The following is a 230686-nucleotide window of genomic DNA, read 5'->3' on the forward strand; positions in this document are numbered from 1 at the left end:
TCTCAAAGCGGGTGCAAATGTAAAAACTATTTTTATATCCGCAATAACTTTTTTGTTTTTTTTTCAAAGTTTTTCCAAACCAATTACCAAAACAAAAACAAAACAATGAACTCCCCGTAAAAACGGACCGCAAAGATATAACATCGTTCTTAATTCTAACAAACTTTTTTAAAGAAAAATTGAAGAATTTTATAACTATTTCATCATCATATAATTACAATTGCATTCAGGTTTAAAAACATTAAAATATCAATACTAGAAGTAATACATAAAACTTTACTTTATTTAATTGTATTGATTTTAGTTTTCTAATATCTTTGCAGCTTCATTATTATTAAGATATAGAGTAGATGATTAAAATTACTTTACCAGACGGTAGTATTAAAGAGTTTGAAAGCGGTGTCAATGCAATAGACGTTGCCAAGAGTATTAGTGAAGGTTTAGCTAGAAATGTAATTTCAGCAAGCTTTAATAACAATACTATTGAAACCACAACGCCTCTTACCGCAGACGGATCATTGGTACTTTATACTTTTCATAATAAAGAAGGTAAAAAAGCTTTCTGGCATTCTTCCGCACATGTTCTTGCTCAAGCTATTCAGGATTTTTATCCAAATGCAAAACTTACTATAGGACCAGCAATTGAAAATGGATTCTATTATGATGTAGATTTTGGAGATGAAACTATTTCAGAAAAAGACTTCGCGAAAATTGAAAAACAATTTTTAGAACGCGCAAGAGAGAAAGCTGAGTTTAAAATGCGTTCTGTTTCTAAAGCGGATGCTTTATCATATTATAGAGAACAAGGAAATCAATATAAAGTAGAATTGATTGAAGGACTTGAAGATGGTGACATCACTTTCTGTGATCATAGTGATTTTACTGATTTATGTCGTGGTGGACATATTCCAAACACAGGAATCATTAAAGCGATAAAGATTATGAATGTTGCTGGAGCCTATTGGAGAGGTGATGAAAATAACAATCAATTAACTCGTGTTTATGGTATTTCATTTCCAAAACAAAAAGAGCTTAAAGAATATTTAGAACTTTTAGAGGAAGCTAAAAAAAGAGATCATAGGAAATTAGGAAAAGAATTAGAGTTATTTACTTTTTCTCAAAAAGTAGGACAGGGATTACCTTTATGGCTACCTAAAGGAGCTGCTTTGAGAGGTAGGTTGGAAAATTTCTTAAAAGAAGCTCAAAAGAAAGCCGGATATGAAATGGTTATGACTCCTCATATTGGCCAAAAAGAACTATATGTTACTTCTGGGCATTATGCTAAATATGGAGAGGATAGTTTTCAGCCTATACAGACACCAAAAGAAGATGAAGAGTTCTTGCTAAAACCAATGAATTGTCCGCATCATTGTGAAGTATACAATTTCAAACCTTATTCCTATAAAGATTTACCAAAACGTTTTGCTGAGTTTGGTACAGTATATAGATATGAACAAAGTGGAGAGCTACATGGACTAACTCGTGTAAGAGGTTTTACACAAGATGATGCACATATATTTTGCACCCCAGAACAGTTAGATCAAGAGTTTAAAAATGTTATTGATCTAGTCTTATATGTATTTGGATCTTTAGGTTTTGAAGATTTTACAGCTCAAGTATCCATTAGAGACATGAGTAATCCTGACAAATATATTGGAGACCCAAAAACTTGGGATATCGCCGAAAGCGCTATTATCTCTGCTGCAACTGACAAAGGATTGAACTTTGTTATTGAAGAAGGCGAAGCTGCATTTTATGGCCCTAAATTAGATTTTATGGTTAAAGACGCATTAGGAAGAAGCTGGCAGCTAGGAACTATTCAGGTTGATTATAATCTTCCAGAACGTTTTGAATTAACTTACAAAGGTTCAGACAATCAATTACACAGACCAGTAATGATACATAGAGCGCCTTTCGGGTCTATGGAAAGGTTTATTGCTGTATTGCTTGAACATACTGGCGGAAATTTCCCTTTATGGTTAACTCCAGAGCAAGTTATTGTCCTGCCAATCAGTGAGAAATATCAAAATTATACCGAAAAAGTTTTACATTTGTTGGAAAATTCCGAAATTCGCGCCCTCGTTGATAATAGGAATGAGAAGACAGGAAGAAAGATACGTGATGCTGAAGTGAGTAAAATTCCATTCATGGTCATCGTTGGAGAGAAAGAAGAGAATGAAGGAACAGTTTCTGTTCGTAAGCACGGAGAAGGCGATTTAGGAACGTTTACAATTGAAGAATTCATCTCTTTAATCAAAAAAGAAGTAGGAAAAACAATTGTAGAATTTAATAATTAGTAAGTAACCCCCTGTAGTTAAAAACAGGATTTAAATTTATAAGTCATAGCAATTAGAAGAAAAAGGTCTAGAGGACCAGCAAGAATTATCAAAGAAGATCAACACAGAATCAACGATAAAATTAAATATGTTGATGAAGTAAGATTGGTAGGAGACAATGTCAAAGTAGATGTTTATCCTTTATCTACAGCCAAAGAAATGGCTAGAGAACAAGGATTGGATTTAGTGGAAATTTCACCAAAAGCAGTTCCACCAGTTTGTAAGATTATTGATTACAAAAAATTCTTGTATGAACAAAAGAAACGTGATAAAGCTTTAAAAGCAAAAGCTACTAAAGTTACTGTAAAAGAAATCCGTTTTGGACCTCAAACAGATGAGCATGATTATGAATTTAAAAAGAAACATGCAATTAAGTTCTTACAAGATGGAGCTAAACTAAAAGCGTTTGTATTCTTTAAAGGAAGATCAATCATCTTTAAAGAGCAAGGTCAAATTCTTTTATTAAAATTGGCTCAAGAGTTAGAAGAATATGGTAAGGTGGAGCAGTTACCAAAATTAGAAGGTAAACGTATGATTATGTTTATCGCTCCAAAGAAAACAAAATAGAAGATACTGAGGTAAACACTCAGCATAAAATATAAGCGAGAATAAAAACGAAGGAGAGATGCCTAAAATGAAAACAAAATCCAGCGCCAAGAAACGTTTCAAGGTTACAGGTTCTGGAAAAATCAAAAGAAAGCACGCGTTTAAAAGTCACATCTTAACAAAGAAGTCTAAAAAACGTAAGCTTAAGTTGACTCATGATACATTAGTACATAAGTCTGATGAAGCGAATATTAAGCAACAATTAGCTTTAAAATAATCGTTTCAAGGGAATTTAATTATTAACCATGGAGTTGGGCTCATTAAAGCTCTTTTAAATAAGACGCCTACTACAAAAACAATTTGAATTATGCCAAGATCAGTAAATTCAGTAGCTTCAAGAAATAGAAGAAAGAAAATCTTGAAGCAAGCAAAAGGTTACTTCGGACGTAGAAAAAACGTTTATACAGTAGCAAAAAACGCGGTTGAAAAAGCTATGCTTTATGCATACAGAGACCGTAAAAACAACAAGAGAAACTTCCGTTCATTATGGATTCAACGTATTAACGCTGGAGCTCGTTTACACGGAATGTCTTACTCGCAGTTTATGGGGAAATTAAAAGCTAATAATATCGAATTAAACCGTAAGGTTTTAGCTGATTTAGCTATGAACAACCCAGAAGCTTTTAAGGCAATTGTGGAGAAAGTAAAATAAATTATTAATTCGCTTATACTAAAAAACCCAAACCTTGCGTTTGGGTTTTTTTATTAATTTTAAAGTTCCTAACAATTCTAACCATGAAAAAATTATTTCCCCTATTTCTACTTTTAATGGTATCTGTTTCTGGTTTTTCTCAACAAGCTGATACGCTTTCTATTCCAGAAAAATTTGACAGAATATATAGAACTTCAAGTTCTTATCAAGAATATAAAGTAATTAGAAAAACTAGATTTCAGGATCTTAAAAAACAAGTTTCTGATTCTATGAATTCCATTAAAAGTGAGCTAAAGACCAAAGAGCAACTAATACGTCAACAGAAAGATAGTATAAAAAATGCAAAAGAAGTTGCTGATATCTTGGGTGCAGATTTAAAACAAACTATCACTCAAAAAAACAATATTCAATTCTTAGGTTTAGAATTCCCAAAATCAACATACAACCTTATGGTTTGGGGAATCATTATTGCTCTTGCCGTTTTATTGTTTTATTTTATTTATAAATTTAAAAACAGCAACATAGTAACAACCCATGCTAAAATTGAGCTTTCTGAATTGGAAGAAGAATTTGCAATTCATAAGAAAAAAGCCCTAGAGCGTGAGCAAAAGCTTAGACGTCAACTACAAGATGAAATCAATAAACAGAGAGGTGTTTAAATAAGATTATTCTTTACAAATTTTCCCTTTTTGACTTAATGTTTTGCCTTCTTTGGTTTCAAGTGATGCTTCATATATCATACATTTACCTGTAATGTTAATTTTCTTCACTAGAAGACCATTATTGTTATTAATCCATTTTTCCATTTCATCTAACTCCATTTTATTTTCATCATACTTAAGTCTATAAGTACAGTCATCTAACCAATTAATAACTTCATGTTTTATTCTTTTCTCATCACCTTTCACATATTCAATTTGAGAAGTTTCTTTTCTAACGATATTAATTTTCACTCTATAAATTGAATCTGAAACTATAAAAAACTTACCCTTTCTAAAATCTTTACATTTAAGATTCAAGGTTAAATTCTCTGTTTTTTTATTTAAAATAGGCTTCCATAATATATTCTTAGGATCTTCAGAATCTATCATCCTTAATAGCTTAAGGATAAAATCATTATCATCCTCTCCACTTTCTTGAATTATTTTTTCAAAAGCTGTTTCAGCAATTTCAAATATTGAAGTTAAATCAATTTTCCATTCATTATTTTCTTTATAAAAATGAAAATAAAATGGAGCTGGTTCTCCATTCACAACAAATTGCCCTAATCCAATTTCTCCCTCAACTTTAACCTCACCTATATCAGCATTCCTTACACTATTCTTCCCTACCATTCCATTATTGATAGCATATACCACTAATGATTTAGAATCAAAATCGAGAATTTTCTCTTTTGGTGTTCTATACCTTATAGAAAGGACAAATATTTTATCTATCACATTTAAAGCTCTAACATCGCTTGAGTCTAACTCTTTTACATTGGATAACATTAAATTGTAATAAGCCAATGTCTTTAGTGATAGATACTCTACAGCTTCACTTCCTTTATCGTTAAGAATAGCTGATTTATACTTATTAAATACTTCCTTAATAAGTATAGAATCTTTTTCATTTTGCGCAAAAGAAATAGATACAATTAGAAAAAAAATGATTGCTAATTTTATTTTCATAACAATGTTTAAAAGGTTTTAGTAAATGTAAAAAAACAAACTAAACAGTTTGTTTTTACTATATCGTCATTAAGGCTTCAAGTTCTTTGTAATCTTTTTCTAAGAAAATTTTCAGGTATTCTATTGCATCTTTTTTTTGAAAACCCCACTTATCTACTACTTGCATTTTCTCTTTCTCTCCAAACAATCCAAAAAATGGCTTGTACTTAATTTTCCTATTAAACCAAAGAGAAAACTCAAGATCGTCTTTATTGTTTCTCATTGCTGTTAAACAAAAGCTATACTGATCTTCTTTGTTTGTAAAATCTAATGAAGGATTGAAACAAATATCATCTTCTAAAAGGCTTTCTAAAACATCTAGCTTCTCATCCCAAGGATATTCTTCAGCTATTTGAACAACCTCCTTTTTGTTTAAAACCGAGTTTACATATTCTATTTCCTCTTGATTAGGATGACAAATGGAATACGTGTAATTCATTTTAGATTAAATAGATTCTCCTAACTCTTTTAGCTTACTTGTATTCTCTGCCAACATAAGTTCGTCGATAATCTTTTGAATATCTCCATTTACTATATTAGACAGATCATATAAAGTCAATCCAATTCTATGATCGGTAACTCTACCTTGAGGATAATTGTAGGTTCTAATTTTAGCAGAACGATCACCAGAAGTTACCATACTTCCTCTTTTTGCTGCATCTTCGGCTTGTTTCTTAGCCAATTCTAAATCATACAAACGAGAACGCAATACTTTAAATGCCTTTTCTTTGTTCTTATGTTGAGATTTTTGATCTTGACACTGAGCAACCAATCCTGTTGGAATATGTGTTAACCGAACAGCAGAATACGTTGTATTTACAGACTGACCTCCTGGTCCAGACGAACAAAAATAATCGATACGAACATCTTTTGGATTGATTTCTACATCAAATTCTTCAGCTTCTGGAAACACCATACAAGTAGCTGCAGATGTATGAACTCTTCCTTGTGTTTCTGTTTGAGGAACACGTTGCACACGGTGAACTCCTGCTTCAAATTTCAAGGTCCCGTAAACATCTTCTCCAGAAACTTCAAATTGTATTTCTTTAAAACCTCCACTGGTTCCTTCACTATAATCAACTGTTGAAACTTTCCAACCTCTACTCTCACAATACTTTGTATACATACGATACAAATCTCCAGCAAAAATACTAGCTTCATCTCCTCCTGTACCGGCTCTTAATTCTACAACAGCATTTTTAGAATCTTCAGGGTCTTTTGGGATCAGCAAAAATTTCATCTCCTCTTCTAATTGAGGAATTTTGGCATTCGCTTCATCCATTTCCATTTTAGCCATCTCAACCATTTCGGCATCAGAGCCATCAGAAATTATTTCTTTAGCTTCTGCAATATTATTCAATAAAGCTTCATATTCATTGGCTTTCTTTACCACCAACCCTAAGTCTTTATATTCTTTATTTAATTGCACGTAACGTTTTTGATCTGAAATGATATCCGGCTGAATAATCAAATCAGAAACTTCGTCATATCGTTGCTTTACAATCTGTAATTTGTCTAACATCTTCCTTCTTTAATTGGTGAGCGAATTTACGATTTTCTTGTGATTTATGTTTATCTCATTTCTTTATCTTTGAAATATTACCATTGCTAGAATGAAAAAAATCCGTTTTTACCTTATTTTTTATAAAAGTAAATTTGCTTTCCCCTTATTCTTATCAGTTTTTTTACTTTTTAAAAGCGGAAATATCGGAATTACACTATTCACTTTATTATTTTCAACTTTAGCTTTATTTTTTTATGAAAGATTTTTAGGTGATCCTAAAAAGAAAGAATTGTATTTTTTCTTTAACCAAGGGATCTCTGTCATTAAACTATACGGATTTACACTCTTGTTAAACGCACTATTTTTGACCATTTTATTTAACTTTTTAAGATGAAAAAATTAGAATTAGATAATGTAGAATTATCCTACGGTCATAAAGATATCCTGCGAGCAATTTATTTTAAGGCTGAATTTGGAAAAATAACCGGAATCCTAGGCAGTAATGGATCAGGAAAAACTTCATTATTAAGAATCCTATTTGGCGAATTGAAACCTAAAAGCAAATTGCTTAGAATTGACAATCATCCAATACTCAAACCCCTATACAAATATGGAAAGGTTAAATATTTACCACAATTCCATTTTCTTCCAAAATCTCTTTCTCTAAAAAAGATTTTCTTTTTATATAATGTTGATTATGCTTATTTCTCTGATATCTTTAACGATTTTAAAGAGAAAGAAAATTTCAAATTCAGAGAACTTTCTGGCGGTGAAAAAAGATTGATTGAGGTTTTCCTCATAATAAAATCTAGTTCAGACATCTTACTTCTAGACGAACCTTTTTCTTATCTCGCTCCCATATACAATGAACAACTTAAAGAAGAAATCCTTAAAGAAAAAGAAAACAAATGCATTATTATTACTGATCATATTTATAAAAAAATTTTAGAAGTATCAGACGATGTTTATTTTTTAAAAGAAGGTGTTAGTAAACACTTAGAATCATATGAGGATTTAGTTCGTTACAATTATGTTTCTTCTCTTTAGTTAGTTAGGCAGCTATTTAAAATTTTGACAATTCTTTTGCACTTTTTTGACACTTATCAATTGAAGTAAATATAATTTTACTGAAAATAATCAAATATGAAAAAAACAGTAATCACTTTTGCACTGTTATGTTTTTCTGTATCTATTTACGGACAAAAGAGTGAACTCAATTTAATAAAACTAGATTCAACTTGGGGGCAAGAAGTGCTTCGATTTCCTGCAAGAAGCATGAACTATATAGGTGTTGGTGAAGTTCGGTTTCCACCCAAAGGTTGGATAAAACCAGAACACGACTTTTTTTGGTCTTATACTTATGCCTGGAGCATTAATGTAGATCGAGAAATCCCAGAAAAAGAATTAGAACTTGATTTAGTCAAATACTTTAATAGTTTAAATAGAGTTGACATGAACAATACAACTGATAGTAGATATACATCAGCTAAAGTCACTAAAATTAAAAAGAAGAAATCTAATACTTATTTTAAAGCAGAAGTTGAAATATACGACCGTTTTGCCACTAAAAAACAGCTCACTTTAAATGTTAGAATCAAAAGTCATTATTGCAAGAAAGAGAAGAAAACGTTGCTCTTATTTAAATTCTCTCCTAAAGATTTCTCACATAAAGTTTGGAAAACACTAAATGAAATAACTCTTTATTCTCATTTATGTAAATAACAACAAAAAAGCCTCTGTATATACAGAGGCTTTTTTGTTGTTATTTTTACTTAATACTCAAATGTTCCGTATTCACTTTGAATAGTTAATCTTTTAGTTTTAGATTCCTCTACTCTTCCTATAATTTGAGCATCTACATTAAACGATTTTGAAATAGCGATAATATCTTCTGCGATTTCAGGAGATACATAGATTTCCATTCTATGCCCACAATTGAATACCTGATACATTTCTTTCCAATCTGTTTTAGATTGTTCTTGTATCAACTTAAACAATGGTGGAATAGCAAACATATTATCCTTTATAACATGCACGTTGTCTACAAAATGAAGAATTTTTGTCTGAGCACCACCAGAACAATGTACCATTCCACGAACATCTTCCGAAGTATATTTTGATAAGATTTCTTTGATGATTGGTGCATAAGTTCTTGTTGGTGACAGTACTAACTTACCAGCATCAATAGGAGAATTCTCAACTTTATCTGTTAATTTAACCTGACCAGAATACACTAAATCTTCAGGAACGGCTGCATCAAAACTTTCTGGGAATTTTTCAGCTAAATATTTATGAAAAACATCGTGTCTTGCTGAAGTTAATCCGTTACTTCCCATTCCTCCATTATATTCCTTCTCATAGGTTGCCTGACCAAAAGATTCTAATCCAACAATGACATTACCTGGCTGAATGTTAGCGTTATCAATAACATCAGATCTTTTCATTCTTGCAGTAACGGTAGAATCTACAATAATGGTTCTTACCAAATCACCAACATCTGCAGTTTCTCCTCCTGTTGAATGAATAGTCACTCCAAACTTCCCAAGATCTTCTATCAACTCTTCTGTTCCATTGATAATGGCTGAAATCACTTCTCCTGGAATCAAGTTCTTATTTCTTCCAATAGTTGAAGACAACATGATATTGTCTGTAGCTCCTACACACAACAAATCATCAATATTCATTATGAGTGCATCCTGAGCAATTCCTTTCCAAACAGAAACATCACCTGTCTCTTTCCAATACATATACGCCAAAGATGATTTGGTTCCTGCTCCATCTGCGTGCATGATCAAACAATAGTCTTCATCATTGGTTAAATAATCAGGAACGATTTTACAAAAGGCTTTTGGAAATAGACCTTTGTCGATATTCTTAATGGCATTGTGTACATCTTCTTTGGATGCAGAAACACCTCTTTGCGCATATCTTTTAGAAACTTCTTGACTCATAGTTGTGTATTGTTGTGCAAAAGTAATTTTTTGATTTCAAAAACTAGCAATAATCGAAAAGGAAATATAGGTCATATGACGTATTTCACAATCCTTCTACAATTCCAATGTTTGTATTATCACTTTAAAAGCTTCTTCATGAAACGTTTCTTTACGCTATTGATCCTTTTTACAAGCATTTCCTATGCACAACAAGTAAAAACACAAAAAGACATTCTTCAGATTCCCAACACCCATCTTGTTAAGGATTTCAACTTAAAGGTAAAAGGGGGCATCAAACCTGTTAAGGTAATCAAATCTACATTTACAGATATTGGTTTTGGTTTTGAAAACAAGAGTTTTAATTACTTAAAAAAAGATTATAGTATCAATACTTTGACTTTTGAAGGGAATCTCCTAAAAAGTAATATCAACGAGTTCAACAATGCATTTGGAAAACCTAATTCCTTTCTTTTTTATTACCAATATGACAGCAAAGGGGTTTTAAAAAGTAGCATAAGCAAGTCGTCTAATGCTGGGAAATTAGATGCAGGTGAAGAAAAAAATGAATATAGTTTTTATTCTAATGGATTGATCAAAGAGAATAAGTTCGCAGGGACAGTTCCAAAGACTTCCAACTATTCGTACAATAACAACAAACTTTCTTACAACTTTCCCAATGGCACAACTACCTATCATTTACAAAATGGGTTGGTCACCAAATCTGTTACGTTTAATAAAAGTGCAAATCAGAATTATACAACAAACTTCAAATACAATAGTGGTGGTTTTTTGATACATGAAGATCGAGGAAATTTTACGTATTCACTTGAATTGAATGCATCAAATCTTGTTGAAAAAGAAATTAATAAGAATTACACGAAGTATTTTAAATATGTCTATGATAAATATGGGAACTGGATTATCGCATATACACTATCTAAATCTGACGGATCTAAGGGATTGTATGGAAGCAGATCTAACTTTTACATTCGACAACTCACTTACTCTAATGGAGATGTCACTGGTGGGAGAACTCCTGATGACAACAATATAAAGCCAGCTCTTTTAAAAGTAAGACAGCAGTTGTATGATGAACTTATCAATGGAAAAAAACCGTTTGTGGCGAAGAAAATACGCAATATCGATTTAGAATTTCCATTACATGAAATTGAGGAAGACTTTGGTTTGAAAATCAAAGGCAATATTGTTCCTGTTCAGTTGAACAAAAAACAATACGATGCAAGGCCCAAGAGAGGTTCAACTTCATTAGTGCATGAGGTCAAGATGGAAAGTTCTCAAACCTTTGATAAAAAATTACGTAAAGTCAAGCTATCTAAAGTCACTAGTAGAGGAACCACAACCACCTATAACTTTCAGTATGATTCTCAAGGAAGATTGAAAAAATACTGGAGCGTAAACGGACGTTACGGAGATACTTATGAAAGCTACAACTATCAAAGCAATGGTAATTTCACTCGAAATAAATCATTCAAAGAAGGTGGTCAGGGTATCAAGAGCACCTTTACAAAAACCAATGATGGATATACGATGAATGGTGAATCTGACAAGAAATTGATTGCAGAAAATAATCTAGTGAAAAAGATCATTTATGGATATAACAAAGCGGAACCTTCAGAAACGTTGATAGAGCATGATGTAAATGGAAACATAATAAAAAGTGAAAATAGTTTTGGTACTCATATCTTTCAATACAATTCCAAGGGAGATCGAACTTTCTTTCAAGAAAAGGACAAAAATAGTGGCCAAACAACCTCAAGAAAATATGCTTATAAATATGACAAATATGGAAACTGGGTCATTCAAGTAAGCTTATTGGATATGAGTATCGCCAAAGGAATTCCAAGTTTTCCGCAACCTACTTTGCGTGAAATCAAATACAGTAATGGCGAGGTCACAGGAACTACAGACATCAAAAAAGTTGAGAGCGATTTGGTAGCACTGAGAAAAGCTGTGAAATCCGCCGATATAAACATAGATTCGAATATGGATAATCGAGTAGCGACTTGGAAAAAATCTTCGAAAGACAATTTCAAACTCTACTTAGAGAATCAATCTGTGAACAAAGCAATGCTCGCCTATATGGGTCCCAATGTTTTGGCATTCAACCAAGATAACAATCAGTTGTACCTGATGGAAAACACAAAAGAAGCGATCCTCAATAAAACGTACAATGCGAAAAGATTGAATGTGGAAACTTCTCATGGATATTGGTTTAAACATCCTAATGGAGGTGTGACCGTCTTTACTAATCGTGGTGCGATCATCAAAAAAAATACACTCTACAAATACGCGCCCAACAATACGGATGTCTTTTACCAAGGAGAAGGGCAAGCCAAAAAAGTGGTTTTGAAAAACTACAAAAACGTCCAGGCCTACAATGTATATCCCGCCATTGCTTTTGACCAATACAATCCGAATACAACAACGACAACAACCAACAACAAAACCACCGCTAAAAAAGCTGGAACCTGTCTAAAAGGGGATTGTGAAAATGGCTACGGAGAGTTTAAGCATACCAATGGGTATATGTCTGAAGGATTCTTTAAAAATGGAGCTCCTTATGGACCAATGCACGTAAGTTTGGAAAAGAACGGTGAAAGTTCTATTGCTTTCTTGCAAGGAAATTACAAGTCCTACAAAGGAATGCAATATCGCTTTTCTGACAATCGATTTACAGAAATGATTGATTACAATAAAGGAAAAGGATTGATGAATGATGCTAAAGAAAGAAAGTCTTATGTCTATAATTTCAAAAACGGGAAAGTTGTTTCAAAAACACTTCTGCAAGAAAAAGCAAGTAAAGGATGTATTATAGGAAATTGCACAAACGGAGCTGGAGTTTATAAATATAGCAATGGGACTTTCTATTTTGGATACTTTAAAAACCGAAAACGACATGGATTTGGTCGTCTAGATTTAAAGGATGGTAAACAATATTTTGGAGAATTTGACATGGACACTTACAGCGGAATGGGAACTTATATCATTTCTGAATACAACTATTACATTGGAGAATTTGCCAACAACACCTTCAACGGGCAAGGAGTCATGTATTATAGTAAAACAAGCTATAAAGCAGGCTACTGGAAAGGTGGACATTATCAAGGAAAGTCTCTTGCAATCAATAACTACACAAAACAAAATAGCAATAAGAAAACAACATACAGCAATACAACTAAAACAGTCAAAGCAAAAGCAACTGATTTTAATACCTTATCATCTTATGATAAAGGCAGTATTGAACTCTGTAAGAAGAATGCTTCTTGTGTCGCAACATTTTTTGAAAAACTCTATGAAAAGACCAAGAAAACTTCAAGTTCTACTGTTACTACAAAGAAAATGACAGATTACTTTCATAGCCTGTACAACATGAATCCAGACATGGCATATAGAATTTGCTTCAAGCTGAATAGCGACACCTTTAAATCTATTGATAGAGAATCATTACCCCAATCTGTGCAAGACTATTTGAGAAATCGTGCACAAAATGTAATGAACAAATACAATGATCATATGAAGAAAAAAGGCTATTAATTACCGAGTAAAAAGCAATTCTCTATATTTCGTTAAAGGCCACAAATTATCATCAACTAATAACTCAAGTTTATCTACATGATAACGTATTTCTTCTAAGAAAGGTTTTACCTTATTACAATAGGCATCTGCATTTTTCTGACCTTGTAGCTTGTTCGCTTTTTTGCGTTCTTCAGTCATCTCTTCAATTTTAGAGTTAATCTCAGCAATATGTTGAGATATTTTTTGAATTAGAACGATTTGTTCCTTTGCATACTTTTCAAAATCTTTACTGAAAATTTCTTTCAAACCCTTTACATTTTCAATTAATGTATTTTGGTATCTAATAGCTGTAGGAATAATATGATTTCTAGCCACATCTCCTAGAACTCTACTCTCAATTTGAATTCGTTTCGAATATTCTTCCAGTTCAATTTCATGACGAGCTTCTATCTCCACATGATTCATCACACTCATTTCTTCAAAAAGTGTAATCGTCTTCTTAGAGATTTTTGCTTTTAAAGCTTCAGGTGTGGTTTTGTTATTGCTCAAACCACGTTTTTTCGCTTCCTTTTCCCAAGCTTCTCCATAACCATCTCCTTCAAATCGGATCTTCTTAGAGGCTTTAATATACTCCCTTAGAATATTAAAAATCGCCTCATCCTTTTTTAAGTTTTTAGTAGCAATCAATTGATCTACTTCTTCCTTAAAATCTTTTAACTGCTTTGCGATAATAGTATTGAGTATAGTCATAGGTCCAGCACAATTAGACCAAGATCCAACAGCTCTTAATTCAAATTTATTTCCTGTAAAGGCAAAAGGAGAAGTTCTATTTCTATCTGTATTGTCTAATAAGATTTCTGGAATTTTACCTACAATATTTAACTTTAAATCTGTCTTTTCTTGTGGAGACAGCTTCCCTTTCGTTACATTTTCTAATTCATCAAGTACTTCAGATAATTGCGTTCCAATAAATACAGATATAATTGCTGGCGGCGCTTCATTTGCACCTAATCTATGATCATTACTTGCACTAGCAATAGACGCGCGAATTAACTCTTCATAATCGTGTACAGCCTTGATGGTATTCACAAAGAATGTCAAAAACTGAAGATTCTTCATAGGAGTCTTACCTGGGCTTAATAAATTAACTCCTGTATTTGTAGACAAACTCCAATTGTTATGTTTTCCAGAACCGTTAATTCCTGCAAAAGGCTTTTCGTGAAACAGTACTTTAAACTGATGACGTTGCGATACTTTTTCCATCACATCCATTAACAATGAATTGTGATCTACAGCTAGATTTGCTTCTTCAAAAATTGGCGCTAATTCAAATTGATTAGGGGCTACCTCATTATGCCTTGTCTTTACAGGAATTCCTAACAACATACATTCCTGTTCTAGATCTCTCATAAAACTCATCACGCGTGTAGGAATCGACCCAAAATAATGATCATCTAATTGTTGTCCTTTGGCTGAAGAATGCCCTAACAATGTTCTACCAGTCATCATCAAGTCTGGTCTAGCCGCTGCCAAAGCTGTATCAATTAAAAAGTACTCTTGTTCCCAACCTAATGTAGCATTTACTTTTGTTACATTCTTGTCAAAAAACTTACATACTGCTGTTGCAGAGCTATCTACAGCTTGCAAAGCTCTTAATAAAGGTGTTTTATTATCTAAAGCCTCTCCTGTATAAGCAACAAAAACTGTGGGAATGCACAAAGTTGTACCATATAAAAAAGCTGGAGACGTAGGATCCCATGCTGTGTAACCTCTCGCCTCAAATGTATTTCTAATTCCACCATTTGGAAAACTAGAAGCATCTGGTTCTTGTTGTGCTAGTTGTCCTCCATCAAAATGCTCTATAGCTCTACCTCCATCAATCGTTTCAAAAAAAGCATCGTGTTTCTCAGCTGTAGCTCCTGTTAAAGGTTGAAACCAATGCGTATAATGTGTAGCTCCTTTAGACAATGCCCATTCTTTCATACTAACAGCAATCTGATCTGCAATCTTTCTATCGATCTTTGTTCCAAACTCAATAGCACTCATCACACTCTGATAAGCTTCTTTTGTCATATGCTGCAACATTGCTTGTTCATTAAAAACATGTTGTCCGAATAACTCTGATCGACGACCTTTTTCTTCAATTAAAACAGGTTTTCTGTATAAAGCTTCTTGCAATGCATTAAATCTCAATGTAGACATATGACGTATTTTTAGCAAAAGTACAAAAAATCATCTATTTTTAGTTAGACCCCTCAAAAAATAGGGGTCAAAATTAAATTAATGTAAATAATTAAACTTTAACCCCTTAAAATTTTGACATAACATAAAAAATATTCATTTTTGCATTGAATTTTTTTCTTAAACAATATCAAACATAAATCATGGTTAGATCTAAATTAGAGTACATTTGGTTAGACGGTTACTTTCCAACTCAAAACATGCGAAGCAAAACTAAAGTTGTTGAAGACTTTAGCGGTAAATTAGAAGACTGTCCTATTTGGTCTTTTGACGGTTCATCTACTCGACAAGCTGAAGGAGGTTCTTCTGACTGCCTTTTAAAACCAGTAGCCATTTACCCAGATCCTGCAAGAGAGAATGGATTTTTGGTAATGACAGAAGTATTAAATGCTGACGGAAGCCCACACGAATCTAATGCAAGAGCTACTATTGATGATGATGACAACGATTTCTGGTTTGGTTTTGAACAGGAGTACTTTATTATGGACACGCATACGCAGCTTCCTTTAGGATTCCCTATTGGGGGATATCCAGGACCACAAGGTATGTACTACTGTTCTGTTGGAGGAAAAAATACTCACGGAAGAGATTTTGTTGAAGAGCATGCAGATCTTTGTATTGCAGCTGGATTAACTTTTGAAGGCATCAATCAAGAGGTAGCAAGTGGACAATGGGAATTTCAATTATTTGCTAAAGGAGCTAAGAAAGCTGGAGATGAAATTTGGGTAGCTCGTTATTTATTAGATAGATTAACAGAAAAGTACGGATACTACATTGAGTACCACCCAAAACCTGTAAAAGGAGACTGGAATGGATCTGGTATGCACGCTAACTTCTCTAATACCACATTAAGAACATGTGGAAGTAAAGAGGTTTATGAAAAAATTTGTGAAGCTTTTAGACCAGTAACTAAAGAGCACATTGCTGTTTACGGAGAGTTTAACGACCAGCGTCTTACAGGACTACACGAAACAGCTTCTATTAACGATTTTAGCTATGGTGTATCAGATAGAGGTGCTTCTATTAGAATTCCAATTATTACTGTTGAAAACGGATGGAAAGGTTGGTTAGAAGACAGAAGACCTGCTTCTAACGGTGATCCATATAAGATTGCAGGAAGAATTGTTACGACAGTAAAATCTGCCAACATTTAATTAGAATATATCTTATAAAAAAGCAGCTTAAAAAGCTGCTTTTTTTATGTAATCGTTTGATATAAAAAGAGAATATAAAGCAATAGCAATATAACTCCGCTCTTTAATTCTAATCTCATTTTCTTTGGCAAGAAAACCAAAGGTAAAATCAGCAATGAAATACCAAGCATCCAGTAAATATCAACAGAAAGCAATTCATTATCTTTTATTGATATTGGAGTTATCATTGATGTAAGTCCAACTACCGCAAGGATATTAAATATATTAGAACCTATTAAATTCCCTAAAGAAATTGCTTTCTCCTTTTTAATTACAGCAATAATAGAAGCCGCTAATTCTGGGATGCTTGTTCCTATAGAAACTACAGTAATTCCAATCAAACGTTCACTCACCCCTAATTCTAAAGCTAGATTAGTAGCTCCATTAATTAATAGCTCAGATCCACCCCATAATCCTAGTCCTCCTAACACAAAAAATAAAGCTGTTTGATAGTTTGGCAACAATTCATCATCTTCAGGCATTTCATCTACTACGGCTTGTTTTTGAAAACGAAGCAAATAAATTAAAAAGATGACTAGAAAAGAAAACAAAATTAATCCTTCGTATCTACCAATCGTGCTGTTATTTGTTACAAAAAAGAACAACATTCCAGAGGCTATTATCATAATAGGCCAATCTGTTATATAAAAACTTTTCTGAACATCAATTTTTGCAATAATCAGCGTAATTCCCAGTACAAATCCCAGATTAGCAATGTTCGATCCGATCACATTACTTAATGCTAAATCTGAAAAACCATCTAATGCAGACTGAACACTAACTATTAGTTCAGGAGCCGAAGTAGCAAACGAAACCACAGTCATTCCAATAACAATTTTTGGAACTTGGAGCCGTAGCGATATGGCTACAGCCGATTTTAAAAGCCAATTACCTCCTAAAATCAGTAAAATAAATCCAGAAATTATGAATAAAAAGTTCACTTTTTACATTTTGTGCGAATATACATTTTTATTGACTTTCAATTTGCCAAAAAGATGGATTTGACTAAAAACAGCAGTTTTGAATTTTAAAAAATCAAAAAAAGGCTTAAAAACCCTTTATTTTATTACATTTTAAAACATTAAATAAATATTTAACTTACATTTTATAATTCATTTGAAGCAAACAATGTTTCATATTTAAATCATTTTGAATTATTTACTTTAAAATGTAAAATTAATTTAATCTTTTTCAATGTTTTTACTAGGAAGATATCATTTCAATAATATATATTCAAAAAACAATTCTAGAATTAAATATAATCTAACATCTAAAACTAACAAAATGATCAAATTTGCATTAAAAATTGTTGAAGTCACACTTTTTGTGGCCACCTACATATTACTATAATTTATTAACTATTAAAACTAAAAGCTATGTTAACAACCATTGGAGTATTATTAATTATTATCGGGATTTTATCCATCATCTTAAGAGCTATTTTTACCACAAATAAATTCTTAGGATTATTTACTAAAGCAAGAAGCATTCAGCTTATCCTATTAGGTATTGTATTCAGTTTTATCACAGGAATGTTCTTTTATGCAGATGCAGGTACTGCTTACGCAGTTCAATACCTAAGTGGAGGAGATAAAATGATTACAACTCAGGGAATCAAACTTAAATACTGGGGAAGAGTCATTCCTTTATCATACGAAATTTCTATTAAAGACATTATTGTAGACAGCAAGGATGAATTACCAAGAGATGGGCAAGGAATTTACAATCGGCAGGCACAAAAATGGGAATTTAGTGACGCGATTAAGGCTGAAATAAGTACTTCGGTTATTGTTGGGGTAAACATAAATGATGAAGAAATTTTCTTGAATATGGCCGACAGAAACAAAAGTGAAGGGAAACTTATTTTTGGCAGGGTATTACCTAATATTGATGCTGCTATAAAAAACACTTGTAAGTTGATGGACGCTCAAGATTATATTTCTGGTCAGGCTTCAGATTTTGATCGTTATTTTAGAGATCAGCTTGAAAACGGAATGTATCAAGTAGAACAATATTATGAAGATCAAAGTAGCACAGAAATTGTAGGAGATACTACAACTGTAAGACAAATTACCATTGGAAAATCTAACAAACAAAAGAAGTTTAGAATAAAAAGAGATGCTGATGGAAATATTATTAGAGATAATTCTAATACATTAAAACAATATGGATTGAAAATATATCAGGCACAAGTAACTGGTATAGATTGGGAAGAATCGTTTGATGAAAGATTAGATTTACAAAAGAATGAGGTAGCTCAGACTCAGTTAGAAAAACAACAAGCAGAGCGTGAGTATTATAGAGCTAAAAAAGAGGTAGCAAAAGGAGAATCTGAAAAGGCAAAAGAAAGAGCTAGATTAGAGAAAGTACAAATACAACAAACTATTGCTGCAGAAACGGAAGCTAAAGTTGCCGAGTTTAATTTAATCAAAGAGAAAAAACAATATGAAGTTGAGCAGTACAAAGCAAAGAGTAAAAAAATTGCAGCTGATGCACAGTACTATGAAAATGCAAAACTTGTAAGCGCTGGTTTAACTCCTCAAGAAAAGGCAGAATGGCAATACAAAACTGCTGTAGGAGTTGCTCAACAACTGAAAGATTTGAAATTACCAGCTACTTATATTGAAAGTGGCAAAAGCGGAAACAACGGGAATTTGCTTGAATCATTAATTGGTGCGGAGTTGGCCAAGAAAATGATAGAGAAAAAGAACTAGAAAACTACCAACCAATGTCAGGAAGAGCGAGGTAAAAACTTCGCTCTGAATGGCATCTTTTTTCAGTTATATTTCTTCTGTAAAAAACAAAATTTAGTTACACTTCAGGGACTACTTCGTTAGCCCTAATAATTTTTTTATTTGGTTTGTGAGAATTTTTCAAATGAAAAAAATTCATGTATTTTTGATAGAAGTCATTATAATGAGAAAATCATTTTTTAAATTTTTAGCCAAGCTTAATAAAGCGCTCTTACCTTCTTTTACAAAAAAAAGATTGGATATTACAAAAGCTTCCAAATTGCAATTGGCAATTATCGGATGGCGTGCCTATGTTACAATAAATTCACTAGATTAAAATTTTATATTATGAGAGAGGAACACGTTAAAGTATTTACTGGAACTTCAATTTTTGTAAATCGATTAAAAAATTTATTAGGAGATTCAAACATTGGCTCAATAGTAAAAGACCATGTTAACTCTAGTCAATTAGCTGGCTTTGGAGCTTTAGGAAATTCTATAGAGCTTTTCATTCTTAACACAGACCTTAAAAAAGCTACCCCTATTATTGAGGATTTTAAAAAAGAAATCGCGTAAAGAAAGCTTTTCTCTTTTAAAAAACATGTTTATATTTGCAGCCGCTTATTACCATATAAGTAATGGCCTCGTAGCATAACTGAATAGTGCACTTGATTACGGCTCAAGAGGTTGCAGGTTTGAATCCTGCCGAGGTCACAAATAAATCGAAAGCAAGCTAAAACTTAAAGCTTGCTTTTTTGTTTTAGTATGGTTTTGATTTTCAAAGCGGAGCTTTGTCAGGAAAGAGAAATTAATCCTGCTATTCAAAATAAAACAAAAGCAAGCATAGACGAATCTATAGCTTGCTTTCTTGGTCTTAGGGAACTTGTCAGAAATTTACAATCACTAATTTAAAAACCCATAGGGATATTTTCACTTGTATTTACACTAGCCTTTTCTGACCTCAACAATACCAAATATCAAACCAACTATTAAAAAAAAGTATTCCCCAACACCTAATGATAATCCAGGAGGCGGCGGAGGCGGAATTGGCGGCGGAACAGCTTGTCCTGCCACTTGCAAAGAAATCAACATCAAAGCAACTAAAATAAACGACCTCCTATTTTTACCCATATTTGTTAACTGGTTTTACTTTTTAGACACAGGTTTTTTTAGTAAGTCACAAAAAAGTATAAAAAATAACAAAGCCCGCTAAAAAAAGCAGGCTTCTATAGATAATTTTAAGGTTTAAATTATTCTTTTTTTGCTACCAATATCCACATTTGTTCTTCTTCTTTATTTTCCCATCTACCAAAATCTGGAATTTCTTTTTCTATAGTGAAGCCTGCTTTTTTAAGATCTTTTTTCACATATCTCAAAGCTATATCATGTCTAGACGTCTGACTACTTCTAGAATCTTTAATACGATAAGTTTTTATTTCTTCTAAGATTAAAATCTTTCCTCCTTTTTTTAAGGATTTATAAACTTTCTTAAGAACTTTATTATAGGCATCTATTTCATGGTAAGTATCCATAATAATGACTGCGTCTAATATATTTTTAGGAAGAAGTGGATCGTCATATTTACCAACTATAGGAATTACATTGGTTCTTTTATCTTCTTTTATAAACTTTTTGAGTTTGTTAATTCTACTTTCCACAACATCTACAGCATATACTTTTCCTTTGTTGCTAAGAAAATCCGATAAATGTATGGTCATATAACCTTCATGGCATCCTACGTCTGCTACTTTCATATCTTTTTTTAACCCCATTAACTTAATGAGTTCAGGAGTTTTCTGCCATTGATCTCTACTATCCCAATACTCTTTTTTATACTGAGAGACTCCTGAAAAATGGATCATCATAAATACAATTAACAGTAATCTTAATGGATATACATTACTCATAACTTCAATATTTTCAATCAATTAAATAATAATTATTGAATTTGCCCACTAACAAAATGTTAAATTAAAAAAGCTCATCAAATGATGAGCTTTTTTAATGTATGACTAAATTGTTCTATTATTTTTTGGAATTCCAACCTGTTACTTTCATAATTTTATGGAAGATTTCGTTGTTTTCATAGATTCCTTTAAACTCTTCAGATCCAGGTCCATAAGCAAATACTGGGATTAAAGTAGCAGAGTGTCCTCCAGTTGAAAAGGTTACATCTACTTCAGAGTAATCGCTATATTCTGTACCATCTTCTCTCTTTTTCTTTTTAGCAGACAATGTAAAACCACCTGTTTCATGATCTGAGGTAACTATTACTAATGTATTTCCATCTTTCTTAGCGAAGTCTAAGGCTTTACCTATTACATTGTCAAAATCTATCAATTCTGCTATGGCATAAGACGCATCGTTTGCATGGCCTCCCCAATCTATTTGGGACCCTTCTACCATTAAAAAGAAACCTTTCTCATTGTTTAGAAAATCTATTCCTAACTGTGTTGCATTAGGTAAAAAATCTCCTCTGTCTTCTTGCATTTTTGGCATAGCTGTCTCTGCCAATAAAAATCCAGCTTTCGACTTACCATTCATCTGATCAACTCCAACAAGTTCTTTTGTGTTTATGTAAAACCCTTTCTCCTCTAGTTTCTTAGTAAGGTCTACACTGTCTTTTCTCTTTGTGAAAAATCGCAGTCCTCCTCCAGCAAAATAATCGATATCAGAGTTGTACAAATCTTCGGTTAAATTCTCATAAAATCTTCTGCTTACTTCATGACCATAAAAGGCTGCTGGCGTTGCATGTTGAATAGAAGAAGTGGCAACAACTCCCGTTCTAATTTTTCTATCCTGAACTAATTCTACAATAGTTGGCACTGATGTTGAATCTGCATCTACACCTACTGCTCCATTATAGGTTTTTATACCACTTGCAAATGCAGTAGCTCCAGCGGCTGAATCTGTAACATCTTCTTGAGAAGAGGATGTTTTTATAAAACCTATATTTTCAAACCTAGAATAGTTAGGCTCTTCTTCTTTGAAAAAATAGGCTGAAGAAATTTGTGAAAGTCCTGTTCCGTCACTTACTAAGAGAATTATATTTTTTGGTTTCTTGGGTTCATTTTCCTTTTGCTGACACGCAAAAAGAAAGACAAAACTCAAGATTGTTAAGATTTTACTGATATTTTTCATGGTTTGCTTTCTATGTATGAAAGCAAAAATATCATTATTCTAGTACTTTTATGCCTTTATTATCGTTAAATTTTCCTGTAATTAACCAACCACCAAAATCTTCAGAAACAGCCATTAGTAATGTGTTTTTACCTTTCTTTAAATCTAAATAAACTCCATCAAACAAACCAATAGTTCCTAAGTAACGGTAGTCTCTAGACCTCCATCTATTGTTACCCCAATACATATGTTTTCCGTTTAAAATTGCTACAACTCTATCACTATATCCAAACTCAAACAGTTTGGTTTGTTTCTTATCAGACTCAATAACTAGTTTAGCAAATACTGTATTCTTTTTTCTGTTTTTAAAAAGCTTTACACTTCTGGTTATATCAGCTGCAACTCCCTCTTGTAATTTTATTTTTTCTTTCCAAGTTCTGTTTTTTATAAGCTTTTTTAAATTATTGATGCTTTTTAATTGTGATTCTTCAAACGGATCAGATATTGTCCATTTCTGAATCGCATCTTTTATAGGTTCTCTTGTTCCAGGTTTAAAATCAACAATAGTTGTAGCATTCTTATCTATTGTAACATTAGCAATATGAATTCCAGATCGGTTTCCTCCTCTAAAAGAAATACCTCCTTCTTTGGATTCGTGGAATAAATTCCATGAAAATTGTGGTTCTTTTGAATGATCCATATACACTTGCGCCTTGTTATCATTAACAACAACTTTCACATGTGTCCAATCATCAAATTTATATGTATAAGGGAAGGAATATTTTGGTCCAAAATACAGTTGAAAAGCGGTTCCACCATGAGTCATAGGTGCAGCCTGATTAGCATCTGGTTTCCCAGACAAATGAGGTCTTAAAAAAAATTCTTCAGAATTTAAATCTTCATCAACTCTAAAATAAACCCCAGGAAAAGCTTGTTCTTCTTTTAAATAGACATCAAATTCAATAGTTCCGTTCAAAAATTTAGTTTTCTTCAAACTTATAAACCCTCCTTGTAAATAGATGGATTGTTTTCCTTTAAAATTTTCTAGAATATAGGACTGTGCCTGAATTTGCCAATTTGTTGTATCAATTGGAATATTGTTTTGTGCTTTTAGTGAAAGAATTGCAAAAAGAATAAGGAGTGTTGTACATCTGAATTTCATAATAGTAAAGATTGTTTGATTTCAAATATATTCTTGGGTGCTTTTTACATGAAAACAAAACCGTTCAAAACGAAACAATCTTGTGCAGATAAGATATTTTATTGATTTTTGTTAGATAGTGAATTTAAAAGATGAACATAAGGCTCTTAATACCTGCTTGTCTCTGATTGAGAAAAAATTGGAGTGGGGATCTTCTTCTGAGTGGCATAATGACATGTTTTTAGAACTCAGTGAAATCATTCAACAAAAGACAGGAATCTTATTAAGCCCAACTACTCTAAAAAGAGTTTGGGGAAGAGTGCACTATGAAAGTTCTCCTAGTATTAGTACTTTGAATACACTCGCTCAGTTTATCGATTATAAAAACTGGAGAGATTTTAAACTAAACGCTAACATTTCTAAACCATCATTTTTTGAAAAGAAGGTTGTACCCTATTTGAGTATTATAGTACCTAGCGCTGCTGTATTAACTCTGGTTTTTATTTCACTTTTTTCAATGACAAATTTGAGTAATGCAGATACAGAGAAAGATTTTTCAAATGTTGTTTTTAAAAGTCAGCCAGTAACTGAAGGTTTGCCAAACTCTGTAGTTTTTAATTTTGATTTAGATGGAATTGAATCTGATAGTATATACATACAACAGTTTTGGGATAAAACTAAGACTATCAAGCTCTATAAAGGACAAACACAAGCTACAGGTATTTATTATTTCCCTGGATATTTTAGATCTAAACTTTTGGTTGAAGGAAAAATCATCAAAGAGCATGATCTTTTTATCAAGTCTAATGGCTGGTCTGGAACACTAGATTACGATCCAGTTCCTAAGTATTTTACTAACAAAGATATTTTCTCAGATCAAAAACTTTCTTTTCCTAAAATAGCGTTTGACGAAATTACCAACCTTAAAGAACCGATTATTTCTTCTTTTCATCTTATACAAGATTTCAATGCTTCTGGCGACAATATATCTATTACATCTAAGGTTAAAAGTTCATATAGTGATAAATGGGCTGTTTGCCAGACTCTAAGAGTTGTTATTTTAGGGTCAAAAGGTGCTATGATTATTCCTTTTACTCAAAAAGGATGTATCTCAGACATCAGTTTACTGTTGAATGATTTGTATTTGAATGGAAAGAAACATGATCTTTCTAATTTTGGGGTAGATCTGTCTTACTTTAGAGATATTGCCATTAGAGTAAAAGGCAAAAATGTAACTATTGAAGTTGACAAGGAATTGATATATTCTGGTAATTACAATGAGTCTATTGGTAGGTTTGTAGGAATAAGATATCGCTTTTTAGGAGCCGGGGAAGTAGAAAATCTATCGATACTAAATCTAGAGAGTAATAAAGAAATTATTCGACAAGGTTTATAGTTTTTATTCAAAATATCTTCTGATGGCAATCCTATGTGCTGGATTACTTTTATCATAGTTAGTGACTATACGCTCTACAATTTCGGGTGAAGATTTCCCAATTTCTTTTTTACTGGCGTATTTAGACACGTATAGGTTGTAGGATTCTTTTTCTTTTTCGAAAATCAGAAAATGTTCTGAATTCAATTCACTAAAGGCAATTTCATTTCCTGAGAATGTATCGGATTCATCTTTTAAGAAAGAAGAAAACTCGAAGTACTTAAATACGTTTTCCATGTTAGACTAGTTCGGCAGAAAGGCCTAACTCTAAGAGTTTAGAGCATCTTGGTTTTAAATCCTTTAGTTCGCCTGTTTTAACGGTACATTTTCCTTTAAAATGAACCAACCAAGTACATTGTTCTGCTTGTTCTGTACTATGGTCACAAACATTAATCAAAGAATTGATAACAAAATCAAATGTATTTACGTCATCATTATACAAAACAATTTCGTGTTGATTTACTTCTTGTTCTAGTACATCAACCTCTTCTTGTATCTTTTCTCTCGTACTCATAAATACGAATTTATAAACTTTACTTTAAATATTTGAGTGCCACCCAATTATTTCTCTCAATTTTTTTATTAAAGGTTAAGCTATACTTAGAAACTTCTTCATTAATTGTAGGAATATCTTCTTCGTAAAATCCACTTAACAATAAAACTCCATCTTCGTTTAGGCAATCTGTGTAGGTTTTCATATCAGCCAGTAAAATATTTCGGTTGATATTGGCAATAATTACATCATAATTTCTTTCTTTCAGAAGAGAAGAGTCACCTTCATAAACGTTGATATGATTGCATTTATTTCGTTCTGCATTTTCAAGAGAATTTTCATAACACCAAGAATCGATATCAATAGCATCAATAGGTTTAGCTCCTTTCATTTCAGCAAAAATTGCTAAAATACCTGTTCCGCATCCCATGTCTAATACTTTTTTATTCTGTAAGTCAAGTTCTAAAAGATGTTGAATCATCATATGAGTTGTTTCATGATGCCCAGTTCCAAAACTCATTTTTGGTTCTATAACAATCTCATATTTAAGATTTGGATTTTCATGAAAAGGAGCTCTAATACTTACTAAATCATCAACTTGAATGGGTTTAAAATTCTTTTCCCATTCTGCATTCCAATTGGTTTGTTCTACTTCTTTTAGTTGATGTTTGATTTCAAAATCTTGAGAGCTTAGGATAAAAACATCCTCTAAAATATTGGAGTTCCAGTCTTTCTTTTGAATATAGGCCACAACTCCTTCATCGTTCTCTACAAAGCTTTCAAAACCTGCAAACCCTAATTGAGCAATTAGAATCTCAGTTGCTGGTTCTTTGGGATTTACTTGAAAAGTATATTCGATATAAATTGCATCCATTTAGGATAAATTTTCTTGGGTTCTTAGTTTGCTAATAAATTCAGTTCCGCAACTTAATTTTTTGGCTATCGGTGATTTAGATTTTACAACTCTCCAAAATGGTGTAATTTCTTCTAAAGTTGCTCCTTTTTGATGATTTTCAATGGCTACTTCAGATACTATTCTTAGAAAGATGCTAGTTGTTACGGGACAAGTCATTTCTGCATCATACTCAGCAGCTAAATCTTTTCGCATTGTTTGCACATCTACTTCTACTCCGGCAGGAATATGATTTACATAAGCATCTATAATCTTAGGAGTTGCAATAAACATTTTGGTTCCTTCTGGCATATCAGCAAATCTCTTCTCAATTACTTTAACTAAGTGAGGTTTATCTGAATTAAACTTTTCTTGCCAGGTTTTTTTAGCCATTAAATTGCTTTTATGATCGCTGTAAAGTCTTCTGCTTTTAATGAAGCTCCTCCAATCAATCCACCATCTACATCTTCTTTAGAAAAAATCTCTTCAGCATTGTTTGGTTTTACACTTCCTCCGTATAAAATAGAAACATCATTTGCTAACTCTGCACCATATTTATCAGCAATTAAACTTCTTATAAATGCATGCATCTCTTGTGCTTGTTCTGGACTCGCAGTTTCGCCTGTTCCAATAGCCCACACAGGTTCATATGCTAATACTATATTCTTCCATTCAGTAGCTGTTAGATCGAATAAAACGTTTTTCAATTGACTTTCAACTACATTGAAATGATTATCTGATTTTCTATCTTCTAGCAACTCACCAAAGCAAAAAACAATTTCTAAATCATTTTCTAATGCTGCTTTCACTTTTTCAGTTAACATTGCGTCATCTTCGCCGAAATAAGTTCTTCTTTCAGAATGACCTAGAATCACAGTTTTAATTCCAATTGAAGTCAACATACTTCCAGAAATTTCTCCAGTAAAGGCACCATTTTTTGCTTGATGCATATTTTGAGCAGAGACTTCTATAATTGAATTGTTTACTGCGTTTTGGGCTAATGAAAGATTTACAAATGTTGGTGCTATAATTACCCTTGCTTCTGTATTTAATCCTTCAATAGCTATTTTTAAATTGTTGATTAGTTGCTGAGTTTCTTCAGCATTATTATTCATTTTCCAGTTACCTGCAACAATATTTTTTCTCATAATCTAGTTTGATTTTTAGTATGGCTAAAGTACTATTTTTTAAAGGCTTCCAAGATGTTTTTATCGGTAATTTTTGTGGCTTTAAATAAACTTATTTCTCCCGATTCGTTAACCACTATATATCGTGGAATCCACCAAAGTCTTAAAAATTTACCTAAAGCTCCTTTTTTTTCTTGCGGCATCAAATAATGATCTCCTTTTATTTGATAATTATCTATTGCTCTTTTCCAATTTCTTTTTGATTTATCAATAGATAAAAACAAATATTGAACTTCAGGATTATCATTTTGAAGTTGCTTTAAATTTGGTAAGCCTTTGATACAATCACCACACCAAGACGCCCATACATCTATTAATACTTTTTTGCCTTTATATTTTTTTAATACTTGCTGAAAAGTAGTTGTAGTTCCATCCTTAGACAACAAGGTTTCTTGCAAAGCTTCTTCAGAAAAATGAGCAGGATTTTTAGAACAACTTAATAAAAGCAACAAACATACAAATAGTGATATTTTTTTCATCTTTATTGCAATCTAATTCTTGGATCTAACCAACTGTATATAATATCTACCAGAATATTTATAATAATAAACAAAGTAGCTATTACCAATACACTACCCATAATTACAGGTAAATCTAAATTATTTAATGAGTCTACAATTTCTTTACCTAAACCATTCCAATTAAATATATACTCAACAAACACTGCACCAGCCAACATGGATGCAAACCATCCAGAAATTGCTGTAACTACTGGGTTTAGAGCATTTTTTAATGCATGTTTTTTGATTACCTGATAAGAATTAAGACCTTTTGCTTTGGCTGTTCTTACATAATCCATACTTAAAACTTCTAGTAATGAATTTCTCATAAGTTGAATGACTACTGCCAATGGTCTAATTCCTAATACAACTGCTGGTAAAATTAAATTCTTCCATTGGATATACACTCCTTCACCAAAATCATCAACAACATATAAACTTCCTGTCATTTCTAGATTGGTAAATTCGTGTAAAACAAAACCAAAAAACCAAGCAAATAAAATTGCTGAAAAGAATGAAGGCACACTCATTCCTAAAGTGCTAATTACTGCCACTATTCTATCAAACCAAGTATCTTTAAAAAGAGCAGATAAAACTCCAAATATGACCCCAAGTATTACTGCAATTACAATTGCTGAAATAGCCAGAACAGCAGTATTAGGCATTGTTTCTGAGATTACTTGTGAAACTTTTTTTCCATTTTTCTGAAAAGATTCTCTTAGATAAGGATATTTTAAAACTATATCTGTATTTCCTAGTGAGAATAATGCTTGGTATGAATACTTTCCTTCTTCTAGAAACGTATAATCATCTGCTTTTTTTGAATGAAATGAAACGGGAGATAAATCATTTAAATAGTAGAAATATTGTCTTGTTTTAGATTGATCAAAACCATACTTTTTTCTAATATTAGCTAACTGCTCTGAATCTTCACGTTGATCTAACATCATTCTAGCTGGATCTCCTGGCAGAATATTGAACAGTAAAAAAATAACTGTAACAACACCAAACAAGGTTAAGAATCCATAAAAAACTTTACTCGCTATATATCTAATCATGAAGAAATGCTCTCAAACAAAGATAACAGAAAGTCTTAAAAATATGTACCTTTGCTCAACTTTTAAATCAATTCATGACTTCAACAGAAATCTTCTCACAAATTCAAAAAAAGAAATCGTTTTTGTGCATAGGTTTAGATGTAGATCTTCAAAAAATTCCATCTTTTTTATTAGAAAAGGAAGATCCAATTTTCGAATTTAACAAGGCCATTATAGAGGCAACTCATCATCTTTGTGTAGCTTATAAACCCAACACGGCTTTTTACGAAGCATACGGAATTAAGGGTTGGAAAGCGTTAGAGAAAACCATCAATTATTTGAATGAGAATTACCCTGAGATCTTTACGATTGCGGATGCTAAAAGAGGAGATATTGGAAATACCTCTACCATGTATGCAAAAGCCTTTTTTGAAGACTTATCATTTGACAGTGTCACTGTAGCGCCTTATATGGGTAAAGATTCTGTAGAACCTTTTCTAGCTTTTGAGAATAAGCATACGATACTATTAGCTCTAACTTCCAATCAAGGTGCTTTTGATTTTCAAACCAAACAGATTAATTCTAAAGAGTTATATAAGCAAGTATTGGAGACTTCAAAAACTTGGGCTAATTCTGAAAATCTAATGTATGTTGTTGGAGCAACAAAGGCCGAATTTTTAGCTGACATCCGTCAAATTGTTCCCAACTCATTTTTATTAGTTCCTGGTGTTGGCGCTCAAGGAGGAAATCTACAAGATGTTTGCAAATATGGAATGAATCACCAAGTTGGTCTGCTCATCAATTCATCAAGAGGTATTATTTACGCTTCTAATCGTGAAGATTTTGCAGCTGCAGCCGCTAATAAAGCTTCAGAACTCCAGATACAAATGGCTGAAATTTTACGATAAAAAAAGCCCGCGATATAAATATCGCGAGCCTTCTACATGAGAACTCTAATTAGCAGTTAATGTAACATCAACTGTAAAAGGATTCGTAAATAAAGCTTGTGTTAGGGTATAGGTAAAAATATCTCCACAAGAGTCATAAGACCCTGAACCTCCTGTTGCATATCCAGCGGCTCCAATAACATCTATCGTTAAATCGTTGTTTATAACTATGGTGGCTGGGTATACAAAAGCTCCGTTAAAACCTGCGTTACCTGTTGCCCATCCTACAAAGTCTGGACCCCATGCAGAATCTATAGTGTATCTATTTGTAGTTCCAGGAACTGGAGTTAACATTGCTGTGTACGATGGTGCATCTGCATTGAATGCTCTTACAGTAGCTGTGTAAGAAGATGCCGGAGTTGGTACACAATCGTCATCAACCACGGTGACTACTACAGAGTTAAAACGAACTCCTTCGCCGCCTAAACCAACTCCAACATCTGTGTTAGAAAGTGTTATTGTAACTTCAGCATCTCCATTTACCAAGTTATCATCAACAGGAACCAATTCTATGTTTGCAGAAAACTCTCCTGCTGGAATTTCTACAGTACCGTTTTGTGTAATTGCATATCTATCTGGAGATTGCGAGGTAACTGTAAAGCTTACAGAAAGTCCATTACTATTATTGGAAGCTGCTAATACAACTGGAATTGTCAAGGTATTAGATTCTGGAATAGAAGCAGATTCGCTTTCGAATTGCACCCATCTAGAATTCTGATATGATGGTGTATCTATTTCTGTATCATTTTCGCAACCAAAAAAGGTTACTGAAATGAGTATTATTAAAGATAGTATTCTAATGTTTTTCATAATCTTCAGTTTTTAGTTTGAATAGCCTGGAGCTTGTGTGATATTTGGATTCACATCCGTTTCTGCAACTGGAACTGGGAACAACCAAAAATTAGAATTTGAAGGAATTGTAAGTGTACAATTTGTACAGCTTTCTTCTTGAATTCTTACCATGTCTGATTGCCATCTTTTAAGATCATGCCAATAGTGTCCTTCAAAAGCCAACTCTTTTCTTCTTTCATCTCTAATGGCTTGTCTTAAACTACTACCTGAAAGAGAAACAGATCCTAAACCTCTTGCAGCTCTTAATGTGTTTAAATCATTCAATGCATTTCCTTCATTTCCGCTTTCAAAATAAGCTTCCATCCTATTTAAAATCACTTCTGAATATCGGAAAGGCATAATTTCTACAACTCCAGATTGATTGATTGCAGGATTGTCTCTAAACTTAATTACCGTATTTCTCACTTGTCCGTCTGAACTAGATTGAATAGGGTTATAGTAAACGCTTCTTCTATAATCACCAGCTTCATATAAGTCTAGTACTTCTTGAGTAACAATGTAGTCTTGTCTTATTGTATTTACTGGAAATAAATACGTCCATGAAAATTGATTTGCCCCATCTACTGGCGTAACTGCTATTTTCCAGATTAGTTCGCTTCCAGATGAATTTGTCCAGAAACTATTATAAGTGCCAGCATTATTAATTAATGAAACACCACTTACATTATTGGCTGCATTAATTGCTTCTGTATAGTTCTCTGTATACAAATACACTCTTGACAGTAGCGCATATACCATGTTTCGATTGACACGAGTTTTATCGCTTTCATCTCCATCTAAAAGACCTAAAGCCGTGTTCAAATCGCTTGTAATTAAATTCAACACTTCTTGTACTGAACTTCTTGGTTGCGGATCAGTACTTGGAATAATTTGAGCCGGAGGAATAGGAACTCCAAATTCTGAAGTTGGATTTGTCATTCGCTCTCCATAGACTCTTAACAAATCAAAGTAAGCCAAAGCTCTTAAAGCATGTGCTTCTCCTGTAATTTGATCTTTTCTAGCTATATCTGGATCATTAAGATTATTATAATCTGGCATTGCAACAATAATGGGATTTACATTTCCAATGATTGAGTATACTCTGTTCCAAACATCATCTACTGTTTGTGTTGCAGAGTTAAAATCATAACGATACATAAAGGCGTAAATACCATTGTTGATTGCTGTAATAGAAGCATTACCTGTCATAATATCTCCAAGAGCCGTGAAAGTTCCTGTATAATACAATCCACTTCTAAACCTACTGTAAGCTCCTAATAAAGTTGCCTCGGCATTTGCTACACTTGATACGGCCAATTCTAAATCTACTTGATCAGAAGGTGCAGTATCTAATACGTCTTCACTACATGACTGAAAAACAAGAAGCCATGTCAGAGTGATAATTTTTGCAATATGTAATATCTTATTATTCTTCATTTTTCTTGTTTTTAAAGTTTAACATTGAGTCCTAGCATATAGATTTTAGCTAATGGATAGCTAAATCCATCAAACCTTTGATTTAATTCTGGATCTAAACCTTTGTATTTTGTGAACGTGAGTAAGTTTTGACCTTGCACATACATTCTTAATCCACCAAGACCAATCTTCTTTGCTACTGTATTGGGTAGGTTATACGATAGGGTTAGCGTTTTTAATCTCATGAAAGAAGCATTCTCTAAAAGTCGTGTATCAAATTGTGATCCTTGCCCAGCTCTAGGAACATTGGTAATATCTCCAGGTTGCTGCCAAATATTTAACATATCTACACTCTGATTAAATCCAGAAAAGTTTGTGTTTTCAATAAAGAATCGAGTATTGTTAGAAACATATTTATCATATTGATATGAAAATCTAGCATCTAACTCAAAATCTTTGTATTTGAAATATGTGAAAAATCCTCCGTTGATAGGTGCATATTGACTTTTACCACTTAAAATCACAGAGTTGTTATCTACATCATATACATTGGTAATATTTCCATTCGCATCGTAATAGAGTGCATCTCCATTGGCTGGGTTTACTCCTGCAAATCGAACAATATACCAAGTACCATAAGCTTCACCGTCTCCAAACCAAGCACTTCCTAGATTTGGGTCTGAAATTCCAGTAACACCATTTCTATTATTTACTTTGTTTTTGTTGTATGAGAAGTTTCCTCCTAATTGAAATAAGAAATCATTTGTTCTTACTACATCTCCAGTCAATTGAATTTCTATTCCTGTATTGGTAACTTCATAATCTGTAGTGTTGGTATTCAAAACACCTCCACCTCCACCAGTGATTGTAGTACTTGGCGCGATAGGTTCTTGAAAAGCTAACTCAGTAGTTGCTTTGCGATATCCTTCTATGGTTCCTTTCAATCTCTTATCAAACATTTCAAAATCAACTCCAAGATTGATTCCTGCTACTTTTTCCCAACTTACACTAGGATCATTAAATGTGAAAGGACTTATCAATCCAGTATTTCCATTATACTGAGTTGTTGTTAATGTATTTAAACCTGCATATAATCCAGAACTCTGATTATTCCCTGTTAAACCATAAGATGCTCTTACTTTGGCGTAGTTTAACCAACTAGCATCCTCCATAAAATCTTCTTTTGATAAGACCCAAGAGACTCCAGCACTGTAAAACCAATCGAATCTATTGTTTACGTTAAAATCGCTATCGGCAGAATATGATACAGATCCTGTAAAGAAGTATTTTCCTTTTAGGTTGTAATCTGTATTGAAGAAATAGTTGATAAATGTTGCATTATCTTCCAAACCATTGGCATTAACAACATTTGCGTTTCCATCAATAACGTCTAAGTCTGGAAATAAAAAGTTTTGCACATCAACTCCTGCTGTTCTATTTCGGAATCTTTCAAAAGACATTCCTAAAATAAAATCGAGTTTATGATCATCATTAATTCTCCAATTATAGTCTAACTGATTGTTGATATTGATTGTATACGTTCTTGTATTTGTAAATAATAATTGACCATTGTTTTGCTGATCTCCTAAATTGGTACCCGGTCTAAAGAAACGTTTACGATCAAACTCTCTAAAGTCGATTCCAGCATTTGATTTCAATGAAAAGTTATCAGTGATTTTTGCTGTTCCAAAGATGTTACCTACTAGTTTTGTTTGTTCTCTAACATCTGAATTGATTCTTGTTTGCTCTAAAGCATTAAATCCAAAAACTTGATTTCCATTAATGGTTCCATCTGCGTTAAAAGGTTCAGAATCGGGTCTATTTAAAAACGCTTGAGTAACTGGGCTGTTTGTATTTACTCCAAAGTCATCAGCTACATCTTCTTGGGTAAATCCTATAGAAATATTGGTTCCAACATTCAACCATTCTTTTACATCACCTGATAGATTTACTCGAAAGCTAGATCTTTCTAAATCTGATCTTTCTAAAGTACCCTCTTGGTTAAAATAAGAAGCTGATAAATAATAATTGATTTTATCTGACGCTCCAGAAAAACTCAATTGATGTCTTTGAGACATGGAGTTTCTAAAGAATACATCTCTCCAATTTGTAGATTGATTAGCTACCTCATCTAATTGAGCTTGTGTGAATGTTCCAGGTGCCAGAATATTTCTAAACTGCCTGTATTGCAAAGCATTCATCATATCAATATTCGGGTCTGTTAGAGATGATACTCCTGTAGAGTAGTCATACTCTAATACTCCATCTCCTTTCTTTCCTTTTTTGGAAGTGATTAAGATAACACCATTTGCTCCTCTTGCTCCGTAAAGAGCTGTTGAAGATGGATCTTTTAAAACATCAACACTTTCAAAATCTGTTGCATTTAAAGCTCTGAAATCTCCAGCAGTAATTCTAACTCCATCTAAAATATAAATAGGTTCAGAACCTCCAGTTGGACTATTAATTCCTCGAATGTATATTTCAGATCTTGCTCCTGGATTTCCGTTTGTTGAAGTTGCGTTCAATCCTAAAGAATTTCCTTGAAACAACTGATCTAAGGAAGCAACAGGAACTCGTTCTAAAATCTGTTTGTCAATCTTTGTTGTGGCGCCAGTAACTGCTTCTTTCTTTTGCTTTCTAAAAGCGACTACAATTTCTTGAAGTAGGGTTTGTTCTTCTACCATCTTTAGATCGATTTTGGTTAGATTTCCTACTAAGCGCTCTTCAGTTTTATATCCAAGATAACTGAACACCAATGTTTGATCTGAAGAAGCTTGAATAGTATACTTTCCATCAAAATCTGTTTCGGTACCAATTGTGGTTCCTTTGATTATAACGGTTACTCCTACTAAAGGTTCAGAATCATCAGTGACAGTCCCTGAGATTGTTTTCTTTTGAGCGAAGCCTGATGCTGTAATAAACAACATCATGCATAAAATAATTTTTACTCTCATAAACTACATTTTTAGTTAAACAATTTGAATTAAGGTAAAAGCGTAGTTGAAAGAAAGTTGGCATTAATCAAGATTAGTATCTTAATGATGAAGTCAAAGTTTAATGGAATTAAGAAGCAAATTTTTCATAATGCCAAACTAACTAATTCAAATACATTTCGAAATAAATGTATCTGGTCATCTTTATGGGTAAAGCCTATCAAAGTTACCTCTTCCGATAAAAATTTACTTGTTTTTTCCTATCCTGAGAATCCTAATTGGATATATTGAACATAGTCGGAAGGTGTCATATTTGTTTCTGCCTTAAAAGCTTTGTTGAATGTCACCTTATTATTAAAACCAACATCATAAGCAATGTCAATAATATTCAAATTTCTATTGTAATCACTCTTTAGTATCTCTTTAGCTTCAGCTATTCGATACTTATTGATGAGATGAAAGAAGTTCATTTCAAAATGTTCATTAATCACCTGAGAAATATTATGTCTAGTTGTTCCTAATTCTTGAGCAAGGTCTTCGAGGTTTATATTATTCTTCTTGAAGATTTTATCTTCATTCAATAGCATTAGTAAGCGATCTTTTAATTCTTCAGAAAAACTAATGGTTAATCCAGATTTTTTATATTTCAATAATGATTTCTCATTAAATAGATATTTCTTACTAAACACTCTTGGATTAACGTAAGCAACATATCCTATATATAAAATTAGTAGTGCCATTAAAAGTACTTGTGGATACATTACAGTATCTGTACTTAATAATTTCATTTTTCTAAAAAACACAAAAGAGAAATATGAAAAACCAAATGTAAAATTTAGATATACTATATTTCTTTGCCATTTTATAATATAGGTTCGTCCTTTTTCTTTTTTATTGTTCTTATAAATCTTATAAGTTAAAAATGCATAAACAAATAGTGAGGTCAATCTAGCTAAATTCATTGTCAACATTTTAACAGGTGAACTACCTCCTTTATTGAATATCATTTGTAGCTTTTGTTCTTCCGTCAAAAAATATATTGGCAGTGTTAAAATTAAAACTAACAGAAATGGGGCTAAATGAAGTAAGTCTACCCATTTAAACCTATATCGTTCACTAATTCTTTTAAAATAGAAATATAGCAAAGGTCCAAAAAGAAACAAAAATGGGGCAGTAACATAAAATATCGTTGGCGAATTGTAATGATTTCTAGACATTAATACGGCTCCGCTTATACTAAATAAAGAGCAAGAGAATAGAAAAACACCTATTATTAGATTTGAAATTTGATCTCCTTTTCTACGAAGATTTAATACAACTGAAAGAAAAAAACCCATCAATCCACAAGAAAAAAGAGCTAATACAAAAAAGTTCATTTTAGGTAAATACTTATTTACTGCTTCTTTATATTCGTTTGATTCTTTAATCTCAAGAAAAGCTTTGTCTGTTAAAATCGATACATCTAATACTCTTTTGATAAACTTCTTAGCATAAAGAATAGATTTTTCTGGCTTTTTTAGATAAGCATAACCAATGGCTAGATTTTTTAAATCTTCATTGGTAAGATCTTCTTGTTTTCCTTCTATATTCTCTAATTCTTGAATTATATTTTGGACAAAAAGAGTTTCTGTCTTTACTAAATTTAGTTTGTAGAACCTATCTTTGTCTGCATTGAGATTAAAACGCGTGGAATCTGGGTTTACCCAGGCAAGGGCAAAAACTTTAGAGCACATAAGCACACCTAAGAACAATATGATATTCTTTGACTTCATACAAAATTTACTTCTTGAAAGTTAGCGTGCTTGGTCTTATAAAGTTAATTATTTTTTTACTTAAAAAAATGTTAATGAGTAATTCCCGATAATAACTTACCTCTAATTAACCTTAATTTTACGCCTTAAGTAACTAATAATGAGTAGCAATCATCCTTCGAAAAAAAACTATAAAAAAATCATTTCTTTGGTACCTTCGCAAACAGAACTACTGTATGACCTAGGTTTAGAAGAGCAGATTGTTGGAGTTACAAAGTTCTGTGTTCATCCTTTTCTTGCTAAACAAACAAAACAAATTGTGGGAGGAACTAAGAATATTAAAATTGATAGGATAAAAGCTCTTCAACCCGATATCATTCTTTGTAATAAGGAAGAAAACACAAAGGAAATTGTTGAAGAATGCCAAAAAATATGCACAGTTCATGTTTCCGACATTTTTACGTTGCAAGATGCTAAAAGTCTTATTGAAGAGTATGGGGTTCTTTTTAATAAGAGAACTGAAGCAAAGTCGATGATGAACAAGTTAGATTTTAAGGTTGCTGATTTCAAATCATTTATAAAGAATAAGCCTATACTAAAAGTTGCTTACTTCATTTGGAGAAATCCTTGGATGGTTGCTGCCAACAATACATTTATCAATCACTTATTGGAATTGAACAATTTTGAAAACATCTACAATAACAAAGAGAGATATCCCGAAGTAGCATTAAAGAAAATACGATTGGAGGGTGATCCTGATTTGGTTTTTCTTTCTTCAGAACCTTATCCTTTTAAAGAGGAACATGCATTTGAAATTGGTAGATGCACTCACCATGCAAAGACTGTATTTGTAGATGGTGAAATGTTTAGTTGGTATGGAAGCAGATTGCTAAAAGCTTTTGATTACTTCAAGCAGTTAAGAACGAGATTGGAATAAATAGGAATTCTTACTTTTTTAAGATTTCAAATGCTTTAACCCCATGTTTACTTTCAATTCTTACAATGTAAATTCCTGACTTATAATTTGAAAGGTCTTTACTTTCTACTTCTTTTGTTACTATAAATGAGTTCAGTTTTTGTCCTAAAAGCGAGTATATTGTTACTTTAGATCCTATCAATTCATTGGTAAGCTTAAGTTTTAATTCATTAGCAACAGGGTTTGGAAACACTGTTACTTTATCTAATTCAGCAATACTTTCTTCGTCTACAGATAATGGACTTTCTTGATATACTCTGATGTAATCTATTTCCATAGAACTTTCAACAAAACTTGCTTCAATGCTAGGCAATATTGCTACATTAAACAATAAGTATTGAGGAGCATCAAAAGGCCAAGTATTGGCATCCTTCACTGGTGGATTATACGTATAATGCTCTACATCATCAACGCTAAAAACCATTTTCTCATTGGTCCATTCCAAAGCATACACATGAAATGCTGTAGAAGCCGTAGGAATTGTTTGGCCACCTAAATTCACTGTTCCTCCATGGCTAGAAGGTGTATGCATAGCACTTTGCACATAATTTTGATTATGTCCCCAATGCTCCATAATATCAATCTCACCACAAGCAGGCCAAGGTGTAGTACCATGAGTAGGTTCCCAATATCCTCCAGGTTCAGTAATATTTTGTCCTAACATCCATAGAGCTGGCCAAGTTCCAACTCCTGTAGGTAGTTTTGCTTTTATTTCTACCCTTCCGTAAGTAAATGCAACTTTAGAATTTAGTCTTGCTGATGTATATTCTTTTGTTTGTCCTTGATCGGTAAAAGTTTCTTTTTTTGCTACAATATATAAGACTCCATTATCTATATAAGAATTCTCTAACCTATTAGTATAATGTTGTATTTCTCCATTGTACCAGCTTGTTCCATTAGGTAGCTGTGTTTGATGATGCCATTTACTCGCATCTAGTGCACCATCAGTATTAAACTCATCAGACCAAATTAAATTGTCAAATACAGGATCTGTTCCGCTTCCAATAGTTCCATCATACAAGAAATCATCTATATAAGCAACTACATGATCGTTGTTATTTTCACCATTAACTTGAATTAGTACTCTATTAAAATCTGTTCTTGTTGTAGGTGCAGCAGAATTTGGATCTAAATTGACATAGGAATCATTCTCAAAATCAAACGTAACAGTTTGCCATTGATTTAAGTTTATTGTTTTGATAATCTCACTTTGGGTACTCCATGGTTGAGCCAACGTTCCGTCTTGAAGTTTAAGTGAAACTTGATTGTTCTGACTTCCAGTTAAAGAGCTAGAAGAAACATATATTTTAAACGAAAAAGTGTGATTTGTAGACAGATTAAAATTATCAGAAACATCAAATCTAATATTTGCATACTGCCCCCCACTATCGGAATACTCTAAAACAGTAGCTGAGTTATTATCTCCGTTTTGAAATGGATTTGTAAAGCTTGTATTGATTCCACAATCGTCACCAAACCAATTATTAATGGTTCCACTTCCTTCAAAATCATCTTCTACAGTTTGTTGTGAGAATCCATAAAATGAAGATATCAATAATAGTAAGAGTAATCCTTTCTGCATGTGCTAAATATGTGTAATTCTTTATTGAGCACAAGATAGAGACATATTTACCTAAAATTAGAAAAATTGACCCCTACAAAAACCAAACAATTATAAAATAGTAAGAAGAAAAGTTATAATTATTGTTTAAAACTATTGGTCTTTTTATCATATCCATAAGGACAATGTTTGCATCCGCTTTGACAACAATGGCCTCTTTTTAAGTGATATTTTTCTGTGAATACTTTGAAGCCTTGTTCGTTCAAGTAGTAATCTTCTTCAGTAAGTTCGATGCGTTTGTTGTACATGAGGCAAAAATAGAATTAATCTATCAAAAAAAACACTCTACTGAAGATTCTGTAGAGTGCTTTCACTTTTTATTCTTGTCCTGGGGGATATTTAGATAAAATTTGTTTGACAAATTCTTTAATCCGAGCTTCTTTCTTTTGCGGGTTCTTCATTCTCATGGCTCCTGATCCTATCCCTTGCCAAACTAGTTCATTGTTGGTCTTGTCTATCAAATCAATAAATAAGGTTCCTTCTGTATACTGATTAACATTGATATTGTTATAACCATTAAACCATGGGTTATAACCCCAACCCCAGCCCCAGCCCCAAGCTAGATTGTTGTTTCTAACATTTATGCGTTGCCTAGATTTTGTGTAAATACTTACCAAAACATCTGGGTTCTTAGATTTAGTAAAGCCTTTAGCAAGTAATTCTGCCTCAATAGCCCTCATAATTCTTTTCTTATCTAAATCAGAAACAGAAGCTTTATCTATTCCTTTCTTATAAAATGCAAAAGTTTTGTACTGAGAAAAATTTGCTTTGGTATCATAATCCGTAGAAACTCTTAAAGTACTACAGGAAGTAAGGGTCACAAGAATGATTAGAGATGTAAATCTTAACAACTTCATGGTTACATTGTGTTTTAAAGGTTACTCAATAGCTCCTCATCCACCTTATTAGGAAGTGTAACTTTTAATTCTTTTTCATGTTCCATAGCTCGTTTGATGGCAAAAATGGCTTCATCATTTCTAGCCCAACTTCTTCTAGCTATACCGTTGTTAACATCCCAAAAAAGCATTGATTTTAGCCTCTTTGAAGCTGCCTTACTACCATCAAGAAGCATGCCAAATCCACCATTAATTACTTCTCCCCAACCTACTCCGCCTCCGTTGTGAATAGATACCCAAGTAGCTCCTCGAAAGCTATCACCAATAACATTGTGTATGGCCATATCTGCTGTAAAACGAGAGCCGTCATAAATATTTGATGTTTCTCTATAAGGCGAATCTGTTCCAGAAACATCATGATGATCTCTTCCTAAAACGATAGGTCCTACTTCTCCTCGCTTGATAGCCTTATTAAAGGCTTTGGCTATTTTAATTCTTCCTTCGGCATCTGCATATAAAATTCTTGCTTGCGATCCTACCACCAATTTATTTTCTTGAGCTCCTTTGATCCATTGAATATTATCTGCCATTTGCTGCTGGATTTCTTCTGGTGAATTTTGACGAATTTCTTCCAAAACACTACAAGCAATTTCATCTGTTTTGGCTAGATCTTCTGGTTTCCCGGAAGTACATACCCAACGAAAGGGTCCAAATCCATAATCAAAACACATAGGTCCCATAATGTCTTGCACATAACTTGGGTAACGGAAATCAATTCCGTTTTCAGCCATAATATCAGCTCCAGCTCTACTAGCTTCTAACAAAAATGCGTTTCCATAATCAAAGAAATAGGTTCCTTTGGCAGTATGGTTGTTAATCGCTTTTGCATGACGTCTTAAGGTTTGTTGAACTTTCTCTTTGAACAGTTCCGGGTTTTCAGCCATCATTTGATTGGATTCCTCAAAAGAAATTCCAACTGGATAATAACCTCCTGCCCATGGATTATGCAAAGATGTTTGATCTGATCCTAAATCAATGAAAATATTCTCCTGATCAAATTTTTCCCAAACTTCAACTACATTTCCAAGATACGCTAATGAAATAGTTTCTTTAGCAGCTTTCGCTTTTCTAACTCTCGCTACTAATAGATCTAAATCAGTAATTTTTTCATCAATCCAACCTTGATCTAAACGTACTTGAGTAATTTTTGGGTTTACTTCTGCACAAACAGTAATACATCCAGCAATGTTTCCTGCTTTAGGTTGTGCTCCACTCATTCCTCCTAAACCAGCTGTTACAAATAGGTTCCCTTTAGTTGATTTTCCAATTTTTCTAAAACCATTCAAAACTGTAATGGTAGTTCCATGTACAATTCCTTGAGGCCCAATATACATATAGCTACCTGCTGTCATTTGTCCGTATTGCGTAACACCTAAGGCATTAAATTTTTCCCAATCATCGGGCTGAGAATAATTTGGAATCATCATTCCATTGGTAACCACAACTCTTGGTGCATTCTTATTAGATGGGAATAATCCCATAGGATGACCTGAATACATAACTAATGTTTGCTTATCTGTCATTTCAGACAAGTATTTCATTGTTAGTAAATATTGTGCCCAATTTTGAAATACAGCTCCATTACCTCCATAGGTAATCAGTTCATGTGGATGTTGAGCCACAGCGTAATCCAGATTGTTCTGGATCATTAACATAATAGATTTTGCTTGAGAAGATTTGCCGGGATATTCCTCAATTGGTCTAGCATACATCTTATAATCTGGACGAAAACGATACATGTAAATCCGTCCATATTTTTCTAATTCCTCAGCAAACTCAGGTAATAATTCTGCATGATGTTTGGCATCAAAATAACGTAATGCATTTTTTAAAGCTAGCTTCTTTTCTTCTTCTGTTAAAATTTCTTTTCTCTTAGGAGCATGGTTAATTGTTTTGTCATACTCTTTTTTAGCTGGTAAGATATTTGGTATTCCTTGTTGTATATTCTCTTTGAATGTCATTCTTTAAAATTTTTGGTCTTTTTGGTATTTAAGATAGAGACCTTGTTAAAATTACGTTTAACTTTTGAAAAAATAACGAGAACTATGGATATCGGATATCAGCTCTGTGATACTGAGCTGTAATCCTTTTCTTATATTTTAGTAATGAAAAATCCATTGAAGTAATCTTCTACAAAGATATCTATTTTCAAAATTATAACATTTTTATTGCTTCAAAAAAAACGACTATTTTTTGAAAATTCCGTAAATTGCACTCCCAAAATCATAGATTTTTTACGAATGGAACAAATAGCTCCTTATAAGCCAAAACATAAAGTTAGAATTGTAACTGCCGCTTCTCTTTTTGATGGGCACGATGCTGCCATCAATATTATGCGAAGAATTATTCAATCTACAGGTGTAGAAGTCATTCACTTAGGTCATGACAGAAGTGTAGAAGAAGTAGTGAATTGCGCTATACAAGAAGATGCAAATGCGATTGCAATGACTTCATATCAAGGCGGACATAATGAGTATTTCAAATACATGTATGATTTGCTAAAAGAAAAAGGAGCTGAGCATATCAAAATATTTGGCGGCGGCGGTGGAGTAATTCTTCCTGAAGAAATCAAAGAGTTGATGGATTATGGAATTACTCGTATCTACTCTCCTGATGATGGAAGAGAATTAGGGTTACAAGGTATGATTAATGATCTTGTACAAAAATCTGATTTTGCTATTGGAGATACATTGAATGGAGAAGTAAATAGATTAGGTAAAAAAGAGATTGGTAGCATCGCTCGAGTAATATCTTCGGCAGAAAACTTTCCTGAAGTAGCAAAAGAAACCATGGATCAAATCCATGAAAAAAATAAACAATCTACAACACCCGTTTTGGGAATTACGGGAACTGGTGGTGCAGGTAAATCTAGTTTGGTAGATGAGTTAGTGAGAAGGTTTTTAATAGATTTTCCGAAGAAAACTATTGGACTAATCTCTGTAGATCCTTCAAAAAGAAAAACTGGAGGAGCTTTGTTAGGAGATCGTATTCGTATGAATGCAATTAATAATGAACGTGTATACATGCGTTCATTAGCTACGCGTCAGTCCAACTTAGCATTATCTAAATATGTAAACGAAGCTGTTGAAGTTTTAAAAGCTGCTGAATTTGACTTAATTATTTTAGAAACCTCTGGTATTGGTCAGTCCGATACTGAAATCATCGAGCATTCAGATACTTCATTGTATGTAATGACTCCTGAATTTGGAGCGGCGACTCAGTTAGAAAAGATTGACATGTTAGATTTTGCTGATTTGGTTGCCATCAATAAATTCGATAAACGTGGTGCTCTGGATGCGATTCGTGATGTAAAGAAACAATACATGCGCAATAACAATCTATGGGATGTTCACATGGATGATATGCCTGTTTTTGGAACGATTGCTTCTCAATTTAACGATCCTGGAATGAACTCGCTCTACAAAGCGATTATGGATAAGCTTGTTGAAAAAACAGGCGCAGATTTACAATCATCTTTTGAAATTACTAAAGAAATGTCTGAAAAGATTTTTGTAATTCCTCCAGCAAGAACACGTTACCTATCTGAAATTGCTGAAAACAATAGAGCTTATGATAAAAAAGCAATAGATCAAGTTGCCATAGCTCAAAAATTATATGGAATCTTCAAAACAATTTGTTCTGTTGCTAATGTCATGTCGAGCGCAGTCGAGACATCTCTTTTAGACAAAAATGGAATCAATGATGAAGAGATCCTTCGACAAGCTCAGAATGACAACGATCAACAATTTTTATCTCTGTTAATTAAAGAATTTGATCGTGTCAAAATGAATCTAGACCCATACAATTGGGAAATCATTTTAAACTGGAGCGAGAAAGTAGAAAAATACAAGAACCCTATCTATTCTTTCAAGGTAAGAGATAAGGAGATCAAAATAGAGACACATACAAAATCATTATCACATACAGATATTCCTAAAGTAGCTTTACCAAAATATGAAGCTTGGGGCGACTTGTTAAAATGGAACTTACAAGAAAACGTTCCTGGAGAGTTTCCTTATGCTTCTGGACTATATCCTTTCAAAAGAACAGGTGAAGATCCAACAAGAATGTTTGCGGGTGAAGGTGGACCAGAACGTACCAACAGACGTTTTCATTATGTAAGTTTAGGAATGCCAGCGAAACGTTTATCTACTGCTTTCGATTCTGTAACTTTATATGGAAATGATCCTGGACACAGGCCAGATATTTACGGGAAAATTGGAAACGCGGGAGTTTCTATTTGTTGTTTAGACGATGCCAAAAAATTATACTCTGGTTTTGATTTAAGTCATGCCATGACTTCAGTTTCTATGACTATCAATGGTCCAGCTCCTATGCTACTAGGATTCTTTATGAATGCGGCTATTGATCAGAATTGTGAAAAATATATCAAAGAAAATAAGCTAGAGAAAAAAGTTGAAGCTAAGCTGAAAGAAATCTACGATAACAAAGGTCTGGAAAGACCTGCATATCAAGGTGACTTACCAGAAGGAAATGATGGATTAGGTTTAATGCTTTTAGGAATTACAGGTGATCAAGTATTACCTGCTGATGTTTACAACAAAATCAAAGCTGAAACTTTAGCACAAGTAAGAGGAACTGTACAAGCGGATATTCTAAAAGAAGATCAAGCTCAGAACACATGTATTTTCTCTACTGAATTCGCCTTGCGATTGATGGGAGATGTACAGGAATATTTTATTGAAAAACAAGTACGTAACTTCTATTCGGTTTCTATTTCTGGATATCATATCGCAGAAGCCGGTGCCAATCCTATTACGCAATTGGCATTGACTCTTGCAAATGGGTTTACCTATGTAGAATATTACTTATCGAGAGGAATGGACATTAATAAATTTGGCCCTAACCTCTCGTTCTTCTTCTCAAACGGAATTGATCCTGAGTATGCAGTTATTGGTCGTGTTGCTCGTAAGATTTGGGCAAAAGCTTTAAAGCATAAATATGCTGCAAATCCTAGAGCGCAAATGTTGAAGTATCACATTCAAACTTCAGGACGTTCATTACACGCTCAAGAGATTGATTTCAATGATATTAGAACTACGCTTCAAGCTTTGTATGCAATCTATGACAACTGTAACTCATTACATACCAATGCATATGATGAAGCCATTACTACTCCAACAGAAGAATCTGTGAGAAGAGCGATGGCAATTCAGCTAATTATTAACAAAGAATTAGGATTGGCTAAAAATGAAAATCCAATTCAAGGATCGTTTATTATTGAAGAGTTAACGGATTTAGTTGAAGAAGCAGTTTTAACAGAGTTTGACAGAATTACAGAACGTGGTGGTGTTTTAGGAGCCATGGAAACTATGTATCAACGATCTAAAATACAAGAAGAGAGTTTATATTATGAAACCTTAAAACATACGGGAGAGTTTCCAATTATCGGAGTAAATACATTCTTAAGTTCTAAAGGTTCTCCAACAGTAATTCCTGCTGAGGTTATCCGTGCTACAGAAGAAGAGAAACAATTTCAGATTAAAACTAAAGAAAACTTGAATGAAGCAAATAAAGAAAAAGTTGCTGAACAAATAGCTATTATTCAAGAAGCTGCCATTCAAAATGAAAATATTTTTGAGAAGTTAATGGAAGCGACCAAAGTTTGCTCATTAGGACAAATTACTTCTGCATTGTTTGAAGTAGGTGGTCAGTACAGAAGAAATATGTAGAAGACATCTATCTTTATAAATTAAAAAAGCGGCGTCAAATTGACGCCGCTTTTTTCTTTTTCTAGCACATTTTCCCTTTCTTCTTTTTACTTAATTATCTTTTTATTTTCAACTGAAACTTCTGATCCTTCCAATAAGAATACTGAAGAAGGTTTTTTGTGATTTAAAAAATTGAAACTAGTTCCATAATTGTCTCTAAAATCAACAGAAATTTTATATTCTTTTACTGGGTAACTTTTCCATCTTGGGTGTTTTACTTCATATTCTGTTGTTTGTTTGTCATTCACCTTCGAGTAACCCCAATAGTGTTCTGCTATAAACTCTGTAAGACTATTCTCATTAATTTCAATGGGTTTTAATTGAGCTTTTACACTGATAAGATTTTCTTTTCCCCAAGAATATTCAACATCCAGATCATCCTCATGTTTTATCCATTTGTGAGACATAGAACGGGTAACATAATTCTCTTTATAAACTGTATTTGCAACAAAAGACAACGCTGGTTTCGGAACAATTTCTTTGATGAAGACAACTCCTCTTTTTTCCTCTTTTTTTACATAAAACCTCAAGTTTACTTCTTCAAAGTTTATATGAAATGGTATTTTGACTCCTAGTAGTTTAGTGTTCATGAACATGAACCCTACTAAGCTTACATAACATTTGTCATCATAGAAATCCAATTCAGTTCCAAATGGCACATAAGGTTCTAAAATTGCTGGATCTACTTCGTAGTTTGCCATGATTAACTTTCGCCACTCTGCTTTTAGAAAACTCATACTTAATTAGATTTTAAAAGTTTCAAATTGAGCTGTTTTAAACTTAAAACCAGTTTTGACAAAATATACACTTGGTTTTTTGAATCAATACAAAAATGATTTGTAAGTAATTTCCCTAAGTACCCTGTACCCCCTGCAATAACTATTTTCATAATCTTTCATTTATAATTTATAAGTCATTTTTCCAAGATTGATTTTTTCTGCTTTCGTGAAGGTAATCTCTCTAATTTGCGACATATCTCTCCACAAATACTGGTTACCTTTTAATCTTTTTGTACTTCTTACTCTGCGTTGAAAAGCTCTCACTTCTTTGGGTGTTGCATCTCTTTTATCCCCCAATTCTCCGTACAATTTTATAGCAGGATAATCAGAAAAACTTCCTTTGTACAGTGATTTCAACCAAAACCATTTCTTATTGTTTACCATTAGTATACATATGTTTCTATTGGTCTTTGAATTCTTATTCAACTTTGTTGCGAACTTTTCGAAATAGAAACCAGATTGATCATCATTTAAAAACAAAGACCCAATAGGTGTTACTGTGGGCGTATGATCTGCATTCACAGAACCGATTGCTACATGCATATTTCTACGTATGCATATTTTAAAATGCTCCTTGATTTTTGACCAATCTTTTTGAATATTTATTTTCATAGCTCATTCTTTTTAAATGATTCTAAGACATAAGAAAAATATCCTGCGATACTCATAGGCAATATTATATATACAAATACACCACATTCTATGTGAAAATGCATACACAATAAACACAAAGCTCCATATAATATAACTGTTATCCAGTACCATTTAAGGTTTCTCTTAGCTAACGTATTCAATCTAGGCCAAAAAAAGAGTAGTATTAAACCCGAAAGCAATTGAAAACCGCCTAAAACTATCTGGGCATAAAGACCTAAGAAAATGGTAAGGTATAGAAGCAAAGTAGCTCCCATAATAAATCGGTTTAAATAAACTAAAATTGCAGTATATTTCATAGTTTCAGAAATTTTTGAAAGTTTGTATTTAAATTTTTTTACTTCTTAATCATTTTAGTGAAATTAGACAGCAACCAATGCTCATCTGCTCTAATTGCTTTATCTAATATTCCATTTACCGTTGTAGTCACCGAAGATAAATCGCTTAATACTTTTTTAAATTGCTCTGCCTCTTCAGACGATTCATCAATTTCTTGCAATTCTTCTAGTACTTTTAAAACAGGCTCGATCTCTCTTTTCTTTCTTTCTTTCGTAATTTGTTTGAACAGTTCCCAAATATCTTTATCAGCTACAAAAAACTCTTTACGCTCTCCTACTACAAATTCTTTTCGAACAATACCCCAATCGATCAAAGCTCTTACATTCATGTTTACATTCCCCCGAGATATTTTTAAAGTCTCCATAATATCTTCAGCAGACAGAGGTTTAGTTGAAACTAATAACAAAGCATGTACTTGAGCCATGGTTTTGTTAATACCCCAACTAGTAGCTAAACTACCCCAAGTATGAATGTATTTTATTTTTGCTTCATCTAATTTCATAGGACAAATATATAAATACTTTTTAAACTTTCAAAAATTATTGAAAATAAAATATTAATCAAATTTTAACAAGGCTTCACAAGAGAGGAAACTAACTTTAAGCCTATGAATCGATTTACAGGTTTTTTAATTTTCTGGTTATTCCTTTCATTCTCTAGTTACAGTCAGAATGAAGAATTTGAAATCGGCAAAGTCATCAATCAAGTTCCTGTAAAGAACTCTTCTGATACTTTTTCTTTATATCTGCCTACAAAGTTCAACCCAAATCAACTCTCTTCAATCGTTTTTATTTTTGACCCTAGTGGAAATGGAAATAATGGAATTAATGTCTTTGTGGAAGCCGCAGAAAGGTTCAATTATATATTGGTCTGCTCTAACGCTACAAAGAATGGAAGGTCTTATGAGGTAAATTTCGCAGCTGCTAATGCCTTGTTCAAAACCATATTTTCAACTTTTAGTATTGATGAGAAACAGATGTATGCAGCAGGATTTTCTGGAGGTTCTCGATTGGCAAGTTCTATCGCCGCTTTAACCAACCAATTTCAAGCTGTTATTGCTTGTGGAGCTGGAATGACAATCAATAATGCCTACAAGCCGAAAGAAAACATGTTTTCTTTTATTGGCTTGGTGGGAGATAGAGATATGAACTACCAAGAGATGCTAAACACAAAAAAATCACTTGATAAAGTAGGTGTAACTAATGAACTATTAATTTATGAAGATACACATCGCTGGCCTCCTAAGAAACAAATTGAAAGAGCTTTTGAATGGATCGAATTGCGTGCTTATCAAAAACAAATAAGAAAATTTAATCGAGAAAATGTTTCTATTCTTTATAAGAAACAATATCATATTGCAGATTCTTTGTTCAAGGAAAAGCGTTACATAAGAGCATTGTCTGAATATAAACATTTACAAGTTGGTTTCCAGCATTTTTTGAATACCGATAGCATCCGTAAAAAAATTCAACAAATAGAAGCTTTATACACTTATAAGGTATCCAAAAAAAGGCATCTTCAATATTTAGAGCTTGAAAATAAACTGTTTCAAAAATTTTCTAGTGTCTACAAAAGAGAAATACAAAAAGGAGTCTCTGAAGATAAATTTGCTTGGTGGAAAAGAGAATTAAAAAAATTAAACCAATTAATTAGTGATGCTAAAACCATTGGTGAAAAAAGCGCCTACGAGCGATTGCTATTTTCATTACAAGCGGGCACATACGAATCTTCCATATCGTATAACATATCTAAGGATTATAAGAGAGCCCTGTATTGTGATAAATTATCTTCTCTTTTACGTCCTAACAATGCTTATTTTTATTACCGTTTGGCTGTGAGCTATGCAAGAAATAATAATTTTTTAAGTACTATAAAAAACCTCAAGAAGTCTAAGGAATTAAACTTTCGTTATTTCCAAAGAACTCAAAACACACCTGAATTTGTGAAATACAAACAGCGAAAAAAGTTTTTACAGCTTTATCATTGATTTTGAAACAATTAAAAATCTAACAGAAAAAAACAACCTCTTTTGCATCTTTTATGTACCTTTTTAGTCTACTAAGTGAACTTAAAAATAGAAATTATGAAATCAGATAAAAATCAATGTTCATGTACTTGTGTAGAGTGTATTAATTGCGATTGTACAAAGTGTACTTGCGAAAATTGTAATTGTTCAAACTGTAACTGTTAACTATACAGTCAATTCGAGCGAATTTGAATTCAAGTTCGCTCGATGCGATATTTTATAAACTTTATTATGACCACACAAGAAGTTTGGACTCAATACTCAAATGACATCAAATATTTTATCCTAAGTAAAGTAAAAGATACTGCTGTAGCAGATGATATTGTTCAAGATACTTTTTTAAAGATTCACACCAAACTTCACACATTAAAAGACTTGAACAAATTAAAGTCGTGGATTTTTTCTATTGCTAGAAATTCTGTGATGGATTACTTCAAAAAATCTAATCAAACTTTTGAACTTGCTAATTTCGAATCGGAAACAGAAATAGAAGAAGATCTTCATACAGAAAAAGATTGTTTACGTGGTATTTTGAAAGGTCTTCCCAAAAAATACAGAGATCCAATTTTCTTATCTGACATCAAAGGTTTGAAACAATCTGAAGTTGCCAAACAACTCAAACTTCCTTTACCAACTGCCAAATCTCAAATTCAACGCGCTAGAAAACTAATCGCTCAAGGATTCATAGATTGTTGTGGATTTACTATTAACAATGAAGGTCATTTGGTTGGAGAAATTCAAGAGAAAAAAGATTGCAAAGTTTGCGGAACTCACTAATTCTAAAAACTATCACAAATTCTTAACATATTGTCTGGAAAGACTAGCTTACATTTGCGTCCTAAATATGTAACATTTGTGTATAGATATCGTCTTACCACAAATTAATTTAATCAAACTCATGAGAAAAATATTAGTAGGAATAGCTGCCTTAGCTATTCTTGGAAGTTGTAATTCAACCAAAAACGTAAAAAAGGCAAAACGCACTATTGAAGTAGCTATTGATTTAAACAATGTTGTTGATGATAGAGTACAAGTAGAGGTTAATCCACAAAAAATCAAAGAAGCTAGTGTGGTTTATCAAATTCCTGCTATTGTTCCTGGAACTTATGTAATTAGCGATTACGGAATGTTTATTTCTGATTTTAAAGCCTATGATTATGATGGGAATGAAATGGCTGTTGAAAAATTAGACACCAATTCTTGGCAAGTAAATAATGCACAACAATTAGACAAAGTAAGCTATTGGGTAGATGATACTTTTGATTCGAAGAAGAAACACAAAATCTACGTAATGGCAGGTACGAATATTGAAGCAGGCAAAAACTTCTTCTTAAACTTACCAGGATTTGTTGGATACTTTAAAGGAAAGAAAGAAACTCCTTATGAGATCTTGATTACGCATCCAACGGATTTATATGAAACCTCTTCTTTGCTTAAAAAAGCAACTACGAAAGAAGATAACTCAGAGGACATTTTTATTGCCTCTCGTTATGATGAAATTTCAGACAACCCAATCATGTACGCTCCTGAAAACTCTGTAAGCTTTAATGTGAATGGAGTTGATGTTACGATGGCTGTATATTCTCCAAACAACATCCATTCTGCTAAGGATATGGAAGAGGATTTAAAAAAAATGGTACAGGCTCAAACCAACTTTTTAGAAGGTTTTGAAACTACCAATGAGTACAACATCTTGTTGTATTTATTTGATTCAAAAGTATATCCATGGAATAGCTTTGGTGCTTTAGAACATCTTTCTTCTACAACAGTTGTATATCCTGAGTCATATACTAAAAAACAATTAGCTAACGGAATGATTAACGGAACGGTTTCTCATGAATTCTTTCATATTGTAAGCCCTTTATCTGTTCATTCTGAAGAGATTCATTCCTTCGACTTTAATACACCCAACATGTCTAAACACCTATGGATGTACGAAGGAACAACTGAGTATTTTGCCAATTTATTTCAAGTAAATCAAGGGTTGATTTCCGAGCAAGAATTTATTGATGAAATGCAAGGTAAAATCAATACTTCTAAACGTTTTGATGATACCATGTCTTTTACTGAAATGAGTAAAAACATCTTAGAAGGCAAGTATGCTCAAAACTATAGTAATGTTTATATGAAAGGAGCTCTAATAGGAATGACTCTAGACATCATCTTACGAGAAGAAAGTAAAGGAACTTATGGAATAAGGGATTTAATGAAAGATCTTTCTAAAAAATATGGAGCAAAAAAGCCTTTTAAAGATGACGAAATTATTCCTGAGATTGTACAAATGACATATCCAGCTGTTGGAGATTTCTTTAAAAACCATGTAGAAGGAACTACGCCAATTGACTACAACATATATTTTGACAAAGTAGGTGTAAAAGAAACTGTAGAGACTGTAGATGTTAGCTATTTCTTAGACAATAAGAATCAGCCTTTCCTTTCTGTAAACGACAAGCAAGAAATCTTTTTCACAAAAAGATCTAACTCTGGTTTGAAAGCTTTAGGTGTGCAAGGTGGTGATGTAATCAAGTCTGTTAACGGAGAAGATTTCACATTAAATAGTGCCCGCCAAATTATCGGAAAATCTTTCCAATGGAAAGAAGGAGATGCATTAAAAATAGAGGTAATCAGAGATGGAAAAACTATTGCTTTAGAAGGAAAAATAATTAAACCGAAAGCTGAAGCTAAAAATTTGAAAGTTCAAGAATTATCTGCAGATAATCCGAAAGTGAAATTAAGAAATGCTTGGCTGAAAGGCTAAGAACCAACATATTTTACAAAAAAAGGCGACTAGTACTAGTCGCCTTTTTTTATTCTTTAACTCCAGGTTGAATTAATTTCCAATTGGTCTTGGCTTTTTCGGCATCTACCATTTTTTTGACATCAGAAAGCAATCGTTTTGCGTCGTAAATAACTCCATCTTTGATGGTATACTTTACACCTCCAACTCTTACTACTTCATTGTCTTTTGTCAGTTTAATAGCTCCTGTTCCGTATAGTGCTTTTAGATTTTTTAATGGGTTTTCTTCTACAATCACAAAATCTGCAAGCTTTCCTATTTGAACAGACCCGATTTTATCATCCCAGCCCAAAGCTTCTGCTCCATTTAAGGTTGCCGATCTTATTACTTCTAGAGGATGAAATCCTGCTTCACGAAGCAATTCTAGTTCTCTGATGTATGCAAATCCATAGAGTTGATATATGAATCCAGAATCAGAACCAGCTGTTACTCGACCTCCACGATTCTTATACTCGTTTAAAAAAGTCATCCATAATTGGTAGTTCTTTTTCCAAGCTACTTCTTGCTCAGTTCCCCAATAATGCCAATAAGAACCATGTGATATTTTACTTGGCTCATAAAATTTCCACAATGAAGGCAAGGTATACTCTTCATGCCATTCTGCTCTTCTGGCTCTTTGCAAGTCTCTACTAGCTTCATAAATATTTAAGGTTGGATCTAATGTAAAATCTAATTCCAACAATTCGTTCATTACTTTGTTCCAATGCTTTGAATACGGTTTTGCAGCTTGCTCCCATAACTTGCCAGCTTCTTCAAAACGATGCTGTTCATTCTGATAATTATAATCTAATGGATAATTCTGAACCGTTCTATCTTCAAATAGCGCTTCTGGAAGTCCATACCAGTGCTCCATACTTGTTAGTCCTGCTCTTGCTGAATTCAAGACATTCCACCTAGCAACACTTAATTGCGCATGATGACATGCAGAACCCAATCCTAGTTTTTTATTTTCCTCCAAAGCTGCTGCCATAATTTCTGGTTCAGCACCAAAAAATTTAATTCCGTCTGCGCCTTTCTTTGCATTATTTCTCACCCATTCTCTAGCCTCTTCTGGTGTACTAATTGGCTTTTTACTTCCCGAACCAAACCCAACATAATCAAAAATCCTAGGAGCAACAATCTTATTAGCGGCACTTTGCTTTTTTAATTTCTTAGCATTAATTCCACTTGGCTGACGGATTGTTGTAATTCCATGTGCCATCCAAAGTTTAAAAACGTATTCTGGGCTTGCTCCCTGCGACTTTCCTCCAATATGGCCGTGCATATCTACAAAACCTGGAAGCAAATACATTCCATTCGCGTCTAACTCCTTTCCTCCTCTTTTTAATTTCGGTCTAGAGCTTTCCTTGATTTTTACGCCAGGGTATCCAACTACTTTGATCTGAACAATTTTATTTCCTTCAACAACAATATCTACAGGCCCACGTGGTGGAGAACCATCACCATTAATCAACATAACTCCACGAATGATTAACTGATCAAAAGGTCCGTCTCCTAAATAATTTTCTTGAGAGAAGGCATTCAAGGCAAAAAAGAATGCACAAAGTATGGTTAGTTTTTTCATGATTGTTGGTTTTATCTAACTTTACTGTCGCCTCGAGCGCAGTCGAGAGGTTCTTAAAAATTTATCATTAAAAAGATCTACTGCGCTCGATCTGACATTATATTTATTATTCATTCTTAGAATATCTGAAGAAATTAGAATTTTTAATTTCTAGGAATCGAAATTTGATTCCCAAAGAACAACGCATTTAAAAATAGTTTGTTCGTTCCGTACCAAGCTCCTCTAAAATTTGGATTGTCAGCAAATAAAATAGCTCTACCTCTTCCTATCGGACTTACAATAATAGAAGCAGAGGGTTTTAAGAAAGTTTGCAAATTTTTAGTGGATACAAATCCATCTATATGTGGATTGTTGGTATACTTTCCTACAGTAGAATATGGGTTCTTACTAGGTGCTATAAATACTCTATTGTTCTTATAAACTGGTAATTTCGAGCTTTGATATCCAAATCCTAAAGGATGTGTTACGTCTAAATCAATTTCAAAAATAGCACCTCCTAAACGCTCTCTACCAATATTTTCAGATGCATCTACGTAAGGAAGCCTCTTTACTTTGTCTTTCTTTTTATCTTTGGATTTCGGTTCTTTCGTTAAACTCTCTTTTACCATTTTTCGATTAATCAACCATTGAGATGCTCTGGCAATTGTAATTAAGGTATTTCCTTTGCTAGCCCAGTCCTTGATTCTCTTTCTTTTTAAAGAATCTAGTTGTGTATAACTACCAGAAACCATGACTAAAGTATTGTATTTGTCTAATGAATACCAATTGAATCTGTTTACTTGAAGTTTGGTAATTGGCATATGAACTCTTGTATCCAACAAGTGCCATACTTCGCCAGCTTCATATGATGACACTCCATCACCAATTAGCATAGCAACTTTAGGTTGTTGAACTTTTCTAAAGTTATTACTCCCTAAATCTATTCCTTTAGTACTGAAACCTGTATTAGTTGAATAGATAGGCACATTAAATTTCTCTTGCGCTTCTTTGACAACAGCAAATACTTCTCCAGGTGATAGAGACTGTTTACTTACCGGAATCATAATCGTTCCATAATTAAAATCTTTCTCCCCAGCATTGGTTTTCGCAGAGAATCGCTTGAACGCCGCCGATACTTTGATGCCCTTTTTCTGCAAGTAATTCAATGCCGCTGGAGCATAATAATCATCCCAATCTAATAGGTAAGCATACTCTGTTTTTATAACTGATGGTAAGTTGATAAGATTCTTTGTAGAAGTAATTTCTTCTCCCAATCTAACTGACTTCAGTCCTTTTGCTTGCATGTTGTAGAAATTCGAAACACTCCACGCTGATGCATCATAGAAAACACTATCTCTAAACTTGCTATATTCTTCAAACATGGTTTGCACCATTCTATGTTGTTGTTGTTTTAATGGAGTTACAAACTTGTTCCCTTTCTTATAAACTTTAATTTTGTGTTTTAATAAGAAATCAACAAATGCTTTATTTCTATTTTGATCATAGTTGTCTCCAAATTCATAGGCAGCAAAGCCTGATTTTGCTTTTTTAGATACAGCAGATTTAAAGAAATCTTGCTGATACTTACGTAAAGTTGCTTTGTTTTCTACTGCAGCTTTTATGGTTGCTATGCTAGATTGATACTGATTACGAATGGTAAACGGAAACGAAATTGTTCCATAGTCTGTATCTTGTAAGTGTCCTCTTGAACTCGCTTGCTCAAACAATAAAGCTAAAGCTCCTTGCAAATCTGGATAAGAAGATCCATAGCCTGGATAAGTTCCATCAAATGCTTCTTTTGTAAAATAAAACGATCCTATATTATCTAAAGCTTTTGCATAATAAGGTGCAAATAAATTATTCAAATCCTCATAATTTTCTCTGGGCATGATAGGATCTTGCGAACCAATAGGTTTCATTGGTTCAAAGAAATAGTTGCTATTCGTTCCCATTTCATGAAAATCTGTTACCACATTAGGGTACCAATTGTGATACCATTTTAATTTCCCTTGACTTTCTGGATGAACAGCTAACAACCAATCTCTATTGAGATCAAACCAAAAATGATTGGTTCTTCCTCTTGGCCACATCTCATTATGCTCTGCATCTTGATTGTCCGAAACTAGTGGATTTGCTTTGTATTGATTTGCCCATTGTGTATGACGGTCTCTTCCATCTGGATTGATGGTTGGATCGATAAATACGATAGAGTTCTTTAGATAGTTAATTACTTCATTACTATTTGAAGCTACTAAGGTATAAGCCGTTAACAAAGCTGCTTCAGAACTGGAAGGTTCATTTCCGTGCACATTGTATCCTAGTTGTACAAAGACAGGAACTTCATTATAGTTTTTTGAATTTTGGTTTGGATCAACAAACTTTAGATGTTCATTTTTAATCTTATCTAAGTTTGATAAATTCTCTGGAGTAGAAACTCGTAACATAACCAGTTTTCTCTTCTCATGTGTATATCCATATACTTCTATTTCAGCCCTATTGGAAACCTCAGCTAGTTTGTATAAATAAGCAACAATTTGATCATGCCTAGTATGTTGTTCACCTATTGGGTATCCTAAAAAAGCTTCAGGAGTGGGAACTTGAGAATTGAAAGGTGCTTTGTCTTTAAAAAAATAATCCTGCCCAAATACATTACAAGTAATTAAGAACAGGAATACAAAAAAAATGTTTTTCGTTAGTTTCATGAAGTTGTATTTAATGGAATTCTAAAAATACAACATTCTAATTATAAGGAAAATCTCTCTTTCTGAATTAACAAAATATGAAGAAATGTTAAGAAACTGCAAGACACTATTTTACATCCTTAACAATTTTTCCTTTTTCCCATTTGTCTGATTTTAACAAAGTTTCTACAATTGAAAAATGATCTTCTCCGTAATACTTATAAAACTCTCCATTAGGTCTAATTACTATAAAAGCTTCACATATTTTATTTTTGGTGAAAATATTTTTTTCAAAAAAGTCAGGTGCTAATTTCCATCGCTTTGATTTTAACAAAAAATCTTTAAAAAAAGAACTTCGATCAAAAAGTAAAAGATTTTGAGTATCATATTTTTTAGTAATTCTCTTAGAAATTCTTTCAATGTTTGAAAAAACTATTTTGCTTGATTCTTTTTTCATACCATAAATGACACAGTTTTCTCCTTTTTGTCGAAAATTAACATACAGTTTTTTCTTTCTACTTAGTTTTACTCCAGAATAGAATTCTATACTATCCATAACTGTTTGATAAGCCTCTTTATTCAGTTTACCGTAAAAACCTTTTTGATGTTTCCTATATTTACGATTAGGTTTAGTATTTACTTCTTTCTCTTGAGCATAATTGATAATAGTACTCAACATAAAAATAATAGCAATAATCTTTTTCATAGTATCCATTTTTAATTTAACTAATAATATCTAAAAATATTTACACCCCATAAATTTTATCATTATCAGTCATTCAAAATAATATGCGGAACATCTTCTAATTTCCAATCAATAACTAGGCCTCCTGCTAAACTTTTTGCTATTTCTGGTCCGTATAAATATTCACATAAATACAACGCGGCTTCAAAAGATTTTGCGCCTCCAGCAGAAGTGATTGCTTTTCCGTCGTGTACAAATAATACGTCTTTTCGGATATCTAAATCAGGAAACATTTTACGCATTTTGTCAATATCACTTGGAAAAGTCGTGGATACTTTTCCGTCCAGCAGCTCCGCTTTTGCTAGGACAAAAGCACCATCGCAATGTGAGGTAACAAACTGTGCCTTCTCTCCTATTCTTTTGACAAAATCAATCATTTCTTTGTTCTCTAAATCGGTGTCTAAATGATGTTCTGCACTAGGAACTACTAAGATATCTATCTTAGGTAAACTGTCTTTCAGGTAATTGAAATCAGGAAGAATTCTCATCCCTTCAAAACTCACTATAGCCTCATCAGTATCAGCAACAGTAAATACATTCATCGGTTTAATGCCTTCTCTAAAAATGGTATGCTGAAAAATATCATACGGCGCCGTTAATTCTGTATTAAACGTTCCGTCCATAATTAAAAAGGCTACATTATATCGATCAGGCTTTAATACAGGAAAGGTTTTCTTCTTTTCAATATTCTTGCCTAAATTCTTCCATTCTTCTAATTGTTTTTCTTTATCTGTTTTAGAATTACAAGAAGCAATTACAATTACTAACAAAAGGGTTAACCAATGTCTCATATCGAGTTATATTTTAAACGAGATTCTAAAAATACACATTCGTTTTAACAGGAGAACCCTTTAGCACTCCTTTTTTGTTTTGTACATTTACTACCAAACCAATCAATTCATCATGAAAAAACAAATCCTTTATTCCCTTTTTGTTGTAGCACTTCTTTTTTCCTTTTCAAGTTGTGAAAAAAATGATAAAGTTTCTGAAGAACTAAAAGACACTTTTGTAGCGGATAATTATGATATAACTGAAGTAGATATCACCATGCGAGATGGTATCAAACTGCATACGACTATTTTTTCTCCAAAAGACAAGAGTCAAAAATATCCCATCCTTTTACAGAGAACTCCATACAATGCAAGTCCATATAGAAGAGGTGAATTACGTAAAACAATTGGACCTAATGTGAACTTAATGAAAGAAGGAAATATTATTGTATATCAAGATGTTCGAGGTCGTTGGATGAGCGAAGGAGTGTATGACAATATGAGAGCCTATATACCTAATAAAAAAGAAAATGAATCTGATGAAACTTCTGATACTTACGACACCATAGATTGGTTAGTAAAGAATGTAGAAAACAACAACGGTCGTGTTGGTACTTGGGGGATTTCATACCCAGGACATTATGCTACTGTTTCTGCTATTGATGCGCATCCTGCTTTAAAAGCTGCTTCGCCTCAAGCTTGTATTGGAGATTTTTATTTTGACGATTTCCACCATAATGGAGCCTTTTTATTAAGCTACTTTAGAGCGATTGCCTTATTTGGAACTTATAAGGATACGCCTACAGATACAGCTTGGTACTCGCTTCCTAGTTTGAATACACAAGACCAATATCAGTTCTTTTTGGATAAAGGACCGCTTAAAAACTTAAACACGTATTTCCAATACGACAAACTAGACAATACATCTCCAAAGAATCCCGAGAGAATTGATGATTTCTTCTGGAAAGAAATCGTTGAGCATCCTAACTACGATTCTGTTTGGCAAAGCAAAGGTATCATTCAACATATGGATAAGGTTCCTTCTTCTGTAGCAACAATGATTGTTGGTGGTTGGTTTGACGCTGAAGATTTATATGGCCCGTTAGAGACGTATAAAGGAATTGAAAAACATGGAAAAGAAAATTACAACACTATGGTATTTGGACCTTGGGATCATGGAGCTTGGGCCAGAAGAAGAGGAACTAATATTGTAGGAAACTACTATTTTGGGGACTCAATATCAGAATTCTTCCAAGACAAAATAGAAACCAAATTCTTCAATCATTTCTTAAAAGGTGATGGCTCCAAAGAATCGGGTCTTCCTGAAGCATTGGTGTATGATTCTGGAAAAAGAACTTGGAGCGAATTTGATAGTTGGCCACCGAAAAATGTAACCACAAAGACTATGTACTTATCTCCTAATCAAGAGTTGTCTTCAGGAAAAAAATCTTCGGAAGGAATTAAATTTATTAGTGATATCAAAAGACCTGTTCCGTATTCAGAAGATATTAAAACAGTGTTTACTCCTAGAAAATATATGACCGATGATCAACGTTTTGCTGCAAGACGACCAGATGTATTGGTTTTCGAAACAGATGTTTTAACCGAAGATCTTACTTTGGCCGGAGACATCTTAGCGAAATTAAAAGTAGCGACTACAGGAACAGCTGCAGACTGGATTGTAAAAGTAATTGATGTACATCCTGCTGATGCTAAAAATGACGAAAAGAATAAAAATATGCAGAATCACTTAAAAATGAGTAATTATCATTTGATGGTAAGAAGCGAAGTAATGCGCGGTCGTTTTAGAAATAGTTTTAGTAAGCCAGAACCTTTTAAACCTAATAAAAAAACAGAGGTTGATATTAAATTACAAGATGTGTTCCACACCTTTAAAAAAGGACATAAATTGCAAATTCAAGTTCAAAGCACATGGTTCCCTTTGATAGATTTAAATCCGCAAACCTATGTAGATAACATCTTCAAAGCAGACAAAAAAGATTTTAAAACTCAAACGCACACCGTATTTACAGATTCTAGTATTGAATTCTCAGTCTTAAATAACTAATCATGAAGAAACTATTTATCAGCCTTATTGCTTTTGCATTTGCAATAACTATATCGGCCCAAGAAAAAGCAAAACCAGTTTTCAAAAATGGAGAAGCTCAAGTTGTAGAAGCGTTTAATAATCCAAACAACTGGATTCGACATGATTTATGGGTAGAGACTACTTTTGATACAGATGGAGATGACAAATTAGATAGAATGCATGTATCGGTTACAAGACCAAAGCAAACAAAAACGGAAGGATTAAAACTCCCCGTAATCTATGTTTCTAGTCCTTATTTTGCTGGAGTTGCTCCTAATGTAAAAGGTTTATTTTGGGATGTGAAGCACGAGCTTGGCGGAGAAGCTAAAGAAAGAGTGCATCCAGAAGTGAAAAGAAAAGGAAAAAGACCTATTATTTCAAACTCTCATATTAGAACTTGGGTTCCAAGAGGATATATCGTAGTACACTCTTCTTCTCCTGGAACTGGATTGTCTCAAGGGGCACCTACCGTTGGAGGAAAGAATGAATCTTTAGCTCCAAAAGCAGTAATAGATTGGTTATGTGGCCGTGCTAAAGGATATACCAGTCCTTATGGAAATGAAACTGTGGAGGCTTTTTGGTCGACTGGAAAAGTAGGAATGACAGGAACTTCATATAATGGTACTATTCCATTAGCAGCAGCTACAACTGGAGTTGAAGGTCTTGAAGCTATTATTCCGATTGCTCCAAATACTTCTTACTATCATTACTATAGATCCAATGGTTTGGTAAGATCTCCTGGTGGATATTTAGGTGAAGACATTGATGTTTTGTATGATTTTATTCATAGTGGAGGTGAGGAATCGATTCCAAATAAAAATTATATCAAAGACAACAAGAATTCTAAAGAATTTATAAGAAAAAGAGATTACAACAATGCTACAATCCGTGACACTGAAATGAAAAACGGAATGGATAGAAAAACGGGAGATTATAATGATTTTTGGGCTGGAAGAGATTATTTGAACCAGATGAAACCAATGAAGGCTGCTTTATTAATGTCTCATGGCTTTAACGACTGGAATGTAATGCCAGAACATAGTTACCGTATTGCAATGAAAGCAAAAGAAATGGGTATTCCAACTCAAATATACTACCACCAAAATGGTCATGGTGGACCACCTCCTATGAAAATGAGAAATCGTTGGTTCACAAGATATTTACATGGTGTTGAAAATGGAGTTGAAAACGATGCGCGTTCTTGGATTGTTCGTGAAAATGATAAAAGAACTGAGCCAACAGCTTATAAAGATTATCCGAATCCTGCAGCTAAGGATGTGACTTTTCATCTATCTAAAGGTGGTTCTAAGATTGGTGGTTTAACTACTAAAAAGAGCAAAACCAAAACTAAAGAGACATTGGTAGACGATTATTCTTTTTCAGGAACTGCTTTAGCAAAAGCTTCTGAATCGAAACATAGATTGTTGTATACCACTCCTATTTTAAAAGAAGATATCCATATTTCTGGAGTAGCTAAAATCAAGGTAAAAATTGCAAGTAGTAAACCTGCTGCAAATCTATCTGTATGGTTAGTTTCTCTGCCATGGAACAATCAGAAAAGAGCTAAGATTACAGACAATATCATTACTCGTGGATGGGCTGATCTTCAAAATTACAAGTCCTTAACAAAGAGTAAACCTTTAAAGACTGGTAAGTTTTATGAAATGACTTTTGACTTGCAACCAGACGATCAAATCATTAAAAAAGGGCAGCAAATTGGATTAATGATTTTCTCTAGTGATGATCTATTTACATTATTACCTAAGCCAGGCACAAAATTAACTGTTGATCTAGATGGAACAACACTTAGTATTCCTATTGTTGGAGGTTTAGATGCTTTAAAGAAAGCCACTGAATAAAGGATTATGAAATTTACTTGTACTGTTCATATTAATAAACCTCGACAATTTGTTGTTGATTTCTTTGTAAATCCCGATTATTTAAAAGAGTACCAAGAAGGTTTTCAACGAAAAGAACTTATTTCTGGAAGTGCTTGGAAAGAAGGTGCTGTTTCTAAATTATATTATCAGAATGGGAAACGAAAAATGGAATTGACAGAAACTGTTCTAACAAACAATTTACCTGATGAATTTCTTGCTGAATATTTTCATACCCATACTGAAAATACTATGAGAAGTACCTTCACATCTTTAAGTACTGAAGAAACAAGATATGATGCAGAAGTACATTATACTAAATTCAAAGGAGCTATTGTAAAAGTCATGGCTTTTCTCTTTCCTTCTTTCTTTAAAAAGCAAGTACAAAAATGGTTGGAGAATTTTAAAATCTTTATTGAGAGTAAATAAAATGGATACATTCCACAATATCAATATTGTTACCCACGTCATAAGTGGCACCATAGGTTTGCTTTTAGGTGTGGTAGCAATTGTTTCCCTTAAAGGAGGTAAACTACATGTAAAATCTGGGAGATGGTTTCTGTGGTTCTTAGCGGTAGTGTGTTTGACAGGTATTCTTGGAATTTTTGTCTTTGAACGAAACAGTTTTCTCATTGTAATTACTCTGCTCAGTGCCTATCAAGGTTTTTCAGGGTATCGTGTTTTGCAAACCAAGTCCAATCAGTTTTATTGGATAGACCTCATTGCAGCCTTACTAACTATTACTTCTTGTTTTTACTTTTTGTATTACTTCCAATCCATTGGAATGATATGGTCTCCTATTATAATTTACAGTACTGTAGGGTGGTTATCAATATTAATTTTATATGATTTTCTTAAATATCTTATACCGAAAACCAAGTACAAAAGGATTTGGTTAAAAGAGCATATTGTTAAAATGATTGGTGCTTTTAGTGCTCTATTCTCTGCTTTTGCCGGTACCGTTTTTGAGGCATACCAACCTCATAGTCAATACTTACCTTCAGTAATCGGAAACATTCTTATCATCTATTTCTTAATTATCTATTCTAAGAAAAAATAGTCATTCCCTTTTTTTAGAGACAAAAACAGGTATTTGTACTCGTTGAATTTGCTCGTAGTTTTTCTAATTTTCAAAGTGAAAAATTTCTAGTAAAACTTACTGGTTAAATACACTAAATCTTCTAATAAATTATTATTATATGTCGTCTAAAAAATTATTCAAGTTTGCCACGGAGGTAACGCCAGACAATATTGAGGATGTAATGCAACAGGCTATTGCCTTAGAGCTTGCTACCATCCCTACATATTTGTCTACTTATTATTCGATCAACAGAGCGCAAGATCAGGATAAACTCTATGCGAAACTTCATGCCCAACTTTCTGAATCTGGAAAGAGAAGTGCTGATGAAGTAAACAGATTAGCACAAGAATTGAAAGTAGATATTTTGGTCTACTCTAACAAAGCAGCCGCTTTAGTAATGAGCGTTGTGATTGAAGAAATGCTACATTTAGCTCTTTCTTGTAATGTAAAACAAGCCGTTTGTCAGGTAGCACCAGATCTTATGGCGATTGGAAAAGTATTGGACTTCCCAACACAGCTTGATGGTCATGAGCCAGAGTTCCCAATCAATGCTGCTAAATTATCACTAAAACAACTTACTACATTCTTACAAATTGAGAGTCCACAACCATTTACAGACCCTCATGCAGATTTGCTAAGAGCTGCTAAAGTTGAATACAAGACCATTGGTTTGTTGTATCAAAAGATCATGAAATGTATCGAAGATAATTTCCCTGGTCCTTATAACAAACGCCCACAATTACTTCCTCCAGAAAAAGGAGGAAAACCAAGACCTTTCTACTCACAAAATTCGATGAACACTGTCCATTATGATCGTGACCATAATCCACATTTTGCAAACGAAAACGATAACAGTCAATTAGTAGGAGTCTATGATGCTCCAACAGCTATTGAAGCATTACACCTTATCGTAGAACAAGGTGAAGGAAGTACTACAAATCAGAATGGCAAAAAACAGCATATTTTAGAATGGGGTAAAGATAAAATGCCTATTCCTATGGAAGTTGTCGTAAATGAAGACAATAGTGCTGAAGTTGTTTTCTGGCCTGGAGATTTTGAAGATGAAGGAGAAGAACCTGCTCATTTTGCAAAGTTCTTAGAAGCGTATAGTCTTGGAGACTATTATGAAAAGAAATTCAAGAAGTATTACGAGTTGGATGATTTCTACAGCTATTTTGTATATGATCAAGACTCAAATCCAAAACAAGCAGATTATGAAGCTTCAGGAAACCAAGCTTTAGCATTAGCTAACAAATTAGGAAATGCTGTATTCGCCTACATTTTACTGATGGTTGAAACTTGTTACTACAAAGATGAAGATACACAGTATGATTTATTCATGTTTGGAATTCACAAATCAATGATTTTGTTATTGAGTGAAACTGGAAACCATATCAATTCATACTCTTACAATAAAGGAAATCAAGCTTATAAAGGAGCATTAACTTTTGAACCTTACTCCTTTGAACAAAGTTACCTAAGGCCTAAAGAACAAATATTAGCCATCTTAGATGAATTGAGTCAAGTAGATTCTTACTGGGCGGATTGGGGAGAAAATTACTTCCCTTCATTACCAGATGTAGGAATGGATCATAGCATTATTGAAAATGTTCCAAATGTACCAACAACACCTTATAAACATTAACATCAACTAAAACTAGAAATATGTCATCAGAATTAGTAACAAGAGAGCTTCACGTATGTATGGGGCTTAATTCATGCAAAAATGCTGGATATTCAGGTAATAATGATTGTGCCGGACAGGGAGATTGCTCAACAGCAGTAGGACATCCTTGCCACACATTAAATGCTTGTAAAGGGCAAGGTGGATGTGGAATCTTTGGAACAACCGAAGAGTTTTGTCATCCAGGAGAAAACGATTGTCGTTATCAAGGAAGTTGTGGTGTTCCTATTTTGAACTCGCGCTTTATGGCTCAAGGTCCTAACAAGGGACGTAGTGTTTGGTTGCTGGCAAGAGCTCGCTTTGAACAAAGAAGAGCTGCCAATGGTGAATCCTATGGAAAAGCACCACTGCCTTACGGACCTACAGAAGAGTTTGTCAATAAATTACGTGGTACCACAGGTAAAGATTATTCTTCTTGTGCACAAAGCGGATCTAGATCTTGCTCATATATTAATGATAAAGCGGAAAGAAAAAAAGCTGCAGATGCAAGAGTAGCCAAAATGGAAAAGGAAAGCGAAAAGAAAATGCCAGATACTCTTAAAACCTGTCCGCCAAATAATGCCTAAAAGACTTGGATTACCAACATTAGGTCTAGGATTAGGCTTGAGAAATCAACATTTTGATCATATTCTTTCTAAATCGCCAGCAGTAGATTGGTTTGAAGTGATCTCAGAAAACTTTATGGATTCTCATGGTCGTCCAAGACATATATTAAAACAAATAGCAGAACGATACCCTGTGGTTATGCACGGGGTATCTATGTCTATTGGAAGTACAGATCCTTTAAATTTTAAGTATCTCAAAAGTTTAAAAACTTTAGCAGATGAAGTACAACCTGCATGGATAAGTGATCATTTATGTTGGACAGGTGTGCTAACAACCAATTCACATGATTTACTTCCCTTACCGCTTAATGTAGAATCATTACAGCATGTATGCAATCGTATCAAACAGATACAAGATTATTTAGAACGACCGTTAATTGTTGAGAATCCAAGCACTTATGCATCCTTTAAAAATTCTGACATTCCAGAATGGGAATTTTTACGATTGATGACTGAAGAAACGGGTTGCGGATTACTCTTAGATGTGAACAACGTATATGTTTCTTCTTTCAACAACGACTTTGATCCTGTAGAATATATTCAAGGGATTCCGCATGACAAAATAGTCCAAATGCATTTAGCTGGGCATCAGAATATGGGAAACTATATCATAGATACACACGATCGGGAAGTGACGAATCAAGTTTGGGAACTTTTTCAAATGACTTATCAATTAGCTCCAGAAGCCGCTATTTTATTAGAATGGGACGGAAACATTCCTCCATTTGAAGTATATCATGCTGAGCTGATGAAATCGAAGAAATACATGAATCCAAATTATACAAGTAATGTCTCCGAGAAACTCCATGTTGGTCAAGAGCAAGTCTCAAATCCTTTGAATGTGATGCCTTTAGAAATAGAAACAGAAATATCTTGATGGAGAAAGTACATATTCCTTTGCCTACCTTTCAAGAATGGATGCAACAATTGTTGTTGGATCCTTTTCAACAAACCAACGTGAATCCTGAAGATATACTTCCTGAGAATTTGAATACTTTGGAAGATGTAGTACACGACTCTAAAAAACTTACAGCCAAAGAGCATTTAGCCATTTATCAACGTAGTTATATCGCACGTTTACGAAACTGCATGGCAACACAATTTAGTGCTTTGGAATATGCCTTGGGTGAAGAGATTTTTTGCGCTTTTGCCGATGATTATTTGGCTTCTAGACCTTCTTACAATTATAATTTAGCTTTGTTAGGAAAGCATTTTGCTGAGTATTTAGAAGAAAATCGTCCAGATAAAAAGGAAGCTCAAAAAGAAGACTGGATTGACTTTGTGATTGAGCTAGCACAATTTGAATACGATTTGGGGGTTATTTTTGAACAAAAAGCAGAAGAAGAGTATACATTAGTGGAGACTACTACTTCTGAAGAAAAATTGCAACTCGTTCCTATTTGTGAGTTGTTTCAATTTGATTTTCCTATACGAAAGTTTTATTCCGATTTTAAAAATGGAAAGGAACCTAGCCTTCCTTTTGGTCAAGAAACCTACTGTGTTGTTTTACGTCATGACTTTAAATTGGCTGTTTATGATTTGCATAAAGAACAATATGAATTCTTAAGCTATCTCAAAGACGGATTGACGCTCTCTGAAGCCAAGACAAAATTTCGTGAAGCACATCCTAATGACGTAGAAGAATTTGATTTTGTTTGGCCCAATTGGAAAACTCGATGGATTGAGGCAAAGGTGTTTAGGGTTTTGTAAACAATTAGCAGATGAATAATTACTCAATAATAGTCGAAAATGATGTTTCTAAATGGAAAGATGAAACAGGATCTAGATATCATTTCCCGAAAAAATACTTAAACATCTTAAAGACTGGAACTAAAGTAATTTATTACAAAGGAAGAATAAAAGACAAATCTTTTAGTAAAAATAGACTTTCAGATAATCCTCATTATTTTGGGATAGCAACAATAGGTCAAATAAGAGTAGATGAAAAAAACTCGAAAAATTATTTTGCAGAAATCATAGATTACATTCCTTTTAAAAAAGCGCTTTTATTTAAAAAAAAGGGAGGAGAATACTATGAAAAAATACCTAGTTCTAAAAAAGTAAATTATTGGAGAGATGGAGTTAGAGAAATTGAAAGAGAAACCTATGATGAAATAACTCTCTCAAGTGATTTGACTATAGAGCTTAAAAAGAGTAATCTCTATACAGCTAAATCAAAACTTTCTATTGTAGAAGAAAATTTATTAAAATACTATTCCAACAATATTAAATTAGTAGTCTCGAATGAATCTAAACTACCTTATAGCAAAAATGCTAAAGAAGTTGGAGATTTAGGAGAACAACTGGTCTATGAGTATTTAAAAAGCAGTGGTGTAAATTCATTAGTTTGGCATGCCAATGTTGGTGAAACTCCAGGCTATGATATATCTTTTATTGATAAAAATAATAATCCGAATTATGTAGAAGTAAAAACGACTACTGGTAAGTTATTCAACAACTTTCTCATGACAATTAATGAGGTTAATTCAGCTAAAAAACTAGGTGTAAATTATAAAGTTTATCTTGTTTCTGACTGTTTATCAAGTAGTCCTAAATTAAATATTATAGATAATCCTACGCTTGAAAGTAACTTTATATTTGAGCCTATTTCTTTCAAGGTTACTAAATTTGAATAAAACTCCTTTTCAAAAAGGAAAATTTCAGATTCCAAGATCATTCCATCCAAAAGAATACTAATTCACTCGCCAAGGCGGGTTTTTACGATTCTCTCCTGCGCTATAGATAATCAATTGATTTCCATCCGGATCTTTTAATCGAGCTTCACGCCACAACCAAGGTTGGTCTGTTGGCAAGAGATCAAATTCAATTCCTTTTTCTTGCAGCTCCTTAACAGCTTCATCTAGATTCTCATTTTGAAAATACACATAAATTCCTTCGCCTTTTGGTAATTCTTCTACTTTATGAAGTGAGAAGGTTGCATCACCATCTGGTAATTCAAAACGCACATAGTTAGGTCTTGCATCTACAATGAGATGCAAGCCTAATTTTTGATAAAACTGCGTTCCTTTTTCTACATCCAACGAAGGGATGGTTATTTGGTTTAAGATCATACTGTTTTCTTTTCTTTTTTGATTACTTTCATTAATATCCACAAGCACAGCACTCCAATAAAACCTAAAGCAGTAATCAAACTCCAGGTATTATCAAATCCAATTTTGTCTACCATCTGCATTCCTGAATTGTGTCCAAAAATATGAGCAGCAGAAAATGCAATGCTATAAAACGCCATGTATTCTCCTTGGTTTCCTTTCTTTGCTCTGTCAATCACAAATGCATTAGAAAAAGGAAATGCAATCATTTCACCTATGGTCATTAACAGCATTCCTACAACTAATATTCCAACAGGCAAACTCCATATCAATACTAGAAAACTTAATACCGTCAGAAATAAACCAACCAACATTAATGCAGGTTTTGAATAGTTTACTGTTTCTAACCATTTAATCAATGGCATTTCTAAGGCGAAAATGACAAATCCGTTTAGCCCGAATAAGAGTCCTATTTCTAATTCTGTTAAGTGATATACATCCCTGTAATACAAAGGCATTGTTGAGAAATATTGTAAGAATATAAATCCGAAAATGAACATGGCTATAAAGAAAATCCAGAAGGGTTTGTCTTTGTATACAGATACAGGATTCTCCACTTTTACCTCGTCAAAAACTCTTGCTTTTTTAGGGTTTAACACCTGTATTAATAGCAATACTGCCAATAAACAAGTAATTCCGTCTACCCAAAACAGTCCATGGTATCCAATAGAAGTAATGATAAGACCTCCCACCGCTGGTCCAGCAGTAAAGCCAAGGTTAATTGCTAACCTAATTAATGTTACAGATCTTGTTTTATTTTCTGGTTTACTGTAAGCACTTAATGCCACGAACATCGCAGGCCTAAATGTATCTGCTACTAACATCACCAAGAATATTCCAATACAGAACCCCGCAAACGTTGTAACATATTGTAAGGCTACGAAAAGAATTCCTGTTAAGAACAAACTAACTGCCATTACCTTGTAATAGCCTATTCGATCTGTTAATTTTCCTCCTAACCAAGAACCTAAGACCGATCCTACACCAAAACAAGTCATAATCCATCCTACATCTGGGACTGTAAATCCTAAACTTTTGGTCAGATATAATGACATAAAAGGAATGACCATAGTACCTGCTCTATTGATTAACGTAATCAAAGACAGCCACCAAACTTCTGTTGAAAGACCTTTGAAGGTTTCTAAATAATTAAAGTACAATTTTTTCATAGTTCTGGTTGTTGATTTGAGGTTTGTATTAAAATAAAAAGTCCGGCTAAATAGCCGGACTTTTATGATTGAATGATCTTATTTCTATATCATCAAAACACATACTCTGCCCGGCTATGGATGTTTGGTACCCATTGCTTACATGTATATGTAATGATATTCCTCATGATTCTTTTTTGATTGATGGGGTAAAACTACATAAAATTTTAATACAAAAAACAGAAAACAATTTTCTTTCCGTATTTTAGAGGAAAATATCTCTACTATGAAAAAATTAAAAACAGGACATTACATTCTTCTTGTCTTTATTCTCTTAATCGGATTACTGATTGGTTCAAATTATGTGAACAATACCAATCAAAAGAATTTAGAACAAAATGGAATTGAAACTATTGCCACAATTACCAATATTGATGTAAACAATTACAAAGCCAATGAAATGGAAGGACGATATATAGAAAACTATATTCTTACCTTTCAATTTTCTGATAAAAATGGGAAAGTAGTTACAACGGTTAAGACTATTGAAAAAAAAGACTACAAAAAATATTTTGAGAAACCACTCAATGTGAATGATCAAATTAAAATATTATACGATGAAGCAAATTCTTCAAATAGTACTTTTAAAAAATTAGAAAAATAGATTCATGAAAAAACTTTTAACATTCCTTGTCTTATTCTCCATCTTTGCTTGTAATTCTCAAGACAAAAGACCTATTGCTGGAGAAACCGATTATCAAAGAGAATTGAATGCACAGTACAAAGATGCTTCTAGATCTCCTTTAAAAAAGAAAGATTTAAAGAAATTTAAAGGATTAGATTTCTATCCTGTAGATTCAGCATATGTAGTGACGGCCAAAATAAAAAGAACGCCTAATACCTCTTTTATTCCTATGGCAACTACAACAGACAGAAAACCTTATTATAGAGAATTTGGAATTTTAAGCTTCACGATACAAGGAAAAGAGTTATCGCTTACTGTATACAAAAGCAAAGAAGAATACGACGACCCTAAATACAAAGGTTATTTGTTTTTGCCTTTTACAGATGATACTAGTGGTGATGGTTCTTATGGCGGTGGTAGATATATGGATATTTATGAACATCAGATTCAAGATGATGATACTATAATCATAAACTTCAACAATACTTATAACCCTTATTGTGCCTACAACGATCGATATTCTTGTCCGTTAACACCAAGAAAAAATCATTTAGATGTGGCTATCAAAGCAGGTGTGAAAGATTTTAAGAAGAAATAATTACGCAAAAACTCTTGCTAAATAGATTCCTGCAAAAACCGCTAAAAAAGCAACGATAAAACTTGCAATAGTATAGAAGGCAAAGTTCATAAAATCACCATTCTTTAAAAAAACATGGTTTTCATAAGCAAAGGTAGAGAAGGTAGTAAAACCACCACAAAAGCCCGTTGCCAACAATAATGTTTGATTTTGTGTTAAGGCTTCATTCTTAGCAGCCAAGCCTAAAATAATACCAATGAGCAAACTTCCAATAATATTGGCAGCAAATGTTCCGAATGGAATTCCGCTTTCAGGATTGTTTAGATATCTTCCTAATAAATAGCGAAAAACACTTCCAAAACCTCCACCTATAAAAACGAGTAATACTTGTTTCATTTGTGCGAATATAAGAAAACCTCATAGCTTTCGCTATGAGGTTTTCTTTTGATATGTTTTTATGTTATTTTAATGAATAGTAAATATCTGTTTGAATATCTTGTGGTTTAACAGATATAGGATCGTTCATATACAACTCCCATACAAGTCCAGTAGGCTCTAATGAATTTGCTTTTAGATATTGATCTATTTTTCCATGTGCTTCCATATCTCCAATTCCATATTTACCATATTTGGTAATCATTACTCCTTTTCCTTTTGGCATTTTCACTGATTTCATTCCTTTGCCTGGCTTCAGATTTTTATTTAGTAACAAACCAATGTAAAATTCAGCTTCTTTAGTTTCTTCATCCCATTTTGTATATACAGAACCTGGAACATAATCTCCTAACTGTAATCCGTTTTGAGCAGCATACATTCCTACTTTAGGCAAACTTTCCATGAAAAGCTTAGTCATATCTTCGTGACTTAAATCTGTGGTTGTTTTATGAAAAAAACCAATAAACTTTTTACTCTCTAAATCTATAGATTGAGGTTCTTCAAGTCTAAAGCTATTTTCCTCTGCTATTCTTTTGGTAACTAATTCTTCTAAGTTTTCTAAACCTTTTTCTTGATCAGGACCAAACATTGCGTCCCAACCACCCATCATTGCAGACCCTATCTTAAATAAAAAGGGCATATTTTCTCCTTTCATTCCCCAAGTAACTTTTGTTCCTTCGTCTACTTCTTCAAAAGACCAATAAACTCCAGTAGGGTCATAATCCGCAAATTGCATTTCCATATCTATGGATTTATTAGGATCTACAGCTACTGTTTTCATCTTACCAGGTCCGTCTTTACTTACCCAACTATTATTTGCTCCAACTCCAGAGGTAACATCTCCGTAGGTTACAGTAATGGTAGTATCTACTCTGTACCATGGACCCCAATCTTCCCAAGATTTAAGTTCATTTACAGTGTTATACAATTCAGCTGCTGGTGCTTTGATTACTCTAGAGCGTGACACGTCGTAATCTGAAGGTTGAAAAGCAACATATGCAATAAGCGCTACTATTAAAACAAATAGTATCAATAATACTCTTTTAAGGATTTTCATAATTAAAAAGTTTTGATTGTTGGCCTCTAAGTTACTAATTTTTAGCAATCAACCTTTATAACTCAATATCATCTGCGTCTTTCCAGTTCCATTTTCCAGTTACAGTTCCTTTGCTTAAAGTCATTATTCCTGGGTTGGCTCTAATCATTGTCTTGAGTGTAGTAGAATCACAAAACAAGAAATTAAATGGAAGGTCGTATTTGTTTTGCATAAGTATCAAATCGTCTTCGAAAGATGCAGAGACCCCATAAACATTATATCCTTTTTTTATGGCTTGGTCTGCTACCTTTTTGATTTGAGCAAATGCTTCTTTATCAGATTTTTCAATATCATATACAATAACCAAGAGTACTTTGTTCATTGCTAATATTTCGGAGGTAAGGTCGTTTTGTGTATCCTCTAAGAAGAAATCCTTTACTGCAGGCATTTCATTTGGATCCTCAGGATATTCCATACCTTCGGGAATATTTTTACCAACTGCATAGGCTCTAAAATCTATAATTGGCAAATGATTTAACACATGATAAGTGATATAAGAAAAACTAATTAAGGAAAGTAAAGTGATTGCTAATGTTACTTTTTTAGAAAGAATTTCTTTAATGTCTTTTACTCTAAATAATAGTAAAATGATTAACGCAATTAGTAATACATTCTTCCAAAAGGTTTCCCAAGGTGTTAGTTTAATGGCATCTCCAAAACATCCACAATCTGTTACTTTATTGTAGTAGGCTGAATACCAAGTTAAAAATAAGAAGATGGTTGTTAACCCAAGTAAACTCCAAACGGTAATTTTAGATTTATAGCCTAGCAACAACATCACTCCTAGCATAATCTCGGCAATAATCAAAACAATTGAGAATGGCAGTGCATAAGGAATTAAGAATTCTAAATTCAACACACTCTCTCCAAAGTATTCTTCAAACTTGTATTGTGATCCTATAGGGTCTACCAATTTTACAAATCCGGAAAACACAAACATTGCTCCGACAAATATTCTGGACAAATGGACTAAGAGTTTTATAAACATGGTTTCTTTATTCTAAAATCTAAATTTTCATTAACACTAAGATAATTTATTGCATACAACAATCGTACTTTTATATCACTTGTATTGTATAAATTGTAATTCATTGTTAAAGAAGCAGTAGAACTTATACTAACTCCATTAGCGTATGTCAAACCAAGAGCATACTCTTTAAACAACGTATCTTTCTTTGCAACTTTTTCTAAAAATCGATAGTACCTACTCCCCCACGCTTTGATATCTATATTTACTGGAATTTTAAGAGTATCAGGATAACATCTTCCTTTTTGCCATATTTCATATAAAGTAGAGCTATCTATCTTTTTATACATTTCTCTTTGTGATTCAATATCAATAAACTTCAAGTACTCTCCTTTATTAAAGGAGATTGTATCTTGTATATTGAATTTATCATAACAACTTTTAAGGTTTTCTTTATTACCTTGATTGAATTTATCACAAATTTCATTTTCAAAAAACTCAACAATAGTTACTAAATCTTTTAGTTGATTGTCTGTAAATGATTCAGATAATAACTTATCAGATTTCATCTTATCATAAGCAGTCAGTTCCTTTTTATCACAACTAAAAACAAAGAAAAGACAACCGATAAAAAAAACTCTTTTTAGCATAATTATGTTTGGCTTTCAATTAGTTATATATTGACTCTACTTTTTTAACACAGAAAAATGAAAATCTTCTATAAAAACTTTCTCTTTTCTCTTTTTACTACTTACGAATCAAAATTTCAACAAATAAATATCAACCCATATGTATCATCGCAAAGATGGCGTAGTTAATCATATCTTGGTAATTAGCATCTATACCTTCAGATACTAATGTTTTTCCTTCGTTGTCTTCTATTTGTTTAACACGTAATAGTTTTTGTAAAATCAGATCTGTTAATGAACTAATTCGCATATCTCGCCAAGCTTCTCCATAATCGTGGTTTTTATCCTCCATCAATTTTTTTGTAATTCCAATATGCTTGTCGTACAATTCTGTAGCTTCTTCAGTAGATAAATCTGGATTCTCAACAATACCCAACTCTAATTGAACTAATGCCATAATGGAGTAATTGATAATCCCAATAAACTCAGATCGTTCTCCTTCATCTACTTTTCGAACCGAATTTTCTTGCAACTGACGTATGCGTTGTGCTTTGATAAAAATTTGATCGGTTAGAGAAGGTAATCGAAGAATTCTCCATGCAGAACCGTAATCACTCATTTTTTTAACGAACAAATTCCTACATTGTTCTACGACAGCATCATATTGTTGTGAAGTATTTGGCATAAACTATTTTAATTTCTATAAAAAGTATTCGCGTAAAAATAGTAAATCCTACTATGTTTTCATTTATTTTTACGGAATAGTTTTCATTTATTTTTACGGAATAGTTTTCACTCTTTTTTATGAAAAAAATCGTTGTTTTTTGTGGTTCTAGTTTAGGGTTTGATCCTGTATACAAACAAGCGGCTATAGAATTGGCTACTGAGTTTGTAAAACAAAATATTACTTTAGTTTACGGTGGTGGAAAGATTGGCATGATGGGCGTTTTAGCTTCTTCTATCTTAGAACAAGGTGGAAAAGTAATAGGTGTAATTCCTAAATTATTAGAAAAAGAAGAGGTTGTAAATACCCATGTTTCTGAATTGATTGTTACCAAAAATATGAGTGAACGAAAAATTATCATGAGTAAATTATGTGATGGTTATATAAGTTTGCCTGGAGGTTTTGGAACATTGGATGAATTGTTTGAAGGACTCACTTTAAATCAATTGCATATTGAGGAAAAACCTAATGGTTTACTTAATGTGAAGCAGTATTTCGATCATACATTACGTCAATTAGATCATATGGTGAAAGAGGGGTTTTTGAAAGCTTCTAATAGAGAACTCTTATTAGTGGATAATTCTGCAAAAGGGTTGTTAGAAAAAATGAATCGATATAAAGCTCCCGAAAAAAATCCTGTAATTAATAAAGTTGTAAAACATGACCATTAATTGTAAAGGAAATTTAATTGATCTTTCTCTTCCCAAAGTAATGGGAATTCTTAATATTACCCCTGACTCTTTTTTTGATGGTGGTAAGTATAAAAATGAAAGTGACATTCTCAATCAAGTTGAAAAAATGCTTTCTGAAGGAGCAACATTTATTGATGTAGGTGCTTATTCTTCTAGACCTGGCGCAAATCATGTTTCAGAAGAGGAAGAATTGAAAAGAATACTTCCTGTTGTGAATTTATTATTGAAAGACTTTCCAGATATACTAATTTCTGTTGACACATTTCGAAGTAAGGTTGCTCAGGAGACAATCAACTCTGGCGCTGCCATTATCAATGATATTTCTGGAGGAAACATAGATTCAAAGATGTTTTCAACTGTAGCTGATTTGCAAGTACCTTATATTGTAATGCACATGCTAGGAACTCCGCAAAATATGCAACAAAACCCTACTTACAAAAATGTGACTACTGAGTTGCTTCAGTTTTTTTCTGAAAAAATAAACGAATTAAATCGTCTTCAAGTAAAAGATGTGATTGTAGATGTAGGTTTTGGTTTTGGAAAAACAATAGCTCACAATTATCAACTGTTGAAGAATTTGCAATTGTTTCAACATTTAAATGCTCCTATTCTTGCTGGAGTTTCAAGGAAATCTATGTTGTACAAAACCTTAGATATTACTGCTAAAGAGGCTTTGAATGCAACAACTTCTGCCAATACAATTGCCTTGTTAAATGGGGCAAATATTTTGCGTGTACACGATGTAAAAGAAGCCGTTCAGAGTGTTAAAATTGTAAATCAAGTTCTTTAAAAATTAGTTTCGGCATTCTTTTTGTTTGATTCTCAGTAAACTAAAAAATTACAACTATGAGAAGAGAACTACCTCCGATTAATGCGGGATCTATGGCAGACATCGCTTTTTTATTACTTATTTTCTTTTTGGTAACCACAACAATGGATGTTGATCAGGGAATTTTCACTAAGCTTCCTAGAAAGACCACTGATCCTGTTATTGATATTAAAGAAAAGAATCTACTAGCCGTAACTATTAATGGAAATAACGAACTTTTTGTTGAAGATAAAACAATTGACATCTCTCAATTAACTCAAATTGCAGTAAATTTTATAGATAATGGCGGTGGCACAGATAAAGATGGAAATCCCTGTAGTTGGTGTCAAGGAGCTAAAGATCCTGCTTCATCAGATCATCCTTCTAAAGCATTAATTGCCATAGAAGCCAATAGAGCTGCCAACTATGAAACCTACATCACAGTTTTAGATCATTTGCATAGAGCTTACTCAAAATTAAGAGACCGGTATGCGCTTCAAACTTATCAAATGTCATACAAAGACATGGTAAAAGAAGAAAAGAAAAAACTGGCTAACAACGCCTTATTGCGAGAACGAATTAAAAAAGTTCAAGAGAAATATCCTCTTTTGATTTCCGATTCTCAAATCCAAAATTGAATTATGAATATTAGATATAGAATACTGAGTATCGAACGTAGTATTTAGAATTTAGAATTTTAAAAGTTCATCATTCAGTATTTGTTATTTAGTATTCATTATTCCCAATAGATTAGTAGCTTCTAGCTTCTTACTTTGTAACTTTATTAGTACATTTACCCGAAACCAATCAATATTAATGTTAGAGTTTGTTGATTTTTCTTTTTTAGATGTACTAGACATTCTGCTAGTAGCTATTCTTCTTTACTATATATACAAGCTTTTAAAGGGCACTGTTGCTATTAATATTTTTATTGGTATTGCTTTGATTTTCTTAATCTGGAAGATGACACAGATTCTTAAAATGGAAATGTTAAGCAATATTCTAGGGTACTTATTAAGTGGAGGAGTTATAGCATTGATTATTGTTTTTCAACAGGAAATCAGAAAGTTTTTGTTGATGATTGGAACCACAAATTTTGCTTCTAGAAGAAATTTTTTAACTCAATTGAAATTTTTAAAATCTGAAATTAATTCAGAAACAGATACAGAAGTTTTACTGAATGCGTGCAAGAAACTTTCTACAACAAAAACAGGAGCTTTAATTGTTATGGAGCGAACCAACAGTTTAGATTTTCTTATCAATACTGGAGATTCTATGAATGCTCAAATGAATATAGCTTTGCTAGAAAGTATTTTTTATAAAAATAGTCCTTTGCATGATGGAGCTACAATTGTAAGAGATAATTATGTAGTAGCAACACGTGTTATTCTTCCTGTTTCTGATAATTCTAAAATTCCTTCTAGATTCGGATTACGTCATAGAGCAGCTATTGGCGTTTCTGAAAAAACAGATGCAGTTTGCTTACTTGTTTCTGAAGAAACTGGAGAAATCTCATATATCAAAGATGGAAATTTTGAATTGTATGCAGATTATGATGAATTGGAAGAAAAATTAAGAAAAGACATTCAATAAACTAACCAATGGAGTGTAAGAATTGCAGTGCCAATCTTCAAGATAAAGATGGATTTTGCTCTTATTGTGGAGCCAGAGTTCTAGAAAAAGGAATCTCCTTAAAGTTTCTTATCAGCGAAATAATGGATAAGGTTTTAAGTGTAGATAATAAATTGCTAAAAACTTTTTGGCAGTTATTTTCTAAACCTGATCAAGTTATAAATGGCTATATAGACGGAGTTAGAAAAAAGTATTTTAACCCTTTTAGCTACCTCTTAATTTCCATTACATTGGCAGGGATTTCTTTTTACTTCTTAAAAGATATTGCCATACAATCTTTAGAAACTGCTCCTACTATTAATCAAACAGGGAATCCTTTTGGGGATAAACAATTCTTAGAATCTTTCCTCAATTTTATATTTGATTACCAAGCTTTTTTAACAGCTCTTATAATTCCTGTTTATGCACTTATCTCTTGGGTTGTTTTTCTCAATAGGAAAAAGTATAACTATCTAGAACACGTTATCATATATATTTATGCTTCAGCTCAAATTTCTATATTAAATTTCATAGTAGCCACACCTGTTTTTTTTATAGATAGTGTTATTGGAAACTATATTTCTTTAGGAATTAGTTCTCTTTCTGTAGTTTATAATTCTTATATCTTAATACGTCTCTTTAAGCTTACTTTTTGGCGATTCATTGTTAAATTCTTGTATTTCTTATTTGTAGGTTCTGTTCTCTATTTTATTTGGTCTATGATAGCAGGCATTATACTGGTACTATATTTAGGACCAGAATTTTTTGACAGATTTAAAAAACCGCAAAAGAAAGACAGTATTCAAAAAGTACAACCTATAGATAGTACGAAGGTTCTTCAAAAAAACGATAGTATTCTAAAGGATAAAAAGACGATTTCTTTTTATGAAGCTAGTTCTAAACTAAACTGTTTGTCGTAAAGGTTTTTGTAGTAACCATTCTCTTTCTTTAAGAGTTGTTTATGTGTACCTTCTTCAACAATGTTTCCTTTATCCATTACAATAATTTTGTCAGCTTTTTTAATAGTAGCTAATCTATGAGCAATAACAATGGAAGTTCTGTCTTGTGTAATAGTATCTGTTGCATACTGTATCATTTGCTCTGAATGCGAATCTACTGAAGACGTAGCTTCATCCAGTATTAAAATGCTTGGCTTGCTCACATAGGCTCTTAAGAAAGCAATTAGTTGTCTTTGTCCAGAAGATAACATGGCTCCTCTTTCTTTAACATTGTAATGATAATTTTCTGGCAATGACATAATAAAATCGTGAATTCCAATCTTTTTTGCTGCTTCCTGCACTTCTTCTAAGGATATTTTTTTATCCTTTAGTGTTATGTTATTATAGATAGTATCAGAAAACAAAAAGACATCTTGAAGTACTACAGCAACTTCATTTCGTAACGATTCTAATTGATAATCTTCTATTGAAATGTTATCTACCGTAATTTCTCCACTATCAATCTCATAAAAACGATTGATCAAGTTTATAATTGTAGATTTTCCAGCTCCTGTAGCACCTACAATAGCCACGGTTTGTCCTTTTTGAACATCAAATGAGACGCCTTTTAAGACCTCTTCACCTTCTACATAGCTAAATCTAACATCTTTAAAAGAAATATCTCCTTGTACGTTGTCTGTTTTATACGTTCCCTCTCTTTTGATGAAACTATCATTATCCATTACTTTAAAAACACGTTCTCCAGAAACAATTCCCATTTGTAACTGATTGAATTTATCTGCAATTTGACGTAAAGGTCTAAACAACATTTGAGTCATTTTAATAAATGTTATGATAAAACCAACATCCGTTATATCTCCAGCAATAACCTGAAGACCTCCATACCAAACAATCAAACCAATACCTACAGATGATAAAATCTCTGCAATAGGAAAGAAAATAGAATAATACCAAACTGCTCTTATGTAAGCTTTTTTGTGTTTGTTATTGATTCCCATAAAGTTTTGATACTCTATTTTCTCTCTGTTAAATAACTGAACAATCTTCATTCCAGTAACTCTCTCTTGTACAAAACCATTAAGGTTAGCAACCTGATTTCTTACTTCTTGGAAAACCGCTTTGATTGAAACTTGAAAGATTTTGGTAGCATAGATTAAAAGAGGTAATACAGCTATTGCAATGAGTGCTAATTTCCAGTTAATGACCAACATAAACACAATAACCACGATCATTTTAAGAATATCACTTACTATAGTAAAAACACCATTGGTAAAGAAAGCTGCAATTGTCTCAATATCTGAAACAACTCTAGTAACCAATCTTCCTACAGCATTGTTATCGAAATAAGACATTTTAAAGCGTACAATATTATTAAACACTTTAATTCTTATGTCTCTTATAATGTGCTGGCCTACCCAATTTGCATAAAAAATAAACAAGAACGTTAAGAGTACCTCAGCAAAGGTTAATCCTAATAATATTAGAATATAAAAATTAAGATTCTCTACACTCTTTGTAGTGGTAAAGTCATTAACGGTAATTCCTAAAATATATGGATTTACAGCTGCAACTAACGCCAATATAATTGTAGAAATAGCTGCAATAGAAAACTTGAGTTTATACTGTTTAGCAAAACTCATCAGTCTTCTAAAGATTTTCATATCAAATGCTTTTCCAGATACTTTTTCTGACATTAGGTTAGTTCTTAAGTGTTAAGTGATTAAATATGTATTAGCACTTATGAATTTCTCATTTCGCTACTAATCACATACAACATTACCCATTTCTCCTTACTCTTTATTCTTTTTCTCTTTTCAATATTTTACTTCTGTTAAAAATAAGCCTTGTGCGGGAACTGACAAACCCGCTTCGCTTCTTTTTTTACTTTCTATAACTCTTCTAAAATCTTCTACTGTTTTTTTTCCTTGTCCAACTTCTAATAATGTTCCAACAATGGCTCTAACCATATTCCGTAAAAACCTATTGGCAGTAATACAAAAAATCAATTTCTTATGTTCTAGTTTCCATTCTGCATGAGTTATTGTACAATCAAATGTTTTTACATCTGTCTTCACTTTAGAAAAACATTCAAAATTTGTATAATCTAGTAAGATTTGTGCTGCATTATTCATTACATCTACATTCAAATCTTGTTGATACAATTGCCAACTGGTGTCTAACAAAAAAGGATTTCTTCCTAACCATATATGATATTCATAACTTCTACTAACTGCATCAAATCTGGCGTGTGTTTCATCAGATACTTCTGTTAAGTCATAAATGACTATATCGTTTGGTAAAATAGAATTGAATTTATACACATAAGTTTCATCCAATACTTTTTGGCAATCAAAATGAGCAAACATCTGACTAGCGTGTACTCCAGCGTCAGTTCTTCCAGCTCCAAGAATATTTATTTCTTCTTGAAGAATAGTGCTTAACGCTCTATTGATTTCCTCTTGAACAGAATTCGCATCTGGCTGCATTTGCCATCCATGATAGTTTGTTCCTTTATACGATAACTCGATGAAATACCTCAAAAAAAGTAGTGATTATTTGAAATTCAAAATTACGGATTTTTAATGAATGTTGATGTAGAATACCAAATGTTGAATTTAGAATTTATATAATATTAATTTTGAGTTTTGCACCCTTACTCTTTACTCCTTACTCTTTACTCCTTACTCCTTTCTCTTTATTCTTTACCCCTTACTCTTTGTTCTTTTCTCTTTTCTCTTTGCTACTTTCATTGTACTTTCGAAACATGAAGAAAATCTTGTTGATTTCTGACACTCACAGTTATATTGATGATCAAATTTTAAAGTTTGTAAAACAAGCTGATGAAGTGTGGCATGCTGGAGATATTGGCAATCTTGAAGTTACAGACACTATTCAAAAAATTAAACCTTTACGGGCGGTTTATGGCAATATTGATAGCAAAGATGCTAGAGCTGAGTTTCCTTTAGACAACAAATTTGTTTTAGAAGGTGTTTCTGTATGGATAACTCACATTGGTGGATATCCAAATAAGTATAACTTTCGTATTAGAGAAGAACTACAACAGAATCCGCCTAAGCTTTTTATATGCGGACATTCTCATATTTTAAAGGTTCAGTACGATAAAAAATTACAGTTACTTCATTTAAACCCTGGAGCAGCAGGAAAACACGGATTTCACAAAGTAAGAACAATGCTGCGTTTTACGCTAGATAATGGAGATATTAAAGAAATGGAAATTATAGAGTTGGCTAAGAGATCGTAACTACTTCTTTTTCAAAAACAGGCAATTCTATGCTAATGGTAGTTCCTTTACCTTTTCCTGATTCTATATGAAACTTTCCTTGCATCATTTGTATTCTAGCATCAATTTGGTTGATTCCTAAACCGTCTTTCTCTGGAATTTTAGTTTTATCAAATCCTTGACCGTTATCTTCTATAGTTAGATAGAGTTTACTTTTCTTTTCAACTAGTGTAACCTTGGCATAAGAAGCTTTACTATGTTTTAGAATATTATTAACAAACTCTTGAATGATGTTATACAATTTGATTTCAAAACGCTGATCGTATCGTTTTATATACTTGGTTTCGTAATCTATCTTTAATTCTGAATTTGAAAACTTTTCTGCAATGTCTTTAATGGCATAGCTTAACCCAAACTTAAGTAGAATAGACGATACTAAAGTATGCGATAAATCTCTAATTTTTTGAGATGCTTCGTTGATAATACTTTGTGATTTATCTACTTCTATAGGAGTTGTACCATTAAACTGTTTTTTACAAGCTTGTAAATGCAAATTGGCAGATGATAGTAAGGCACTTACGCTATCGTGTAAGGTTTCTGCAATTTGTTTACGTTCTTTTTCTTTTCCGTCTATGGTAGCATTTAAGATACGAATCTGAGATTCTGATTTAATTTTTTCTATTTTTTGTTGCTGTACCAACTCTTGTTTAGAAAGTTCTAAACTTAAATTTTTTTGTCGGAGTTTGTACTGATTTAACAAGAAAACTAATAAGACAATAATAAAGAAAGAAGAAATTCCTAATATCCAAGTATTCCTTTGTGCAGTTCTTTTTTTGATTTCTTGTTGCAAAATACCTTCATCTAACCCACGTTTATAATTCCTTTCCGCATAGATGTTTGCAATTAATTTCTCATTCTCATCTGTTTTTATTTTATCATAAAGGCTCCAAGCCTTTTCTTGATAATCATAAGCGCGATAATCTTTCAGCATATACAAGGAATATGCAATATTTAAATTCATTGCTGCTGAAAGTTCATCTGTTCGAAATCCCTTTGTTTTCTCAAGAACTTTGAGACCTTCTTTTAAAACTTTAATTCCAAGATTATATTCTTTTCTAGCAAAGTGAATATTGAATAATGCATTATATCCAGCTGCTCTAGAATAAACATCTGCATGATTTTCTTTAATTTCTAATGACTTTAAAGTGTATTCTTCAGCCAGATCATAATCCTTTAAACGAATGTAAATACCAGAAATGTTATTATATGCTCTTGCCTTAATTAATGATCTTTTCTTATCAAAAAAATCATTCTTTATCACCTTTTGGTAATAAAAAATAGCACTGTCCTTAAGTATTTCTCTATTGGCTACAACAGTATCAAACTTAATGGATTTTTCAAATAGTTTTTGAAAAGAATTACCTATCCTTAAATTACTGTTTAAAACAGAATAATCTGAGTTAAAATCAAAAGGTTCTAATTCTGTTTCAAAATCCCTCTTTGAGAGCAAAACTCTTAGTCCGTCAAGACTGTATTTAAAGTAAGAAATTGCATTATCATAAGACTTAGATGCATACCAAATTTTTCCAATCAAAAAGTTAGTTTTAGAAATTAACTCTAGGTCATCTTTTGGGTCCGCATCATCCAAAATTTTAAAAGCTAGTTCTAATGCAAGAGTGTGGTTTTTTGCTTTGTATACACTATCTGTTTTAGAATACAAATTATATAATATAGAATCTTTAACTTGTTGTAATGTCAAAAGTTCAGAGGTTTTGATTAAATTCACCTCTGAACTATTTCCTATATTGCAACTTAGTATTGTGATTGCACACAATATATAAAGTCTATTTATATATTTTCTATGTAGTATAAACAATAGTTTCCTAAATTAATATTTGTTTATTTATCATTAGAGCTTTTAATCTCCTTCATTCTCTACAACAATAACTGGTCTATTTGGATTATCACCTCCATTTCCATCATCTTCTGTGTTCTTTGCCACACTCTTACTCACAGAACTATTTACAAACTCTATATTTAAAGCTATTCCATCCTCTTTGGTAAAAGTTTGTACAAAATCAGATTGAGAAGCAGATGCATCTTCATTCAAATGTACTTCATACACATTTCTATCACCATCATAAATAAAATCTACTGAAATACCATCAACCACTTTAAAATTTAAATCGTAAGTATCGTCGCCATTTCCAGTCACTCCATAAGACTCTAAATACTCATTACTATCTCTATTTGACTTAATATCATTATCTAAAACAGTAATGGTATGTTTTTTATCTTTTTGAGTATCATTAAAGCTTACTTGTAGTTTTCCGTTTTCTAACTCAAGACCTTGACCTACTTTAGATTGTGACTCATACTCAGACGAATATAAGTAAATATTATTTGTATTGGTAGCATTGTCTTTAATGTTTTCAGAAGAGGCTCCTTTATTTAATTCATAGTTTAAAGCAAAATCACCCTTTGCATTTTTATTAAGGTTAAAAGATCTTAATAAGTCTGCAGCCGTTGGTTCATCTAAAATAGTCTCATCAGAGTTACACGATGAAAACCCGAGGGTAATGATAATTAATAATGTTGTTAAGCTTAATTTTTTCATGATTAGAAAGTTTTTTAAAAAAGGAAAATTTGGTTTTTTATTATTGTTATTTATTTAAAAAAAATAGACTTACAATGCACGCGGTAAGATATATAGAGGGGTTGGGGGATTATGTGTTCTCTTAATTTTAGGGGGTAAAATTTAATGGAATTGAGAACCATATTTTAAATTAGGGGGTAAACTATATTATCTTATTTTTTACCGCATACATTGCTAAGCCTACTGCATTTTTTACGTTTGTTTTCTTTAATAAACTTTTTCTGTACGTGTCTACCGTACTTTGACTAATATTTAATATATCAGCAATTTCTGGCGAGCTATACTCTTGCGCTATTAACTTCAAGACTTCTATTTCTCTATCGGTTAAACTATGTGCAATTGTACTTTCAGGTCTTTGTCCTGCTTTTACTTTTTGCCCAGTATACAACTTCAACAGGTTACTTTTAATGGCATCACTAAAATATTGTTCGCCTTCGTGCACTGCTTTAATCGCATTGATAATGTGTTCGCCAGCACTATCTTTGGATAAGAAACCACTAGCACCTAGTGTTAGCATTTCTTCTACGAGTTTTACATCATCATAACTAGAAAGAATAATGGTTTTAATCTTAATATCTTTTAGCTTAAAAAACTTTAAGACTTCTATACCATCATAGTGAGGCATGTTGATATCTAATATTAGAATATCGGCAGTATTGCTTTGAGCCCAATCTATGACTTCTTTACCAGTAAGAGAGTAACCCTCTACTTCAATATCTTTGTCTGTATTAATAACCGCAACAATACCTTCAATTAGTATTTTGTGATCATCAGCGACATGAACGTATATCTTTTCTTTCATTCTACGTTACAAATTTAATAGCGATGTTCATATGAGACAATACCACGAATTAGTGAAATTTTCCCCTCCCCATTTATGGGGAGAAGGTTCACTAGAATTGGGGACGCTAGCTGTTTATAAGTTTTCGGGCGTAAATATAAAAAAACCAGAGGGTTAACTCTGGTTTTTCGCACTAAATATACTAAGATGTTAGGTTTATCGCAACCTGTCTACAGATTTTACAAGATCTTCATCCTTCTTAATTGCTTTGTTTGCCATAACAGAGAACAAAATAGCAACAGTTGGTATGAACATCCCAATACCCTTCTCAGAAGAAACTTCTCCAGGTAAATTTAGAGACAGATAAATCAATATCCCTAATAAAAAAAGGTTGATCAAAATAATAACTCGACCTAATACAAATTGCAGCTGTCTATTCTTATACTTAAAAATAGAAATAACAGCTAACAAGGCCGATAAAAAAAACAATACTGGAACCGTTTTACTTAACATAGATTCATCAGAAAATAAATCCAACGCAAATTTTTTGGTTTCAGCTACTTTCCACACATCAAATGCAAAAATTAGTCCGCCAGACAAAATTGCGACCAATAATAAATAAACAGATTGTATTCTTTGTATCATCTTTTAAAAATGGAAGACAAAATTATCACTTTCTTTTTTAAAAAGAAACATTAAAAATTAAAATAATTACATATATTTGCTGTATATACAACCACGCTAAGACAATTGTATAACTCTTTATACAATCTTAATACATTCAAAAAACTATTTAATTACTTCTTAAGACACTTTAAGAACTTAATATTTACTTAATTCATAAACATACATGTTTGAAATTTCTGAACTAAAGGCAAAGACACTTGCTGAGTTACAGCAAATTGCTAAGTCTATCGGCCTTACCAAGACTAGTCAGTTGAAAAAATTGGATCTTGTTTATCAAATCTTAGATACACAAGCTGCTAACCCTAGCAAAGAAGAAAAGCCAAAATCTGACAAGCCTAAACGCAAAAGAGTTTCTAAGAAACCGGAAGCCTCTTCTGATAAGAAAAAAGAAGCTCCTGTAACTGATAAGAAACGTGAAGCTGAAGCTAAACCAGCTCCAAAAGCTGAAAATAAAAAAACTGCTACTCCTGAAAAGAAAGAAGCTACTCAAAACAATAATGACAAGGCTCAAAACAATCAGCAGAAGCAAAAGAGTAATTCTTCTAATAACCAGAACAACAATCACAGAAATCGTAATAACAATAACAATCAAAATCGTGATCATAAAAATCATAGAAACCAAAAAGGTGGAAATAGATACAAAGACCCAGATTTTGAATTTGACGGGATTATAGAAAGTGAAGGTGTTTTAGAAATGATGCCAGATGGATATGGTTTCTTAAGATCTTCAGACTACAATTATTTATCTTCTCCGGATGATATTTATGTTTCTCAGTCTCAAATCAAGTTATTTGGTTTAAAAACTGGTGATACCGTTAGAGGAAATGTAAGGCCTCCAAAAGAGGGTGAGAAATATTTTCCTTTGATTAGAGTTTCTAAAATCAATGGATTAAATCCGAATATTGTAAGAGACCGTGTTTCTTTTGAGCACTTAACTCCTCTTTTTCCAGATGAGAAATTCAATTTAGCGGAAAAAGGAAGCAGTCTTTCCACAAGGATTATCGATTTATTTTCTCCTATCGGAAAAGGACAAAGAGGAATGATCGTTGCACAGCCTAAAACTGGTAAAACAATGTTATTAAAGGATGTAGCTAACTCTATTGCTGCAAATCATCCTGAAGTATACCAAATTGTATTACTTATTGATGAAAGACCTGAAGAGGTAACAGACATGCAACGTAGTGTAAGAGGTGAAGTAGTTGCTTCTACTTTTGACGAACCTGCTGATAAGCATGTACGTGTAGCCAATATTGTTTTAGAAAAAGCAAAGAGATTGGTTGAGTGTGGACATGATGTTGTGATTCTTTTAGATTCTATTACTCGTTTGGCTAGAGCTTATAATACGGTTGCTCCTGCTTCTGGTAAGATTTTATCTGGAGGTATTGATGCAAATGCTTTACACAAACCTAAACGTTTCTTTGGAGCTGCTAGAAACATAGAGAATGGTGGTTCTTTAACCATTATTGCTACAGCCTTAACTGAAACAGGTTCTAAGATGGATGAAGTAATCTTCGAAGAATTTAAAGGAACTGGAAATATGGAGCTTCAATTAGAGCGTAATATTGCCAATAGAAGAATTTATCCTGCTATCGACTTGATTAAATCAAGTACCAGAAGAGATGATCTTTTATTAGATGACAAAACGGTTCAGCGTATGTGGGTATTGCGTAAATACTTAGCAGATATGAACCCTATTGAAGCAATGGAATTCATTAGTGAGAAAATTAAATTCTCTAGAAATAACGACGAGTTCTTAATTTCTATGAATGGTTAAATCTATCATAGATTACAAATAAAAAAGCCGCTATAAAATAGCGGCTTTTTTATTTGTAATGGACAGTATTCTTTTATTGGTTTACACCGTAGAATAATGCTCTGTAATCTTCAATATCAGAAGATTTTTTAAGTGCTTCAAAGATATTTCCTGTTCTACTTTTTCTTTCTTGAGCCAGTCTTTGTCTCGTAGATTCGTAGTTAGGTAATTCTGTTGGTTTGGTTTTCTTTGTAATTACAAAAGCAAACACTCCTTTGTTTCCATCAATTCCTTTGTACAATTGATTTTCTTTTGCATAGTACATAGCTCCAACAACATTTGGTTCAAAACCAACTCCTGTAATTGAAGGAGATTTTAAAGCAACATCATTTGCTTTTCTTACAGTAATTTTATTACTAGTAGCAATATCATTTAATGTAGCTCCACTCATTTTTTCTCTAATAAGTTTTGCTTTTTTCTCATTTAATAAAAGAGGTTTTACTCTACCAGTTGCTTTGGTAACAGGCATTAATCCTTTTTCAGTTTTTCCTACTAAAGTAGCTACAATATAACCACCTTCTGTATCAAACCTTTTAAAGTCGCCTTGTTTGGTATCTTTAGAAAACGCCCAAGTAATTACTGGCCTGTTATTCGTTCTTGGTAAGCTTGGTAATTTATCATCCAATACTTTTAATCCAACTGCTGGTCTAGTAGTATAATTTTTCTCTCTTGCAGCACTATAGAACTTGTTAGTGTTTCCGTCCATAATAGACAAAGCAAAAGTTTCTGCTTCTTGGAAAACTGCATCTTCTGTAGCTTGAGAGGCTTTAATCTCTTTTCCGAAGGTAATAAGCTTGTATGCATTTTGTTTGTTCTTCTGATCATCTATTCTAATGATATGGAATCCAAATGCTGTTTTTATTACTTCTACTTTTCCTTTCTTGTTGTTAAAGATAAATTCTGCATAGTCTTTATCAAATCTTGGGGAGAATGCATTTTGGTGATTTATCCATCCAAATTCTCCACCTTTATCTTTACTATTATCAGTATTGAATTTAGAAGCCATTTCTGCAAATTTCTTCTTGTTATTTCTCACTAATTTAAAGATACTATCTGCTGTTGCTCTTGCTTGTTCTACAGTTTGTGTAACATCAGCTCCAGCACGTGCAGCTCCAACGTGAGGAATTAAAATATAACTAGAGTTTACAGAGTCTGGTCTCTTAACAATATCTACTATTTTAGAAATCTTGTAGTTATTTCCTTCTTCATAAGGACCAAATGTATCGTTTACATTCCCAGCTACTACTTGTTGTGATATCACCGTAGGTAGTTGAGCTTCTAATACATAGTTTTCAACTAAAGGAAGGTCAGATTCATTCTCATCAAAGAAAGTCGAGTAATCGCTGGTATTTTTAAATCCTTCAATTTTAATCCCATTTCTATCTTCAGTATCTTGTAAGAAACCTGCTACTTGATTTTTTATATCATTCTTATCTCCTTCAGTAGCTTTAATTTCAAACAATACAAAAGAAAGGTCTCTTGACTCTTCTACTTGAAACTCATTCGGATGAGATTTTACGTAAGCTTCGATATCAGATTTTGAAACATTAATTAAACTGTCTGCAATGCTCGTATAAGGAACATAAACAAAGTCAGCGCTCATTAATGTATTTTCTTCATTATACGTGTCTTTTCCTTCTTGAAGTGATGCTCCTAAACCAGCAGTTACCAAATTGTTGTAGGTGTCTCTTTTAAGGTTTAATGCAATAAGGTCTTTATAATCTTCCCAAGCTTTGGCTAAAGTTTGGTCTTCTCTACTTCTAATGTCTATCCAAAATTGTTTGAACTTATCTTCATCAAACAATCCTGCTTCATTAAAGAACTGTGGATTTTGTGAAACTGAAGGGTAAGAAATCAATTGATTCCATACATCAGATTCTCCAATAGTAACTCCAGCTTCTTCTAATTGTTGATTGTAAATCTTCTCTCTTAAAAGATTGTTCCAAACAGCATTAGCTGCTTGCATTTCTGTAGCTCTGTTTTGAGTTCTAGTTTTGTAGCTATCTACTGCTTCTGCGTATTCTTGTCTAGAAATAGATTCTCCTCCTACTTCTCCTACTTCATTAACTTTTGAAGAATTAAAGAAATCTGATAATGTAGATGGATCTAATACAAAGGCAAACAACGCCAATCCAATAACAGCAATTAATGCTACAGATCTTTCTCTAATTTTTGATAAAATTGCCATAAAAGTTGATTATTTTATTTTGAATGGGCGAAGATACAATTTGCCGCTTAAATAAACAACCTGAAACCCTAGTATTTAATGAATTTTTACAAGAAAATTAACATCCAAAAAGAGACTTAATTTTCTTTGTTTTCCAAAACTTTTAAGTAAATCTCATCAATTTTTGAGGAACTAACTTTCAATATTTTAATTTGATAATTTAAGATCTCAAATTGTTCGTCTTGTTCTGGAATGTTTTCAGTATGGTTAATAATGAAGCCGCCTAATGTTTCATAAGCTTCTTCTTTTGGAATTTCAAGATCATATTCTTCATTTAAATAATCTACTTCTAGTCTGGCAGATAATTTAAATTCATATTCGTTCAGTTGTTCCTCTAAAAGCTCTTGTACATCATGTTCATCTTCTATTTCTCCAAACAGTTCTTCTACGATATCTTCAACAGTAATCATCCCTGAAGTTCCTCCGTATTCATCTACTACTACTGCAATACTTTTTCTTTTCTTCATTAATATGTTTAACACATCATTAATCATCATAGATTCTGGAACAATTTCTATGGGTAGTAATATAGATTTGATGGTTTTTGGTTTTTTAAATAATTCAAAAGCATTTACATAACCAATAATATCGTCTAAAGAGTTTTTATACACTAAGATTTTGGAGTAACCAGTTTTGATAAACGACTCCTTAAGTTCTTTGACACTTTCGTGTATTTCAATAGCCATAATCTCAGTTCTGGGAACCATAATTTCACGAGATTTCACTTTTTGAAATTCTAAAGCATTCTGAAAGATTTGTATCTCTGAATCTACATCTTCATCTTTATTTCCTGTTTCTAATTGCTCTGAGATATAGTTTCCTAATTCTTCTTTGCTAAATTCTGTTTGTTCTTCATCAGCGTCAGTTTTAAAGAACATTTTTAGGAAAAAATCTGATATTCCATTGGTAATATAAGAGAAAACATATAACAGTAAGTAGAAGAAATAAGCAGGGATTGCAAAGATTTTTAAGGTCTGATTTGCATAGATTCTAAAAATCGCTTTGGGCAAAAACTCGGCAGTAACTAAAATAATGATTGTAGAGATAATTGTTTGCGACAAAAGATTATTTATGTCAAATGCATCTAAAATAACCTTCCCCATAAAATAACTATATACAACTAAGGAAATATTATTTCCGATAAGCATTGTAGTTATAAATTTTGAAGATTTTTGGGTAAGTCTTCCTAAAATGTTTGGAATAAAGCCAGAACGTTTCTTCTCTAGCTCTATATGTAGTTTATTTGCAGAAACAAAGGCAATCTCCATTCCTGAGAAAAAAGCTGATAAGATGATAGAAATAAGAATGATGATAATATCAATCTCCATTTACTTTTGTTGGTTTCTCTTCTCTATTTTCTTTCTGAAATTTCTTTTAAAGAAGAATATTAATATGATAAAAATAGAAAATCCAAACATAAATAAGGACTTTTCTTTGTCATCATTCCATTGTAGTATTCCTTCCACAAGAAAAATAATTCCTACAACTAAATAACCATACTGTATGTAACTCCAAAGTTTATTCATAGTTCATCTTCATTTGTTATAAGGTCTCCAGTAATATTTTTAGACACCCATTTGGTTAGGTCTTCTCTAGATTCGAAGCCCGTTCCTTTTGTAAAAGTACTATCGGTTAATTTTGTAAGTACAAAAGGTTTTTCTGAGAAAAAGTATTTATTTTTTTGATCCCAAAAAAGTTGATCTGTTTCTAATTTCATTTTGTCTGTATGATTCACCACAACAACATTTCCTCTTAGCTCAGAAATGGATGTTTTAGCATAGGACAAAGCATAATCTCCAACAACGGTTACAGAGTCTTTTCCATCATTTTCATAGTTTATGATCTTCACTCCTTTTGGAAACTCGTTGTAAGGATGATTTTTACGATTGCTAAAATCATTGAGTTGCGGAGTAATTAGCTTAGAAGTAATTCGTCCAGAGTCTTTATAGACGTGATATGCATCTTTTGCAACCCCAATCGGTAAATTCTTTTCTGCTAAAAAATCACGAACTTCTTTAGAATCGTTTGTACAAGAAAAAAGCATTGCTGTGAATAAGACCACAGCAATGCTTTTCTTTAATATTTCAAAAGGTTTATTCATTATTTACCACTAGAGGTAACCTTTACATTTTCGTTAATCCAACATTTTACTTTAAAAGCATCACCTTCTTTAACTCCTTCTGTAAAGATTACTTTTTTAGAAGGGAAGTTAGCTTTATAGTTTCTCATAAACTTTGCAGCCACTGAACTAATACTTGGGTCAACAGCAGAAGCTCTTCTAACTTTGTTGTATGCTGCTACATAAGTCATTCTTTTCTGGAATTCATTCGTACCACAAGCATTAATAGAAGTTGCATATAAATTAGCAATAAACAAGTATGCTTTACCTAAGTTAGGATTTAAAGCAATAGCTTCTCTTGCTAGAGTTCTTGCTTTCGCTTTTTGTCCTCTTTTTCTTGCAGCTTGTGCAAACTTCAATTTGTAGTTAGCTTTCTTTAAAGGATCTGTCTCTAATTCAAAAGCTTTTAATCTCATTTGTTCTGCTCCAGCATTATCTCCATTTTTAGCTTTTACACCTGCTACAAATGTATATGCATCAGGTGAAGGATCTGCCTCTGCATAAGCCAATGCTAGCTTCTCAAATAAAGGATCGTCTGTACATTCTTTGTTGAACATTCTAGATACAGCTCTTTTTAACCATTTTGCATTGCTCTTGTTCGCTTCAAAATCTCTTGTATATAAAGGAACTAAACGATCACAAGTAGAAAGAGTAACAATAATATTGTCTAAACCTGTTTCAACTTGCCCTAATGCTTTAGAGTTAATTGTATAAGCTCTTAATCTACTCTTCTCTTTTTTATCAAGCTCTTGCCCTGCTTCAACTTTTTGATTCAATGGAACTAATTTTTTAGCATAATCAGCTAATTTTTCAGCTACAGACTCTAACACATCATCATACGTGTCAAATACTTTTTGTGGGTTAGTATCTTTATTATAATCTGTAATTCCTTGAAAATATCTGTAGATATTCTTAACACCCATTCTAGTTGGGTCTAAATTGTAAGCTTTATCTAACAATACAAAAACCTCATCATCAGAAGCTAATTTGTTTTTCACTAAAAAAGTAGCGTAGTCACTATGTACTTTAGCAACATCTTTATTAGGATAGTTTTCTAATCTTTGAGTATAAACTCTTTTTACCAAAGCAGCAGCAGCAGCTTTATCAGTAGCTGTCTTATACCTTTCTTTAGCAAGCTTATCTCCAAACTTATAGATGTTAATTGATAACTTTTGACAGTTGTCCATTAACCAAGTCCAATTTGAATAAGCATCATCATATTTTTTAGACTGGAAATCTCCTTTAAATAAGTTGTACTTAATAGTACATTCTTGTTGAGTAGCCTGTGCATTTACAGAACTTAACCCTAAGAAAAGAAGCATGTTAGCTAGTAAAATAATTCGTTTCTTCATTTTTAATAGTTTTTATTAATCGATTTTTCGTTTTTTAAACCATATGTCATTAAGCGATAAGCTTAATCGCAAATTTAAGTAATTCTCTTGGAGTAGACCATTATCTTGTGTTCCTCTTTTTCCATACTCAAATCCAACATTTACATTAGATATCCTATTTCCAAGTGGTAAACCTAGTCCAAAAGATATGCCAAAGTCGTCAATTGCGGTAAAAGTAGTTCCTGTTGGGACTCCATTTACAAGCAATCCGGTTTTCTCATATCTGAATCCAGCACGATAAGTTACTCTTTCCCAATAACTAGAAATTGAATTCACTTTAGGTAAGTAAAATCCTCCAAATGAAATTCTTGAAGAATTTCCATATCGGAAACTTTGTGCAGAATTGTCTAAATATCCAGTAGGTAAAAGCGCATCTTGAACTTTATAGTTCACACCTGCATACCATTTATTTTGCTTTCCTAACCCAATACCCACTATAGTTTCAAGTGGTCTTTCTAACTTACCTCTTAAAGAAGTAGCAGAAATTGTATCTCTTGGGATTTCGCTACCAAATGTTCCTCTGGTAAAAGAATAAAGATATTCATCACCTGTTGCACGTAAAGTATTGCTAAGCTTTATTGAACCTCCAACATGTAAATTTAAATCTTCTTTGATTTGAGTTTTATACTGAGCTCCAACTTTAATAGAAGCTCCTCTTATATTAGCAATTTCAGTGTTCTTTGTTCCTAAAGCAACATCTAACCTTCCATTTACAACATCGTTAGTAATATTTCCAAATAAGAAATCTGCTTCAAAACCTACAGAAAATCCTTTAAAGAGTTTAACTCCTAATCCACCATAAACTCTGTTTACAGCTCCATCTCCAGTAAATTGTGTTCTGTCTACAATATTTCCATCGGTATCTTCTATAGTGTTCACTAGTGAATATCCAACTGCCGAAGTAGGTTGCATACCAAAAACCACTCCCATTTTATCATTTAATGGAAATCCAAAACTAAAATAGCTTAAGCTAGTTGAAGTTGAAGATTGATTGGTATCTGCATCTTTAATTCTCAGTCCATTGTTTAAAATTCCAAAAACATAGGTTGCATATCTTAATTCAGACAATGAAGCTGGGTTGATAAAGTTTAAATATTGATTGCTGCTATAGGCTGCACCAATACTTCCCATACTAATTTGTTCTACTGTTCTGGTTCCGAATTCCTCTCCTACTCCAAAAATAGAGTATGGTGATGAACTTGATCTTTGAGAAAACGCTTGAATCGTTACTAATGCTGTAATGAAGAATATGATTCTTTTAATCATTCTTTATTATTAAATGTCAATATTTGATTTAATCCGTAGAGGAGAAAATTTTGATTGGCAAATATGCTATTTTTTAATTGTTTGGACAAGAATTTTGTGTCTCCACCTGTTAAAACAACTGTTAAATCTGGATATTTTGCCTTATATTGATTTATAACCCCCTCAATTTCCTGAATTACACCATTAATTATACCAGAATGAATAGCTCCTGAAGTTGAATCTCCAATTAATGAAAAATTCTCTTCTTTAGATAATAAAGGAAGTTTAGATGTATAATCATGTAATGATTTATAACGAATATTAATTCCTGGAGAAATAGCTCCTCCATGATACTGATTTATAGAATCGAGAAAATCATATGTTATGCATGTACCCGCATCTATGATTAGAACATTTTTATTTTCAAATTTACTAATTGCTGCTGCAACCAAAGCTATTCTATCTATACCTAAAGTAGTTGGAGTGCTATACAGATTTGTAAAAGAAACTTTTGTTGTACTATTTAAACTAATGAAATACTCAAATTGGTTAAGTTGAGTAGTAATTTTTTCATCAATATCTTTAACGGAAGATAGAATACAATGTTTTACAGCATACTTTTCTTTCAGATATTCAATATTTTTTCTGAAGTCTTTCTCTTCAAAAACTACACTCTCCAACAGCGTATCTGATTCAAATACAGCTGCTTTGACTTGTGTGTTGCCAACATCAATAACAAGATTCTTCATCCTTATAAAAGTGAAAGCCAAAAATACGATAGATTTTTGTAATTTTATTTGGCAGATATAAAAAACTCGTTTTATATTTGCGTCCGCTAAAGCGATGGTGCCTTAGCTCAGTTGGTAGAGCAAAGGACTGAAAATCCTTGTGTCCCTGGTTCGATTCCTGGAGGCACCACCATCAAAACCCGAACAAATTGTTCGGGTTTTTTGTTTTTATCAATATTTTTTGCAACACTCACTTTTCGCTATCGTCTTTGCAGTATAAAACTAAAACCAAGACCATGAAAAGTATTACAACCAAATTTTTTCTATTAGCATTATTTGTATCATCGATTGCTTTCTCTCAAAGTAAAGTGAAAGAACGCGACATTATAGGACAATGGAAACTTCACTTAGACTTAAGCAAAGAGATTGAAGAAAACGAAGATTCTGACGACTCTTTCGGAAAAGCATTTGCTAGAGGAATCTTAAAAACTGTAAACGAATTAGTAAATGACGCAGAAATTACTTTTGATTTCAAAAGAAATCACACTTTAGAAATCACACAACAACTTGTTGATGACGATGAAGTTGAAACCAAAAAGTATACATGGAGAATTGATAAAAAAGGAAGACTAATAACTAGTCAAATCAATGATGACAACTTACAGTTAAACAACGACAATAAATGGATGCTTAAAAAAGGCAAACTAGTTTCTGTAGATAGAAACAAAAAAATTAAAGATAATGTGTGGATGGAAAGAGTAAGAAAATAATAAATTGATTCACTAAAAAAGCCAATCTCGCGATTGGCTTTTTTTTATATCATTTGAAGGTTTATAATTTCTTGACTTGTTAACTCTCTCCATCTACCTCTTGGCAAATTCTTTTTGGTTAATCCTGCAAAAATTACACGATCTAATTTCACTACTTTATAGCCTATGTGTTCAAAAATCTTACGAACAATTCTATTTCTACCTGAGTGGATTTCAATTCCAACTTCTGTTTTGCTTTGTCCTTCTACGTAAGAAACCGCATCAATAAACACTTTTCTTCCTTCAATAATTACATCACCTCTCAACTTTTCTAAATCCTTTAAATCTAATTTTCTATCTAAAGAAGCATGGTATAACTTCCTTACATTATGTTTTGGATGTGTTAGCTTCTTAGCTAACTCACCATCATTTGTAAACATTAACAAACCTGTTGTCATTCTATCCAATCTTCCAACAGGATAAATTCTTTCTTTAGCAGCATTGTTTACCAATTCCATAACTGTTTTTCTTCCTCTATCATCTTCCATCGTAGTGATATAGTTCTTTGGTTTATTTAACAGAATATATCTTTTTTTCTCAGGAGAAATTAGTGTTCCATCAAATCTAACTTCATCTGTTGACTGAACTTTGTAACCCATTTCTGTTATCAGTTTTCCATTAACAGTCACACTACCGTGTTCTATGTATGTGTCTGCTTCTCTTCTAGAACAGATTCCGGAATTGGAAATAAACTTATTCAATCTGATACCATCAACATCAGATTTTTTTGATTGCGATGTAGGTTTTTTAAAGTCTTTTTGGAAACTTTTTTTACGTTGAGGAGAGTTGCCTTTGCTTGCGTGTCGTCCTCTCGACGAGTTTTTACGTGAATTCATTTTAAAAATTTCGGCAAAGGTAGTGCTAATTATTTGATTTTTAATTGCCTTTTTAAGAAGTCCTATTTCCTAATCTTTTTAAAATTTGACACTATTAATTAGTTTGTATATGTAGTTTAGTATTTTTATTACTTCAAAAAGTTTTTTATCAAAAGGATTAGCTTCATATTATTTTTACTAATAAATACTTTGACTTATGGTCAAAGCAAAACTTATTTTGATAAAATTGAAAGTAAAGACGAAGTTTTTAATTCATGGATTTCAGACATCTATGAAGATGACAAAGGTTTTATCTGGGTATCTACTCAAGATGGTGTTTTACGATATGATGGTTATGAATTTAAAACACTAAGAAACTTACCTAAACAAGGTAATTCAATTTCTGCTAATTGGGTAACAAAAACCAAACAAGATCAATCTGGGAATTTTTGGTTTGGAACTTATGGCGAGGGTTTAAATAAATTGGATTTAAAAGCAAATCAAATTGTTAGGTTTAACCAACAAATGCATGAAGGCTCTATAATTGCAAAAATAATTACAGATCTCGATGATAATTTATGGGTTCTTTCTGAAAAAGGCATTTCTTACAAGAGTATTACTGAAAATGTATTTAAAAAAATACATGAAAGTAGTAGGTGGTCTCACATTAGCGTTACTAAAAACGGAAAAGTTTGGATTGTTCACAATGATGATTTATATCTTTTTAATAAGAGCACAAAACAAACTGAATTAGTTACAAAACTTTATAGAAATATCGACTTTATTGAATCTATAAACAACAACTTATTTCTAGTATCAAAAAATCAAGGGCTCCTTTTTTCTAAAGACTCAATTAAAAAGGTAAGTCAACTACCAAAACACATTAAGGCTTGGTCTAATTTCAAGAATGAAGAAGCCTATTTTGCTATTCGAAATAAAGTTTACAAATATTCGCTAGAAGACCATTCTTATAAAGAAACCTTTAGCTTTAACAATATTGGATCTGTAGAATCGCTTTTTATAGATTCCAAAGGTCAATTATGGGTTGGTACAGATAAAGGGCTTTTTAAGGAAAATAAACTAGCTGCAAAATTTAATCACGATGAAATCCCTCATCATGCTAGAAGAATTGAACATAAAAAACAAACTCTTTATTTAGCGGGGAATGATGGATTGCATATCCTAAAAAACAAAACCAAAAAAACCTTATTACCCAACAAAGACCTTATTTCCATTTATATTGATGACAACAATACAATCTGGACTGGAGATATCCAAGGAAATCTATTTGAGATTGATAGTCTTTTCAGAATAAAAAAACATATAATTCCTTATAAGGATGTTTCTGGACTTCCTAATTTGTTTTCTATTGTTGAAGATGCTAAAAATAGGTTATGGTTAGGTACTTGGAATGGGATTTATATTCTAAATAAAAATGGTAATGTGCTTGATCAATTTAAATTAACCGTTGATAAGGTTGACATTAATTATAGAATTTTACAGATGATGGTTGACTCTAAAGACCGTCTTTGGATAGCTGGGCCATCAAATGGATTGTTTAAAATTGATAATTTTTCTAATTATAACTCTTCTAAAAAAGATGATTCCATTCGAAATTACCAAAATAGTTCTAACCAAAAACACACGCTGAACACAAATGTTATCATAGATATTCATGAAGACAAAAAAGGAACTATTTGGGTTGGAACTGATGCTGGTGTTAACATTTACAATGAAGAAAATGATCGTTTCGATTTTTTATCAAACAACAAAAGTCCTTTTGATGAAAAAATCATGTCTATAGAACATGATTCTGATAATAGAATATGGCTAGGAACTATAACTAAAGGAATTTTTGTTTACAATCAAGATAATCATTCATTCACACACTATGATAAAAAAGATGGATTAATCTCTAATGCTTTTTTATTTACTTCCAGCTCTAGTAGCAAAGAAGGAACTCTCTATTTCGGGACTGATCAAGGGATTCAAATAGCTGACCCAAACAAACTAAAAGAAAAGTTAACTATTCAGCAACCTATTATTACTGACTTCTCGGTGAATGCCAACGAGCAAAAAACGATTAATACATTAAGATTACCTTATCAAAAAACTATTGAACTTAAGCCTCCATATAGAAATTTTTCGATTTCTTTTTCTTCTTTGAACTTTACCAATAACGCAAAAGTAAATTATGCTTTTCAACTAGAAGGAATGAATGATCAGTGGCAGTTTACCAAAACTAAACTCAATACCGCTTACTTCACCAATATTAATAAAGGTAGTTATACTTTCAAAGTAAAAGCTTATGACACAACACAAGGAATCGATAATGGAGTAGAATCTTCAATTAAAATTATTGTTATTCCGCCATGGTATCAGTCCAGTCTTGCATATGCTTTTTATATCGCGCTATTTATAGGTCTTGTTTTTTTAATTTATTATCTACAACTGCAAAGGAAGATTGCGCAATTTAAAATAGAACAACTCAAGAAAGAAGAAAGAAGTAAGTTGCAAAAACTAATCGCAAACTTTCATTACTTAGGTCTTACTTCTGTTTTTTCAATTGATGATTTAGATACTATCAAAAGTAATCAATCTGAAATCTATGGGATCTTGAGTTACTTCGCTACTTCACTTTTTGACAAAAACAAAACTGAAGAAGTTTTAAAAGACATTACTCAAAACTGTATTTCTAAACTACATTTAGAAGACTGTGTTATTTATTGGTTAGATCAGTCTAAAAATATCCTTGTTCAAAAAGCTGCTCACGGATATAAATCATCAGAAGATCAGGAGCCAATTATTATCAATCCTATTGACATCCCAGTCGGAAAAGGAATTGTAGGTTCTGTAGCAATAAGTGGGGTTCCAGAAATCATATCTGATGTATCTCAAGACAACAGATATATTGTTGATGATATTGAACGAAAATCAGAATTGGCAGTTCCTATATTTTTAAATGGTAATGTTGTTGGAGTTATTGATTCTGAACACTCTCAAAAAAACTTCTTCACAAAAGGTCATCTAGAGATATTCCAATTGTTAGCAATACTTCTTGAAAAAAAGCTAACACAGATAGCAGATAAAAAAACACTTACAATAACTAACGATAATATCTATTTTAAAGAGTTAAAGCAAGTCATGAAAAAGCAAAAGCTATATAGAAATCCAACAATTAGTCTTGTTTCTATAGCAGAAGAACTTAACATAAGCCCTGGGTATCTTTCTAAATTAATCAATCAAATAACCCATGGTAATTTTAATGATTTCATCAATTCCTTTAGAGTAGAAGAAGTAAAGAAGAAATTAAAAAACCCTGAGTTTAACAATTACTCAATATTATCTATTGGCTTAGAATCTGGCTTTAACTCTAAATCTGTATTTTATACTGCATTTAAAAAACACACAGGTTTCTCTCCTTCTGAATACAAAAGCAATAAACTATAATGAGTTGTCCTATTTTTTGAAGTTTACAAAATACAGGACTTCTAAAAAGAACTGAAAAGTACCTTAGCTTCTAAAAACATCCCTAGAAGCATGAAACAAGCATTTTTTGGTCTTATTTTATTATACAGTTTAGGAGCTTTTGCCCAAACTACACATACTATTAGTGTATTGGTAGATCAACCTGCAAACTGTCAAACATTAAGCACTGAAGATTTGGAACAGAATACTTTTTCATTATATCCAAATCCAGTGAAAGACCGTCTTAATATAGAATCTAAATCTCTAGAGGAAATAAAAGAGATCGTGATTTATAATATTATTGGGCAAAAAATTACAAAGAGCCTATACAATATAAGAACTACTCAAACATCTATTAACACTAAACATCTTAAGAAAGGAATTTATTTTATTCAAATAAGAACAATAAGAAGAACCTACGATTATAAAATTGTTATTAAAGAAAATTAAAATGCAGCATATCAAATACTTTCTAATTATCCTATTAAGTTTTGTTAGTATAACTTTTTCGATGCATGCTCAACAACTTATTAAAGTTTCTATCAACGATGAAATAAACTTAGGAGCTGATGCATATGAAGGAGAAATTCAATGGCAAATATCTTTAGATAATATTAACTGGAGTAATATAGATAATGCTAATGAAGGTTCTTTTACGGTAGTTGTTAATCATCAGATAGCATACTACAGAGCAGTTATTACACAACCAAATTGTGCTCCACATCATTCTGAAATAATAACGTTAGAAGTATTTGATACTTTTTTATGGTCAGATCCACAAACTTGGGGAGATGTCGGTAAACCCCAAGAAGGAGATGAAGTTATCATACCGCCCAACAAACATATAATTTTAGACGAAAGCCCTCCGTCGTTGGGCGGGTTGACCATTCAAGGAACACTAGAGTTTGACAATCAAGATTTAGCATTAACATCAGAATGGATTGTAGTAAATGGCACTTTGCAAATTGGAAGCGAAGCATCTCCATTTGAACATAAAGCAATAATTACTCTTAATGACAACGAGTTAGAAGCTAGTATTATGGAAATGGGAACTAGAGGAATTATGGTTATGGGCGGTAATTTAGAATTACATGGGGCAATTCCAACCACTTTATGGACCAAAATTAATCAACACGCTGATCAAGGAAGTACTTCACTTACCTTAATTGAAAATGTTGATTGGCAAAATGATGATGAAATTATAATTGCCCCTACAGACTATTATGAAGCAGGTGTTGCAAATAATTCGATTACGCAAAGAGTTTCTATTACAGATATCAACAACAACATTATACAAATATCTGAAGGCTTAAATGCTTTCAGATGGGGCTTATTACAATATCCTACTACGGGTGGTATCAGTTTGTCCTCTGATAATTTGGTTGATCCTCCCCTACCAGATACAATGACCAATACCACCCCTCTAGTTTTAGATGAAAGAGCAGAAGTTGCTAACCTAACTAGAAATATTGTTATTCAAGCGCCTAATGACGATTCTTGGAATACTCATGGCTTTGGCGCACATATTATGGTTATGCCCAATGCACAAGCTCATGTTGAGGGTGTTGAAATTAAACGAGGTGGTCAAAGAGGTAGGCTTCGAAGGTATCCTTTTCATTGGCATATGTTAAGTTATTTAGGAACCGAAACATTAGATGATGCAACTGGTCAGTATTTCAGAAACAATTCTATTAATGAATCGATGAATCGTGGAGTTGTTATTCATGGAACAAATGGAGTTCTAGTACAAAACAATATCATCTACAGTGTTAGAGGCCATGGAATTTTCACCGAAAATGCAGTAGAAAGAAGAAATACAATTGATGGAAATCTTGTTATGCATGTTAGAAACCCTGATCAGGATTTTGATTTGAAAGACCATGAGCAAGGAGACTTAGGATCTTCAGCTTTTTGGATTAGCAATCCAGATAATATAGTTACCAATAATATAGCTGCAGATTCGCAAACTTTTGGGTTTTGGTTAGCTTACCCTGAACGACCTTTCGGAGAAAGTGGAGAAGTTTTGGGAGATGATGGAAACCTATTACGTCCTAATCGTCTAGAGTTTGGAGTATTTGATAACAATACCGCTCATTCAAACAGAAATGATGGTATTCATTTAGACGATCCAGAGGTTAATGAAGATGGTGGAACAGCTCAATCAGGAATTCAATATTGGTCAACTGTCAACGGAGAAATTCAACGATTTGCTCTTTCTCGATTTAAGACCTGGAAAAATATGGATAATGGTTCTTGGGACAGAGGAGCTTGGACAGATTTTTACGAGATTGTTTCAGCTGATAATTGTGGTCGGTTTTTTGCAGGTTCTGGAGCTGAAGGAGTTATAGAAAGAAGTTTAGTTGTAGGAACTAGTCTTAATTTTATGATGAATGGAACTGGAAGACCAGCAGTTTCCGACTTCCAATTCTACCCTTCTTCAGCCCCAACTGCATTTGCTACTTATCATGGTGCATTTAGTATGAGACACAATATTGTGACTAATTTTCCAGTAACAGAACTAGATAGAGCCGGAGTTTTCGCATCAGATGATTACTACCTAAGGCCTGTAGAAAAAAGTCATATTAGAGATTATGGCAATTTAATTATTGAATCGCACCTAGGCACAAAGTTATCACCTCCTCATGGTTATTTTTCTTTTGCAGGAGCTTTATGGGATCCTTATGGTTTTTGGGGGCCAGAAAACAACTATTTGGTATACGACAATCCATTTTTCACTTTTGGCAAAACAGTTACTACTGTAGAACCGGGAACTGATGTTGTTGGAGGTGTTAGTGTTCCAGGACCCTTTTATGGTTTTTTAGACTTTGTATTACATGGTGTTGGAGCAAACCCTCCACAAAACTTACCTTATTTTGATCTCATGGGAATTTTAGTCAATCGATATACTTTTGACAATCAAACAACTCCAGTTGGAACATGGGAAGTAGATACTGCTACAGATCCTACTTGGGCTTTTCAACATATGCGAGATTTTGCAACTTCTCCAGATGGAGTTTATGAACTTACATTTCCAGATGAAACAGTTCCTCCTACCGATTTTCAAATGTCTGTAGAAAATATGTTAGAAATTACAGACACTCAAGTTCTTGGTATAGAATATGACGGAACTTTAGATCCAACTGTTTTTATTCAACAGACAAGTAATCTAAATAATTGGTTTGTTTATAGCGAAGTTTCTTCTTTGCAAGATGTAATCGATTCTGATGGTGAAACTTGGTGGCAAGATAAACCAAATAACAGAATTTGGATAAAGTTGCGAGGCGGTAGATGGGTAGCTACTTCAAATGATTTAAATGATTTTGAATCGATGACTTATGAAAGAATGCTGTTGAAAATTAGAGTATTCTAATTCAAACGATCAATCACCTTTTCAATAATAAGACTGGGATCAATAAAAACTAGACTTAACACCCCTAATAACAACAAAATTTTTAAAGCGGTATGTAAGATTGTATAGTGTCTTTTTCTTGTTGATTTAAACAATCCAAATCCTACTAAAATAAGTGATACCATAGTTATATAGAAGTAGTACTTCATGTAAGAAATTGCAGGGTAATTAAAAAGAAATATAACCGGACCTAATGTTAATAAAAGGAGAAAAACAGAAAATAGTTTGGTGTTTTTTTCGCCATAAGCTACAGGGAATGTCTTATAATTACTAGCTACAGCTCCTTTCATATTTTCTAAATCTTTAATTAGCTCTCGAACCATAATCACTAGAAACAAAAACACAGCGTGGACAAAAATAATTTTTGAAAAATTTTTAAAATAGACGAATATCACAAAAAAAGGAAGTATGGTGAGAACTGTTGCTGCTATTAATCCTGTTAAAGGGTACTTTTTTAATTTGTGAGAATAAAACCAGATTCCAAAAATATATACTGAAAAAAAAGCAGCCGATTTCCAAGAAACCAAATAAGCAAAAATTACCCCAACAAAATTTAACGTAAAGTACAAAGTTAACTTTGTCTGTTGACTCACATAACTATCTAATCCTGCTTTATAAGGCCTATTAATTTTATCGGCTCTACTATCGTAAAAATTATTAATTATATAGCCGCTAGCAACAACACATATTGAAGCAATAATAACAAATAGCAAATGCAAATCAAATACTACATGACGCACAGATTTTTCGGGTGAAAAAATATAAATAGATGCTAAATATTGGGCTAATACTAATACAAGAATATTGTATCCTCTTACAACGGAGAGCAGGCTAAAAACCTTATAAAACAAAGAAACTCTTTTTGTTTTCTCCATTTAAAAAGTTTCTAAAATCTATATACTAACTCGAGCTTATAATCTTTAAGAGATTTCTTGGCTTTGTCGTAGTCTTCAGTAAAACCAAGAATATATCCACCTCCACCAGAACCACATAATTTAAGGTAGTAATCGTTTGTTTGAATACCTTTTTCCCAAACCTTGTGGAAAGCTGTAGGAATCATAGGCTTGAAATGAGCAAAAACTACTTTAGATAAATTTTTTACATTTCCAAAAAGAGATTTGATATTGCCATGCAAGAAATCATCAATACATGCATCGGTATAAGAAACAAACTCTTCATTTAGCATTTTTCTAAACCCTTCATTCTTCATTTTATTCATGAAGATATTTACCATAGGTTCTGTTTCTCCTACTTGTTCAGAATCTAATAAAAACACAGCTCCCTTTCCTTGCTTCTGAGAAGGAATTCCAGCTGGTTCAATATTCGTTTTTGAATTGATAAGTATCGGTAAACTTAGATAGCTATTTAAAGGATCTAAACCAGAACTTTTACCATGAAAAAATGATTCCATTGAAGAAAAAATCTCTTTTAACTTTAGTAGTTTATCTCTAGTTAAGTTCTCTAAAATTGTAATTTTATCATTTGCATATTGATCGTATACTGAAGCCACCAATGCTCCTGAGCTTCCAACACCATAACCTTGTGGTATTGACGAATCAAAATACATTCCTCCATCTATGTCTTCCTTAAACTTCTCTAAGTCAAAAGAAACTATCTCTGTATCTAAGTTTTTTAAATACTCATAAAACTTAGCTAAGTTGATATTAGATTTTTGAGCTTCACCAGTTAAATTAGAAACAGACTTTAATGCTCCTTTGTAAGAATTATAAGGGATAGCAAGTCCTTTGGAATCTTTGATAATTCCATATTCTCCGAAGAGTAATATTTTGGCGTAAAATAGAGGTCCTTTCATAGGTATTTATAGGTGCAAAGATACAACAAAATTATTCATCATCAGGGTAATACACATTTTTATAGTAGGTTTTCCAGATTCCTACTTTCTCGCCATTTTTATACTTCCCTCTTGTTTTAATTTTTCCAGTTTTATGATAAAACTTCCAAACTCCTTCTTCATAACCTTTATCATAAGCACCATCTATCTTTAACTCTCCAGAAGGATAGTACTCTTTATACAAGCCATCTAAGAGACCTTTTTTATATTTTTCCTTTTTTGAAATTGTACCATTATTAAAATAATAAGTAACCAGTCCTGTAAATTTTTCTCTGTTTGGCGTTGCAGTTTCTGCTTTACCTTCTCTATACTTATTACCGTTTTTATAATAATCTATGATATAGTATAAGTTTCTCTTTTTTTGAGGTGCTGGCCTGTAATACACCGCATCTTTCTCTGTAGTTTGACGATGGTTTTTATCTAACCAAGTCTTGCTCTGAGCTTCAAGTGACAGAGGTGAAAATCCAACAAATAAGAAGAAAACTAAAAAGGGAATTGCTTGTTGTTTACTTTTCAAAAGATTAAAGTTTTTTTGCTCCAAAACCAACATTATCACAAATATACTGATTTTTTTGGCAGTATTGTGACAGCTGTTCTTCAATGAATTGCAATACATTTTCTTTTTCGTTTTCAGGATAAAGTACATGTACATTTGCACCTGCATCTAAGGTGAAACATACGTTACTTCCCGTTACATTTCTATAACGCCAAATTGCATTGATTATTTCTAATGTATTTGGCTTCATTAAAATGAAATAAGGATTGCTGGTTAACATCATCGCATGCAAACTTAATGCCTCACTCTCTACCAAACTTATAAAAGAATTGATATCGCCATTTTGAAGGTATTTAGAGATTCTTTCAAGGTTTTCATTAGCTTGATCAAAACGTTGTTTTGCAAAAGGATGATTGTGCATTAGATTATGTCCAACTGTACTACTCACTTGTTTTTCTCCTTTGTCTACCAATAAGATAGTGTCTTGGTAATTTTCAAAAATAGAATGCACTTTATACGGAAACTGAACACCGTACAAATCAGAACTTTCTTCTATAGCCTCGTGTTTTCCCCAAACTACCAAGGGCCCTTCTATACTTCTACTTGCGCTTCCCGAACCTAATCTTGCCAAGAAAGAAGCTTTTTTAGTTATAAATTCATCACTTATTTCAACGTCACATAACGAACGTTCTAAACTCATCAAACACATTGCTATGGCACTCATTCCACTTGCTGAAGAAGCTATTCCACTACTGTGAGGGAAAGAGTTTTCTGAATGAATAGTCAATCGATATTCTAACAGATAGGGACAATACTCAAGAATTCTTTCAAAGAATTTAGCAATCTTAGGTTTAAAATCGTCTTTCTTTTTCCCTTCAAAAAACAAATCAAACTCTGGAATTTCTACTTTTTCAGTTCGTGTAAAATCGATTGTAGTTTTTGTATGACTTTTACTTAACGTAAAACTAACAGAAGCATTTTTAGGAATTTGCGGCTCCGATTTTCCCCAATATTTCACTAAGGCTATATTACTAGGTGTTAACCAAGTATGAGAGGCATTTTCTATCGAGTTTTTTAATGATTTCGGAATGAAATTTTGTGTATCCAATCGACTTGTTTTCCGGCAAAGATAGTGGTTTTACCCTATTTCTCATGCAACCTTTTAAGTACATTTTCTTTGTACGATCTGCTAATTGGAATTGCTTTTTTATCCAGTTCTATATATTCATTAGTGTACGAAGTAATCTGTTGAACCGAAACAATAAACGACCTATGTACTCTTAAAAAATCATCTTTAGGCAGTTTGCTTTCTATGTTATTAATTGTTTCTCGTGTTACTATTATTTGGTCATTGAGGTGAATCTTGATATAATCACTTAAACTTTCAATATATCGGATCTCATTAAAATTAACCTTCACCATTTTTCTTTCGGAACGCACAAAAATAAATTCTTCCATTTGGGTATTCTCAACCACTTTAGAAAAAGCTATTTTGCTTCCATAAAGGTTGTCAAATTGTCTAACTGCTTGAAAGAAACGATCAAAAGAAATGGGTTTCAATAAATAATCAACAGCTTGCAAGTCGAATCCTTCAATTGCATATTCACGATAGGCAGTAGTAAAAATAATTTTGGTTTTAGAGCTGAGGGTTTTAGCAAGTGTTAACCCTGAAATTTCTGGCATGTTTATATCGAGAAATAATAAATCTATTGTTTCTTTTTGCAGTACTTCTAAAGCCTCAGATACATTTTTGCACTCACCAAACAAATCAAGGTTAGAAATTTTTTCTACGTAAGATCGTATAATTTCTCGCGCCATTGGTTCATCGTCTATAATCAAACATTTAACTTTCTGCATCAATTCTATTTTTAAGTCCTTTCAGTTCTATTAATAATTGAACCTCAAAATTATGTTTCTCTTTATTTATTTCAAGTGTATAGGCTTCTGGATATAGCATTTCCAATCTTTTTCGAATGTTATCTAATCCTATTCCGGACAGTCCGTTTTCATCGTTCAAACAAGAATTACTGATGTAAAAACAGAAATTCTCTTTATCTTTTTTAGCTTTTATTTTAATAGAGAGATAGCCATCAATAATTGATCCGTGTTTGAATGCATTTTCTACAAAAGGAATTAAAATCATCGGAGCTATTTGCACTCCTTTTTCTACAACATTAACATCAAAATCTACTTTTAATGTATCATGAAATCGCATCTTTTCTAACTCTACATAATCTCTTATATGATCTAATTCATTCTCCAACAAGACAGAAGGTTTATGAACTTGATATAGAATATAGTCTAACAAATTAGACAATTTTAGAATCATCTCTGGAGCTTCTTCTTTTTTTGCTAAAGCAAATCCATAGATGGTATTCAAAGAATTGAATAGAAAATGTGGGTGAATTTGCATTTTTAACAACCTTAACTCTTGCTGCTTTAATTGTAATTGTGTTTTAAGTATTTTATTCTTTAAATCTTCGTTCTTGATGTTTGACAAATAGTTGTAGACTACAAGACTAATCATAGTTGCTATTACTACAACAAAGTAGACTCCAAGAACAATGAGTGATAAAGATTTGGTAATTACGTACGAATCAGCGTCTTTTAAATAAGAAGAAAAAATCAAGCCGTAAAAAACAGAAAGAATAATAGCTACAAACGAAATAATAAAAGTATAAGCTCCGTAAAGGATAAACAGTTTATATTTTTTCTTTAGTAGATAATTAGGAATTAAATATAAGATCACAAAATAACTTAGTACAATAGTTACCGGCATCAAAAACCTAGAGAAACTATTTACATATTCTATATTAGAACTACCATAACCTAAAAAATAGGTGTAGAAGAAATAAACACCAATCCAAAAGAATAGGTTTACCAGTGAGAAAGAGAAATATTTCAATGGTTTCTTCATAAGGTTGCAATATCTTATATTTTGAAGAAATTTGATGTTTTTTGCGATAAAATTCCAATACTTGTAGACGAGTAACCAATTTTACAGTATTTTGTCGAAACTGGTTTTAGAGTTGTTATTCAAGGTAGATTTATTGTACATCATCGCTATTCTAAATTTTCAATTGGCTTCAGTACATACATTTGATTTATAATATTAAAAACAAAAAATTATGAACTTTTTATTTTTCAATTTATTAAATGATGGTGGTCCTACTTTTATGTATCCAACTTTATTGATGTTAATCTTATGTATTGTTTTGCTTGTTAAAGCCTTCTTGAAAGGTGATGAAAATGGAAAAATCATGAGTCTTTTAAAGCACATCAGTTTGTTTGCTTTGGTTTGGGGCTGTCTTGGTTTGTTTATTGGCTTAATTGAAGCATTCGATCTGATATCTATGGCTAGCAATGTGTCAAGCGGCGTGTTAGCTGATGGTTTAAAAATCGGACTTCTATCTCCTTCTTTTGGAATGTTTACTTTTTTAGTGGTGAGATTGGGTATTATTATACTAATCGCAAAAAAGAAATAACTAAAGCTTAATCTTATTTCATCTTAATTATTAATAATTACACACTCAAGAGTACTCATTTCATCATGGAATGGGTATTTTTGTATCTATGAACAGAAAGATAAAATTGATTTGGGATTTCAGAGGTCCAGAAGCATTAGAAACTGCAAAGCATCATACCATTCATTTAAAAGAATTTGCTGTAATTGAAAAGTTGAACTATCACGAAGCTGATGTAAAAGAATTGAATGAAATGTTGGCTTCTGCTTTTATTGTAGTGGATGAAAAAGACATGATTACCTATAGAGATGCTTTAAAACCTCATCGTGGAGAAATTGCTTAATCTGAAGAAAGGCTTTTAGCTACAATATAACCTCCTGTCCAAGCATTTTGAAAGTTAAAGCCTCCAGTAACAGCATCAATATTTAATACTTCTCCAACAAAAAACAAGTTTTTATGAAGTTTACTTTCAAATCTTTTGAAATTGATTTCTTTTAAATCTACTCCGCCAGCAGTGACAAACTCTTCTTTAAAAGTACTTTTCCCTTGCGCTTGAAAAACAGCTTGCGTAAGTTGATTTGCTAAATTTTGCAATTGAACTTTACTTATATCAGCCCAATTCTGATTTGATTTTATTTCGGAAGCTATCACCAATCGTTCCCATAATCTTCTAGGTAGTTCTTGAAACGGAGATTTGAGTATAACTTGCTTCTTGGGTTGCTCTACTTTTAAGTTTTGTAATTCATCTAACATTTCTAAAGTAGATCTAGACATCCAGTTGAGTTCTACTTGATACTGATAGTTTTTTTCTGCTAAAATTCGCGCTCCAAAAGCAGATAATTTTAAAACTGCTGGGCCACTCATTCCCCAATGCGTAATTAATAAAGGTCCAAAAGCTTCTAATTTGGTGTTCTTTATTTTAACCGATGCATTTGGCACCGAAAGTCCTAGCAAGTCGGTAATTCTTTCATCCTTAATATTGAATGTAAATAATGATGGAACAGGGTTTACAATGGTGTGATCTAATGTTTTAGACAAATCCCATACTTTTTTACTACTCCCAGCTGCAATCACTAAAGCATCACAGCTAAACTTTTTATTTTTTGTCTGAATCAACCATTTTTCTCCTTCTTTCAAAACAGAAATAACTCCATGATTTTTTAATACTGGAATTGCTAATTCTTTGGTCTTACTTAGGAAACAATCAATAATAGTTTGAGACGAATTTGATTCGGGAAAAACACGATTGTCTTCTTCAATCTTTAATGGGATTCCATTATTTTCAAACCATTCAAAGGTATCTCCTGTCATAAACTGATGAAAAGGACCAAGCAATTCTTTCTCTCCTCTTGGGTAAAATTTTACCAACTCCTTTGGATCAAAACATGCATGGGTTACGTTACATCTTCCACCGCCAGAAATTTTTACTTTTTGCAAGACTTCTTTTCCTTTCTCAAGAATTGTAATATCCAATTCTGGATTCGCCTCTTTCGCATTGATTGCCGTAAAGAATCCTGCAGCACCACCGCCAACTATGATTACTTTTTTCATAAAACCATTTCAGAATAAGAAAGAATGGTTGTATATCCTTTTTGTTTGAAATATTCTGGAGTTGATTTCCCTCCTGTTGCTAAAATAAAATCACCACCCCAAGCTCCTAAGCTCTTGATTTCTCCTTTATAGTCTTCAAAAAACTCTTCTTTAACTCTTGGGAGTTGAATAATAGATGAAATAATATTTTCGTGCACTTGGATACAATTCTCAAAAACCGATAAATCGTTCGTTGTTGCCATTTCGTGAGTAATTTTAGAAATCAGACTCAACTCATTGGTTATTTTTTCTCTTTTCTCTTTATATCTTTTAATACCTTCTCTACTATTCTGTTTCTGGTTGAGATGCACAAAGAACAATTGATCTTTAAATTGCGGGTCAAAATCTACAGGTTGAACTTTAGGTTTCTGACTTTCTAGCTGATAAAATATAGGAGTATTATTTTGAGCACAAGCAATATCATACCCGCTTCCAGAAAACGCATTCCACAATAACTGAAATGCATCTGTTTTAGACCATTGGGCAATATTATTGATAAGTGTGGAAGAACTTCCTAAACCCCAATCTCTCGGAAAAGTTAAATTAGTTTTCACAATACAACCTCCTTTGGATTGCAAAAAATCTAGGTTCAAATTTCTTGCTGCTTGCAAAATGTTTTGTAAAGTTTCTGCAATAAATTCTGCACTTCCTTCTTCAGGAGAATTAAATGTTGCATTAACCAATCTAATCTTAGGCAAATCAAAAATAGCTTCAAACCAGCAATTTCCTTCATTATCAAAACTACCCCAAATCAATTTTGGCTCTTGTATTTCTTCTACAGTAAGATCTTGACCAAACTTGGTTGGAAAGGCTAAAGAGTTTGCCCCATCCAACACTAAATACTCTCCTGTGAGTAATAATTTTCCGTTGGAGTAATATCTATTCAAGGCAGTTTATTTCTTTAGTTGATTAAACTTTTCAACCACGGCGCTGTGAGAAACCGTCTTTCCTTCAAAGTATCTAGCAATTTCTTGCTTTTCCGTTTCATTTGCCCCTAGTTGATTTAAAATATTCATTAGGTGCATTTTCATATGACCGTGTTGAATTCCTTTTGTAGTGAGTGCTCTTAATGCAGCAAAATTTTGAGCTAATCCTGCAGTTGCCATAATCATCATTAACTCTTTTGCTGATGGTTTCTGCAACATATCTAACGATAATTTTGCCATGGGATGCAATGAAGTAAGACCTCCAACAGTTCCCAACGCTAAAGGAATTTCTATCCAAAAACGAAATATATTGTCTTTTACTTCACAGTGTGTTAAACTCGTATAATGTCCTGACTTGGCTGCATAGGCATGAACACCTGCTTCTATAGCTCTAAAATCATTTCCTGTTGCTAAAACCACAGCATCAATTCCATTCATAATTCCTTTGTTATGAGTAACAGCTCTGTAAGGTTCTATTTCAGCTATTTGAATGGCTTGACAGAATTTTTTTGCAAACTTTTGTGGATCTTCACCTCCTAATTCTTCAACTTTACAACTCACTTCTGCTTTCACCAAACATTCAGGAACGTAGTTTGACAAAATACTCATCACAATTTCAATTTCATCGTTTCTAAACTCCTTCGCGATAGCTTCCAAACAAGAATTGATAAAATTGGCCCCCATAGAGTCTACCGTTTCAAAAGTTACATGAAGTTGGTAGTAATTATCAAGTTTCTCAGTTTTGTTTACAAGCTCAATATTCAAGATACCTCCACCTCTTTTTTCCATATTTTTTGTAATGGAAGATGTAGCAAGTTTAAGGTCTTCTTTTTTAGATTCAAAATATTGAGTAAGTGTCTTTATATCACCTTCATAAATGAAATGCACTTGTCCTATTTTTGTTGTAGAAAGCACTTCAGTTTTAAAACCACCTCTTGAGCTCCAAAATTTCGCTACAAGCGAAGCAGCAGCTACAACAGAACTTTCTTCTACAACCATAGGAATTACATATTCTCTTCCATTGATTATAAAGTTAGGTGCCACGCCATAAGGCATATAAAAATTGGAAATTGTATTCTCTATAAAATCATCATGCAATTGTTGTAGGGTTGAATCTACATTCCAATACTGTTTTATAGTATCTATGATTTCTGGCTGATTATTAAAATAATTTGCTGCCAGCCACTTAATTTTTTCTTCCTTGGTTAGTTTGGAAAATCCTGAAATAATCTTAGACATTGATGTCATTTTTCATTCGTTTACAAAGATAAATTAATCGTTGTAAACACACCAAGTTATTCAATATTTATAAATTTTTGGGCCGATTTTTGATGATTTTTCCGTAAACTTGGCAATCTATTACTAAAAACTAAAGTTTAGAATGAAAAAATTATTCATTTTAGCAGCTATACTTCTTTTGATTAGTTGTGATCAAAATAAAACTTCATCAACTCAATATAATACTGGAACCAAAGAAATTACCTTAGAAGAAATTTGGGGCGGGGAATTCTCTACAGACAGAATGAACGCATTAAATTCTATGAACGGTGATTATTATTCATTGTTAAACACAGATAGTAATGGTAACTCAACAGTAGATCAGTATAGTTATAAAACTTTAGAGAAAGTAGCAACCATTGTTGACGGGAAAAACCTAAAAGGTCTTAACACATTTAATTCGTATAGCTTTAACAATGATGAGACTAAATTAATTTTAGGTAAAGATTTTAATCGTATCTACCGTCGTTCTTTTACGGGTACTTTTTACGCTTATGATAGAGCTTCAAAAAAACTGATTCTTATTGGTAAAGATATTCAGGCACCAACTTTTTCTCCTGACAGTAAGAAAGTAGCTTATGCTAAGAACAATAATATTTATATTAAAAATCTAGCAACCAATTCGGTTACCCAAGTTACTAAAGACGGAAAAACTAATAGTATTATTAACGGAACTACAGATTGGGTATATGAAGAAGAGTTCGCTTTTGTAAGAGCTTTTGAGTGGAGCAATGATAGTAAATTCATTGCTTTTTTGCGTTTTGATGAATCTAAAGTACGTGAATTTTCTATGAATGTAACCGGTAATGAATTATACCCAACGCAACAAGTATTTAAATATCCGAAGGCTGGAGAAGACAATGCTAAGGTAAGTTTACATATGTATAACACCCAATCTAGATCAACTAAAAAAATAAGTCTTGGCAATTATGAATATATCCCAAGAATAAAGTGGTCTAGTGCTAAAAACGTATTAATAGTTACTACTTTGAATCGTCATCAAAACAACTTGAAACTTTATAAGGTAAATGCTTTGCGTTCTAGCTCAGTTTTACTTTTAAATGAAACAGATAAAGCTTATGTTGATGTTCATGATAATCTAACTTTTTTAGCTGATAATAGTTTTATATGGACTAGTGAAAGAGATGGATACAACCATATCTATCACTATAATTTCAACGGAAAACTCATCAATCAAATTACCAAAGGAAATTGGGAAGTAACTAACTATTATGGTTACAATAAAGACAAAAAAACAATCTACTATCAATCTGTAGAGAATGGCTCAATTAACAGAGGAGTGTATAGCATTGGTTTGGATGGGAAAAACAAACAATTATTGAGTAATGAAGTGGGTAATAACACTGCTTCTTTTAGTGATAATTTAAACTATTTCATTAATACACATTCTACTTCTGAAGTCCCTCCAATTTATTCATTGTATTCTGCTGAAGGGGAAATGTTAAAAGTGATTAAAGATAACTCTCAATTGAAAGTGAAATTAGCTGATTACAAGATGACTCCTAAAGAATTTTCTACGATTCAAATTAATGGAGAAGAACTCAATATGTGGATGATTAAACCTGCTGATTTTGATGAGAACAAGGAGTATCCTTTATTGATGTTTCAATATTCTGGACCAGGATCTCAACAAGTATCAAACCGTTGGAACGGAACCAATGATTATTGGCACCAGATGTTAGCTCAACAAGGAATTATTGTTGCTTGTATTGATCCAAGAGGAACAGGTTTAAAAGGTAGAGACTTTAAAAAAATGACTCAGAAAGAGTTAGGTAAATACGAAGTAGAAGATCAAATAGCTGCCGCTAAAAAATTAGCAAAACGAAGCTACATAGATGAAAATAACATTGGTATTTGGGGTTGGAGTTATGGTGGATTTATGAGCACCAATTGCCTATTAAAAGGAAACGATATTTTCTCCACTGCCATTGCAGTTGCCCCTGTAACATCATGGCGATTTTATGACACAGTGTATACAGAGCGTTACATGCAAACTCCACAAGAGAACGCAAGCGGTTATGATGAGAATTCTCCTATTAATTATGCAGACAAATTAGAAGGAAACTATTTACTAGTTCATGGTTCGGGAGATGATAATGTGCATCCGCAGAATACGATGAGAATGATCAATGAATTGGTAGAAGCCAACAAACAATTCGATTTATTTATCTATCCAGATAGAGCTCACGGAATCAGAAAAGGGAAAAACTCACGCTTACATTTATATAAGAAAATGACTTCTTTTATTCATGAAAGCCTAAACAGCAACAAAGATAACGATATAAAAATTAAAGGTTAAAAACTATGTCAGATATTTCTACTTCACCGCAAGACCAAAAAATGTTCGGTCACCCAAAGGGATTATTTTATTTATTCTTTGCAGAATTATGGGAGCGATTTAGCTTCTATGGAATGAGAGCTCTTCTTACACTTTATATGGTGCAAGAAATTTTTAAAGCCCTCGTAGAGCGTGATACTGCCACAGCAATTGTTTACGCTTCTTATGGATCTCTTGTTTATGCTTCAACAGTAATAGGGGGACAGATTTCAGATAAGATTTTAGGGATGAGAAGTTCTATATTCCTAGGAGGAATATTAATGGCTATAGGGCATTTCGTATTAGCAATAGAAAATGATATTGCTTTCTTTTTAGCTCTTGCTTTTATCATTATGGGTAATGGATTTTTCAAACCTAATATTTCAACCTTTGTAGGTTCTTTATATGAAGAAGGTGATGTTAAAAAAGATTCAGGGTTTACTATTTTCTATATGGGAATTAACATTGGTGGTTGGATAGCTCCATTATTATGTGGATGGTTAGCTGCGGAATATGGGTGGCACTATGGATTTGGATTAGCAGGCATTGGGATGTTAACTGGATTAATTTTCTTCTGGAGCGGAATAAAAAAGAATGTTTTTGGTGATAAAGGATTGCCTCCAAATCAGGAAGTTTATGAAAAGAAAGTTATGGGTTTACCTCAAAAAACTTTAATTCCTGTTCTTTCTGTTTTAGCAGTTCCAGTTATAGCTTATGTTTTATCTTCTTACAAAGCAATTGCAGGTGGAGAATCATTTTTAGGAGATGAAACCATTGTTGGTTTAATCTTTAAAATAATTGGTATTGTAGTAATTATTTATTTAGGTAACATAATGTTTAAAGCAACTGTTGAAGAACGTAAAAAACTTTTCATGGCTGTTTTGATAACATTCTTTATGACTATGTTTTGGGGATTCCATGAATTATCGGGGAGTGTAATTACTTTATTTGCTTCTAGAAACGTTGCATTAGATGGAATTATGACTGCAAGTCAAACCAACTCTCTAAATTCGATGTTTATTATCATACTGGCGATTCCTATTTCATTACTATGGGCATTTTTGTCTAAAAGAAATTTAAACCCTAGAACGCCATATAAGTTTGGATTAGGGTTGGTTTTAGCTGGGGCTAGTTTTTATATACTTTCTATAAGTGGAGCAAGCGCAGATGAAAACGGAATGGTTCCTTTTGCATACTTATTAGTAATGTATTTCATTATTTCTGTAGGAGAATTATTTATGTCTCCAGTAGGATTGTCTAAAATCACTGATTTATCTCCTAAGCGTATTGTGGCTTTCATGATGGGTATTTGGTTCTTATCTTCAGCTTACGCTTTCCAAATTGTAGGTTTTATCTCTAAACAATTAGCCATAGAAAGTACTGATGCTAATGTTGGAGGGTTAGAAACCTTAGGAGTTTATACAGATGGATTTGAATTGATTGCAATGTATTCTGTAGGAGCGGGTCTGGTTGTTCTTTTATTCGGACCACTTATGAAAAAATTAATGGGTAACGTACATTAAGAAAAAAATATAAAAAGACCTCTTATTTAATTATAAAGAGGTCTTTTCTTTTATATAAATCAAAATCTTTTTTATGGAAACTTCAAAATTAGATCACTTATTTAAAGATAAAGTTATAGGGCATCCTACAGGCTTATTTGTGCTATTCTTTACAGAAATGTGGGAGCGTTTTTCTTACTATGGAATGCGAGCTCTTTTAGTTATGTTTTTAACAGCTTCTTTATTTGATGAAGGGTGGGGCTGGCCAAGAGAACATGCATTAGCTTTGTTTGGGACTTATACAGGAATGGTATATCTATCTACTATTTTAGGCGGATACTTTGCTGATAAAATTATTGGATACAGATGGGCTGTGGTTGTTGGTGCTTTATTGATGACCTTAGGGCATGCTTCTATGGCACTTGAATCTCCTTTCTTTATATACCTCGGTCTAACATTGTTGGTTTTTGGTAGTGGTTTTTTCAAACCTAATATGACCTCAATCATATCTCATATGTACAAAGGAAGAGATGAGAAAAAAGATGGGGCTTATACCATATTTTATATGGGAGTGAATGCAGGAGCTTTCTTAGGCATCTTGCTATGTGGTTATTTAGGTGAAAAAGTTGGGTGGAATATTGGTTTTGGTTTAGCTGGTATTTTTATGCTGTTTGGATTATTACAATTTTGGTATTCGCAAAATATTTTTGGTGATATTGGATTAAAACCTACAAAAGAATCTAAACTACAAGAAGCCAAAGACGACACGGATAAAAGAAATCCTTTTACAATGCCGCAACTTATTATTATTGGCGTTTCTATTATCATTTGTTTGTTATGGTTAATCAATTCACCTGCTTCTAAAATTTCTGAAGGATCCTTTAACATATTTGACTTTAGCTTATTTGGACTAGATGGTAATAATGCTATGATTATTATAGCCTTGTTCATGTTTATTGGGCTTTTAATATATAGGTTAACGCAATACTCTAAGATAACGAGAGACAAAATGATTGCTTTTACCTTCTTTTCATTCTTAACGATATTTTTTTGGGCAGTATTTGAACAATCCCCAGGAACCTTAACAATTTTTGCGAAAGATTACACAAACAGAGTATTAACAGGTAATGCTAGTTTAACATTTTTAATCATAAATACTCTTGTATCATTAGTTCCATTAATCATCATTAATTGGGTGATGTTTCTACTATTTAAAAAGACTTTCAAACTATATAAGCTAGCAAACATAATTTTATCTATAAGTTTTGTCATCATTTGGATTATTACCTTATGGATGTTAACGAAAGAATGGTATTCTGCTGGTTTTTTAAGTTTATCTGATGGTACTTTAGAATTTCTAATGCTAGAAAAACAAACCGCTCCATTAACTGAAGTTCCAGCTTCTTGGTTTGGTGTTTTAAATTCTTTATTTATTATCACATTAGCTCCATTATTTTCTAAAGTTTGGGAAAGTAAATACAATCCAACTGCGAATGTGAAATTTGGAATTGGAATGTTCTTATTAGCTTTAGGAATGGCATGTGTAGCTTTCGGTGCTATGGGAATTGAACCAGGAGCAAAAACAGCTTCAGTGAGCATGATTTGGTTGATTCTAGTATATCTTTTCCATACAATGGGAGAATTATGTATTTCTCCTGTAGGTCTTTCTTATGTTAGTAAACTAGTACCAGGAAGAATGATCGCCTTTATGTTTGGTATATATTATTTAGCCATAGCTATTGGAATGAAATTAGCCGGTGTATTTGGTGAAAATGTTGACAAGATTGCCGACGAAAACGGAATCAGTTACTTCTTCTGGCTTCTAACTGGAATATCAGCACTTCTAGCTGTTTTCTCAGTTGCTATGCAACCAGTTATCAAAAAACTAATGCACGGAGTTCGCTAATTGAATTTTCACATTATATTATAAAGAAGGCACCATTTTTGGTGTCTTTTTTATTGTAAATTTGTTGATCGGATTACGACAGTTAGATTATGAGAAATTTTTTAATCACTTTTTTACTATTTCTAGTTACGTGTAATATCTATGCTCAAAAAGAAGATAAAGTAAAAGTCAATTGGATCTCTTTTGAAGAAGCAGTGAAACTGAATAAGAAAGACCCAAAACCTTTACTTATAGATGTTTATACTGATTGGTGCGGATGGTGCAAACGAATGGATAAAACCACCTATCAGAATGATACAATAGTAAAATACATCAATAAAAACTTTCATCCAGTAAAACTAAATGGAGAGCAAAAAGAAGATATTGTTTTTAAAGACTATACTTTTAAGTTTAAAAATCAGGGAAGAAGAGGTTATAACGAATTTGCAGCAGCTTTGTTAAATGGAAAACTAAGCTACCCAACAACAGTTATTATGAATGAAAAATTACAGTTGCTAGATCGAGTTCCTGGTTATTTGGACGCAAAAACTATGGAAAAAGTGATTGCATATTTTGCTACTGAAAAATACAAAACCGACAAATGGGAAGATTTTGTAAAGAACTTTAAAAGTAATCTGTAATTAACCTCATTTCAAAATATACACTCCGTTTTGTCCAGTAAACCAGAACGGAGTTTTTGTTTCTATACATGTCTGTTGCCATCTAGAAATAGAGCTTTTGTAATTAGAACCATCAGCAATGATTTGTCTTGGCTTTAAATCTTCTAACAACCTTCTTAAATTAATTTTTGGCGAAGACTGCAAAATAACAATTGGAGACTCTAACCCTTCTATTTGATAGATTCCTAAACTATCTATTAGTAAAACATGATGGTTCTTATAATTCAAAAAATTTGTTGATTCAAATTCCTCAATAAGATTCAAACTCTCTCCTACTCTATAGGCTTGAATTATTCTATCTGACCTTCTCTTTAATGAATCCAGTGAAGAATAAAGTACCATTCCTTTTCCTCTTCTGATTCCATAAACTGAATGCCTATTTTTATGAAATACTAAAAGTTCTGACTGTGTTTCCGATTCATATTTTTCATATAACAAAATAACTTGAAAAAGAACAACACAGCTCAACATACACAATAATCTTTTTGCTGTTCTTTTTTCAAAAAAACGAAACCCGAAAATGATTAATAAGTAAGCTACAATCATCATCAAAAAAGAAAAAGGAATATCTGAAAACAGAAAAGTCTCTTGATCGGAAACAAATCGAATAAAATTATTCATTAAGGAAATAATTCCTCCATAAACATACACTAAGGTCTCTGGTAAAATTGAACACAACGCTAAAATGATGATTAGAATTCCACCCATAAGTATGATTCCCAGAAAAGGAACAATCACTAAATTAGATAACAAGAAAAGCCCTGGAAATTGATGAAAATAAAATAAACTTAATGGCAAAACAGATATTTGAGCAGCTAATGAAACTGTAGTTAATTGCCAAAATTTATTTACAAGTTTCCATTTAGACTTCCAAAGATTACTCAATTTAGGCTGAATAGTAATAATTCCAAATACTGCTATGTAACTCAATTGAAAACCTACATCAAACAAAAACAGTGGTTTGAAGGTTAATAAAATAAGCATTGAAAAAACAAGTGAATATTCTATACTATTTCTTTTTTGTATTGCTTGTCCTATCGCTACTGCTGTAAACATAGTTACCGCTCTAACAACTGAAGCCGACATTCCTGCTAGCAAAGCAAAAAACCATAACAGAAGAACAATGAATAATAGCTTCAAGAACTTTCCATGTTTAATATACTCTAAAGGTTTACATAAAGACGAAAGGATTAATAAGATGATACCCACATGCAACCCAGAGATTGCCAATATATGAATGGCTCCAGCTCTGGAATACTCTTCGAGTAATTCTTTAGAAACTTCTTGACGTTGCCCTAATAGCAAAGCATTAATAACTCCTAATTCATCTTGAGAAAAATTTTCATTAGATATCGCTTTTTGAATCTTCTTTCTAACTCGAGCTATACTCCCTAAAAATGAAGAATGATTTTTTAAAAATAGAAACTCTTGATTGTTTAAAAATACTTGTTGATATATACCTTGCTTAGCCAAATAATTTTGATAGTTGAACTGATGAGGATTCAAAGGCTCTTTTATCTTTAAAAAATCTGAGTTGATAAGAATACAATCGTCTATATTTAAGGCCTTTTGAATTGTATCCTTTCGAATACTTAACAAAACTGTTCCTAACGTTTTATTTTCATTAACTTGAATTACCTCAACTGTATATCTAAGCGAAAAATTATTCGGCTTAAGAATATCTTTAATCTTTAAAACTGATGTATTTTCTTTTCTTAGAAACTTCTCAAAGTAGTTTTGTTGATTTCTATCATCTGAATGATACGTAATTACAATCCCTAAAAAGAGAAAAAAACTCCATGTAAGAACTTTAAAAACTGTTGTCTTCTTCAGAAGAAATTGTAATACGATTATCCACAAGAAAATAACCCAAATCCAAATTTTACTATAACACCAAACATCAGTATAAAACTGAATGCAAATTCCGACAACAAGAAATAGTAAAAAGTGAAAAGGAAGGTATCCTAGTAACTTTTTCATAGCGAAGCTAAGTTACTAAAATTTTGTAAATCAGTTTTTTAAATTCTCAACAATAGATTTTGCAGTAGCAGAAGAAGCTCCTTCACCTCCTAGTTTTTGTTCAAGCTCATAGTAATTTTCAAACAAGTAATCTCTTTTTACTCCATTCAAAATTTCTGCTAATTCTTTTTTCAAATTATTAGCATTCATTTCTTTTTGAATCAACTCTTTTACAACTTCTTTATCCATAATAAGGTTTACCAAAGAAATATATTTAAGAGTGATTATTCTCTTTGCAATCTGATAAGAAATAGCACTTCCCTTATAACAAACTACTTGTGGCACTTTAAACAAAGCTGTTTCTAAAGTAGCTGTACCAGAAGTAACCAAAGCTGCATAAGAAATACTTAGCAAGTCATAGGTTTGATTGTCTACAAAAGCAATATTTCTAGTTCCAATAATTCCTTTGTAAAAATCATATTGTTGACTTGGAGCTCCAGCAATAACAAATTGATAATCAGAAAAATCATCAACAATAGATAGCATTACAGAAAGCATTTTGATAATCTCTTGTTTTCTACTACCAGGAAGTAATGCAACAATAGGTTTTTCACCTAATTGATTCTCTTTTCTAAATTGAGTTTCATTCACTTGTTTTCGGCCAGCGATTGCATCAACTAAGGGATGACCAACAAAAGTAACATCGTAGTTATATTTTTGATAAAACTCTTTTTCAAACGGAAGAATCACATACATTTGATCGATGTCTCTCTTGATCTTTTCTACACGTCCGGCTCTAGAAGCCCAAACTTGTGGCGATATATAATAGTGATTCTTGTATCCTTGTTGTTTTGCCCATTTGGCTATTCTTAAGTTAAAACCAGAGTTGTCTATATAAACAATAACATCGGGTTGAAATTCTTCTATATCTTTTTTACAAAAAGAAATCAGTCCGAAAATCTTTCTCAAATTCAAAAGCACTTCTACAAAACCCATAAAAGCACGCTCTTTATAGTGTTTTACAAGAGTTCCACCTACAGATAGCATCAAATCACCTCCCCAAAATCTAATATCAGCATTCTTGTCTTCTTTCAACAAGGCTTTCATTAAATTAGATCCGTGTAAATCTCCAGAAGCTTCTCCGGCAATGATATAATATTTCATCAAGTATGGCGATTAAACAAACTTCAACACAAAGGTAATCAAAGCCGTTAATATAGAAGCCATTAATACTCCTCTAGCTCTATAATCTTGTTTCTTTTTGATGAAAACAAAAAACACAAATAAGTTGGGTAAAGCAGCTAAAGAGATAACTGTTCCGTACAGATTTCCTTCCTTGATCATTTGCCAAGTTTCATCAAAACCATATTGAGAAAAGTATTGTAGATATAGAAAAACTCCGCAAGCGGTAGCGAAAACAGATATTAAAAAACCAATAGCAATTTCTTTTCTTACAGCTCCCATGAATTCAGTTTTTGAATCATATGATGAGCTGTTAAATCAAATTGCACTGGAACTACAGAAACAAACCCGTTTTCTAAAGCCCAAATGTCTGTATCTTCACCTTTGTCTTTGTTAACAAATTCACCAGACAACCAATAATACTCTTTTCCAAAAGGACTTTTACGTTTATCAAAGTCTTCTTTCCATATTCCGTTTGCTTGTCTGCAAATTTTAATGCCTTTAATTTCGTCTTTTTTTAGTTTCGGTATATTCACATTAAGTACAACTCCTTCAGGAATTCCATTTTCAAGAGCACTTAATGTAATTCTTTTCACAAACTCTTCACTCTGTTTAAAATCTGCATGGTAGTTATAATCCAACAATGAAAAACCAATGGCCGGAATACCTTCAATACCAGCTTCAACAGCAGCGCTCATAGTTCCTGAATAAATGACGTTGATAGATGAATTAGATCCGTGATTGATTCCAGAAACACATAAATCTGGTTTTCTATTTAAAATCTCATTGATAGCCATTTTCACACAATCAGCTGGTGTTCCAGAACAACTGTATTCTATTTGAGGTCCATCATCAACGGTTATAGGGTTACAATGCAAAACATTGTTTACAGTAATTGCATGTCCCATTCCGCTTTGCGGACTATCGGGTGCAACAACAACAACATCTCCTATTTTATTCATAATTCGAATCAGCGAACGTACACCTGGCGCAGTAATTCCATCATCATTACTTACTAAAATTAACGGTTTTTCTTTGGTCATTGAGTGAAGAATTTTACACAAAAGTAAACGATTTTTATGGATATTTATTTTAACATTTTGTAAAGATTGATTCCTCTGTTTTTTAATTAACATTGTAAGAGACAACACCTACTTTACTTATGATACGAATTATCACCTTTTTGTTATTCATGGTTTCTGTAACAACCGTCAGTACCATGGACGCTCAAACGAAAAAAGCACCCTGTGACACCGAAAAACATAATGAGTTTAATTTTTGGGTGGGAGACTGGAATGTTTATAACACGCAAGGAAAATTAATTGGAACCAATAAAATCCTTAAAATGCAAAGCAATTGTGTAATGCAGGAAAACTGGGAATCTAAAACGAGTCCTAACAAAGGAACAAGTTACAACTATGTGAATTTAACAGACGGTTCTTGGAATCAAGTTTGGGTAGATAATTCTGGTTATTCTCTTGTACTTAAAGGAAATCTTATTGAAGGGAAAATGGTTTTAAAAAGCGAACTAGTAAAGGGCCAAAAAGGCGAATACTATAATCGTGTTACTTGGACTCCTAACAAAGATGGATCGGTAACACAACTTTGGGAATTTGTCTCAACCAAAGGAAAAGTGATTCAAGAAGCTTTTAGAGGTATTTATAAAAAGAAAAACTAATATAGACAATAAACATTTTGGCATCATTTTAGTACATTAGCCAATCATCAATTGAAAAGAAATCGAATTTTAACGACTGAAGATTCATGAAGACGAAATTTATCATCCCTGTTTTAGCATTCTTACTACTTTTTAGTAATGCTAATTATGCATCTAACCCAACAATCAATAATGATCCAGAAAAAGACAAAGTCTTAATTTCTGTATTAAACTACATGTTAACTCGTGGTCACTTTGTAGAAAAAAAGCTTGACGATGATTTCTCTGTACACGTATTTAACAGTTTTATAGATGGATTGGATCCTTCAAAACGTTATTTCACTCAAAAAGATATCAAAGCATTTTCTAAATATAAATATCAAATAGACAACCAATTAAAAGAATCCGATATCACCTTTTATAAAATGGTTTACGGAAAGTTTTTAGAAAAAATTAAATCTGCTAAGGAATACTATGGATCTATTTTAAAGCAACCTTTTAATTACACTAAAAAAGAAACTATAGATCTTGATTATGATAAAATTCCTTTTGCTGCAAATGAAAATGAATTGATTGATTTTTGGAGAAAGCAGTTAAAACTACAAACAATTGGTAAAATTCAAGAGCAAGAAGAGTTACAAAATGAAAAATTTAAGAAAGATTCTTCCTACTCTAAAAAGTCTTTTTCTGAGTTAGAAAAAGAAGCTAGAGCAGAAGTGATGAAAAGTATGGAAGAATTATATATCCGTATAGAAGAATTAGAGCACAGAGATTGGTTCTCTACTTTTCTAAATAGTGTTGTTGGAGCTTTTGATCCTCATACTACTTATATGGACCCTAGAATTAAAGACAGATTTGATCAAGATATGTCTGGAAAGCTAGAAGGTATTGGAGCTAGATTACAAAAGAAAGGAATTTACACACATGTTATTGAATTAGTTTCTGGAGGTCCCGCTTGGAAGCAAGGAGAACTTGAAGAAGGAGATATTATTTTAAAAGTTGCCCAAGCTGATGCAGAACCTTTGGATATTGTTGGGATGCGTTTAGACGATGCAATCAAATTTATCAAAGGGCCTAAAGGAACAGAGGTTCGTTTGACTGTAAAGAAAAAATTAGATGGATCTACTCGTGTAATAACCATCATTAGAGACGTAGTACAATTGGATGAAACTTTTGTAAAATCTTCTGTAGTAGAGAAAAATGGAAAAAAGTATGGAGTAATAGATTTACCTAAGTTTTACATTAATTTTGAAGATCAAAATTTTAGAGATTCAGCCAAAGATATGGCCAAAGAAATTGAGAGACTAAAAGACGAAAATGTAGAAGGTTTACTTATAGATTTAAGAAATAACGGAGGTGGATCTTTAAAAACTGCAATAGAAATTGCTGGGTTATTTATTGAAGAAGGTCCTGTAGTACAGGTAAAATACCGAGGAGAAAAACCTGTAGTAAAAAATGATGAAGACAGTAAAATTCAATGGAAAGGATCCTTGGTTATTCTAGTAAACGAACTTTCCGCTTCAGCTTCTGAGATTTTTGCTGCTGCCATGCAAGATTATAACAGAGCAGTTATTATTGGTGGAAATCAAACTTACGGAAAAGGAACTGTACAAAATGTTTTGCCTATTAACCAGTTTTATCCAAACTATAAAAAAGACTTAGGATTCTTAAAAATGACAATCCAAAAATTCTACAGAATTAATGGAGGATCTACACAAATGGAAGGTGTTTATTCAGATATTGCAATTCCTAACCGTTATAGCTATATGAAATTTGGAGAAAGAGATTTAGATGGAGCTTTAAAATGGGATATGGTTCCTCAAGCAAAATATGTGCAAACAAATTCTTATAGCAATTTCTCTGATGTTGTAAACTCAAGTAAAGAAAGAATTGCTAGCGACCCAAAGTTTCAATTGGTTAATGAGTATGCAAAATGGTTAAAGAAACAGCAAGATGACTCTACCTATTCTTTAAACTACAAAGAATATGTTCAAGACTTAGAAGACAGAGATGAATATGCAAAACGATTTAATTCTGTATTTAAATTCGATTCTAAATTAGCGTTTCAATCTCCTAAATATGAACTTCCATTGTTTGAAAAGAACAAAGATTTAAAAGAAGAAAGAGACAAGTGGCATCAATATTTAGCAAAAGACATGTACATTGCCGAAGCCTTAAATGTACTCAGTCAATTAAAGTTGAGAGTACCATTAGAAATCGTTAAAAATTAAATTTTATAAAATTTAAATATTTTAAAAACCTGATAAGTTTGTTGAAGCTATCAGGTTTTTTACATTTGTATCAATGTCAAGCAAATCAAAGTCTCTTTCTAAATTAGCCATTCAAAAATTCAAAAAGAATACGATTGGTGTTATTAGCTTTTGGTTTGTTGTCTTTTGTGGATTTGTTGCTGTTTTCGGATACTTATTAGCTCCAGACAATAGCTCTAATGCAAACCAAATGCATTTAGAAATCCACTCTAAATCGCCTGGCTTTTCTGTTTTAATGTTAACCATACCTTCGAAAGACAAAACAGAACAATCTTTTTTTCATAAAGTATTTTATGGTAAAAAGAATCTAGATACAGAAATACCCATTCAATCCTATACTGTAAACGATAAAAACTTAGAGTATGTTAATTATTCTGATGGAATGATAAAGTCTATTCCTTTGAGTTCAGTAAATCATAATCCAGAGAAATTTATTCAACAAAGAACTTTTTATTTTGGTACTGATAAATATGGAAGAGATTTGTTAAGTAGATTAATTGTTGGAACTCGAATTTCATTTTTTATCGGATTTATCGCAGTATTTATTTCTTTATTAATTGGGATCTCTTTAGGGTCAATTGCAGGTTATTTTGGAGGAAAGATTGATGCTTTCATTATGTGGATTATTAATATAACTTGGTCTATTCCTACGCTTTTACTAGTTATAGCCATTACATTAGTTCTTGGGAAAGGATATTGGCAAGTATTTATTGCTGTTGGTTTAACCATGTGGGTTGAAGTAGCTAGAGTAGTTCGAGGACAAGTAATGACTACCAAACAACAACAATATGTTGAAGCCGCAAAAGCTTTAGGTTTTTCAAACCTAAGAATCATTTTTCGTCATATTTTACCCAATATCATGGCACCAGTTATTGTGATTGCTGCAGCAAATTTTGCCTCAGCAATTTTAATAGAAAGTGGATTAAGCTTCTTAGGGATTGGTGCTCAACCTCCTACTCCTTCTTGGGGAGCAATCGTTAAAAATCATTACAACTATATTATTCTCGGAAAACCTTATTTGGCGTTAATCCCTGGACTAGCAATTATGAGCTTAGTTATGGCTTTTATGTTGATAGGAAATACATTGAGAGACACATTAGATGTTAAAAATTAAACTATGAGTTACAAAGTAGAATTTAAAACCAAATGGGCAGATTTCGATCCAAATAGACACTTACGGCATACAGCTTATAATGATTATGCAGCAGAAGCTAGAGTTAGATATTTTATGCATGTAGGATTCCCAGTGAGTGAAATTGGAAAACTTAACATTGGACCTATCCTTTTTACTGAAAATACATCTTTTAGAAAAGAAATTCATTCAGGAGAAACCATTTCTGTGAATGCAAAACTTCAAGGAATTTCTGAAGATAAAAGCAGATGGAAAATTAGGCATGAAATCTTTAATCAAGCAGGTAAAGTCTCAGCCATCATAGAAATCTATGGAGCTTGGTTAGATTTAGAAAAGAGAAAGCTTACTGTACTCCCAAAAAAGTTTGATTCCTTGTTTGACGGAATGGACAAAACTGAAGACTTTGAGATCATTAAGAAAAGATCATAGTAGTCTTCAAATTGTTAAAAAAAACTTAATTTTTACAAATAACAAATAGGTTTGCTTACCTTCAAATTCCTATTCGAAAAAATAGGATTAAAACCAACTTAACTATTCGTTATTATGTTCAAAAAGAAACAAATATCCCTATTTCTTGGGATGATTATTTGTTTTACTTCATTACAATTATCAGCACAATCTGACTATAGTAATTATAGTAAACTATCACAAAGATTAAAACAATTACAAAGTTCAAATTCGAGCATTTGTAAACTGGAAACTCTTACCAAAACAATTGGAGACCATACCATTTGGGCACTCACGCTTTCTAAAGGTGATGCAAAAAACAAACCAGCCATAGCCATCGTAAGTGGTGTAGATGGTAAACATATTTTAGGACCAGAAATGGCTGTTTCTATTGCAGAAAATATTGTGAAAAATCATGCAAATGTTTTAGAAACAACTACATTTTATATTTTTCCAAATATGAGTCCAAATGCTACAGAAAACTACTTTTCTTCCTTACAGCATTATAAAAATGGAAATGCAAAAAATACAGATGATGACAGAGACGGTACTATTAATGAAGATCCATTTGAAGATCTTAACAAAGATGGAATCATTACCTTAATGAGAGTTGAAGATGCTACAGGAGACTATATCAAACTGAAAGAAGATGAAAGAATAATGGTTCCTGCTAACAAAAGCAAAGGACAATTAGGAAATTATAAAATTATTAGTGAAGGAATTGATAATGATAAAGATGGCAGCTTTAATGAAGATGGAAAAGGAGGAATTCTTTTTAATAAAAATTTCAGTTACAATTATCCTTACTTCAAACCTGGAGCTGGCGAGCATGCCGTTTCTGAAAAAGAACACAGGGCATTACTTGACTTTTTATATGAGCAGTGGAATATCTTTGCTATTATTACTTTAGGACCAGAAAACAACCTATCAAAACCTTTAAAGTACAATCCTGGAGGAGCAAGAAAAAGAGTAGTTACTAGTATCTTAAAAAACGATGCAAACCTTAATAAATTCCTTTCAGGAAAATACAATAAAATCACCAAAACAAAAGGAGCTCCTATCTCAACAGGTAAAGGAGGTAGCTTTTTCGAATGGTCATACTTTCACTTTGGAAAGCTAGCACTAGGAACACCTGGTTGGTGGGCTCCAAAATTCAAAGGAGATTCTCTAACTAAAGCTAAGAAAAACAAATATGCTAATTTCTTACAGTGGGCAGACAAAGAGGGAATTGATAATGCTTTTGCACCATGGAAGGAAGTCAATCATCCTGATTTTCCAAATCAAAAGGTAGAAGTTGGAGGAATTGCTCCTTACATCATGTACAACCCTCCTTTTAAATACGTAAAAGACATTAGTGACACTCACACAAAATTCATTCTTGAACTTGCTAAAATGCAGCCTGCGATTGTTTTGCAAAACATTAAAACCGAATCTGTAGATAATGGTTTTACAAGAATTACTGTTGATGTTCACAACAAAGGCTTGTTACCTACTCATACCGATATGGGAAAAAGATCCCGTTGGCTACGAAAAATCAAAGTTGCTTTGAATCTAAACAAAGGACAAGAACTTATATCTGGAAGAAAAATTACGCTAGTAAACAGTATAGATGGTGATAAATCAGTTCAATTTACATGGCTAGTAAAAGGAAAAGGTAGTGTTAGTATAGAAGCTGGTACTTCGCATACTGGCATTGATAAAACTAATGTTCAATTAAAATAAAAGGTAGAAACGATGAAAATTCATAGATATACAATTCAGTCATTATTGCTTTTGTTTTTAGTTCCATTAGCAATCAACGCACAAAAAAGCAGTGAAATTTTTAAAGCTTCAGGATCACCAGAAAATCCAAAAGTTCAAATTTCATTTAATAGATATTATACTTCAGAAGGATTGGCAGCACTTGGTAAAAAAATCGCTGATGCCTACCCAAATTTAGTTCGAAGAAAATCCATAGGAAAATCTACACAAGGAAGAGATATTTGGATGCTAGCAATTACCAATTATAAAAAAGGAAATGCAGATAGAAAACCTGGTTTTTATGTTGATGGAAATATCCATTCTAACGAAATTCAAGGAGGAGAAATTTGCACCTATACAGCATGGTATTTGACAGAGAGTTTTGGAAAGAACGATTACATCACAGAAATGCTAAACGATCGTGTATTCTATATCGTACCTACCATCAACCCTGATGCTCGTAACGATTATATGCTAGAAGGAAATACACCTCATAGTCCAAGAGCTGGAATGATTGCTTTGGATGACGATAGAGATGGTTTATTTGATGAAGATGGTTATGACGATTTAGACGGAGATGGCTCTATTACAAGAATGCGTCGTAAAAGTCCATATGGAAATATGATTGTTGATCCAAAAGATCCAAGAAAGATGATTCAAATTGGTCCTGATGATGTAGTAACAGTACAACGTTATGAGTTTCTTGGTGGAGAAGGAATCGACAACGACAACGATGGTCGAATTAATGAAGATACTTACGGATACTATGATCCAAATAGAGATTGGGGTTGGAAATGGCAACCTGATTATATTCAAAGAGGTGCTTATAAATATCCTTTCTCAGCTCCAGAAACAAGAGCTGTAGCTGATTTTGTAATGACCAAACCCAATATCGCAGGTGCTCAAAGTTATCATAACTCTGGAGGAATGATTTTAAGAGGTCCAGGTGCACAAGAGGATATTTCTACTTACAACAGACAAGATATTCGGATCTATGATGCTATTGGAAAAAAAGGAGAAAAAATGATTCCTGGATATCGTTATTTAACTGTATACAAAGACCTGTACTCTGTTTTTGGCGGCGAGTTAGATTGGTTCTATGGAAGCAGAGGAATTTATACTTTCACAAATGAGATTTTTACACGATTTGCTTATTATAAAGACAAAAACGGAGGAAGAGATCAATCGTATGATTTTGACAAAGAGCTCCAGTTTTATGACTCGTTTACTCCGTGGAAAAAATTCAACCATCCTACCTATGGAGAAATAGAGATTGGTGGATTTAAAAAGAATTTTGGTCGTGCTACACCAGGGTTTATGTTAGAAGAAGAAGCACATCGAAATATGGCTTTTACATTTTATCATGCTCATCATATGCCTCGTTTATCTATTGCAGATATCAAGGTTAAAAAGTTAAAAGGTGGTTTGAAAGAAGTAACAGCTTATATTAAGAATGATAGGTTGATGCCTACACATGCAAGTCAGGATTTAAAATACAAAATCACTAGACCAGATTTTGTAAGTATCACAGGCACAAAAGTTATTGCCGGTATGATTGTTACCAATGAAGATTTTAATTTCACTACAGAACAGAAAGTAAATCCAGAAAAAATTAAGGTTCGTAATATCCCTGGAAATAGTGTAGTGAAAGTTAGATGGATTGTAAAAGGTAATTCAAAATTTACTGTTACTGTAGACAGTGCTAAAGGTGGAGTTTCATCTAGATCTAGCAAGTAATTTAACAAATAAAAACCCCTCAAAATTGAGGGGTTCATTTAGAAGATTCTTGGAGACCTTATACTAAAAGATAATCAACCAACTAATATATGATAAGACTTTCCTTCTGAATACTATCTAAAACTTTCAATATTACTTATAGAACAAGAAATACAAAGAAAACCCTACCTAAATAGTAATAAAATAAAAAGCTCCTCTAAAAAGAGGAGCTTTCGTTTTGTAAGATTCTAGGGAGAATCAAACTAACTAAAAATCAACCAACTAATTTACGTTGTTAAATTTTTTAAAACTTTCAATATTACTTATAGAACAAGGTGAATTGAAAAAACCCTACCTTAAAAATTATTTTTTTTACTTTTTATCAAATTACAACAAGACTCTCTATCGCTTTTATTACTTTTTTAATTTTTTCAGGCATATCATTTCCCTGAAACAGAACTGTTTTATGCTGAAAACTTAAATGAGTAACAGGAAGATCTCTAGTTCTTTTTTCTGGATCTTTCAAAGACTCTAAACCAGAATTCAGAAGCAAACTTTCAATCTCTACTAGTTTATCTTTTGATATTTTAAATTGATGCCTCCCTTTTTTAGACACATGATCAATACCGTTGTATTTTACCAATCCATCTCTATAAATAAACAGATCATAAACCGGACATTTTCCAAAGCATCTCTTTTTAGTTAACTGAATATAAGGTTCAGAAGAATTCTGTTTTGCAGAATTACAAGACACGTTTAAAATCAATGCAAAGACAAATAATGTTATTATTTTTTTCATCGCTTTTAGATTTAAAAAGTTCCCAGAATACTATTCTGGGAACTTTACATTAATGTTTCAATCCACAGTGTGATTTATGTGAATCTCCTAATGTGTTTGCCTTTTTCCAGCTTCCCGGTGTAGGCAAGATACTTCTCCCTCTTCTTCCTCTCAATGAGAGGTTATTTCTTATATAGTCTCTTAATTCAACTAATTCTGTATGATCATACATTAATAGTATTTTCTTCTCTGCAATTGTGTTTCCAGCTGGTTTATCATCTCTGGTTACAAAAACTGCAAATACTTCTGCAATATCTTCTCCAGGATTAGTTGCTGCGTAGTTGGTTACAAACCTATCCTGATACTTTTGATAAAAAGCTTGGTGAGCAGATTCACTAGTCTTCGCTTGTTGGTACTCAGCCCAAATATCTGCCCAATACAAACTTTGCAATTTATTAATGTAGGCATTCACTTTCGCACAACCTTCACCTGTAAAATAGTTAGAGCAAGACCCTGAAGTTATACTGGCATCTACCTGTGTATTGTTTAGAGTTAAAATATGGCCAAACTCGTGTATTGTAGTATAGGCCAACTCTGTTTGATCATCTGCAAAATTAATTGCCAACCCCATTTGCCATTCTGAAAGATCGTTCTTGGTTTCAAAAACATAACCAGCAGAACCTGTTACTGAACCGTTGTAGATCATAAACTCACTCATTTTATCTCTGTGAGTTATTGGCACTACATTTTTAGTTAATGTCCATAATTCTTGATGTTTAGCAACATCATTTTGATAAGCCAAATCTTGACCAGTTACTTGATAATCTCTAATTTTTTCAAGATCATTTCCACTAACCCTATACAATGTAATCTCACCTTGAGAACCCGCTTGAGAGCCCCCACCAGAACCATCACCATTTCCTCCATTACCAGAATTATCTCCAACAGGATCGGTAAGTAATGCTGTGTCATCATCTCTATTACATCCAATAAAAGAGATTGAGATTATTAATAATACAATTGCCCATCTGTTTAAAATTCTTCTGCTCATAATCTTGTTTTTGAGTTAATACTTTTTCTTTGTTTTGAAAACAGATGAATTGTAAAAAACCCTACTTAAAGAAATTGAGCAATCTATTTAAAACAGGAAATCTCTAGGCTACACAGTGATATTTCATTCCTTCTTTCATATAACTCTGTACCATTCCTTTGCTTCTAAGTTCATCCAAAATGGAATACAATTTTAAAATATGAAGAACCATATGAGTTTTGTTTAAAATTTCAGCACTTGTTAAGTGTTCATTATTTAAAGCTTCAATCACCAACTGTTGATTTGTTGTATACTGTTCTAGTTGCATAGTGTTATTGTTTCCAAACAAATATATGAGCTCATCTAAAAAGTGATACTACCAAGTTTGTGTAGTTTCTATTGATGAAATAATATATCTGCTTTCGTTATTTGATTATAAAAGTAATAGCTGATAGATTACAAGTCTAGGGGAAAAAGCCTGAATATCGTTTTCTTTCTTTGAATGGTTAAAGTGAATCGGTGAAATGAAAAAAGCTCTCAAAATTTTGAGAGCTTTTCAAAGTGCGGGTGAAGGGAGTCGAACCCCCACGCCTCGCGGCACTAGATCCTAAGTCTAGCGTGTCTACCAATTCCACCACACCCGCTACGCTTATGCCGAACTAGATTCGGTAATAGGACTGCAAATATACGCATTCAACTTAAATTGCAAAGCTCTTTCCTAGGAATTTTACTATTTTTGAATTCCTTTAAAAACAAACCATGTCAGACATAAAAAATTATATAGAAAACCATAAACAACGTTTTATTGATGAGTTGATTGAATTACTAAAAATTCCTTCTGTTAGTGCAGATCCAGCCTTCAATCAAGATGTATTAAATACAGCAGATGCTGTAAAGGAAAGTTTGGAAAAGGCAGGATGTGATCATGTAGAGATTTGTGAAACTCCTGGATATCCAATTGTATATGGAGAAAAAATTATCGATTCATCATTACCAACCGTTTTGGTCTATGGTCATTATGATGTGCAACCTGCAGATCCATTAGAATTATGGGATTCTCCAGCATTTGAACCTGTGATTAAAAAAACAGAATTACATCCAGAGGGCGCCATTTTTGCTCGTGGAGCTTGTGACGATAAAGGGCAAATGTACATGCATGTAAAAGCTCTAGAATATATGACTTCAACTGGAAACCTTCCTTGTAATGTGAAATTTATGATAGAAGGTGAAGAAGAAGTAGGTTCTGAAAGTTTAGGGTGGTTTGTAAAAAGAAATCAAGAGAAATTAGCCAATGACGTCATTCTGATTTCTGATACTGGAATGATTAGTAATACGCAACCTTCTATTACTACTGGATTACGCGGATTGAGTTATGTAGAAGTGGAAGTAACTGGTCCTAACAGAGATCTACATTCTGGTTTGTATGGTGGTGCAGTTGCAAATCCTATCAATATTTTGACAAAAATGATTGCTTCTTTACATGATGAAAACAATCACATAACCATTCCTGGTTTTTACGATAAAGTAGAAGAATTATCTAGAGAAGAAAGAGACGAAATGGCAAAAGCTCCTTTTTCTCTTGATGCTTACAAAAAAGCTTTGGATATTGATGAAGTTTATGGAGAAACAGGTTATACTACCAATGAAAGAAACTCCATTCGTCCAACATTAGATGTCAATGGAATTTGGGGAGGATATATTGGTGAAGGAGCCAAAACTGTAATTGCATCAAAAGCCTATGCAAAAATTTCTATGCGTTTGGTTCCGAATCAAGATTGGAAAGAAATTACAGAACTTTTTGCAAAACATTTTGAAAGCATTGCTCCAAAATCTGTAAAAGTAAAAGTCTCTCCACATCATGGTGGTCAAGGGTATGTTACTCCTATAGACAGCATTGGATATCAAGCAGCTAGTAAAGCTTATGAAGATACATTTGGTGTAACTCCTATTCCTCAAAGAAGTGGTGGTAGTATTCCCATTGTTTCGTTGTTTGAAGATGAGCTGAAAAGTAAAACTATCTTAATGGGATTCGGTTTAGACAGTGATGCTATTCATTCTCCTAACGAGCATTTCGGAATTTTCAATTACTTAAAAGGAATTGAGACCATTCCTCTTTTTTATAAGTATTTTACTGAACTATCAAAATAAAAAAAGAGCCTTTAAAAGGCTCTTTTTTTATTTTATAATGTATGCTTTATGAATAAAGTCGACTTCTGAATACTTATCTCGGATAAATTTGTTTCCGAATTTTTGAATGGAATCTTGCTTAAATCCGAGCTTGTCTCCATATCCGCCATAAAACTTTTCAACATTCTCCATCCCAGAAATAACTTTTGCAATTACTGGAAAACCTTTCACCCCTGAGTAATCAAGCTTATCCAATCGATTGTTATCTTTTAAATTGATAAATATTTGTGTTCCTCTAGACTTCACTCCTCCTCTAGCAAAAGATATAGCTCCTTTATAGTTTTTTTCAATAACTGGCTCATCATCAACTTTATATTTTCTCCAACTAGAATTCACAACACTATCATTGTGAATTCCAAACTGAGCTACAAAATTAGGAACCACTCTAAAGATTGCCATATCGGTATAAAACTCATTTTTAATAAGTTGATATAAACGATCTACTCCTTGAGGAGACCATTCTCTTTTGGCTTCAATTTCAAAATTCCCTTGTGTTGTTTCGAAACGAGCTTTAAAATATTCAGGCGCTTGCTGTTTTGTCCATTTTTCTTTAAAAACCTTCTGGCTACATCCAGTTAATAAAACAAGGGCAACTACTACAAATAATCTTTTCATAAATAAGGTCTAATTTTTGATGATGTAAATATATCAAATTTAAGTAGTTCACATTTTTTTAACTCTACATTTGTAGAATTAAAATATTTTGTTCTATATTTGTAGAGCATAAAAATCAAATCTCATGCAATTATCTAAAGCCGAAGAACAGCTAATGCAGTATTTATGGAAACGTAAAAAAGCGTTTATGAAAGATTTATTAGAAGACTTTCCAACTCCAAAACCAGCCACAACAACAGTTGCAACTTTATTAAAAAGAATGGCTGGGAAAGGTTTTATAGCATACAATACTGTGGGAAAATCAAGAGAGTATTATCCATTAGTAAAAAAGTCAGATTACTTTTCGAAACATGTAAATGGGTTGATTAAAAACTTCTTTAACGATTCTGCTAGTCAGTTTGCTTCGTTCTTTACAAAAGAAACTAATTTAAGCAATCAAGAATTAGAGGAGTTACGCAAAATTATTGACAAACAAATCAAAGAGAATAAAAAATGATATCCTATTTAATCAAATCTGGGTTGTGTTTAGCCATACTCTTAGCCTTTTATCATTTGGTCTTAGAGCGTGAAAAAATGCATCAATTCAATAGATTCTATTTATTAGGAAGTGTACTATTTTCGTTTTTAGTGCCTTTTTTCATTATTTATGTAGAGGCAGCACCAGCAACAATAAATGAGGTGAAAGAAATGGGAATTAACTATTCTAATATTGGTTTTTCAGGAAACGAGCCTATAGATAATTCAATCAATTTTACTCAGTACTTTATTGCTTTTTACATCTTTGTTTCTTCTGTTTTATTAATACGATTTCTTAAGAGTTTAATTGATATTGTCTTAAAAATTAAGAGTCATAAGATCATATCTTACAAGAATGCAAAGATTGTCTTAGTAAACGATGCTATTTTACCTCACACATTTTGGAACTATATCTTTATTAATAAAGAAGAATTTTTATCAAAAAGAATAGAAACAGAACTCTTCACTCATGAACTTACTCATGTAACACAGAGGCATACTTTGGATGTATTAATTGTAGAATTTTTACAGATCATTCTATGGTTCAATCCTTTCTTTTATCCATTAAAAAAGGCAATCCAATTAAATCACGAATTTTTAGCTGATGACAAGGTAATTGCATCACATCAAGATATTACCAGGTATCAATATCTATTGTTAGATAAAGCTGCTTGGAAAAACAAATATTACTTGGCCAGTAATTTGAATTATTCACTCACAAAAAAAAGATTATTAATGATGAAAACACCCAATTCAAAAGCGTCAATACTTATCAAAAAGTTGGCCATAATCCCATTGCTAACAGGTTTGGTATTCTTGTTTGCCGATCGTGTAGAAGCGCAATCGAAAGAAAAGAAACCGCAAGTTGTTGAAGTAAAAGAGAAAGAAGCTACTAAAACTCTTATAAAAGAATATAGGAAGTTGCTTCAAGAATCAGAAAAAAAGAAAGTTTATAAGCTTACAGATGTTCGTAGAATGAGACACCTGTATAACTTAATGTCAAAAAAACAAAAACAATCTGTAAAGAATATTAATGACTTATTACCTCCGCCACCTCCGCCTTCTAAAAAATATTGGAAGCAGATAAGTGCTAACGAATATGAGAAATTAAAGGATGGATCAAAGTATTCTGTTTGGATTAATGACAGGTCTGTTAAAAATTCTGAATTAAATAAGTACAAAAACACAGATTTTGTAGCCTATTTAAGTAGTTTTATTCATAAAAATGCTAGATCAGAAAAGCACCCTCAACCATATCAGTATACATTATTTACAGAGTCATATTATAATAATTTAAAGCCTGAGGTAATTGAAGTAAGAACAGTTAAAAACACTCCACCACCACCACCAAAACCAGTAAAAATTGAAGTTGTAAAAGGAAAGGCTACAAAAGCACAAATGAAAGAGTACAAAGAATTTGAAGCTTTTTTCTCTAGTAATAAAAAGAATAAAGTAATCAAGGAGCGTGATTATAGAAGGATTAAGAAAATTTACAACTCGATGTCGGGTGCTCAAAAAAGATCTGTGAAAAAGTATACTGAATTCATCCCTGCACCTCCTCCTCCAAGAAAGGTAATTGAGGTGAAAGAGAGTGATTATGACGAAATTGAAGAAGAGATCGAAGAAAAGATTGAAGAAATAGAGGAAACAGAAGTTCCTGTTGTAGTTGAAATTAGAGAAGTTCCAGAAGGTGTTATTGAAGAAGAAATTGTGGAAGAGGCTGAAACTATTGAAGAATCTGAAATTGCTGAGGAAGTAGAGTTAGTTGAAGTTCCTCAAAATAAAACTCTAACAGAAAGTTTTGAAGAACTGGTAAAAAAAGGAGCTAAATTCTATTTAAACGGAAAAAAAATATTTCCTAAAAAAGCTAAGAAATACTTTTATGAAAAAAAGAATGAGGTCAAAACTATAGATGTCATTAAAAACAAAAAAGGAAAGTACAAGGTTAAATTAAGAGTATAAACAACAAAAAGCCGATTCGTTTGAATCGGCTTTTAACGTTCTGTTAAGAAACAAATTGACTGTTAACACGTTATAGGTAAAGAACCAACTTAAAAACCCATTCCCGTGCTCAAACGTTTTTTCCTTCTTTGTTCTGGTGTAGACCTTAAACTTATTGACACCTGTTCTAATGGTGAACAAAATAAATATGCTGGTATTGGTGCTACAGTATTCTTTACAGCTGTAATGGCAACACTTGCAGCGAGTTATGCTTTATATACTGTTTTTGACAATGTGTATGCTTCCATTTTATTTGGAATCGTTTGGGGATTACTCATTTTTAATTTAGATCGGTTTATCGTTTCTACCATCAAGAAGAATGATTCGAAATGGAAAGAACTCTTACAAGCTACACCTAGAATCATTTTAGCGATGATTATTGCGATGGTTATTTCTAAACCTTTAGAATTAAAGATTTTCGAGAAGGAAATTAATCAAGTTCTTTTAGAAGAAAAGAATGAAATGACACTCAAAAACAAAGAGCAAATAGCCAAACAGTTTGAGCCAGAAATTCAAAAATTAAACAACGGAATTACAGCTTTAAAAGACGAAATTTCTGATAAGGAAAAAGAAGTAAATGAACTCTATGAAACATATATAGCTGAAGCAGAGGGTAGAAAAGGAACTCTCTTATTAGGGAAAGGACCTGTATATCAAGAAAAAAGAGATAAACATGATGCTGCTTTATTAGAACTAAGTCAGTTAAAACAAGATAACGGTCAGAAGGTATTAAATAACGAAGCTGCAATTGCCCAGTTACAAGCAGATTGGAAAAAAGCGGAACTAGACACACAACCTATCATCTCTAATTTTGATGGTTTTATGGCAAGAATCAACGCTTTAGGAAAATTGCCATGGCTTCCTTCATTCTTCATTTTCTTACTATTCCTTGCGATAGAAACTGCTCCCATTTTTGCGAAATTAGTTTCTCCTAGAGGAGAGTACGATTTTAAATTAGAAGATGAAGAGACTGGTATCAAAACTTGGGTAGAGCAACAAGTTCATCAGAGAGATGTACTATTAGATGCTGATGTAGTTGTAAATGGAAAAGTTTATACAGATATTCAAGAAGATGAAGATGTGTATGCCTACAAACGAAAAGTAGCCAAACAAATGATGCAAGATCAAGCAGATGCTTTTTATGAAAAACAGAAAAGATTGTTGTAACAACCAATTACTAATAACTAATAACTAATAACTAATAACTAAATTACAACTTCTTCACGTAGTCAGTAATAATTACAATCGTCTGAGCTCCCACTTTTCCTTCAATATATTTTTCGTTTTCAGGGTCTAAGGAAACTCTGCGAACAGCAGTTCCTTGTTTCGCAACCATGCTAGATCCTTTAACTTTTAGATCTTTAATAAGCACAACAGAATCGCCTGCTTGTAAAACGTTTCCATTGCAATCTCTATGAATTACTTTTTCGCTATCATCTAAACCTTCACCAGTAGCTTTCGCAAATGCTAACTCCTCTTCTTCTAAATACATCATGTCTAACAAATCCTGCGGCCATCCCTCAGATTTTAGTCGAGATAACATTCGCCAAGAGATAACTTTAACAGCTCTATGTTCACTCCACATACTTTCATTCAAACATCTCCAATGGTTAGCATCTGTAGCCTCAGGGTTTTCTATTTGGTCTTTACAAGTAGAACAAGATAATAAGCTTCCATCAATTCCTCCTGTAGAAATTGGCGGAACTTCATAGATTCCTAAACTGTCTTTAGCGCTACATAATTCGCATTGATTTCCGCTTCTATTTTGTAATTCTTGTAATAAACTCATCTAAACATTTTTTACTGAGCAAAAGTACTCCTTTCAATTTATCTGTTTACTTTTATCCTCATGATTTTAGAAACCCAACGTTTAATCATAAGAGAATTAACACCTAAAGATGCTCCTTTTTTCTTTGAGCTGGTAAATGATGATGGCTGGAAACGATTTATTGGCGATAGAAATGTCAAAACACTTCAAGATGCAGAAGACTATCTAACCGGAAGAATTATTCCTAGTTATTCTGATTGGGGTTTTGGCTTTTATTTGGTCATTGAAAAAGACACTAAGAATTCCTTAGGGATAACAGGTTTTGTAAAAAGAGATGAATTAAAGTTTGCCGATGTTGGTTTTGCTTTTTTACCTATTGGAAGAGGAAAAGGTTTTGCTCTTGAATCTACACAAGCGATCATGGATTATGGATTTGGTAATCTAGGGTTTACAACAGTTCTAGGAATTGCTAATAATGACAATGAGCGCTCTCACTTACTATTAAAAAAATTAGGACTACGATTCGACAAGTACATCCAACTTTCTGACGAAGATCAGGAGATTAGTTTATTTACTACTTAATCTCCAAAGAAGTAAACTCAAAAGTACTTCCGTTAAACAATCCTTTATCACTCAGTTTTAATGAAGGAATCACCAACAAAGCCATAAAAGATAAGGTCATATAAGGTGCTCGCAACTTGCTCCCCATTTCTTTAGCCATTTGATCTAATTCTGCATATTGCTTTCCAATAATCTCTGCAGGCTGATCACTCATAATACCTGCCACGGGTAGTGGTACAACTTTTTCTACAGAACTGTTTACAGCACAAATTCCTCCTTTATTTTCAATCAATAAATTCACCGCTTTACAGATCATTTCATCCGATGCACCAACAGCAATAATATTATGGGAGTCATGCCCTACAGAACTTGCAATAGCTCCTTCTTTTAAACCAAAATTTTTAATAAATGCTATCGCAGGTTCTGAGTTCTTATAACGATTCACAACAGTCATTTTCAGCACATCATTGTGAATGTTTGAAATCAAATTTCCACCCTGAATTAAACTATTTGATTCAATTTCATTTGTTACTAGTTCTCCATCCAACGCTTCAATAACTCGAATCTTTTCCGAAGCAGAATGAAACTCAAAATCAGAAACTTTCTTTTTACTTGTATGAAAATTGTTGAGTACTTCAAAATCTACATGCTTTACAAACGATTGTCCATTTTCAGCAACCAAATCACCATTAATATAAGTTTGTAATACATTAAAATCCTCTAAACTATCTACAATTACAAAATCGGCATCATCCCCTTCTTGTAACAAGCCTACATCTAAATTATAATGTTCAACAGGATTAACACATGCTACTTGTAAAACTTGAAATACATTGAGCTCTTTGGCAACAGCTCTTGCGCACAATTGATTGATATGCCCTAACAGTAAATCATCTGGATGCTTATCATCAGAACAAAACATCATATGCTCATAATGCTCAGGAAGCAAAGAAATTAAAGCTTCAAAATTCTTGGCTGCGCTACCCTCACGTACTATCACTTTCATTCCTTTTTGTAGCTTCTCCAACCCCTCCTCATAGGTAAAGCATTCATGATCAGTAGAAATTCCAGCGGAAATATATTTTGTAATATCTTCTCCCCTCACTCCAGGTGCATGACCATCAATAGGTTTGTTGTAATGCTTGGCCCATGCTATTTTTCTCATGACTTCCTCGTCTTCAAATAAGACTCCGGGGTAGTTCATCATTTCTGCCAAATACTTGATGTCAGGGTTCGCCATCATTTTCTGAATATCATCCGAATCGATTATAGCACCTGCACTTTCAAAAGACGTTGCTGGGACACAAGAAGGGGCTCCAAAGTTGAATTTCAAAGGAGTTTTTTTTCCGTTCTCAATCATAAAATCAACTCCTTTTACCCCTAAAACATTGGCAATTTCATGAGGGTCAGAAACAGTAGCAACAGTTCCATGCGTTACTGCAATTTTTGCAAACTCTGAAGGAACTAGCATAGAGCTTTCAATATGTATATGAGCATCAACAAACCCTGGCAAGATATATCCTTCTTCAGAGTGTTCAGCTTTTCGTATAGCCTTTATTTTTCCTTCAAAGACTTCAACTTCTCCTTTAAAAATCTGCTGTTTCTTTATATCAACAATGTTCCCTTTTACTATCATATAGCAAAGCTATAAAAAACACATTCACATGAAAAGAATTAGCCGTTTATATTCATACGGCATCTTAGTAGTATATAATCCAACTTCTATAGTATGTTATCAGTTTTTAGGCTAATATTCAATTTAATTTTTCCTTTTATTTATCTTTAGCCTATGGCTAAAATGGTTTTTATTGACGACATTTTTATTGAAGAAAATACACAGTTTTCTGAACTGATTTCAGAGATTAAAAATAGTTTCTTCCTTCAAAAAACAATTGTTCCCACTAGGCATCATCACGATTTTCCAAATCCAAAAACTCAAGCCGACACCACACTATTATTGATGCCAGCTTGGAACTCAGATACTAATTCCGGAATTAAGGTAGTTACTATCTGTCCAGAAAATCAGCAATTCGATCTTCCTTCCGTTCAAGGAACATACATCTATTTAGATGCTACAACAGGAGTTTTAAAAGCAATCTTGGAAGCCAAGAATTTAACCGCCAAAAGAACAGCTGCAACCTCAGCCTTAGCCTCGTCTTTTTTATCAAAAGAAAATGCATCATCATTATTAATGATTGGTACAGGAGCTTTGTCTAAAAATCTCATCAAAGCACATGCAAGTGTTAGACCCATTAAGAACGTATTTGTTTGGGGACGAAATTTTGAGAAAGCCGCGCAGATTGCATCAGAATTACAACAAGAAAATTTTACGATTACTGCTATTGATAACATTCTCGAAAAGATATCGGAAGTAGATATTATTTCTTGCGCTACACTTTCTAAAACTCCTTTAGTTTTGGGTAAGTTTTTGCAACCCGGACAACATATAGATTTAGTTGGTGCTTATACTCCAACCATGAGAGAAGCTGATGATCAAACCATTCAAATCTCTTCTGTGTATGTAGACACATTTGAGGCTGGACTGAAAGAAAGTGGCGATATAGCCATCCCTTTACAAAGTGGAATTTTAAATGAGAAAGATATCAAAGGAGATCTTTTTAGTTTGTCTAAGAATAATCGTTTAGAAAGAAAAAATGACAATGAGATTACAGTTTTCAAATCTGTTGGTCATGCTTTAGAAGATTTAGCCGCAGCAGACTACTACTATAAAAAGTTTAGGAATGAATAACACCTATCAGAACATTATAAATAACACAGAATTTCAACCTCCGCAAAATTGGTTGCAGATTAAAACCATTGACATGCATACAGGTGGCGAACCTCTGCGTGTTATTGTTGACGGATTTCCTGAATTAAAAGGCAATTCTGTATTAGAATATAGGCGATACTGTAAAGAACAGTACGATTACCTTAGAACATCTTTACTATTTGAACCTCGTGGTCATGCAGATATGTATGGATGTATCTTGTTACCTCCAAATGATGACGAAGGTGATTTTGGAATTATTTTTTTACATAATGAAGGATATTCTACCATGTGTGGTCATGCAATTATTGCAATTTCTACACTAGCAGTTGAAATGAATTGGATTGAGGTAAAAGAAGGCGAAAATGAGTTAAAAATAGATGCTCCTTGTGGTCGAATTCTTTCTTATGCGCATGTGAAAAATGGAAAAATAACGGGAGTTCGTTTTCATTGTGTTCCAAGTTTTGTTGTTGGTTTAGACAGAACCGTAGAAGTTGATGACATTGGGAGTGTTACCTATGACTTAGCTTATGGCGGAGCTTTTTATGCTTACGTAGATATGGCGAAAAATAATTTTGATTTTGATTTAACTCCGAATTCTTATCGAAATTTGATTTCTACTGGAATGGATATTAAACGTGCGGTGATGAAATCTGATGAAAGCATTTTACATCCTTTTGAAGATGATTTGAGTTTCCTATACGGAACTATTTTTATTGATCACACAAAACAAACTTCAGGCTCAGATAGCAGAAACGTTTGCATTTTTGCAGAAGGTGAAGTAGATCGTTCTCCAACAGGATCTGGTGTTTCTGGAAGAATGGCTCTTCATAAAGCTAGAAAAGAAATCGATTTTGGAGAAACAATGTCTATTGAAAGCATTACTGGATCTGTTTTTCATGGATCTGTTGGCAAAGAAGAAGATTATGGGCCATTCAAAGCAGTAATTCCACAAGTAGAAGGAACCGCTTATATTACTGGAATACAAACTTTTGTGATCGACCCAAACGATCCAATGAAAAACGGCTTTATACTACGATGAAAAAGACCCTATTTATTCTTTGTCTTATAACACTTTTTGCTTGCAAAAAAGAAGCAACAGAAAGTAATTATCCTTATCTTGAATTCAGTAAAAACATTCTCCATTACCGAATTACTCCTGAAAATAAATTCGATAAAAACGGATTGATGTTTTCTGACCAAGGAGCATGGTTTGCCTATGGTTTCCCAGGTTCCAACATACGTTCCTCTTTCCCAATGAATGTTGGATTTACAGGTCCTTTTTTAATGACACAACAAAACGGTGTTTGGTCTAGCAAAGCCTTACTAGAGCTATCGTTAGAGAATGTAAAATTTGATTCTCAGCGCATTGATAGCTATGCGAGTCATTTAGAACAAATATTTCGTTCAACAGAACTTGCATTGACTCAAAAACTGGTCTTTCTTTCAGGACATACAGCTATCATCCAATCTAGCATTAAAAATATATCAGACAAGAAATTAACTGTTAACTATCAATGGAAAATCAATGAAATTCTAGCTGATAGCCTAAACATTCAAAAGAATAAAGAAGAGATAATAATAACCTCCACAAAATCTGATGCTGTTGGTCATCTTTTAATGAATCCTTCTTCATCTAGTATTGAATTAAAACCAAATGAATCGGAAGTCTTTACCATTTCTCAAACTTTTATTTTCCCTGAATATGATTGGGTTAAAGAAAAAGAACGTATCCAACAAACTGATTTTGAAGATTTACTTTCAGAAAGAGAAAATCAGAAAAACACACAACTAAAGAACCTAATCACAAATAGAAAATCGCAATTCCAAGATTCAATCTACGCAGCAGTTTTGGCAAAAGCTCAGCTGACACTTCAAAACAATTGGAGGATTCCTGCTGGGGAAATCAAACATGAAGGACTCTTTCCTAGTTACCATTACAAATGGTTTAATGGATTCTGGTCGTGGGATTCTTGGAAACATGCTGTTGGCTTGTCTCACTTCGACTTAGATTTAGCAAAAAAACAAATGAAATTAATGTTCGAGTTTCAAAATGAAGATGGTTTTGTTGCTGATGTAGTTTATAGAGACACAAGTATAGAAGCTCATAATTATAGAGACACCAAGCCTCCTTTGTCTGCTTGGGCAGTAGCAAAGATTTACGAAAAAGACCAGGATATAGATTTTGTTAAATACATGTACCCTAAGCTTAAAAAATATCATGAATGGTGGTATGCAAAGAGAGATCATGATCAAGATGGTTTGTGTGAATATGGGTCAACTGACGGGAGTTTAATTGCAGCAAAATGGGAAAGTGGAATGGACAATGCCATCCGTTTTGATGATTCTAAAATCCTCAAAAATAGCGAAGGGGCTTATTCACTTAATCAAGAAAGTGTAGACTTGAACAGTTATCTCTATGCAGAAAAATTGTTTCTAGCTCAACTTGCCAAAGCTCTTAATAACAACGAAGCAAATAACTATATCTCCGAAGCCAAAGAATTAAAAAAGAAAATTCAACATCAATTCTACGACACCAATGATGGTTGGTTTTATGACACAAATTTAAAAGGTGACCTTTTTATCAAGGGAGAAGGAAGTGAAGGCTGGACAGCTTTATGGGCAAATGCAGCAACACAAGAGCAAGCTGAAGCTGTAAAAAACAGGATGATGAACCCTAAAAAGTTTTATACCAAAGTTCCTTTTCAAACCATGAGTGCAGATCATCCCAAGTTTGATCCTTTACGTGGTTATTGGCGAGGACCTAACTGGTTAGATCAGTCTTATTTTGGGGTGAAAGCATTACGGAATTACGGATACAATGAAGAAGCCAACCAAGCTACACAACAAATCCTAAAAGGAGCTGAAGGAATTTTAGAAAAAGGGAAATCGATTCGAGAAAATTATCACCCCCTCACAGGACAAGGGTTGCATGCTCAAAACTTTAGTTGGAGTGCAGCACATATTATCATGCTTTTATCAAAAGAATAAATGAATTATCAAGAGTTAAAAATAGCAATTAACGAAGCTAAAGAGATTCTTTTGTCTTTTTATAATATTCAAGGAAGTATATCTGAACTTCCCGGTGACGTCGATTTTAATTTTCGCGTAAAAACTGAAGATACTGATGGATATATTTTAAAGATTTCACGTCCTGATGAGGATGATAACTATCTAGATTTTCAACAAAAAATTCTTCATCATCTTGAAAGCTATCCAAAAATTATTGCTCCTAAAACAATTAAAAACAATAATGGAGAAGGTATTTCTGAATACAAAGACAAACAAGGAAAAACCCGTAAAGTTCGTTTATTAACTTGGATTCCAGGAAGATTATGGAGCTCTGTAAATCCACATTCAAACAACTTGCGATTGAGCTTAGGAAGAGAATGCGGAAAACTCACAAATGCGCTTCAGAATTTTGATCACAAAGAAGCGCATCGAACTTTCGAATGGGATGTAGCACAATCGTTATGGACCAAAGATCATTTGGATGTATTCGATTCTGAAAAAAAGAAAATCATTGCTCACTTTCAATTACTCTTTGAGAATCAACAACCAAGCTATCAAAAGCTTAGAAAATCGGTAGTTCATAACGATGCAAACGACAACAATGTTTTAGTTTCTTCAGATTTAATGACTCCAACGGTAACTGCTGCTATTGATTATGGCGATGCCGTTTATACACAAACTATTAATGATCTTGCTATTGCATGCGCTTATGCTATTATGCAACATAATGATCCTTTGGAAGCTTCTTTGGCTATTGTTAAAGGTTATCACGAAACCTATCCTTTACAAGAAACTGAATTAGCCCATCTCTATGCTAGTATTGCCATGCGACTGGTTATTTCTGTTACTAAATCAGCTATTAGCAAGATCAAAGAACCAGATAACAAATACTTATTAATTAGTGAGAAGCCTGCTTGGGATGTGCTTACCAAATGGTATCAAATTAATCAAGATTTTGCACATTATTCCTTTAGAGAAGCTTGTGGGTTTTCTGCGCATCCCAATGAAGAAAAATTTAAAAACTGGAGTTCTCAACAAGAATTTTCTTTAGTAGAACTTTTTCCTACTATTCAAAGAAAGGAAGTTCATTTATTAGACTTGAGCGTATCTAGCAAATGGATTGGACATCGAAACGATTTTAACAATCTCGATCTTTTTCAATTTAAAATAGAGCAACTTCAACATGAACATCCCAATAAAATTATTGCTGGTGGTTATTTAGAACCGCGTCCAATTTATACATCAACTTCCTATGATAAAATTGGTAATTATGGACGCGAAAGTAGAACGGTTCATCTAGGAGTCGACTTTTGGCTTCCGGCAAATACTCCTGTTCATGCGTTATTGGATGGAGAAGTTGTAGTAGCTGTTAATGACAAAGGAAACAAAGAATATGGAGGATTAGTAATCTTACAACATCAAATCAACGATTTTAAATTCTATACTTTATACGGTCATAATACTGTAGAAAGTGCTCTTAAACACAAACCAGGAGATCTTATTAAAAAGGGAGAAATGATTTCCGAATTAGGCAACTATCCTGAAAATGGAAATTGGGCGCCACACCTACATTTTCAAATAATGCTATCTCTTCTTGATTATACCGATGATTTCCCGGGCGTGACCTATCCAAATCAAATTGATGTATGGAAAAGTTTATGTGTAGACCCTAATCTCCTATTTAAACTTGAGCATTTAACGCCTCCTCAATTTACTCCTAACAAAAAATTAATTTCATATAGAAAACAACACTTAGGAAAAAGTTTAAGCTTACAATACAAAGTTCCCATCAAAATGGTTCGCGGTGATGGAGTTTGGTTAATCGATCAACAAGGAAAAAAATACTTAGACACAGTAAACAATGTAGCCCATGTAGGTCATGAACACCCATCAGTTGTCAAAGCCGGACAACAACAAATGGCATTATTGAATACCAATTCTCGTTATTTACACGAAAACATCAATGAACTTGCACAAGAATTAATAGAAACATTACCGCCAGAACTTAATGTTTTACATTTTGTTAATTCAGGAAGTGAAGCCAACGAATTAGCCATCAGAATGGTAAAAGCTGTAACTGGTCAAAAAGACATCATAGCATCAGAAGTAGGATATCACGGAAACAGCAATATGTGTATTGATATTTCATCTTATAAATTTGATGGAAAAGGTGGTAATGGAGCTCCAGAATACACGCATATTTTCCCGTTACCTGATGCTTACAGAGGCAAATATCGTGGGAAAGATGCCGGAATATATTACGCCAAAGAAGTTCAAAAATGCATTGACGAGATTCAACAAAAAGGACGTGGTGTTGGAGCTTTGATTTTAGAATCTATTATTAGTTGTGGAGGACAAATAGAATTACCTGAAGGATTCTTACAAGAAGTATATAAACAGATTAGAAACGCCGGAGGTTTATGTATAGCTGACGAAGTTCAGGTTGGCTGCGGACGTGTTGGAAAAGCTTTTTGGGGATTCCAATTACACAATGTAGTTCCAGATATTGTAACTATAGGAAAACCTCTTGGAAACGGACATCCTATAGCCGCAGTAGCCTGTACGCAAAAAGTAGCAGATGCTTTTGCAAATGGCATGGAATACTTTAACACATTTGGAGGAAATCCAGTCTCTTGTGCTATTGCCACTGAAGTTTTAAGAACTGTAAAAAGAGAAAAACTTCAAGAGAATGCGTCAGAAGTTGGTGAGTATTTAAAATCTGAATTACAAAAGCTTAAGCAAAAATTTACAATTATTGGCGATGTTCGTGGGCAAGGATTGTTCTTAGGAATAGAATTAGTAGATAAACAAATGAATCCTCTAGCAGAGCAAACATCGCACCTAGCAAACAGAATGAAAGAACATGGTATTTTGATGAGTATTGACGGGCCAGATCACAATGTTTTAAAGATTAAACCTCCTCTAGTTTTTTCAAAGGAGAATGCAGAAGACCTTATAACTTATTTACAAAAGATTCTTCAAGAGAATTTTATGAAAACCTATTAGTCTATGAGAAAAATTGCCCTTTTGTTATGTTCATTTCTATTAATGTTCTGTTCAGAAAAGCTTCCTAAAGTTACTGAACAAACCTATCATTACAATCATCAAGTATTTGAAGAAAACAAGTTACCTCCAAGAGCTAGTTTTTTTGCCTTTGAAAAACCTAACATTTCAGAAAAAGAAGAATCTAATCGCTTTTTAAATCTAAATGGTGAATGGAAATTTCACTGGACTAAAAACCCACAAAAAAGACCTACAACGTTTCACAATGAGCGCTACAATGATTCGAACTGGAAAACCATTCCTGTTCCTGCCAATTGGGAAGTAGTTGGCTATGGAAAGCCTATCTATTTAGATGAACGTTATCCGTTTGAAACTCAATGGCCTGACGCTCCCAAAGACTACAACCCTGTTGGAACCTATAGAAAGGAAATAACGCTAGACAAAAAATTCTTATCCGAAGATATCATCCTTCATTTTGCAGGAGCTAAGTCTGCTATGTATGTGTATATCAACGGATACTATGTAGGGTATTCTCAAGGAAGTAAAACTCCTGCCGAATTCAATATCACTCCTTTTATCAAAGAAGGAAAGAATTTAATCGCTTTACAAATGTTTCGTTGGTCAGATGCCAGTTATTTAGAAAGTCAGGATATGTTGCGTATGAGCGGAATAGAACGTGAAGTTTATTTGTACACACAACCCAAAGTATTTGTATCCGATTATTATACCTATACCAACTTAGACAGCTCTTACAAGAACGGTTTGTTTAAAAACATTGTATCGTTAACCAACGCTACAGATCAACCTGCAACAAGAGAATTAAAGATCAATATTCTGGATCAGGGAAAGCTAATTTGGAAAAAAGAAGAGCAAGTTCTAATTCCTGCTAACGAAATCATTCAAGTTTCTGATAAAGACATTTTTAAAAAGGTAAAAACTTGGTCTGCAGAAATTCCTAATCTGTACGAATTGCAAATTCAACTGACTGACGCTACAGATGCCAAAAACAATCAATTCATCTCTCGCCCTTTAGGGTTTAAAAGTGTTGAGATCAAGAACAGTCAGGTACTCATCAACGGAAAAGCTGTGTACATCAAAGGAGTTGACAGACATGAAACAGACCCATATACTGGACATGTAGTTTCTAAAGAATCTATGGAGAAAGACATACGATTGATGAAACAAAACAATATCAATGCTGTACGATCTGCTCACTATCCTAATCATCCGTATTGGTTAGAACTCTGCGACAAATACGGTTTATATGTAGTAGATGAAGCCAATATAGAAAGCCATCCTTTAGCTATTAATGAGAAAACTCAAATTGGAAATGAAATGAGTTGGTTGCCAGCTCATATGAAACGTACTGAACGTATGTATTATCGTGATAGAAATCATGTTTCTATTTACTCTTGGTCTTTAGGAAATGAAGCCGGAGAAGGTGATGTTTTTAGAGCTACCTACAAATGGTTAAAAGAACGAGACGATAATCGTATTGTACAATACGAACCTGCAGGAAAAGAAGACTACACTGATCTTTATTGCCCAATGTATCCGAAACCTGAGTATTTGATCAATCATGGAAAATCAAATTCTGATAAACCTTCCATCATGATTGAATACGCTCACGCCATGGGAAATTCAGTTGGAAACTTGCAAGATTATTGGGATATCATTGAAAAATACGACAATCTTCAAGGAGGTTTTATTTGGGATTGGGTAGATCAGTCTTTAGAGTATAAAGATGAAAACGGAAAACCTTATTTGGCGTACGGACATGATTATCACCCTGATCTTCCTACTGATGGAAATTTCCTCAACAACGGTCTTGTAGATCCATATAGAAATCCGCATCCTCATTTAAGTGAAGTAAAAAAAGTATATGAGCCAGCTCAATTTGAATATATAGGAAATGGAAAGATAAAGGTGACCAATAAAAATTTCTTCTCAAGTTTTGATAATCAAACAATTTCTTGGAAGTTATTTAGAGATGGAAAAGTTATTACTGAAGCTTATAATATTCCCATCAACATAGATCCTCAAAAAAGTATTGTATTATCAATATGGGACAAAGGAAAAGATGAACCATCATTTGAAATCAATGGAGAATATATACTTCAGATAAGTTTGATTCAAAAAGAAGCTACAGAATTAATTCCATCTAAACATGAAATTGCTTGGGATGAAGTTGTTATTCAGAAAGCCACAAAAAATACGTCTAACCTTTCAACTGGGAATTTTACTATTAAAAAAGGAGATTCATATCAATTTGAGAACGATCATACTTCTTTCCAAATAGACAAAACAACCGGAGAAGTTCTCTCTTGGAAATTCGACAGAAAAGAAATTACCAATCAACCGATTCGTCCTAACTTTTGGAGGCCTCCTACAGACAACGATCTAGGAAATGGCATGGACAAATGGGCGAAAGTTTGGCAAAAAGCTAGTTATAATTATACTGCTCAATTGATTAGTAAACCCGTAGGGCACAATGGAAATGTACATTACAAAGTACAGTACACATTCCCAGAGGTCAAAGCTTCCATTTCTGTAAACTATACACTCTCTGGAAAAGGAGATCTTTCTGTCGTTTATGAGTTTACTCCAGATAGCGAAAAACAGCCCAACATTCCTCGATTGGGAATGTACCTTACTTTACCAGACAACTTCACAGATGTTTCTTGGTACGGAAAAGGTCCGGATGAAAGCTATTGGGACAGAAAAACAGGACAGAAAACAGCTGTGTATTCAGGAAAAATCAAGGAGCAGTTTCATCGATATTCTCGCCCTCAAGAAACCGGAAACAAAACTGATGTTCGTTGGGTTACCGTACAATCAAATAATCTTACAATAACAGCAAAAGGTTTAGGAACTCAACTCAACACTAGTACTTGGCCGTTTTTGATGAAGGAAATCGATTTTAGTAGTGAAGAAGCTCAAAAGTCTGCATCAGGATTGGTTCCAGTAACCAAAAAACACGGAGCTGATATTCAATTAGGAAATACTGTACAATGGAATATTGATTTTCTACAAATGGGCGTTGGTGGAGATACATCTTGGGGTCGTTTGGTTCATCCAGAATATACCATTCCAGCCAACAAAACATATCGTTATTCTTTTGCTATTTATCCCAAGACTCATGAATAAGCAAATCGTTCAACATATTACCACCAAGTATCAAGAACAGTTTAACGCTAAGCCTATCTTGAGCTTTGCACCAGGTAGAATTAATATTATTGGTGAACATACCGATTATAATGATGGTTTTGCATTGCCTGCAGCTATTGATAAAGGAATTTTTGCAGCGTTAAGTATTACAGAGAACAATCTATGTACAGTAACATCTTTAGATTTAGAAGAATCCTTTCAATTTCAACTAACCAATTTGAATTCTATTAAAAATGGCGGTTGGAAAAATTATGTAATTGGGGTTGTTGCCGAAATTCAAAAAACTGGAAAAAAGCTTTCTAATTTCAATCTGATGATTAGCGGAGACATTCCTCAAGGTTCAGGGTTATCATCTTCTGCAGCTCTTGAGAATAGTATCGTTAATGGGTTAAATGAGCTGCTTGACCTAAAACTTTCCAAAGAAAAAATGATTTTAATTTCGCAAAAAGCAGAACACAATTATGTTGGTGTACAATGCGGAATTATGGATCAATATGCAAGTATGTTTGGAGTAAAAGGCACTGCCTTACTATTAGATTGCCGAGATCTTAACTCTACTCCTATTTCCATTCAACTGCATGACCATAGTTTACTGTTGGTCAACTCAAATATTCAACATTCGTTGGCAGAAAGCGCCTATAACAATAGAAGAAAAGTCTGTGAAAAAATCTCAAAAATACTTGGAATCAAAAGCCTAAGAGACGCCAATGAAGAACAGGTTATAAAACTAATCGACTCTATGAATTCTGAAGATGTTTTAAAAGCCTTGTATGTAGTACAAGAAAATCAGAGAGTTAAAAAAGCTGTTGAATTATTAAAGGAAAACAATCTTCCTGAATTAGGACAACTTTTATATCAAACTCATAAGGGTTTAAAAGACCAATATCAGGTGAGCTGTGAAGAGTTAGATTTTCTTGTAGATTTCACAAAAAACCAAGACTCTGTTTTAGGAGCTAGAATGATGGGAGGCGGATTTGGAGGTTGCACCTTAAATCTGATACGTAAAGATTCTATCAACCAATTCAAAAACAACATTTCAAAAGCTTATCTTCAAGCCTTTCAAAAAGAATGCTCTTTCTATCTAGTTCATGCTTCAGATGGAGTAAAAATTATTACAAACAATACTTAACAAATCAGCTGATGGTGTTAAAATTGCTTTTCAAAACCTTAAAAACACTAGCTATTTTCTATATTTAAGCAATCAAACAAATTTACTAATCATTATGTTACGCAAACTTCTCATAGCCATACTCATTTTTTCTTTTTCATTTACCACTATTGCACAAAAAAAGAACGATACTAAAAAGAAAGGCTGGGATGTAAATAATCCACATAAAGATTGGAAGTATAAATCTTTCAATTTAAAAACAGATGAGGGAACTTGGATGAACTTAGATGTAAGTCCAGATGGAAAAACCATAGTTTTTGACCTTCTCGGTGATATTTATACATTACCAATTACGGGTGGTAAAGCAACTGCTTTAAGAACAGGCTTAGCCTACGAACTACAACCAAAGTTTAGCCCTGATGGAAAATACATTTCTTTTACAAGTGATGCAGAAGGAGGAGATAATATTTGGATTATGACCGCAGACGGAAAGAATGCAAAATCCATCACCAAAGAGAAATTCAGGTTGCTAAACAATTCTGTATGGTCGGCGGACGGAAAATCAATCATCGCTAGAAAACATTTTACTTCTCAACGTTCATTAGGAGCTGGAGAAATGTGGCAATACCCATTACAAGGTTCTGGCGGTTTAAAATTAACCAAACGTAAGAACGATCAGCAAGATGTAAACGATCCGTCGGTTTCTCCAGATGGAAAATACTTATACTATGGAGAAGACATGTATCCTGGAGGTTTCTTTCAATACAACAAAGATCCTAACAAACAGATTTATGTCATCAAGCGTTATGAGTTTGAAACAGGAAAGACCACAACAGTTACAGGTGGCCCTGGAGGTGCTGCAAGACCCGTAGTTTCTCCAGACGGAAAACATTTGGCATTTATTAAAAGGGTTCGTGAGAAGAGTGTCTTATACATTCACAATTTAGAAACTGGAGAAGAAACACCTTTGTACTTTGACTTAGACAAAGATCAATCAGAAGCTTGGGCTATTTTCGGGGTATACCCTCGATTTAGCTGGATGCCTGATAATAAAAACATCGTGTTTTGGAGTGGTGGAAAAATCAACACCATCAATCTCGATTCTAAACTTGCAAAAGTGATTCCTTTTGAAGTAAACGCAGATATCAAACTAGCAGAAACACATCGAGTAAAAAGACCTGTATATACAGAGACTTTTACTTCTAAGATGATTAAGGATGCGAAAACTTCCCCTAACGGAAAAACTTTAGTATTTACTGCATTGGGACACATCTATACCAAAAGTTTACCCAATGGTTCTCCCAAACGAGTTACTAGTTTATCAGATTTTGAAGCCGACCCTAGCTTCTCTTCTGACAGCAAATCTCTCCTTTTTGTGACATGGAACGATGAAAATCTAGGCGCGATTTACAAAGTAAATGTAGATGGTACTGGATTAACTAAACTTACCAAGAAAAAAGGAATCTACAGAACTCCAGTCTATGATGGTTCTGGAACCAAAATTGCCTTCAGAAAAGAAGGAGGAAATGGAGATCAAGGATTTGACTTCACAAAAGAAACGGGAATCTACACCATGAGTCGAAATGGTTCTTACCCGAAACGAATTTCTGAAAGTGGAGAATTTCCACAATTCTCCGAAGACGGAAAACGTGTATTCTTCCAAACTGGAGGAACTTTCTTTGGAAGCTTGACAAAAAAATTAAAAAGTGTAGATCTTACTGGAAACAAAGAAAGAACACATTTTTCTTCCAAACTAGCAAACAGAATTCTTCCAAGTCCAGATAACAAATGGATTGCCATGGTACACTTGCACAAGGTGTATGTAGCTCCCTTTGTAATGAACGGAAAAGAATTAAGTTTAGATGCCAACACAAAGAACTTTAAAGTAGAAAGTCTGTCTAAAAAAGCGGGGATTAATATTCATTGGTCTGGTTCCAGTGATGCCATTAGTTGGACCTTAGGTGAACAACTATTTACTAAAAAAATTCAGGATAATACAAAAGATCCTTTCTCTAAAACCAACCTAAATTCTAATGCAGAAACGAGTATCAAAATTGGATTGAAAATGAAATCCGATGTTCCTGATGGACGCATTGCTTTTACCAATGCCCGATTGATTACAATGGACGGAGATAAAGTGATTGAAAGCGGGACCATCATCATCAATAAAAACAAGATTGAAAAGATTGGAAAATCATCAGCTGTTACTGTTCCTTCAGATGCAAAAGTGTATGATGTAAAAGGAAAAACCATCATGCCAGGAATTGTAGATGTTCATGCACACGTAGGAGCTTTTAGAAATGGATTGAGTACTCAAAAACACTGGCAATTTTATGCGAACTTAGCCTTTGGAGTTACAACATCTCATGACCCTTCTGTGCATACGCAAGCAGCATTCACTTTAGAAGAGTTACAACGTGCTGGATTAACAGTAGGTCCTAGATTGTTTTCAACTGGATTTATTTTATATGGAGCTGAAGGAGATTTCAAAGCCGTGATTAATAATCTAGAGGATGCGAGGTTTGCAATTGAACGTACCAAAGCATTTGGAGCTCGTTCTGTGAAGAGTTACAATCAACCTAGAAGAGAACAACGACAACAAGTGATGCAAGCTGCGAGAGAGTTAGGAGTAAATGTTGTTCCAGAAGGAGGATCAACTTTCTTCCACAATATGAGTATGATTTTCGACGGTCATACGGGAATTGAACACAATATTCCAGTAAACCCTGTTTACAAAGACATTCTTTCTCTATGGAGTAATAGTAAAGTGGGATATACTCCTACCCTAATTGTTAACTACGGAGGAATGAATGGTGAAATGTATTTCTACCAAAATAATAATGTTTGGGAAAACAAAACACTTTTAAAGTATACTCCTAGATATGTGGTTGATTCTAGATCACGTCACAGATTGATGATTCCTGATGAAGAATATCATAACGGACACATGTTATCTTCAAGAACAGTAACGGATCTTTCTAAAGTGGGAGTAAAAGCAAATGTTGGAGCTCACGGGCAATTGCAAGGATTAGGAGCTCATTGGGAACTATGGATGTTACAACAAGGCGGAATGAGTAATTTAGAGGCTTTAAAAGCAGCAACCATCAACGGTGCAGAATACATTGGAGTAGATGATGAAATTGGTTCTTTAAAAGAAGGAAAATTAGCCGACCTTATTGTTTTAGACAACAATCCTCTAGAAAAAATAGAGCATACCAATTCTGTAATCTACACTATGGTAAACGGACGCTTATTTGATATTTCTACAATGAATGAAATTGGTAATTACGATAAAAAACGTAGTAAGTTTTATTGGGAACAGGGTAATTATAACCAAGGGGTTCCGTTTAATGTAGATACAATGAGCTTTACAAGACCTACGTGTAGTTGTCATGAATAAAGTTATTTATGTGAATTAATTAAATATTTTCAAGTATATTCAACCCTTAAATAAAAACAAATAATGAAAAAATTAATGTACTTAGCTATTGCTCTTTTAACAGTAGTAGCTTGTCAACAAGAACAAAAAGATTATGTAGTCTTTTCTGGAAAAATAACCAATCCAAATTCAGATTCGTTGATTGTATACTCTAGAGCTGATAGAGCTTTTAAAAAGAGAATTGCAGTTGCAGAAGATGGGACTTTTAGTGACACATTAAAAGTAACTAACGGCTCTCATAGCATTTTTGATGGAAAAGAAGGAACTGCTTTATATCTGAAAAACGGATTTGAGTTAAAACTAACTTTAAACACAGAACAGTTTGACGAAACTATTGTATATACTGGTAACGGAGCTGAAGCTAACAATTACTTAGCTAAAAAAGCTTTAGATCAAGAAGCCGTTTTTGGTGACGAATCTATGTTTTCATTAAGCAAAGAAGACTTTGCTAAAAAACTAGAAGGTATCGAAAGTGACTTTATGAAAACTCTTGAGGGAGTTAGCGGATTAGATTCTTCATTTGTTGCTGCAGAGAAAAAAGACTTCTCTGGATTAAAAAGATACTTAGCAAGCTATCATGAAGAGAAGTTATTCTTAAACACTGTATTAGGAAAAGGAAAAGCTTCTCCTAAGTTTATCGCTTATGAGAACAATGCGGGAGGAACTACTTCTTTAGATGATTTGAAAGGAAAATATGTATACGTTGACGTATGGGCAACTTGGTGCGGACCATGTAAAGCTGAAATTCCTTACTTGAAAAAAGTAGAGAAAGCTTATCACGGGAAGAACATCGAGTTTGTAAGTATTTCTATCGATCAGAAAAAAGACTACGACAAGTGGAAAACAATGATCAAAGAAAAAGAATTAGGAGGTATTCAGTTATTAGCTGACAACGATTGGAAATCTGAGTTTGTACAAAACTATAAGATTAACGGAATTCCAAGATTTATATTAATTGATCCAAAAGGAAACATCGTAACTCCGGATGCGCCAAGACCATCTAATGAGAAATTAAAAGAGCTTTTTAATAGTTTGAATATTTAAAGAGCTTCTTTTAAAGTATATATAAAAACCCTTTGATTTTTTATCAAAGGGTTTTTTGTATCTTACGAGTAAAGAATATCATATGAGAAAAATTCAGTTCTTATTCATCTTTTTGATTGCTCTACATTCTTGTACTACTTCCACTGAAAAAGAGGATACTGCTACAATCCTTTCCATTATAAAAAACCAAGAAAAGGCATGGTCTAATCATGATCTGGAAGGTTTTATGCAAGGTTATTGGAAGAGTGACTCTTTAAAATTTTATGGTAGTAGTGGGCTCACTTATGGATGGAACAAAACACTAGAAGGTTATAAAAAACGATATCCTACTAAAGAACATACGGGAACCTTGGTTTTTAAAGTGAATGACATTACTCAAATAGAATCGAATTCATATTATGTAATGGGCGAATATCATCTAACAAGAGTAGTAGGAAATGCCAATGGTGTCTTTATGATCATCTTTAAAAAGATGGATGGTGAATGGAAAATTGTGGCAGATATGTCGTGTTAAAAATCATTGCGAATATGTCAGTTTGATCCTGCATAACTGGCAGATAAGCGGATTAGGGAATTCATCCTCTGTAATTTTATTCAATATTCTCCAAAAATAAATTATGAAAAAACTAAACATTCTACTTCTCTTATTAATTCTTTCTGTTTCATGTGCGAAACCAATTGTAATAAACACTGTTGATAAACAGACCTTGAAGAGTATGCTTGGTCGTAAGGTTACTATAACAGGGACAGCTATGAACTCAAAATTAGGAGCCTTTATAATGACTAAGAATAATTATTGGGTTTATATCAAAGGAAAAGACAGTTGGCCTTATGAATATTATTACGGAGGAGATAATGGTAAAGTACTTAGAGTAACTGGAACCCTTATTCAAAGGTATGACCTCCCTGTTTTTATATACAATAAAAAGAACCTTTTGAGAGCGGGAATACCAGTTCCAGAAGGAACAGATTTAAAAAAGGCCAGTCATAGATACCTACTGAAAAACATAGAATGGGAAATCATTTCAGAATAATCATTGATTGATTATTAAAAGTAAACTACGAGTATATCAGTTTGTATCTATTGATGATAAGTAGGGGTGTAATCTCAAATCATTTAATAATTTTTCTTACCTTCGGAACAACCAACAAGTTACGTCCCCAATGTAACGATATTTGGATTTGCCACTTCGAGCGCACTTGCTTACTGCGAGAAAGATTGAGAAGTCAGTATCCTAAAAAATTGCACACATCTTAGATATTTGGTTGGTTATAAATTATAAGCATTATAGTTTCTTAGATATAAGTGAAACTTAATATAAATATATGATAGAAATTCATGTTCTACACTTTATTTTAGGCATAATCCTATTCTTCTTAATCAATTGGATTGGAAGACATTCTTATTCCATTGGATATATGCAAATCTCAATGTTCTTAAAAGTTGAAGAAGCGCCTGCATTTAACTTTCTGTTTCGAATAATAAGTCCTGTTGTTTATTTATTTATTATTTCTGCGATTCTTTATAAAATTGGATTAGACAGATTTGTAAATAATATATACTTCATTTCAATTTACTATATTCTTTTTCGATTAACTTTCAATCTTATTACTAATCGCGGTCTTTTAATGAATTGGTATAGGCAATTTCTTTATTGGGTTTCAATAATTTCAATATCATATTTTGCTTATACCGAAATAATTTACAAAAAAGAGAATATACTTCCTGACTTTGAAACTGTATCAAATGAATTATGGATAATAATTTTAATATTTATCTTTCACACACTTAATCAAATCAGAATTTCATCTGATAAAACTATTAAGAGGAAAGATAATTATTTAAAAAAAAGACTTTCTAGTTTTAGAAAAAAATATGGCAGTTTAGTAAACGAAAGGATTAAAAACGATAAATTAAAATCAATAGTTTATGCTATAATGATTTACGAAGATTTTAATCGGCCAAAAGCAGCTCGTTTGATAGAAAATATTCGTTTTAGATTAACAAGAAAGGAGCATTCTCTTGGCCTTATGCAAGTTCAAACAACTGAATTTATAAATGACCGAAAAAGTGTTGAATTAGGACTTAAAAAGATTAACAAAGCATACATTAGACAACTAAAGAAAAAAGGGCTTGATAAAGAAGAAACTATTGATATCCTTTTATCAGATGCTTGGCACAATGAATGGTCAATGGAGCAAAGAATCATAGCTGACTACAATAAAGATAACCTATATTTATATGAAGTACGGACTTTAACAGAAAAAATATTTGAATTAAATACATCTGAAAATAAATCTTACTTATTCCCAAAGTATAAAGGGGAAAAAAGAAGATCCTATGATGATGAATAAAAACTATATCCAACAAGATGAAAAATGGTAAAAATATTCTTCTTTACTTTAATTATTATATCCATATTAGGATGCAGTCACAAAAATAATGATGAAATCAAAACTGGAACTTTTGAAATTTATGAAAATGACTCTCTTGTTGGGAAGCTCTATCGCCTTGGCAACTATCAAATTGAAAAATATCCTGAAGGGGTTGAATTAATTGTACGAATAAATCACAAAAACAGATTCTACATACTTACTAAGCGGAACTGAAAAAATACAAAAAGGAGTTGATTCAATATTATGGATTAATAAATATTGGAAGATTGGTACTGACAAATTTAGGATACTTGCAGAACCATTAAATTCGAATATTGACTATCAATATAAAGCTATTTTACTAAGAGTAAGTACGAAAGTTGAGAAAGATTATCTAGAAAAATTAGATTCTTTAAATTATTAGTAAAAACTAATGACTAACTCAAAACAACTGTTTACTCATTTGACCTTTCCTAATAATTAAGAAAAGAATAGATTTGAAACAAATTCTATCCTGGTATGAAAAAAATCGGATTACTATTTTTGACTTTACTCATGAATCTCAATTTAAGTTTTTCACAAACCCAAGCTGAAATAGATTCATTGTTGAATGAAGTTTCCAAAACTAGAAACTCAAAACAAATCATAAAAAAGACGTCAGCTAAAAAGATAATTGCTTTTGGAGAAAGCTCTTTACCCATCCTTACAATATTCTTTTCTGACTCAACACAAACAAATATAAAATCTGAATGTCAAAAACGAAATATTACGAAAGGAGAGTTAGCAATAATTATCGCTGATCATATTGACAGAATGCCTTACGCCCTTTTAACAGGTGTCCAAAATTGTTTACTTAAGTTTTGTGAGAATAATCCAAATCTAATAGAATACTATTTTCCTTGGATTAACGGTGATGGATTTTCAAAATTTAAAGACAAATATGTAAACTGGCTATCTAAAGATTGGATTAAAGAGGTTAAAGGAAAAGCAAGACGAAAAAGGAAACAGATAATAAAACAATGGAAAGACACCCAAAAGTAAAAACAGGCTACTAAACCTATATTATATTTTACCCAACCAACCCCTCAATCTCGTCAATTTCAATAGGCATTGCTGCAGTTAAATTGATATTTCCGTCTTGGGTAATCAAATAGTCGTTTTCTAAACGGCAACCAATTCCTTCTTCAGGAATGTAAATTCCTGGCTCGCAAGTAAATACCATACCTGCTTCTAGGGTTCTAGAATACAATCCTACATCGTGTACGTCTAGCCCTATATGATGAGCTGTACCGTGCATAAAGTATTTTTTGTACAATGGTTTTTTAGGATCTTGTTTTGATACTTCATCAGCATTTAACAATCCTAACTTAATTAATTGCGCTTCTACCAATGCTGCCATTTGTTCTTCATACTTAGAATGCACGACGCCGTGCTTTAGGAGTTTACTACCTTCTTTTAGGCAATACAACACGGCATTGTACACTTCTTTTTGTCGCTCAGAAAATTTTCCGTTTACTGGAATACAACGTGTAGTATCACTATTGTAATTGGCATAACAAACGCCAAAATCTAGTAAAATCATCTCGCCATCCTTACAAACTCCATCATTGGTATTATAATGCAAGGCACAAGCATTTTTTCCTGAAGCTACAATAGGTTTAAAGGCATGACGTGTAGCACCAGACTTTACCAAATTGTACGTCAGTTCAGCTTCTAATTCGTATTCTTTGATTCCGGGTTTTACCGCTTTTAGCACACGATGAAATCCTTCCACACTAATGTCAGCAGCTTTCTGAATCAAATCTATTTCTTCTTGGCTCTTAATCGGACGTAAATCTCTTGTAATTTTTGCAGCTCGATGATACTCGTGTAACGGATATTTCTGTTTGCACCATTGGATCATTCTATCTTGTTGAGTTTCTTGATCTTTGGTGCTACGCTTTAAATGTTCATTGTGACCTAAATAAAAACCATCGGCTTCAAAAGCCATGTATTGTAAGATCATTTCAAAATCTTTAGCCCACTCTACTCGATCAATTCCAGAGAGTTCTGTGGCTTGCTCTTTGGTCAGTTTTTCTCCGTCCCAAATTTTGATATGTTCATTGGTTTCTTTGACGAACAAAATCGCTTCATTTTGCTCTTTTGCTGCATCTGGATAGAGCACAAGAATTGTTTCCTCTTGATCGATTCCACACAAGTAAAACAAGTCGTTATTCTGAGCAAATCCCATCACATCATCAGCATTGGTATGTTGTACATCGTTGGATGTTAAAATAGCAATGCTATTAGGTTTCATCTGAGCGATGAAATTCTTTCTGTTTTTTATGAATAGTGAATTTGGAATTTTAGAATAACGCATAGATAAAATGTGTTGTTTGTCTTCTGTTTTTTTATTCTTTTTGTCATCTCGACTGCGCTCGAGGTGGCAATCTTAAAACTTCCTATCTGGGTTGTACGGTGTTAAATCTAAAGATGGTTTTTGTTCTGAAACAATCTCTGTAACCAGTTTTCCTGTTGCTGGTCCCATACTCCAACCCATCATAGCATGTCCAGCTGCAATGACTAAGTTATCACATTTAGAAGAGCGTCCAATATAAGGTAATCCATCTGGGGTTACTGGTCTTAATCCACATTGCGCATCTGCTTTTTCTTGTTCGGTAATTTCCAAACCTTCGTAAAATCGCTTTCCGGCATCTGCAATAGCATTTACACGGACTGGATTGATTTTATGATTGATTCCACTAATTTCCATGGTACCTGCAAAACGAGTAAATCCATCCATAGGAGTTACTGCAACTTTCGATTCCATTAAAATAGTAGGCACCGTAATATTGGTTTCTCTTGCGACATTGATTCTATATCCTTTTCCTGCCTGCAATAGCATTTTAATCCCAAGTTTTTTACTCATCAGCGGGCTCCAACTTCCTGCAGCCATAACATATTCATCGGCTACTAATTCTCTTTTATCTGTAATGATTTTAGAAATGGAATTTCCGGATTTTTCGATATCAACTACTTCTTCTTCGGCCAAAACGGTGACTCCGTTTGCTTTTAAATACTCCAACATGTCTTTCATAAAATCACCAGGAGTCATGTGAGCATCACAATGATAATGTACTGCCCCTTTTACATTTAAATTGGCATTCGGCTCTAGTGCTGCAACTTCTTTCGCTGAAAGGTGTTCTACTTCAAGGCCAAGTTCTATGGCTTTCTTTCCTACTTCCCACTCAGCTTCACCAGCTTTTTCTGTTTGATAGGCCATTAATAATCCTTTGTCTTCGTAATGAAAAGAAAAATCGCCAGAAGATTTAATCTCTTTGTACAATTCTCTACTCAGAATATTGATGTCTTTGATGACAGGAATAGATTGAGCTACCTTCTTATGATTGGCTGATTTCTTAAATGCTAAACTCCATTTTAAAAAGTCTGCATCTAACCTTGGTTTTACATAAAACGGACTGGCAGGATTCAACATCCATTTTAATCCCTTGGTAATAATTCCTGGTGATGCCAGAGATATAATATGACTAGGTGTAATGTATCCTGCGTTTACATAAGAGGCTCCTTTTGTAAAATCGGACTTATCTACAACTGTTACTTGATGTCCTTCTTTTTGAAGATAGTATGCGGTACTCAACCCCATAATACCTCCTCCAATAACTACAACTCTTTTACTCATTTTTTTATTCCCATTTAAAATTCCAAATTGGCTTTGCTCCAAGCAAGTGTTCTACAAAATAGTTCCATCTCTTTTTGATGAAATACAAACGATGTGTACCTTGATACCCATGTCTTTGACTTGGTAAAATTAACAAATCAAAATCTTTATCTGCTTTGATTAATGCTTCAGCTAATTTAAAAGTTGCGGATGGATTTACATTATCATCTAATCCGCCATGAGTAAGCAATAATTTTCCTTTTAAGTTCTTAGCATTCGTGATATTTGAAACTTGCTCATAAGTATCGTCTATAGGCCAACCTTGATACATTTCTGGCCACCAAGCTTTTTCCATTCTAAAATCATGATCAGCAGAACTCGCCACACCTACCTTGTAAAAATCTGGAAATGCTAACAAGGCTCTTCCCGTATCAAAACCTCCAGCTGAGTGTCCGAAGATTCCTACTTTATCTCCATCTATCCAAGAGTATTGATTGGCTAAATATTTGATGGCAATAACATGATCTTTCAGATTATCACCCATGTTTTTATAGGAATGATCGTGGAATTCTTTGGATCGACCTGAAGTTCCTAAACCATCAACCCGAACAACAATAAACCCTAATTCTGCCAAGGATTGTTCACTAAACACACCTCCAAACGATTTTGGAAAACGTTGTGTATGAGGTCCCGTGTAAGTAGCATCTATAATTGGATATGATTTCGAAGGATCGAAATGTGTAGGTTTCCAAAAAGCTCCATATATGGTTGTTTTTCCATCTTTTGCTGTGGTGGTAAAAACTTCTGGAACTTTATAACCTCTAGAAACCGCTTCTGAAATATCTGCTGTTGTTAGCTCTGCAATAACTTTTCCCGTTTTTGCCAGTCTCAATACTGTTTTATTAGGGTTTTGAATGGTTGAATAATTATCTACAAAGTGTTTCCCATCTTTGGAAAAATTAATGATGTGATGTTCATTTTCAGGAGTCAGTAATTTTACTTTTCCTTTAAAATTCACCCTGTACAATTGTTGATGATATGGGTTGTTTCCTTCTTCTTTTCCTGAAGCTAAGAAGTAGATCGTTTCATTCTTTTCATCGATGTGTTGAATGGAATTAATGTAATACTCACCATTGGTTAGAGAGGTAGTTTTACCAGAATTCATATCGACCATATACAACTGGCGCCAACCACTTCTTTCTGATAATAGGATTAGTTTTCCTTTACTTTCTAGTGTCCTGTATTCGAAATTATCAATTCCAGTATCACTAGTTTCATCTACCAAAGTTGTTTCTTTATTTGTGTTAAGATCCAGTAATTTTACATATTGCCTGAGGTATCCTCTTTCTGCGTAACCAGCTATTAGTTTTCCAGATTCTTTTAACCAACCTGCTCCAACAGAATTGATGTGAGTTGCTGTTGGTAATGAGGTTTTTACTTCTTTTTTAGTATCTACATTAAAGAATACAGGAGTTAAGTGAACCATGGTTGTATCGCCTGGTGATCCTCTATAATAAGACAATAATTTTGGCTTGTATAATGAATCGATACTCCAATCTAGCAAATACATTTTTTCAGCCTTTCGAGTATCTACAATACTTGTAGATATCCATTTAGAGTCTTCAGACCAATCTACATAAAAACGTTTGGGTCTGTCTCCATTTTCTCCTTCCATCTTATCATACCATCCATACCAAGATGCATATTCATATCCTTTTTTTCCTTGAGAACTTAATTGATACTCTTGGTCGGTTTCTGTAGACTTAATAAAGAGATTATAATCTTTAGTGTAGGCAATCCATTTCCCATCTGGCGATTTACTTTCATAAGGATTATTAGGTTCTTGCGACTCTCTTTCTTGTTCTGTTACTTGATATGTAGAAAGATTTAATTCAACATTTTTTCTATTTGTACTAAATGTGAGGTTTCCTTCTTTGGTTCTCTGAATATTTGATAACGATAATTGATTTGCTTCAACTTGTTGTTCAAAAAACTCTCCTAATGATTTAGCCAATCTTGTATGATCAAACAGCTCAGTTACTTTCTTTTTTTTGAAATTAACTGTCTTATAAACTCTTTTATCCAAACTATAATCTACAAACCAGATTCCAGAATTGTCTTCAAACCAGTAGACATTAGTAAATAAATTAAACGCTGTTTTGTTATTGTAATTAGCGTACATAAAGCTAACAGCACTTTCGTAATTCTCTTTAGTAACTTGTTGTGAATTTGCAAAAAACATTCCTCCGAAAAGCAGAAGAAGTATGAAGTTTATTTTTTTCATTGTATTGTTATATTACCTGAAAACCATGTGCATACGGATCGTCCTCATCATCAATTATGATGGTATTGTATCCATAGACTTTGGCCCAGCCTTTTATACTTGGAATGATGGCAGGTTTACCATCTAATTCCGTCTCTTTTTCTACACATCCCACAAAAGTGCTTCCTATAAAACTTTCATGAATGTACTCTTCTCCTTTTTGTAGCAATCCTTTCGCATGTAATTGGGCTAATCTTGCTGATGTTCCTGTTCCACAAGGAGATCTATCTATTGCTTTATCTCCATAAAATACCGCATTTCTTCCAGAAGAGTTCTCATTAATGGTATCTCCTGTCCATAATAAATGACTTACATCTCTAATGGTATCATTTTCTGGATGAATAAACATGTTTGGGTATCGATTGTTGATTCTATCTCGAACAATTTGAGAGTATTGCACAATCTTACTTGCCGTAAAATCTTGAACTCCTGCAAAATTCTTTTGGGGATCTATAATTGCATAATAATTACCTCCATAAGCCACATCAAAAGTTAACTCGCCTAAGTCAGGACAATGAACTGTTAATCCTTCAGCAGCTAAGTAGCTTTTCACATTGGTTAACTTTACCCAATCTACTTTTTTACCCGTTTGTTGGTACTCTATTTCAACCAATCCGGCTGGTGCTTCCATTTTAATCTTTCCAGGAATTTTAGGAGTTACCAAACCTTCTTCAATGGCAATAGTAATAGTTCCAATAGTTCCATGTCCGCACATTGGCAAACATCCTGAAGTTTCAATAAACAAGATTGAAAAATCATTTTCTGGATTGTGAGGTGGAAATAAAATAGATCCGCTCATCATGTCATGCCCTCGTGGTTCAAACATCAATCCCTTACGGATCCAATCGTATTCTTTTAAAAAATGTTGACGTTTTTCACTCATAGTGTTGCCTTTTAAATTAGGGCCACCTCCTGCAACTACTCGTACAGGGTTCCCACAGGTATGGGCATCAACACAAAAGAAAGTCTTTCTACTCATTGATTGTTTTATCTATATAATTATTGATTCTGTTTTCGAGAATTGCCAAGGTTACGGTTCCTTGCTCTAAGATTACCTCATGAAATTCTCTAATATCAAATTTACTTCCTAATTCTTTTTCCGCTTTTTTTCTCAGTTCTCTGATTTTCAACTCTCCTACCTTGTAGGACAATGCTTGCCCGGGCCAAGAAATATAACGATCTGTTTCTGTATTCACTTCATGCAAAGACAGCGCTGTATTAGAACTCATATAATCTACTACTTGCTGGCGTGTCCATCCTTTGGCATGAATTCCAGTATCAACGACCAGTCTACAAGCTCTCCACATTTCATAGGTTAGCTTACCAAAGTGTTCATAAGGAGTTGTATACATGCCCATTTCTTCGGCTAAGAATTCAGAGTACAATCCCCATCCTTCTCCATAAGCTGACAAATACAAATTGCGTCTAAATTGAGGAATACTATCTCCTAATTCGTTATTTAATGAGCCTTGCAAATGGTGACCAGGAACAGCTTCATGCACTGTTAAAGAAGGTAATGTGTATAAAGTTCTACTAGGAAGATCATAGGTGTTTACCCAATAATATCCTGGATTGGTACTATTCTTTGCAGCCGGAATATATCTACCTCCAGTGTATTTTGGTGCAATAGCATCCGGTACGGGTGCTACGCCATAAGGTTTTCTTGGTAATGTTTTAAAGAATCTAGGTAACTGGGCATCTGCTCTTTTTGCCATGTCTCTGGCAATCATCAATAGTTCTTTCGGTGTTTTTGCGTAGAATTGTTCATCAGTTCTTAGGAATTTTAAAAAATCAGCAAAGCTTCCTTTAAAGTTGACTTCTTTGATAATTTTTTGCATTTCTGCTTTGATACGAGCTACTTCTTTTAGTCCAATTTGATGAATATCATCAGCAGTATATTTTGTACTTGTTGTATAAAAATTGATTCGATTCTGATAGTATTGTTTTCCGTTTGGTGTCTCTGAAACTCCCAAAGTTGTTCTTGTTGTTGGCAAATACTCGGTTTCAAAAAAAGTTTTTATTTTTTTGAATTGAGGAATTACATTCTTTTCTATGGTTTCCTTTGCTGCTTGTTGTATAGAATCTTTTTGTTCTGATGTTAATGAGCTTGGCAGATTTTTAAAAGGCGAATAAAAATAGCTATCTTGATAGTTGTCTACAATATGATCATCATAAGTTGATTCGTATCCTTTAAAAATAACTAGAGGCTGCGATACTCCTTTTTCTAATCCTTCTCTAAGGTTTACAAAATTTTGACTGACAAATTCAGGAATTGCATTTAATCTATTTAAGTATTCTTTAGCCTGCTGATAATTAGTAATTGTTCTTACTTGATAGTTTAAATTGCTATGGAAACCAGAATCTGAAAGCAAGGGGTTTAAAAAACGTTCAAATTCGTAGTAGTCAATTTTATCTTGTAATACGAACTTAAGAAGCTCTGCTGAGATTTGCTCTGTTTCTTTTAAGTTATTCGTATTAATTTTTGCAAGCTCTTCTAACATTAATTTTGCAAACTGAGCTTCAGATTTGTAGTACTCTCTTGTAAAAAGACCTAAGGGATACTCCTTTTGGTCGTATCCCTCATGATCTTGATAGTTAACAATAATCCTACTTAAAGTTTTAGAAGAACTATTCTGACCATCATCAGCACAACTTATAATTAATGAGAATAAAAAAATGGCTAACAATGATCGTAAATAGTTCATAGTGTGTTGTTTGTTTAAATTTGGTTTTTAATTAACTCTTCATTGACAATTTTATAAGCTGTTAACTTTTTAACTCTTCAGGCAATAATTCAAAAGGCCAATCTTGGTAGCTAAAAGGTCTTACCCATCTTTTAATAGATCCTACTCCAACTGCTGTGAATCTTGAATCTGTAGAAGCTGGATAAGGTCCTCCATGAGTCATAGACTCGCAAACTTCAACTCCTGTAGGTACTCCATTAAATATGATTCTTCCTACTTTGGCTTGTAATGAATCTACAACATTGTGTAAATCTTCAAAATCTTCCTTCTCTGCCAAAACAGTACCTGTTAATTGCCCTTCTAAACTATCAATAACTTGAATTAGTTCTTGTTGATCTTTTGCTTTGACAACCAAAGAAAATGGTCCGAATACCTCAGTATGCATTTTAGGATTGGCTAAGAAGTCTTCGCCTGAAACTGCACAGATTTTTGATGCTGCATAATTTTCACCAATTTCTCCTTCGATTTGTTTTACTACTTCTACTCCTTTTTGAGAAGCAACTATTTCTCCATTAGATTCATATCCCTCTTTAATATTTGGATGTAACATACATTGAGGAGCAATATCTATGGTTTTTTGTGCTAAATCACTTATAAAAGTTGTAGTGTTCTCTCCATCAATTGTTAGTATTAATCCAGGGTTTGTACAAAACTGACCTGTTCCTAAAGTGATTGATCCTGCGTAAGTAGAAGCTGTTTCTTCAGCTTTTTTCGCAAGTACATTTGGCATAATCACAACAGGGTTGATACTTCCCATTTCTGCAAAAACAGGAATAGGTTCTTCTCGTTGTGCTGCTAAATTATAAAGAGCTCTACCTCCAGCTATGCTTCCTGTAAAACCTACTGCTTTTACTTTAGGATGTTTTACCAAAGCTGTTCCTACTACTCTACCACTTCCTGTAATATTAGAAAAGACGCCATTTGGCATTCCCGTTTTTTCTGCTGCTTTTATTATTGCTGAAGCTACTAATTCTCCTGTTCCAGAATGCATTGCATGTGATTTTACAATTACTGGACAACCTGATGCTAACGCACTTGCTGTGTCTCCTCCAGCAGTTGAAAACGCTAATGGAAAATTACTTGCAGCAAATACTACTACCGGTCCTAATGGAATAGATGTCTTTCTGATATCTGATTTTGGTAATGGTTCTCTGTTAGGAATTGCTTCGTCGATTGTTCTATTTCTCCAATCTTCTGATGAGATTAAATCTGCGAAAGCTCTTAATTGACCTACAGTTCTCCCTCTTTCTCCCATAGCTCTTCCTTCAGGCAACCCAGATTCAGAAACATACATTCTTATTAACTCATTATCTAACGCTAATATCTCATCAGCAATGGCATTTAAAAAAGCAGCTCTTTTTGCTCCAGAAACCTTTCTGTAGGTTTTAAATGCTTTATCTGCTAATTCAACTGCTTGATCTACTTCTTCTAATGTTGCTTGAAAAAAAGGTGTTGGATTTTCTTCATTCAACTGAGGGTTGATTGTTTTGTGAGTGGTAGTACCTTTTGCTGATAGTTGGTTTCCTATATAGTTTTTTCCTGTAATCATCCTTACTTATTTTTTAAATGTATTTTTCATATTTACTGGTTTGTAGCTATTTTTTTTAAAATATTTGAAAGGCTTAACCTATTAAGTCCAGAGCTTCAAGCCTTTCTTTTGCTAGGATATATCTTGCACGGACATCATCAATTTGCTGTTGCGTTAACTTCTTACCAAAGGTACGAAGCCCTCCATCTGCATCATTATGATGAATTCCAAAAGCAAACTTAAGATATTCTAGAAGCAACGGCTGAGCATCTAGGTATGATATAGAATTCATAGCTTGAGAAATTTTGTTAGCCTCAGCCCATTCTCCTTTTACAACATACTCCTGCATCGTAACACTAGCTTTTGGGAAGATACAACCTACACCAGTAATTCCACCACATGCTCCGGCTAGTCCTGCATGTACCGTTACGGTGTCTACACCTGCCAAAACTTTTAGATCTTTGTTCGCTAACATCATCGTTTCAATAATGGAAACATCTATGGTCGATATTTTTAGCGCAGTTACATTAGGAAGAGTAGCAAGCTTTAGAAGAAGCTCAGTTGAAAGTTCATGGTAACCGGCTGCATCAGGATTGTTGTAAGGCATAATAGTTACACCTGCAGCTCTTGCAGTTGCTTCAGCAAGTTCATAGTAGGCATACATTTCTTCGTCAGAAGGAACCTCCTTAGTTTTTGGAGGCATGACCATAACAGTATCAACACCTGCCACCGCTAATTCTTCAACGATTGTAGCTAGTTCTTCTTTCGTTTCTGCCGCAGCTCCACTGATTAACGGAACATTATATTCTTTAGCAACCTCAGAAAGTGCTTTAAGCAAAGAAACGCGTTGCTCAGAACTTAGATAGCTATTCTCTCCTAGTGTACCAGAACCTACCAATCCGCTCATTCTGCTTCCGCCCTTTCCTTGAGCTTTTAAAATACCCGCAGCGTATTCTTTTGTTTTTTCAAGGTCGATTTCAACGGCACCTGATTGTGACTCTTTTAACCATGTAAACACGGCTGGCATTACGCCATCCCATTGTAAACTCATTTTATTGTTTTTTGAAAGTGTAAAGGTATTTTGAAGTCTATAGAGTTTTTAACCTTTTTTTATCCATATATAATAAAATATTATCCATAAAAATAATTTTCATTAAAAATAAGGGTATTATTTGCATATATTTGACGTCAGAAATAATTTTGAGTGCATGAAAGTTTTACCATTTCAAATACCTAAACCTGCAAATGATGCATTAATTTATCAAGAAGATTATGAATATGTTTTTTATGATAAATTACATCAGCATGAAGAAATACAACTCAGTTTTATAGCTGAAGGAGAAGGAACTCTAGTTGTAGGTGATACTATTTCTAATTATAAAAAAGGAGATGTTCTTGCCTTTGATGGAAACCTGCCTCATGTGTTTAAGAGCGAACCCAATCCTGAGCAAAAATCGTTGATGCTTACATTGTTTTTTACGCGTAATAGTTTTGGGGATGATTTCTTTGATTTGGAAGAACTTTCTGAAATACAATCTTTCTTTACTAAATTAGTAAATGGATTTAAAGTTACTTCTCATAAAACAGTTTTAGAGGATGCTTTTATATCTCTTAAAGAGTCTAGCAAACTAGAACGCTTTGTAATATTACTACGCATTTTAAAAATCATAACCAAAGCTAAAAAGCAGTCTTTATCTTCTTTCATTTATAAAAAGAGTTACTCTGCTAATGAAGGAAAGCGAATGCGAGATGTGATGAATTATACGATGAATCAATACGATCAATCTATTAGTTTAGAAAAAATTGCTGAAGTAGCCTCTATGACCAAGAATGCTTTTTGTAAATATTTTAAAAAGAGGACCAACAAAACCTATATCCAGTTTTTAACTGAACTTCGAATAGAGAATGCTTGTAAATTACTGGTTAATAAAAAAGAGCTTCCTGTGTCTGAAATTGCGTATCAGTGTGGTTTTGGAAATCTTTCAAATTTTAATAGACAGTTTAAAGAAATAAAAGGCAAAACACCTTCTAATTATAGGGCCATGCATTAGTTTTATAAGGCATCGTACTCTGCTTTCATTTTTTTCGTAAAACCTGCAATAACCAAATTATAAGAATGATCAATGAGTTCTCTAAAAAGCTGATCGGAAACATCTTTATTCATTTCAACAGTATTCCAATGCTTTGTTCTTACATATCTAGCGTCAGGTTTTCTTCCTTGCTGAAATCCTCCTAAAATACCTTCATAATCATCTCTAAGTTCTAATGACCATTCTGGATTGAGCTTTAAGATGGTAATTTCTTTTCCACGCTCCCATCGATCTAAAGGTATCATCGCAAACATTTTTCCCATGACTTTCATTACTAAAGTATCGTTATCAAAAGGAAACTCTTCTGTAGTTCCCTTTTTGGTAATGCAATAATCCCGAAGTTGTTCTATGTTCATTAATTATAAAATTAAAATCTTTTTCAAAAAAAGAATTAATTAATTGCTTTTTATTTTTTTTTATCACAATTTCGTGAAACATTTATGTAGTAGTCTCCTTTTTTATAACCTCAAAAACTAATACTTATGTTAAACCATAATACTAAGGAGTATGAAATTATAACAGCTTCTATGGAAGCTATAAGACATAGATTAACAACTCATTTAAGTTTTACTATAGGTGGATCTGGAATTTTTTATTTTGCAATGAATATTCTTGGTAAACCTAACTCAAATGAATTAGCTTTTCCTTTGATTTGTATTTTTGCTGCTACTTTAATTTCTTCTTTTTTCTACCTCGCACTTTATAAATTTAATTCCATGAATCGTTATGCAGGTTATTGTAAACTGATTAATATTGAGATTGGTTCAAATAAAATAAAGAAAGCAGATACAGATAAAAAAATCAAACAAATTATTACTTGGGAAATTTGTATGGGTAAATTAGCCAACACAAAAATTGAGATTGAGTTTCCAATTGGTTTTTGGAAAAAAGCGAAATATAATGGTATAGAAATGGCTATTCTCAAAAATAATTTCGAAAAATATAAAATTCATAATCCGAAAATTGATTATGGAGCAAGAAAGAAAGGTCTTTTAATGCTTTTAAGAGGTATTAATAAAAAAGATAATTCTAAAACTTGGAAATATCCTTTATATTCATCTTATGTTTATTACTTTTTAATTTTCATTTTTGTCTCTTTATCTATTTCTGGAGTCATCTCGTTTTTTATTCAGTTGTCAGCTCCTATGACATATATGCAATATTCTGAGCTAACACTAATCTCAGTTCTATTACTAACTATTTTGTTTGTATTACAAAAATCTTTATCAGAAATGTATAAATTGATGATAGGAAGTAAAACCGTGAGTGCTTATTGTTGGAAATTCTTGCCATACAGAATTCAAATTTTAAATAATTTTGGAATACGTCCAACATACTACATAACAGAAAAAAAAGAAGTTTAATTATCACTTAACCGATGGAAATCATTTTAATCTGTATCGTAGCTTTTTTAGCAGCTATTTTAACTTTCTTTTCAGGATTTGGCTTGGGAACAATTTTAACACCTGTTTTCATGCTGTTTTTTCCTGTTGATTTGGCAATTGCTTTAACAGGAGTTGTTCATTTTTTTAATAATGTCTTCAAAATTATTTTAGTAGGAAAAAATGCAGATAAAAAAGTATTGATTCGCTTTGGAATTACAGCTGTTGTTTTTGCTTTTGTAGGTGCATGGTTGTTATTACACATTCCAGATGCAAAACCTTTGTTTACTTATGAATTGTTTGGAAAACAATGGACTGTATACCCTGTAAAATTTATCATTTCTATTTTACTAATCATATTTGCAACCTTAGATCTTATTCCACGTTTTCAAAAACTACAATTCGGAAAAGAGAAACTTCCTCTTGGTGGAGCCTTGAGTGGTTTTTTTGGTGGATTGTCTGGAAATCAAGGGGCATTGCGTAGTGCTTTTTTAATCAAAGCTGGACTTTCTAAAGAGGCGTTTATTGGAACTGCTGTAGTGGTTTCTACGTTTGTAGACTTTACTCGTTTAGGAGTCTATGCAACTCGATTTACAAGCTCTGGACTTATTGATAATGCTACATTGGTAATTGCTGCAACTTTAGCCGCTATTTCTGGAGCTTATATAGGCAATAAACTACTGAAAAAAGTAACGATTAACTTTTTACAAGTTACAGTAGCTATCATGTTAATCTTAATTTCTATTGCTTTAGGAGCTGGGTTTATTTAATGAATGATAAAATTTAATTTTTTAACCTTTTAAACATCATATAAATAAAAAAAGCTGATGTTACTAATCCAATCATAAATAAAGAGTATTTGAGGATTGATAATATCAAAAAGCCTTCGAATCGTTTGGGTGAAGTTCCTATTTGATTTATAAAAAATAAACGATTCAATCTTTCTGAGTTATATAAGAAATAAAAAATCATCCAAGATAAGGTGGCTATTACTCCTACTTTCAAAAAAGCAAACCAGCTAGTGTTAATTTCACTACTCACGCTGTAAGATTATTCTGGCTTAAACAACACAGGCTTACTAGGGCTGGCATCGTTTTCAAAAGGTGCAATCATAAGGTTTAGGAAGTACGTTCCATCTTCTACGCTATTAGGCACGTAAATAAACTCTGTAATGGTAGCATCTAAACGCAACTTTCCTCCCACATTCCAAAAGGCGTGATGCGACTTTAACTCTCCATCATCTTTTTCTCTATCAACAGAAGGCAAGTCGATTAATAAATGTTTGATTCCTTTTTCGCGTAAATATATCGCTCCTTCTTCTAACAAATATGGAGGGTTTGTATTGGAGTATTGCATCGATTTTTTGTCCTCCAAATTAGGAAGTGTTCTAATCACAATCGCATCTCTCTTTTTGTTTCCTAAAGCAAATTGCAATTGCCTTTTTGTGATTACAAAATCATCATTCATCTTTTCAGGCGGAATGGTGACTACTTCTGCTAAAAAGAAATTTTGACGTAAATGCTGATTGATTGAATGTACCTTTTCTACAATATGGCCAACGGTTTCAGTATGTGTACCATGTGAATGCGGATTGAATTCAATCATATTAAAATTCACATCGGCTCCTTCTGCTACACTTCCTACCCAATCATCAGATGCATAAGGGTAAATTTTAGGTGGACCAATATACCAAGCATTTACGTTTTGTTTGCTTGGATCTATCGCAATAGAAATATCGATAGGTTTTGTAAGATCAATTGAGTATTTTCTAGAGTTGTAATGTATTTGTGCTATCAAGATAAATTTAGTTTAAAGAGGTCAGATGCTATTCCATCTGATAAAAATTTTCCTTTGTAAGTTGTTTTGAGCTTTTCATTCTCAATATACAATAAATCTTCTTTTATATGTTTCTCAGATTGTAATTTCAGATACTCAAAATACTTTTTTCCAAAGTCTTTTTTTACTTTATCTAAAGATACTCCCCAAATGGTTCGTAAACCAGTCATCACATATTCATTGTATTGATCTGTTATTGAAAGGGTTTCTCTTTCTATTGGTAACTCTTCTTTTTGAACCGCTTGAATATATTTCGAATTATTACTCACATTCCAACTTCTTTGTTCTCCGTCAAATGAGTGTGCTGATGGACCTATTCCTAAGTACTTTTTTCCTTGCCAATACGCTGAATTATTCTTACTAAAAAATCCTTCCTTACCAAAATTAGAAAGTTCATAATGTACAAAGTCTGCTTCAACAAGTTCCTGTGTTAGAATATAAAATTGTTCTTGGGCTTGCTCATCATTTACAGGAGCTACTTTTCCTTTTTTTATTAAGGACTCTAGTGCTGTTTTTGGCTCAACAGTTAAAGCATAACTAGAAATGTGCGGAATGTTGTAAGATAGAGCTATTTGAATATTTTCTTTCCAATCAGAATTGCTCAATCCAGGAATTCCGTAGATTAAATCCAGTGAAATATTTTCAAAATAACGAGTTGCAATAGACAAACATTTTTTGGCTTCTTCTGAATTATGTGCGCGATTCATCAATTGTAGATCTTTTTCATAAAAAGACTGAACTCCAATACTCAATCTATTGATCTTAGACTTAGAAAGTTCAACAATCTTTTCTTCGCTAAGATCATCAGGATTTGCCTCTAGAGTAATCTCAGGATTGGACACCACTTCATAATTCTTGTATACCGCTCCTATAATACTATCAATTTCTATTTGTGACAGTATACTAGGTGTACCTCCTCCAAAATAAATGGTTTCTACAATTTCATTATTCAATTCATTTTTTCGAAACTCGATTTCTTTGATCAAACAATTGATTAATTCGTCTTTCTTTTTTAACGAAGTAGAAAAGTGAAAGTCGCAATAATAACATGCTTGCTTGCAAAAAGGAATATGAATATAGATTCCGGCCATTTTCAGTTATCAGTTATTTTTTTTAATATTAGTTCTTTATTGTTAACTGATAATTATTAATTAACTTTTTTAGGATTTTGCTTCACAAAAGCAGACCAACCTGTATAGCTTTTTCCTTGTATTGGTTTTCCCATGTTGTAAAAATGACAAACAGCTGCTGCTAAACCATCTGTAGCATCTAAGTTTTTAGGTAATGTTTTCAGGTCTAATAAACTCTGTAACATTTTTGCTACTTGTTCTTTACTAGCGTTTCCATTTCCTGTGATTGCCATTTTAATTTTCTTAGGAGAATATTCTGTAATAGGAACTTCGCGAGACAATCCTGCTGCCATGGCAACACCTTGCGCTCTTCCTAACTTCAACATCGATTGTACATTCTTTCCAAAGAAAGGTGCTTCAATGGCTATTTCGTCGGGATGAAACGTATCAATTAATTCAACAGTTCTTTCAAATATGAGTTTCAGTTTAAGGTAATGATCCTCATATTTTTTAAGATGTAATTCATTGAGTTGTAAGAATTCCATTTTCTTGCCATAAATCTTAATTAGACCAAACCCCATGATGGTAGTTCCTGGGTCTATTCCTAAAATGATTTTTTCCGAACTCAATTTTTACGTTCTTTGTGTTTGTGAATAATTCAACTTCATACAAATCTAATCAATTATTGTGGCTTGCCTTCAAACTATTTATAGTAATTATTTCTATGTATTTTATTGTTGTAATAATCTACTTAGACCAAGATTTAAGTTTTTCTAATTTTATTGATTTTATTACCAAATCTGACCTTTTTTCATTAAAAAACATACTTTTCTTATCCATTTTTACTTTTTTTAATTGGTTTTTAGAAATTAAGAAATGGCAGAATTTAGTGAAAAGCATACAAAATATCTCTTTTTTTGATGCAACAAAGCAATCGTTAAGTTCACTTACATTTTCATTAATCACACCCAACCGTATTGGTGAGTATGGTGCAAAAGCTTTATACTATAAAAAGGAAAAGAGAAAGAAAATTTTATTTCTAAATTTTGCTGGAAATTTCTATCAATTGTTAGTTACTCTTCTACTAGGGATCTTAGGAATCTTATATCTCCCAAACTATTACAACCATCTTGGTATAACTACTGAATGGATTATTCTCATTATACTAAGTGTTTTTATCATATTTATTTTAGCTCGATTTCTATCAAAAAAAATAAAGTGGCTACAAAAAGTCAAAGACTTCTGGAAGCTTCAAAACAATCAATTGATTATAGTATTGTCTCTTTTGCGTTATCTAATTTTTTCGCATCAATTCTATTTTTTATTGATGATTTTTGATGTAGATATTAGTTATTTTAATGCAATGGCTTGTATAACTAGCATGTATTTTATTTCCTCGATAGTTCCTATGCTTTCATTGTTTGATGTGGTTCTAAAAGGATCGGTAAGTCTATTTGTTTTTTCTTGGTTAGGATATGTATCACCTACTGCTATATTGGTAACTGTTTCTTTGATGTGGATTCTAAATTTTGCAATCCCTTCAATTATTGGAAGTTATTTTGTCTTAAAATTCAAACCTCAAAAAAGATGATAGCAACTCTTTTCATTATTACGGGAGTATATATGGTTTTGATTTTATCATTTGTATATGGTTTTGAAAAACTTCCAATTTTTGAGTCTAGCAATCGTCAAAGCAATATTCATTTTTCAATTGTTATTCCTTTTAGAGATGAAAGTGAACATTTACCTAATTTATTAATATCATTATCATGTTTAACCTACAATAAGAACTCTTATGAATGTCTTTTTGTAAACGATGACTCAAGTGATAATTCTGTTCAAATCATAAACAACTATCTAGCTAAAACAGACATCAATTATTCTATCATAGAGAATATAAGAACAACTAATTCGCCTAAAAAAGATGCGATTCAAACTGCGATTCTACAATCTCAACATGAATGGATTGTTAGTACAGATGCAGATTGTATCGTTCCAAACAAATGGTTAAATGAATTATCAAATTTTATCTGTAAAAATGAAAGTAAAATGGTTGCTGGACCTGTAACCTACAAATCAGAAAAATCTTCATTTTTAGAACACTTTCAAATATTAGATTTTTTAAGCTTACAAGGAGCTACAATTGGCGGATTTGGAATCAAGAAACCTTTTCTATGCAATGGCGCAAACCTTGCCTATGAAAAAACCACTTTTGAAAAACTTAATGGCTTTCAAGGGAATGACACAATTTCAAGCGGTGATGATGTATTCTTGTTTGAAAAGTTTTACAAAGCTTATCCAAAAGCTGTACATTTTTTAAAATCTCATTCAGCAATTGTACATACAGATGCTGTTGAAACATGGAAAGAACTTATCAATCAACGAATGCGTTGGGCGGCAAAAACTAGTTCTTATCAACTAGCTTTCGGAAAATTAGTGGGCTTTTTTGTTTTGCTTATGAACTTTGTTTTTATAACTTCTCTTTTTGGTGTCTTCCTTTATAAGGAAAACCGTTTCTTTTTCCTGTATATAATCATATTGAAGCTTTCTGTTGATTATAGTTTGACACAAAAAGTATCGTTTTTCTACAATGGTAAAAAGAAGAGAATACGTGATTTTGGTTTTAGCAGTCTACTTTATCCTTTTTTTACTTTATACATTGTGTTTAAGTCACTAACAAGTAAATACATATGGAAAGGAAGGTTTTTTAAGAAGTAACTATCCGAATAATCGTTCCATTAAACTTTCTGCGTAGAACCAGAGTAACAATGTGATTATTAGCAATACTACCAACATAATCCCTTTCTTGGGATTGGATTTTTTTCTTCTTCCGAATTTTCTTTGAAACTCCATAATGGTTGTTTTGAATGTACTAAGATAAAAATTTAACCAAAATAAAAATGCCTTAATGTAAATGCTTTAAAGCTCGTAACATTTCTCTTTTTCCTGGAGGGCCTGGTAATCTTTCAACCTCAAATCCTACTGCTTGCATAGCTCTTCTAACCGAACCTTTTGCTGAATATGTAACTAATCTTCCTTTTTCTTTTAGAGCTTTGTACATGAGAATGAAAATATCCTCTGTCCATAATTCGGGTTGAACTCTGGCTCCAAATGCATCAAAATAGATAAGATCAAATTTATTTTCTTGCTCTATTTCATGGAAGAAAAGTTGTTTTTTTTCTAGGGTAAATGAAGGTGCTATCACACACTCTTCTTCCCATTCGGTAGCGTGAATTTTTTGAAATATCTCTGAAAAGGCTTTGGCTTTTAACTCAGGAACATAATTTAATTGAGTTACTTCTTCTTCAGGAACCGGATAAGCCTCAACTCCTGTATACTGAATTTTTAATCCTCTTTTTTGCGCTTCTAAAAAAGTAATAAAAGCATTCAGTCCAGTTCCAAATCCAATTTCTAAAATAGACAATTCATTTTTTGAAACAGTTTCTAATCCATGCTTTATAAATACATGATAAGCTTCTTGAATGGCTCCATGTTTAGAATGATAGTGTTCATTCCATTCTGGTAAATGAATGGTTGTTGAACCATCAGATGTAATAATAATCTCTCGTTTCAATATATCATGAGTTAAACAAAAAATGGTGGTTTCGACTCCGCTCAACCACCATTTTTTTTATTATTTCTAAATTATTATTTTTTCATCAAAACACCATTTGCTTCAAAAGCCAATTCTAGTTTTGGTTCAGTAATTTTAGCAATCTCCTCTTTACTTTTCCCAGCATCTTCAGCATAATGTTTTAATTCATCTACAGAAACTTCTTTTACAAAAGCTTTTCCTTCAACAATCACATTTCTTCCCTTAGAGTCTAAAGGCATAAAAAACCCGTAGTCTTTAAAACGAACCATAATCGTTTCTTCTGTTTCTCCTGCAGGAAGTTTCATCCAACAACCTTTCTTAGAACAAACTTCATTAATGGTAGAAGCAAATTTTAAATTAATCGTATCTCCCGCTTTTAACGTTTGATATTTAGTATAGGCATCCGCTGATGAGATATAGTCTGTTTCTGTTATTTTATCTCCAAAAGAATCATAAGTAGCTGTTACCACTTGTTTCTCTTCGTTCTTTTTGTCCTCTTTATTTGTTTTGCAAGCAAAAGTTATTGCTAATAAAACGACAATCATGATAAGTTTTTTCATCTTTTAATTCATTTTTATAACAAAACAAAGATAGTTGTTTAGAATAAAAAAGCTTGTAAGGTTTTCTTAAAAAAGCGAACAAAATTTTATACCTTTGCGGCCTCTTCACAAACGTTAGAAAATGGTAAAAGACATTGAAATTCACCCTATAAAAACATCCAAAATTAAAGACGTAGACTTTAATAATTTACAATTTGGAAGAGTATTTACTGATCATATGTTTGAGTGTGATTTTATTGATGGACAATGGACTCAACCAAGAATTGTTCCTTATGGACCTTTAACCATAGAGCCTTCTGCAAGAGTTTTTCATTATGGACAAGCAGTTTTTGAAGGAATGAAAGCCTACAAAGATGATAATGACGACATTTTCTTGTTTAGACCAGATGAGAACTTTGATAGAATTAATAAATCAGCGGCAAGACTTGCTATTCCTGAATTCCCAAAAGATTTTTTCTTTGAAGGAATGAAACAATTGTTATTGTTGGAGAAAGATTGGATAAAAAAAGGTTGGGGTAACTCATTGTATATACGACCATTTGTAATAGCAACTGAAGGAGCCATCGCTGCTTCTCCAGCAGAAGAATACAAATTCATGATTATCTTATCTCCGGCTCAAGCATATTATAGTCAAGAAGTTCGAGTTTTATTTGCTGAGAAATACAGTAGGTCTGCTGATGGTGGTGTTGGTTTTGCAAAAGCGGCTGGAAATTATGCAGCTCAGTTCTATCCAACAAGTTTGGCTCATAAAAAAGGATATCAGCAAATCATCTGGACTGATGCAAGTACTCATGAGTATTTAGAAGAAGCTGGTACAATGAATATTTTCTTTAGAATTAATGATAAATTAATTACTGCTCCTAACAATGATAGAATTCTAGATGGTGTTACACGTAAATCTGTAATTCAATTAGCTGAAGACGCTAACATTGATGTAGAAGTTAGAAGAGTACCTGTTGCTGAAATAAAAGAAGCAGCAAGAAATGGTTCTCTTAAAGAAATTTTTGGTGCTGGTACTGCTGCCGTGATTAATCCAATTCTTGGATTTGAACATGCAGGAGATGTTTTTGAACTTCCAGAATTAGACGATGCTTATGCCTCCCTTTTTAAGGAAAAACTAATGAATATTCAGTATAACAAAGCTGAAGACCCTCATCAATGGAGATATAAAGTTTCGTAATGAAACACCTATTACTTTTATTGTTTTCTGTTTTTATTTTATCCTGCAATGCAGAAAAAATAGAAACTACTAAAAGTATACAATCACAACAATACATTACTGTTTTAGGAACTGCACAAGATGGCGGATTTCCGCATATTGGATGTCAAAAAGAATGCTGTGCTAATTTTTACAAAGGAACAGCTTCTAAACAAAAAGTAGTTTCTTTGGGTTTGATTGATAAAGAATCCCAAAAGAAGTTTTTATTTGAAGCTACTCCTGATATATCTACACAGTTGGATGATTTAGAGCGAAACCATCTGAAAACTTCTACAATTATTGACGGTGTCTTTTTAACTCACGCTCACATTGGTCATTATGCAGGACTTATATATTTTGGTCGTGAAGCTTTGGGTAAAAAAAATATTCAGGTGTTTGCCATGCCTAAAATGAAAGAATATTTAACACAAAATGGACCTTGGAGTCAGCTTGTTGATATACAAAATATTGTATTTTCTGACCTAAAAAAAGATAGCACATTGACAATTACTCCTACTTTAAAGGTGACTCCTTTTTTGGTTCCGCATAGAGATGAATTTTCTGAAACGGTTGGGTATAAGGTTGAAGGAAAGAACAAAACAGCTTTGTTTATTCCAGATATCAACAAATGGAATTTGTGGAAAAAGAATATTGTTGAAGAAGTAAAAAAGATAGATTATGCATTTTTAGATGCTACCTTTTTAAAGGATGGCGAAATAAATAGGCCCATGAGTGAAGTACCTCATCCATTTATTGAAGAAACTGTGTCTTTATTCCAAAACGAACCTACCGAAGTAAAAAACAAAGTGATCTTTATTCATTTTAACCATACCAATCCTGCCTTACAACCCAATTCTAAAGAAAGAAAAGCTTTAGAAAAGTTAGGATTTAGAGTTGCTAGTGAAGGAGATCGTTATAATCTTTAAAAACCAATTGCATGATTAACTCAAAAATTAACTCTAATGAACAGCTTAGAGAAATTTATGGATTCCCTAAAGGAAGAGCAGAAAAAAAAGTATTAAACACACTAGAAAAGCACTCAAAAAACTTCATCAACCACTCTCCATTTCTACTTCTTTCTTCTATTGATAAAGAAGGTAAAATGGATGTTTCTCCAAGAGGTGGAAGTTCTGGTTTTGTTAAAGTAATTAATAACAACACTTTGGTTGTTCCTGATGCTAAGGGAAATAATAGAGTAGATACACTGACCAATATTATTGAAACCGGTCATGTTGGAATGATCTTTCTAATTCCTGGAATTGATGAAACTTTACGAATTAACGGAACTGCATATATTACTACTGAAAAAAGTGTGTTGGCGCTTTTTGAAGATGAAGATAAACAACCTATATCTTGCTTGGTAATTCATGCTGAAGAGATTTTCTTGCATTGTGCTAAAGCCTTAATGCGTTCTAAATTATGGGAAGAAGATTATAAGGTTAAAACAAAGGATTTTCCTAGCATGGGAAGAATGCTAAAAGACCAGTTAAATTCTTCAGAAGAACCAGAAACTAGAGAAGATATGGTTAAGAGATATCAGGCAGACTTGTAATCTATTTATCTAAAATTTCCTTGATGTTCGGCTTGAAATAATTAGGTCCTTTTAATACTTTTCCATCTTCACGGTAAATAGGCTTTCCGTCTTCACCTAATTTGCTCATGTTGCTACGTTGAATTTCATCAAACACTTCCACAATTTTATGTTGCATTCCATGTTCAATGATTGTTCCTGCTAGGATGTATAGCATGTCACCTAAAGCATCAGCAACCTCAACCAAATCATTATTATTAGCTGCTTCGAAATATTCTTCGTTTTCTTCTTTCATCAAGTTAAAACGAAGCAAATTTCTTTCTTCTCCAATGTTAGCAGTAGGTTCGTTTTTAATTCCTAATCCGAAAGCTGTGTGAAACTCATGTACAGCATCTGTGTATTTTTTCATGTGGTTGTTTTATGGTTTAATTCCTAATTCTGTTTGTGTTTTTTGAAAGTCAAAATCATTCCAATTACTAATATGACTCTTGATATTTTCTTTTTGAAAAGATGAAAGACTTTTGTCTCCAATTCCTAAAAAATGTATTTCTAAATTGTTGGCTGTTTTCAAATCCCATATCCCGTCTCCAACTGAAATGATATTTTCAAAAGTAGCAACTTGAAAATAATTTTCCGCCTTTTTAATTGCCGATTTCACAATACTTTCTCTAGTGTATAATGTATTAGAAGCCTCTACCAGTTCTGGCACAAAATTTATCTTAGCTTGAGATAGTTTTACGAATGCTGGCTCCAATAAAGATCCAGTAGCAAAACATATAGCATAATCTGTTTCCTTTAGAAAGAAATCTACAATTTCATTTGCTCCTTCTATAGGTTTAGCCTCAGGTAATTCTAAAATGGAACTCAACATTTTTTTTTCGAAATCTGGTATGAATGAAATGTCAAAAGCTTGTTTAAAATTAGCTTCATAGTTTTCTTTGAGGATATAACTATCTGTAACATTTTGATAAGTTTCCCAATCTTGATTGATTTCAAGAATTCCAAAATGAATCATTGTATCTAGATATGACTTTTGGTGTTGAAACTCGCTTTTAGTCAACGTATCATCTATATCAAAAACAATCAAGTTCTTTTTTTTCACTCTCTAAATTGCTTTTTTTAACAACCAAGCAGGTACAATTTTCAATACAAAAGCAATGATTGCCCAACGTTTTGAAATGTATGCTACTCGTTTTTTCTTTTTAATTGCAGCGTAAATTTGTTTGGTTGCTTTTTCTAATGACACCATCCAAAAAATACCATCTCCTAACGCCATAGCTGTATCTACAAATCCTGGACGGATGTCGGTAATAAAAACTTGTTTAGATTTGATTGTTTTAGTCTTTACATATAAACTTTCTAAGTAAGCTTTCTGATAAGCCTTGGAAGCAAAGTAAGCAGGTGCGGCTCTATTACCACGAATAGATGCAATGGATGTAATTCCTACCAAATGGCCATAGTTTTGTTCACGAAATAAAGTGTAGGCTAAATCATATAGTTTAGTAACTCCTGTTACATTGGTAAGAATAGTTTCCTCTTCTTTTTCCCACTCTAACTTTGGATTGATATGCCCTACTCCTGAAGATTGAATAATCAAATCTATTTTTTCATATTCTTGAACAATCTCTCCGAAAATACGTTCTACTTCATTTACTTGTTGAATGTCATTTTGATAAATATCGACCTGATTTGAATACTGCTGTTTAATCTCTTTCAACTTCTCTAATCGTCTTCCTGTTATAGCGACTTTGTATCCTTCTTTGATTAAAATTTCAGTTAATGCCTTTCCAATTCCAGAAGTTGCACCAAAAACGATTGCGGTCTTCATTTAATTCTTAATTTTGCTAAAAATACAATTTTATGTTTACTCCGGGGCGTATTGCTTTTGCCATTGTTTTTGCCATTGCATTCATCATTTTTATGGTTATTTCGTATAAAAAAGATTCTAGCAATCATCAATCTTATTATAAAGGAGCTGCTAAAAAAGTTGCCATTTACGGAACCATTGCAATTATTGTTTTTGTTGCTTTGCGTTTTTTAATTCCGAAGCTTTTTTAATTCATTTGGTTGAGTTGATCTAACTTATCGTGATCTAAAATTGTATCACCACTTTCATTAAATCTAAAGGAAGACTCAAATTGAACATCCGCTACTAGTTGTTCAAACTTATAAGAATAGATTTTAAAAAGTCTTTGTGAAAAGGCTTCATCATGATATTGCAACAAAATATACATCTCTGCATCTAAAGATTGTAGTTCTTCATTAGTATATTTTGACAATGGACTTTCTGTATCTAACTCGTGAACAATCGTCCACATCGTAGGTAAATACATTATTTTATCTCTTTCTAATTTTAATTGATAAAAATTACGTTTGTAATTATCTGTTTTTTCATCAAACTCTGTAATAGAAAGCGTAACCGTGATTTGAGGTTCTATCATCATGTTCTTTCTACTATTCATCAAACGAAACATGATAGCTCTATGTTCTTTAAAATCTCTGACAATGATATTTTTGCTGAACTTGATTACTGCCTTTGGTTTAGAAAAACGACCATATAACAATCCAGTAATGAATGAAAACCCCATCAAACCAATCATTGCTTGAAATGAAGCAATAATATTTGCTGTTAATCCCTGAGGTGCTATCCCTCCATAACCAACGGTAGTAATGGTTTGAGCGCTAAAGAAAAATCCATTTAACAAATCGTTCCATAGGTTTCCTGTTGAAGGTGTAATTTGTTCAATTCCAATAATGTTATAGAGAACAGCAAACAAAATATTGATAATAGTATATACAAGAAAAACAAACAGAAAGAACTGCCACCAAGGAATATCAATCAAATGAGCATATAAATCATACAATCCTCTTTTTCTATTAACATGAATTACATTAGACGTTCCATCTTCATTAATAAATTTTCTTGCATTTTTTGAGGATCTATAACCAAACCCAGGATCTTTTACTTTTTTTGCCATAGTGTGAATAGATTAGATACTCTTTACCTTTATTCTTTTTATACGTTTAAATCTTTTCCAAGCTGTTTTATTTACTAAAATATAAATTACAAAGCATCCAACATCCAACAGAAAGTAAAACAAACTGATTCCGCTTGGAGGATTATGACTCTTTAAGATAGGGAAAATTCCAAAAGCTGTATCTGGCCACGACCAAGCAGCGTAAGCAGTACCTCCAATTTCTAAGACAGCTACAACCATATACATGGTTAAAAAAAACAGTCTGTCTTTAGGTCTTTTAATCAACATCAAGAAGACAGCTATTGTCATTACAAATCCAAAAACATCATCAAACACAATAAGATAAAAGAGTGAAAACAAGGAGGCAAAAATGTACAGAAATGTAGTAACCTGTTTTCCATATTTTCTTACAATTGAAGCTTTAGAGAACATATAAGTTCTGGCATATACAGCCGCATGTCCAAAAGGAATATAGAGCGGTAAGTTTGACAATCGATAAGTATACATATCTAAAATGATTGAAAACAGATACTCTCCTAAAAACCCAATGATTACTGCATATATCATGAGTTCTCTTGTCCTTTTTACCGAACGATAATATAGGATTGCAAATGCAATGAGCATAAAGACATTGGTAAACCATTGCGCTTGCGGGAAAATAGATGCAAAATGAGTTCCATCGAAATATAAGGCAACTACAAACATGAACAAAAGTCCTATCCTCCTAATAAAAACCTTGATGATTTTAAGCAAGTCGTACTTTGGAATTGCTACCATTAATTTGTTTTAATTGGTTTGATTGCTGTTTGCCTCTCATTAACATATTCAAAGTAATTATCTCCAAAAAAGCCAGCTTCTTCAAGCATAATTCTGATGTTCTTTTGCCATTCAGGTATGTTTACTGTCACATTTAATTCTATGGCATATACTGTATTCTTATGCAAAGGGTAATCTCCTCTAACTGGAACTCCACCTTGAGAATCCCACATTCCAATGGTTGTTCCTGCACTATGACCATATTTTCCAAGTGGATGCGAATAAATTGCTGGTTTTAGTCCTTCTTTTTTCGCTTGTGACAATGAGCTTAGGAGAATTTCATTTCCTGTTTTTCCTTTTTTCATGTTTGTTGTCATAATATCTTGCAATCTATTTCCCTTTTTAAAAGCTTTCTTCAAATACTCAGGAACTTCTTTTTCATTGTCATGTAATACATAGGCGTGTTGCTGACAATCAGTATTCAGTCCGATATAGGTGATTCCAAAATCACAATGTAGCAAATCTCCTTTTTGAATAATCTTTTCCTTCTCTCGTTTGGTAAACGAGTAAATATGAGATTTTAATTCTTCTTTGGTTCGCTGTACATCTATCGTAGGATGAAACCAAGTTTCTAAACCAAGGTCTGTCACTTTTTGGCGCATCCACCAAACTACATCATCTGTAGTTGTTTTTCCTGGAACAATAACCTTGCTTGAAAATGCCTCGTCAATAATATCGTGTGTAATTTTCACTAACTTTTTGAAGAGTTTCATTTCTTTTTCAGTTCTGGTTTCAATCCACCCAATCGACAACTTTTCAGCAGATACCAAACGAGACTCTAAAGAATCTGGTAAGTTTTGTTTCAACTCTTCATAATCTGTTTTTACCAAACCATCTGCCAAAGGGAAATGAGTAGAATAATTAATTCCTATTTTCTTTGGGTTTCTTTCTGAAATAATGTCAACTAATGCTTTCCATTGATTGGGTTGCTTTTCTTTTTGCCAAGCTGATTTGATACTCTTTCCTATATCATATCTAGCTACTGCCAATCGTTCTATAGTATCATTCTTTTGATCTCTATAAAAAACCATCATAGTTCTTCTACGAGCATTTAACCAATTAGCGGGTAACATGGTTTTCATTACTGGATCTTCATTATACTCTCTCGAGATAATTAGCCACATATCAATCTTGGCATCATCCATTAACTGCGGAAGTAAATTCTGAAACCTGTCTTCTAATAATTCATCTTTTATTGCAGCTCTATCTCTCTCTGATACTATTTGACTAAATACAATACTTGTAAAAAACAAGAATGATAGCAGTAAGGTATTTCTCATAATGTTGGTTAATTTTCCCTAAAGATACTTGTTCTTTTTAAAAGTTAAAGTTTGAGAAATAGAAGAAATTTTGGAATAATTTTTGCAACTTTATGTGCACAGCATTACTTGATTATGAGACATCTACACAAAATACTTGGGGTTTTTATTTTAGGAATCTTAGTTTATGCATGTAGTTCTACTTCTTCTAAGAATTTAAAAATCGACAAAAATAAAGAAGAACCTGTGGTGATTGCCAATGATAGTTTGGAATATGAAGTTATTATTTTTGATACTGGATTTCAGGCATATTTAAGTTCAACTGCCAAACCAATGGGTTTTTATTCTCAAACTTTTCTTGAAAATTGGAATCGAATTTATGTACTTAATTGGAACATGAGAGCTAGAGATCCGATACGTTTTGATCCCAATATTTATGGAAATGTTATTGATTACGATCACAAAATAAATTATGGAATGGAAGTAAATTATAAGCTGTTTAATTACTTTCAATTTGCGCAACGTAAATACAGAATGAGGCTTGATGGCGGCTCAGGAGCGCCTCGAATTAGATAGCTTTAGAAAAACTTAAAAAGCTGTAATCATACTGATTTTTTTCATCAGCTTTGAAATCTTCTTTTGATGTTAGCTTCCATTTTTCAGAATCAATTTCAGGAAAAAATACATCTGCATCAAAACTTTCGTGAACTTTGGTAATGTCTAAATTATCTGCTAAATCTTTTTGAATAGCTTCTTTATAAATTTGTGCGCCACCAATAATAAATGCTTGTTCTTCTCTTTCTACTAGAGCTATTGCATCTTCTATACTATGCACAACAACGCAACCTTCTTGAAGATATTCTTTGTTTCTAGTGATGATAACAGATCTGCGGTTAGGAAGAGGTTTTCCGATAGATTCAAAAGTATTTCTACCCATAATGATAGTATGGCCTGTAGTTACTTTTTTAAACCTCTTTAAGTCGGCTGAAAGATGCCATATTAGATCATTGTTTTTCCCTAATTCATTATTGTTTCCAACGGCAGCAATAATTGTTATCATAGTAATTAATGTGTGCTAAAATTTGAGCGAAATTACTGCAATTTTTTTCTCCATAAATATTTTTTGGAGATTTTATGTAAAAGTGTTTGTAATTACAAGAAGATTCTAATTCATTTCTTTAAGCCATTCTTTGATATAGCTATTAAAATCCTCTTTCTCAGTAATAGTATCTTCTGGAAGTACTTGAATATTATCTATAAGGGTTTTAATTGCTTTCAGAATGTTCTCATCTTCAATATCAGCAATCTTTTCGTAGATGTAATCTTTCAATAAATCTGTTGCAACGGTCATGGTTATATTAGTTTGCAACTAAATTACATAGACTCATGGTAAAACAACAACAAGAGAATTATAAAAATACGTTAATTTATACAGCCACCATTCCTTTGATGTGCGGATGCGGATTGTAGTCTAGCAATTCGAAATCTTCAAAAGTGAAATCGAAAATACTTTTCACTTCAGGATTGATTTTCATTGTTGGCAATGGTCTTGGATCTCTAGACAATTGTAATTCTAATTGCTCCATGTGATTGCTATAAATATGAGCATCACCAAATGTATGAATGAAATCGCCAGGTTCGTAACCACAAACTTGAGCCATCATCATTGTAAACAATGCATAGGAAGCAATGTTAAAAGGAACTCCTAAAAAGATATCGGCACTTCTTTGATACAGTTGACAAGATAGTTTTCCGTCAGCTACATAAAACTGAAAGAACGCATGACAAGGTGGTAATGCTGCTTTTCCATTGGCAACATTTTCAGAAAATGAAACAGAGGTATCTGGTAACACACTTGGATTCCATGCAGAAACTAACATTCTCCTGCTATTAGGATTGTTTTTTAAGGTTTCTATAACTTCAGTAAGTTGATCTATATCATCACTATTCCAGTTACGCCATTGATGTCCATATACAGGTCCTAAATCTCCATTTTCATCAGCCCATTCATTCCAAATTCGAACTCCGTTTTCTTGTAAGTATTTTACATTGGTATCTCCTTTGATAAACCAAAGCAGTTCATAAATGATTGATTTTAGGTGCAACTTCTTTGTGGTGACCATAGGAAACCCTTCGCTTAAATCAAATCGCATCTGATAACCAAATACACTTTTGGTTCCGGTTCCTGTTCTATCTCCTTTTTCGTTTCCGTTTTCTAAAACATGTTTAACGAGGTCTAAATATTGCTTCATAAATCATTCATTTTCTTAGTGACCAAATTAAAAAAAAGCTCCAATTCGTTTGAATTGAAGCTTCTAATATTGTGATAAAGTTATTAACGATTTGTTTATAGTTTAGCCGATAATCATTCCTGCTATAGTTGCCGACATTAGAGAAGCTATAGTTCCTCCAATCAAGGCCTTCATTCCAAATTCTGATAGTGTTTTTCTTTGCCCTGGGGCTAAGGATCCAATTCCTCCAATCTGAATTCCGATGGATGCAAAATTGGCAAACCCACAAAGCATATAAGTGGCCATGATAATGGATTTATTATAGGTTAAATGCGTTGCACTAGCTACATTTTTTAATTCTGCTAATTGGATATAACCTACAAATTCACTGGCTGCTAATTTGATTCCTAATAATTGCCCCATTAAAGCCATATCTTCAGTAGCTACACCAATCAACCACATTAAGGGGGCAAAAGCGTAACCTAAAAGAAATTCCAATGATAGTTCTTTATATAAAGTATTAGAAGCAATAATTTCATTTAATGATTGAAACTCCCAACCGAAATATTCTATTCCATCAAAACTTCCAACCAAACCAAGTATTCCATTAACCATAGCTATAAAAGCCATAAAAACTAATAGCATAGCACCAACGTTAACTGCTAGCTTTAATCCTTCAGAAGTTCCATTGGCAATTGCATCTAAAATATTGGACCCTATTTTTTCTGATGACACATGAACATCAGTATTCACTTTTTCAGTTTGAGGATATAAAATCTTTGAAATTACGATTGCTCCTGGCGCAGCCATAACTGAGGCAGCTAACAAGTGTTTAGCATAAAGTAATTTAAGAGCGTCATCATCTCCACCTAAGAAACCAATATAAGCTGCTAGAACTGCTCCTGCAACTGTGGCCATTCCACCAATCATCACCAACAGCATTTCTGACTTATTCATTTTTTCTAAATAAGCTTTAATCAATAGTGGTGCTTCCGTTTGGCCTAAGAAAATATTTCCTGCAACTGACAAGCTTTCTGCTCCAGAAATTTTTAAAATCTTCGATAATAACCAAGCCAATGCTTTTACTACTTTTTGAATAATTCCTAAATAGAATAATACAGAAGTTAGTGCAGAGAAAAAGATAATCGTAGGCAATACTTGAAATGCAAAAATGAACCCAAAAGTATCCATATCAGAAATAAGCCCTTTAAATAAAAACTCACTTCCAGCTTGAGTGAACTCCAAAATGCTCACGAAACCTTTACCAACTATATCAAAACCTGCTTGTATAAAAGGTACTTTTAAAACTCCTATTGCAATTAACAGTTGAGCGCCTAATCCTATCCCAACTGTTTTCCAGTCAATTCTTCTTTTATTTGAGCTAAATAAATAAGCAATAATAAGCAAGACGATCATTCCTAAAGCACCTCTCCATAAACTTGTAAATGAGAATCCTTGACTTGGAATAATTTGTGAAACAACTTCTTTGGTCTCTGCTTTTACAACTGTATTAGCAGTCGTCTTTCCTAATGCAAAATTATAGGAGACATTATTCTCTGTGATAGTTAACAAAGAATCTGTTAACTGAGCAATATTGTAATAACGTACAGTGTCTTTAGGACTTGTATAGTTAAAAATTAACAGGTTGTTCTGATGGATATAGCTTCCTTCAGCTTTTAAATTATCTTTAGCAACTAATGTGTAAGAAAACTTCCCTTCTTTCAAATTGAAAGCATCGCTTTCATCAATCTCTATAATTTCTTTTCCCTCTTTTTCTATGGAATGGAAATTCCAGTTTTGTTCTATAGATTGTGAGAACCCAAAAAATGAGATCAAACAAAAAACAAGAATGATGCTTTTTTTCATATAAGTAGTTTTATGAACGTTTGCTTATTTCGTCGCGAATTTTAGCTGCTAACTCATAATCTTCATTAGATACAGCTTCATTAAGCTTCTCATGCAATTCTTTTAATGAAAAAGACGAAAACCTTGAGCCGCTTGGTTTCTCTTCTAGAGTAACCTCAACAGCTTCTGGGTCTAAATTTTCTTTGATAGCAATTTCTTCCTCTATTTTCAAGTAGATTCCTGCTTTATCCAAGATATTCTCATAGGTATAAATTGGGGCTTGAAAACGAACAGCAATGGCAATAGCATCAGATGTTCTTGTATCTATAATTTCTTCTACACCATCTTTTTCACAAATTAGACTAGAAAAGAAAATACCATCAACTAACTTATGAATAATAACTTGCTTTACTTGAATATCAAATCGCTCAGAAAATGTTTTAAACAAATCGTGGGTCAAGGGTCTTGGTGGTCTAATCTCTTTTTCAAGAGCTATCGCTATAGATTGTGCTTCAAAAGCTCCTATAATAATTGGAAGTGTTCTAGTTCCTTCCATTTCACTCAAAACAAGTGCATAAGCACCGCTTTGAGTTTGACTGTAAGAAATCCCCTTTATGGTTAGTTTTATTAAACTCATGTAGCTATCGTCAAAAAATAAAAGAGCTGTCCAATTATGGCAATCACCAAAAATTAGACAGCCCTTTTACTAGGGCACAATTTACTAAAAATTATGAGTTCTGTGCTTTAAATTCTTTCAGTTTGCTAATTAATTGAGGTACAACCTCAAAAGCATCTCCTACAATACCATAATCAGCTGCTTTAAAGAAAGGTGCTTCTGGATCTGTATTAATTACCACCTTTACTTTTGAAGCGTTAATTCCCGCTAAATGCTGAATGGCTCCAGAGATTCCAATAGCAATGTATAAATTGGAAGCAACTGGCTTTCCAGTTTGTCCAACATGTTCACTATGAGGTCTCCATCCTAAATCAGATACAGGTTTAGAACAAGCTGTTGCGGCACCTAAAATATCTGCTAATTCTTCTACCATTCCCCAATTTTCTGGTCCTTTTAAACCTCTTCCCGCAGAAACAACAATATCTGCATCTGCTATGGTTACTTTTCCTGTAGCTTTTTCAATATTAGTAGATTTTACTCCAAAATCTGCATCAGAAAGTGTAGCTTCAAAAGTTTCTGTAGAAGCTGTAACTGCATTCTCATGAATTCCATATGAATTTTTAGCTAATCCAATTACTTTGTTTTCTGTAGAAATTACTGTATTGTTAAACCCTTTGTTAGAAAAAGCTTTTCTTTTTACTGTAAAAGGACTTGTTGAGCTAGGTGCGTCTACCACATTAGAAGCATATCCTGCATTCATTGCTACTGCTACTAACGGTGCTACATAAAATCCATCTACTGTTGAATCGATTACTACTACGTTTGCTCCTTTTGATTCTGCTGCTTGTTTGATAACAGAAGCATATCCTTTGGCATTAAAAACTGCTAATTGATCATTGCTTACTTTAACAATACTTTCTGCTCCATAGTTTTGCAATTCAGATGCATTTTCTGCATTGATTGTTAATGCAACTAGGTTAGTTCCTAATTGTTCTGCTACTTTTTTCCCATAAGAAACTACTTCGAAAGCCGATTTCTTAAATTTTCCGTCTGTTGAACTTGCGTATACTAAAACTGACATATCTCTCTTTTCTTATGATTAAATTACTTTTGCTTCATTATGTAATAAGCTGATGAGTTCATCAACATTATTAGCATCTACTAATTTTACAGCTCCTTTTGGCGCAGGTTTTTCAAACGATTGTGATGAAGTTGCATTCTCAGCACCTGTTGATTCTACAACGCTTAATGGTTTTTTACGAGCCATCATAATTCCTCTCATATTTGGAATACGTAAATCTGATTCTTCTACAATTCCTTTTTGCCCTGCAACAACTAATGGCAATGATGTAGTAACAGATTCGCTTCCTCCATCAATTTCTCTAGTTGCAGTTGCATTAGTTCCATCTACTTCTAATCCAACACAACCGTTTACAAAATTGAAATCTGTAATTGCTGCCAACATTCCTGGAACCATTTGCCCGTTATAGTCACTCGATTCTTTTCCAGCTAATACTAAATCGTAACCTCCTTTCTTAACAACTTCAGCTAATTCTTTTGCAACTGAAAAACCATCAGTTGGCTCTGCATTTACTCGGATTGCATCATCTGCTCCAATCGCTAACGCTTTTCTAAGCGTTGGCTCTGTAGTTGTATTTCCTACATTAACAACAGTTACGGAAGCTCCTTGTTTTTCTTTAAACCACATAGCACGAGTTAACACAAACTCATCATATGGATTGATTACAAACTGAACACCATTTGTGTCGAATTTAGTGTCATTATCTGTAAAATTAATCTTAGAAGTGGTATCAGGCACATGACTGATACAGACCAATATTTTCATTTAAAATGTATTTTAATTTGATGGCTACGAAGATACTACTTAATAATTAAAAAATACTATGCATGCATAATATTTTTTTGTTGTATTGCATAAAAAAACAAAAAAGGAATTGTAAGTCCGAAATAAGAAATATCAAATAAATTCAAGAAGATATTTCGATAAAAACCTTCTTCAAAACCATTCAATAAAAACCTTACTAAAACCAAACTAAATACCAATAAGGATAAGACAAAGAAAATTTTGTTTGGAGCATTAAATCTTTTCGAAAGTAAAAAAGAAAGCGTTAAAAAGAAAGCTGACAAAAACCAAGGCGCCTCTCCTGTTTGATTATTCAACGGATTATATTGAAGAAAAATTTCCCAACTAGGAATTGTAATTAAAACAGGAAGAGAAATCAAGAATATAAATGACACTAAAGCTATAATAAAAATCAGTTTATTCTTCATTTGAGCTTTCATAAAAGGCATGAAAAACATAATGATTAATGGCATTACAACAATTAACCTTGTTAATAAAAAAAGAGCTATAAGAAAAGCGAGAAGAACAGGCTTTTCAAAATAATTTTCTTCATTTTTTTTACTCCACCAATACATAAAAAAAGAGAGTAAGAAAACATTGCTCATTAAATCACTTTTTACAAATACCTCCCATAAAAAAGCTGGACACATTAGCAACAAACACAGAACACCTATCTTTCTGTAATTACTAATTTCAAGCTTATAAAGAAATAATAATATTAGCATGAATACGAAAACCTGTAAGTATCCTACATCTCCTAAAAGATAAAATGGCATTCCTAAATAAAATAGCCCTGGTAGATTAGATGTGGTATCTCCTTTTCCATCCAAAAAAGTAGTATAAGGGTATTCCCCAGATAATACATGAGAGATAGTAGTATTCATCCCTTTATATCTCAAAACATTTAGCGAACTTTCATCTATATATAAATTCAACATCAAGAATACTAGGAAAGCTAGAAACCCAATAGAAAAGAAAAGCAATCGGAAATTTTTCATTCTATCAAGCCAACATTTCAAAAGGTGAAATTTTTTTGCACTCAAAATCACAAAAAAAACATAAACCGTAACAAGAATAAAAACAGGTACATAGTTCTGACGTTGTCCATATTTTATGACATAAAATACATTAATCATGATATAGACAAATAGCGCAATTTTATCTTTTGAAAATTGTAAAAACTGTAACATTGAAATCGTTATCGCATTTTGCAAGTGAATGTACATTTTTTTTCTTGAGAATTTCCCTATTTTTGCTGTTCAATAAAAACAACTAGAATAAATCAATGAAGACAGTTCAGTTTCGTGAAGCCATTTGTGAGGCAATGAGTGAAGAAATGCGAAGAGATGAAAGCATCTATTTAATTGGAGAAGAAGTTGCAGAGTATAATGGTGCTTATAAGGCAAGTAAAGGAATGTTAGATGAGTTTGGAGAAAAACGAGTAATAGATGCTCCTATTGCTGAGTTAGGCTTTGGAGGAATTGCCGTTGGTTCTGCAATGAATGGTAATAGACCTATTGTTGAATATATGACCTTTAATTTCTCTTTAGTAGGTATTGATCAGATTATAAACAATGCCGCTAAAATTAGGCAAATGTCAGGTGGTCAGTTTAATTGTCCGATTGTTTTTAGAGGACCTACAGCTTCTGCAGGTCAGTTAGCTGCAACACACTCTCAAGCTTTTGAAAGTTGGTATGCCAATTGTCCTGGGTTAAAGGTTATTGTTCCTTCAAATCCTTATGACGCTAAAGGTTTATTAAAAGCAGCTATTAGAGATGATGATCCAGTAATTTTCATGGAGTCTGAACAAATGTATGGAGATAAAATGGAGATTCCTGAAGGTGAGTATATCATTCCTATTGGTGTAGCTGATATTAAAAGAGAAGGAACTGATGTTACTGTTGTTTCTTTCGGTAAGATTATCAAAGAAGCTTATAAAGCTGCAGACGAATTGGCTAAAGAAGGTATTTCTATTGAAATTATCGATTTAAGAACAGTTCGTCCAATGGATCATGCTGCTATTGTAGAATCTGTTAAGAAAACCAATCGTTTAGTTATCCTTGAGGAAGCTTGGCCTTTTGGTAGTGTTTCTTCAGAGATTACATTTAGAATTCAAGATGAAGCTTTTGATTACTTAGATGCTCCAATTAAAAGAATTACAACAGCAGATACGCCTGCTCCTTATTCGCCAGTCTTATTAGAAGCTTGGTTACCAAATAGCAGTCATGTAGTAAAAGCTGTAAAAGAAGTTTTATACAAATAAATCGCATTTTTTTGCGTTATAATAACTTCATCGGCATAAAAGTTGATGAAGTTTTTTTTCTTATGAAGCGATATTTCTCAATTATCATTTTCCTTTTTTCATTTACGGTTGCCTCAGCTCAAACAAAAGTAAGTGGACGTGTTTTTGATGAAAACAACGAACCTGTTGCTTATGCCAGTATTGTATTTAAAGGATCTATAGAAGGAACAACCACTGATGAAAACGGTAGGTTTTACCTAGAATCTAAAAAAACATGGCAAACCTTAATTGTTTCTTTTTTAGGTTATGAAACTTTAGAATATGCATTTACAAAAAAGGTTAATTATAACATGAAGTTTGTTCTTAAAGAAGAGGCAAACACATTAAATGAGGTAGTAATTGTTACAGGAAAACAACCTAAGAAAAACAATCCAGCTATTGATATCCTTCGTAAAATATGGGAAAAGAGACGTAAAAACGGAGTTAAAAAATTCAATCAATATCAATATAAAAAATATCAAAAAGTAGAATTCGACCTTAATACAATTGATAGTACTTTTAAAAAGAAACGATTGTTTAGAGGACTAGAATTTGTCTTCAAAAATGTAGACACCTCATCTATTACAGGAAAAACATACCTTCCTGTGTTCTTAAATGAATCGGTTTCTGAAGTTTATGGCGATAACGAAATCAATAAAGAAAAAGAGGTTGTAAAAGGAAATAAGAATACTGGATTTAGTAACAATCAAGCCATCATTAACTTTATTGATGACCTCTATACAGATTACAACATCTACGATAATTACCTGAAATTCTTTTACAAAAGTTTTGTAAGCCCTTTATCTCGTACAGGAATTCAAAACTACAATTACTACTTAGCGGATAGTGCTTTCATAGATAACAAATGGTGTTATAATATCATTTACTACCCTAGAAGAAAAAACGAATTAACATTCAAGGGAGATTTTTGGGTGAATGACTCCACATTTGCTATTAAAGAAATTAACATGCAGGCTTCCAAGAATGCGAATATCAACTGGGTAAAAGACATCTATATAGAGCAAGAGTTTGACATTTTAAATGATTCAATATTTCTTTTAAAAAGAGATTACTTCCTTTCAGATTTTGCATTAAATAAAAGAGAAAAATCTAAAGGTTTGTATGGTAAACGAACAACTCTTTATACAAACTACGTATTTGATAAAAAATTAGATGAAAAATTCTACGACAAGAAGCAATATGAATACGATGAAACTGTTTACAATCAGCCTGATGAGTTTTGGGAAAAGAATCGTTTAGAAAAATTAAATAAAGATGAGCAAGGAGTATATGAACTCTTAGACACTCTCAAAACGGTTAAAAAATTCAAACGAATTTATAATACCATTGCAACGCTATCTTCTGGTTATTATGAATTTGACAAAATTAATTTTGACTATGGTCCGATCTTCTCAACGTTTGGGTTTAATGATGTAGAAGGATTACGTTTAAGAACTGGTGGTAGAACTTATTTTGGCTATAATGATCCTTGGCGAATAGAAGCTTACACGGCTTATGGTTTTAAAGACAGAAGATTTAAATACGGAATTCAAGGAAAAGCTTTGCTTGACAAGAAAAGTCGTTTGATTATTTCTGGAGGAAACAGAAGAGATGTAGAACAAATTGGAGCTACCCTAACCTCTTCTACAGATGTTTTAGGAAGAAGTAATGGTTCATCTTCAATTGTAGGAACTGGCGCTAATGACAAGCTAACGAACATCAATCTTTCTATGTTTTCTGTTCAAATAGAACCACTACGAAATTTTGTATTCAGCCTTTCTTCTAGTTACAAAACACTTAGATCAGCTTCTCCTACTTTTAGTTTAGATTATAACAATCCTGATTCTCCTAGCGGAATTTCTTCTCAAATCAAACAATACGAGACTATTTTTACGGCAAACTATTTCCCTGGAAGAAAAGTTTCTGGTCATGGAGTAGAAACTGCAACGAATACTGATCGTTTGCGAAATATTTTCTTACAAATTACTCGAGGTGATAAAGGTGTACTTAATAGTGACTTTGATTATACAAAAGTACAATTTGCTTATACACAACCTTGGTTTATCGGTGGTTTAGGGAGAATGCGCACATCACTAGAACTGGGAAAAACCTATGGCGAAGTTCCTCTTGGATTGTTAAGTGTTGTTCCTGGGAATCAAACGTATTTTGCCTTTTTCAACACGTTCAATCAATTAGATTTTTACGAATTTGTAACAGATACTTACGCTTCTTTTCATTTAGAACATAACTTTAACGGAAGACTCTTTGCAAGAATACCTTTATTACGAAGATTAAATTTAAGAACTGTTATTGGATTTAGAACAGCATGGGGTGAATTATCTAATGAAAACATTGCTTTGAATACTACTACGAATCCATCGCAAATTGTTTTAAGAGCTCCAAATAGCACTCCGTATTATGAGTATAGTATTGGAATTGCAAATATTTTGAAAGTATTGCGAATTGATTTTAATTTCAGAGGGAACTACTTAAACAACCCTGGCGCTCGTAAATTTGGAATTACATTCGGAACCGGATTCTTCTTTTAAACTTTAGTAAGTGTAAGAAATTGCATCGTTAAAAGCTTGAATGTTTAAGATTACTTCTTCTTTCCCAGAAATTCTTAAAGGACGAAGATCAAAACTAACTGTAACCATTTCAGAAAACTGACATCTATCATCTGTATCTAAGAGTAGTCTTAAATTTCTTTCTGGCAAGCTAGAATCGATAATATTTCCAGAATCAATTAACTCTACTTCAGTATCATTAATATCACAAGTAGCACTAATAGCAATATCCATTAAAAGGCAATCTCCTTCAACTCTTGCACTTTGAATTAAAAAATCTCCTCTATTAATTGCGTTGTTAAATAAATCAGAAGACACAAATGCAAATCTTCCACAAACTGGAACATCAGCTTGACGTTGATCACAACCAAAAACAACAATCAACATTAAAAAGAAAAAACCTTTTCTAAATCGCATAAAACACTCAATAAATTTTTCATAAAGTTAATTAAAAAATGTAGTACATACTTTTAAAATAAGATTGTTCACAACATTACAATTACCTATCTTTGCGGCCCAAAATTAAAAGCATGAAAACATTTGACGTTTTAATAGAAATTCCAAAAGGAAGTAGAAACAAATATGAGTATGATTTTGAGTTGAAGAAGATTCGTTTCGATCGAATGCTTTTTTCGTCTATGATGTATCCAGGTGATTATGGATTTATCCCTGAAACTTTAGCTTTAGATGGAGATCCTTTAGACGTATTGGTAATGGGTACTGAACCTACTTTTCCAATGTGTGTTATGGAAGTAAAACCTATTGGGGTTTTTCACATGGCAGATGAAAAAGGCCCAGATGAAAAATTAATTTGCGTGCCGGTAACCGACCCTATTTGGAATACTTATAAAGACATTACAGACCTAAATCCACACAGAAAAAAAGAAATTACTCACTTCTTTCAAGTGTATAAAGATTTAGAGAAAAAGAAAGTAGATGTAGGTGGCTGGGGTAATGCAGACGAAGCTTATGAAATCTATGAAAAGTGTGTAGAACGTTATAAAAATAGCGAGCATAAAACTAAAGGGAATTTTACCATATAGTTTTTAGACAACACATACTTAATAACAGCCCTTTGATATTCAATATAAAAGGGCTTTTCTTTTCGAGTCTATTTTACTACTTTTGCCCAGCTTAATAAACAAAATCAAACTATATGGAAGCAAATATCATTTTTGTACCAATGGCATTAGCAATCTTAGGATTACTATTTATGTTCATCAAAATGTCATGGGTAAAAAAACAAGCTGCAGGTAATGACAGAATGCAAGAAATTTCAAAAGCAATTAAAGAAGGTGCTTTAGCATTCTTAGGTGCAGAATATCGTTTACTATTAATTTTTGTAATCATTGCATCAGGTGCTCTTTTTGGAATTTCACAATATGTAGAAACTACTAGTGTAATGATTATTCCTGCATTTATTATTGGAGCATTTTTCTCTGCTTTAGCAGGTAATGTTGGAATGCGTATCGCTACTGAAGCAAATGCAAGAACTGCCGAAGCTGCAAAGACAAGTTTACCACAAGCTTTAAAAGTTTCTTTTGGAGGTGGAACTGTAATGGGATTAGGTGTTGCAGGATTAGCTGTACTAGGTTTGAGTTTATTATTCTTCGTTTTCTTAGGTCAGTTTATGACTGAAGGTGGAGACTTCTATAATGATATGACTGTAGTTTTAGAGACTTTAGCTGGTTTCTCTTTAGGAGCTGAATCTATTGCTTTATTTGCTCGTGTTGGAGGTGGTATCTATACAAAAGCTGCTGATGTTGGAGCTGATTTAGTAGGAAAAGTAGAAGCAGGAATTCCTGAGGACGATCCACGTAACCCAGCCACAATTGCTGATAACGTAGGTGATAATGTAGGTGATGTTGCTGGTATGGGAGCCGATTTATTTGGTTCATATGTAGCTACAGTATTAGCCGCTATGGTATTAGGAAACTATGTAATCAGAGACATGTCTGCTACAAGTCAGTTTACTGATGCCTTTAACAACATGGGACCAATCTTATTGCCATTAGTGATTGCTGGAGTTGGTGTATTAGCATCAATTATTGGTACCTTCTTGGTACGAATTAAAGACAATACTGCTAAAGAGGCACAAGTACAAAAAGCTTTAGACTTAGGAAACTGGGTTTCTATCTTATTAACATTAGTTGCTAGTTATTTCTTAATCGATTGGATGTTACCAGAAACAATGCAAATGAACTTCTTTGGAGAAGGGACTAAGGCTGTTTCTTCAATGAATGTATTCTATGCTGCCTGTATAGGATTAGCTGTAGGTGCATTAATTTCTGTAGTAACTGCATACTATACAAGTTTAGGTAAAAAACCTGTTTTAGACATTGTAAAAAATAGTTCTACTGGAGCTGCAACAAATATCATTGCTGGATTAGCTGTAGGTATGAAATCTACTTTCTTATCTGTTATCTTATTTGCTGCTGCAATCTTTGGATCTTACTTCTTAGCAGGATTCTACGGAGTTGCTTTAGCTGCTTCTGCAATGATGGCTACAACAGCTATGCAATTAGCAATTGACGCTTTTGGTCCTATTGCTGATAACGCTGGTGGTGTTGCTGAAATGAGTGAACTAGAAGAACACGTTCGTGAAAGAACTGATATTTTAGATTCTGTAGGAAATACAACTGCTGCAGTAGGTAAAGGATTTGCAATTGCTTCTGCTGCTTTAACAGCATTAGCTTTATTTGCTGCTTATGTAACCTTTACTGGAATTGACGGAATCAATATTTTTAAAGCTGATGTATTAGCTATGTTATTCGTAGGAGGAATGATTCCTGTAATCTTCTCTGCATTAGCTATGGAATCTGTAGGTAAAGCTGCTATGGAAATGGTACAAGAAGTACGTCGTCAGTTTAGAGAGATTCCTGGAATTATGGAAGGAAAAGGAACTCCTGAATATGCAAAATGTGTAGACATCTCTACCAAAGCTGCCTTAAAAGAAATGATCTTACCTGGTTTAATTACCATTATTACTCCAATCTTAATTGGTGTATTATTTGGAGCTGAACCATTAGGTGGTTACATGGCTGGAGTTTGTGTATCTGGTGTAATGTGGGCGATCTTCCAAAACAACGCTGGAGGTGCTTGGGATAATGCTAAGAAATCTTTTGAAGCAGGTGTAGAAATCAACGGAGAAATGACATACAAAGGTTCAGATGCTCATAAAGCTGCTGTAACTGGAGATACTGTTGGAGATCCTTTTAAAGACACTTCTGGTCCTTCTATGAACATCTTAATTAAATTAACTTGTTTAGTAGGATTAGTAATCGCTCCAATGTTAGGAGGTCACGGTACTGAAAAACATGCTGATGCTAACGTTTGGATTCAAGAAGATGGAACTGAGATTAAAGTAACTTCTAATGCTAAGTTTATTTCTGACAAAGATGTAGACATCAATAAATCGATAAAGGTAAAAATGACTAAGAACGATGATGGAACTGTAAAAGCAGTGGTTACAACTTCTACAACTGAAAACGGAGAAACTGTTACTAAAGAAGAAATTTTTGAAGGAACTAAAGAAGAAGTAGAAAAGAAGATTGAAGCTTTTAAAGGTACCGACAAAAACATCAAAGTAAGAATTAAAAAAGAGGTGAAAGAAGAAAAATAACCTCCACTTCTTATAAAAATAAAAAAGCCGCTCAAATGAGCGGCTTTTTTATTTTTCATATATTCACATCATTATCAAATAATTAGAACACTTTCTATTCACTAGAAAAAGCTAGAAAATGAAAAAAAATACGCCCTTCACACTATCACTAATTATTGTCATAGGCTTTTTTGTCTATGTAGCATCCAATCAATTGATGAGAGATTCACTCTTAATTGAACCCGATCAAAGAACAGAACGCATGATGATTATTGGAAAAGATACAGTAAAAGTTTCTGAGAAAGTACATCAAGTACAAACCGATATTATTACATCTAAAGGAAAAAAAAGTAATTATTTAAATGTGTTTCCTGCTACCATACTTTGGATCTCATTTCACAGTACTTCTCTAGCCATAGGAATTATTGCTGCATGGCTACTCTTTTTTCTTATTAGAAGTCTCATTAAAGAATTTGATATTAAGTTTTCAAAGACTACAATTTTTGCATTTATCCCATTACTTATAGGTGTATTTGCATTGATGTTTGCGCTTGAAACAGATCTCATCTTACTTAGATCATTAATTTCTGGTAATGGAGTTACTAAATATTTTGGCATTATTTTTCCTGAGAATACAGATATAGTTCGTGCTTTGGTAGGTACTTTTTTGTTAATTGCTGTAGTTCCTCTTTCTGGAATTATTCTAATTAATGTAGCATCAAAAAATCTTTCTATAAATGAAAACCTTCATGAGAATATGGCTGCTCATTACAAATCATTACGTGAAAAATTGAACACTTTTGCTTTGGTAACTGGATTTTTAGTAGCCATTTCTATTGTAGGAACACAATTGCAAAAGAAAATGATTGGTGAGCAGATTACGAATATTGACGCCATTTATCCTAATGAGTTTATTTATTTATATGCACTTACATTTACCTTAATTCTAGCACTCTTCTTCATCCCTTCTTTGCTTCATTTAAAACGAATCAAAATTGATAAAAAAATAGAGGCTGATACTGGAGTAATGAACTTAGGATGGTGGAAAATAGGAAAAGAATCTGTAGATGATGTAAAACTAATTTTTTCGATGATCTTACCATTAATTGCAAGCGTTTCTCAAATCTTATAATTCAAAAAAAAATGGCCGGACTCGCAACTCAAGAAACTAATAAAGATGTATGGAAATACATAGAAAGTATTGAACCTATTGCTAAACAAGAAGATGCCAAGGTAATCCTTAAAATGATGCAAGAAATCACCGGTTGTGAACCCAAAATATGGGGTGATTATTTTATCATTGGTTATGGAAAATACTCCTACAAGCGTAAAGGCGGAAAAGAAGAATTCGAATGGTTTCATACAGGTTTTGCTGTTCGGAAAACTAAGATTACACTCTATCTAACCATGGATATTGCACAAGAAAAAGAATTGCTTAATCAACTAGGGAAATGCAAACATGGCAGAGGATGTTTGTATATCAATAAATTGGCAGATGTAGATTTGAATGTTTTGAGAGCTTTGATACAAAAATGTTACAAAGTTTCAAGAGATAATTTCCTTAAAAATACCTAACTGTAAGGATTGATTGCTGGTGATTATATGATTCTATTTACAATTAAGAATCATAAATCATTTATTATGTCATCAGAAAAAAAAGTATTAGCTTCTAAATCGGATGAAGCTACACAAACACTAAAAACCGATTCTCAAAAGATTGTTCACCGCTCTAATCTAGTACAATTCTTACATCCTGAAAAATGGTACAAAAAAGGTGAAGAATGGCAAGACCGTTACTATCATATTATGACTCCAGAAACACAAAGATGTGGAGAAATGTATCGATATGAACTAAGAGGATATTCTTATGGTATAGGGAGACCTTTGTGGATAACATGGGTTGGTTATTTATATGCAGATGCTCCTAGTAAAGAGCATTTAATTTATAAAGGTCATAGCCAAGTAAACTTACCTTCAGATGTTCCAACTGTAAGAGCATCTCAATATATTGGATCTAATGGTCATTTATACCTTATGATTGGACCTATTAGTCAATATTACAATAGTTTTAATTTAAATTATCACAGTGGATCTACAGGAGAACGAGTTGTTCACAAGAAAGAAAAATATAAGGTGTTTGTAACGAAAAGTGCAAAACCAATATAAGCTAGAGAAAATTAATACCTAAAATTTATTTCTTCTCCAGCTATTTTCTGACTCAATCTAGAAACAGCATACTCACTTAATTGCAAGACTCTTGGGTAACCACCAGTTACCTGAGCGTCTCGCATGAGAACAATCAGTTTTCCAGAAGGTGTTAACTGTACGGTTCCTGGTAAGACAGCAGAAGTAAGAATGGATGGTAAATCGTTTTCAACAAGTTCATTCAACCGATAACCAACTCTGTTAGTATCACTTGAAATAGTAAACGATTCTTTGAGTCGCTTTTTTTGATTGTTATCTAACAAGTCATATTCAGGGCCAGGAAAACATTCCAATTCAGAAGATGTAAAATGTTCATCATGACTCTTAATTCTAGCATGACCCAATTCATGAAATTTTTGTTCTAGAATTTTTAATTTATCACCCTTAATAAGTCTTTGTTGGGTAATTCCTGCAAAAAAGCTTCTACTTTCTAAAACAGGTTCCGTTTGAATTCCACCTTGAACTGCCAAATAAGTTCTTGCTCCATACAATCGTTTTCCAAAAGATAATACATCACCTTTTTTCATTTCATAGACTGCATTCATTTTGACAGAAATAGCATTGATTTTTGGAGAGAAATGACCACCTGTCAAACAGATATAAGCACCCGAAGTAAACTCAAACTTTCCTTGACCAAATGTGATTTCTACAACCGCACTTTTTTTATCATTTTGCAATAAAACATTCGCCAAATCAGCAGAAAAACTATCCATAGAACCCGCTCTAGGAATTCCTTTTTTAGCCAATCCTAATCGGCCCTGATCTTGCACAGAGCAGTAAATCCCTGGATGTAATACCTTGATCATAATCCTAAGAAAGTTATACTTGTTGATTTTACCTCAATATCAAAGTCTCTAGTAAATTTAAACTCTACATCCCCGAGAGTCAACATTGATGCATACAACGCTAATATCAAAATGGATAGAAAAATCAGAAATCTATAAACGAATTTACGAACCTTAATTTTCAATACAAACCGATTGAAAAGAAACACAACCAGAAACCAGAACAAAAAATAAACAGATAGGTTACCTAAAAACTCTGCTACAAATAGCTGTTTAGACATCGAAGTATGAAATCCTGGACTCTCACATATCAATGGAAAGCCTCTCATGTATACATCTGGCCCATCTGCTACAAAAACATGCCAGGACTGAGTAAAAAGCATAAAGGACAATACAGTTAAAGGCAATACTAGTTTCCAAACCAACTTTTTCATATACTCTTTATTTGATATTTTCCTTTACTAATTAAATCTTCTATCTTATAAAATGCATCCAAATCAATCTGCACAAACTGAATTCGGTCTCCAGCTTTCGCAAAACAAGGTTGCAATTTTGAAACATCAAAAAAATCAATGGGTGATCGCCCAATCAAATTCCAGCCTCCAGCAGATTCATACGGATAGACTCCTGTTTGTTCTCCTCCTATCCCAACACTTCCTTTAGCAACTCGCAATCTAGGATTTTCTCTTCGTGGCATGTGAATGCGTTCATTCAATCCTCCTAAATACAAGAACCCTGGTTGAAACCCTAAAAAATAAATAAGATATCTAGGCTCAGAATGTAATCGAATGATTGTATCAACAGATAGTTTCTTTTCAGTTGCCAACTCTTCCAAATCCAATCCAAATTTAAGGTCATAGCACACAGGAATTTCCCAAAGCTTTGATTCTTGTTCCCTATTATTCTGTCTTTTTTTGTACAATGATTTCAGCTTAGAAACTTCAGATGTAAAGTCGACCTCTTCTTTATATGAAATAGTCAAAGAATTGTAGGCAATAATTGTATCCAAGACATTATTATTTTTAATGCTACTTTCAAAAGCAACTATATCTTGAATTATGCCTTCATCTATTTGAGCCGGCCACTCTATTAAGATAGCGGATTCTCCAAAAGACTTGTATGTTAGGTTATAAAAGTCCAATCTAATTTGATTCGCTTTTCAATGCTTCCAGAATTTCCAATACGTTCTTATTATCTCCATGAATACAGAAAGTATCTGCTTTTATCTCTTTGATATTATCTTGCACTGTCTTTACTTCAGATTTTTCTGCCATTCTTTTTACATGGGCAACAACCTTTTCTTTATCAGTAATTACTCCATAAGGAAGCGCTCTAGAAACTAAGGTTAAATTGTCATTGTAATTTCTATCTGCAAATGCTTCGTATACAATTTCGAGTCCGCTTTCAATGGCTACTTTTTCAATGACAGAATTGTATGGCACATAGATTTTTATAGTTCCAAAAACCTCTTGAATGGCTTTTACAACCAACAATGCTTTTTCTTCATTTACAGCTATTAAATTGTACAATGCTCCATGCGGTTTTACATGGTGAATCTTTCCATTTTGCAATGCTGCTCTTTCTTTGAAAAGAAGCATTTGTTCTTTGAGACTTTGTTGCAATTTCTCATCTGTAATTTCCATGATTTTGCGACCAAAATTCTCCTTATCTGGAAAACTTGGATGTGCTCCAATCTTTACATTGTTTTCAATAGCCAGCTGAAGAACTTTATCGATAATTTCAATAGAACCTGCATGACCGCCACAGGCAATATTGCAAGAAGAAATTAATGGCATAAGTAAATGCTCGTTGTTCAATCCCTCTCCTACGTCGCAGTTAAAGTCAATCATTAGAATAAATTAAATCCAAAAACTTTATCCAATCCTCTTAATCCTAAGAAGATTGTAGTTACTAAAATGATAATTCCTAAAACATTTTGTGTTTTAGAATTCACAAAATCTCCTAGCACTCCTTTTTTATTCACTACCCATAACAACACTCCTGCAATTACAGGTAATAAAATTCCATTGGCTACTTGTGCAAATTTGATGATCTCAATTGGCTTAAATCCAAAAGATGAAAAAGCGACACCTAACAATAAGATTGTTGCCCAAACAAATCTGAACTTCTTAGATTTTAATCCATCTTTCCAACCAAAACATCCTTTGGCAACATAGGCTGCTGCCAAGGGAGCTGTTATTGCAGATGTAATTCCAGCTGCAAACAATCCTAACGCCAGAAAGTATTTGGCAAAATCGCCATATAATGGTGCTAAGCTTTTTGCTAGATCAGCAGCATTGTTTACTTCTCCAGAACTAATTGATGCAGCTGATATTATAATAGCCATCGATACCAATCCTCCCAAAACAATAGAAACAATTGTGTCTTTACGTACAGCTTTTAAATCTTCTTTTTGACTCCATTTTTCTTTCACCAAAGAAGCATGCAAAAACAAATTATACGGAACTACAGTGGTTCCTATCAAACCAATAATAGTGAGCAAACTTCCTTCTGGCGATTTAGGTACAAAAGCACCTTTTAGAATTTCTAGAATATTTGGTTTAGTAACAATAGCGGTAATGATAAACGAGACACTCATTAACAAAACTAAGGTAATCAAGGCTTTTTCTAAAAACTTATAGTTTCCTATGTAGAGTAAAACAAATGCAATTGCTCCGATTAAAAGGCTCATCATATTGACTGAAAAACCTCCAAACTCTAATACTGATTTACCAAATATTGTTTCCAATCCTAGAATTCCTCCGCTAATATTTCCAGCTTCATACGAAGCATTACCAACAACAATAGCTGACAAAATTAACAGCATCATAAACTGATTAACTATTGGGTTTTTGATTTCTGATTTGATAACCTCAGACAATCCTTTTTGGGAAATAATCCCCAATCTTGCCGCCATTTCTTGCAAGACAATTGTGGCTAGAATTGATAAGACCATTGCCCAAAGTAAATTGAAGCCAAAATTAACTCCCGCAAGCGTACATAAAGTTACAGTTCCAGGACCAATAAAGGCTGCCGCCACTAAAGTTCCAGGGCCAATATTTTTAAAAATGTTCTTAATCATCGGTTGAAGTATTTAAAGCATAAATAGCGAAGCTTCCCAACCAATGGCCTCCTTCATAACTATCTCCTACCAAATTAGGCAGTGAGTAATTGATATGTTCTGCTGCGATATTTTTCAAATGGTCATACTCTGGCATGTCTTTTACAATGGTATACAAGCACCAAGCACGAGAGAAATTTACTCCATCTAAATGCACAAGTTTTCCATCCTTTCTATCAGAAACTTCTCCTACTGCCAATTGATAGTCGGGACTTTTAAGCTCTGGTAAAAATTTGGCAAACCATCTAGCAAACTCTTCTTTAGAAAGCACTCGCTTCATCATTGCGGCTTCTTGTAAACATGGTGATAGAAAATCATAACCGCTAGGTTCCCATGTAATTGGGCAATCTGCATCCTTCATAAAGAACTCTTTAGATCTTTTTTCGATTATATCTTTTAATTCCTTATTTCCAACAGTATTGGCATAATCCCAAGCAAAGGTGAGTCCGAATGCAGTATTTGTGTGTTCTCCAACACGAATTGGATACTTGAGTTTTGGTAAAAATTCAATATATTTTTTCGCGATTAAATCTGTAAGCGGTTGTAGATTTTTCTCTAATTCTCTTGCTGTTTCATTATCCCAAGTGTGTAATTCTTCAGCAAGCTTTAATAGCCAAGCCCAACCATAAGTTCGTTCATAACTCTTGTTGTGTTTTCCAAAGAAATAAGCTACTTCTTTTTCAATGTTTTCTTTAGAAATGTTGGTTAATAACATCTTTTTTACTTCCTCAGCATTTTCTAGATTAGGAAATTGTTTAATTAGCGAAACTAAACTCCAATGTCCGTGTACGGACGAATGCCAATCAAAACACCCGTAGAATGCTGGATGTAATTCTTTAGGAGATTGTAAATCTTCATTACCTCCAATTGTCTGATTTAACTTATTTGGGTACTCTACATTGATGCAATGAACTGGTAATTGAATTAACCTTTTTGCTTGTTCCAATGTTAATTTTGGTGTTACTAATGAAGTTTTAGTAACATTCTTTTTAGTTTCTTCTTTTGTTTGATTACAGCTCATCAAAAAGAAAAGCCCAATTAGATAGATGTATCTCATAGTTAGTTTAATATCTTCTAAAAGTAGAAAATAATCCATAAAAAAAGCATCTCATCCCGAAACTTCGGGAGAGATGCTTTCCTATACTTGTTGATTCTAAATTTAAACTAGTGGCCCACCAGACATAATTTCTTCATTTGCGAACTCTTCAAACTTTTTAAAGTTCTTCTTGAAAGAGTTTGCTAATTTCATCGCAGTTTGGTAATAAACCTCTTCGTCTTTCCAAGTTTTTCTTGGATGTAAAATATCTTCAGGAATTCCTTCTATTTGTCTTGGATGATGTAATCCAAAAATTGAATGTTTATGATAGGTTTCATGACTAACTTCTCCTAATTCTCCATTCAAAGCAGCAGTAATCATGGCCCTTGTATACTTTAACGCCATTCTATGTCCTACTCCATAAGATCCTCCGGTCCATCCAGTATTTACCAACCAAACATTTACACCAGCTTCTTGCATTTTCTTGCTCAACATTTCAGCATATCTTGTAGGATGTAATGGCATAAAAGGAGCACCAAAACAAGCTGAGAAACTAGGTAATGGCTCAGTAACTCCAGCTTCAGTTCCAGCTACTTTTGCTGTATAACCAGAGATAAAATGATATGCAGCCTGACCTGGTGTTAACTTTGAAATTGGAGGTAGTACTCCAAATGCATCAGCTGTTAAAAAGAAAATGTTCTTTGGATTTTTTCCAGTTGATCCTGGTTGAATATTATCAATATGATAAATAGGGTAACTTACACGAGTATTCTGAGTGATGGAAACATCTGAAAAATCTACTACTCCATTCTCATCCATAATCACATTTTCAAGGATAGCTCCTTTTTTGATTGCATGATAAATCTCAGGTTCTTTTTCTTCTGTAAGGTCAATTGCTTTTGCATAACAACCTCCTTCGAAGTTAAACACTGTATTTTCATTAGTCCAACCATGCTCATCATCACCAATTAATCTTCTATCTGGATCGGCAGATAATGTTGTTTTACCTGTACCTGATAAACCAAAAAAGATGGCTGTATCGCCATCTTTTCCAACATTAGCTGAGCAATGCATTGGTAATGTATTTTTAAATACTGGTAAAATGAAATTTAACGCAGAGAAAATTCCCTTCTTAATTTCTCCAGTATATCCTGTACCTCCAATTAAGGCAATTTTCTTTCCGAAATTTAAAATAGCAAAGTTGTGTTGACGAGTTCCATCAATCTCTGCATCTGCCATAAATCCAGGAGCATTGATAACTGTCCACTCAGGATCGAAGTCTTTAAGTTCTTCTTCTGTTGGACGTAAAAACATGTTATAAGCAAACATGTTACTCCATGGGTATTCGTTCACAACTCGGATATTTAATTTGTAGCTAGGATCAGCACATGCATAACTATCCCTTACAAAGACTTCTTTTCCTGATAAATACGAAACGACTTTATCATATAATTTGTCAAATTTTTCAGGATCAAAAGGGATATTGATATCTCCCCACCAAATTTCATCTTTGGTTATTTCATCTTTTACAATGAAACGATCCATTGGCGATCGACCAGTAAATTCTCCTGTATTAACAGCAATTGCTCCTAAAGAAGATTCTTTTCCTTGTCCTTTCTCTAAAGTGATTTTGTGTAAATCATTAGAAGACAGCTGATAACGGATGGTAGCATTTTCAATTCCTAGACCATCTAACGAAATCGATTTCGTATTTACATCTATCATTTCCTATTTTTTAGTTTGTCTTAATTGAGGCAAAATTAAGGATATTTTCTACACCACAAGTCTTCTATCCTTTTTTTATTCACTATTTTTTGTTGATTACTTTTCGAATGAAAAACACAAAAAGTAGCAACCAACCTAAAACTAATAACAAGCCTCCTATTGGGGTTACAAACCAAATACTCTTAGCTGAAACTCCTAACAAATAGATCGTATATATAGAACCTGAGAAAAATAGAATTCCTAAAAAGAAGAGTATACTAACTCTCTGTTTAAATCGTTCTGAAAATTCTTGATATATGTTTACAAATAATAGTACCAATACATGATACATTTGATAACGAATAGCTGTTTCTAAGCTAGCCATAGCTTCTGATGATAATTTTTCTTTTAAACTATGTGTAGCAAAAGCTCCTAATACTATGGCAGTTAACCCTAAAAATGCAGTAATACTTAAATTTTTGTTCATAATCTAATCTATAAAAACGATTGCAGGGCAATGTTTTTTTATATTTTCGTTCTACAATCAACCAAAATTAATCATAATTCTAAGATGAGAAACATTTTAGTAATAGGAGCAGGAAGATCTAGCTCTTCTTTAATTAAGTATCTACTGGATAAATCCAATTCAGAGAAACTGTATATAACTGTTGCTGATATTTCTTTGGAAAATGCCGAAGAAAGAATTCAAGATCACACCAATGCCAAAGCATTAAAATTTGACGTCTTTAATGAGGCTCAACGAAAAGCTGAAATCGAAAAAGCAGATATCGTGGTTTCTATGTTACCTGCTAGATTTCATATAGAAGTAGCCAAAGATTGCGTTGAGTTTGGAAAACACATGGTAACAGCTTCTTATATTTCTAAAGAAATGAAATCATTAGATGAGGCTGCAAAAGAAAAAGGACTGGTGTTTATGAATGAAATAGGTGTAGATCCAGGTATTGATCATATGAGTGCCATGGATGTCATAGATAGAATTCGTGACAATGGCGCTAAAATATTATTATTTGAGTCTTTTACAGGTGGGTTGATTGCGCCAGAAAGTGATGACAACTTGTGGAACTATAAGTTTACTTGGAACCCAAGAAATGTAGTTGTAGCCGGGCAAGGAGGTGCTGCTAAATTTATTCAGGAAGGAACCTATAAATACATTCCCTATCACAAGCTTTTTAGAAGAACTGAATTTTTAACCCTGAATGGTGATGGAAAGTTTGAAGCTTATGCCAATAGAGACTCTTTAAAATATAGAAGTGTTTATGGTTTAGACAATATACCCACCATGTACAGAGGAACCATTAGAAAAGTTGGTTTCTCTAGAGCTTGGAATACATTCGTACAATTAGGAATGACTGATGATACTTATACAATTGAAGATTCTGAAAACATGAGTTATCGTGATTTTACAAATCTTTTCTTGGCCTATTCTCCAAGCGATTCGGTTGAATTAAAACTACGTTCGTATTTAAAGATTGATCAAGATGATGTAATGTGGGACAAATTGGTAGAGTTAGATATTTTTAATGCTGATAAAAAAGTTGGATTGAAAAATGCAACACCAGCTCAAATTCTTCAAAAAATATTGTCGGATTCTTGGACCTTAAAAGAGGATGACAAAGACATGATTGTGATGCATCATAAGTTTGGGTACGAAATTAATGGTGAAAAACGCCAGATAGAAAGTAGTATGGTTGTGAAAGGTGAAAATCAGATCTTTACTGCCATGGCTAAAACTGTAGGATTACCTGTTGCTATTGCCACCTTAAAAATACTCAATGGTGAAATTACCACTCCTGGAGTTCAACTACCAATTAGTAAAGAAGTATACGTGCCAATTTTGGAAGAACTTAAAGAATATGGAATTCAATTTTCTGAGAAGAAAGTACCTTATTTAGGATACAATCCTGAGAATGTAATCGGTTGAAGAGATCTTCTAGCGGTCTAACCCTACAGATTCTTTTAATTCTACTAACTGACTTTCTAGTTCGTGTAACTTGTCATAAATATCCATAGGCTCTGGCATTTGCTTAGAGGCAAACATGGTTACATACCAAACTTCCATTATCTCTTCTGCATCTATGGTATAACTTGGGTAGTTTCCATTCTTATTATCACTTTTAAGAATTAACTTCCCTCTTTCTTCAATTCTATTGATGACTCTTTTTAGAACAATTCCATCATTTTTACTCACAATAATATATACTCTTCCATCTTTGATATCATTGAAACTTTCTACATACTTTCCAAAAACTAAATCACCATCAAAAAAAGTACGCACCATAGAATTTCCGAACACTTCAAAACAGCGATAAGTACCATGGGTTAAATGAGGCATACTAAAGGTAGGAAGTGTTTCAATAAAATCTGCATCACCATAGCCATTCAAATATCCAGCTCTAGCCTTGATAGGAACATAAATTACATTCTCATTTCCGCTTGAATTTACAGCGACAACTTGCGGAATTCCTGAATATGTTTGAACTTCTTGAGATTGCACACGAATCATCTGCTCATCTTTTCCAAACAAGTAGTCTGGATTGATCCCAAATTCATTAATGATAGCCATGAGTACATCATACCCCGGTTTGGTTTTTTTACGAGTACCATCTGACTGAGGCCTACCATTAATAATACTATCTACAGTTGTACTTGTAACTCCAATTCGTTTAGAGAAAGAGTAATTATTCAACTGAAAATGATCAATAATTTCTTTTATTTTAAGAGATATACTACTCACCTTTTATTATCTAAATTCTTAAAAAAAATCTCATTTCTGTTTTGAAATTATGTAATATGTTTTATATTTGTCTCATATTACGTTGCTAATTTAAACATTTGTTTTTGTTTAGGCAACTTTCTAGAAGAATCTCTTTCTTATGATTCTTATAATATTGATAGAAAGGTGCATATTTCTTGCCACATTCTTTAGAGTATAATTATTTGAATCCTCTTCTAGAGATAACGTCGTTTTTGGGAAAAGTTGCTGTGAAGTTCACAAAATTTTGATTGGAGCTAAGAATACTTTTTTGCACTTTTCTACCAATTCAACCAATTGTAGAATTAGAAAAAAATAGTAAAATGAAAACAGTAGAAATAGCCTTAACTCAATACGGAGTTAACGAAAAACACGACAAGGAAATACACCCACAAATTGTTAAATATTTAGAAGCAATTGGGTGTGCAAAAAACGACTTAAAAAGGAATACGTCTTGGTCTAGCGCATTTGTAAATTGGGTTGTTAAAAATGCTGGATACGAATATTCAGGCAAATTAGATGTCAGAAGCTGGTTGTCTGTTGGCGAATCTATTGGCTCTCCAAGTTTTGGAGACATTGTTGTTTTAAGTGAAAATGAACAAGATCATGTAGGCATCTTTATCAAAGAAACCAAAAGGTATATTTATCTTATTGGTGGAGATCAAAGAAACAAGGTTTGTATTAAAGCCTATGCAAAAAGCTGTATCCTAGATTTTAGAAAACTAAAGAAAATAGCCTAGACTACATCTTTAAATAAAAATCTTTTGTTAGCGATTGATAATCCTCTGTATACTCATGACGAGAGATTTCTATAATCAATTCCTCCTCTATCAATTCTGTTTGCTCAAATGAAAACTCTAGTAAACTACGTTTAGATTGTGAATTAGCAGTTCCCTTAACTCTACAAACTTTATTAAGAAATAAATTCTTTTCTGAAGCTAAATCAACAAAGTCTTGCTCTTCTTTATAAGGAATAATGGTTGCAAACTTTCCTTCTGAAGACAATAACTCTCCAACACCTTCTATGAGATCTTTAAATGAAAGTGAAGATGTAAAACGAGCTTTGTTTCTAGCTTCATCTTCGGTTTCAAATTCGTCGGTATAAAATGGTGGATTGGAAACAATCAAATCGTACTGCTCTTCTTCTTCACTCATTTCTTGAGCAAATTCTTGAAACGAACTGTGATAGCAAAACAAACGATCTCCCCAATCAGATTGTTCAAAGTTTTCTACTGTTTGCTCATACGCCTGTTCATCAACTTCCACAGCATCAATAGTCATAGCGTCACAACGTTGTGCCAGCATTAAAGCTATCAAACCCGTACCCGATCCTATATCTAAAATAGAATCTGGAAAACTTTCTACAGAACACCAAGCTCCTAAAAGTACACCATCGGTTCCTACCTTCATAGCCGTTTTATCTTGATGAATAGTAAATTCTTTAAAATGAAATGGTTTTGCGCTAATAATATTGGAATTTAAGAGTGGAGAAAGTTACTTCTTTCCTTGAGCCAATCCAAGCAGTTTTTTCAAGTCTTCTTTGTCTGTTTTTAAATCCTGAATTTGATTCTTTAGCATGGCAATAATTTCGTCTTTTTCTTCACAGGTTTGATGAATAGTTTTATACTCTAACCCTGGTTCATTCACAACATTGGCCTGCTGGTTTTCTTTCTCTCCAAGTAACAACCAATACAAATCTACTTCAGGATACTTTGTAATTATATTTACAATCGCTTTAGAATTTAAAGGAGTCTCTTTTGCCTTTCCTCTAAAGTTCGCAGAAGTCATCCCAATACTATGAAAAAACTGTTCTTGAGAGATAGATTGTTTCTTAGCAATTAGGACTACTCTTTCTTTTATGTTAGTAAATTTATTTACCATTAATTTTTTGATTTGTAAATTTATTTACGTATCTTGTTTACTACAAAACTATAACAATATAATAACAAATATGTTAAAATCAACGAATAATTCCTATGATTACAGAAATAGAAAGAAAAGAATTGCGCCAATTATTTCAGGGATATTATGCAGATGATATTCTAGAAATTTTGAAAGAGAAAAAAATCACCAACCGAAACGGAAAAGAACACAGTATCCAATACATAAGAATGGTCTTTCAAGGAGTACGTAAAAATCCAGATATCGAAGCCGCTATTTGGCAGTTAGCAAGTAAAAGAAAACAAGAAATAGAACAACAACGAATACAAAAACAACAGATATTAAAAAGAACAATTTAAACGTAAATAACAATTATATAGAGTGTTGGGGTAATACTCTAGGTACACACTAAGATGGGGTCTACTGCCTCCATCTTAGAGTACCTTTTACAGTACATTTCCTTTTTCATAGCAATTACTTTACCCAAAAAAACCGCAACGTTCGTTGCGGTTTCCTTTTGCAGAGAGGAAGGGATTCGAACCCTCGATACCCTTTTGGAGTATACACACTTTCCAGGCGTGCGCCTTCGACCACTCGGCCACCTCTCTATTTATACTGAACTTTGTCTCAGGATAGATACAAGTCTATCAACCCTTCAGGCGTTTCAACATGTACTTCTTTCTTTTCTCTGTCTACTTTCTTAATAAAGTCATCTATCAACGGAATAAAAATCTCTTTGTCTCCCCTTTCTATTTCAAACAAAGCTTGAGCAGCCGTATCGTTTATGTTTACAATTACTCCAACTTCACCATGATTTGCATCAATCACCTTAAAACCAATCACCTCATGAAAGTAAAACTGAGTTCCTTCTAATTTTGGCAATAAGTCTAAAGGTAAATAGATTCCCGATTTCATAATAGAATCTGCTTCGTCTTCTGAGTTTACATCATCAAACTTTACACGAAGCATTGTTCCTTTGCTTAAAGAACTTCTTTCAATAAAAAATGGAACCAGATTGCCTCCTAAGTCGACAAATACTGATTCCATATTTCTGTACAGTTCAGGCTCATCAGTATCTAACTTGATAATAACTTCGCCTTTAAAACTATGTTTTTTAACGATTTTGCCTAAATAAAAACAATCTTCTTTACGCATCCTCGTAAAAGCGACTACTCTGCAGCCTCTTCTTTAGTTTCTTCTTCTGTAGTTTCAGCTGTTTCTTCAGCAGCAACTTCTTCAGTAGCTTCTGCAGTAACCTCTTCTGTAGCTTCCTCAGCAACTTCCTCTTCTACTTCAACAGCAGCGGCAGTTCTTGCTTCGTTTACAGCTTTTTCAGCTTCTAATGCTTTTGCTTTTGCTTCGGCTTTCGCTTTAGCTAAGCTCTCTTCTTTGGTAGCAACTTTACCAGCTTTTTCATCTAACCAAGCTTGGAATTTCTTCTCAGCTTCTTCTTCAGTGAAAGCTCCTTTTGCTACACCTCCTGCTAAATGGTTTTTTAACATCGCTCCTTTGTACGACAAAATTGCTCTTGCAGTATCAGTTGGTTGCGCTCCGTTTTGTAACCACTTTACAGCACCATCAACATCTAAATCGATAATTGCTGGGTTTTTATTAGGATCATAAGTTCCTAATTTCTCTAAGAAACGACCATCTCTTTTTGCTCTTGCATCAGCTGCAACAATCCAATAAAATGGCTTCCCTTTCTTACCGTGTCTTTGTAATCTAATTTTTACTGACATTTTTTTAATTTTTTAAGGTTCTCGACCTTGGTTATTAATAATCTTACCATCTCGTGATAAGTGGGCGCAAATGTACAAAAATCTTTTTCAACAGATACAATAACAACCACTTAAATCTTTTATTTTTACCAAAATCTATTCTTGGTATGCAAATTCTAAAAAACTATCCGCTCAAAGGAAAACACAAAAGACCCATTGTTACCGATCTTTTTTACAACAAAAATGGAGTTAAAAAACCTTTGGTCATTTTTGTACATGGTTATAAAGGCTATAAAGATTGGGGTGTTTTTGGAAAGATGAACGAAGCGTTTCTAGAGGAAGGATTTGCCTTATTAAAGTTCAATTTTTCACACAACGGAGGAACTCCAGAACAGGTAATTGATTTTCCTGATTTGGAAGCATTCGGACAGAATAATTACAGCATTGAATATGATGATTTGCAAACTGTAATTGACTGGATTACCAAAAACAATGAGCATCATCATGAAATAGACACCAGCAATATTATTTTAATTGGTCATTCTAGAGGTGGTGGAATGGTTACCTTAACTGCAGGAAAAGATCCAAGGATTAAAAAAGTGGTTAGTTGGGCAGCTGTGTGCACTCTCAGCAGATCAATGTTTCAGGAAGGAGACGAATTAGATCAATGGAAAAAAGAAGGTGTTTTATATATTGAAAACGGACGCACAAAACAGCAAATGCCTCATTATATTCAGTTCTATGAAGATTTTATTAAAAACAAAGAACGTTTGAATATCAAAACAGCCTGTAAGAACATTACCATTCCACATTTGATTATTCATGGCGATGGTGATATTGCAGTTCCTTTTTCTCATGCTGAAAAATTACATGAATGGAATCCTAATAGTGAATTGTGTAAAGTCTCAAATGCCAATCATGTCTTTGGAGCCAAGCAACCTTGGGAAGCATCAACTTTTCCAGAAGATTTTGACTTCGTTTTAAAGAAAACTTTTGAGTTTTTGCACGTAGACTAATGTCAGTTCGAGTGATCACGCCAACAGCTTGATTGAATAGAAAACTACTCGAATGGTTTATAACACAACTTGGCACAAAAAATATTCTCCAAATTCCTACTCAAAGCAACAAACTTAATTGTTAATAAAACCCAATAACTCCTTACTTCTTTCTCTTTTTTCATTTCTCCTTTTTCCCTACTTTTATACTACTTAATTTCTAGAAAAGAAATCCGCACTTATGTACTTGATTTTTGATACGGAAACCACTGGTTTACCGAAGAGTTGGAACGCTCCTATTACTGACACAGACAATTGGCCTCGCTGTATACAAATTGCATGGCAATTGCATGATGAAATGGGAAATCTTCTAGAGCATAACGATTTCTTAGTACAGCCAGACGGATTTAATATTCCTTATGATGCAGAACGTATTCATGGGATTTCTACTGATCTTGCAGCAGAACAAGGAATTCCTTTAGATGAAGGATTAGAATTGTTTAAAGAAGCGCTCTCAAAAACAAAATTTATTGTCGGACAAAATGTTGGCTTTGATGTAAATATTATGGGATGTGAATTCCATCGTTTGGGCGTTGAAAACAATTTGACTGAGCTGCCAGTTTTAGACACATGTACAGAACACACTGCTCTACTATGTCAGATTCCTGGTGGACGAGGTGGAAAATTCAAGCTTCCAACACTTACAGAACTTCACAATCATTTGTTTGGAGTAGGATTTGATGAAGCGCATAATGCAACTGCCGATGTAGAAGCCACAACTCGCTGTTTCCTAGAATTAATTCGTCTTAGAGAGTTCACCAAAGAAGAGCTAGATGTAGATGAGAGTTATTTTGAAAACTTCTCTGAAACCAATCCAAAACCAATTCAGGTAATAGGATTGAAGCACATCAATCTTAAAAAAGAAAGTGATAAGATTCGTAAAAGAATAGAATCACTAAAAGAAGTGGAAGTAACCAAAAGTACTTCTGACGGTTTAGCAGAATTAAAAGACGTACAATTTGCACATTTACACAACCACACTCAGTTTTCTGTATTACAATCCACCATTCAAATTGGCAATATTGTAAAGACAGCTGCTCAAGACAACATGTCTGCTGTAGCACTAACTGACACAGGAAATATGATGGCCTCTTTTCATTTCGTTTCAGCAGTCTTAGGTCATAACAAACAAGCTGCCATTAAAAACGAAGAAGCCGAAGCCAATGGCGAAGAACCTTCAGAAACCATTCTAAAACCAATTTTAGGATGTGAGTTTTATGTTTGTCAAGATCACACAAATAAAAATATCAAAGACAACGGATATCAAGTTGTCATGCTTGCCAAGAGTAAAAAAGGATATCACAATCTGGCAAAGATGTCATCCAAAGCTTTTGTTGACGGATTCTATTATGTACCAAGAATTGATAGAAATATTATAGAACAATACAAAGAAGATGTTATTGTTTTAACAGGAAATCTGTATGGTGAAGTTCCAAATAAGATTCTAAACATAGGAGAAAGTCAAGCTGAAGAAGCACTACTTTGGTGGAAAGAACAATTTGGCGATGATTTGTATATCGAGTTGATGCGCCACGGACAAGAAGATGAAAAAGTTGTAAATGAGACTCTTTTACAATTCTCAAAAAAGCACAATATCAAAGTTGTAGCTTCAAATAATACTTTCTACCTCAATAAAGAAGATGCCAACGCACATGATATTTTATTATGTGTAAAAGATGGTGAAAAACAAGCCACTCCTAAAGGAAAAGGAAGAGGATATCGTTATGGCTTACCAAATGACGAGTACTACTTTAAGTCGACAGATGAGATGAAAGAATTGTTTGCCGATTTACCAGAAGCCATCATCAATATTCAAGAAATTGTAGACAAAATAGAAGTCTTTTCTTTGGCTAGAGATGTATTGTTACCAGCTTTTGAAATTCCAGAAGAATTTAAAGATCCTTTAGATGATGAAGATGGAGGAAAAAGAGGTGAAAACAATTATTTAAAACACATTACCTACGAAGGTGCCAAAAAAAGATATGGTGACATTACCGAATCTATCAAAGAACGATTGGATTTCGAATTGGAGGTAATTGAAAATACTGGATATCCTGGGTATTTCTTAATTGTTGAAGATTTTATTAGAGAAGCGAGAAACATGAATGTTTCTGTTGGACCTGGGCGTGGTTCTGCGGCAGGTTCTGTGGTAGCATATTGTTTGTGGATTACCAACATAGACCCCATTAAGTACGATCTACTTTTTGAGCGTTTCTTAAATCCAGAACGTGTATCAATGCCTGATATTGATATCGACTTTGACGATGAAGGAAGAGGTCGTGTGATGGATTATGTAATTAACAAATACGGATCCAACCAAGTAGCACAAATTATTACTTATGGAACCATGGCTGCAAAATCTTCTATTAGAGATACAGCTCGTGTTCTAGATTTACCACTTTTTGAAGCCGATAGAATTGCCAAGTTAATTCCAAATCTTAAACTAAATAACATCTTTGGAGAAGATGCAAAAAGCAAAGGAAAAGTAGCTGGTTTGCGTTCTGAAGAAAAAGACATGGTGAACGAACTAAAAGCTATAGCTGAAGGCACTGGAATTGAAGCCGAAACTATCAACAAAGCTTTGGTTTTAGAAGGTTCTGTTCGTAATACAGGAATTCATGCTTGTGGAGTAATTATTACACCAGACGACATTACCAATTTTGTTCCTGTAGCAGTTGCCAAAGATTCAGACATGTATGTCACTCAGTTTGACAACTCGGTGGTAGAGAGTGCTGGGTTGTTGAAGATGGATTTCTTAGGGTTGAAAACTTTAACACTCATTAAAGACACCGTGAAAATTGTAAAGGCACGTCATGGTGTTGAGTTAGATCCAGAGAGCTTTCCGCTGGATGATGAAAAAACTTATGAACTCTTTCAACGAGGAGAAACCGTTGGTATTTTCCAATACGAATCTCCCGGAATGCAAAAACACATGCGTTCTTTAAAACCTACAGTTTTTGGTGATTTGATTGCCATGAATGCATTGTACAGACCAGGTCCGATGGAATATATTCCTTCGTTTATTAATAGAAAGCACGGGAAAGAGGAAATCGAATACGATTTACCTGCCATGGAGGAATACTTATCTGAAACCTACGGGATTACCGTGTATCAGGAGCAAGTAATGCTACTTTCACAAAAGCTCGCCGATTTTACCAAAGGTGAAGCCGATGTATTGCGTAAAGCCATGGGAAAAAAGCAAGCAGCGGTTCTTGCCAAAATGAAACCTAAGTTTATTGAACAAGCTGGAAAAAATGGTCATGATGAAGAAAAGTTAGAAAAAATCTGGAAAGATTGGGAGGCTTTTGCATCGTATGCATTTAACAAATCACACTCTACGTGTTATGCTTGGATTGCTTATCAAACTGCTTATTTAAAAGCCCATTATCCTGCAGAATACATGGCTTCAGTACTTTCTAATAACATGAACGATATCAAATCGGTATCCTTCTTTATGGAAGAATGTAAACGAATGGGATTAGAAGTGTTAGGTCCAGATGTAAATGAATCTTATTTGAAATTCTCTGTAAACAAACAAGGAGCTGTTCGTTTTGGAATGGGAGCGATTAAAGGAGTTGGTGGTGCTGCCGTTAAAGCCATTATCAAAGAGCGTAAAGAAAACGGAAACTTCAAATCCATTTTTGATGTTACTAAACGTGTTGATTTAAGAGCAGCTAATAAAAAAGCGTTTGACGGATTGATTCTTGCTGGAGGTTTTGATTCTTTTTCTGACACACACAGAGCTCAGTATTATGCACTAGATGAAAAAGGCCAGACCTTTATAGAAAGAGCCATTCGTTTTGGAAACAAATACCAAGAGAACTTAAACTCGTCTCAAGTTTCTTTGTTTGGAGAGACTTCTGAAATTCAATTTCCAGAGCCAGATATTCCCGAATGTGAAAAATGGGGAACTATGGAAGAGCTTGCCAAAGAAAAAGAAGTTGTAGGGATTTACATTTCTGCGCATCCGTTAGATGATTTTAAAAACGAATTAAAATTTTGCAACGCCAGTGTAGCTCATTTTAAAGAAGACATCAACAAATATGTTGGTAATAATTTGGTCTTTGGTGGAATTGTAACCGAAGTTCAACATCGGGTTTCTAAATCTGGAAAAGGTTGGGCGATTTTTAATGTTGAAGATTATTCTGATAGTTTTGAGTTTAAAATTTTCGGAGAAGACTATTTGAAGTTCAAACACTTCTTGGTTCCTAATTCTTTCTTGTTTATCAGAACCACAATTTTAAATGGCTGGGTAAACAAAGAAGGCGTACAAGGTGATGCGCGATTAAAATTCACGGAGTTTAAATTATTACATGATGTAATGGATGATCTTTGCAAAAAGATTACTGTGAAGATTCCAATTGAACAGGTGAATAACAATTCTATTCAAGGTTTCGAACAACTCTTCAAGAGTCATGCAGGAAAACAAGCCTTGCGTTTTGTTATTTATGATGTACAAGAAGAAATAGAATTGGAAGTTCCTAGCAGAAACACAAAGATTAAAATCACACCAGAGCTATTACAAACCCTAGAAAAACAACATGTGAATTTTAAGTTGAATTAATTTGTCACTTCCTTAAACAACTTTTCCAAACTCTGGTTTTGAGAGCTTAATTCTAGAATCTTCAAGCCTTGCTCTTGAGCAAAATCAAATATTACAGGACGCATGTCTTCTTGAGCGTCAAACGTTAAATACCAAGTGTTATCAAAATTATTTTTGAATGATTTGAGATATGGCAGTTTCTGAATAAACTGTTCTTCAATTTTATAATCAAAGGTTACTTCTACAGATTGCTCATTGCTTTCTTTTAACTCTTTTAAAGGTTTGTCTAAAAGCAACTCTCCTTTTTTGATGATGATCACACGATCGCAAACTGCTTCTACTTCTTGCATGATATGTGTAGAAAACAAAATGGTTTTTTCTTTTCCTAATTTTTGAATCAATGTTCTGATTTCTTGCAACTGATTTGGATCTAAACCAGTGGTGGGCTCATCTAAAATCAACACTTCAGGATTGTGCAAAATAGCAGCAGCTATTCCCACTCTTTGCTGGTATCCTTTAGATAATTGTCCTATTTTTTTATGAACCTCTGGAGTTAAGCCTACCTGTTCAATCACTTCTTGAACTCGTTCTTTAGGGACTTTAAAAATTGATGCCTGAAATTGTAGGTATTCTTTTACATACATATCTACATACAATGGATTTTGCTCAGGCAAATACCCTATGTTTTTTTGTGCTTCAATTGCATTAGAAAGTACATCTATATCATTTACCGAGACTTCTCCTTCATTAGGAAGAATGTATCCCGTTAAGATTTTCATCATGGTAGATTTCCCAGCTCCATTAGGCCCTAAAAACCCAATAATCTCACCTTTTTTTGCTGAAAAAGAAATCTGATGTAGCGCAAGTTGTGCGTCATATGATTTTGAAACGGATTGTACTTTGATAGACATAGAACAAAAGTAAGTGAATTGTTTCTAAAACGAATTGAATTTGGTTTTAGTTTATAAAAAAAGCCGATTGTTAAAACAATCGGCTTTTTTGAGTATTGTGTAATTGTTATTCTATGACAATTTTCTTTGTAGAGAATTTTGTTCCATTTACTATTTTTAAAAGATAAAACCCTTTAGAAACTCCGTTGAATGAAACTCTTCTAGCAAATCTTGCTGATATATTTTCATAGTCTAATTGCTTCACCATTCTACCTGCGATGTCAAATAATTGTAATTTAACTTTATCGCTTCCTTGCGTGTCAAAACTTAAGCTAAATTCGCCATCGGATGGGTTTGGATATAAAGACATATTTGTAAACACTCCTTCCACTTCTCTTGTAGAAAGAATATCTCCTTGCACACAAAGGTTTAGAGAAAATCTAGTAAATGTTCCTCCATCTAAATTAGCATCATCAGTTACTTCTAAAACCCAATCTCCTCCAGACATTTCACCATAAATGGTAGACAAATCTCCTTCTGGTCGGAAAGTTCCAGTGAAAGGTGCAGAACCATCAGTGATAGATGTTGCTGCTTCTTGATCAAAGACTGTATCTGTGTAATCATCAGCTCCGCTTACACCACCATCATTATCAGTAGTTAACTCAACTCTAGTTCCATTTGGACTTATTAAGAAAACATCTAAGTCAGCTGCCCAAGTATGATCTGCGCTAAACGTCACATTTACATCTGTAATTGGAAAATCCGGTGTTACTGTAATTGTTGACGTATAAACATTTCCAGCTCCTGATGTAGAGATTGTTTGTGGTAAATCGGTCGCATCAAAAGTATTACAAGTTAAATTAGCTGTAGTAAAACTAAATACTGAAGAAACCGTTCCTGTAGCACATTGATTTGATGGAGTAACTCTCCAGAAATACTGGGTCATATTTGACAACCCTGCTAATGTATAAGAATTTGTTTGTACCGTATTAGACTCTACAATATTTGCAAATCCGTTATCAGTAGCTACTTCTACAAGATAATTTTCTACATTGGCATCTGCATCCCACATTAAAGTACCTGTTGCTGAAAAATCTATTGTAGTATCAGCAGGGGCAGTTAAATTAGGAGCTGCTATAGTAGGATTGAATACATTTAACGTTAAAGGAACTGTTCTTTCTATAGCTCCAGAAGTTCCTTTTACTGTAAAAGGATAACTTCCTGCTGCAAGTGAGTTAGTTCCAGAAACTGTTAATGTAAACGCAGTTCCATCTGCAGAAGCAGAAGTTGGATTAAATACTCCTGTTGCACCCGCTGGAAGTCCTTCAGTCGTAAAATTAGTTACATCCGTAAATCCTAGGAATGTATTATAGGTTAAATTATATACTGCATTATCTGGAGAACAAACTGTTACCGTACTATTTGTAGCTGCTATTGCAAACTCGCTTAGCTTAATAGAAAAATTTGAACTATTAACAGCAAAGAAAATATTGTTATGTCCTTCAACCATTATCCTAGCAGTAGAAGTCTCTCCTCCAATAACAGGTATCCCAACATCGTGACTTCCATCATTTGGAACATCACTAGCTAGTAAAAATGGATAAGTTAATCCGCCATCTATAGATAAACGAATATTCACAGTAGGTGTATTTACATTTCCTACATCAGTTCCACCTACAAGCCAGGTTACGGTTTGCGTTGTTCCTACATCATATTCTACGGCTGAGTTTTGAGATGTTACAGAAAATGGCCCGGAAGCACCATCAACTGTAACAGTCATAAAGTCGAAATCTGATTGCGGAAATTGTCCAGTTCCATTAGCTTCAGAACGATCTCTTACTGTTAAAGCAAAATTTAAAGTTCTAGATACTGTTGAGACTGTTTCCCAAGAAGTATTAGCTGGCGTTTCAAGTGGATTGGTTTCTGTTAATTGCCCAGCTAGAACTCTAGCTAAAACTGGCATATATCTGTCCGTATTTGTTGTTGGAGGTCTTGATCTCCATAATGGCCCAGACGTTAAAGTCGGACTAAAATCACTTCTTGTGGTATATCCATCATCTATTTGTTCCCATGTATAGGTTAAAACATCTCCTCCGTCTGCATCTGTTGCAGATCCTTTTAACACAAAAGCTGTTCCTTGAGGAATAGTATAATCATTTCCTGCATTGGCAACTGGTGGGTTGTTAGCAATTGGTGTTGACGTCCAACAAGTACGAGTAATTAGATTATTTAAAATTTGATTGATACTACCATAATGAAAATAAGGGTCACTATGATCTTGTACGTCATTAGAACCAGTAATTCCGGCATATCCCATGATAGTTGTACCACTACCAGGCTCAAAATTTACTGCATTATTATCAGCTGCCGCATGAGTATGTAAAGCTCCCATTTGGTGACCTATTTCGTGTGGTACATAATCGATATCAAAGAAATCAGCCATATAAGCTCCACCGTCATTGTCTAGAAAATCGTGAGAAGAGAATGCACTACCTTTTTGTCCGTTTACACAAACACAACCAATACAACCTGCATTTCCATTCTTCCCTCCGTAAGCAAGTAAGTGACCAATATCATAATTAGCTTCACCAACAGTATTGGTTAAAGTTGTTTGTAATTGATTATTTAATCCGCCAACACTATAAGGATCTGTAGCTGCATTTGTAAAAATAAGCTCGGTTCCTGTCACTAGTTGGAATGTAACTGCCATATCTACTTCAAAAACTTCATTATTTCTGTTTAATGTAGAAACAACCTGAGCTAATGCATCTGCTTGAGCGTCTCCATTTCCAGCATTTCCATCGTCCCAGAAATTGGTATACTCTCCATTGGTAGAAATTGCAATTCTAAATGTTCTTAGTATTTGATCATTAGCATCTCTACTTGTTACAGAATTTCTATCTTTTATAGGAACAAATTCATTTTCTGTCATACATTCAAAATCCTTAACAGAATTTACTCTTACTCCTCGGTTATATGTAATGTATTCTGAAGTATTTCCTTTTTCTGTTGGAACTGTAAACACATTAGGTCTATCCATGTAAGAAGTCATTGTTTGTATTCCTTG

Annotated in this window: 209 protein-coding genes and 4 tRNA genes (1 of these 213 cut by a window edge); 94 read left to right on the plus strand and 119 right to left on the minus strand. The window is 33.1% G+C overall.

What is annotated here, in order from left to right:
- Positions 1-350: 350 nt before the first annotated feature.
- The 5 genes from thrS (at position 351) to AAON49_RS02105 (ending at position 4253) form a co-directional block, all read left to right on the plus strand.
- Positions 351-2297 (plus strand): threonine--tRNA ligase, encoded by a 1947-nt coding sequence (gene thrS / locus AAON49_RS02085; RefSeq protein WP_349552280.1) that lies wholly within the window; start codon positions 351-353, stop codon positions 2295-2297.
- A gap of 87 nt (positions 2298-2384) precedes the next feature.
- A complete protein-coding gene (gene infC, locus AAON49_RS02090; protein WP_349552617.1) occupies positions 2385-2903 on the plus strand; it encodes a translation initiation factor IF-3 in 519 nt (172 codons plus the stop codon).
- 58 nt (positions 2904-2961) lie between these two features.
- Positions 2962-3159 (plus strand): 50S ribosomal protein L35, encoded by a 198-nt coding sequence (rpmI, locus tag AAON49_RS02095; protein ID WP_349552282.1) that lies wholly within the window; start codon positions 2962-2964, stop codon positions 3157-3159.
- Positions 3160-3249: 90 nt separating this feature from the next.
- A complete protein-coding gene (gene rplT / locus AAON49_RS02100) occupies positions 3250-3594 on the plus strand; it encodes a 50S ribosomal protein L20 (protein ID WP_349552283.1) in 345 nt (114 codons plus the stop codon).
- Positions 3595-3677: 83 nt separating this feature from the next.
- The gene (locus tag AAON49_RS02105; RefSeq protein WP_349552285.1) at positions 3678-4253 is read left to right on the plus strand and encodes a hypothetical protein; all 576 of its coding nucleotides are present in this window, start codon (positions 3678-3680) and stop codon (positions 4251-4253) included.
- 6 nt (positions 4254-4259) lie between these two features.
- On the opposite strand, the gene AAON49_RS02110 is transcribed toward AAON49_RS02105, so the two are convergent.
- The 3 genes from AAON49_RS02110 to prfA are packed head-to-tail and all read right to left on the minus strand — an operon-like array spanning position 4260 to position 6825.
- Entirely contained in the window at positions 4260-5264 is a 1005-nt protein-coding gene (locus AAON49_RS02110) for a hypothetical protein (protein ID WP_349552286.1), read from the minus strand.
- 58 nt (positions 5265-5322) lie between these two features.
- Positions 5323-5742 (minus strand): hypothetical protein, encoded by a 420-nt coding sequence (locus AAON49_RS02115; protein ID WP_349552287.1) that lies wholly within the window; start codon positions 5740-5742, stop codon positions 5323-5325.
- A gap of 6 nt (positions 5743-5748) precedes the next feature.
- A complete protein-coding gene (prfA, locus tag AAON49_RS02120; RefSeq protein WP_349552288.1) occupies positions 5749-6825 on the minus strand; it encodes a peptide chain release factor 1 in 1077 nt (358 codons plus the stop codon).
- A 372-nt stretch (positions 6826-7197) separates the two neighbouring features.
- On the opposite strand from prfA, the gene AAON49_RS02125 reads away from it, so the two are divergent.
- Together AAON49_RS02125 and AAON49_RS02130 are read left to right on the plus strand one after the other, a co-directional pair.
- Positions 7198-7854, plus strand: a complete 657-nt coding sequence (locus tag AAON49_RS02125) for an ATP-binding cassette domain-containing protein (RefSeq protein ID WP_349552289.1) — start codon at positions 7198-7200, stop codon at positions 7852-7854.
- 96 nt (positions 7855-7950) lie between these two features.
- Positions 7951-8529: a hypothetical protein gene (locus tag AAON49_RS02130; RefSeq protein WP_349552291.1), complete on the plus strand. Its 579-nt coding sequence runs from the start codon at positions 7951-7953 to the stop codon at positions 8527-8529.
- A 50-nt stretch (positions 8530-8579) separates the two neighbouring features.
- Here AAON49_RS02130 and AAON49_RS02135 read toward each other — a convergent pair whose 3' ends face one another.
- Positions 8580-9758 carry an AIR synthase related protein gene (locus AAON49_RS02135; RefSeq protein WP_349552292.1) on the minus strand — a complete coding sequence of 393 codons (1179 nt, stop codon included), beginning with the start codon at positions 9756-9758 and terminating at the stop codon, positions 8580-8582.
- Between the two features lie 138 nt (positions 9759-9896).
- Between AAON49_RS02135 and AAON49_RS02140 the strand changes: the two genes are divergently transcribed.
- On the plus strand, positions 9897-13295 hold the full coding sequence (locus AAON49_RS02140; RefSeq protein WP_349552293.1) for an MORN repeat-containing protein: 3399 nt from the start codon (positions 9897-9899) through the stop codon (positions 13293-13295).
- Here the strand turns inward: AAON49_RS02140 and AAON49_RS02145 are convergent, their stop codons facing one another.
- Positions 13296-15479, minus strand: coding sequence for a glutamine synthetase III family protein (locus tag AAON49_RS02145; protein ID WP_349552295.1), 2184 nt, complete (start codon positions 15477-15479; stop codon positions 13296-13298).
- A gap of 182 nt (positions 15480-15661) precedes the next feature.
- On the opposite strand from AAON49_RS02145, the gene AAON49_RS02150 reads away from it, so the two are divergent.
- Positions 15662-16672, plus strand: coding sequence for a glutamine synthetase beta-grasp domain-containing protein (locus tag AAON49_RS02150; RefSeq protein ID WP_349552297.1), 1011 nt, complete (start codon positions 15662-15664; stop codon positions 16670-16672).
- 44 nt (positions 16673-16716) lie between these two features.
- On the opposite strand, the gene AAON49_RS02155 is transcribed toward AAON49_RS02150, so the two are convergent.
- Entirely contained in the window at positions 16717-17652 is a 936-nt protein-coding gene (locus AAON49_RS02155; protein WP_349552299.1) for a calcium/sodium antiporter, read from the minus strand.
- 435 nt (positions 17653-18087) lie between these two features.
- Between AAON49_RS02155 and AAON49_RS02160 the strand changes: the two genes are divergently transcribed.
- The 4 genes from AAON49_RS02160 to AAON49_RS02175 all read left to right on the plus strand — a co-directional run bounded on the left by AAON49_RS02160 (position 18088) and on the right by AAON49_RS02175 (position 20157).
- Positions 18088-19425, plus strand: a complete 1338-nt coding sequence (locus AAON49_RS02160; protein ID WP_349552300.1) for an HlyD family secretion protein — start codon at positions 18088-18090, stop codon at positions 19423-19425.
- Between the two features lie 202 nt (positions 19426-19627).
- Positions 19628-19780 carry an SsrA-binding protein gene (locus AAON49_RS02165; RefSeq protein ID WP_349552619.1) on the plus strand — a complete coding sequence of 51 codons (153 nt, stop codon included), beginning with the start codon at positions 19628-19630 and terminating at the stop codon, positions 19778-19780.
- A gap of 11 nt (positions 19781-19791) precedes the next feature.
- Complete coding sequence (locus tag AAON49_RS02170; RefSeq protein WP_349552302.1) at positions 19792-20019, plus strand: putative signal transducing protein; 228 nt, start codon at positions 19792-19794, stop codon at positions 20017-20019.
- Between the two features lie 64 nt (positions 20020-20083).
- A tRNA-Arg gene (locus AAON49_RS02175) sits at positions 20084-20157 on the plus strand.
- A 231-nt stretch (positions 20158-20388) separates the two neighbouring features.
- On the opposite strand, the gene AAON49_RS02180 is transcribed toward AAON49_RS02175, so the two are convergent.
- The 4 genes from AAON49_RS02180 to AAON49_RS02195 form a co-directional block, all read right to left on the minus strand.
- Positions 20389-20574, minus strand: a complete 186-nt coding sequence (locus tag AAON49_RS02180) for a hypothetical protein (protein WP_349552304.1) — start codon at positions 20572-20574, stop codon at positions 20389-20391.
- Between the two features lie 119 nt (positions 20575-20693).
- Complete coding sequence (locus tag AAON49_RS02185) at positions 20694-21350, minus strand: class I SAM-dependent methyltransferase (RefSeq protein WP_349552305.1); 657 nt, start codon at positions 21348-21350, stop codon at positions 20694-20696.
- Between the two features lie 118 nt (positions 21351-21468).
- Positions 21469-22584 carry an alkaline phosphatase gene (locus AAON49_RS02190; RefSeq protein WP_349552307.1) on the minus strand — a complete coding sequence of 372 codons (1116 nt, stop codon included), beginning with the start codon at positions 22582-22584 and terminating at the stop codon, positions 21469-21471.
- 34 nt (positions 22585-22618) lie between these two features.
- Positions 22619-23725, minus strand: a complete 1107-nt coding sequence (locus AAON49_RS02195; protein ID WP_349552308.1) for a LamG domain-containing protein — start codon at positions 23723-23725, stop codon at positions 22619-22621.
- A 178-nt stretch (positions 23726-23903) separates the two neighbouring features.
- Here AAON49_RS02195 and AAON49_RS02200 point away from each other — a divergent pair, with 178 nt between their 5' ends.
- Complete coding sequence (locus AAON49_RS02200; RefSeq protein WP_349552310.1) at positions 23904-25100, plus strand: hypothetical protein; 1197 nt, start codon at positions 23904-23906, stop codon at positions 25098-25100.
- Between the two features lie 3 nt (positions 25101-25103).
- Here AAON49_RS02200 and AAON49_RS02205 read toward each other — a convergent pair whose 3' ends face one another.
- The 7 genes from AAON49_RS02205 to AAON49_RS02235 are packed head-to-tail and all read right to left on the minus strand — an operon-like array spanning position 25104 to position 29269.
- On the minus strand, positions 25104-25376 hold the full coding sequence (locus AAON49_RS02205; RefSeq protein WP_349552312.1) for a hypothetical protein: 273 nt from the start codon (positions 25374-25376) through the stop codon (positions 25104-25106).
- A gap of 1 nt (position 25377) precedes the next feature.
- Complete coding sequence (locus tag AAON49_RS02210) at positions 25378-25653, minus strand: ATP-dependent Clp protease adaptor ClpS (RefSeq protein ID WP_349552314.1); 276 nt, start codon at positions 25651-25653, stop codon at positions 25378-25380.
- 19 nt (positions 25654-25672) lie between these two features.
- Positions 25673-26506 carry a 50S ribosomal protein L11 methyltransferase gene (prmA, locus tag AAON49_RS02215; protein WP_349552315.1) on the minus strand — a complete coding sequence of 278 codons (834 nt, stop codon included), beginning with the start codon at positions 26504-26506 and terminating at the stop codon, positions 25673-25675.
- Entirely contained in the window at positions 26507-26917 is a 411-nt protein-coding gene (locus AAON49_RS02220; RefSeq protein ID WP_349552317.1) for a hypothetical protein, read from the minus strand.
- Positions 26917-27672 carry a triose-phosphate isomerase gene (tpiA, locus tag AAON49_RS02225; RefSeq protein ID WP_349552318.1) on the minus strand — a complete coding sequence of 252 codons (756 nt, stop codon included), beginning with the start codon at positions 27670-27672 and terminating at the stop codon, positions 26917-26919. The genes AAON49_RS02220 and tpiA overlap by 1 nt, the downstream gene beginning before the upstream one ends.
- A gap of 32 nt (positions 27673-27704) precedes the next feature.
- Positions 27705-28190, minus strand: coding sequence for a TlpA family protein disulfide reductase (locus tag AAON49_RS02230; protein ID WP_349552320.1), 486 nt, complete (start codon positions 28188-28190; stop codon positions 27705-27707).
- A 2-nt stretch (positions 28191-28192) separates the two neighbouring features.
- Positions 28193-29269 carry an ABC transporter permease gene (locus AAON49_RS02235; RefSeq protein ID WP_349552322.1) on the minus strand — a complete coding sequence of 359 codons (1077 nt, stop codon included), beginning with the start codon at positions 29267-29269 and terminating at the stop codon, positions 28193-28195.
- Positions 29270-29343: 74 nt separating this feature from the next.
- Between AAON49_RS02235 and pyrF the strand changes: the two genes are divergently transcribed.
- On the plus strand, positions 29344-30156 hold the full coding sequence (gene pyrF, locus AAON49_RS02240; RefSeq protein ID WP_349552324.1) for an orotidine-5'-phosphate decarboxylase: 813 nt from the start codon (positions 29344-29346) through the stop codon (positions 30154-30156).
- Positions 30157-30201: 45 nt separating this feature from the next.
- Here the strand turns inward: pyrF and AAON49_RS02245 are convergent, their stop codons facing one another.
- From AAON49_RS02245 to AAON49_RS02260, 4 genes are all read right to left on the minus strand, one after another.
- Positions 30202-31005: a hypothetical protein gene (locus AAON49_RS02245; RefSeq protein ID WP_349552326.1), complete on the minus strand. Its 804-nt coding sequence runs from the start codon at positions 31003-31005 to the stop codon at positions 30202-30204.
- 12 nt (positions 31006-31017) lie between these two features.
- Positions 31018-32463 (minus strand): RagB/SusD family nutrient uptake outer membrane protein, encoded by a 1446-nt coding sequence (locus AAON49_RS02250; RefSeq protein ID WP_349552328.1) that lies wholly within the window; start codon positions 32461-32463, stop codon positions 31018-31020.
- A gap of 11 nt (positions 32464-32474) precedes the next feature.
- A complete protein-coding gene (locus AAON49_RS02255; protein WP_349552330.1) occupies positions 32475-35396 on the minus strand; it encodes a SusC/RagA family TonB-linked outer membrane protein in 2922 nt (973 codons plus the stop codon).
- A gap of 239 nt (positions 35397-35635) precedes the next feature.
- On the minus strand, positions 35636-37147 hold the full coding sequence (locus AAON49_RS02260) for a helix-turn-helix domain-containing protein (protein WP_349552331.1): 1512 nt from the start codon (positions 37145-37147) through the stop codon (positions 35636-35638).
- A 139-nt stretch (positions 37148-37286) separates the two neighbouring features.
- Between AAON49_RS02260 and AAON49_RS02265 the strand changes: the two genes are divergently transcribed.
- Complete coding sequence (locus AAON49_RS02265; protein WP_349552333.1) at positions 37287-38063, plus strand: ABC transporter substrate-binding protein; 777 nt, start codon at positions 37287-37289, stop codon at positions 38061-38063.
- Between the two features lie 10 nt (positions 38064-38073).
- Here the strand turns inward: AAON49_RS02265 and AAON49_RS02270 are convergent, their stop codons facing one another.
- The 4 genes from AAON49_RS02270 to hutU all read right to left on the minus strand — a co-directional run bounded on the left by AAON49_RS02270 (position 38074) and on the right by hutU (position 42580).
- Positions 38074-39684, minus strand: a complete 1611-nt coding sequence (locus tag AAON49_RS02270) for a family 16 glycosylhydrolase (RefSeq protein ID WP_349552334.1) — start codon at positions 39682-39684, stop codon at positions 38074-38076.
- Between the two features lie 119 nt (positions 39685-39803).
- Entirely contained in the window at positions 39804-39971 is a 168-nt protein-coding gene (locus AAON49_RS02275) for a C1orf53 family protein (protein WP_349552335.1), read from the minus strand.
- Positions 39972-40040: 69 nt separating this feature from the next.
- Positions 40041-40580, minus strand: coding sequence for a DUF4136 domain-containing protein (locus AAON49_RS02280; protein WP_349552337.1), 540 nt, complete (start codon positions 40578-40580; stop codon positions 40041-40043).
- Positions 40581-40594: 14 nt separating this feature from the next.
- Positions 40595-42580 carry a urocanate hydratase gene (hutU, locus tag AAON49_RS02285; RefSeq protein ID WP_349552339.1) on the minus strand — a complete coding sequence of 662 codons (1986 nt, stop codon included), beginning with the start codon at positions 42578-42580 and terminating at the stop codon, positions 40595-40597.
- Positions 42581-42859: 279 nt separating this feature from the next.
- Here hutU and AAON49_RS02290 point away from each other — a divergent pair, with 279 nt between their 5' ends.
- Positions 42860-46312: a methylmalonyl-CoA mutase family protein gene (locus AAON49_RS02290; protein ID WP_349552340.1), complete on the plus strand. Its 3453-nt coding sequence runs from the start codon at positions 42860-42862 to the stop codon at positions 46310-46312.
- A gap of 86 nt (positions 46313-46398) precedes the next feature.
- Here the strand turns inward: AAON49_RS02290 and AAON49_RS02295 are convergent, their stop codons facing one another.
- The 4 genes from AAON49_RS02295 to AAON49_RS02310 all read right to left on the minus strand — a co-directional run bounded on the left by AAON49_RS02295 (position 46399) and on the right by AAON49_RS02310 (position 48622).
- Positions 46399-47088, minus strand: coding sequence for a YqjF family protein (locus tag AAON49_RS02295; protein ID WP_349552342.1), 690 nt, complete (start codon positions 47086-47088; stop codon positions 46399-46401).
- A gap of 162 nt (positions 47089-47250) precedes the next feature.
- On the minus strand, positions 47251-47742 hold the full coding sequence (locus AAON49_RS02300) for a hypothetical protein (RefSeq protein WP_349552343.1): 492 nt from the start codon (positions 47740-47742) through the stop codon (positions 47251-47253).
- On the minus strand, positions 47739-48080 hold the full coding sequence (locus AAON49_RS02305) for a hypothetical protein (protein WP_349552345.1): 342 nt from the start codon (positions 48078-48080) through the stop codon (positions 47739-47741). Before AAON49_RS02305 ends, AAON49_RS02300 begins: the two co-directional genes overlap by 4 nt.
- 38 nt (positions 48081-48118) lie before the next feature.
- Entirely contained in the window at positions 48119-48622 is a 504-nt protein-coding gene (locus tag AAON49_RS02310; RefSeq protein ID WP_349552346.1) for a GbsR/MarR family transcriptional regulator, read from the minus strand.
- Positions 48623-48727: 105 nt separating this feature from the next.
- Here AAON49_RS02310 and AAON49_RS02315 point away from each other — a divergent pair, with 105 nt between their 5' ends.
- From AAON49_RS02315 to AAON49_RS02325, 3 genes are all read left to right on the plus strand, one after another.
- On the plus strand, positions 48728-50107 hold the full coding sequence (locus AAON49_RS02315) for a hypothetical protein (RefSeq protein ID WP_349552347.1): 1380 nt from the start codon (positions 48728-48730) through the stop codon (positions 50105-50107).
- A 270-nt stretch (positions 50108-50377) separates the two neighbouring features.
- Positions 50378-50923, plus strand: a complete 546-nt coding sequence (locus tag AAON49_RS02320; RefSeq protein ID WP_349552349.1) for a sigma-70 family RNA polymerase sigma factor — start codon at positions 50378-50380, stop codon at positions 50921-50923.
- Between the two features lie 121 nt (positions 50924-51044).
- Positions 51045-52904, plus strand: coding sequence for a M61 family metallopeptidase (locus tag AAON49_RS02325; RefSeq protein WP_349552350.1), 1860 nt, complete (start codon positions 51045-51047; stop codon positions 52902-52904).
- A 49-nt stretch (positions 52905-52953) separates the two neighbouring features.
- Here AAON49_RS02325 and AAON49_RS02330 read toward each other — a convergent pair whose 3' ends face one another.
- The 4 genes from AAON49_RS02330 to AAON49_RS02345 form a co-directional block, all read right to left on the minus strand.
- On the minus strand, positions 52954-54507 hold the full coding sequence (locus AAON49_RS02330; protein ID WP_349552352.1) for an amidohydrolase family protein: 1554 nt from the start codon (positions 54505-54507) through the stop codon (positions 52954-52956).
- A 143-nt stretch (positions 54508-54650) separates the two neighbouring features.
- Complete coding sequence (locus tag AAON49_RS02335; RefSeq protein WP_349552354.1) at positions 54651-57188, minus strand: M14 family zinc carboxypeptidase; 2538 nt, start codon at positions 57186-57188, stop codon at positions 54651-54653.
- 106 nt (positions 57189-57294) lie between these two features.
- Positions 57295-57873 (minus strand): hypothetical protein, encoded by a 579-nt coding sequence (locus AAON49_RS02340; RefSeq protein ID WP_349552355.1) that lies wholly within the window; start codon positions 57871-57873, stop codon positions 57295-57297.
- A gap of 65 nt (positions 57874-57938) precedes the next feature.
- Positions 57939-58703, minus strand: a complete 765-nt coding sequence (locus AAON49_RS02345; RefSeq protein ID WP_349552357.1) for a DJ-1/PfpI family protein — start codon at positions 58701-58703, stop codon at positions 57939-57941.
- Between the two features lie 112 nt (positions 58704-58815).
- Here AAON49_RS02345 and AAON49_RS02350 point away from each other — a divergent pair, with 112 nt between their 5' ends.
- The 9 genes from AAON49_RS02350 (at position 58816) to AAON49_RS02390 (ending at position 68654) form a co-directional block, all read left to right on the plus strand.
- On the plus strand, positions 58816-60750 hold the full coding sequence (locus AAON49_RS02350) for a CocE/NonD family hydrolase (RefSeq protein WP_349552358.1): 1935 nt from the start codon (positions 58816-58818) through the stop codon (positions 60748-60750).
- 2 nt (positions 60751-60752) lie between these two features.
- Positions 60753-62630, plus strand: a complete 1878-nt coding sequence (locus AAON49_RS02355; RefSeq protein WP_349552359.1) for a Xaa-Pro dipeptidyl-peptidase — start codon at positions 60753-60755, stop codon at positions 62628-62630.
- Positions 62631-62636: 6 nt separating this feature from the next.
- Complete coding sequence (locus AAON49_RS02360) at positions 62637-63077, plus strand: hypothetical protein (RefSeq protein WP_349552361.1); 441 nt, start codon at positions 62637-62639, stop codon at positions 63075-63077.
- 1 nt (position 63078) lies between these two features.
- Positions 63079-63708, plus strand: a complete 630-nt coding sequence (locus AAON49_RS02365; RefSeq protein WP_349552363.1) for a hypothetical protein — start codon at positions 63079-63081, stop codon at positions 63706-63708.
- A gap of 139 nt (positions 63709-63847) precedes the next feature.
- Positions 63848-65374 (plus strand): ferritin-like domain-containing protein, encoded by a 1527-nt coding sequence (locus AAON49_RS02370; protein ID WP_349552364.1) that lies wholly within the window; start codon positions 63848-63850, stop codon positions 65372-65374.
- Positions 65375-65394: 20 nt separating this feature from the next.
- Complete coding sequence (locus tag AAON49_RS02375) at positions 65395-65979, plus strand: hypothetical protein (RefSeq protein WP_349552366.1); 585 nt, start codon at positions 65395-65397, stop codon at positions 65977-65979.
- Positions 65972-66895, plus strand: a complete 924-nt coding sequence (gene bufB / locus AAON49_RS02380; RefSeq protein WP_349552368.1) for an MNIO family bufferin maturase — start codon at positions 65972-65974, stop codon at positions 66893-66895. The genes AAON49_RS02375 and bufB overlap by 8 nt, the downstream gene beginning before the upstream one ends.
- Positions 66895-67728: an HvfC/BufC family peptide modification chaperone gene (locus AAON49_RS02385; protein WP_349552369.1), complete on the plus strand. Its 834-nt coding sequence runs from the start codon at positions 66895-66897 to the stop codon at positions 67726-67728. The genes bufB and AAON49_RS02385 overlap by 1 nt, the downstream gene beginning before the upstream one ends.
- An 11-nt stretch (positions 67729-67739) precedes the next feature.
- Complete coding sequence (locus tag AAON49_RS02390; protein WP_349552370.1) at positions 67740-68654, plus strand: protein NO VEIN domain-containing protein; 915 nt, start codon at positions 67740-67742, stop codon at positions 68652-68654.
- A 57-nt stretch (positions 68655-68711) separates the two neighbouring features.
- Here the strand turns inward: AAON49_RS02390 and AAON49_RS02395 are convergent, their stop codons facing one another.
- Both AAON49_RS02395 and AAON49_RS02400 read right to left on the minus strand, forming a co-directional pair.
- Positions 68712-69089: a VOC family protein gene (locus tag AAON49_RS02395; protein WP_349552372.1), complete on the minus strand. Its 378-nt coding sequence runs from the start codon at positions 69087-69089 to the stop codon at positions 68712-68714.
- On the minus strand, positions 69086-70297 hold the full coding sequence (locus AAON49_RS02400; RefSeq protein ID WP_349552373.1) for an MDR family MFS transporter: 1212 nt from the start codon (positions 70295-70297) through the stop codon (positions 69086-69088). The genes AAON49_RS02395 and AAON49_RS02400 overlap by 4 nt, the downstream gene beginning before the upstream one ends.
- A 265-nt stretch (positions 70298-70562) precedes the next feature.
- Here AAON49_RS02400 and AAON49_RS02405 point away from each other — a divergent pair, with 265 nt between their 5' ends.
- Together AAON49_RS02405 and AAON49_RS02410 are read left to right on the plus strand one after the other, a co-directional pair.
- Positions 70563-70940 (plus strand): hypothetical protein, encoded by a 378-nt coding sequence (locus AAON49_RS02405; RefSeq protein WP_349552374.1) that lies wholly within the window; start codon positions 70563-70565, stop codon positions 70938-70940.
- Positions 70941-70944: 4 nt separating this feature from the next.
- Complete coding sequence (locus tag AAON49_RS02410) at positions 70945-71559, plus strand: DUF1684 domain-containing protein (RefSeq protein ID WP_349552375.1); 615 nt, start codon at positions 70945-70947, stop codon at positions 71557-71559.
- Here the strand turns inward: AAON49_RS02410 and crcB are convergent, their stop codons facing one another.
- The 5 genes from crcB to AAON49_RS02435 all read right to left on the minus strand — a co-directional run bounded on the left by crcB (position 71560) and on the right by AAON49_RS02435 (position 75350).
- Positions 71560-71934, minus strand: coding sequence for a fluoride efflux transporter CrcB (gene crcB, locus AAON49_RS02415; protein WP_349552377.1), 375 nt, complete (start codon positions 71932-71934; stop codon positions 71560-71562).
- A gap of 64 nt (positions 71935-71998) precedes the next feature.
- Complete coding sequence (locus AAON49_RS02420; RefSeq protein WP_349552378.1) at positions 71999-73030, minus strand: SRPBCC family protein; 1032 nt, start codon at positions 73028-73030, stop codon at positions 71999-72001.
- A 55-nt stretch (positions 73031-73085) separates the two neighbouring features.
- Positions 73086-74057, minus strand: a complete 972-nt coding sequence (locus AAON49_RS02425; protein WP_349552379.1) for a BT_3928 family protein — start codon at positions 74055-74057, stop codon at positions 73086-73088.
- Positions 74048-74686: a hypothetical protein gene (locus tag AAON49_RS02430; protein ID WP_349552381.1), complete on the minus strand. Its 639-nt coding sequence runs from the start codon at positions 74684-74686 to the stop codon at positions 74048-74050. Before AAON49_RS02430 ends, AAON49_RS02425 begins: the two co-directional genes overlap by 10 nt.
- Positions 74687-74816: 130 nt before the next feature.
- Complete coding sequence (locus AAON49_RS02435; RefSeq protein WP_349552383.1) at positions 74817-75350, minus strand: DUF1599 domain-containing protein; 534 nt, start codon at positions 75348-75350, stop codon at positions 74817-74819.
- Positions 75351-75469: 119 nt separating this feature from the next.
- Here AAON49_RS02435 and AAON49_RS02440 point away from each other — a divergent pair, with 119 nt between their 5' ends.
- The 5 genes from AAON49_RS02440 (at position 75470) to AAON49_RS02460 (ending at position 79420) form a co-directional block, all read left to right on the plus strand.
- Complete coding sequence (locus AAON49_RS02440; RefSeq protein ID WP_349552385.1) at positions 75470-76060, plus strand: LOG family protein; 591 nt, start codon at positions 75470-75472, stop codon at positions 76058-76060.
- On the plus strand, positions 76050-76871 hold the full coding sequence (folP, locus tag AAON49_RS02445; protein ID WP_349552387.1) for a dihydropteroate synthase: 822 nt from the start codon (positions 76050-76052) through the stop codon (positions 76869-76871). The genes AAON49_RS02440 and folP overlap by 11 nt, the downstream gene beginning before the upstream one ends.
- Before the next feature lie 56 nt (positions 76872-76927).
- Positions 76928-77527, plus strand: coding sequence for an ExbD/TolR family protein (locus AAON49_RS02450; protein ID WP_349552388.1), 600 nt, complete (start codon positions 76928-76930; stop codon positions 77525-77527).
- Between the two features lie 178 nt (positions 77528-77705).
- Positions 77706-78482, plus strand: a complete 777-nt coding sequence (gene cdaA / locus AAON49_RS02455; protein WP_349552389.1) for a diadenylate cyclase CdaA — start codon at positions 77706-77708, stop codon at positions 78480-78482.
- An 8-nt stretch (positions 78483-78490) separates the two neighbouring features.
- Positions 78491-79420, plus strand: a complete 930-nt coding sequence (locus tag AAON49_RS02460; protein WP_349552390.1) for a DUF3667 domain-containing protein — start codon at positions 78491-78493, stop codon at positions 79418-79420.
- On the opposite strand, the gene AAON49_RS02465 is transcribed toward AAON49_RS02460, so the two are convergent.
- Together AAON49_RS02465 and truA are read right to left on the minus strand one after the other, a co-directional pair.
- Entirely contained in the window at positions 79384-81153 is a 1770-nt protein-coding gene (locus AAON49_RS02465) for an ABC transporter ATP-binding protein (protein WP_349552391.1), read from the minus strand. The two genes, AAON49_RS02460 and AAON49_RS02465, sit on opposite strands and share 37 nt — an antisense overlap.
- Positions 81154-81273: 120 nt before the next feature.
- Positions 81274-81999, minus strand: a complete 726-nt coding sequence (truA, locus tag AAON49_RS02470) for a tRNA pseudouridine(38-40) synthase TruA (protein WP_349552392.1) — start codon at positions 81997-81999, stop codon at positions 81274-81276.
- Positions 82000-82223: 224 nt separating this feature from the next.
- Between truA and AAON49_RS02475 the strand changes: the two genes are divergently transcribed.
- Complete coding sequence (locus tag AAON49_RS02475) at positions 82224-82721, plus strand: metallophosphoesterase family protein (RefSeq protein ID WP_349552393.1); 498 nt, start codon at positions 82224-82226, stop codon at positions 82719-82721.
- Here AAON49_RS02475 and AAON49_RS02480 read toward each other — a convergent pair.
- The 4 genes from AAON49_RS02480 to AAON49_RS02495 form a co-directional block, all read right to left on the minus strand.
- A complete protein-coding gene (locus AAON49_RS02480; protein WP_349552395.1) occupies positions 82708-84459 on the minus strand; it encodes a tetratricopeptide repeat-containing sensor histidine kinase in 1752 nt (583 codons plus the stop codon). The two genes, AAON49_RS02475 and AAON49_RS02480, sit on opposite strands and share 14 nt — an antisense overlap.
- 159 nt (positions 84460-84618) lie before the next feature.
- Complete coding sequence (locus tag AAON49_RS02485; protein ID WP_349552397.1) at positions 84619-85317, minus strand: hypothetical protein; 699 nt, start codon at positions 85315-85317, stop codon at positions 84619-84621.
- A gap of 181 nt (positions 85318-85498) precedes the next feature.
- The gene (locus AAON49_RS02490) at positions 85499-86158 is read right to left on the minus strand and encodes a response regulator (protein ID WP_349552398.1); all 660 of its coding nucleotides are present in this window, start codon (positions 86156-86158) and stop codon (positions 85499-85501) included.
- A gap of 195 nt (positions 86159-86353) precedes the next feature.
- A complete protein-coding gene (locus AAON49_RS02495; protein ID WP_349552400.1) occupies positions 86354-86782 on the minus strand; it encodes a DUF4293 domain-containing protein in 429 nt (142 codons plus the stop codon).
- A gap of 205 nt (positions 86783-86987) precedes the next feature.
- Between AAON49_RS02495 and rho the strand changes: the two genes are divergently transcribed.
- Complete coding sequence (gene rho / locus AAON49_RS02500) at positions 86988-88598, plus strand: transcription termination factor Rho (RefSeq protein WP_349552402.1); 1611 nt, start codon at positions 86988-86990, stop codon at positions 88596-88598.
- Positions 88599-88671: 73 nt separating this feature from the next.
- Here the strand turns inward: rho and AAON49_RS02505 are convergent, their stop codons facing one another.
- The 7 genes from AAON49_RS02505 to AAON49_RS02535 all read right to left on the minus strand — a co-directional run bounded on the left by AAON49_RS02505 (position 88672) and on the right by AAON49_RS02535 (position 96368).
- Positions 88672-90825, minus strand: coding sequence for a peptidylprolyl isomerase (locus tag AAON49_RS02505; RefSeq protein ID WP_349552404.1), 2154 nt, complete (start codon positions 90823-90825; stop codon positions 88672-88674).
- A gap of 116 nt (positions 90826-90941) precedes the next feature.
- Positions 90942-92192, minus strand: a complete 1251-nt coding sequence (locus AAON49_RS02510; protein WP_349552405.1) for a hemolysin family protein — start codon at positions 92190-92192, stop codon at positions 90942-90944.
- Complete coding sequence (locus AAON49_RS02515) at positions 92193-92390, minus strand: hypothetical protein (RefSeq protein ID WP_349552407.1); 198 nt, start codon at positions 92388-92390, stop codon at positions 92193-92195. It lies immediately after the preceding gene.
- Positions 92387-92965 carry an LPS export ABC transporter periplasmic protein LptC gene (gene lptC, locus AAON49_RS02520; RefSeq protein ID WP_349552408.1) on the minus strand — a complete coding sequence of 193 codons (579 nt, stop codon included), beginning with the start codon at positions 92963-92965 and terminating at the stop codon, positions 92387-92389. Before lptC ends, AAON49_RS02515 begins: the two co-directional genes overlap by 4 nt.
- Positions 92965-94335 carry a tetratricopeptide repeat protein gene (locus AAON49_RS02525; RefSeq protein WP_349552409.1) on the minus strand — a complete coding sequence of 457 codons (1371 nt, stop codon included), beginning with the start codon at positions 94333-94335 and terminating at the stop codon, positions 92965-92967. Before AAON49_RS02525 ends, lptC begins: the two co-directional genes overlap by 1 nt.
- Positions 94336-94350: 15 nt before the next feature.
- Positions 94351-95640, minus strand: a complete 1290-nt coding sequence (bamG, locus tag AAON49_RS02530) for a BamG family beta-barrel-assembly machinery protein (protein ID WP_349552411.1) — start codon at positions 95638-95640, stop codon at positions 94351-94353.
- Positions 95637-96368, minus strand: coding sequence for a type III pantothenate kinase (locus AAON49_RS02535; protein WP_349552413.1), 732 nt, complete (start codon positions 96366-96368; stop codon positions 95637-95639). Before AAON49_RS02535 ends, bamG begins: the two co-directional genes overlap by 4 nt.
- 96 nt (positions 96369-96464) lie before the next feature.
- Here AAON49_RS02535 and AAON49_RS02540 point away from each other — a divergent pair.
- Positions 96465-96540, plus strand: a tRNA-Phe gene (locus tag AAON49_RS02540).
- 103 nt (positions 96541-96643) lie between these two features.
- Positions 96644-97117 (plus strand): hypothetical protein, encoded by a 474-nt coding sequence (locus tag AAON49_RS02545; protein ID WP_349552414.1) that lies wholly within the window; start codon positions 96644-96646, stop codon positions 97115-97117.
- 44 nt (positions 97118-97161) lie between these two features.
- Here AAON49_RS02545 and AAON49_RS02550 read toward each other — a convergent pair whose 3' ends face one another.
- On the minus strand, positions 97162-97992 hold the full coding sequence (locus AAON49_RS02550; protein ID WP_349552415.1) for a pseudouridine synthase: 831 nt from the start codon (positions 97990-97992) through the stop codon (positions 97162-97164).
- Positions 97993-98181: 189 nt separating this feature from the next.
- Between AAON49_RS02550 and AAON49_RS02555 the strand changes: the two genes are divergently transcribed.
- The 3 genes from AAON49_RS02555 to AAON49_RS02565 all read left to right on the plus strand — a co-directional run bounded on the left by AAON49_RS02555 (position 98182) and on the right by AAON49_RS02565 (position 104809).
- Complete coding sequence (locus AAON49_RS02555) at positions 98182-101421, plus strand: two-component regulator propeller domain-containing protein (protein WP_349552416.1); 3240 nt, start codon at positions 98182-98184, stop codon at positions 101419-101421.
- 90 nt (positions 101422-101511) lie between these two features.
- Positions 101512-101889: a T9SS type A sorting domain-containing protein gene (locus AAON49_RS02560; RefSeq protein WP_349552417.1), complete on the plus strand. Its 378-nt coding sequence runs from the start codon at positions 101512-101514 to the stop codon at positions 101887-101889.
- 1 nt (position 101890) lies between these two features.
- Positions 101891-104809: a G8 domain-containing protein gene (locus AAON49_RS02565; protein ID WP_349552418.1), complete on the plus strand. Its 2919-nt coding sequence runs from the start codon at positions 101891-101893 to the stop codon at positions 104807-104809.
- On the opposite strand, the gene AAON49_RS02570 is transcribed toward AAON49_RS02565, so the two are convergent.
- The 6 genes from AAON49_RS02570 to AAON49_RS02595 are packed head-to-tail and all read right to left on the minus strand — an operon-like array spanning position 104806 to position 110113.
- Entirely contained in the window at positions 104806-105723 is a 918-nt protein-coding gene (locus AAON49_RS02570) for a geranylgeranylglycerol-phosphate geranylgeranyltransferase (protein WP_349552419.1), read from the minus strand. The two genes, AAON49_RS02565 and AAON49_RS02570, sit on opposite strands and share 4 nt — an antisense overlap.
- Positions 105724-105734: 11 nt before the next feature.
- Entirely contained in the window at positions 105735-106661 is a 927-nt protein-coding gene (locus tag AAON49_RS02575) for a mevalonate kinase family protein (RefSeq protein WP_349552421.1), read from the minus strand.
- A 31-nt stretch (positions 106662-106692) separates the two neighbouring features.
- Positions 106693-107217: a toxin-antitoxin system YwqK family antitoxin gene (locus AAON49_RS02580; protein ID WP_349552422.1), complete on the minus strand. Its 525-nt coding sequence runs from the start codon at positions 107215-107217 to the stop codon at positions 106693-106695.
- Between the two features lie 4 nt (positions 107218-107221).
- Positions 107222-108304 (minus strand): diphosphomevalonate decarboxylase, encoded by a 1083-nt coding sequence (locus tag AAON49_RS02585; RefSeq protein ID WP_349552423.1) that lies wholly within the window; start codon positions 108302-108304, stop codon positions 107222-107224.
- 35 nt (positions 108305-108339) lie between these two features.
- A complete protein-coding gene (locus AAON49_RS02590; protein ID WP_349552424.1) occupies positions 108340-109053 on the minus strand; it encodes a LytR/AlgR family response regulator transcription factor in 714 nt (237 codons plus the stop codon).
- Positions 109040-110113 carry a sensor histidine kinase gene (locus tag AAON49_RS02595; RefSeq protein WP_349552426.1) on the minus strand — a complete coding sequence of 358 codons (1074 nt, stop codon included), beginning with the start codon at positions 110111-110113 and terminating at the stop codon, positions 109040-109042. Before AAON49_RS02595 ends, AAON49_RS02590 begins: the two co-directional genes overlap by 14 nt.
- Positions 110114-110324: 211 nt before the next feature.
- On the opposite strand from AAON49_RS02595, the gene AAON49_RS02600 reads away from it, so the two are divergent.
- Both AAON49_RS02600 and AAON49_RS02605 read left to right on the plus strand, forming a co-directional pair.
- Positions 110325-110681 carry a hypothetical protein gene (locus AAON49_RS02600; protein ID WP_349552427.1) on the plus strand — a complete coding sequence of 119 codons (357 nt, stop codon included), beginning with the start codon at positions 110325-110327 and terminating at the stop codon, positions 110679-110681.
- 88 nt (positions 110682-110769) lie between these two features.
- The gene (locus tag AAON49_RS02605; RefSeq protein WP_349552429.1) at positions 110770-111003 is read left to right on the plus strand and encodes a hypothetical protein; all 234 of its coding nucleotides are present in this window, start codon (positions 110770-110772) and stop codon (positions 111001-111003) included.
- On the opposite strand, the gene AAON49_RS02610 is transcribed toward AAON49_RS02605, so the two are convergent.
- From AAON49_RS02610 to AAON49_RS02620, 3 genes are read right to left on the minus strand one after another with little or no spacing between them, the layout of a single operon-like run.
- Positions 111000-112211, minus strand: coding sequence for a BaiN/RdsA family NAD(P)/FAD-dependent oxidoreductase (locus AAON49_RS02610; RefSeq protein WP_349552430.1), 1212 nt, complete (start codon positions 112209-112211; stop codon positions 111000-111002). The genes AAON49_RS02605 and AAON49_RS02610 overlap by 4 nt on opposite strands.
- Positions 112208-113137, minus strand: a complete 930-nt coding sequence (locus AAON49_RS02615; protein ID WP_349552431.1) for a GYDIA family GHMP kinase — start codon at positions 113135-113137, stop codon at positions 112208-112210. The genes AAON49_RS02610 and AAON49_RS02615 overlap by 4 nt, the downstream gene beginning before the upstream one ends.
- Before the next feature lie 6 nt (positions 113138-113143).
- A complete protein-coding gene (locus tag AAON49_RS02620; protein ID WP_349552433.1) occupies positions 113144-114415 on the minus strand; it encodes a hydroxymethylglutaryl-CoA reductase, degradative in 1272 nt (423 codons plus the stop codon).
- 142 nt (positions 114416-114557) lie between these two features.
- On the opposite strand from AAON49_RS02620, the gene AAON49_RS02625 reads away from it, so the two are divergent.
- The 4 genes from AAON49_RS02625 (at position 114558) to AAON49_RS02640 (ending at position 120820) form a co-directional block, all read left to right on the plus strand.
- Positions 114558-116774, plus strand: coding sequence for a S9 family peptidase (locus tag AAON49_RS02625; protein WP_349552434.1), 2217 nt, complete (start codon positions 114558-114560; stop codon positions 116772-116774).
- Positions 116775-116779: 5 nt separating this feature from the next.
- Complete coding sequence (locus AAON49_RS02630; protein ID WP_349552435.1) at positions 116780-118315, plus strand: peptide MFS transporter; 1536 nt, start codon at positions 116780-116782, stop codon at positions 118313-118315.
- A gap of 73 nt (positions 118316-118388) precedes the next feature.
- Complete coding sequence (locus tag AAON49_RS02635) at positions 118389-120200, plus strand: peptide MFS transporter (RefSeq protein ID WP_349552437.1); 1812 nt, start codon at positions 118389-118391, stop codon at positions 120198-120200.
- 89 nt (positions 120201-120289) lie between these two features.
- Positions 120290-120820 carry a thioredoxin family protein gene (locus tag AAON49_RS02640; RefSeq protein WP_349552439.1) on the plus strand — a complete coding sequence of 177 codons (531 nt, stop codon included), beginning with the start codon at positions 120290-120292 and terminating at the stop codon, positions 120818-120820.
- 6 nt (positions 120821-120826) lie between these two features.
- Here the strand turns inward: AAON49_RS02640 and AAON49_RS02645 are convergent, their stop codons facing one another.
- Genes AAON49_RS02645 through surE form a run of 4 tightly spaced genes read right to left on the minus strand, consistent with a single transcriptional unit; the run spans position 120827 to position 125043 of the window.
- Entirely contained in the window at positions 120827-122839 is a 2013-nt protein-coding gene (locus AAON49_RS02645) for a ComEC/Rec2 family competence protein (protein ID WP_349552441.1), read from the minus strand.
- A 30-nt stretch (positions 122840-122869) separates the two neighbouring features.
- A complete protein-coding gene (gene lpxB, locus AAON49_RS02650; RefSeq protein ID WP_349552442.1) occupies positions 122870-123982 on the minus strand; it encodes a lipid-A-disaccharide synthase in 1113 nt (370 codons plus the stop codon).
- Positions 123983-123994: 12 nt separating this feature from the next.
- Positions 123995-124282 carry a hypothetical protein gene (locus AAON49_RS02655; RefSeq protein WP_349552443.1) on the minus strand — a complete coding sequence of 96 codons (288 nt, stop codon included), beginning with the start codon at positions 124280-124282 and terminating at the stop codon, positions 123995-123997.
- On the minus strand, positions 124270-125043 hold the full coding sequence (gene surE / locus AAON49_RS02660) for a 5'/3'-nucleotidase SurE (RefSeq protein WP_349552444.1): 774 nt from the start codon (positions 125041-125043) through the stop codon (positions 124270-124272). The genes AAON49_RS02655 and surE overlap by 13 nt, the downstream gene beginning before the upstream one ends.
- 119 nt (positions 125044-125162) lie before the next feature.
- Between surE and AAON49_RS02665 the strand changes: the two genes are divergently transcribed.
- The 6 genes from AAON49_RS02665 (at position 125163) to AAON49_RS02690 (ending at position 132983) form a co-directional block, all read left to right on the plus strand.
- Positions 125163-125678 carry a hypothetical protein gene (locus tag AAON49_RS02665; RefSeq protein WP_349552445.1) on the plus strand — a complete coding sequence of 172 codons (516 nt, stop codon included), beginning with the start codon at positions 125163-125165 and terminating at the stop codon, positions 125676-125678.
- Positions 125679-125764: 86 nt separating this feature from the next.
- Positions 125765-127888: a carboxy terminal-processing peptidase gene (locus AAON49_RS02670; protein ID WP_349552446.1), complete on the plus strand. Its 2124-nt coding sequence runs from the start codon at positions 125765-125767 to the stop codon at positions 127886-127888.
- A gap of 73 nt (positions 127889-127961) precedes the next feature.
- Positions 127962-129041 (plus strand): ABC transporter permease, encoded by a 1080-nt coding sequence (locus AAON49_RS02675; protein ID WP_349552447.1) that lies wholly within the window; start codon positions 127962-127964, stop codon positions 129039-129041.
- 3 nt (positions 129042-129044) lie between these two features.
- Complete coding sequence (locus tag AAON49_RS02680; protein WP_349552448.1) at positions 129045-129488, plus strand: acyl-CoA thioesterase; 444 nt, start codon at positions 129045-129047, stop codon at positions 129486-129488.
- A 114-nt stretch (positions 129489-129602) separates the two neighbouring features.
- Positions 129603-131228 carry a M14 family metallopeptidase gene (locus AAON49_RS02685; protein ID WP_349552449.1) on the plus strand — a complete coding sequence of 542 codons (1626 nt, stop codon included), beginning with the start codon at positions 129603-129605 and terminating at the stop codon, positions 131226-131228.
- Between the two features lie 12 nt (positions 131229-131240).
- On the plus strand, positions 131241-132983 hold the full coding sequence (locus AAON49_RS02690) for a M14 family metallopeptidase (RefSeq protein ID WP_349552450.1): 1743 nt from the start codon (positions 131241-131243) through the stop codon (positions 132981-132983).
- Between the two features lie 361 nt (positions 132984-133344).
- On the opposite strand, the gene AAON49_RS02695 is transcribed toward AAON49_RS02690, so the two are convergent.
- The 4 genes from AAON49_RS02695 to AAON49_RS02710 all read right to left on the minus strand — a co-directional run bounded on the left by AAON49_RS02695 (position 133345) and on the right by AAON49_RS02710 (position 135414).
- The gene (locus tag AAON49_RS02695) at positions 133345-133761 is read right to left on the minus strand and encodes a DUF6438 domain-containing protein (protein ID WP_349552451.1); all 417 of its coding nucleotides are present in this window, start codon (positions 133759-133761) and stop codon (positions 133345-133347) included.
- A gap of 49 nt (positions 133762-133810) precedes the next feature.
- A complete protein-coding gene (locus tag AAON49_RS02700) occupies positions 133811-134791 on the minus strand; it encodes a zinc-binding metallopeptidase (RefSeq protein ID WP_349552453.1) in 981 nt (326 codons plus the stop codon).
- Between the two features lie 103 nt (positions 134792-134894).
- Entirely contained in the window at positions 134895-135098 is a 204-nt protein-coding gene (locus AAON49_RS02705; protein ID WP_349552455.1) for a hypothetical protein, read from the minus strand.
- A gap of 234 nt (positions 135099-135332) precedes the next feature.
- A tRNA-Leu gene (locus tag AAON49_RS02710) sits at positions 135333-135414 on the minus strand.
- Positions 135415-135529: 115 nt separating this feature from the next.
- Between AAON49_RS02710 and AAON49_RS02715 the strand changes: the two genes are divergently transcribed.
- The gene (locus AAON49_RS02715) at positions 135530-136918 is read left to right on the plus strand and encodes a dipeptidase (protein WP_349552456.1); all 1389 of its coding nucleotides are present in this window, start codon (positions 135530-135532) and stop codon (positions 136916-136918) included.
- Between the two features lie 27 nt (positions 136919-136945).
- Here the strand turns inward: AAON49_RS02715 and AAON49_RS02720 are convergent, their stop codons facing one another.
- Positions 136946-137572 (minus strand): peptidylprolyl isomerase, encoded by a 627-nt coding sequence (locus AAON49_RS02720; RefSeq protein WP_349552458.1) that lies wholly within the window; start codon positions 137570-137572, stop codon positions 136946-136948.
- 124 nt (positions 137573-137696) lie between these two features.
- Between AAON49_RS02720 and AAON49_RS02725 the strand changes: the two genes are divergently transcribed.
- From AAON49_RS02725 to AAON49_RS02735, 3 genes are all read left to right on the plus strand, one after another.
- Positions 137697-138068, plus strand: coding sequence for a BlaI/MecI/CopY family transcriptional regulator (locus AAON49_RS02725; protein WP_349552460.1), 372 nt, complete (start codon positions 137697-137699; stop codon positions 138066-138068).
- Positions 138065-140050, plus strand: coding sequence for a M56 family metallopeptidase (locus tag AAON49_RS02730; protein ID WP_349552461.1), 1986 nt, complete (start codon positions 138065-138067; stop codon positions 140048-140050). Before AAON49_RS02725 ends, AAON49_RS02730 begins: the two co-directional genes overlap by 4 nt.
- A 105-nt stretch (positions 140051-140155) precedes the next feature.
- A complete protein-coding gene (locus AAON49_RS02735) occupies positions 140156-141256 on the plus strand; it encodes a DUF4407 domain-containing protein (RefSeq protein ID WP_349552462.1) in 1101 nt (366 codons plus the stop codon).
- Positions 141257-141299: 43 nt separating this feature from the next.
- Here AAON49_RS02735 and AAON49_RS02740 read toward each other — a convergent pair whose 3' ends face one another.
- A complete protein-coding gene (locus AAON49_RS02740; protein ID WP_349552463.1) occupies positions 141300-141878 on the minus strand; it encodes a PhnA domain-containing protein in 579 nt (192 codons plus the stop codon).
- Positions 141879-141938: 60 nt separating this feature from the next.
- Between AAON49_RS02740 and AAON49_RS02745 the strand changes: the two genes are divergently transcribed.
- A complete protein-coding gene (locus AAON49_RS02745; RefSeq protein WP_349552464.1) occupies positions 141939-142439 on the plus strand; it encodes a GNAT family N-acetyltransferase in 501 nt (166 codons plus the stop codon).
- On the opposite strand, the gene ade is transcribed toward AAON49_RS02745, so the two are convergent.
- A complete protein-coding gene (gene ade / locus AAON49_RS02750; protein WP_349552466.1) occupies positions 142432-144054 on the minus strand; it encodes an adenine deaminase in 1623 nt (540 codons plus the stop codon). The genes AAON49_RS02745 and ade overlap by 8 nt on opposite strands.
- A gap of 153 nt (positions 144055-144207) precedes the next feature.
- Between ade and lhpI the strand changes: the two genes are divergently transcribed.
- From lhpI to AAON49_RS02810, 12 genes are all read left to right on the plus strand, one after another.
- Entirely contained in the window at positions 144208-145167 is a 960-nt protein-coding gene (lhpI, locus tag AAON49_RS02755) for a bifunctional Delta(1)-pyrroline-2-carboxylate/Delta(1)-piperideine-2-carboxylate reductase (RefSeq protein ID WP_349552468.1), read from the plus strand.
- Positions 145160-146227, plus strand: a complete 1068-nt coding sequence (locus tag AAON49_RS02760) for a proline racemase family protein (protein WP_349552469.1) — start codon at positions 145160-145162, stop codon at positions 146225-146227. The genes lhpI and AAON49_RS02760 overlap by 8 nt, the downstream gene beginning before the upstream one ends.
- Positions 146224-148176 carry an MGH1-like glycoside hydrolase domain-containing protein gene (locus tag AAON49_RS02765; RefSeq protein WP_349552471.1) on the plus strand — a complete coding sequence of 651 codons (1953 nt, stop codon included), beginning with the start codon at positions 146224-146226 and terminating at the stop codon, positions 148174-148176. The genes AAON49_RS02760 and AAON49_RS02765 overlap by 4 nt, the downstream gene beginning before the upstream one ends.
- The gene (locus tag AAON49_RS02770; RefSeq protein ID WP_349552473.1) at positions 148177-151203 is read left to right on the plus strand and encodes an aminotransferase class III-fold pyridoxal phosphate-dependent enzyme; all 3027 of its coding nucleotides are present in this window, start codon (positions 148177-148179) and stop codon (positions 151201-151203) included.
- Positions 151204-151206: 3 nt separating this feature from the next.
- On the plus strand, positions 151207-154347 hold the full coding sequence (locus tag AAON49_RS02775) for a glycoside hydrolase family 2 TIM barrel-domain containing protein (protein WP_349552474.1): 3141 nt from the start codon (positions 151207-151209) through the stop codon (positions 154345-154347).
- Positions 154340-155497 carry a galactokinase gene (galK, locus tag AAON49_RS02780; protein WP_349552475.1) on the plus strand — a complete coding sequence of 386 codons (1158 nt, stop codon included), beginning with the start codon at positions 154340-154342 and terminating at the stop codon, positions 155495-155497. The genes AAON49_RS02775 and galK overlap by 8 nt, the downstream gene beginning before the upstream one ends.
- A gap of 94 nt (positions 155498-155591) precedes the next feature.
- Positions 155592-158876 carry an amidohydrolase family protein gene (locus AAON49_RS02785; protein WP_349552477.1) on the plus strand — a complete coding sequence of 1095 codons (3285 nt, stop codon included), beginning with the start codon at positions 155592-155594 and terminating at the stop codon, positions 158874-158876.
- A 63-nt stretch (positions 158877-158939) separates the two neighbouring features.
- Positions 158940-159959, plus strand: coding sequence for a TlpA family protein disulfide reductase (locus AAON49_RS02790; protein WP_349552479.1), 1020 nt, complete (start codon positions 158940-158942; stop codon positions 159957-159959).
- 82 nt (positions 159960-160041) lie between these two features.
- On the plus strand, positions 160042-160473 hold the full coding sequence (locus AAON49_RS02795; RefSeq protein ID WP_349552481.1) for a YybH family protein: 432 nt from the start codon (positions 160042-160044) through the stop codon (positions 160471-160473).
- A gap of 103 nt (positions 160474-160576) precedes the next feature.
- A complete protein-coding gene (locus AAON49_RS02800; RefSeq protein WP_349552483.1) occupies positions 160577-160993 on the plus strand; it encodes a hypothetical protein in 417 nt (138 codons plus the stop codon).
- Between the two features lie 292 nt (positions 160994-161285).
- Positions 161286-162314 carry a hypothetical protein gene (locus AAON49_RS02805; protein ID WP_349552484.1) on the plus strand — a complete coding sequence of 343 codons (1029 nt, stop codon included), beginning with the start codon at positions 161286-161288 and terminating at the stop codon, positions 162312-162314.
- A 576-nt stretch (positions 162315-162890) separates the two neighbouring features.
- On the plus strand, positions 162891-163376 hold the full coding sequence (locus AAON49_RS02810; protein ID WP_349552485.1) for a hypothetical protein: 486 nt from the start codon (positions 162891-162893) through the stop codon (positions 163374-163376).
- A gap of 28 nt (positions 163377-163404) precedes the next feature.
- Here AAON49_RS02810 and AAON49_RS02815 read toward each other — a convergent pair whose 3' ends face one another.
- The 7 genes from AAON49_RS02815 to AAON49_RS02845 all read right to left on the minus strand — a co-directional run bounded on the left by AAON49_RS02815 (position 163405) and on the right by AAON49_RS02845 (position 173639).
- Positions 163405-164694, minus strand: coding sequence for an aminopeptidase P family protein (locus tag AAON49_RS02815; protein ID WP_349552487.1), 1290 nt, complete (start codon positions 164692-164694; stop codon positions 163405-163407).
- A 72-nt stretch (positions 164695-164766) separates the two neighbouring features.
- Positions 164767-166014 (minus strand): NAD(P)/FAD-dependent oxidoreductase, encoded by a 1248-nt coding sequence (locus AAON49_RS02820; protein ID WP_349552488.1) that lies wholly within the window; start codon positions 166012-166014, stop codon positions 164767-164769.
- A 4-nt stretch (positions 166015-166018) separates the two neighbouring features.
- Positions 166019-168277 carry a S9 family peptidase gene (locus AAON49_RS02825; protein ID WP_349552489.1) on the minus strand — a complete coding sequence of 753 codons (2259 nt, stop codon included), beginning with the start codon at positions 168275-168277 and terminating at the stop codon, positions 166019-166021.
- A 7-nt stretch (positions 168278-168284) separates the two neighbouring features.
- Positions 168285-169295: a 4-hydroxyproline epimerase gene (locus AAON49_RS02830; RefSeq protein ID WP_349552491.1), complete on the minus strand. Its 1011-nt coding sequence runs from the start codon at positions 169293-169295 to the stop codon at positions 168285-168287.
- The gene (locus AAON49_RS02835; protein ID WP_349552492.1) at positions 169288-171021 is read right to left on the minus strand and encodes a DUF885 domain-containing protein; all 1734 of its coding nucleotides are present in this window, start codon (positions 171019-171021) and stop codon (positions 169288-169290) included. The genes AAON49_RS02830 and AAON49_RS02835 overlap by 8 nt, the downstream gene beginning before the upstream one ends.
- A 61-nt stretch (positions 171022-171082) precedes the next feature.
- Positions 171083-172609 carry an aldehyde dehydrogenase (NADP(+)) gene (locus tag AAON49_RS02840; protein ID WP_349552494.1) on the minus strand — a complete coding sequence of 509 codons (1527 nt, stop codon included), beginning with the start codon at positions 172607-172609 and terminating at the stop codon, positions 171083-171085.
- A gap of 73 nt (positions 172610-172682) precedes the next feature.
- Positions 172683-173639, minus strand: a complete 957-nt coding sequence (locus tag AAON49_RS02845; protein ID WP_349552495.1) for a dihydrodipicolinate synthase family protein — start codon at positions 173637-173639, stop codon at positions 172683-172685.
- 157 nt (positions 173640-173796) lie between these two features.
- On the opposite strand from AAON49_RS02845, the gene AAON49_RS02850 reads away from it, so the two are divergent.
- Positions 173797-174639 (plus strand): AraC family transcriptional regulator, encoded by an 843-nt coding sequence (locus AAON49_RS02850; RefSeq protein WP_349552497.1) that lies wholly within the window; start codon positions 173797-173799, stop codon positions 174637-174639.
- Between the two features lie 2 nt (positions 174640-174641).
- Here the strand turns inward: AAON49_RS02850 and AAON49_RS02855 are convergent, their stop codons facing one another.
- Positions 174642-175034: an MmcQ/YjbR family DNA-binding protein gene (locus AAON49_RS02855; RefSeq protein ID WP_349552498.1), complete on the minus strand. Its 393-nt coding sequence runs from the start codon at positions 175032-175034 to the stop codon at positions 174642-174644.
- A gap of 126 nt (positions 175035-175160) precedes the next feature.
- Between AAON49_RS02855 and AAON49_RS02860 the strand changes: the two genes are divergently transcribed.
- Both AAON49_RS02860 and AAON49_RS02865 read left to right on the plus strand, forming a co-directional pair.
- A complete protein-coding gene (locus tag AAON49_RS02860; RefSeq protein WP_349552499.1) occupies positions 175161-176042 on the plus strand; it encodes a hypothetical protein in 882 nt (293 codons plus the stop codon).
- Between the two features lie 14 nt (positions 176043-176056).
- The gene (locus AAON49_RS02865) at positions 176057-176830 is read left to right on the plus strand and encodes a sulfite exporter TauE/SafE family protein (RefSeq protein WP_349552500.1); all 774 of its coding nucleotides are present in this window, start codon (positions 176057-176059) and stop codon (positions 176828-176830) included.
- A 280-nt stretch (positions 176831-177110) separates the two neighbouring features.
- On the opposite strand, the gene AAON49_RS02870 is transcribed toward AAON49_RS02865, so the two are convergent.
- From AAON49_RS02870 to ruvC, 3 genes are read right to left on the minus strand one after another with little or no spacing between them, the layout of a single operon-like run.
- Positions 177111-177857 (minus strand): cyclase family protein, encoded by a 747-nt coding sequence (locus AAON49_RS02870; protein WP_349552501.1) that lies wholly within the window; start codon positions 177855-177857, stop codon positions 177111-177113.
- Positions 177854-178987: a radical SAM family heme chaperone HemW gene (hemW, locus tag AAON49_RS02875; protein WP_349552503.1), complete on the minus strand. Its 1134-nt coding sequence runs from the start codon at positions 178985-178987 to the stop codon at positions 177854-177856. Before hemW ends, AAON49_RS02870 begins: the two co-directional genes overlap by 4 nt.
- Before the next feature lie 56 nt (positions 178988-179043).
- Positions 179044-179595 (minus strand): crossover junction endodeoxyribonuclease RuvC, encoded by a 552-nt coding sequence (gene ruvC, locus AAON49_RS02880; RefSeq protein WP_349552504.1) that lies wholly within the window; start codon positions 179593-179595, stop codon positions 179044-179046.
- A 95-nt stretch (positions 179596-179690) separates the two neighbouring features.
- On the opposite strand from ruvC, the gene AAON49_RS02885 reads away from it, so the two are divergent.
- Both AAON49_RS02885 and AAON49_RS02890 read left to right on the plus strand, forming a co-directional pair.
- The gene (locus AAON49_RS02885; RefSeq protein WP_349552505.1) at positions 179691-180557 is read left to right on the plus strand and encodes a lysylphosphatidylglycerol synthase domain-containing protein; all 867 of its coding nucleotides are present in this window, start codon (positions 179691-179693) and stop codon (positions 180555-180557) included.
- A complete protein-coding gene (locus AAON49_RS02890) occupies positions 180554-181684 on the plus strand; it encodes a glycosyltransferase family 2 protein (RefSeq protein ID WP_349552506.1) in 1131 nt (376 codons plus the stop codon). The genes AAON49_RS02885 and AAON49_RS02890 overlap by 4 nt, the downstream gene beginning before the upstream one ends.
- On the opposite strand, the gene AAON49_RS02895 is transcribed toward AAON49_RS02890, so the two are convergent.
- The 3 genes from AAON49_RS02895 to AAON49_RS02905 form a co-directional block, all read right to left on the minus strand.
- Positions 181685-181819, minus strand: coding sequence for a hypothetical protein (locus tag AAON49_RS02895; protein ID WP_349552507.1), 135 nt, complete (start codon positions 181817-181819; stop codon positions 181685-181687).
- A 52-nt stretch (positions 181820-181871) separates the two neighbouring features.
- Positions 181872-182540 carry a tRNA (5-methylaminomethyl-2-thiouridine)(34)-methyltransferase MnmC2 gene (gene mnmC2, locus AAON49_RS02900; RefSeq protein ID WP_349552509.1) on the minus strand — a complete coding sequence of 223 codons (669 nt, stop codon included), beginning with the start codon at positions 182538-182540 and terminating at the stop codon, positions 181872-181874.
- A 74-nt stretch (positions 182541-182614) separates the two neighbouring features.
- Positions 182615-183121: a DUF4920 domain-containing protein gene (locus tag AAON49_RS02905; RefSeq protein WP_349552511.1), complete on the minus strand. Its 507-nt coding sequence runs from the start codon at positions 183119-183121 to the stop codon at positions 182615-182617.
- A gap of 121 nt (positions 183122-183242) precedes the next feature.
- On the opposite strand from AAON49_RS02905, the gene AAON49_RS02910 reads away from it, so the two are divergent.
- The 3 genes from AAON49_RS02910 to AAON49_RS02920 are packed head-to-tail and all read left to right on the plus strand — an operon-like array spanning position 183243 to position 185871.
- A complete protein-coding gene (locus AAON49_RS02910; protein WP_349552513.1) occupies positions 183243-184301 on the plus strand; it encodes a branched-chain amino acid aminotransferase in 1059 nt (352 codons plus the stop codon).
- On the plus strand, positions 184301-185245 hold the full coding sequence (locus AAON49_RS02915) for an MBL fold metallo-hydrolase (RefSeq protein ID WP_349552514.1): 945 nt from the start codon (positions 184301-184303) through the stop codon (positions 185243-185245). Before AAON49_RS02910 ends, AAON49_RS02915 begins: the two co-directional genes overlap by 1 nt.
- Before the next feature lie 11 nt (positions 185246-185256).
- On the plus strand, positions 185257-185871 hold the full coding sequence (locus AAON49_RS02920) for a pyridoxamine 5'-phosphate oxidase family protein (protein ID WP_349552515.1): 615 nt from the start codon (positions 185257-185259) through the stop codon (positions 185869-185871).
- A gap of 1 nt (position 185872) precedes the next feature.
- Here AAON49_RS02920 and AAON49_RS02925 read toward each other — a convergent pair whose 3' ends face one another.
- The 3 genes from AAON49_RS02925 to AAON49_RS02935 are packed head-to-tail and all read right to left on the minus strand — an operon-like array spanning position 185873 to position 187678.
- Positions 185873-186259: a pyrophosphohydrolase domain-containing protein gene (locus tag AAON49_RS02925; RefSeq protein ID WP_349552516.1), complete on the minus strand. Its 387-nt coding sequence runs from the start codon at positions 186257-186259 to the stop codon at positions 185873-185875.
- Positions 186260-186268: 9 nt separating this feature from the next.
- Entirely contained in the window at positions 186269-186952 is a 684-nt protein-coding gene (locus tag AAON49_RS02930) for an HAD family hydrolase (RefSeq protein ID WP_349552518.1), read from the minus strand.
- A 3-nt stretch (positions 186953-186955) separates the two neighbouring features.
- Positions 186956-187678 carry an SDR family NAD(P)-dependent oxidoreductase gene (locus tag AAON49_RS02935; protein WP_349552520.1) on the minus strand — a complete coding sequence of 241 codons (723 nt, stop codon included), beginning with the start codon at positions 187676-187678 and terminating at the stop codon, positions 186956-186958.
- 32 nt (positions 187679-187710) lie between these two features.
- Here AAON49_RS02935 and AAON49_RS02940 point away from each other — a divergent pair, with 32 nt between their 5' ends.
- Positions 187711-187908, plus strand: coding sequence for a hypothetical protein (locus AAON49_RS02940; protein ID WP_349552522.1), 198 nt, complete (start codon positions 187711-187713; stop codon positions 187906-187908).
- Here the strand turns inward: AAON49_RS02940 and AAON49_RS02945 are convergent.
- The 3 genes from AAON49_RS02945 to AAON49_RS02955 are packed head-to-tail and all read right to left on the minus strand — an operon-like array spanning position 187905 to position 190924.
- Complete coding sequence (locus AAON49_RS02945) at positions 187905-188828, minus strand: ion channel (protein WP_349552523.1); 924 nt, start codon at positions 188826-188828, stop codon at positions 187905-187907. The genes AAON49_RS02940 and AAON49_RS02945 overlap by 4 nt on opposite strands.
- A 12-nt stretch (positions 188829-188840) precedes the next feature.
- On the minus strand, positions 188841-189605 hold the full coding sequence (locus AAON49_RS02950) for a hypothetical protein (protein ID WP_349552524.1): 765 nt from the start codon (positions 189603-189605) through the stop codon (positions 188841-188843).
- Positions 189605-190924 (minus strand): M24 family metallopeptidase, encoded by a 1320-nt coding sequence (locus AAON49_RS02955; RefSeq protein WP_349552525.1) that lies wholly within the window; start codon positions 190922-190924, stop codon positions 189605-189607. Before AAON49_RS02955 ends, AAON49_RS02950 begins: the two co-directional genes overlap by 1 nt.
- A 114-nt stretch (positions 190925-191038) precedes the next feature.
- Between AAON49_RS02955 and AAON49_RS02960 the strand changes: the two genes are divergently transcribed.
- Positions 191039-191479 carry a DUF6146 family protein gene (locus tag AAON49_RS02960; RefSeq protein ID WP_349552526.1) on the plus strand — a complete coding sequence of 147 codons (441 nt, stop codon included), beginning with the start codon at positions 191039-191041 and terminating at the stop codon, positions 191477-191479.
- Here AAON49_RS02960 and AAON49_RS02965 read toward each other — a convergent pair.
- From AAON49_RS02965 to AAON49_RS03000, 8 genes are all read right to left on the minus strand, one after another.
- Positions 191472-191963: a dihydrofolate reductase gene (locus tag AAON49_RS02965; RefSeq protein WP_349552527.1), complete on the minus strand. Its 492-nt coding sequence runs from the start codon at positions 191961-191963 to the stop codon at positions 191472-191474. The two genes, AAON49_RS02960 and AAON49_RS02965, sit on opposite strands and share 8 nt — an antisense overlap.
- Before the next feature lie 105 nt (positions 191964-192068).
- On the minus strand, positions 192069-192254 hold the full coding sequence (locus AAON49_RS02970) for a hypothetical protein (RefSeq protein ID WP_349552529.1): 186 nt from the start codon (positions 192252-192254) through the stop codon (positions 192069-192071).
- Between the two features lie 76 nt (positions 192255-192330).
- Positions 192331-193155 carry a thymidylate synthase gene (locus tag AAON49_RS02975; protein WP_349552530.1) on the minus strand — a complete coding sequence of 275 codons (825 nt, stop codon included), beginning with the start codon at positions 193153-193155 and terminating at the stop codon, positions 192331-192333.
- A 102-nt stretch (positions 193156-193257) separates the two neighbouring features.
- Positions 193258-195000: a NupC/NupG family nucleoside CNT transporter gene (locus AAON49_RS02980; protein ID WP_349552532.1), complete on the minus strand. Its 1743-nt coding sequence runs from the start codon at positions 194998-195000 to the stop codon at positions 193258-193260.
- Between the two features lie 10 nt (positions 195001-195010).
- The gene (locus AAON49_RS02985; RefSeq protein WP_349552533.1) at positions 195011-195616 is read right to left on the minus strand and encodes a bifunctional nuclease family protein; all 606 of its coding nucleotides are present in this window, start codon (positions 195614-195616) and stop codon (positions 195011-195013) included.
- A gap of 91 nt (positions 195617-195707) precedes the next feature.
- Complete coding sequence (locus tag AAON49_RS02990; RefSeq protein ID WP_349552534.1) at positions 195708-196676, minus strand: electron transfer flavoprotein subunit alpha/FixB family protein; 969 nt, start codon at positions 196674-196676, stop codon at positions 195708-195710.
- 18 nt (positions 196677-196694) lie between these two features.
- A complete protein-coding gene (locus AAON49_RS02995) occupies positions 196695-197441 on the minus strand; it encodes an electron transfer flavoprotein subunit beta/FixA family protein (RefSeq protein WP_349552536.1) in 747 nt (248 codons plus the stop codon).
- A gap of 56 nt (positions 197442-197497) precedes the next feature.
- Positions 197498-198457, minus strand: a complete 960-nt coding sequence (locus AAON49_RS03000) for a hypothetical protein (RefSeq protein ID WP_349552537.1) — start codon at positions 198455-198457, stop codon at positions 197498-197500.
- 287 nt (positions 198458-198744) lie between these two features.
- Between AAON49_RS03000 and AAON49_RS03005 the strand changes: the two genes are divergently transcribed.
- Together AAON49_RS03005 and AAON49_RS03010 are read left to right on the plus strand one after the other, a co-directional pair.
- Positions 198745-199722 carry a pyruvate dehydrogenase complex E1 component subunit beta gene (locus AAON49_RS03005; RefSeq protein WP_349552538.1) on the plus strand — a complete coding sequence of 326 codons (978 nt, stop codon included), beginning with the start codon at positions 198745-198747 and terminating at the stop codon, positions 199720-199722.
- A gap of 62 nt (positions 199723-199784) precedes the next feature.
- The gene (locus tag AAON49_RS03010; protein WP_349552539.1) at positions 199785-202289 is read left to right on the plus strand and encodes a DUF5686 and carboxypeptidase-like regulatory domain-containing protein; all 2505 of its coding nucleotides are present in this window, start codon (positions 199785-199787) and stop codon (positions 202287-202289) included.
- Positions 202290-202292: 3 nt separating this feature from the next.
- Here AAON49_RS03010 and AAON49_RS03015 read toward each other — a convergent pair whose 3' ends face one another.
- Positions 202293-202724, minus strand: a complete 432-nt coding sequence (locus AAON49_RS03015) for a hypothetical protein (RefSeq protein ID WP_349552540.1) — start codon at positions 202722-202724, stop codon at positions 202293-202295.
- Between the two features lie 113 nt (positions 202725-202837).
- On the opposite strand from AAON49_RS03015, the gene AAON49_RS03020 reads away from it, so the two are divergent.
- The 5 genes from AAON49_RS03020 to AAON49_RS03040 all read left to right on the plus strand — a co-directional run bounded on the left by AAON49_RS03020 (position 202838) and on the right by AAON49_RS03040 (position 208074).
- Positions 202838-203350 carry an inorganic diphosphatase gene (locus AAON49_RS03020; protein ID WP_349552541.1) on the plus strand — a complete coding sequence of 171 codons (513 nt, stop codon included), beginning with the start codon at positions 202838-202840 and terminating at the stop codon, positions 203348-203350.
- Between the two features lie 113 nt (positions 203351-203463).
- Complete coding sequence (locus tag AAON49_RS03025) at positions 203464-205929, plus strand: sodium-translocating pyrophosphatase (protein WP_349552543.1); 2466 nt, start codon at positions 203464-203466, stop codon at positions 205927-205929.
- Positions 205930-206047: 118 nt separating this feature from the next.
- Positions 206048-207040, plus strand: a complete 993-nt coding sequence (locus AAON49_RS03030) for a hypothetical protein (RefSeq protein WP_349552545.1) — start codon at positions 206048-206050, stop codon at positions 207038-207040.
- 11 nt (positions 207041-207051) lie between these two features.
- Positions 207052-207483, plus strand: a complete 432-nt coding sequence (locus AAON49_RS03035) for a DUF1801 domain-containing protein (protein WP_349552547.1) — start codon at positions 207052-207054, stop codon at positions 207481-207483.
- Positions 207484-207549: 66 nt separating this feature from the next.
- Positions 207550-208074: a hypothetical protein gene (locus AAON49_RS03040; RefSeq protein ID WP_349552549.1), complete on the plus strand. Its 525-nt coding sequence runs from the start codon at positions 207550-207552 to the stop codon at positions 208072-208074.
- An 11-nt stretch (positions 208075-208085) separates the two neighbouring features.
- On the opposite strand, the gene AAON49_RS03045 is transcribed toward AAON49_RS03040, so the two are convergent.
- The 8 genes from AAON49_RS03045 to AAON49_RS03080 all read right to left on the minus strand — a co-directional run bounded on the left by AAON49_RS03045 (position 208086) and on the right by AAON49_RS03080 (position 215246).
- Positions 208086-208919: a 5-oxoprolinase subunit C family protein gene (locus AAON49_RS03045; RefSeq protein WP_349552551.1), complete on the minus strand. Its 834-nt coding sequence runs from the start codon at positions 208917-208919 to the stop codon at positions 208086-208088.
- The gene (locus AAON49_RS03050; RefSeq protein WP_349552553.1) at positions 208916-209332 is read right to left on the minus strand and encodes a hypothetical protein; all 417 of its coding nucleotides are present in this window, start codon (positions 209330-209332) and stop codon (positions 208916-208918) included. Before AAON49_RS03050 ends, AAON49_RS03045 begins: the two co-directional genes overlap by 4 nt.
- The gene (pxpB, locus tag AAON49_RS03055; RefSeq protein ID WP_349552555.1) at positions 209329-210039 is read right to left on the minus strand and encodes a 5-oxoprolinase subunit PxpB; all 711 of its coding nucleotides are present in this window, start codon (positions 210037-210039) and stop codon (positions 209329-209331) included. The genes AAON49_RS03050 and pxpB overlap by 4 nt, the downstream gene beginning before the upstream one ends.
- A 1-nt stretch (position 210040) precedes the next feature.
- The gene (pxpA, locus tag AAON49_RS03060) at positions 210041-210748 is read right to left on the minus strand and encodes a 5-oxoprolinase subunit PxpA (protein ID WP_349552557.1); all 708 of its coding nucleotides are present in this window, start codon (positions 210746-210748) and stop codon (positions 210041-210043) included.
- A complete protein-coding gene (locus AAON49_RS03065) occupies positions 210748-211980 on the minus strand; it encodes an Nramp family divalent metal transporter (RefSeq protein ID WP_349552559.1) in 1233 nt (410 codons plus the stop codon). Before AAON49_RS03065 ends, pxpA begins: the two co-directional genes overlap by 1 nt.
- On the minus strand, positions 211973-213076 hold the full coding sequence (locus AAON49_RS03070; protein ID WP_349552561.1) for a DUF2891 domain-containing protein: 1104 nt from the start codon (positions 213074-213076) through the stop codon (positions 211973-211975). The genes AAON49_RS03065 and AAON49_RS03070 overlap by 8 nt, the downstream gene beginning before the upstream one ends.
- 102 nt (positions 213077-213178) lie before the next feature.
- Positions 213179-214780, minus strand: coding sequence for a phosphoenolpyruvate carboxykinase (ATP) (gene pckA / locus AAON49_RS03075; protein WP_349552562.1), 1602 nt, complete (start codon positions 214778-214780; stop codon positions 213179-213181).
- An 82-nt stretch (positions 214781-214862) separates the two neighbouring features.
- Positions 214863-215246, minus strand: a complete 384-nt coding sequence (locus tag AAON49_RS03080; protein WP_349552563.1) for a DUF423 domain-containing protein — start codon at positions 215244-215246, stop codon at positions 214863-214865.
- An 84-nt stretch (positions 215247-215330) separates the two neighbouring features.
- On the opposite strand from AAON49_RS03080, the gene AAON49_RS03085 reads away from it, so the two are divergent.
- Positions 215331-216701 carry a saccharopine dehydrogenase family protein gene (locus AAON49_RS03085; RefSeq protein WP_349552564.1) on the plus strand — a complete coding sequence of 457 codons (1371 nt, stop codon included), beginning with the start codon at positions 215331-215333 and terminating at the stop codon, positions 216699-216701.
- Positions 216702-216710: 9 nt separating this feature from the next.
- On the opposite strand, the gene AAON49_RS03090 is transcribed toward AAON49_RS03085, so the two are convergent.
- On the minus strand, positions 216711-217514 hold the full coding sequence (locus tag AAON49_RS03090; protein ID WP_349552566.1) for a S24 family peptidase: 804 nt from the start codon (positions 217512-217514) through the stop codon (positions 216711-216713).
- Positions 217515-217855: 341 nt separating this feature from the next.
- On the opposite strand from AAON49_RS03090, the gene AAON49_RS03095 reads away from it, so the two are divergent.
- A complete protein-coding gene (locus AAON49_RS03095; RefSeq protein ID WP_349552568.1) occupies positions 217856-218272 on the plus strand; it encodes a TIGR02594 family protein in 417 nt (138 codons plus the stop codon).
- A gap of 1 nt (position 218273) precedes the next feature.
- Here AAON49_RS03095 and AAON49_RS03100 read toward each other — a convergent pair whose 3' ends face one another.
- Together AAON49_RS03100 and AAON49_RS03105 are read right to left on the minus strand one after the other, a co-directional pair.
- Positions 218274-218942, minus strand: coding sequence for a tRNA1(Val) (adenine(37)-N6)-methyltransferase (locus tag AAON49_RS03100; protein WP_349552569.1), 669 nt, complete (start codon positions 218940-218942; stop codon positions 218274-218276).
- 84 nt (positions 218943-219026) lie between these two features.
- Positions 219027-219413, minus strand: coding sequence for a hypothetical protein (locus tag AAON49_RS03105; protein ID WP_349552571.1), 387 nt, complete (start codon positions 219411-219413; stop codon positions 219027-219029).
- A 95-nt stretch (positions 219414-219508) separates the two neighbouring features.
- Between AAON49_RS03105 and AAON49_RS03110 the strand changes: the two genes are divergently transcribed.
- Positions 219509-219772 (plus strand): hypothetical protein, encoded by a 264-nt coding sequence (locus AAON49_RS03110; RefSeq protein ID WP_349552572.1) that lies wholly within the window; start codon positions 219509-219511, stop codon positions 219770-219772.
- Positions 219773-219933: 161 nt separating this feature from the next.
- Here the strand turns inward: AAON49_RS03110 and AAON49_RS03115 are convergent.
- The 3 genes from AAON49_RS03115 to AAON49_RS03125 all read right to left on the minus strand — a co-directional run bounded on the left by AAON49_RS03115 (position 219934) and on the right by AAON49_RS03125 (position 221152).
- Positions 219934-220021 (minus strand) — tRNA-Ser (locus tag AAON49_RS03115).
- Positions 220022-220040: 19 nt separating this feature from the next.
- Positions 220041-220568 (minus strand): ribosome maturation factor RimM, encoded by a 528-nt coding sequence (gene rimM, locus AAON49_RS03120; RefSeq protein WP_349552574.1) that lies wholly within the window; start codon positions 220566-220568, stop codon positions 220041-220043.
- A 14-nt stretch (positions 220569-220582) separates the two neighbouring features.
- A complete protein-coding gene (locus AAON49_RS03125; RefSeq protein ID WP_349552576.1) occupies positions 220583-221152 on the minus strand; it encodes a 30S ribosomal protein S16 in 570 nt (189 codons plus the stop codon).
- Positions 221153-221298: 146 nt separating this feature from the next.
- Between AAON49_RS03125 and AAON49_RS03130 the strand changes: the two genes are divergently transcribed.
- Positions 221299-222147, plus strand: coding sequence for an alpha/beta hydrolase family protein (locus AAON49_RS03130; protein ID WP_349552577.1), 849 nt, complete (start codon positions 221299-221301; stop codon positions 222145-222147).
- Between the two features lie 220 nt (positions 222148-222367).
- Positions 222368-226750, plus strand: coding sequence for a DNA polymerase III subunit alpha (dnaE, locus tag AAON49_RS03135; protein ID WP_349552579.1), 4383 nt, complete (start codon positions 222368-222370; stop codon positions 226748-226750).
- Here the strand turns inward: dnaE and gldA are convergent.
- Both gldA and AAON49_RS03145 read right to left on the minus strand, forming a co-directional pair.
- Positions 226747-227640, minus strand: coding sequence for a gliding motility-associated ABC transporter ATP-binding subunit GldA (gene gldA, locus AAON49_RS03140; RefSeq protein ID WP_349552580.1), 894 nt, complete (start codon positions 227638-227640; stop codon positions 226747-226749). The two genes, dnaE and gldA, sit on opposite strands and share 4 nt — an antisense overlap.
- Before the next feature lie 106 nt (positions 227641-227746).
- Positions 227747-230686, minus strand: partial view of a zinc-dependent metalloprotease gene (locus AAON49_RS03145; protein ID WP_349552581.1) — the 3' portion only. Its footprint extends 396 nt past the window's final position; only the last 2940 of its 3336 coding nucleotides appear in the window; its start codon lies beyond the right edge, outside the window; its stop codon occupies positions 227747-227749.

The sequence above is a fragment of the Pseudotenacibaculum sp. MALMAid0570 genome, assembly GCF_040151415.1.
In the GTDB taxonomy this organism is placed as follows: Bacteria; Bacteroidota; Bacteroidia; order Flavobacteriales; family Flavobacteriaceae; genus Polaribacter.

Coding starts and splice junctions, on each gene's coding strand:
- thrS (WP_349552280.1), top strand. CDS start 351: ATGATTAAAATTACTTTACCAGACGGTAGTATTAAAGAGTTTGAAAGC.
- rpmI (WP_349552282.1), top strand. CDS start 2,962: ATGCCTAAAATGAAAACAAAATCCAGCGCCAAGAAACGTTTCAAGGTT.
- rplT (WP_349552283.1), top strand. CDS start 3,250: ATGCCAAGATCAGTAAATTCAGTAGCTTCAAGAAATAGAAGAAAGAAA.
- AAON49_RS02105 (WP_349552285.1), top strand. CDS start 3,678: ATGAAAAAATTATTTCCCCTATTTCTACTTTTAATGGTATCTGTTTCT.
- AAON49_RS02110 (WP_349552286.1), bottom strand. CDS start 5,264: ATGAAAATAAAATTAGCAATCATTTTTTTTCTAATTGTATCTATTTCT.
- AAON49_RS02115 (WP_349552287.1), bottom strand. CDS start 5,742: ATGAATTACACGTATTCCATTTGTCATCCTAATCAAGAGGAAATAGAA.
- prfA (WP_349552288.1), bottom strand. CDS start 6,825: ATGTTAGACAAATTACAGATTGTAAAGCAACGATATGACGAAGTTTCT.
- AAON49_RS02125 (WP_349552289.1), top strand. CDS start 7,198: ATGAAAAAATTAGAATTAGATAATGTAGAATTATCCTACGGTCATAAA.
- AAON49_RS02130 (WP_349552291.1), top strand. CDS start 7,951: ATGAAAAAAACAGTAATCACTTTTGCACTGTTATGTTTTTCTGTATCT.
- AAON49_RS02135 (WP_349552292.1), bottom strand. CDS start 9,758: ATGAGTCAAGAAGTTTCTAAAAGATATGCGCAAAGAGGTGTTTCTGCA.
- AAON49_RS02140 (WP_349552293.1), top strand. CDS start 9,897: ATGAAACGTTTCTTTACGCTATTGATCCTTTTTACAAGCATTTCCTAT.
- AAON49_RS02145 (WP_349552295.1), bottom strand. CDS start 15,479: ATGTCTACATTGAGATTTAATGCATTGCAAGAAGCTTTATACAGAAAA.
- AAON49_RS02150 (WP_349552297.1), top strand. CDS start 15,662: ATGGTTAGATCTAAATTAGAGTACATTTGGTTAGACGGTTACTTTCCA.
- AAON49_RS02160 (WP_349552300.1), top strand. CDS start 18,088: ATGTTAACAACCATTGGAGTATTATTAATTATTATCGGGATTTTATCC.
- AAON49_RS02165 (WP_349552619.1), top strand. CDS start 19,628: ATGAGAAAATCATTTTTTAAATTTTTAGCCAAGCTTAATAAAGCGCTC.
- AAON49_RS02170 (WP_349552302.1), top strand. CDS start 19,792: ATGAGAGAGGAACACGTTAAAGTATTTACTGGAACTTCAATTTTTGTA.
- AAON49_RS02180 (WP_349552304.1), bottom strand. CDS start 20,574: ATGGGTAAAAATAGGAGGTCGTTTATTTTAGTTGCTTTGATGTTGATT.
- AAON49_RS02185 (WP_349552305.1), bottom strand. CDS start 21,350: ATGAGTAATGTATATCCATTAAGATTACTGTTAATTGTATTTATGATG.
- AAON49_RS02190 (WP_349552307.1), bottom strand. CDS start 22,584: ATGAAAAATATCAGTAAAATCTTAACAATCTTGAGTTTTGTCTTTCTT.
- AAON49_RS02195 (WP_349552308.1), bottom strand. CDS start 23,725: ATGAAATTCAGATGTACAACACTCCTTATTCTTTTTGCAATTCTTTCA.
- AAON49_RS02205 (WP_349552312.1), bottom strand. CDS start 25,376: ATGGAAAACGTATTTAAGTACTTCGAGTTTTCTTCTTTCTTAAAAGAT.
- AAON49_RS02210 (WP_349552314.1), bottom strand. CDS start 25,653: ATGAGTACGAGAGAAAAGATACAAGAAGAGGTTGATGTACTAGAACAA.
- prmA (WP_349552315.1), bottom strand. CDS start 26,506: ATGGATGCAATTTATATCGAATATACTTTTCAAGTAAATCCCAAAGAA.
- AAON49_RS02220 (WP_349552317.1), bottom strand. CDS start 26,917: ATGGCTAAAAAAACCTGGCAAGAAAAGTTTAATTCAGATAAACCTCAC.
- tpiA (WP_349552318.1), bottom strand. CDS start 27,672: ATGAGAAAAAATATTGTTGCAGGTAACTGGAAAATGAATAATAATGCT.
- AAON49_RS02230 (WP_349552320.1), bottom strand. CDS start 28,190: ATGAAAAAAATATCACTATTTGTATGTTTGTTGCTTTTATTAAGTTGT.
- AAON49_RS02235 (WP_349552322.1), bottom strand. CDS start 29,269: ATGATTAGATATATAGCGAGTAAAGTTTTTTATGGATTCTTAACCTTG.
- pyrF (WP_349552324.1), top strand. CDS start 29,344: ATGACTTCAACAGAAATCTTCTCACAAATTCAAAAAAAGAAATCGTTT.
- AAON49_RS02245 (WP_349552326.1), bottom strand. CDS start 31,005: ATGAAAAACATTAGAATACTATCTTTAATAATACTCATTTCAGTAACC.
- AAON49_RS02250 (WP_349552328.1), bottom strand. CDS start 32,463: ATGAAGAATAATAAGATATTACATATTGCAAAAATTATCACTCTGACA.
- AAON49_RS02255 (WP_349552330.1), bottom strand. CDS start 35,396: ATGAGAGTAAAAATTATTTTATGCATGATGTTGTTTATTACAGCATCA.
- AAON49_RS02260 (WP_349552331.1), bottom strand. CDS start 37,147: ATGAAGTCAAAGAATATCATATTGTTCTTAGGTGTGCTTATGTGCTCT.
- AAON49_RS02265 (WP_349552333.1), top strand. CDS start 37,287: ATGAGTAGCAATCATCCTTCGAAAAAAAACTATAAAAAAATCATTTCT.
- AAON49_RS02270 (WP_349552334.1), bottom strand. CDS start 39,684: ATGCAGAAAGGATTACTCTTACTATTATTGATATCTTCATTTTATGGA.
- AAON49_RS02275 (WP_349552335.1), bottom strand. CDS start 39,971: ATGTACAACAAACGCATCGAACTTACTGAAGAAGATTACTACTTGAAC.
- AAON49_RS02280 (WP_349552337.1), bottom strand. CDS start 40,580: ATGAAGTTGTTAAGATTTACATCTCTAATCATTCTTGTGACCCTTACT.
- hutU (WP_349552339.1), bottom strand. CDS start 42,580: ATGACATTCAAAGAGAATATACAACAAGGAATACCAAATATCTTACCA.
- AAON49_RS02290 (WP_349552340.1), top strand. CDS start 42,860: ATGGAACAAATAGCTCCTTATAAGCCAAAACATAAAGTTAGAATTGTA.
- AAON49_RS02295 (WP_349552342.1), bottom strand. CDS start 47,088: ATGAGTTTTCTAAAAGCAGAGTGGCGAAAGTTAATCATGGCAAACTAC.
- AAON49_RS02300 (WP_349552343.1), bottom strand. CDS start 47,742: ATGAAAATAAATATTCAAAAAGATTGGTCAAAAATCAAGGAGCATTTT.
- AAON49_RS02305 (WP_349552345.1), bottom strand. CDS start 48,080: ATGAAATATACTGCAATTTTAGTTTATTTAAACCGATTTATTATGGGA.
- AAON49_RS02310 (WP_349552346.1), bottom strand. CDS start 48,622: ATGAAATTAGATGAAGCAAAAATAAAATACATTCATACTTGGGGTAGT.
- AAON49_RS02315 (WP_349552347.1), top strand. CDS start 48,728: ATGAATCGATTTACAGGTTTTTTAATTTTCTGGTTATTCCTTTCATTC.
- AAON49_RS02320 (WP_349552349.1), top strand. CDS start 50,378: ATGACCACACAAGAAGTTTGGACTCAATACTCAAATGACATCAAATAT.
- AAON49_RS02325 (WP_349552350.1), top strand. CDS start 51,045: ATGAGAAAAATATTAGTAGGAATAGCTGCCTTAGCTATTCTTGGAAGT.
- AAON49_RS02330 (WP_349552352.1), bottom strand. CDS start 54,507: ATGAAAAAACTAACCATACTTTGTGCATTCTTTTTTGCCTTGAATGCC.
- AAON49_RS02335 (WP_349552354.1), bottom strand. CDS start 57,188: ATGAAACTAACGAAAAACATTTTTTTTGTATTCCTGTTCTTAATTACT.
- AAON49_RS02340 (WP_349552355.1), bottom strand. CDS start 57,873: ATGAAAAAGATTATTGCTATTATTTTTATGTTGAGTACTATTATCAAT.
- AAON49_RS02345 (WP_349552357.1), bottom strand. CDS start 58,703: ATGAGACATTGGTTAACCCTTTTGTTAGTAATTGTAATTGCTTCTTGT.
- AAON49_RS02350 (WP_349552358.1), top strand. CDS start 58,816: ATGAAAAAACAAATCCTTTATTCCCTTTTTGTTGTAGCACTTCTTTTT.
- AAON49_RS02355 (WP_349552359.1), top strand. CDS start 60,753: ATGAAGAAACTATTTATCAGCCTTATTGCTTTTGCATTTGCAATAACT.
- AAON49_RS02360 (WP_349552361.1), top strand. CDS start 62,637: ATGAAATTTACTTGTACTGTTCATATTAATAAACCTCGACAATTTGTT.
- AAON49_RS02365 (WP_349552363.1), top strand. CDS start 63,079: ATGGATACATTCCACAATATCAATATTGTTACCCACGTCATAAGTGGC.
- AAON49_RS02370 (WP_349552364.1), top strand. CDS start 63,848: ATGTCGTCTAAAAAATTATTCAAGTTTGCCACGGAGGTAACGCCAGAC.
- AAON49_RS02375 (WP_349552366.1), top strand. CDS start 65,395: ATGTCATCAGAATTAGTAACAAGAGAGCTTCACGTATGTATGGGGCTT.
- bufB (WP_349552368.1), top strand. CDS start 65,972: ATGCCTAAAAGACTTGGATTACCAACATTAGGTCTAGGATTAGGCTTG.
- AAON49_RS02385 (WP_349552369.1), top strand. CDS start 66,895: ATGGAGAAAGTACATATTCCTTTGCCTACCTTTCAAGAATGGATGCAA.
- AAON49_RS02390 (WP_349552370.1), top strand. CDS start 67,740: ATGAATAATTACTCAATAATAGTCGAAAATGATGTTTCTAAATGGAAA.
- AAON49_RS02395 (WP_349552372.1), bottom strand. CDS start 69,089: ATGATCTTAAACCAAATAACCATCCCTTCGTTGGATGTAGAAAAAGGA.
- AAON49_RS02400 (WP_349552373.1), bottom strand. CDS start 70,297: ATGAAAAAATTGTACTTTAATTATTTAGAAACCTTCAAAGGTCTTTCA.
- AAON49_RS02405 (WP_349552374.1), top strand. CDS start 70,563: ATGAAAAAATTAAAAACAGGACATTACATTCTTCTTGTCTTTATTCTC.
- AAON49_RS02410 (WP_349552375.1), top strand. CDS start 70,945: ATGAAAAAACTTTTAACATTCCTTGTCTTATTCTCCATCTTTGCTTGT.
- crcB (WP_349552377.1), bottom strand. CDS start 71,934: ATGAAACAAGTATTACTCGTTTTTATAGGTGGAGGTTTTGGAAGTGTT.
- AAON49_RS02420 (WP_349552378.1), bottom strand. CDS start 73,030: ATGAAAATCCTTAAAAGAGTATTATTGATACTATTTGTTTTAATAGTA.
- AAON49_RS02425 (WP_349552379.1), bottom strand. CDS start 74,057: ATGTTTATAAAACTCTTAGTCCATTTGTCCAGAATATTTGTCGGAGCA.
- AAON49_RS02430 (WP_349552381.1), bottom strand. CDS start 74,686: ATGCTAAAAAGAGTTTTTTTTATCGGTTGTCTTTTCTTTGTTTTTAGT.
- AAON49_RS02435 (WP_349552383.1), bottom strand. CDS start 75,350: ATGCCAAATACTTCACAACAATATGATGCTGTCGTAGAACAATGTAGG.
- AAON49_RS02440 (WP_349552385.1), top strand. CDS start 75,470: ATGAAAAAAATCGTTGTTTTTTGTGGTTCTAGTTTAGGGTTTGATCCT.
- folP (WP_349552387.1), top strand. CDS start 76,050: ATGACCATTAATTGTAAAGGAAATTTAATTGATCTTTCTCTTCCCAAA.
- AAON49_RS02450 (WP_349552388.1), top strand. CDS start 76,928: ATGAGAAGAGAACTACCTCCGATTAATGCGGGATCTATGGCAGACATC.
- cdaA (WP_349552389.1), top strand. CDS start 77,706: ATGTTAGAGTTTGTTGATTTTTCTTTTTTAGATGTACTAGACATTCTG.
- AAON49_RS02460 (WP_349552390.1), top strand. CDS start 78,491: ATGGAGTGTAAGAATTGCAGTGCCAATCTTCAAGATAAAGATGGATTT.
- AAON49_RS02465 (WP_349552391.1), bottom strand. CDS start 81,153: ATGTCAGAAAAAGTATCTGGAAAAGCATTTGATATGAAAATCTTTAGA.
- AAON49_RS02475 (WP_349552393.1), top strand. CDS start 82,224: ATGAAGAAAATCTTGTTGATTTCTGACACTCACAGTTATATTGATGAT.
- AAON49_RS02485 (WP_349552397.1), bottom strand. CDS start 85,317: ATGAAAAAATTAAGCTTAACAACATTATTAATTATCATTACCCTCGGG.
- AAON49_RS02490 (WP_349552398.1), bottom strand. CDS start 86,158: ATGAAAGAAAAGATATACGTTCATGTCGCTGATGATCACAAAATACTA.
- AAON49_RS02495 (WP_349552400.1), bottom strand. CDS start 86,782: ATGATACAAAGAATACAATCTGTTTATTTATTATTGGTCGCAATTTTG.
- rho (WP_349552402.1), top strand. CDS start 86,988: ATGTTTGAAATTTCTGAACTAAAGGCAAAGACACTTGCTGAGTTACAG.
- AAON49_RS02505 (WP_349552404.1), bottom strand. CDS start 90,825: ATGGCAATTTTATCAAAAATTAGAGAAAGATCTGTAGCATTAATTGCT.
- AAON49_RS02510 (WP_349552405.1), bottom strand. CDS start 92,192: ATGGAGATTGATATTATCATCATTCTTATTTCTATCATCTTATCAGCT.
- AAON49_RS02515 (WP_349552407.1), bottom strand. CDS start 92,390: ATGAATAAACTTTGGAGTTACATACAGTATGGTTATTTAGTTGTAGGA.
- lptC (WP_349552408.1), bottom strand. CDS start 92,965: ATGAATAAACCTTTTGAAATATTAAAGAAAAGCATTGCTGTGGTCTTA.
- AAON49_RS02525 (WP_349552409.1), bottom strand. CDS start 94,335: ATGAAGAAACGAATTATTTTACTAGCTAACATGCTTCTTTTCTTAGGG.
- bamG (WP_349552411.1), bottom strand. CDS start 95,640: ATGATTAAAAGAATCATATTCTTCATTACAGCATTAGTAACGATTCAA.
- AAON49_RS02535 (WP_349552413.1), bottom strand. CDS start 96,368: ATGAAGAATCTTGTTATTGATGTTGGCAACACACAAGTCAAAGCAGCT.
- AAON49_RS02545 (WP_349552414.1), top strand. CDS start 96,644: ATGAAAAGTATTACAACCAAATTTTTTCTATTAGCATTATTTGTATCA.
- AAON49_RS02550 (WP_349552415.1), bottom strand. CDS start 97,992: ATGAATTCACGTAAAAACTCGTCGAGAGGACGACACGCAAGCAAAGGC.
- AAON49_RS02560 (WP_349552417.1), top strand. CDS start 101,512: ATGAAACAAGCATTTTTTGGTCTTATTTTATTATACAGTTTAGGAGCT.
- AAON49_RS02565 (WP_349552418.1), top strand. CDS start 101,891: ATGCAGCATATCAAATACTTTCTAATTATCCTATTAAGTTTTGTTAGT.
- AAON49_RS02570 (WP_349552419.1), bottom strand. CDS start 105,723: ATGGAGAAAACAAAAAGAGTTTCTTTGTTTTATAAGGTTTTTAGCCTG.
- AAON49_RS02575 (WP_349552421.1), bottom strand. CDS start 106,661: ATGAAAGGACCTCTATTTTACGCCAAAATATTACTCTTCGGAGAATAT.
- AAON49_RS02590 (WP_349552424.1), bottom strand. CDS start 109,053: ATGCAGAAAGTTAAATGTTTGATTATAGACGATGAACCAATGGCGCGA.
- AAON49_RS02595 (WP_349552426.1), bottom strand. CDS start 110,113: ATGAAGAAACCATTGAAATATTTCTCTTTCTCACTGGTAAACCTATTC.
- AAON49_RS02600 (WP_349552427.1), top strand. CDS start 110,325: ATGAACTTTTTATTTTTCAATTTATTAAATGATGGTGGTCCTACTTTT.
- AAON49_RS02605 (WP_349552429.1), top strand. CDS start 110,770: ATGAACAGAAAGATAAAATTGATTTGGGATTTCAGAGGTCCAGAAGCA.
- AAON49_RS02610 (WP_349552430.1), bottom strand. CDS start 112,211: ATGAAAAAAGTAATCATAGTTGGCGGTGGTGCTGCAGGATTCTTTACG.
- AAON49_RS02620 (WP_349552433.1), bottom strand. CDS start 114,415: ATGTCTAAGATTATTTCAGGATTTTCCAAACTAACCAAGGAAGAAAAA.
- AAON49_RS02625 (WP_349552434.1), top strand. CDS start 114,558: ATGAAAAAATTATTCATTTTAGCAGCTATACTTCTTTTGATTAGTTGT.
- AAON49_RS02630 (WP_349552435.1), top strand. CDS start 116,780: ATGTCAGATATTTCTACTTCACCGCAAGACCAAAAAATGTTCGGTCAC.
- AAON49_RS02635 (WP_349552437.1), top strand. CDS start 118,389: ATGGAAACTTCAAAATTAGATCACTTATTTAAAGATAAAGTTATAGGG.
- AAON49_RS02640 (WP_349552439.1), top strand. CDS start 120,290: ATGAGAAATTTTTTAATCACTTTTTTACTATTTCTAGTTACGTGTAAT.
- AAON49_RS02645 (WP_349552441.1), bottom strand. CDS start 122,839: ATGAAAAAGTTACTAGGATACCTTCCTTTTCACTTTTTACTATTTCTT.
- lpxB (WP_349552442.1), bottom strand. CDS start 123,982: ATGAAATATTATATCATTGCCGGAGAAGCTTCTGGAGATTTACACGGA.
- AAON49_RS02655 (WP_349552443.1), bottom strand. CDS start 124,282: ATGGGAGCTGTAAGAAAAGAAATTGCTATTGGTTTTTTAATATCTGTT.
- surE (WP_349552444.1), bottom strand. CDS start 125,043: ATGACCAAAGAAAAACCGTTAATTTTAGTAAGTAATGATGATGGAATT.
- AAON49_RS02665 (WP_349552445.1), top strand. CDS start 125,163: ATGATACGAATTATCACCTTTTTGTTATTCATGGTTTCTGTAACAACC.
- AAON49_RS02670 (WP_349552446.1), top strand. CDS start 125,765: ATGAAGACGAAATTTATCATCCCTGTTTTAGCATTCTTACTACTTTTT.
- AAON49_RS02675 (WP_349552447.1), top strand. CDS start 127,962: ATGTCAAGCAAATCAAAGTCTCTTTCTAAATTAGCCATTCAAAAATTC.
- AAON49_RS02680 (WP_349552448.1), top strand. CDS start 129,045: ATGAGTTACAAAGTAGAATTTAAAACCAAATGGGCAGATTTCGATCCA.
- AAON49_RS02685 (WP_349552449.1), top strand. CDS start 129,603: ATGTTCAAAAAGAAACAAATATCCCTATTTCTTGGGATGATTATTTGT.
- AAON49_RS02690 (WP_349552450.1), top strand. CDS start 131,241: ATGAAAATTCATAGATATACAATTCAGTCATTATTGCTTTTGTTTTTA.
- AAON49_RS02695 (WP_349552451.1), bottom strand. CDS start 133,761: ATGAAAAAAATAATAACATTATTTGTCTTTGCATTGATTTTAAACGTG.
- AAON49_RS02700 (WP_349552453.1), bottom strand. CDS start 134,791: ATGAGCAGAAGAATTTTAAACAGATGGGCAATTGTATTATTAATAATC.
- AAON49_RS02705 (WP_349552455.1), bottom strand. CDS start 135,098: ATGCAACTAGAACAGTATACAACAAATCAACAGTTGGTGATTGAAGCT.
- AAON49_RS02715 (WP_349552456.1), top strand. CDS start 135,530: ATGTCAGACATAAAAAATTATATAGAAAACCATAAACAACGTTTTATT.
- AAON49_RS02720 (WP_349552458.1), bottom strand. CDS start 137,572: ATGAAAAGATTATTTGTAGTAGTTGCCCTTGTTTTATTAACTGGATGT.
- AAON49_RS02725 (WP_349552460.1), top strand. CDS start 137,697: ATGCAATTATCTAAAGCCGAAGAACAGCTAATGCAGTATTTATGGAAA.
- AAON49_RS02730 (WP_349552461.1), top strand. CDS start 138,065: ATGATATCCTATTTAATCAAATCTGGGTTGTGTTTAGCCATACTCTTA.
- AAON49_RS02740 (WP_349552463.1), bottom strand. CDS start 141,878: ATGAGTTTATTACAAGAATTACAAAATAGAAGCGGAAATCAATGCGAA.
- AAON49_RS02745 (WP_349552464.1), top strand. CDS start 141,939: ATGATTTTAGAAACCCAACGTTTAATCATAAGAGAATTAACACCTAAA.
- ade (WP_349552466.1), bottom strand. CDS start 144,054: ATGATAGTAAAAGGGAACATTGTTGATATAAAGAAACAGCAGATTTTT.
- lhpI (WP_349552468.1), top strand. CDS start 144,208: ATGGCTAAAATGGTTTTTATTGACGACATTTTTATTGAAGAAAATACA.
- AAON49_RS02760 (WP_349552469.1), top strand. CDS start 145,160: ATGAATAACACCTATCAGAACATTATAAATAACACAGAATTTCAACCT.
- AAON49_RS02765 (WP_349552471.1), top strand. CDS start 146,224: ATGAAAAAGACCCTATTTATTCTTTGTCTTATAACACTTTTTGCTTGC.
- AAON49_RS02770 (WP_349552473.1), top strand. CDS start 148,177: ATGAATTATCAAGAGTTAAAAATAGCAATTAACGAAGCTAAAGAGATT.
- AAON49_RS02775 (WP_349552474.1), top strand. CDS start 151,207: ATGAGAAAAATTGCCCTTTTGTTATGTTCATTTCTATTAATGTTCTGT.
- galK (WP_349552475.1), top strand. CDS start 154,340: ATGAATAAGCAAATCGTTCAACATATTACCACCAAGTATCAAGAACAG.
- AAON49_RS02785 (WP_349552477.1), top strand. CDS start 155,592: ATGTTACGCAAACTTCTCATAGCCATACTCATTTTTTCTTTTTCATTT.
- AAON49_RS02790 (WP_349552479.1), top strand. CDS start 158,940: ATGAAAAAATTAATGTACTTAGCTATTGCTCTTTTAACAGTAGTAGCT.
- AAON49_RS02795 (WP_349552481.1), top strand. CDS start 160,042: ATGAGAAAAATTCAGTTCTTATTCATCTTTTTGATTGCTCTACATTCT.
- AAON49_RS02800 (WP_349552483.1), top strand. CDS start 160,577: ATGAAAAAACTAAACATTCTACTTCTCTTATTAATTCTTTCTGTTTCA.
- AAON49_RS02805 (WP_349552484.1), top strand. CDS start 161,286: ATGATAGAAATTCATGTTCTACACTTTATTTTAGGCATAATCCTATTC.
- AAON49_RS02810 (WP_349552485.1), top strand. CDS start 162,891: ATGAATCTCAATTTAAGTTTTTCACAAACCCAAGCTGAAATAGATTCA.
- AAON49_RS02815 (WP_349552487.1), bottom strand. CDS start 164,694: ATGCGTTATTCTAAAATTCCAAATTCACTATTCATAAAAAACAGAAAG.
- AAON49_RS02820 (WP_349552488.1), bottom strand. CDS start 166,014: ATGAGTAAAAGAGTTGTAGTTATTGGAGGAGGTATTATGGGGTTGAGT.
- AAON49_RS02825 (WP_349552489.1), bottom strand. CDS start 168,277: ATGAAAAAAATAAACTTCATACTTCTTCTGCTTTTCGGAGGAATGTTT.
- AAON49_RS02830 (WP_349552491.1), bottom strand. CDS start 169,295: ATGAGTAGAAAGACTTTCTTTTGTGTTGATGCCCATACCTGTGGGAAC.
- AAON49_RS02835 (WP_349552492.1), bottom strand. CDS start 171,021: ATGAACTATTTACGATCATTGTTAGCCATTTTTTTATTCTCATTAATT.
- AAON49_RS02840 (WP_349552494.1), bottom strand. CDS start 172,609: ATGATTACAGGAAAAAACTATATAGGAAACCAACTATCAGCAAAAGGT.
- AAON49_RS02845 (WP_349552495.1), bottom strand. CDS start 173,639: ATGAGTTTACAATGGGATGGCGTAATGCCAGCCGTGTTTACATGGTTA.
- AAON49_RS02850 (WP_349552497.1), top strand. CDS start 173,797: ATGAAAGTTTTACCATTTCAAATACCTAAACCTGCAAATGATGCATTA.
- AAON49_RS02855 (WP_349552498.1), bottom strand. CDS start 175,034: ATGAACATAGAACAACTTCGGGATTATTGCATTACCAAAAAGGGAACT.
- AAON49_RS02860 (WP_349552499.1), top strand. CDS start 175,161: ATGTTAAACCATAATACTAAGGAGTATGAAATTATAACAGCTTCTATG.
- AAON49_RS02865 (WP_349552500.1), top strand. CDS start 176,057: ATGGAAATCATTTTAATCTGTATCGTAGCTTTTTTAGCAGCTATTTTA.
- hemW (WP_349552503.1), bottom strand. CDS start 178,987: ATGGCCGGAATCTATATTCATATTCCTTTTTGCAAGCAAGCATGTTAT.
- AAON49_RS02885 (WP_349552505.1), top strand. CDS start 179,691: ATGTATTTTATTGTTGTAATAATCTACTTAGACCAAGATTTAAGTTTT.
- AAON49_RS02890 (WP_349552506.1), top strand. CDS start 180,554: ATGATAGCAACTCTTTTCATTATTACGGGAGTATATATGGTTTTGATT.
- AAON49_RS02895 (WP_349552507.1), bottom strand. CDS start 181,819: ATGGAGTTTCAAAGAAAATTCGGAAGAAGAAAAAAATCCAATCCCAAG.
- AAON49_RS02905 (WP_349552511.1), bottom strand. CDS start 183,121: ATGAAAAAACTTATCATGATTGTCGTTTTATTAGCAATAACTTTTGCT.
- AAON49_RS02910 (WP_349552513.1), top strand. CDS start 183,243: ATGGTAAAAGACATTGAAATTCACCCTATAAAAACATCCAAAATTAAA.
- AAON49_RS02915 (WP_349552514.1), top strand. CDS start 184,301: ATGAAACACCTATTACTTTTATTGTTTTCTGTTTTTATTTTATCCTGC.
- AAON49_RS02920 (WP_349552515.1), top strand. CDS start 185,257: ATGATTAACTCAAAAATTAACTCTAATGAACAGCTTAGAGAAATTTAT.
- AAON49_RS02925 (WP_349552516.1), bottom strand. CDS start 186,259: ATGAAAAAATACACAGATGCTGTACATGAGTTTCACACAGCTTTCGGA.
- AAON49_RS02935 (WP_349552520.1), bottom strand. CDS start 187,678: ATGAAGACCGCAATCGTTTTTGGTGCAACTTCTGGAATTGGAAAGGCA.
- AAON49_RS02940 (WP_349552522.1), top strand. CDS start 187,711: ATGTTTACTCCGGGGCGTATTGCTTTTGCCATTGTTTTTGCCATTGCA.
- AAON49_RS02945 (WP_349552523.1), bottom strand. CDS start 188,828: ATGGCAAAAAAAGTAAAAGATCCTGGGTTTGGTTATAGATCCTCAAAA.
- AAON49_RS02950 (WP_349552524.1), bottom strand. CDS start 189,605: ATGGTAGCAATTCCAAAGTACGACTTGCTTAAAATCATCAAGGTTTTT.
- AAON49_RS02955 (WP_349552525.1), bottom strand. CDS start 190,924: ATGAGAAATACCTTACTGCTATCATTCTTGTTTTTTACAAGTATTGTA.
- AAON49_RS02960 (WP_349552526.1), top strand. CDS start 191,039: ATGAGACATCTACACAAAATACTTGGGGTTTTTATTTTAGGAATCTTA.
- AAON49_RS02965 (WP_349552527.1), bottom strand. CDS start 191,963: ATGATAACAATTATTGCTGCCGTTGGAAACAATAATGAATTAGGGAAA.
- AAON49_RS02970 (WP_349552529.1), bottom strand. CDS start 192,254: ATGACCGTTGCAACAGATTTATTGAAAGATTACATCTACGAAAAGATT.
- AAON49_RS02975 (WP_349552530.1), bottom strand. CDS start 193,155: ATGAAGCAATATTTAGACCTCGTTAAACATGTTTTAGAAAACGGAAAC.
- AAON49_RS02980 (WP_349552532.1), bottom strand. CDS start 195,000: ATGAAAAAAAGCATCATTCTTGTTTTTTGTTTGATCTCATTTTTTGGG.
- AAON49_RS02985 (WP_349552533.1), bottom strand. CDS start 195,616: ATGAGTTTAATAAAACTAACCATAAAGGGGATTTCTTACAGTCAAACT.
- AAON49_RS02990 (WP_349552534.1), bottom strand. CDS start 196,676: ATGTCAGTTTTAGTATACGCAAGTTCAACAGACGGAAAATTTAAGAAA.
- AAON49_RS02995 (WP_349552536.1), bottom strand. CDS start 197,441: ATGAAAATATTGGTCTGTATCAGTCATGTGCCTGATACCACTTCTAAG.
- AAON49_RS03000 (WP_349552537.1), bottom strand. CDS start 198,457: ATGAAAAATTTCCGATTGCTTTTCTTTTCTATTGGGTTTCTAGCTTTC.
- AAON49_RS03005 (WP_349552538.1), top strand. CDS start 198,745: ATGAAGACAGTTCAGTTTCGTGAAGCCATTTGTGAGGCAATGAGTGAA.
- AAON49_RS03010 (WP_349552539.1), top strand. CDS start 199,785: ATGAAGCGATATTTCTCAATTATCATTTTCCTTTTTTCATTTACGGTT.
- AAON49_RS03015 (WP_349552540.1), bottom strand. CDS start 202,724: ATGCGATTTAGAAAAGGTTTTTTCTTTTTAATGTTGATTGTTGTTTTT.
- AAON49_RS03020 (WP_349552541.1), top strand. CDS start 202,838: ATGAAAACATTTGACGTTTTAATAGAAATTCCAAAAGGAAGTAGAAAC.
- AAON49_RS03025 (WP_349552543.1), top strand. CDS start 203,464: ATGGAAGCAAATATCATTTTTGTACCAATGGCATTAGCAATCTTAGGA.
- AAON49_RS03030 (WP_349552545.1), top strand. CDS start 206,048: ATGAAAAAAAATACGCCCTTCACACTATCACTAATTATTGTCATAGGC.
- AAON49_RS03035 (WP_349552547.1), top strand. CDS start 207,052: ATGGCCGGACTCGCAACTCAAGAAACTAATAAAGATGTATGGAAATAC.
- AAON49_RS03040 (WP_349552549.1), top strand. CDS start 207,550: ATGTCATCAGAAAAAAAAGTATTAGCTTCTAAATCGGATGAAGCTACA.
- AAON49_RS03045 (WP_349552551.1), bottom strand. CDS start 208,919: ATGATCAAGGTATTACATCCAGGGATTTACTGCTCTGTGCAAGATCAG.
- AAON49_RS03050 (WP_349552553.1), bottom strand. CDS start 209,332: ATGAAAAAGTTGGTTTGGAAACTAGTATTGCCTTTAACTGTATTGTCC.
- pxpA (WP_349552557.1), bottom strand. CDS start 210,748: ATGATTGACTTTAACTGCGACGTAGGAGAGGGATTGAACAACGAGCAT.
- AAON49_RS03065 (WP_349552559.1), bottom strand. CDS start 211,980: ATGATTAAGAACATTTTTAAAAATATTGGCCCTGGAACTTTAGTGGCG.
- AAON49_RS03070 (WP_349552561.1), bottom strand. CDS start 213,076: ATGAGATACATCTATCTAATTGGGCTTTTCTTTTTGATGAGCTGTAAT.
- pckA (WP_349552562.1), bottom strand. CDS start 214,780: ATGATAGATGTAAATACGAAATCGATTTCGTTAGATGGTCTAGGAATT.
- AAON49_RS03080 (WP_349552563.1), bottom strand. CDS start 215,246: ATGAACAAAAATTTAAGTATTACTGCATTTTTAGGGTTAACTGCCATA.
- AAON49_RS03085 (WP_349552564.1), top strand. CDS start 215,331: ATGAGAAACATTTTAGTAATAGGAGCAGGAAGATCTAGCTCTTCTTTA.
- AAON49_RS03095 (WP_349552568.1), top strand. CDS start 217,856: ATGAAAACAGTAGAAATAGCCTTAACTCAATACGGAGTTAACGAAAAA.
- AAON49_RS03100 (WP_349552569.1), bottom strand. CDS start 218,942: ATGAAGGTAGGAACCGATGGTGTACTTTTAGGAGCTTGGTGTTCTGTA.
- AAON49_RS03105 (WP_349552571.1), bottom strand. CDS start 219,413: ATGGTAAATAAATTTACTAACATAAAAGAAAGAGTAGTCCTAATTGCT.
- AAON49_RS03110 (WP_349552572.1), top strand. CDS start 219,509: ATGATTACAGAAATAGAAAGAAAAGAATTGCGCCAATTATTTCAGGGA.
- rimM (WP_349552574.1), bottom strand. CDS start 220,568: ATGCGTAAAGAAGATTGTTTTTATTTAGGCAAAATCGTTAAAAAACAT.
- AAON49_RS03125 (WP_349552576.1), bottom strand. CDS start 221,152: ATGTCAGTAAAAATTAGATTACAAAGACACGGTAAGAAAGGGAAGCCA.
- AAON49_RS03130 (WP_349552577.1), top strand. CDS start 221,299: ATGCAAATTCTAAAAAACTATCCGCTCAAAGGAAAACACAAAAGACCC.
- dnaE (WP_349552579.1), top strand. CDS start 222,368: ATGTACTTGATTTTTGATACGGAAACCACTGGTTTACCGAAGAGTTGG.
- gldA (WP_349552580.1), bottom strand. CDS start 227,640: ATGTCTATCAAAGTACAATCCGTTTCAAAATCATATGACGCACAACTT.